At 59.9% G+C, this 230,686-nt stretch carries 202 protein-coding genes, 2 tRNA genes and 3 rRNA genes (2 of these 207 cut by a window edge); 82 read left to right on the top strand and 125 right to left on the bottom strand.

Features of this window, described 5'->3' with window-relative positions:
* The 10 genes from ACI5GA_RS24995 to leuD form a co-directional block, all read left to right on the top strand.
* A protein-coding gene (locus ACI5GA_RS24995) for a MarR family winged helix-turn-helix transcriptional regulator (RefSeq protein WP_404633122.1) crosses the window boundary here: on the top strand, positions 1-381 show its 3' portion. 72 nt of this gene lie to the left of the window's left edge; the window shows 381 of its 453 coding nt (coding positions 73-453); the start codon falls outside the window, past its left edge; it ends in the stop codon at positions 379-381.
* Between the two features lie 5 nt (positions 382-386).
* Positions 387-2,477, top strand: a complete 2,091-nt coding sequence (locus ACI5GA_RS24990) for an FUSC family protein (protein ID WP_404633558.1) — start codon at positions 387-389, stop codon at positions 2,475-2,477.
* Between the two features lie 14 nt (positions 2,478-2,491).
* A complete protein-coding gene (locus tag ACI5GA_RS24985; protein ID WP_404633556.1) occupies positions 2,492-2,701 on the top strand; it encodes a DUF1656 domain-containing protein in 210 nt (69 codons plus the stop codon).
* Position 2,702: 1 nt separating this feature from the next.
* Entirely contained in the window at positions 2,703-3,620 is a 918-nt protein-coding gene (locus ACI5GA_RS24980) for an efflux RND transporter periplasmic adaptor subunit (RefSeq protein WP_404633120.1), read from the top strand.
* A complete protein-coding gene (locus tag ACI5GA_RS24975) occupies positions 3,617-5,059 on the top strand; it encodes an efflux transporter outer membrane subunit (RefSeq protein WP_421424695.1) in 1,443 nt (480 codons plus the stop codon). The genes ACI5GA_RS24980 and ACI5GA_RS24975 overlap by 4 nt, the downstream gene beginning before the upstream one ends.
* A gap of 215 nt (positions 5,060-5,274) precedes the next feature.
* Positions 5,275-6,108 (top strand): aldo/keto reductase, encoded by an 834-nt coding sequence (locus ACI5GA_RS24970; RefSeq protein WP_421424693.1) that lies wholly within the window; start codon positions 5,275-5,277, stop codon positions 6,106-6,108.
* 129 nt (positions 6,109-6,237) lie between these two features.
* On the top strand, positions 6,238-7,254 hold the full coding sequence (locus ACI5GA_RS24965; protein WP_421424692.1) for a transporter: 1,017 nt from the start codon (positions 6,238-6,240) through the stop codon (positions 7,252-7,254).
* Positions 7,255-7,603: 349 nt separating this feature from the next.
* The gene (locus ACI5GA_RS24960; protein WP_404633112.1) at positions 7,604-9,208 is read left to right on the top strand and encodes an inorganic phosphate transporter; all 1,605 of its coding nucleotides are present in this window, start codon (positions 7,604-7,606) and stop codon (positions 9,206-9,208) included.
* A gap of 204 nt (positions 9,209-9,412) precedes the next feature.
* The gene (leuC, locus tag ACI5GA_RS24955) at positions 9,413-10,834 is read left to right on the top strand and encodes a 3-isopropylmalate dehydratase large subunit (RefSeq protein ID WP_421424691.1); all 1,422 of its coding nucleotides are present in this window, start codon (positions 9,413-9,415) and stop codon (positions 10,832-10,834) included.
* 1 nt (position 10,835) lies between these two features.
* The gene (gene leuD, locus ACI5GA_RS24950) at positions 10,836-11,444 is read left to right on the top strand and encodes a 3-isopropylmalate dehydratase small subunit (protein WP_421424690.1); all 609 of its coding nucleotides are present in this window, start codon (positions 10,836-10,838) and stop codon (positions 11,442-11,444) included.
* Between the two features lie 163 nt (positions 11,445-11,607).
* On the opposite strand, the gene ACI5GA_RS24945 is transcribed toward leuD, so the two are convergent.
* Positions 11,608-12,522 carry a LysR substrate-binding domain-containing protein gene (locus ACI5GA_RS24945; RefSeq protein WP_404633106.1) on the bottom strand — a complete coding sequence of 305 codons (915 nt, stop codon included), beginning with the start codon at positions 12,520-12,522 and terminating at the stop codon, positions 11,608-11,610.
* Positions 12,523-12,823: 301 nt separating this feature from the next.
* Between ACI5GA_RS24945 and ssuD the strand changes: the two genes are divergently transcribed.
* Both ssuD and ACI5GA_RS24935 read left to right on the top strand, forming a co-directional pair.
* Complete coding sequence (ssuD, locus tag ACI5GA_RS24940) at positions 12,824-13,960, top strand: FMNH2-dependent alkanesulfonate monooxygenase (protein WP_404633104.1); 1,137 nt, start codon at positions 12,824-12,826, stop codon at positions 13,958-13,960.
* A gap of 130 nt (positions 13,961-14,090) precedes the next feature.
* Complete coding sequence (locus ACI5GA_RS24935) at positions 14,091-15,194, top strand: sigma-54 interaction domain-containing protein (RefSeq protein ID WP_421425535.1); 1,104 nt, start codon at positions 14,091-14,093, stop codon at positions 15,192-15,194.
* 13 nt (positions 15,195-15,207) lie between these two features.
* Here ACI5GA_RS24935 and ACI5GA_RS24930 read toward each other — a convergent pair whose 3' ends face one another.
* The gene (locus ACI5GA_RS24930) at positions 15,208-15,543 is read right to left on the bottom strand and encodes an antibiotic biosynthesis monooxygenase (RefSeq protein ID WP_404633102.1); all 336 of its coding nucleotides are present in this window, start codon (positions 15,541-15,543) and stop codon (positions 15,208-15,210) included.
* 188 nt (positions 15,544-15,731) lie between these two features.
* Here ACI5GA_RS24930 and soxR point away from each other — a divergent pair, with 188 nt between their 5' ends.
* Positions 15,732-16,193 carry a redox-sensitive transcriptional activator SoxR gene (gene soxR / locus ACI5GA_RS24925; RefSeq protein ID WP_404633101.1) on the top strand — a complete coding sequence of 154 codons (462 nt, stop codon included), beginning with the start codon at positions 15,732-15,734 and terminating at the stop codon, positions 16,191-16,193.
* Here the strand turns inward: soxR and ACI5GA_RS24920 are convergent.
* From ACI5GA_RS24920 to rlmM, 4 genes are all read right to left on the bottom strand, one after another.
* Complete coding sequence (locus ACI5GA_RS24920; RefSeq protein ID WP_404633099.1) at positions 16,184-16,672, bottom strand: hypothetical protein; 489 nt, start codon at positions 16,670-16,672, stop codon at positions 16,184-16,186. The genes soxR and ACI5GA_RS24920 overlap by 10 nt on opposite strands.
* A 204-nt stretch (positions 16,673-16,876) precedes the next feature.
* Positions 16,877-18,289 carry an FAD/NAD(P)-binding protein gene (locus ACI5GA_RS24915; protein WP_421424688.1) on the bottom strand — a complete coding sequence of 471 codons (1,413 nt, stop codon included), beginning with the start codon at positions 18,287-18,289 and terminating at the stop codon, positions 16,877-16,879.
* 354 nt (positions 18,290-18,643) lie between these two features.
* Entirely contained in the window at positions 18,644-19,207 is a 564-nt protein-coding gene (locus tag ACI5GA_RS24910) for a helix-turn-helix domain-containing protein (protein WP_421424687.1), read from the bottom strand.
* A gap of 222 nt (positions 19,208-19,429) precedes the next feature.
* On the bottom strand, positions 19,430-20,497 hold the full coding sequence (rlmM, locus tag ACI5GA_RS24905) for a 23S rRNA (cytidine(2498)-2'-O)-methyltransferase RlmM (RefSeq protein WP_421424685.1): 1,068 nt from the start codon (positions 20,495-20,497) through the stop codon (positions 19,430-19,432).
* Between the two features lie 239 nt (positions 20,498-20,736).
* Here rlmM and acnA point away from each other — a divergent pair, with 239 nt between their 5' ends.
* The 5 genes from acnA to ACI5GA_RS24880 all read left to right on the top strand — a co-directional run bounded on the left by acnA (position 20,737) and on the right by ACI5GA_RS24880 (position 28,390).
* Positions 20,737-23,478: an aconitate hydratase AcnA gene (gene acnA, locus ACI5GA_RS24900; RefSeq protein WP_421424684.1), complete on the top strand. Its 2,742-nt coding sequence runs from the start codon at positions 20,737-20,739 to the stop codon at positions 23,476-23,478.
* 437 nt (positions 23,479-23,915) lie between these two features.
* Entirely contained in the window at positions 23,916-24,707 is a 792-nt protein-coding gene (locus ACI5GA_RS24895) for a CPBP family intramembrane glutamic endopeptidase (RefSeq protein ID WP_421424683.1), read from the top strand.
* A 104-nt stretch (positions 24,708-24,811) separates the two neighbouring features.
* Complete coding sequence (locus tag ACI5GA_RS24890) at positions 24,812-26,377, top strand: methyl-accepting chemotaxis protein (RefSeq protein WP_404633087.1); 1,566 nt, start codon at positions 24,812-24,814, stop codon at positions 26,375-26,377.
* Between the two features lie 275 nt (positions 26,378-26,652).
* Positions 26,653-27,321: a hypothetical protein gene (locus tag ACI5GA_RS24885; RefSeq protein ID WP_421424681.1), complete on the top strand. Its 669-nt coding sequence runs from the start codon at positions 26,653-26,655 to the stop codon at positions 27,319-27,321.
* 502 nt (positions 27,322-27,823) lie between these two features.
* Positions 27,824-28,390: a hypothetical protein gene (locus ACI5GA_RS24880; protein WP_421424679.1), complete on the top strand. Its 567-nt coding sequence runs from the start codon at positions 27,824-27,826 to the stop codon at positions 28,388-28,390.
* Between the two features lie 122 nt (positions 28,391-28,512).
* Here the strand turns inward: ACI5GA_RS24880 and ACI5GA_RS24875 are convergent, their stop codons facing one another.
* Positions 28,513-30,675 (bottom strand): autotransporter outer membrane beta-barrel domain-containing protein, encoded by a 2,163-nt coding sequence (locus ACI5GA_RS24875; RefSeq protein WP_421425534.1) that lies wholly within the window; start codon positions 30,673-30,675, stop codon positions 28,513-28,515.
* 489 nt (positions 30,676-31,164) lie between these two features.
* Between ACI5GA_RS24875 and ACI5GA_RS24870 the strand changes: the two genes are divergently transcribed.
* The 3 genes from ACI5GA_RS24870 (at position 31,165) to ACI5GA_RS24860 (ending at position 35,627) form a co-directional block, all read left to right on the top strand.
* Positions 31,165-33,027: a hypothetical protein gene (locus ACI5GA_RS24870; RefSeq protein WP_421424677.1), complete on the top strand. Its 1,863-nt coding sequence runs from the start codon at positions 31,165-31,167 to the stop codon at positions 33,025-33,027.
* A 65-nt stretch (positions 33,028-33,092) separates the two neighbouring features.
* Positions 33,093-34,997, top strand: a complete 1,905-nt coding sequence (locus ACI5GA_RS24865; protein ID WP_421424675.1) for an Ig-like domain-containing protein — start codon at positions 33,093-33,095, stop codon at positions 34,995-34,997.
* Positions 34,998-35,111: 114 nt separating this feature from the next.
* Positions 35,112-35,627, top strand: coding sequence for a hypothetical protein (locus tag ACI5GA_RS24860; RefSeq protein ID WP_421424674.1), 516 nt, complete (start codon positions 35,112-35,114; stop codon positions 35,625-35,627).
* Here the strand turns inward: ACI5GA_RS24860 and ACI5GA_RS24855 are convergent.
* The gene (locus ACI5GA_RS24855; protein ID WP_404633071.1) at positions 35,583-36,272 is read right to left on the bottom strand and encodes an alpha/beta family hydrolase; all 690 of its coding nucleotides are present in this window, start codon (positions 36,270-36,272) and stop codon (positions 35,583-35,585) included. The two genes, ACI5GA_RS24860 and ACI5GA_RS24855, sit on opposite strands and share 45 nt — an antisense overlap.
* 1,036 nt (positions 36,273-37,308) lie before the next feature.
* Here ACI5GA_RS24855 and ccoN point away from each other — a divergent pair.
* The 11 genes from ccoN (at position 37,309) to ACI5GA_RS24800 (ending at position 48,183) form a co-directional block, all read left to right on the top strand.
* On the top strand, positions 37,309-38,751 hold the full coding sequence (gene ccoN / locus ACI5GA_RS24850; protein WP_404633069.1) for a cytochrome-c oxidase, cbb3-type subunit I: 1,443 nt from the start codon (positions 37,309-37,311) through the stop codon (positions 38,749-38,751).
* Complete coding sequence (ccoO, locus tag ACI5GA_RS24845; protein WP_404633067.1) at positions 38,751-39,362, top strand: cytochrome-c oxidase, cbb3-type subunit II; 612 nt, start codon at positions 38,751-38,753, stop codon at positions 39,360-39,362. Before ccoN ends, ccoO begins: the two co-directional genes overlap by 1 nt.
* Before the next feature lie 5 nt (positions 39,363-39,367).
* Positions 39,368-39,559, top strand: a complete 192-nt coding sequence (locus ACI5GA_RS24840) for a cbb3-type cytochrome oxidase subunit 3 (protein ID WP_404633065.1) — start codon at positions 39,368-39,370, stop codon at positions 39,557-39,559.
* Complete coding sequence (ccoP, locus tag ACI5GA_RS24835) at positions 39,556-40,536, top strand: cytochrome-c oxidase, cbb3-type subunit III (protein ID WP_421424673.1); 981 nt, start codon at positions 39,556-39,558, stop codon at positions 40,534-40,536. The genes ACI5GA_RS24840 and ccoP overlap by 4 nt, the downstream gene beginning before the upstream one ends.
* 306 nt (positions 40,537-40,842) lie before the next feature.
* The gene (gene ccoG / locus ACI5GA_RS24830; protein WP_421424672.1) at positions 40,843-42,255 is read left to right on the top strand and encodes a cytochrome c oxidase accessory protein CcoG; all 1,413 of its coding nucleotides are present in this window, start codon (positions 40,843-40,845) and stop codon (positions 42,253-42,255) included.
* Between the two features lie 12 nt (positions 42,256-42,267).
* Positions 42,268-42,807, top strand: coding sequence for a FixH family protein (locus tag ACI5GA_RS24825; RefSeq protein ID WP_421424670.1), 540 nt, complete (start codon positions 42,268-42,270; stop codon positions 42,805-42,807).
* A 4-nt stretch (positions 42,808-42,811) separates the two neighbouring features.
* On the top strand, positions 42,812-45,286 hold the full coding sequence (locus tag ACI5GA_RS24820; RefSeq protein ID WP_421424669.1) for a heavy metal translocating P-type ATPase: 2,475 nt from the start codon (positions 42,812-42,814) through the stop codon (positions 45,284-45,286).
* A complete protein-coding gene (gene ccoS / locus ACI5GA_RS24815; RefSeq protein ID WP_421424668.1) occupies positions 45,265-45,474 on the top strand; it encodes a cbb3-type cytochrome oxidase assembly protein CcoS in 210 nt (69 codons plus the stop codon). The genes ACI5GA_RS24820 and ccoS overlap by 22 nt, the downstream gene beginning before the upstream one ends.
* Before the next feature lie 84 nt (positions 45,475-45,558).
* The gene (locus ACI5GA_RS24810; protein WP_404633053.1) at positions 45,559-46,242 is read left to right on the top strand and encodes a sulfite exporter TauE/SafE family protein; all 684 of its coding nucleotides are present in this window, start codon (positions 45,559-45,561) and stop codon (positions 46,240-46,242) included.
* 118 nt (positions 46,243-46,360) lie between these two features.
* Positions 46,361-47,119 carry a lysophospholipid acyltransferase family protein gene (locus tag ACI5GA_RS24805; protein ID WP_404633051.1) on the top strand — a complete coding sequence of 253 codons (759 nt, stop codon included), beginning with the start codon at positions 46,361-46,363 and terminating at the stop codon, positions 47,117-47,119.
* A gap of 92 nt (positions 47,120-47,211) precedes the next feature.
* The gene (locus ACI5GA_RS24800) at positions 47,212-48,183 is read left to right on the top strand and encodes a magnesium and cobalt transport protein CorA (protein WP_421424667.1); all 972 of its coding nucleotides are present in this window, start codon (positions 47,212-47,214) and stop codon (positions 48,181-48,183) included.
* Positions 48,184-48,362: 179 nt separating this feature from the next.
* On the opposite strand, the gene ACI5GA_RS24795 is transcribed toward ACI5GA_RS24800, so the two are convergent.
* The 3 genes from ACI5GA_RS24795 to ACI5GA_RS24785 all read right to left on the bottom strand — a co-directional run bounded on the left by ACI5GA_RS24795 (position 48,363) and on the right by ACI5GA_RS24785 (position 52,695).
* Positions 48,363-49,085 (bottom strand): amidotransferase, encoded by a 723-nt coding sequence (locus ACI5GA_RS24795; RefSeq protein WP_404633047.1) that lies wholly within the window; start codon positions 49,083-49,085, stop codon positions 48,363-48,365.
* A 162-nt stretch (positions 49,086-49,247) separates the two neighbouring features.
* A complete protein-coding gene (locus ACI5GA_RS24790) occupies positions 49,248-51,389 on the bottom strand; it encodes a 3-hydroxyacyl-CoA dehydrogenase NAD-binding domain-containing protein (protein ID WP_421424665.1) in 2,142 nt (713 codons plus the stop codon).
* A 94-nt stretch (positions 51,390-51,483) separates the two neighbouring features.
* Positions 51,484-52,695, bottom strand: a complete 1,212-nt coding sequence (locus ACI5GA_RS24785) for an acetyl-CoA C-acetyltransferase (protein WP_421424663.1) — start codon at positions 52,693-52,695, stop codon at positions 51,484-51,486.
* 633 nt (positions 52,696-53,328) lie between these two features.
* On the opposite strand from ACI5GA_RS24785, the gene ACI5GA_RS24780 reads away from it, so the two are divergent.
* Positions 53,329-53,700, top strand: a complete 372-nt coding sequence (locus tag ACI5GA_RS24780) for a rhodanese-like domain-containing protein (RefSeq protein WP_404633041.1) — start codon at positions 53,329-53,331, stop codon at positions 53,698-53,700.
* Positions 53,701-53,723: 23 nt separating this feature from the next.
* Positions 53,724-54,521 carry a c-type cytochrome gene (locus tag ACI5GA_RS24775; RefSeq protein WP_421425533.1) on the top strand — a complete coding sequence of 266 codons (798 nt, stop codon included), beginning with the start codon at positions 53,724-53,726 and terminating at the stop codon, positions 54,519-54,521.
* Between the two features lie 155 nt (positions 54,522-54,676).
* On the opposite strand, the gene ACI5GA_RS24770 is transcribed toward ACI5GA_RS24775, so the two are convergent.
* The 5 genes from ACI5GA_RS24770 to ACI5GA_RS24750 all read right to left on the bottom strand — a co-directional run bounded on the left by ACI5GA_RS24770 (position 54,677) and on the right by ACI5GA_RS24750 (position 59,206).
* The gene (locus tag ACI5GA_RS24770; RefSeq protein ID WP_404633039.1) at positions 54,677-55,504 is read right to left on the bottom strand and encodes a transglutaminase family protein; all 828 of its coding nucleotides are present in this window, start codon (positions 55,502-55,504) and stop codon (positions 54,677-54,679) included.
* Positions 55,501-56,460, bottom strand: a complete 960-nt coding sequence (locus ACI5GA_RS24765; protein ID WP_404633037.1) for an alpha-E domain-containing protein — start codon at positions 56,458-56,460, stop codon at positions 55,501-55,503. Before ACI5GA_RS24765 ends, ACI5GA_RS24770 begins: the two co-directional genes overlap by 4 nt.
* Before the next feature lie 12 nt (positions 56,461-56,472).
* Positions 56,473-57,882, bottom strand: a complete 1,410-nt coding sequence (locus ACI5GA_RS24760) for a circularly permuted type 2 ATP-grasp protein (RefSeq protein ID WP_404633035.1) — start codon at positions 57,880-57,882, stop codon at positions 56,473-56,475.
* A gap of 499 nt (positions 57,883-58,381) precedes the next feature.
* Positions 58,382-58,720, bottom strand: a complete 339-nt coding sequence (locus tag ACI5GA_RS24755; RefSeq protein WP_404633033.1) for a ribonuclease E inhibitor RraB — start codon at positions 58,718-58,720, stop codon at positions 58,382-58,384.
* A gap of 249 nt (positions 58,721-58,969) precedes the next feature.
* A complete protein-coding gene (locus ACI5GA_RS24750) occupies positions 58,970-59,206 on the bottom strand; it encodes a hypothetical protein (RefSeq protein WP_404633031.1) in 237 nt (78 codons plus the stop codon).
* A 248-nt stretch (positions 59,207-59,454) separates the two neighbouring features.
* Here ACI5GA_RS24750 and ACI5GA_RS24745 point away from each other — a divergent pair, with 248 nt between their 5' ends.
* Positions 59,455-60,750 carry an OprD family porin gene (locus tag ACI5GA_RS24745; protein ID WP_421424659.1) on the top strand — a complete coding sequence of 432 codons (1,296 nt, stop codon included), beginning with the start codon at positions 59,455-59,457 and terminating at the stop codon, positions 60,748-60,750.
* 217 nt (positions 60,751-60,967) lie between these two features.
* Here the strand turns inward: ACI5GA_RS24745 and ACI5GA_RS24740 are convergent, their stop codons facing one another.
* From ACI5GA_RS24740 to ACI5GA_RS24725, 4 genes are all read right to left on the bottom strand, one after another.
* Positions 60,968-63,040: an LTA synthase family protein gene (locus tag ACI5GA_RS24740; RefSeq protein WP_421424657.1), complete on the bottom strand. Its 2,073-nt coding sequence runs from the start codon at positions 63,038-63,040 to the stop codon at positions 60,968-60,970.
* Positions 63,041-63,360: 320 nt separating this feature from the next.
* Entirely contained in the window at positions 63,361-63,552 is a 192-nt protein-coding gene (locus tag ACI5GA_RS24735; RefSeq protein WP_404633025.1) for a PLD nuclease N-terminal domain-containing protein, read from the bottom strand.
* 210 nt (positions 63,553-63,762) lie between these two features.
* Entirely contained in the window at positions 63,763-64,290 is a 528-nt protein-coding gene (locus ACI5GA_RS24730; protein ID WP_404633023.1) for a hypothetical protein, read from the bottom strand.
* 81 nt (positions 64,291-64,371) lie between these two features.
* On the bottom strand, positions 64,372-64,908 hold the full coding sequence (locus ACI5GA_RS24725) for an ankyrin repeat domain-containing protein (protein ID WP_421424655.1): 537 nt from the start codon (positions 64,906-64,908) through the stop codon (positions 64,372-64,374).
* A 453-nt stretch (positions 64,909-65,361) separates the two neighbouring features.
* Here ACI5GA_RS24725 and ACI5GA_RS24720 point away from each other — a divergent pair, with 453 nt between their 5' ends.
* On the top strand, positions 65,362-65,640 hold the full coding sequence (locus ACI5GA_RS24720; RefSeq protein ID WP_404633019.1) for a DUF3509 domain-containing protein: 279 nt from the start codon (positions 65,362-65,364) through the stop codon (positions 65,638-65,640).
* A gap of 124 nt (positions 65,641-65,764) precedes the next feature.
* On the opposite strand, the gene ACI5GA_RS24715 is transcribed toward ACI5GA_RS24720, so the two are convergent.
* The 4 genes from ACI5GA_RS24715 to aroC form a co-directional block, all read right to left on the bottom strand.
* Positions 65,765-66,481 (bottom strand): helix-turn-helix transcriptional regulator, encoded by a 717-nt coding sequence (locus ACI5GA_RS24715; protein ID WP_404633017.1) that lies wholly within the window; start codon positions 66,479-66,481, stop codon positions 65,765-65,767.
* 353 nt (positions 66,482-66,834) lie between these two features.
* Entirely contained in the window at positions 66,835-67,365 is a 531-nt protein-coding gene (locus ACI5GA_RS24710; protein ID WP_421424654.1) for an acireductone dioxygenase, read from the bottom strand.
* A 103-nt stretch (positions 67,366-67,468) separates the two neighbouring features.
* Positions 67,469-68,614 carry an MFS transporter gene (locus tag ACI5GA_RS24705; RefSeq protein WP_421424652.1) on the bottom strand — a complete coding sequence of 382 codons (1,146 nt, stop codon included), beginning with the start codon at positions 68,612-68,614 and terminating at the stop codon, positions 67,469-67,471.
* Positions 68,615-68,651: 37 nt separating this feature from the next.
* Positions 68,652-69,743, bottom strand: a complete 1,092-nt coding sequence (gene aroC, locus ACI5GA_RS24700; RefSeq protein WP_404633011.1) for a chorismate synthase — start codon at positions 69,741-69,743, stop codon at positions 68,652-68,654.
* Between the two features lie 129 nt (positions 69,744-69,872).
* Between aroC and ACI5GA_RS24695 the strand changes: the two genes are divergently transcribed.
* The gene (locus tag ACI5GA_RS24695; RefSeq protein ID WP_421424651.1) at positions 69,873-70,868 is read left to right on the top strand and encodes an alpha/beta hydrolase; all 996 of its coding nucleotides are present in this window, start codon (positions 69,873-69,875) and stop codon (positions 70,866-70,868) included.
* Between the two features lie 277 nt (positions 70,869-71,145).
* Positions 71,146-71,946 carry a hypothetical protein gene (locus ACI5GA_RS24690; RefSeq protein WP_421424650.1) on the top strand — a complete coding sequence of 267 codons (801 nt, stop codon included), beginning with the start codon at positions 71,146-71,148 and terminating at the stop codon, positions 71,944-71,946.
* 169 nt (positions 71,947-72,115) lie between these two features.
* Here ACI5GA_RS24690 and prmB read toward each other — a convergent pair whose 3' ends face one another.
* Positions 72,116-73,024, bottom strand: coding sequence for a 50S ribosomal protein L3 N(5)-glutamine methyltransferase (prmB, locus tag ACI5GA_RS24685; protein WP_404633005.1), 909 nt, complete (start codon positions 73,022-73,024; stop codon positions 72,116-72,118).
* A gap of 257 nt (positions 73,025-73,281) precedes the next feature.
* On the opposite strand from prmB, the gene ACI5GA_RS24680 reads away from it, so the two are divergent.
* The 3 genes from ACI5GA_RS24680 (at position 73,282) to ACI5GA_RS24670 (ending at position 75,116) form a co-directional block, all read left to right on the top strand.
* Positions 73,282-73,905: a cysteine hydrolase family protein gene (locus ACI5GA_RS24680; RefSeq protein ID WP_404633003.1), complete on the top strand. Its 624-nt coding sequence runs from the start codon at positions 73,282-73,284 to the stop codon at positions 73,903-73,905.
* Positions 73,906-74,140: 235 nt separating this feature from the next.
* On the top strand, positions 74,141-74,461 hold the full coding sequence (locus tag ACI5GA_RS24675; RefSeq protein ID WP_404633001.1) for a hypothetical protein: 321 nt from the start codon (positions 74,141-74,143) through the stop codon (positions 74,459-74,461).
* Positions 74,462-74,555: 94 nt separating this feature from the next.
* Positions 74,556-75,116 carry a Smr/MutS family protein gene (locus tag ACI5GA_RS24670; protein ID WP_404632999.1) on the top strand — a complete coding sequence of 187 codons (561 nt, stop codon included), beginning with the start codon at positions 74,556-74,558 and terminating at the stop codon, positions 75,114-75,116.
* 297 nt (positions 75,117-75,413) lie between these two features.
* Here the strand turns inward: ACI5GA_RS24670 and ACI5GA_RS24665 are convergent, their stop codons facing one another.
* Positions 75,414-75,602 (bottom strand): hypothetical protein, encoded by a 189-nt coding sequence (locus tag ACI5GA_RS24665; protein ID WP_421424648.1) that lies wholly within the window; start codon positions 75,600-75,602, stop codon positions 75,414-75,416.
* Between the two features lie 627 nt (positions 75,603-76,229).
* On the opposite strand from ACI5GA_RS24665, the gene folE reads away from it, so the two are divergent.
* From folE to ACI5GA_RS24645, 4 genes are all read left to right on the top strand, one after another.
* On the top strand, positions 76,230-76,775 hold the full coding sequence (folE, locus tag ACI5GA_RS24660) for a GTP cyclohydrolase I FolE (RefSeq protein WP_166594933.1): 546 nt from the start codon (positions 76,230-76,232) through the stop codon (positions 76,773-76,775).
* Between the two features lie 53 nt (positions 76,776-76,828).
* Positions 76,829-77,200 carry a glutathione S-transferase N-terminal domain-containing protein gene (locus tag ACI5GA_RS24655; protein ID WP_404632995.1) on the top strand — a complete coding sequence of 124 codons (372 nt, stop codon included), beginning with the start codon at positions 76,829-76,831 and terminating at the stop codon, positions 77,198-77,200.
* A 97-nt stretch (positions 77,201-77,297) separates the two neighbouring features.
* Positions 77,298-78,194: an urea transporter gene (locus ACI5GA_RS24650; RefSeq protein WP_404632993.1), complete on the top strand. Its 897-nt coding sequence runs from the start codon at positions 77,298-77,300 to the stop codon at positions 78,192-78,194.
* Positions 78,195-78,344: 150 nt separating this feature from the next.
* Positions 78,345-79,304 (top strand): sulfate ABC transporter substrate-binding protein, encoded by a 960-nt coding sequence (locus ACI5GA_RS24645; RefSeq protein WP_421425532.1) that lies wholly within the window; start codon positions 78,345-78,347, stop codon positions 79,302-79,304.
* Between the two features lie 241 nt (positions 79,305-79,545).
* On the opposite strand, the gene ACI5GA_RS24640 is transcribed toward ACI5GA_RS24645, so the two are convergent.
* The 10 genes from ACI5GA_RS24640 to ccmA form a co-directional block, all read right to left on the bottom strand.
* Positions 79,546-79,974, bottom strand: coding sequence for a hypothetical protein (locus ACI5GA_RS24640; RefSeq protein ID WP_404632991.1), 429 nt, complete (start codon positions 79,972-79,974; stop codon positions 79,546-79,548).
* Positions 79,975-80,024: 50 nt separating this feature from the next.
* Positions 80,025-81,230 carry a c-type cytochrome biogenesis protein CcmI gene (ccmI, locus tag ACI5GA_RS24635; protein ID WP_421424645.1) on the bottom strand — a complete coding sequence of 402 codons (1,206 nt, stop codon included), beginning with the start codon at positions 81,228-81,230 and terminating at the stop codon, positions 80,025-80,027.
* A complete protein-coding gene (locus tag ACI5GA_RS24630; protein WP_404633548.1) occupies positions 81,227-81,667 on the bottom strand; it encodes a cytochrome c-type biogenesis protein in 441 nt (146 codons plus the stop codon). The genes ccmI and ACI5GA_RS24630 overlap by 4 nt, the downstream gene beginning before the upstream one ends.
* A gap of 137 nt (positions 81,668-81,804) precedes the next feature.
* The gene (locus ACI5GA_RS24625; protein WP_421424642.1) at positions 81,805-82,341 is read right to left on the bottom strand and encodes a DsbE family thiol:disulfide interchange protein; all 537 of its coding nucleotides are present in this window, start codon (positions 82,339-82,341) and stop codon (positions 81,805-81,807) included.
* Positions 82,338-84,311, bottom strand: coding sequence for a heme lyase CcmF/NrfE family subunit (locus tag ACI5GA_RS24620; protein ID WP_421424640.1), 1,974 nt, complete (start codon positions 84,309-84,311; stop codon positions 82,338-82,340). The genes ACI5GA_RS24625 and ACI5GA_RS24620 overlap by 4 nt, the downstream gene beginning before the upstream one ends.
* Positions 84,312-84,314: 3 nt before the next feature.
* Positions 84,315-84,782 (bottom strand): cytochrome c maturation protein CcmE, encoded by a 468-nt coding sequence (ccmE, locus tag ACI5GA_RS24615; protein WP_404632983.1) that lies wholly within the window; start codon positions 84,780-84,782, stop codon positions 84,315-84,317.
* Positions 84,779-84,955: a heme exporter protein CcmD gene (ccmD, locus tag ACI5GA_RS24610; protein ID WP_404632981.1), complete on the bottom strand. Its 177-nt coding sequence runs from the start codon at positions 84,953-84,955 to the stop codon at positions 84,779-84,781. Before ccmD ends, ccmE begins: the two co-directional genes overlap by 4 nt.
* Positions 84,952-85,746 carry a heme ABC transporter permease gene (locus ACI5GA_RS24605; protein ID WP_404632979.1) on the bottom strand — a complete coding sequence of 265 codons (795 nt, stop codon included), beginning with the start codon at positions 85,744-85,746 and terminating at the stop codon, positions 84,952-84,954. The genes ccmD and ACI5GA_RS24605 overlap by 4 nt, the downstream gene beginning before the upstream one ends.
* Positions 85,747-85,876: 130 nt before the next feature.
* The gene (ccmB, locus tag ACI5GA_RS24600) at positions 85,877-86,548 is read right to left on the bottom strand and encodes a heme exporter protein CcmB (protein WP_404632977.1); all 672 of its coding nucleotides are present in this window, start codon (positions 86,546-86,548) and stop codon (positions 85,877-85,879) included.
* Positions 86,545-87,180: a cytochrome c biogenesis heme-transporting ATPase CcmA gene (gene ccmA, locus ACI5GA_RS24595; RefSeq protein ID WP_421424639.1), complete on the bottom strand. Its 636-nt coding sequence runs from the start codon at positions 87,178-87,180 to the stop codon at positions 86,545-86,547. Before ccmA ends, ccmB begins: the two co-directional genes overlap by 4 nt.
* Positions 87,181-87,323: 143 nt before the next feature.
* On the opposite strand from ccmA, the gene ACI5GA_RS24590 reads away from it, so the two are divergent.
* Positions 87,324-88,937, top strand: a complete 1,614-nt coding sequence (locus ACI5GA_RS24590) for a flagellar hook-length control protein FliK (RefSeq protein WP_421424637.1) — start codon at positions 87,324-87,326, stop codon at positions 88,935-88,937.
* On the top strand, positions 88,937-89,257 hold the full coding sequence (locus ACI5GA_RS24585; RefSeq protein WP_404632971.1) for an EscU/YscU/HrcU family type III secretion system export apparatus switch protein: 321 nt from the start codon (positions 88,937-88,939) through the stop codon (positions 89,255-89,257). The genes ACI5GA_RS24590 and ACI5GA_RS24585 overlap by 1 nt, the downstream gene beginning before the upstream one ends.
* A gap of 205 nt (positions 89,258-89,462) precedes the next feature.
* Here the strand turns inward: ACI5GA_RS24585 and ACI5GA_RS24580 are convergent, their stop codons facing one another.
* From ACI5GA_RS24580 to ACI5GA_RS24295, 58 genes are all read right to left on the bottom strand, one after another.
* The gene (locus ACI5GA_RS24580; RefSeq protein ID WP_404632969.1) at positions 89,463-89,858 is read right to left on the bottom strand and encodes a DUF2802 domain-containing protein; all 396 of its coding nucleotides are present in this window, start codon (positions 89,856-89,858) and stop codon (positions 89,463-89,465) included.
* Positions 89,859-90,338, bottom strand: coding sequence for a chemotaxis protein CheW (locus tag ACI5GA_RS24575; protein WP_400599594.1), 480 nt, complete (start codon positions 90,336-90,338; stop codon positions 89,859-89,861).
* Positions 90,339-90,408: 70 nt separating this feature from the next.
* Complete coding sequence (locus tag ACI5GA_RS24570; RefSeq protein ID WP_404632967.1) at positions 90,409-91,356, bottom strand: CheW domain-containing protein; 948 nt, start codon at positions 91,354-91,356, stop codon at positions 90,409-90,411.
* A gap of 114 nt (positions 91,357-91,470) precedes the next feature.
* Complete coding sequence (locus ACI5GA_RS24565; RefSeq protein ID WP_404632965.1) at positions 91,471-92,259, bottom strand: ParA family protein; 789 nt, start codon at positions 92,257-92,259, stop codon at positions 91,471-91,473.
* A gap of 44 nt (positions 92,260-92,303) precedes the next feature.
* A complete protein-coding gene (gene motD, locus ACI5GA_RS24560; RefSeq protein ID WP_404632963.1) occupies positions 92,304-93,188 on the bottom strand; it encodes a flagellar motor protein MotD in 885 nt (294 codons plus the stop codon).
* Positions 93,189-93,195: 7 nt separating this feature from the next.
* A complete protein-coding gene (locus ACI5GA_RS24555) occupies positions 93,196-93,936 on the bottom strand; it encodes a flagellar motor protein (RefSeq protein WP_404632961.1) in 741 nt (246 codons plus the stop codon).
* On the bottom strand, positions 93,936-95,081 hold the full coding sequence (locus ACI5GA_RS24550; RefSeq protein WP_421424634.1) for a protein-glutamate methylesterase/protein-glutamine glutaminase: 1,146 nt from the start codon (positions 95,079-95,081) through the stop codon (positions 93,936-93,938). Before ACI5GA_RS24550 ends, ACI5GA_RS24555 begins: the two co-directional genes overlap by 1 nt.
* A 198-nt stretch (positions 95,082-95,279) precedes the next feature.
* Positions 95,280-97,574, bottom strand: coding sequence for a chemotaxis protein CheA (locus tag ACI5GA_RS24545; protein WP_421424633.1), 2,295 nt, complete (start codon positions 97,572-97,574; stop codon positions 95,280-95,282).
* A 131-nt stretch (positions 97,575-97,705) separates the two neighbouring features.
* A complete protein-coding gene (locus tag ACI5GA_RS24540) occupies positions 97,706-98,494 on the bottom strand; it encodes a protein phosphatase CheZ (RefSeq protein ID WP_404632955.1) in 789 nt (262 codons plus the stop codon).
* 19 nt (positions 98,495-98,513) lie between these two features.
* A complete protein-coding gene (locus tag ACI5GA_RS24535; RefSeq protein ID WP_175500148.1) occupies positions 98,514-98,888 on the bottom strand; it encodes a chemotaxis response regulator CheY in 375 nt (124 codons plus the stop codon).
* Positions 98,889-99,155: 267 nt separating this feature from the next.
* A complete protein-coding gene (gene fliA / locus ACI5GA_RS24530; RefSeq protein WP_081568863.1) occupies positions 99,156-99,896 on the bottom strand; it encodes an RNA polymerase sigma factor FliA in 741 nt (246 codons plus the stop codon).
* The gene (gene fleN, locus ACI5GA_RS24525) at positions 99,893-100,726 is read right to left on the bottom strand and encodes a flagellar synthesis regulator FleN (RefSeq protein WP_108240145.1); all 834 of its coding nucleotides are present in this window, start codon (positions 100,724-100,726) and stop codon (positions 99,893-99,895) included. The genes fliA and fleN overlap by 4 nt, the downstream gene beginning before the upstream one ends.
* 119 nt (positions 100,727-100,845) lie before the next feature.
* Positions 100,846-102,204, bottom strand: coding sequence for a flagellar biosynthesis protein FlhF (gene flhF / locus ACI5GA_RS24520; protein ID WP_404632953.1), 1,359 nt, complete (start codon positions 102,202-102,204; stop codon positions 100,846-100,848).
* Positions 102,205-102,215: 11 nt separating this feature from the next.
* Positions 102,216-104,345 carry a flagellar biosynthesis protein FlhA gene (gene flhA, locus ACI5GA_RS24515; RefSeq protein WP_404632951.1) on the bottom strand — a complete coding sequence of 710 codons (2,130 nt, stop codon included), beginning with the start codon at positions 104,343-104,345 and terminating at the stop codon, positions 102,216-102,218.
* A 177-nt stretch (positions 104,346-104,522) separates the two neighbouring features.
* Positions 104,523-105,662: a flagellar biosynthesis protein FlhB gene (gene flhB, locus ACI5GA_RS24510; protein WP_404632949.1), complete on the bottom strand. Its 1,140-nt coding sequence runs from the start codon at positions 105,660-105,662 to the stop codon at positions 104,523-104,525.
* A gap of 1 nt (position 105,663) precedes the next feature.
* Positions 105,664-106,449 (bottom strand): flagellar biosynthetic protein FliR, encoded by a 786-nt coding sequence (gene fliR / locus ACI5GA_RS24505; RefSeq protein WP_421424632.1) that lies wholly within the window; start codon positions 106,447-106,449, stop codon positions 105,664-105,666.
* A 7-nt stretch (positions 106,450-106,456) separates the two neighbouring features.
* Entirely contained in the window at positions 106,457-106,726 is a 270-nt protein-coding gene (gene fliQ, locus ACI5GA_RS24500) for a flagellar biosynthesis protein FliQ (RefSeq protein WP_404632945.1), read from the bottom strand.
* 25 nt (positions 106,727-106,751) lie between these two features.
* Positions 106,752-107,495 (bottom strand): flagellar type III secretion system pore protein FliP, encoded by a 744-nt coding sequence (fliP, locus tag ACI5GA_RS24495; protein ID WP_404632943.1) that lies wholly within the window; start codon positions 107,493-107,495, stop codon positions 106,752-106,754.
* Entirely contained in the window at positions 107,495-107,950 is a 456-nt protein-coding gene (fliO, locus tag ACI5GA_RS24490; RefSeq protein WP_421425531.1) for a flagellar biosynthetic protein FliO, read from the bottom strand. The genes fliP and fliO overlap by 1 nt, the downstream gene beginning before the upstream one ends.
* Before the next feature lie 57 nt (positions 107,951-108,007).
* Complete coding sequence (gene fliN, locus ACI5GA_RS24485; RefSeq protein ID WP_404632941.1) at positions 108,008-108,472, bottom strand: flagellar motor switch protein FliN; 465 nt, start codon at positions 108,470-108,472, stop codon at positions 108,008-108,010.
* A 75-nt stretch (positions 108,473-108,547) separates the two neighbouring features.
* Positions 108,548-109,516, bottom strand: coding sequence for a flagellar motor switch protein FliM (gene fliM, locus ACI5GA_RS24480; RefSeq protein WP_404632939.1), 969 nt, complete (start codon positions 109,514-109,516; stop codon positions 108,548-108,550).
* Positions 109,517-109,525: 9 nt separating this feature from the next.
* Entirely contained in the window at positions 109,526-110,035 is a 510-nt protein-coding gene (gene fliL, locus ACI5GA_RS24475; protein WP_404632937.1) for a flagellar basal body-associated protein FliL, read from the bottom strand.
* A gap of 163 nt (positions 110,036-110,198) precedes the next feature.
* Entirely contained in the window at positions 110,199-111,638 is a 1,440-nt protein-coding gene (locus ACI5GA_RS24470; RefSeq protein ID WP_421424630.1) for a flagellar hook-length control protein FliK, read from the bottom strand.
* A gap of 78 nt (positions 111,639-111,716) precedes the next feature.
* Complete coding sequence (locus tag ACI5GA_RS24465; protein ID WP_404632933.1) at positions 111,717-112,106, bottom strand: Hpt domain-containing protein; 390 nt, start codon at positions 112,104-112,106, stop codon at positions 111,717-111,719.
* A gap of 33 nt (positions 112,107-112,139) precedes the next feature.
* Entirely contained in the window at positions 112,140-113,855 is a 1,716-nt protein-coding gene (locus tag ACI5GA_RS24460; RefSeq protein ID WP_404632931.1) for a SpoIIE family protein phosphatase, read from the bottom strand.
* Positions 113,855-114,157, bottom strand: coding sequence for an STAS domain-containing protein (locus ACI5GA_RS24455; RefSeq protein WP_421424628.1), 303 nt, complete (start codon positions 114,155-114,157; stop codon positions 113,855-113,857). Before ACI5GA_RS24455 ends, ACI5GA_RS24460 begins: the two co-directional genes overlap by 1 nt.
* 353 nt (positions 114,158-114,510) lie before the next feature.
* The gene (fliJ, locus tag ACI5GA_RS24450; protein ID WP_404632927.1) at positions 114,511-114,960 is read right to left on the bottom strand and encodes a flagellar export protein FliJ; all 450 of its coding nucleotides are present in this window, start codon (positions 114,958-114,960) and stop codon (positions 114,511-114,513) included.
* 6 nt (positions 114,961-114,966) lie between these two features.
* Entirely contained in the window at positions 114,967-116,325 is a 1,359-nt protein-coding gene (gene fliI / locus ACI5GA_RS24445; protein WP_421424627.1) for a flagellar protein export ATPase FliI, read from the bottom strand.
* Complete coding sequence (gene fliH / locus ACI5GA_RS24440; RefSeq protein WP_404632923.1) at positions 116,315-117,130, bottom strand: flagellar assembly protein FliH; 816 nt, start codon at positions 117,128-117,130, stop codon at positions 116,315-116,317. Before fliH ends, fliI begins: the two co-directional genes overlap by 11 nt.
* Positions 117,131-117,143: 13 nt before the next feature.
* Positions 117,144-118,160 (bottom strand): flagellar motor switch protein FliG, encoded by a 1,017-nt coding sequence (fliG, locus tag ACI5GA_RS24435; RefSeq protein ID WP_404632921.1) that lies wholly within the window; start codon positions 118,158-118,160, stop codon positions 117,144-117,146.
* A complete protein-coding gene (gene fliF / locus ACI5GA_RS24430) occupies positions 118,153-119,931 on the bottom strand; it encodes a flagellar basal-body MS-ring/collar protein FliF (protein ID WP_404632919.1) in 1,779 nt (592 codons plus the stop codon). Before fliF ends, fliG begins: the two co-directional genes overlap by 8 nt.
* Positions 119,932-119,945: 14 nt before the next feature.
* Positions 119,946-120,275: a flagellar hook-basal body complex protein FliE gene (gene fliE / locus ACI5GA_RS24425; RefSeq protein WP_404632917.1), complete on the bottom strand. Its 330-nt coding sequence runs from the start codon at positions 120,273-120,275 to the stop codon at positions 119,946-119,948.
* A 266-nt stretch (positions 120,276-120,541) separates the two neighbouring features.
* A complete protein-coding gene (locus ACI5GA_RS24420; RefSeq protein ID WP_421424625.1) occupies positions 120,542-121,969 on the bottom strand; it encodes a sigma-54-dependent transcriptional regulator in 1,428 nt (475 codons plus the stop codon).
* Entirely contained in the window at positions 121,966-123,174 is a 1,209-nt protein-coding gene (locus tag ACI5GA_RS24415) for a sensor histidine kinase (RefSeq protein ID WP_421424623.1), read from the bottom strand. The genes ACI5GA_RS24420 and ACI5GA_RS24415 overlap by 4 nt, the downstream gene beginning before the upstream one ends.
* Positions 123,175-123,313: 139 nt before the next feature.
* Positions 123,314-124,789: a transcriptional regulator FleQ gene (gene fleQ / locus ACI5GA_RS24410; RefSeq protein ID WP_421424621.1), complete on the bottom strand. Its 1,476-nt coding sequence runs from the start codon at positions 124,787-124,789 to the stop codon at positions 123,314-123,316.
* Between the two features lie 169 nt (positions 124,790-124,958).
* On the bottom strand, positions 124,959-125,255 hold the full coding sequence (locus ACI5GA_RS24405) for a flagellar protein FliT (RefSeq protein ID WP_404632909.1): 297 nt from the start codon (positions 125,253-125,255) through the stop codon (positions 124,959-124,961).
* 11 nt (positions 125,256-125,266) lie between these two features.
* Positions 125,267-125,662 carry a flagellar export chaperone FliS gene (gene fliS / locus ACI5GA_RS24400; protein WP_404632907.1) on the bottom strand — a complete coding sequence of 132 codons (396 nt, stop codon included), beginning with the start codon at positions 125,660-125,662 and terminating at the stop codon, positions 125,267-125,269.
* A gap of 121 nt (positions 125,663-125,783) precedes the next feature.
* Positions 125,784-127,214, bottom strand: coding sequence for a flagellar filament capping protein FliD (gene fliD, locus ACI5GA_RS24395; protein WP_404632905.1), 1,431 nt, complete (start codon positions 127,212-127,214; stop codon positions 125,784-125,786).
* Between the two features lie 78 nt (positions 127,215-127,292).
* Complete coding sequence (locus ACI5GA_RS24390; protein ID WP_404632903.1) at positions 127,293-127,685, bottom strand: flagellar protein FlaG; 393 nt, start codon at positions 127,683-127,685, stop codon at positions 127,293-127,295.
* 71 nt (positions 127,686-127,756) lie between these two features.
* A complete protein-coding gene (locus ACI5GA_RS24385) occupies positions 127,757-128,608 on the bottom strand; it encodes a flagellin domain-containing protein (RefSeq protein ID WP_404632901.1) in 852 nt (283 codons plus the stop codon).
* A 293-nt stretch (positions 128,609-128,901) separates the two neighbouring features.
* Positions 128,902-130,032 carry a flagellin gene (locus ACI5GA_RS24380; RefSeq protein ID WP_404632897.1) on the bottom strand — a complete coding sequence of 377 codons (1,131 nt, stop codon included), beginning with the start codon at positions 130,030-130,032 and terminating at the stop codon, positions 128,902-128,904.
* Between the two features lie 289 nt (positions 130,033-130,321).
* Positions 130,322-130,579: a hypothetical protein gene (locus ACI5GA_RS24375; protein ID WP_421424617.1), complete on the bottom strand. Its 258-nt coding sequence runs from the start codon at positions 130,577-130,579 to the stop codon at positions 130,322-130,324.
* Complete coding sequence (locus ACI5GA_RS24370; protein ID WP_421424616.1) at positions 130,576-131,871, bottom strand: motility associated factor glycosyltransferase family protein; 1,296 nt, start codon at positions 131,869-131,871, stop codon at positions 130,576-130,578. Before ACI5GA_RS24370 ends, ACI5GA_RS24375 begins: the two co-directional genes overlap by 4 nt.
* A gap of 78 nt (positions 131,872-131,949) precedes the next feature.
* Positions 131,950-132,882: a ketoacyl-ACP synthase III gene (locus ACI5GA_RS24365; protein WP_404632891.1), complete on the bottom strand. Its 933-nt coding sequence runs from the start codon at positions 132,880-132,882 to the stop codon at positions 131,950-131,952.
* A 484-nt stretch (positions 132,883-133,366) separates the two neighbouring features.
* Positions 133,367-134,419, bottom strand: a complete 1,053-nt coding sequence (pseI, locus tag ACI5GA_RS24360) for a pseudaminic acid synthase (RefSeq protein WP_421424615.1) — start codon at positions 134,417-134,419, stop codon at positions 133,367-133,369.
* The gene (gene pseG / locus ACI5GA_RS24355; protein WP_421424614.1) at positions 134,416-135,504 is read right to left on the bottom strand and encodes a UDP-2,4-diacetamido-2,4,6-trideoxy-beta-L-altropyranose hydrolase; all 1,089 of its coding nucleotides are present in this window, start codon (positions 135,502-135,504) and stop codon (positions 134,416-134,418) included. The genes pseI and pseG overlap by 4 nt, the downstream gene beginning before the upstream one ends.
* Positions 135,501-136,202 (bottom strand): pseudaminic acid cytidylyltransferase, encoded by a 702-nt coding sequence (gene pseF, locus ACI5GA_RS24350; protein ID WP_421424613.1) that lies wholly within the window; start codon positions 136,200-136,202, stop codon positions 135,501-135,503. The genes pseG and pseF overlap by 4 nt, the downstream gene beginning before the upstream one ends.
* Positions 136,203-136,232: 30 nt before the next feature.
* Positions 136,233-137,405 (bottom strand): UDP-4-amino-4,6-dideoxy-N-acetyl-beta-L-altrosamine transaminase, encoded by a 1,173-nt coding sequence (gene pseC / locus ACI5GA_RS24345; protein WP_421424612.1) that lies wholly within the window; start codon positions 137,403-137,405, stop codon positions 136,233-136,235.
* Entirely contained in the window at positions 137,402-138,403 is a 1,002-nt protein-coding gene (gene pseB / locus ACI5GA_RS24340) for a UDP-N-acetylglucosamine 4,6-dehydratase (inverting) (RefSeq protein ID WP_421424611.1), read from the bottom strand. The genes pseC and pseB overlap by 4 nt, the downstream gene beginning before the upstream one ends.
* A 25-nt stretch (positions 138,404-138,428) precedes the next feature.
* On the bottom strand, positions 138,429-141,320 hold the full coding sequence (locus ACI5GA_RS24335) for a glycosyltransferase family 2 protein (RefSeq protein ID WP_421424610.1): 2,892 nt from the start codon (positions 141,318-141,320) through the stop codon (positions 138,429-138,431).
* Between the two features lie 341 nt (positions 141,321-141,661).
* Positions 141,662-145,237, bottom strand: a complete 3,576-nt coding sequence (locus ACI5GA_RS24330) for a glycosyltransferase (protein WP_421424609.1) — start codon at positions 145,235-145,237, stop codon at positions 141,662-141,664.
* A 118-nt stretch (positions 145,238-145,355) separates the two neighbouring features.
* On the bottom strand, positions 145,356-146,966 hold the full coding sequence (locus tag ACI5GA_RS24325) for a flagellar hook-associated protein 3 (RefSeq protein WP_404632875.1): 1,611 nt from the start codon (positions 146,964-146,966) through the stop codon (positions 145,356-145,358).
* 13 nt (positions 146,967-146,979) lie between these two features.
* Positions 146,980-149,025, bottom strand: a complete 2,046-nt coding sequence (flgK, locus tag ACI5GA_RS24320; RefSeq protein WP_421424607.1) for a flagellar hook-associated protein FlgK — start codon at positions 149,023-149,025, stop codon at positions 146,980-146,982.
* Between the two features lie 10 nt (positions 149,026-149,035).
* The gene (gene flgJ, locus ACI5GA_RS24315) at positions 149,036-150,298 is read right to left on the bottom strand and encodes a flagellar assembly peptidoglycan hydrolase FlgJ (protein ID WP_421424606.1); all 1,263 of its coding nucleotides are present in this window, start codon (positions 150,296-150,298) and stop codon (positions 149,036-149,038) included.
* Positions 150,299-150,322: 24 nt separating this feature from the next.
* Positions 150,323-151,435 carry a flagellar basal body P-ring protein FlgI gene (locus ACI5GA_RS24310; RefSeq protein ID WP_404632869.1) on the bottom strand — a complete coding sequence of 371 codons (1,113 nt, stop codon included), beginning with the start codon at positions 151,433-151,435 and terminating at the stop codon, positions 150,323-150,325.
* Between the two features lie 13 nt (positions 151,436-151,448).
* On the bottom strand, positions 151,449-152,162 hold the full coding sequence (gene flgH, locus ACI5GA_RS24305) for a flagellar basal body L-ring protein FlgH (protein ID WP_404632867.1): 714 nt from the start codon (positions 152,160-152,162) through the stop codon (positions 151,449-151,451).
* Between the two features lie 97 nt (positions 152,163-152,259).
* The gene (gene flgG / locus ACI5GA_RS24300) at positions 152,260-153,048 is read right to left on the bottom strand and encodes a flagellar basal-body rod protein FlgG (RefSeq protein ID WP_404632865.1); all 789 of its coding nucleotides are present in this window, start codon (positions 153,046-153,048) and stop codon (positions 152,260-152,262) included.
* A 47-nt stretch (positions 153,049-153,095) separates the two neighbouring features.
* On the bottom strand, positions 153,096-153,836 hold the full coding sequence (locus ACI5GA_RS24295; RefSeq protein ID WP_404632863.1) for a flagellar basal body rod protein FlgF: 741 nt from the start codon (positions 153,834-153,836) through the stop codon (positions 153,096-153,098).
* Positions 153,837-154,108: 272 nt separating this feature from the next.
* Here ACI5GA_RS24295 and ACI5GA_RS24290 point away from each other — a divergent pair, with 272 nt between their 5' ends.
* Entirely contained in the window at positions 154,109-154,288 is a 180-nt protein-coding gene (locus ACI5GA_RS24290; protein ID WP_404632861.1) for a hypothetical protein, read from the top strand.
* Between the two features lie 246 nt (positions 154,289-154,534).
* On the opposite strand, the gene ACI5GA_RS24285 is transcribed toward ACI5GA_RS24290, so the two are convergent.
* The 7 genes from ACI5GA_RS24285 to ACI5GA_RS24255 all read right to left on the bottom strand — a co-directional run bounded on the left by ACI5GA_RS24285 (position 154,535) and on the right by ACI5GA_RS24255 (position 161,725).
* Positions 154,535-156,343, bottom strand: coding sequence for a flagellar hook protein FlgE (locus ACI5GA_RS24285; RefSeq protein WP_421424602.1), 1,809 nt, complete (start codon positions 156,341-156,343; stop codon positions 154,535-154,537).
* 362 nt (positions 156,344-156,705) lie between these two features.
* A complete protein-coding gene (gene flgE / locus ACI5GA_RS24280; protein ID WP_404632853.1) occupies positions 156,706-158,022 on the bottom strand; it encodes a flagellar hook protein FlgE in 1,317 nt (438 codons plus the stop codon).
* A 28-nt stretch (positions 158,023-158,050) separates the two neighbouring features.
* Positions 158,051-158,746 carry a flagellar hook assembly protein FlgD gene (gene flgD / locus ACI5GA_RS24275; protein ID WP_404632851.1) on the bottom strand — a complete coding sequence of 232 codons (696 nt, stop codon included), beginning with the start codon at positions 158,744-158,746 and terminating at the stop codon, positions 158,051-158,053.
* Between the two features lie 15 nt (positions 158,747-158,761).
* Positions 158,762-159,205 carry a flagellar basal body rod protein FlgC gene (gene flgC / locus ACI5GA_RS24270; RefSeq protein WP_404632849.1) on the bottom strand — a complete coding sequence of 148 codons (444 nt, stop codon included), beginning with the start codon at positions 159,203-159,205 and terminating at the stop codon, positions 158,762-158,764.
* 3 nt (positions 159,206-159,208) lie between these two features.
* Entirely contained in the window at positions 159,209-159,616 is a 408-nt protein-coding gene (gene flgB / locus ACI5GA_RS24265; RefSeq protein WP_404632847.1) for a flagellar basal body rod protein FlgB, read from the bottom strand.
* 307 nt (positions 159,617-159,923) lie between these two features.
* Entirely contained in the window at positions 159,924-160,751 is an 828-nt protein-coding gene (gene cheR, locus ACI5GA_RS24260; protein ID WP_404632845.1) for a protein-glutamate O-methyltransferase CheR, read from the bottom strand.
* 41 nt (positions 160,752-160,792) lie between these two features.
* Complete coding sequence (locus tag ACI5GA_RS24255) at positions 160,793-161,725, bottom strand: chemotaxis protein CheV (protein ID WP_404632843.1); 933 nt, start codon at positions 161,723-161,725, stop codon at positions 160,793-160,795.
* A 75-nt stretch (positions 161,726-161,800) separates the two neighbouring features.
* On the opposite strand from ACI5GA_RS24255, the gene flgA reads away from it, so the two are divergent.
* From flgA to ACI5GA_RS24235, 4 genes are all read left to right on the top strand, one after another.
* Positions 161,801-162,562 (top strand): flagellar basal body P-ring formation chaperone FlgA, encoded by a 762-nt coding sequence (gene flgA / locus ACI5GA_RS24250; protein ID WP_421424598.1) that lies wholly within the window; start codon positions 161,801-161,803, stop codon positions 162,560-162,562.
* Positions 162,563-162,721: 159 nt separating this feature from the next.
* The gene (gene flgM, locus ACI5GA_RS24245; RefSeq protein ID WP_404632839.1) at positions 162,722-163,039 is read left to right on the top strand and encodes a flagellar biosynthesis anti-sigma factor FlgM; all 318 of its coding nucleotides are present in this window, start codon (positions 162,722-162,724) and stop codon (positions 163,037-163,039) included.
* Positions 163,040-163,088: 49 nt separating this feature from the next.
* Entirely contained in the window at positions 163,089-163,556 is a 468-nt protein-coding gene (locus ACI5GA_RS24240) for a flagella synthesis protein FlgN (protein WP_421424597.1), read from the top strand.
* Between the two features lie 82 nt (positions 163,557-163,638).
* Entirely contained in the window at positions 163,639-164,379 is a 741-nt protein-coding gene (locus tag ACI5GA_RS24235) for a flagellar brake protein (protein WP_404632835.1), read from the top strand.
* A 146-nt stretch (positions 164,380-164,525) separates the two neighbouring features.
* On the opposite strand, the gene ACI5GA_RS24230 is transcribed toward ACI5GA_RS24235, so the two are convergent.
* Entirely contained in the window at positions 164,526-165,971 is a 1,446-nt protein-coding gene (locus tag ACI5GA_RS24230; protein ID WP_404632833.1) for an MFS transporter, read from the bottom strand.
* A gap of 54 nt (positions 165,972-166,025) precedes the next feature.
* Positions 166,026-167,267 carry a glutamine synthetase family protein gene (locus ACI5GA_RS24225; protein WP_421425530.1) on the bottom strand — a complete coding sequence of 414 codons (1,242 nt, stop codon included), beginning with the start codon at positions 167,265-167,267 and terminating at the stop codon, positions 166,026-166,028.
* Between the two features lie 337 nt (positions 167,268-167,604).
* On the opposite strand from ACI5GA_RS24225, the gene vioA reads away from it, so the two are divergent.
* Together vioA and ACI5GA_RS24215 are read left to right on the top strand one after the other, a co-directional pair.
* Complete coding sequence (gene vioA, locus ACI5GA_RS24220) at positions 167,605-168,723, top strand: dTDP-4-amino-4,6-dideoxy-D-glucose aminotransferase VioA (RefSeq protein ID WP_421424595.1); 1,119 nt, start codon at positions 167,605-167,607, stop codon at positions 168,721-168,723.
* 117 nt (positions 168,724-168,840) lie between these two features.
* A complete protein-coding gene (locus ACI5GA_RS24215) occupies positions 168,841-172,356 on the top strand; it encodes a glycosyltransferase (RefSeq protein WP_421424594.1) in 3,516 nt (1,171 codons plus the stop codon).
* 58 nt (positions 172,357-172,414) lie between these two features.
* Here the strand turns inward: ACI5GA_RS24215 and ACI5GA_RS24210 are convergent, their stop codons facing one another.
* The 9 genes from ACI5GA_RS24210 to ACI5GA_RS24170 form a co-directional block, all read right to left on the bottom strand.
* The gene (locus ACI5GA_RS24210; RefSeq protein ID WP_421424591.1) at positions 172,415-173,434 is read right to left on the bottom strand and encodes a ketoacyl-ACP synthase III; all 1,020 of its coding nucleotides are present in this window, start codon (positions 173,432-173,434) and stop codon (positions 172,415-172,417) included.
* A gap of 7 nt (positions 173,435-173,441) precedes the next feature.
* Positions 173,442-174,083, bottom strand: a complete 642-nt coding sequence (locus ACI5GA_RS24205; RefSeq protein WP_404632825.1) for an acetyltransferase — start codon at positions 174,081-174,083, stop codon at positions 173,442-173,444.
* Positions 174,080-174,841, bottom strand: coding sequence for an SDR family NAD(P)-dependent oxidoreductase (locus tag ACI5GA_RS24200; protein ID WP_421424588.1), 762 nt, complete (start codon positions 174,839-174,841; stop codon positions 174,080-174,082). Before ACI5GA_RS24200 ends, ACI5GA_RS24205 begins: the two co-directional genes overlap by 4 nt.
* Positions 174,842-175,933, bottom strand: a complete 1,092-nt coding sequence (locus tag ACI5GA_RS24195; RefSeq protein WP_404632821.1) for a 3-oxoacyl-ACP synthase III family protein — start codon at positions 175,931-175,933, stop codon at positions 174,842-174,844. It lies immediately after the preceding gene.
* Positions 175,930-177,000, bottom strand: a complete 1,071-nt coding sequence (locus ACI5GA_RS24190) for an aromatic ring-hydroxylating oxygenase subunit alpha (protein ID WP_421424585.1) — start codon at positions 176,998-177,000, stop codon at positions 175,930-175,932. Before ACI5GA_RS24190 ends, ACI5GA_RS24195 begins: the two co-directional genes overlap by 4 nt.
* A gap of 31 nt (positions 177,001-177,031) precedes the next feature.
* Positions 177,032-177,238: an acyl carrier protein gene (locus ACI5GA_RS24185; RefSeq protein WP_108240597.1), complete on the bottom strand. Its 207-nt coding sequence runs from the start codon at positions 177,236-177,238 to the stop codon at positions 177,032-177,034.
* A gap of 232 nt (positions 177,239-177,470) precedes the next feature.
* Positions 177,471-178,181: a class I SAM-dependent methyltransferase gene (locus ACI5GA_RS24180; protein WP_421424583.1), complete on the bottom strand. Its 711-nt coding sequence runs from the start codon at positions 178,179-178,181 to the stop codon at positions 177,471-177,473.
* A 39-nt stretch (positions 178,182-178,220) separates the two neighbouring features.
* The gene (locus ACI5GA_RS24175) at positions 178,221-179,045 is read right to left on the bottom strand and encodes a phytanoyl-CoA dioxygenase family protein (protein WP_421424581.1); all 825 of its coding nucleotides are present in this window, start codon (positions 179,043-179,045) and stop codon (positions 178,221-178,223) included.
* Positions 179,042-179,620 (bottom strand): class I SAM-dependent methyltransferase, encoded by a 579-nt coding sequence (locus ACI5GA_RS24170; protein ID WP_421424579.1) that lies wholly within the window; start codon positions 179,618-179,620, stop codon positions 179,042-179,044. Before ACI5GA_RS24170 ends, ACI5GA_RS24175 begins: the two co-directional genes overlap by 4 nt.
* 339 nt (positions 179,621-179,959) lie before the next feature.
* Between ACI5GA_RS24170 and ACI5GA_RS24165 the strand changes: the two genes are divergently transcribed.
* On the top strand, positions 179,960-183,478 hold the full coding sequence (locus ACI5GA_RS24165; RefSeq protein WP_421424577.1) for a glycosyltransferase: 3,519 nt from the start codon (positions 179,960-179,962) through the stop codon (positions 183,476-183,478).
* Between the two features lie 19 nt (positions 183,479-183,497).
* Here ACI5GA_RS24165 and ACI5GA_RS24160 read toward each other — a convergent pair whose 3' ends face one another.
* Positions 183,498-184,535 carry an AraC family transcriptional regulator gene (locus ACI5GA_RS24160; protein WP_421424575.1) on the bottom strand — a complete coding sequence of 346 codons (1,038 nt, stop codon included), beginning with the start codon at positions 184,533-184,535 and terminating at the stop codon, positions 183,498-183,500.
* Between the two features lie 193 nt (positions 184,536-184,728).
* Between ACI5GA_RS24160 and ACI5GA_RS24155 the strand changes: the two genes are divergently transcribed.
* A complete protein-coding gene (locus tag ACI5GA_RS24155; protein WP_421424573.1) occupies positions 184,729-185,913 on the top strand; it encodes an acetyl-CoA C-acyltransferase family protein in 1,185 nt (394 codons plus the stop codon).
* A gap of 12 nt (positions 185,914-185,925) precedes the next feature.
* Positions 185,926-186,777 (top strand): 3-hydroxybutyryl-CoA dehydrogenase, encoded by an 852-nt coding sequence (locus ACI5GA_RS24150; RefSeq protein WP_404632804.1) that lies wholly within the window; start codon positions 185,926-185,928, stop codon positions 186,775-186,777.
* Positions 186,778-186,937: 160 nt separating this feature from the next.
* Here ACI5GA_RS24150 and ACI5GA_RS24145 read toward each other — a convergent pair whose 3' ends face one another.
* The 7 genes from ACI5GA_RS24145 to ACI5GA_RS24115 all read right to left on the bottom strand — a co-directional run bounded on the left by ACI5GA_RS24145 (position 186,938) and on the right by ACI5GA_RS24115 (position 195,929).
* Positions 186,938-189,319 (bottom strand): efflux RND transporter permease subunit, encoded by a 2,382-nt coding sequence (locus tag ACI5GA_RS24145; protein ID WP_421424572.1) that lies wholly within the window; start codon positions 189,317-189,319, stop codon positions 186,938-186,940.
* A 27-nt stretch (positions 189,320-189,346) separates the two neighbouring features.
* Complete coding sequence (locus tag ACI5GA_RS24140; protein ID WP_421424571.1) at positions 189,347-190,447, bottom strand: WD40/YVTN/BNR-like repeat-containing protein; 1,101 nt, start codon at positions 190,445-190,447, stop codon at positions 189,347-189,349.
* Between the two features lie 320 nt (positions 190,448-190,767).
* Positions 190,768-190,883 (bottom strand): 5S ribosomal RNA (gene rrf / locus ACI5GA_RS24135).
* Between the two features lie 138 nt (positions 190,884-191,021).
* Positions 191,022-193,911: ribosomal RNA gene (locus ACI5GA_RS24130) — 23S ribosomal RNA — on the bottom strand.
* 242 nt (positions 193,912-194,153) lie between these two features.
* Positions 194,154-194,229: transfer RNA gene (locus ACI5GA_RS24125), tRNA-Ala, on the bottom strand.
* 7 nt (positions 194,230-194,236) lie between these two features.
* Positions 194,237-194,313 (bottom strand) — tRNA-Ile (locus ACI5GA_RS24120).
* Between the two features lie 79 nt (positions 194,314-194,392).
* A 16S ribosomal RNA gene (locus tag ACI5GA_RS24115) occupies positions 194,393-195,929 on the bottom strand.
* The 16S, 23S and 5S rRNA genes sit together here with 2 tRNA genes alongside, the layout of an rRNA operon.
* 634 nt (positions 195,930-196,563) lie before the next feature.
* Between ACI5GA_RS24115 and rhtA the strand changes: the two genes are divergently transcribed.
* Positions 196,564-197,448 (top strand): threonine/homoserine exporter RhtA, encoded by an 885-nt coding sequence (gene rhtA, locus ACI5GA_RS24110; protein ID WP_421424569.1) that lies wholly within the window; start codon positions 196,564-196,566, stop codon positions 197,446-197,448.
* 177 nt (positions 197,449-197,625) lie between these two features.
* A complete protein-coding gene (locus ACI5GA_RS24105; protein WP_421424568.1) occupies positions 197,626-197,916 on the top strand; it encodes a hypothetical protein in 291 nt (96 codons plus the stop codon).
* Between the two features lie 78 nt (positions 197,917-197,994).
* On the opposite strand, the gene ACI5GA_RS24100 is transcribed toward ACI5GA_RS24105, so the two are convergent.
* Positions 197,995-199,803 (bottom strand): aminopeptidase P family protein, encoded by a 1,809-nt coding sequence (locus ACI5GA_RS24100; RefSeq protein WP_421424566.1) that lies wholly within the window; start codon positions 199,801-199,803, stop codon positions 197,995-197,997.
* Between the two features lie 918 nt (positions 199,804-200,721).
* Here ACI5GA_RS24100 and ACI5GA_RS24095 point away from each other — a divergent pair.
* The 20 genes from ACI5GA_RS24095 (at position 200,722) to ACI5GA_RS24000 (ending at position 223,957) form a co-directional block, all read left to right on the top strand.
* Positions 200,722-201,507, top strand: coding sequence for a hypothetical protein (locus tag ACI5GA_RS24095; protein ID WP_421424564.1), 786 nt, complete (start codon positions 200,722-200,724; stop codon positions 201,505-201,507).
* Positions 201,508-201,573: 66 nt separating this feature from the next.
* Positions 201,574-202,695, top strand: a complete 1,122-nt coding sequence (locus ACI5GA_RS24090) for a DegT/DnrJ/EryC1/StrS family aminotransferase (RefSeq protein WP_421424563.1) — start codon at positions 201,574-201,576, stop codon at positions 202,693-202,695.
* Positions 202,696-202,744: 49 nt separating this feature from the next.
* The gene (locus ACI5GA_RS24085; RefSeq protein WP_404639980.1) at positions 202,745-204,259 is read left to right on the top strand and encodes a lipopolysaccharide biosynthesis protein; all 1,515 of its coding nucleotides are present in this window, start codon (positions 202,745-202,747) and stop codon (positions 204,257-204,259) included.
* Between the two features lie 3 nt (positions 204,260-204,262).
* The gene (locus ACI5GA_RS24080) at positions 204,263-205,192 is read left to right on the top strand and encodes a glycosyltransferase family 2 protein (protein ID WP_421424560.1); all 930 of its coding nucleotides are present in this window, start codon (positions 204,263-204,265) and stop codon (positions 205,190-205,192) included.
* The gene (locus ACI5GA_RS24075; RefSeq protein ID WP_404639976.1) at positions 205,182-205,634 is read left to right on the top strand and encodes a low molecular weight protein-tyrosine-phosphatase; all 453 of its coding nucleotides are present in this window, start codon (positions 205,182-205,184) and stop codon (positions 205,632-205,634) included. Before ACI5GA_RS24080 ends, ACI5GA_RS24075 begins: the two co-directional genes overlap by 11 nt.
* Complete coding sequence (locus ACI5GA_RS24070) at positions 205,635-207,848, top strand: polysaccharide biosynthesis tyrosine autokinase (RefSeq protein ID WP_421424558.1); 2,214 nt, start codon at positions 205,635-205,637, stop codon at positions 207,846-207,848.
* Positions 207,849-207,902: 54 nt separating this feature from the next.
* On the top strand, positions 207,903-208,703 hold the full coding sequence (locus tag ACI5GA_RS24065) for a WbqC family protein (protein WP_421424557.1): 801 nt from the start codon (positions 207,903-207,905) through the stop codon (positions 208,701-208,703).
* 6 nt (positions 208,704-208,709) lie between these two features.
* Positions 208,710-209,237, top strand: coding sequence for a transcription/translation regulatory transformer protein RfaH (gene rfaH / locus ACI5GA_RS24060; protein WP_421425529.1), 528 nt, complete (start codon positions 208,710-208,712; stop codon positions 209,235-209,237).
* 87 nt (positions 209,238-209,324) lie between these two features.
* The gene (locus tag ACI5GA_RS24055) at positions 209,325-210,326 is read left to right on the top strand and encodes a glycosyltransferase (RefSeq protein ID WP_404639970.1); all 1,002 of its coding nucleotides are present in this window, start codon (positions 209,325-209,327) and stop codon (positions 210,324-210,326) included.
* Positions 210,323-211,576: a glycosyltransferase family 4 protein gene (locus tag ACI5GA_RS24050; protein ID WP_404639968.1), complete on the top strand. Its 1,254-nt coding sequence runs from the start codon at positions 210,323-210,325 to the stop codon at positions 211,574-211,576. The genes ACI5GA_RS24055 and ACI5GA_RS24050 overlap by 4 nt, the downstream gene beginning before the upstream one ends.
* Before the next feature lie 91 nt (positions 211,577-211,667).
* Entirely contained in the window at positions 211,668-212,990 is a 1,323-nt protein-coding gene (locus ACI5GA_RS24045; RefSeq protein ID WP_421424556.1) for a hypothetical protein, read from the top strand.
* Positions 212,991-213,155: 165 nt separating this feature from the next.
* Positions 213,156-214,277, top strand: coding sequence for a glycosyltransferase family 4 protein (locus tag ACI5GA_RS24040; RefSeq protein WP_404639964.1), 1,122 nt, complete (start codon positions 213,156-213,158; stop codon positions 214,275-214,277).
* 9 nt (positions 214,278-214,286) lie between these two features.
* Entirely contained in the window at positions 214,287-215,327 is a 1,041-nt protein-coding gene (locus tag ACI5GA_RS24035; protein ID WP_404639962.1) for an acyltransferase family protein, read from the top strand.
* Between the two features lie 99 nt (positions 215,328-215,426).
* Positions 215,427-216,650: a glycosyltransferase family 4 protein gene (locus tag ACI5GA_RS24030; protein WP_421424554.1), complete on the top strand. Its 1,224-nt coding sequence runs from the start codon at positions 215,427-215,429 to the stop codon at positions 216,648-216,650.
* Positions 216,651-216,663: 13 nt separating this feature from the next.
* Positions 216,664-218,076 (top strand): undecaprenyl-phosphate glucose phosphotransferase, encoded by a 1,413-nt coding sequence (locus ACI5GA_RS24025; protein WP_404639958.1) that lies wholly within the window; start codon positions 216,664-216,666, stop codon positions 218,074-218,076.
* Positions 218,077-218,240: 164 nt separating this feature from the next.
* Positions 218,241-219,323, top strand: a complete 1,083-nt coding sequence (locus tag ACI5GA_RS24020; RefSeq protein WP_404639956.1) for a polysaccharide biosynthesis/export family protein — start codon at positions 218,241-218,243, stop codon at positions 219,321-219,323.
* Positions 219,324-220,363: 1,040 nt separating this feature from the next.
* Complete coding sequence (ssuE, locus tag ACI5GA_RS24015; RefSeq protein ID WP_421424552.1) at positions 220,364-220,948, top strand: NADPH-dependent FMN reductase; 585 nt, start codon at positions 220,364-220,366, stop codon at positions 220,946-220,948.
* Between the two features lie 187 nt (positions 220,949-221,135).
* On the top strand, positions 221,136-221,822 hold the full coding sequence (locus tag ACI5GA_RS24010) for an alpha/beta hydrolase (protein ID WP_421425528.1): 687 nt from the start codon (positions 221,136-221,138) through the stop codon (positions 221,820-221,822).
* A 75-nt stretch (positions 221,823-221,897) separates the two neighbouring features.
* Positions 221,898-222,572, top strand: coding sequence for a heavy metal response regulator transcription factor (locus ACI5GA_RS24005; RefSeq protein ID WP_404639952.1), 675 nt, complete (start codon positions 221,898-221,900; stop codon positions 222,570-222,572).
* Positions 222,569-223,957, top strand: coding sequence for a heavy metal sensor histidine kinase (locus ACI5GA_RS24000; protein ID WP_404639950.1), 1,389 nt, complete (start codon positions 222,569-222,571; stop codon positions 223,955-223,957). Before ACI5GA_RS24005 ends, ACI5GA_RS24000 begins: the two co-directional genes overlap by 4 nt.
* A 5-nt stretch (positions 223,958-223,962) precedes the next feature.
* Here the strand turns inward: ACI5GA_RS24000 and ACI5GA_RS23995 are convergent, their stop codons facing one another.
* The 4 genes from ACI5GA_RS23995 to ACI5GA_RS23980 form a co-directional block, all read right to left on the bottom strand.
* Positions 223,963-224,568, bottom strand: coding sequence for a LysE family translocator (locus ACI5GA_RS23995; protein WP_421425527.1), 606 nt, complete (start codon positions 224,566-224,568; stop codon positions 223,963-223,965).
* Positions 224,569-224,722: 154 nt separating this feature from the next.
* Positions 224,723-224,998 carry a hypothetical protein gene (locus ACI5GA_RS23990; RefSeq protein WP_421424548.1) on the bottom strand — a complete coding sequence of 92 codons (276 nt, stop codon included), beginning with the start codon at positions 224,996-224,998 and terminating at the stop codon, positions 224,723-224,725.
* Between the two features lie 265 nt (positions 224,999-225,263).
* Positions 225,264-226,634 (bottom strand): gluconate:H+ symporter, encoded by a 1,371-nt coding sequence (locus tag ACI5GA_RS23985; protein WP_404639946.1) that lies wholly within the window; start codon positions 226,632-226,634, stop codon positions 225,264-225,266.
* Between the two features lie 302 nt (positions 226,635-226,936).
* On the bottom strand, positions 226,937-227,836 hold the full coding sequence (locus tag ACI5GA_RS23980) for a LysR family transcriptional regulator (RefSeq protein WP_404639944.1): 900 nt from the start codon (positions 227,834-227,836) through the stop codon (positions 226,937-226,939).
* 132 nt (positions 227,837-227,968) lie between these two features.
* Between ACI5GA_RS23980 and ACI5GA_RS23975 the strand changes: the two genes are divergently transcribed.
* The 3 genes from ACI5GA_RS23975 to ACI5GA_RS23965 form a co-directional block, all read left to right on the top strand.
* Complete coding sequence (locus ACI5GA_RS23975) at positions 227,969-228,670, top strand: CoA transferase subunit A (protein ID WP_421424547.1); 702 nt, start codon at positions 227,969-227,971, stop codon at positions 228,668-228,670.
* Between the two features lie 51 nt (positions 228,671-228,721).
* On the top strand, positions 228,722-229,378 hold the full coding sequence (locus ACI5GA_RS23970; RefSeq protein WP_421424545.1) for a CoA transferase subunit B: 657 nt from the start codon (positions 228,722-228,724) through the stop codon (positions 229,376-229,378).
* Between the two features lie 273 nt (positions 229,379-229,651).
* On the top strand, positions 229,652-230,686 hold the 5' portion of the coding sequence (locus ACI5GA_RS23965) for a short-chain fatty acid transporter (protein WP_404639938.1). Its footprint extends 384 nt past the window's final position; only the first 1,035 of its 1,419 coding nucleotides appear in the window; it begins with the start codon at positions 229,652-229,654; its stop codon lies beyond the right edge, outside the window.

Below are 230,686 nucleotides of genomic sequence, written 5' to 3'. Positions count from 1 at the left end.
TGTCAGACCACCCTGGTGAACTACGGCGTGTCGGAGGCATGTGCAGGCCCTCTGCTGATGATCGCGCGCCTGGGTGAAGGCGTGCGCCAGGTCACGGTCGCCCAGGCCTGTGGCCTGGAAAGTCCTTCGCTGGTGCGCCTGCTCGACCAGTTGGGCAAAGCCAATCTGGTGCAGCGCACCGAAGACCCGACGGATCGCCGCGCCAAGGCCCTGAGCCTGACCGAAGAAGGCCGCACGCTGGCCAATTCCATCGAAGACGAATTGATTCGCCTGCGCCGCGACGTGTTCGGCGACATCGACCCGGCAGACCTGGAAGCCACTCTTCGCGTCTTCAAGGCCTTCGCCAAAGCCAGCCCCGTAGGGCCGGAGCTGTCATCTTGAAAGACATGTTCAAAGGCTTCTTTCAGGGCGTGCCCCCCTCTCGCGACTGGTTTTACGGTGTCCGCACGTTCGCCGCGTCTATGCTTGCTCTTTACCTGGCGTTGATTTTTGAATTGCCGCGCCCTTACTGGGCGATGGCCACGGTGTACATCGTGTCCAGCCCGTTCCTGGCGCCGACCAGTTCCAAAGCCCTGTACCGCGCCGCCGGTACGTTTCTCGGCGCAGCGGCTTCGGTGCTGGTGGTGCCGATCTTCGTGCAAACGCCGTTTCTGCTCGCGGTGGTCATCGCTTTGTGGACCGGCACCCTGCTCTTTCTGTCTCTGCACCTGCGCACCGCCAACAGCTACGCGCTGATGCTGGCGGGCTACACCATGCCGCTGATCTCTTTCCCGGTGGTCGACAATCCGCAAGCGGTGTTCGACATCGCTGTATCGCGGACCGAAGAAATCCTGCTGGGCATCGTCTGCGCGGCAGTGATCGGCGCCATGTTCTGGCCACGGCGCCTGGCCCCGGTGCTGGTCGACTCCATGGGCAAATGGTTCAAGGACGCCTCGACCTACAGCGACCTGTTCCTGGCCCGCAACGCCACACCGGAAGCGGTAGGCGCCTTGCGCACAGCCATGGTTGGCACCTTCAACACCCTGGAGCTGATGATTGGCCAGTTGCCCCACGAAGGCGCGCATCGCCAGACGGTGCGCAACGCCAAAGAACTGCGCGGGCGGATGATTCACCTGCTGCCCACCATCGACGCTCTCGACGATGCGTTGTGGGCACTGGAGCGCCGCACGCCCGAACTGGTGGCTGACCTGGCGCCGCTGATCATCGAGTGCCGGGACTGGGTAGAGAAGACCGCCGAAAGTGCACCCGTCCAATACTGGCAAGCGCTTCACGACGAACTCGACCGCCTGCAACCGACGCCTGCGCAACTGGACGATCGCCGCCAACTGCTGCTCTCCACCACGTTGTACCGCCTGCGCGAGTGGATCGACCTCTGGCAAGACTGCCGCAGCCTGCAACACGCCATTGAGACCGACGACCATCGCCCGTGGCGCGCGGTGTATCGCCACTGGCGTCTGGGTCGCCTGTCGCCGTACCTCGATAAAGGCATGATGCTGTACTCGGTGGCCACCTCGGTCAGCGCGATCATCGTCGCCTCGGTGCTGTGGATTCTGCTCGGTTGGCAAGACGGTGCCAGTGCCGTGGCGCTGGCTGCAGTGTCGTGTAGCTTCTTCGCCGCGATGGACGACCCGGCGCCGCAGATTTACCGGTTCTTCTACTGGACGTTCTTGTCGGTGATCTTCGCCAGCCTCTACCTGTTCGTGGTGCTGCCGAACCTGCACGACTTTCCGATGCTGGTGCTGGCCTTCGCCGTGCCGTTCATCGTGGTCGGCACACTGACCGTGCAGCCGAAGTTCTACCTGGGCACGCTGCTGACCATCGTCAACACCTCGTCGTTCATCAGCATCCAGAGCGCCTACGACGCCGACTTCCTGAACTTCCTCAACTCCAACCTCGCCGGTCCCGCAGGCTTGGCGTTCGCCTTCGTCTGGACGCTGATCGTGCGGCCATTCGGCACCGAAGTCGCCGCCAAGCGACTGACCCGGTCGAGCTGGCGCGACGTGGTGTCGCTGTGTGAACAAGCGACCTTGGCCGAGCACCGGCAAATGGGCGTGCGCATGCTCGACCGTCTGATGCAGCACCTGCCGCGCCTGGCGATCACCGCGCAGGACACCAACATTGCCCTGCGCGAAGTGCGCGTGGCGCTGAACATGCTCGACTTGCTGGCCTACCTGCCACGGGTGCACGCGGTGCCGCATCAATTGCTGCGGCAGGTGATCGATGAAGTGGGGGCGTATTTCGAGCACTGCCTCAAGGCCCGCGAGCGTCTGCCTGCGCCCAAGGGCCTGTTGATGACCATGGACCGCGCACGCCGCTCGCTGACCTTCGCCTGGATGGGCGATGACGAATCCCGCCTGCACCTGTTGCACGCCTTGAGCGGCTTGCGTCTGGCGCTGTTGCCGGGTGTGGAGATTGTCGACGCGCTGGCCGAGCAAGAAGAACAACCGCCGTATGGCATCGATGGAGCGCCGCTGTGATCGGTATGACTGGAATGATCGGTGATCTGGATATCAGCGGGATTTTCCTGCCCACGTTTCTGGTGCTGATGGGCATCGCTTACGTGATTTTTCTGGTGCTGCACGCCGTGCTGTCCCGTGTGCACTTCTACCGCCTGGTCTGGCACCGGGCTTTGTTCAACGTCGGTCTGTACGCCCTGCTGCTCGGCGTGGTGGATACCCTCAGTCGCTATCTGATGAGCTGAAATGAAAAAACCTCTCCTGACTTTGGGCCGTGTGGTCCTGACACTGCTGGTTGTCATCCTCGCCGCGATCGTCGTCTGGCGCATGGTGATGTATTACATGTACGCCCCCTGGACCCGCGACGGCCACATCCGCGCCGACGTGATCCAGATCGCCCCGGACGTGTCCGGTCTGATCGAGAAAGTTTCTGTCGTCGACAACCAGGCGATCACCAAGGGCCAGGTGCTGTTCACCATCGACCAGGACCGCTTCCGTCTGGCGCTGCGTCAGGCTCAGGCGACCGTGGCCGAGCGCAAGGAAACCTGGGAACAGGCCCAGCGCGAGAACAAGCGCAATAAGGGGCTGGGTAATCTGGTGGCCCGCGAGCAACTGGAAGAAAGCCAGTCCAAGGAAGCCCGTGCCCTGTCGGCGCTGAACGAAGCGCAGGTGGCGGTGGACGCCGCACAACTGAACCTCGACCGCTCGGTGATCCGCAGCCCCGTGGACGGCTACCTCAACGACCGCGCACCCCGTGACCGCGAATTCGTCAGTGCCGGACGCCCGGTGCTGTCGGTGGTGGACAGCGCCTCGTACCACATCGATGGCTATTTCGAAGAAACCAAACTGGACGGCATTCACATCGGCTCGGCCGTGGACATCCGCGTGATCGGCGACAACGCCCGCCTGCGCGGCCACGTGGTCAGCATCGTGGCCGGTATCGAAGACCGCGACCGCACCAGCGGTAACAACCTGCTGCCCAACGTCAACCCGGCGTTCAGTTGGGTGCGTCTGGCCCAGCGCATTCCGGTGCGCATCGCCTTCGACGAAGTGCCTGCGGACTTCCGCATGATCGCCGGACGGACTGCCACGGTGTCGATCATCGACGACGGAGCCGTTAACAAAAGCCCTGACAAAACCACTGACAAAGGAGCCGCTCAATGAAACCCGGTGCGCGCCTGTTGACCGTGGGCCTGGGCATGTTGCTCTCGGCCTGTACGGTGGTGGGTCCCGATTACCATCTGCCCAAGGACGCGGCGGTCAATCGTCCCGATTTGCAGGGTGAGATCGCTGGCACCTCGTCGAACGTGGTGTCGGCGCCAGTCCCCGCCGATTGGTGGCGCCTGTACAACGACCCGAAACTCGATGAACTGGTGCGTCAGGCACTGGCTTCCAGCACCGACCTGCGCGTTGCAGCGGCCAACCTGCAACGGGCGCGCTACCAGACCGATGAAGCGGACGCTGCCGGGGGCTTCACCAACACCGCCAAAGCCGGGGCGCAGCGCTTGCAGGAGGCCGGTCAGGCGTTTCTGATCGAGGACAAAGTGCCGGTGGCCAACGTTGGCGATGTCGGCCTGACCACGTCGTATCAGTTCGACCTGTTCGGTGTGTTGCAGCGCGGCATCGAGGCGGCCGAAGCCAACACCGATGCGGCGCAGGCCGCCGTGGACACCGCGCGGATCACCCTGGTGGCTGACGTCGTGCGTTCCTACACGCAGATTTGCGCGGCCAACGAAGAGCGCAACATCGCCCTGCATTCGCTGGACCTGCAACAGCAGAGCCTGACCCTGACCCAACGCCTGCGCGACGCCGGGCGTGGCGACGAAACCCAGGTCACGCGCTCCCAGACCCAGTACAAATCCCTGCGCGCCGACCTGCCGCGTTATGAGGCCGCGCAAAAGGCCGGGATGTATCGCCTGTCGATGCTGCTGGCCAAACCGCTGGATCAGCTGCCCAAAGGCGTGGCCGAGTGCGCCGAGCTGCCGCACATCGCTCAGGTGATGCCGGTGGGCGATGGCGCAGCCCTGCTCAAACGGCGTCCGGATGTGCGTCAGGCGGAGCGTCGTCTGGCCGTCTCCAGCGCCGCAATTGGTGTGGCCACGGGTGAGTTGTACCCGGACATCAGCATCGGTGCGACGGTTGCCACGGTCGGCATCCTCAAAGACCTTGGCGAACCCTCCACCAACCGCTGGGGCTTCGGCGGGTTGATCAACTGGACCATTCCGTCCAACGGCGCCCGCGCGCGGATTCACATGGCTGAAGCGTCGAACCAGGCCGCCCTCGCCCACTTCGACGGCGTGGTGCTGAACGCCATCCGCGAAGCTCAGACCAGCCTCTCTCAATACACCGCCCTGCTGGAGCGCCGCGATGCACTGGCCGACACCGAAGAATCCGCCAAACAAGCCGCCGATCAGACCCACCGGTTCTACATGGCCGGTCGAGAATCCTTCCTCGCCGACCTGCAAGCCACCCGCACCTACACCGACGTGACCGCGCAACTGGCAGCGGCCAATACGCAAGTGGCCATGGGACAGATTGATTTGTTCCTGGCGCTGGGTGGGGGTTGGGAGAATAAGCAGGCGACTGCGCAGGCCCAAAAATAACGGCCAACACAGATCCAACCTGTGGGAGCGAATTCATTCGCGATGGGGCCGACACAGACGCTGCATTTCCATCGTCTGGAACACCGTCATCGCGAATGAATTCGCTCCCACAGCGGTTCTGCACCCGCCGCCACACTTGCCACGGCTGCTTGAATTGAACCCTTCCCCGCCTAAACTGCCTGATCTCTTTATACCCATCCGGCAGGAGGCACCCCATGCGTACGTTGCAACTGGCTGACAAAACCGTTCCCGTCATCGGTCAGGGCACCTGGCGCATGGGCGAAGACCGTCATCAACGCAAGGACGAAGTCGCCGCCCTGCAACACGGCATCGATCTTGGCCTGACCCTGATCGACACCGCCGAGATGTACGGCGAAGGCGGCGCCGAGGAAGTGGTGGGCGAAGCCATCGTCGGTAAGCGCGATCATGTCACGCTGGTGAGCAAGGTCTACCCCCACAACGCCAGCCGCAAAGGCGTCATCGCCGCCTGTGAGCGCAGCCTGCAACGCCTGAAAACCGAGCACATCGACCTCTATTTGCTGCACTGGCCCGGTTCCTACCCGCTGGACGAAACCGTCGAAGCCTTCGAAGGGCTTCGGGTCGCGGGCAAGATCGGGCGCTGGGGCGTTTCCAACTTCGACGTGTCCGATCTGCTGGAACTCGACACTGTCACGTCCAGCACCAACTGCGCCACCAATCAGGTGCTCTATAACCCTGCCGAGCGCGGCATCGAATACGACCTCATTCCCTGGATGCAAAACGCCCTGATGCCGCTCATGGCGTACTGCCCCATCGGCCAGGCGGGTGACCTGCTGATGAACCCCGCCATCCTGCAAATCGCCGAACAGCATGGCGTGACGCCCGCGCAAATCAGCCTGGCCTGGGTGTTGAGGCAAGAAGGCGTGATTGCGATCCCCAAGGCAGTCGATCCTCACCACCTGCGCCTGAACGCCGAGGCGGTGAACATCGAATTGAGTCTTGAAGATGAATTGCTGATTGATACGTCATGGCCCGCGCCGATTCGCAAACGGCCGTTGGGGATGGTTTGAGGCACAGCGCGCGCCTACCCGTGAAATCGCAATGCGCAGACATAAAACGTCACAAAACTGTCAAAAAGCCTTGCGATGATGCCGCTTTCGATCCTGTGTCCCCAGGGCACATTTCGCCTGCGAGCCTTCATGAACCAAAGCATTGCCCGTTCTCAGGACTCTGACATTTTCGGTCTGTTGTATGGCTTTCGTTTCCGCTCCGGAGAGGCTGCCCAACAGATCGATTCACCTACAGCGCTGGAGGCGCTGCGCCAACCGGCAAACCCGGATGAGTTCATCTGGCTGCACCTGAACCTCGCTCACGCCAGTTGCGAGCGTTGGTTGAAAACCAACCTCGACTTGCCCGACGAGTTTCTCGAAGCCCTGCATGAAGGCTCGCGCTCGACCCGCATCGAACACGTTGACTCTGCCCTGTTGGCAGTGGTGAACGATGTGGTCTTCGACTTCAACCGCGTTTCCAACGACATTGCTACGCTCTGGGTCTGTGTGCGCAGCAACCTGATGATTTCGGCACGGCACAAACCGCTGCGTTCGGTAGACAGGCTGCGGTCGTCGGTCAAACAGGGGGAAACCTTCCGCTCCCCGCTGGAACTACTGGCACACCTGCTACGAGATCAAAGCGACGTGCTGGCGCAATTCATGCGCAAAACCAGCCTCAGCGTTGATCGTATCGAAGACCAACTGCTGGCAGAACGCCTGAGCAACAATCGCACCGAACTGGGCGCGATGCGTCGGGTGCTGGTGCGCCTGCAACGCCTGCTGGCATTGGAGCCGGGCTCGCTGATGCGCCTGCTGCACCGCCCGCCGCAGTGGTTGCAGGAAGAGGATTTGCAGGAGCTGCGTCAATCCACGGAAGAGTCGGCGCTGGTCATCAGCGACCTCACGGCCCTGGGCGAGCGCATCAAACTGCTGCAAGAAGAAATCGCCGCCAACCTCAACGAGCAGAGCAGCCGCACACTGTTCACCCTGACCGTCGTAACCGTCCTGGCCCTGCCGATCAACATCGTGGCGGGGTTCTTCGGGATGAACGTCGGGGGAATTCCGTTGGCCAGCGATCCGCACGGGTTCTGGATTCTGGTGGTGCTGGTGGCGACCTTTACCTTCGTGGCAGGGCGCTGGGCGTTTCGCAAGAGTCGGGATTATTGAAGCTGCGCTAATCCGCTTCTGGCCGTAGGCCGTAGGAGATTCTATGTTGTCTGGTCCACCGCATTCGTCACCAAGGCGGCTCCCACAGAGATAAATCGCTGGCCTGACACACATTACTGTGGGAGCCGGCTTGCTGGCGAATGCAGAATGTCAGACACCCCTGTGTTCAATGCCCCACCGTTTTCGCCCGTAAAGCGGCTCCCACACAGAATGCGAAGCTACAGACGATTTCTTGAACACCACCCATCCTTTAGCGCGACAAATCCACCCGAACCCTGACCTGCGTCGTATCGTTGTCACATTTTGTAATGATCATTGTTCACATCCCATCTCAACAGGATTGTGAATCATGGCGACCCCCTCACTGGCTCAAGGCTCTGCCGGGCTGAGTTCTCAATTCGGGCGCAAGCCTGGCGTGCTGACGATGGTGATTTTCTTCGCCATCCTCGCGCTCGGCCTGCTGTACACGGCCTATAGCCTGAAATCGGACATGGATGATCTGGGCACGGTCGTGACCACGTGGGTGCCGTTCCTCCTGCTCGGCGTGGCGTTGCTGATCGCCTTGGGCTTCGAATTCGTCAACGGCTTCCACGACACCGCCAACGCCGTCGCGACGGTGATTTATACCCATTCGCTGCCGCCGAATTTCGCGGTGGTCTGGTCGGGCGCGTTCAACTTTCTGGGCGTGCTGTTCTCCAGCGGCGCGGTGGCGTTTGGCATCATCGCGCTGCTGCCGGTGGAACTGATTCTGCAAGTCGGCTCGTCCGCCGGTTACGCGATGATCTTCGCGCTGCTGATCGCGGCGATCCTGTGGAACCTCGGCACATGGTGGCTGGGCCTGCCTGCGTCGTCGTCGCACACGCTGATCGGCTCGATCATCGGCGTCGGCGTGGCCAACGCGTTGATGCACGGGCGCGACGGCACCAGCGGCGTGGACTGGTCGCAAGCCACCAAAATCGGCTATTCGCTGCTGCTCTCGCCACTGGTCGGCTTCACCTGTGCGGCGCTGTTGCTGTTGGCCCTGCGCGCGTTCGTCAAGAATCGCGCGCTGTACAAGGCGCCTGAAGGCAATACCCCGCCGCCACTGTGGATTCGCGGCCTGTTGATCCTGACCTGCACCGGCGTGTCCTTCGCCCACGGCTCCAACGACGGCCAGAAAGGCATGGGGTTGATCATGCTGATTCTGGTCGGCACCCTGCCCATGGCCTATGCGCTGAACCGCACCATGCCCGCCGATCAATCGGTGCAATTCGCGGCAGTGGCAGAAGTCACGCAACAGGCGCTGAGCAAAGCTGTGCCGTCCCCTGCACCTGCTGACCCGCGTAAAACGCTGTCCGAGTACATCCGCGACAAACAGCCGACGCCTGATCTTGTGCCTGCGCTGGCGGTGATGGCGGGCAAGATCGGCATTCAGGTCGCCAGTTACGGCTCGCTGGCCAAAGTGCCTGCTGAAGCCACGGCCAACGTGCGTAACGACATGTACCTGACCTCCGAAGCCATTCGCCTGATGGATAAGAACAAGGTAGGCAATTTCGACGCTGACACCCAAGGCAAAGTCTCGAAGTTCAAGCAGCAGATCGACGATGCCACGCGCTTCATTCCGCTGTGGGTGAAGATCTCCGTGGCCATCGCACTGGGGCTGGGCACCATGGTCGGGTGGAAGCGCATTGTGGTGACCGTCGGCGAAAAGATCGGCAAGACCCACATGACCTACGCCCAAGGCGCCTCGGCCGAAGTGGTCGCCATGCTGACCATCGGCGCGGCGGACATGTACGGCCTGCCGGTGTCGACCACCCACGTGCTGTCCTCCGGCGTGGCAGGCAGCATGACCGCCAACGGCTCGGGCCTGCAAATGCGTACCCTGCGCAACCTGGCCATGGCCTGGGTCTTGACCTTGCCTGCGGCGATTCTGCTGTCGGGCGGGTTGTACTGGCTGTTCACCCAGATTTTCTGATTTACAGGGCTTCACGTGCTCTCCTTCACAGGCGCTCAAGCGCCTGTTTTTCAACCGCACGCCGAGACTCCTGTGGGAGCCGATATCGCGTGGACCGCTCGATCAAACACGATCCATGTCCCAAGCCCTCACCGTTCGAGCATTGATGCCCCTCCCTGCCTGCCTAAGATGGGCGCTACACCCCGCCTGAACCGTGAACCGGCCATGACCACAAAAAGAACGCTGTACGACAAACACATCGATTCGCACACCGTGTGCACCCTTGATGACCAGGGCCATGTCCTGCTGTACATCGACCGCCAGGTCATCAACGAATACACCAGCCCTCAGGCGTTCAGTGGCTTGCGCGAAGCCGGGCGTGAGGTCTGGCGGCCGGAAACCGCGTTGGCGGTGGTCGATCACGTCAACCCGACCGCGCCGAAACGTGTGGCGGCGATGGCCGATCCGGGGGGCGCGCTGCAAGTGTCCTACCTGGCCGACAACTGCGAAAAATTCGGCATCGAGTTGTTCGACGTGCTCGACCAGCGCCAGGGTATCGAGCACGTCATCGCACCCGAGCAGGGCTTCATCCTGCCCGGCATGGTGATTGCCGCAGGTGACAGCCACACCACCACCTACGGCGCGCTGGGTGCGTTCGGTTTCGGCATCGGCACCTCGGAAATCGAGCACCTGCTGGCCACCCAGACCCTGATCTACAAACGCCTGAAAACCATGCGCGTCACCGTCGACGGCGGTCTGTCCAGCGGGCTGACCTCCAAAGACGTGATCATGGCGCTGATCGGACGCATCGGTGCATCCGGCGCCACCGGATACGCCATCGAGTTCATCGGCTCGACTATCGCAGCGCTGAGCGTCGAAGCGCGCATGACCATCTGCAACATGGCGGTCGAGGCCGGTGCACGGGGTGCATTCATGGCACCGGACGACAAAGTGTTCGCCTACCTACAGGACAAACCCCGCGCCCCAAAAGGCGAGCTGTGGGACCAGGCCCTCGCCCGCTGGAAAACCCTGCGCAGCGATGACGACGCGGTGTTCGATCAGGAAATCCACCTCGACGCCCGCGACTTGCAGCCCATGGTGACTTGGGGCACCAGCCCGGATCAGGCGGCAGCGATCAACGGCAGCGTGCCTGATCCTGAAACCATCGCTGACCCGATCCTGCGCCAGGACATGCGCCGCGCCCTGACCTACATGGGCCTGGAAGCGGGCATGCCATTGAGTGACATCGTCATCAGCCACGCCTTCATCGGCTCGTGCACCAACGCACGCATCGAAGACCTGCGCGACGCGGCCAGTGTCGTGCGCGGCAAGCACGTCGCCGAACACGTGCGGGCGATGATCGTCCCCGGCTCTACCGCGGTGCGGGATCAGGCCGAAGCGGAGGGGTTGGCGACGATCTTTCGTGACGCCGGATTCGAATGGCGCCAGTCGGGCTGCTCGATGTGCCTGGCGATGAACGACGACGTGCTCGCCCCCGGCGACCGTTGCGCCTCCAGCACCAACCGCAATTTCGAAGGCCGACAGGGCGCGGGCGCACGCACTCACTTGATGAGCCCTGCCATGGTCGCCGCCGCTGCGATCACCGGCCACCTGACCGACGTTCGCAGCCTGCAAGGGAGCCTCTGAGATGCAGCCATTCACCCACGTTCGCGGCAAGGCCGCGCCGATGCTCGCGGCCAACATCGACACCGATGTGATCATGCCTAAACAATTTCTCAAGGGCATCGACCGGGCCGGGCTGGATCGGGGCCTGTTCTTCGACCTGCGCTTTCTGCCTTCAGGCGAGCCAAACCCGGATTTCATTCTCAACCAACCGGGATGGCAGGGGGCGAAGTTCCTCGTCACCGGCCCCAATTTCGGTTGCGGGTCAAGCCGTGAGCACGCCGTCTGGGGCCTCAAGCAGATGGGCATACAGGCGCTGATCGGCAGCAGCTTCGCCGGGATTTTCTACGACAACTGCCAGCGAAACGGTGTGCTGACCATCGTGCTGGACGAGGCGCAGGTTCAGGCACTGGGGCGCCTCATCAGCCAGGCAGACACTGCCGACATCGAAGTGGACCTTCCGGCGCAGGAGATCCGTTTGCAAGATGGACGGAGGATGCCGTTCCAGATCGATGAACTGAGAAAAGACGCGCTGTTACTGGGGCTGGATGCGATTGGCAGTACGTTGCAGAAACGCGAGCGGATTCTGGCGTTTCAGCAGCGGCATCTGGCGGAGAATCCATGGCTGGTCTGAGAACCTGCTGACGAAATGTGACTTCTGTGGGAGCCGGCTTGCTGGCGAATGCGCTGTGTCAGCAACATCAATGTTCAATGACACACTGCATTCGCCACCAAGGCGGCTCCCACAGTGGGCAAATGCGGCGTGTCAGATCTGGCGGGGCAGCTCTGCAAGTGATTTACAACGACAACCCCTGAAAATGCGCCTGCAAAAACTCCACGCACACTCGCAATTTCCCTGAGTTGGCCAGCCGCGTCGGGTACACCGCCCAGACGTTGGCGCTCTCGGTGTATTCAGGCAGCACTGGCACCAGCCGCCCCTGCTCAAGAAACGGTTTGACGTCCCACAACGAACGCTGCAACACCCCTCTGCCGTCCAGCGCCCATTGCAGAACGATCTCGCCACTGTTGGACGACAACGGCCCGCTGACCCTCACCGTTTCCGCCACACCGTCACGCTCCACGTGCCAGATACCAAAGGCGTTGTCGCGCTCCTTGATCACCAGGCAATCGTGCTGCTCCAGATCACTCAACTGCTGCGGCGTGCCACGCCGGGCCAGGTAATCCGGGGCGGCGCACAACACCCGGCGGTTGCTCACCAACTGGCGCCCGATGTGTTGTCCGGGGATGTCATCGCCCACACGAATCTCCAGATCGAAGCCTTCGCTGACGATGTCGACCACTCGGTCGAACAGGTCCAGACGCACCTCCAGATCCGGGTACGCCTCGGCCAGTTTCGAGATTGCCGGGGCCACATGATTGCGGCCAAAACCGAACGAGCTGCACAAGTGCAGCTTGCCCCGTGGCGCCGAATGGGCGTCGGACAGTTCGTCATGGAGCAACTGAAAGTCTTCGAGAATCCGCACCGCCCAGCGCTGCACCCGCTCACCGTCCTCGGTCAGCGCCACCTTGCGGCTGGTGCGGTGCAACAGCCGCGTGGCCAGGGTCGATTCAAGAATCTGGATGCGCTTGCTGACATACGCCGGGGACAGCCCGAGTTCGTCCGCTGCGGCGGCAAAACCGGCCTTGCGGATCACGGTGAGGAATACCCGCAGGTCTTCGGGCAGGGGTGCCACTTCTTTTTTTGAGGTCATGCGGGGTTCTTTTTATCAGGCTCGGTCAATGACCTGTGGGAGCCGCCTGGGTGGCGAAAGCGTTATGTCAGCCAACATTGACGTTTCCGGCATACCGCATTCGCCACCCAGGCGGCTCCCACAGTCCGAATCGCGGACAACAATAACATCCCGCCAACCCGGGCGTTTCAAAACGTAAACATCGATATATCTCCAAACGCTATAAAAATATGGAATTAGGTTCTTTTACGGAATAACTCACACCCTCTATAAATAGCCCCACTTATTCCAAAAGCCACTGCTTCAGCGCGAAGGATTTCTCATGGATGTTTTCTGGTTTCTCCCGACTCACGGCGACGGCCATTTTCTGGGCACCACCAAGGGCGCACGCCCGGTCACGCTCAACTACCTGAAGCAAGTGGCGCAGGCCGCCGATGATCTGGGTTACCACGGCGTGCTGATCCCTACCGGCCGTTCCTGCGAAGATTCCTGGGTCATCGCCTCGGCGCTGGTGCCATTGACCGAGCGCCTGCGTTATCTGGTGGCGATTCGTCCGGGCATCATCTCGCCCACCGTCTCGGCGCGTATGGCTGCGACGCTGGATCGCCTGTCCGGCGGGCGTCTGCTGATCAACGTCGTGACCGGCGGCGACCCTGACGAAAACCGGGGTGATGGCAGTTTCCTGGACCACAGTGAGCGCTATGAAGTCACCGACGAGTTCCTGAAAATCTGGCGCCGCGTGCTGCAAGGCGAAGCGGTGGATTTCGAAGGCAAACACTTGAAGGTGCAAAACGCCAAGGCCCTGTACCCACCGATCCAGAAGCCTTACCCGCCGCTATATTTTGGTGGCTCTTCACAGGCCGCCCACGAACTCGCCGCCGAGCAGGTGGACGTGTACCTGACCTGGGGCGAGCCACCGGCCGCTGTCGCCGAAAAGCTCGCTGACATCCGCGAACGCGCTGCCCGCAATGGCCGCACCGTGAAGTTCGGTATTCGCCTGCACGTCATCGTGCGCGAGACCAGCGAAGAGGCGTGGAAAGCGGCGGACACCCTGATCGAGCACATCAGCGACGAAACCATCGCAGCGGCACAGAAATCCTTCGCCCGCTTCGACTCTGAAGGCCAGCGCCGCATGGCTGCGCTGCATGACGGTCGTCGCGACAACCTGGAAATCGCCCCGAACCTGTGGGCCGGTGTCGGCCTGGTCCGTGGCGGCGCGGGCACGGCACTGGTGGGTAATCCGCAAGAAGTCGCTGCGCGGATCAAGGAGTACGCCGACCTGGGCATCGAGAGTTTCATTTTCTCCGGCTACCCGCATCTGGAAGAGGCCTATCGCTTCGCCGAACTGGTGTTCCCGCTGCTGCCGGAGCCGTATCGCAGCCTGGCCGGTCGCGGCATCACCAATTTGACCGGACCGTTCGGCGAGATGATTGCCAACGATTTGCCGCCGCAGAAATAGAAGCCGTCACAGCCGTGATCGTTCCCACGCTCTGCGTGGGAACGATCACCGTCGTTGCCCGTACGATCGCCGCGACAAGGAGTCCTCAAGCATGACCGCCAGCGTCCCGTTTCAACCACAAGTGATCCCCATGCAGCTACTGACCCTACCGCCCTCGCCCGCACTGGCCACTTCGATCCGCGCCACCGCGCAAGTGTTCGAGGACCCCAAATCCCAGGCCCTGCTGGCCCACGTGCAGCAGGTCGCACCCAGTGATGCCAGCGTGTTGATCATTGGCGAAACCGGCACCGGCAAAGAATTGGTCGCCCGCCACATCCATAACCTGAGCGCCCGTCGTCACCAGCCGTTCGTGGCGGTGAACTGCGGCGCGTTCTCTGAATCCCTGGTCGAGGCCGAACTGTTCGGCCATGAAAAAGGCGCTTTTACCGGCGCCCTGACGGCCAAGGCTGGCTGGTTCGAAGAAGCCAATGGCGGCACGCTGTTCCTCGACGAAATCGGCGACCTGCCGATGGCCATTCAGGTCAAACTGCTGCGCGTGTTGCAGGAGCGTGAAGTCGTGCGCCTGGGCTCGCGCAAAAGCACGCCGATCAACGTGCGCGTGCTGGCCGCGACCAACGTTCATCTGGAGCGCGCCATCAACGCCGGGCATTTCCGCGAGGATTTGTTCTATCGGCTGAACGTGGTGAACCTCGAACTCCACACCCTGCGCGAGCGTCCCGGCGATATCCTGCCGCTGACCCGGCATTTCATCGATATCTACAGCCAGCGTCTGGGCTGCGGGCCAATCCAGATCAGCAGCGAGGCCGAGTACAAGCTTCGGTCCTACAGTTGGCCAGGCAACATTCGCGAGCTGGAAAACGTTATTCATCACACCCTGCTGATTTGCCGCAACGGGTTGATTCAAGCCAGCGACCTGCGCCTGTCGAACCTGCGTCTGGAGCGGCAGGAAGAATCTGCCTCTGTCGTCGATGACTCCACCGATGCGCTGCTGGCCCGTGCGTTCCAGAACCTATTCGAAGAACAGGCCGGTGCGCTGCATGAAAAGGTCGAAGACGCGCTGTTGCGGGCGGCCTATCGTTTCAGTCATTACAACCAGGTGCACACGGCACAATTGTTGGGCCTGAGCCGCAACGTGATCCGCGCGCGCCTGATCAAGATCGGCGAACTGGCCGTGAACAAACGCCGCCCCGGTGAGCAGCTTCAAGGGGACCGGATGGTGCAGGTTTCGGTTTGAAAAAGGGCTGCGCTCACCGCGGCCCGACGATTTCACTCACCCACTCATACGCGTTAAAGGTCATCGCCTTGGTCTGATACGCGCGAATCAGTCCCCAGAAATCCCCCTCCCCCTGCTCGGCATTGGCCACCGCCGCTTCGCATTCGGCTTTCGACTGCCACAACACGTGGCTGAGGACACGCTGGCGGTCTTCGCTGACCTGCACGCTGGCGCGAATGAAACCGGGGTAGGTCCGGGTAAAGTTTTCGAAACGCTCGTTGAGGGCAGCCACCAGACCCGCCTGATGGCGCGGGTCAACCACGAACTCGACGAACTGGCTGAATGGAAGGGTTGAGTCTTGTGACGTCATGAACGCTCTCCACAGATGACGAAAGTCGCTGAACAGCATGCTGCATCCCTGATCGCCAGGAACTACGTTTCTTGCGCCGTATTGAAACAATCCGGGCCTGTTGCGGACCAAGGCTGCGAAGGGTAAAACCTCCACTTAACTAGAGGTCAAGCCTCATTTCTCTTTCGTTGCAGGATTCAGGGCTTTCCATGCGCACTACAGACGCCACGCACCTGGCTCGGGAACTGACCATCGGCCAACTGTCCGCCCGCAGCGGCGTGGCAATCACCGCGCTGCGTTTCTATGAATCCAAGGGACTGATCAGCAGCCAGCGCAACGCAGGCAACCAGCGCCGCTATCCTCGCGATGTGCTGCGCCGGGTCGCCCTGATCAAGACCGCGCAGCGTCTGGGCATCCCGCTGGCGACCATTCAAGACGCGCTGGACACCCTGCCACAAGACCGTGCCCCTACTCTGGACGACTGGAACCGACTGTCCGCACGCTGGAAAACCGACCTGGACGACCGCATCAACCGTCTCACCGCGTTACGTGATCAGCTCAACGGCTGCATCGGCTGTGGCTGCCTGTCCATGGAGGCCTGCCCGCTGCGCAACTGGGGCGACAGCCTGGGCGACGACGGCAGCGGGCCTCGTCTGCTGGATCAGGACTGAAGGTTCTGCGGACTGACCAGCGTCCCCGCCAACGCTCGATCCTCCAGTGATAGTTGCATCTGCTGCATGGCCTGATTCAACTGGTTGGTGGCCTGAATCAGCGCGTTGGTCATGGCTGAAATCTCCAACTGCAACTGACGCATCTTGTTTTCACGAACCCTGGGCGACAGCGAACGGTCGCTCATGAAGGCCTGCATGTCTTTCATACGCTTGGCGATGCGCTCCTGAATCGAGCGAATCATCTTCAATTGATCCTTGATTCGGTCTGGCAGGTCAGTCGCATCGATATCGGCGTCCTTCTTGCCGCTTTTCGCCGCTTTTTGCGCCTCCGGCGACAACAACACTTCGACGCTCTGGCGCAGCTGTTCGGCGGCCGTGGGCAGTGCGTTGCTGTCCTTTGTTGCCTGCGATGCCCTGGTGACACTCAATTGAAGCACGGGTGTGGTATCACCGGGATTGCTGAAGTTCAGGCTCAACATGAAAAAACGCCTCTGAAGTCCGTGAATGACCCGTGCGTCCATGGGGATTCAGGGGGTCGTCAAGGGGCTTTTCGGCGCTTTCGGACAGTCCTTTAGGGTGATGGCGTGAAATTGTGTCGTGATCGACACAATTCCGCAGCATGTCGATTTCCTTTGTAGGAGCGGGGCTTGCCCCTACGCCCTTCGGGCAGAGGCTGTAGGCGTTCACCTCGCAGCCAATCGCGCCGCCAACGCCTTGGCCTGCAACGCTACATCAGTGACGGCCGTGCTTTCCCACCACATCCCGCGCAGCGGTGGCCCCATCGCGAACAGCCGCGACGACACCTGCCCTTGCGCATCCAGCACTGCGCCGCCCGCATCGGCCGCAATACCCAACGCCAGTGGCCCCGGCTGAATCAACCCACGCGCCAGCAACTGCTTGGGCAGCGCTTTGTCCACGCGTCGCCAGTCGTACTGAATACCGGTGGAGTTGATCAAGGCTGCGCCACTGACCTCAGTCGGCTGATCCTCGCCCCGGTAGCGAACGCTGATGCGCACCTGCCCTGCGGCTTTGTCGTACACGTTCTGCAACGACGCGGCATGAATCTTCAAACGCCCCTCTTCAACCAACCGCTCCAGCAGTTTCGCGCTTGGCGGTGGCGAGCGGTGGTGATGGCTTTCCCACCAAGGCCGCACGTGGCGTACGAACTGACGCCGTTGACGGTCCGTCGCCTGACTCCACAAACGCGGAATATGCACCCGAACCGTGTCCAGCGGCGCCTGCCAATCGATCCCCTGAGCGATGGCCTGCTCGCATTGTTCCCGAAGCGCGCGAACCAGTTGCCGAGTGCTGCGCACGCTATGATCAGCGCCGAGAAAATCCGGCCAGGCCGGTGGCTGGCGGCGTACATGAGGCAGCAGGCCATGGCGCGAGAATACGTCGATGGGACCACGATGCCCGGCCCGCTCCAGCGAGACTACGGCGTCAACCATCGTCAGCCCGGAACCGATGATCAGTACACGACCTTGCGGATCCAGCTGACGCATGGCGTCGACGTCCCACGGGTCTACCGCCGCGGCGTTGAGGGCGCTGGCGTCGCGTTGCGGGGTCCGTGCGGCGGCGAACATACCGGTCGCCAATACGCCGAAGTACCCACTCAGCCCCCGGCCGTCGGCCAACGTGATGCGCACACCTGTGTCATCGGCCTGCATATCCGTGGCCTCGCTACGCACGTGCTCAACCGTCGAACCGTATGTCTCCCCCAACGTCCGGGCCTGCGCCAGACGCTGTTGAACGTACAGCCCGAAAATGCCCCGCGGCGGAAACAGTTCGGCAACCGGCACATGCTGCTCATCGGACTCTGGCCAGCCCCCTGCCGTGATGAATTCGCCCAGCCAGCGGGTCAGGTCTTCGGGATCATCCGGCTCGACGCCCATGCGCGCGGCGTTGCCATTAAGGGTGTGCCCCAGTTCGGTGGCGCTGTAGGCCTCGCCACGTCCGAGTTCAGGTCTCGGCTCGACGATCACGATTCGCCGCTGCCCCGGCAGGCGCAGCAACTGCACCGCCAGCAGCGTGCCGCTGAGGCCGCCGCCGACAATCAGGATGTCGGCGTCCGGTCGATTGTTCTCTGAGGTCATTGTTCTTCGCCTTCTCTTCGCCACAGTGGCGCGCACGTCTGATTATGGAGAGCGTGCGGGTGGATTCAAACAGGACGTTGGTCGCCCCGTCTCGGTACGAAGGATGCAGGGCACGGGACATGCCGGATTCAGGCCGGGATTACTGGGTGCAAAGCGGGCAAAGTGTTGATGGGGTGTCGCTGGCGCAACATTTGGAACACCGCATCTACCTGTGGGAGCCGGCTTGCTGGCGAATGCGATCTGCCAGTCAACTCCCCTTGAATTGACCCACCGCTTTCGCCAGCAAGCCGGCTCCCACAAAAATGCGTTCGACCGCCGGTAATAGGGTAGGCCATGGTGTTACAGGATTGCCCTTCAGGACACCACATTCCTGACAAACCGCAACGCCACCTCGCCGTCATTGCGATAGGCATGAGGCTGGTCGCCCGCGAACATGAAAAACTCCCCCGCCACGACACGCCGGGTCTCATCGGGCAAGGCAACACTTAGACAGCCCTCGATCACGTAGACCTGCTCGCTCCAGCCCTCGGGATCCGCTTCCGAGGTGTAGGTTTCTCCGGGTGCCAGGCTGAACTCCCAGAGTTCAACCCCGTGACGAGCCGTGGCCTTGGCCAGCAAGACCGCCTTGCTCCCCGGCTGCGTGCCCGCCCAGGCCACCTCATTGATGCTGCTGGGATCACGATCGTCTGGCGCCTGAATCAGATCGCTGAACACGACGTCCAGTGCCTCAGCCACGCGATCCAGGGTCGCGAGGCTGACGTTCCGCTCCCCGGCTTCGATGGCCACCAGCATGCGCCGACTGACCCCCGATTTCTCGGCGAGCGCCGTCTGGCTCAGGTCCGCTGCATGGCGCAGACGCCGAACATTGAGGCTGACGTGTTGCAGCACCGATGCGCGGGTAGACGGATCCTTGTGCATGGGTTCGCTCCTGAAAGGGGGGTGAATGATTTTGCTGGTGCTATGGCCAGACGCGACGCTCATCAAACACAACGTGAATCAATGATTTACAGGTCACCGCAAAATCCTGTGGGAGCCGCCTTGGTGGCGAAAAGCGTCGATTCAGCGATATCGATGTTGATGTGCGCACCGCTTCGCCACCAAGGCGGCTCCCACAACGATTGCGCTCGAACATCAGTTCTCTCAACCCTTGCGTTTCAAATCCAGCCGCCGCAGGTGGCACGTCACTTCTTCGCGGTCGTGGTACAGCTGCTTGCAGCCAATCGACACTTTCACGCCCCGCGCCTTGAACCCTTCTTCAATACGGCCCAGCAAGCGCCGCACTTCGGCGTAACGCTGTTTCATCGGCAGCTTGAGGTTGACCACCGCTTCGCGGCACAGTCCCTCGCCCAGCCAGGTTTCCAGCAACGCGGCGCTACGCGCAGGCTTTTCAACGATGTCGCACACCATCCAGTCCACGGTCTGGCGCGGCTTGTAGGTAAAACCATCGGCCATCAAATGCTGAACCAGCCCGGTGTCCATCAGGCTTTCGGCCATGGGCCCATTGTCGATGGCGGTCACCAGCATGCCGCGCTTGACCAGTTGATACGTCCAGCCGCCCGGCGCTGCGCCCAGGTCGACGCCGGTCATGTCATCCGACAGTCGCTCTGCCCACTGGTCCCGAGGGATGAAGTGATGCCAAGCCTCCTCCAGTTTCAATGTCGAACGGCTCGGCGCCTCCCGTGGGAATTTCAGACGCGGAATGCCCATCGGCCACATCGCCGAATTGTCCGCATCGGCCAGGCCCAGAAACACCTCACGGCCGCTTCGGAAGGTCAGTAGCAAACGCGGCAGGCTCGGGTTGTCCACCAACTTGCCGGCCTTTTCCAGCGCCTTGCGCAACGGGCCTTCGAACTTGCGGCAGAACGTCGACAGCTCTTTGCCGTCGTTGGTGTCGACCACTTCCAGCCACAGGCTGCCGCAGGTGGCAAAACCGGCCATGTGGTCGAGAATCACGCTGATGCGGTCAGTTTCCGGCAGCGCGACGAACACGCCCCGCGCCCACTGCCGAGGGAAAATCAAATCAGTAAAGCGCACGCCATTCATCAGGCGCTCAGCGCCGTCCGGCTCGGTGCAGACAAACTCCGCGCAGGCCGTGTCCGGCTTGGCACGGGCATAGCCGGACACGCCGAGGATCGCGGCGTGCTCGCTGATTTCCGAGCAGACTTCGCCTTCAAAACCGGGGCGGCAATGCATGAAAAGGGTGTTCACGGGGGTGGTCTCCATGGCGTACCAGGCATTTTGCCGACGCGACCTATACTTGAGGATAAATCTCAACGACACGAAAGCCGCGCATGATAGCGGAATCAGGAACCACTGGCGCAGGCCACAGGTCCAGTACTATTCAATGACCGTTTAAAAGCCGCCATTCAGAGGGCTTAAACCGACCGTCTTACCGTTTTGTATGATACGTCCGTCCCTACCGTGCGGACTCGTCAAGGAGTTAGTTCATGCCCTCCCTCGATAGCCTGAAAAGCCTCAAGACACTCGACGTCAGCCACAAGACCTACCATTACTTCAGCCTGCCCGAAGCGGCCAAGACACTGGGCGATCTGGACAAACTGCCCATGTCCCTGAAAGTGCTGCTGGAAAACCTGCTGCGCTGGGAAGACAACCAGACTGTCACCGCTGAAGACTTTCACTCCCTGGCCGCCTGGCTCAGCGAACGCAAATCCGACCGCGAAATTCAATACCGCCCTGCCCGGGTGCTGATGCAGGACTTCACTGGCGTGCCTGCGGTGGTCGACCTCGCCGCCATGCGCGCTGCCGTGGCCAAGGCCGGTGGCGATCCACAGCGCATCAATCCGCTGTCTCCCGTGGATTTGGTGATCGACCACTCGGTGATGGTGGACAAATTCGGCGATCAGCAGGCCTTCAGCGAAAACGTCGACATCGAAATGGAACGCAACGGCGAGCGCTACGCCTTCCTGCGCTGGGGCCAGAGTGCGTTCGACAATTTCAGCGTGGTGCCGCCGGGCACCGGCATCTGTCACCAGGTCAACCTCGAATACCTGGGCCGCACGGTGTGGACCAAAGAAGAAGACGGCCGTACCTACGCCTTCCCGGACACGCTGGTCGGCACCGACTCCCACACCACCATGATCAATGGTCTTGGTGTATTGGGCTGGGGCGTTGGCGGGATCGAGGCCGAAGCGGCGATGCTCGGCCAGCCCGTGTCGATGCTGATTCCCGAGGTGATCGGCTTCAAGCTCACCGGCAAACTGAAAGAAGGCATCACCGCCACCGACCTGGTGCTGACGGTCACGCAAATGCTGCGCAAGAAAGGCGTGGTGGGTAAATTCGTCGAGTTCTATGGTGATGGGCTGGCCGACCTGCCACTGGCCGACCGCGCCACCATCGCCAACATGGCCCCGGAATACGGCGCGACCTGCGGCTTCTTCCCCGTGGATGATGTGACCCTCGACTACCTGCGCCTGTCAGGGCGCCCGGATGACACCGTGAAACTGGTCGAGGCCTATTCCAAGGCGCAAGGGCTGTGGCGTCTGCCCGGTCAGGAGCCGGTATTCACCGACGCACTGGAGCTGGACATGGGTTCGGTGGTCGCCAGCCTTGCTGGTCCCAAACGCCCCCAGGACCGCGTGGCATTGCCCGATGTCTCGCAGGCATTCAGCGATTTTCTAGGCTTGGCGCTCAAACCGAGCAAACAGGAAGAAGGCCGTCTGGAAAGCGAAGGCGGCGGCGGTGTCGCCGTGGGCAACGCCGATCAGATCGGCGAGGCCGAGTATGAATACGAAGGCAATCGCTATCGCCTGAAAAACGGCGCGGTGGTGATTGCCGCGATCACCTCGTGCACCAACACCTCCAACCCAAGTGTGATGATGGCGGCGGGATTGCTGGCGAAAAAAGCCGTGGAAAAGGGCCTGCAACGCAAACCGTGGGTGAAGAGCTCGCTGGCCCCCGGCTCCAAAGTCGTCACCGACTACTATAAGGCGGCGGGGCTGACCGAATACCTCGACACGCTCGGCTTCGATCTGGTGGGTTACGGCTGCACGACATGCATCGGTAACTCAGGCCCGCTGCGCGACCCCATCGAAAAGGCCATTCAGCAATCGGACCTGACCGTCGCCTCGGTGCTCTCAGGCAACCGCAACTTCGAAGGCCGGGTGCACCCGCTGGTGAAAACCAACTGGCTGGCCTCCCCTCCTCTGGTCGTGGCTTACGCGCTGGCGGGAAGCGTGCGCGTCGATCTGAGCCGCGAGCCGCTGGGTGAAGGCAAGGATGGCCAGCCGGTTTACCTGCGTGACATCTGGCCAACGCAGCAGGAAATCGCCGAGGCCGTATTGAAAGTCAGCACCGGCATGTTCCATAAGGAGTACGCCGAAGTCTTTGCCGGAGACGAGCAATGGCAGGCAATTGAAGTGCCGCAGGCTGCCACCTACGTCTGGCAGGAAGATTCGACCTACATTCAGCACCCGCCGTTCTTCGACGATGTGGCAGGCCCGCTGCCGGTGATCGCCGATGTACAGAAGGCGCGTGTACTGGCGATTCTGGGGGATTCGGTGACCACTGACCACATTTCCCCGGCGGGCAACATCAAAGCAGACAGCCCCGCAGGCCGTTACCTGCGAAGCAAAGGCGTGGAGCCGAAGGATTTCAACTCCTATGGCTCACGGCGCGGCAACCACGAAGTCATGATGCGCGGCACCTTCGCCAATATTCGTATTCGTAACGAAATGCTGGGCAATGAAGAAGGCGGCTACACACTGCACGTCCCAAGTGACGAAAAATTGCCGATCTACGATGCGGCCATGCGCTATCAACAGGAAGGCACGCCGCTGGTGATCATCGCCGGGCAGGAATATGGCACAGGTTCCAGCCGTGACTGGGCGGCAAAAGGCACCAACCTACTGGGCGTCAAAGCCGTCATCGCCGAGAGCTTCGAGCGGATTCACCGCTCCAATCTGGTGGGCATGGGTGTGTTGCCGTTGCAGTTCAAGAATGGCCAGAGCCGCAAGACACTGGCGCTGACGGGCAAGGAAGTGCTGAACATCACCGGCCTGACCGGCGCAACCTTGCAACCGGGCATGAACCTGACCTTGCAGATCACCCGGGAAAACGGCCAGCAGGAAAACGTCGAGGTGTTGTGCCGAATCGATACCCTCAATGAAGTGGAATACTTCAAGGCCGGGGGGATTCTGCATTACGTGCTGCGGCAGTTGATTGCTTCGTGAGGTGACGCCAACGCCCCCCCGTGGGAAATACCGTTCCATCACCTGTGCCACCGCATCGCGAATGAATTCGCCCCAACAAGGGACCTGCCCGGCCCAAATGCCGGGGCCTGCACGGTTTCCTGTAGGAGTGAAGCTTGCTCGCGATCGGCTGCGCAGCAGTCGTAAAACCGGTGTGCACAGTCTGTCTGGCATACCGGTTGGTTGAGTTTACTGTCGCCTCGCGGCAGATCGTCAACAGGCTGGACTCCTACGCACTTCGGGCAGAATCTTGGCTCCAGCGCATCGAGAACTTCGCGCCGCCATGCTTCAGAAATTCCCTACACCAGTCTGCGAAATCCCAACGCCATCTTCGGAACACTTTCATCCCGATCCGACATGCGCATCCGTTTAATCGACGTTAAAATCGCCGACTTCTTCCGACATACAGGGACGACATCATGTCGGCGTTACGCTGGGCCACCTTGGCACTGCTCGCATTCGGTTACTGCATCGCACTGTCATACGGGCAATTGAGCCTTCCGGTGGTGATCACCTTCGGCCTGTTGATCATGGCCGGCATCTGCGTCAGCCACTTCCGACACCGAGCGATACACGTTCTGGGTCATGCACTGTTTATCGCCTTGGGGGTCGGGCTCGCCAGCCACTGGTTGCCGGGTTTTTTCAGTGCCCGAGCCATCAGTGCCGTGCGCTTCACCCCTGAAGCAGCACCGTTTTCAATGTACCTGAACCTCGACAAGCCGCTGATCGGCGTCTGGATCGTGCTGGCGTGTCCCTGGGTATTCACCGCCGTGGCGCTGCGCCGATCACTGCTCACCGCCAGCCTGACCCTTCCCTCGACCACGGCGGTGTGCCTTGCTACAGCGGTCACCCTCGGCCTGGTGGCCTGGGCGCCGAAATGGCCTGAGCAAACCGGAATCTGGGCGCTCAACAATCTGCTACTGGTCGCGCTGACCGAAGAACTGCTGTTTCGCGGCTACCTGCAAGGCGGGCTCACACGCCTGCTCCAGCGCGTGCCCCATCACCAGACGCTCGCCCTGTTCATCGCTTCGTTTCTGTTCGGTCTGGCCCATCTCGGCGGGGGGTGGCAGTGGATGGCGTTGGCAGGCCTGGCGGGTATCGGCTATGGCATCGCCTGGCGCTTCGGTGGACTCCCGGCCGCCGTAGCGACCCACTTCGGACTCAATTTCGTGCATTTCAGCCTGTTCACTTACCCGATGTTCGACCGCTGAGCATTGATCTGCGGCAAAGCGTCCCATGATCCAGTTCACAAAATGCTTAATTTTGCGGCCAGCGCGCCGATACCCCCTCAAAGCCTTCCCGGATTGAACAGCTTATGCGTAATAACCAGCCCATCACCCAACGCGAACGGACCTTCCCGGCGCAGCAACGGTTGATCTCGACCACCGATGCGCGCGGCGTGATCACCTACTGCAACGACGCCTTTGTCGAAATCAGTGGTTTCTCCCACGATGAACTCCTCAAGGCGCCCCATAACACCGTGCGCCACCCGGATGTTCCGTCCGCCGTGTTCGAACACATGTGGAGCACGCTCAAGCAGGGCTTGCCGTGGATGGGCATCGTCAAGAACCGTTGCAAGAACGGCGATCATTACTGGGTCAACGCCTACGTCACGCCGATCTTCGACAAACAGCAGGTCGTCGGTTTCGAATCGGTGCGGATCAAACCCACCGCTGAACAGGTCCGTCGCGCCGAAGCGCTGTATCAGCGCCTGAATAGCGGCAAGTCCGCCGTGCCGAACCGCGACAAATGGCTGCCGGTGCTGCAGGACTGGCTACCGTTCATCCTCGTCAGCCAGTTGAGTTTCCTGATTGGCGTGTGGCTGAACTCCTACTGGGGCTTTGCGCTGGCGGCGGCTTTGTCCGTGCCGCTGGGCTTGCTCGGCCTGAGCTGGCAGCAGCGGGGCATCAAACGCCTGCTGCGCCTGGCCGAACAGACCACGTCCGATCCGCTGATCGCCCAAATGTACACCGACAGCCGTGGCGCCCAGGCGCGTCTGGAAATGTCGATTCTCAGCCAGGAAGCGCGCCTGAAAACCTGCCTCACCCGTCTGCAGGACACCGCCGAACATCTGAATGCACAAGCGCAGCAGTCCGACAGCCTGGCACAAGCCAGCTCCAGCGGTCTGGAACGCCAGCGGGTGGAAACCGAGCAGGTCGCCACCGCCATCAACCAGATGGCCTCGACCACACAGGAAGTCGCCAGCCACGTGCAACGCACTGCCGATGCCACGCAACAGGCCAACGAACTGACCCGCCGTGGCCGTGACATCGCCAGCGAAACCCGTGAAGCCATTCAGCGCCTGTCCGCCTCGGTGGGTGAAACCGGCCTGACCGTCACCCAACTGGCCAAGGACAGCGATGAGATTGGCGGCGTGGTGGACGTGATCAAAGGCATCGCCGACCAGACCAACCTGCTGGCCCTCAACGCCGCCATCGAGGCCGCTCGCGCAGGCGAGATGGGCCGTGGTTTTGCCGTCGTGGCCGACGAAGTGCGCCAACTGGCACAGCGCACCACCGAATCCACCGGGCAGATTCACTCGCTCATCGCCAAACTGCAAAGCACCGCCAACAACGCCGTGCAGACCATGGAAACCGGCCGCCGTCAGGCCGAGGAAGGCGTTGAACAAGTCATGGAAGCCGACAAGGCGTTGGTGGGCATCAGCGATGCTGTGGCCAACATTACCGACATGACCACACAAATCGCCGCCGCCACCGAAGAGCAAAGCTCGGTCGCCGAGGAGGTCAGCCGCAACATCAGCACCATCGCCCAACTGGCCGACCAGACATCCGACGAAGCCCGCCGCTCTGCCAGCCTCAGCGCCGAACTCACCAACACGGCCCACAGCCAGTACTCGCTGGTGGAACGGTTTAATCGCTGACGCACACTATTCACCCAAAAGCCCCGACCGGAAACTGTCGGGGTTTTTTATTACCGAAAAAAGTAGGACGTTTCTGAAGTTTATTATATTCGGTATTTTTTAGCCGTTTTATGCGGAGTGTCGGATTGACAGGAGAGCGCAATCACTATTAGTTGAGTCTCAGACAGCGATAAATAAATAACACCACGCAGGTGTTTTCGTTGATCTAATCAACTGATCACTCGGACACAGATGCTTTCACCCGATGTGAAGGACTGTGTCTCATGGAGAAATGTATGAATGATATGAATATCAAGGTCCCCGTTCCGTTGGCGCGTCCGGTGGTTCCAGTGGCCTATTCAGACGGACTGTTGAGGGTAACTGATCTGCAATCGCCTATTTCAGTGGAGGTGGAAGTCTGGCCTGCCGCAGAGACCGGATACACTGTCCGTCTGGACCTGGACGGTGTTTCCGTTACTGACGAACGCGTTATTACTGATAATGACAAGCCGGGGGACATCCTGACACTGAACCTGATGAGTGAACATTTGCGCGATGAGGGTACGTACCGCCTGGAATACCGAACCTACAGCCCTAATACCCTCGTAGAAGACTTCTCTCCTCCGATTTCACTCAAGGTCGACCGCACCCCACCCGGCGCCAGCCTCCTCGCTCCGATGATCTTCCCGGACGCCACTTTTGGCAATTACCTCCTGGGCGTGCTTCCAGGCTACGCAGGCATGGAGGCTGGCGACACGATCCAGACCCGCTGCAACGGCGTCCCCGGCCCGCGTCATGTCGTCCAGCCGAACGAACTGACCGTGCAGCCCATCGAGATCATCTTTGATCGCGCGGCGCTGCAAGACCTCGGCACCGACAACGTCTCCATGTCCTACACCGTGACCGACCGTGCCGGCAATGAGTCGATGCAATCTGTGTCACTGGTAATGTCATTGGCATTGTGATCGTCCGACACGCCATTCAATTGAATGTCTGAACCACAGTCTCCCATGCACATGCATGGGAGACTGATCCAAACTTTGTAAATATCGAATTATTTGCTGTTGATTTTCAGCGCTTATTTCCTTTTTTCCTACATTAATTTGGTATCGCTCTTTATTGAAATATTTTTTTCATCGCCAACACGGAACAATCCTCAAGGAAAAACGCCCCAAAACACCCGAACGCCATAAATTCTCGAAAACATCAAGTGCAATAGTTCCCTCCTAATCGTCACACATACCTTTGCAAGCGTCATGATTGACAGCCAGGATTTTCAAATCAAACATATACAACTTGAACGGCCATTCCTACAACTTGGTCTGCCACCGCTCAACTCGCTTTAAACATTACCGCCCCCATTATGACCCAGGAGCTTCCATGGAAGACGAAAAGGACATCCCGCCATCCGCTCATCCGCAGAAAAACAAGTCGGAAAGCCCTCCGGAATCAACGGAAAATAAAGTAATGGATAATAGTCATGAACAGGACGATTCAGACCAGAAGGAATGGTCTGTTCCGCATTATGAGGAATTCCACGCCGGTCGCACCACGTGCTCGACGCGCGAGCAGATTCCCGCCGAATACTCGCCCGGTCTGAGCAACATTCTGGACATCGCCGCGCATCTGGACGAAGAGCTCAAGGCCGCGAACCCGACACTGGCTGCGCCCTATCTCGACGGGCATGAATCCGGCGTTCTGACCCAGGAGGAACTCATCGCCGGGGTTTACGTCAACGTGCCCCGCTCTGCCAGGATCTGGACGGGGGATTATTTGAAAATGCGCTGGGGGTCCAATTGTTTCTGCACGGTCCTCACTGTGCCTGAAGAGCGTGACGGGCCGCGCCTGACCCAGTATGTCTGCCTGGACCGTCTGGCCAAGTACGAGACGGGCAAAATCGCGGTGCGCTATGAAGTGGTACGCCGCGCTCGTCTGGTGGGCGTCTCCGAGACCCTGATCATCATGGTGCGCGGCAGTAAAACCCGGCCCAAATGGTCCAACCGCGGGCGAGCCATTCGTCGACGTCGGCTGTAACCGTAAAACGGACACTGTCCGATCGTGATACCGGTTTTCTGATCGGGTGGAATGACAGGCAGTGAAAAGCCCCGGCCAACTTACTTGGCCAGGGCTTTTCAACACAGCGTCAGATCACACGATCAGAACGCCAGACGTACACCCAGGTTCGCTCCCCACGGCTGCTCGACGTGCCCGCCCTTCATGTAGTCGAAGTCGGCATGCACCTGCAGGCGCTCGGACAACGACACTGACAGACCCGCCCCGAGTTCTGCCCGGGAGCCGAACACATCACTGTCAAAACGCTGGCCGTTGACGCTGACACCGTTGCCACGGGAGAACTCATGGGCCGCCGCCACACGCACATAGGGCTGAACCACGCCACCGTCCTTGAGCGCGAACTGCCGCCCCAGGGTCGCGCCGACTTTGCCCAGCACCGACTGCGTCTGGTCGCTCTTCGCCTTCAGGCCGTTGTCCAGCGTGTAGCTGTTGCCATCGACCCACACACTCGACACCTGCGCGAACGGCTCCACGAAGTAGTCATCCGACAGCTTGATGTGCTTGCCGAACTCCACCGACCCGCCAACGGCCTTGTTGCTGTAGTCGCCCTTGGCCTTGGCGCCATCACTCATCGCCACCTTCGACTGATTGTGAAACTGGTTCACTTTCAACACGCCATCCAGGTAATACCCGTCGTCCGACAGCCAGGTGCCATAGGCGCCCAGATAGTAGCTGTCCACCTCACCCGAGGAGCCGCGTCCCATGTCCAGATCAGACGTGCTGTAACCGCCCATCACCCCCACCAGCAGATGCCCGTCACTGACCGGCACCGGCGCATCGGCACCGAACGACAACCCGCGCTGCTTCTGCTGATAACTCACGCCCGCATCCAGCGAGGCGTTAAAGCGGCTGCCATAACTGCGCATCCAGCCACCGCCCTCCTCACGCCCGCGAATCTCCCCCATGCGACTGCGCAAAGTCGTCAGCTCGCTGTTCCAGATCGTCGGCCCGACGTTGAACAAGGCCAACGCGCTCTGGGTCGACGGGCTGATCGTCTTGCCGGAGCCGACAATGAACCAGTCGGTGCCTTGTTGCTCCAGTGCGTAGGAGTAGGCGCCGAGGTCGACGCGGTTGTTGTACCCCGCGAGTTCGAACACTGCGTTGCCGCCTTCGGTGTGGACGACCTGTAACGCCTCGAATTCGGCAGGTACCGCTTCTTGGCCTGTATTGCGTATTCTCAGCGCGTATCTTCCCGAAGCGTCCCCTGCAACATTCAGCAAATCTGCTGTACCATCGGTCAGGTTGATTTGCATATCGAACAGTCCCCGGCCTGAAAGTTGACCTAGCGTCAGGGTGTGACTCCCGTCTTCTGAAAAGCCCACACTGCCTCCATCGATGGCCAGCGACCTTACAGAGTTGTCTCCTGCCAACTGCCAATGACCGCTTGAATCGATGACCACCCCATTACCGTTGACAATGTTGCCATCCAAGCGAGCGTGATTGTGCAATTCGACGTTGAGGGTGCTGCTGTCATCCGCGAAAAGCTCGCCGTTAAGCTGGCTGTTGTTGATCTTGAAGTCCACCTCACTTTTGTTCTGAACTTCCAGAAGCCGACCATTTCCAGACTCAAGAACAGACCCTCCTGTCAAAAAAATTTTGGCTTTGGTGTTTCCCCATTTACCGCCGCTCAATTGATCGACTTTTATAGCTGGCCCCACGCCACCTGACACAAAAGAATTGTCCAGCTTTAACACATTCATCGTGCCAGCTTCTCCCATCACGATGAAAATGCCCTTCTGCTCACCAATGATACGGCTTCGGTCACTGACGATCGCCGTTCCTCCAGTCATGCGCAATCCTCCATTGTCTTGAAGAGACGGCAACATCCCCATTCCCAAAATCGTCGAATTAGTCAGTCTCAATATTCCGGTAGGGCCTACAGACGCCCCGTAGGAAGCACCCGATATCGTCGTATCTGAAACGTTCGCAACCGAAAGAGTATTTAGATTGGTGACATCCGTTACGAGTCGAAGCCCCAATTCATCACGACTGTCAATGACTGAGTTCGAAATATATGAAGTTCCTCGTAGTACCCGCACAAGGCCGTATACCGTACTGGCGTTGATCGTAGCGTCAGAATCTTGCAAATCGACCCCGCTCACTTCCGAACCTCCGACCACCTTCAATGTACCTCGATTTGTTACTCGATAAACGTACGTGTTCTTTTCTCCGTCAACCACGTGTACCCCACCCTCTACAAAAAAATCACTGCGGTTATCGTCCAGTGGGTATTGCTGACTCTGCATACCTTCTGAACACGTCGACAGCGTATCAAGCGAAACGCACTGCCCACCCCAAGCAAGGGGGATAAACATACTTACGGATAACCCTAAAAGAGTATTTTTGTTCATGAGATTCGTCGCAACGTTTCTTCCAGGCATTGAAGTTCCTAAATCATGAAGTGTGAACGTGGGACAAACTGCCAAAAAAAGATAAAAAAACAGAAAAAAAATTTTTTTTAAAAAGTAGGAAATTTCCTAAAAATCTGCCATCCCCGCCTGACTCCGTATCGGGGCCGCCCCTTTTTCCACAGGCACCTCGAGGTAAAAACTGACAGAGCTTGTCGGCGTAACAAAATGTGGCGTCCTACAAATCCGAACTTCGTCCTACACGCAGTACCACTGCCACGGGTTGACACTCAAAAAACACCTCTATTAATTTAATTACGAGTTGGCAGGAAGCCACCTATGGGCTGATCACCCAACACCAATCAAAAATCACATCAAGGACAACGCATGAAAATTTTGAATCAAGCGCCGGAAATTATTAAAAACCGCGCAAAACTAGATCCAATTCAACTGGCCGCACCCGATATAGCGGTCGCGTTCCACGACACTGACAGCTTAGGCCTCATCCCAATTTCAGAACTTTCTGCACCGCTCACCGTAGACTTAAAAGTTTGGGAAGCCGCGGAAGAAGATTACACCTATCAACTCGTATGGGACACTCAACGACATGGAGTGGAAAAGCTTATTACTTCTACAGAAAAGCCTGGCGACCCACTCACGCTTGAAATCCCCGTTGAGCTAATGACGCAAGGGGTTCACGCACTGCAATATCGTACGTATAGCCCTTTTTCTGACTCAGAAAACTTTTCTGATATTTTTCCGGTGATCATCGATACTACCGCACCCGGCAAGCCTGTTCTGGCTGGCATCCTTTTTCCTCCGGAAGTGCAAGACGGGCTTACCGCCGCAGAACTGGATGCGTTGGGCGGCCAGTTGGAGACTACGGTTCCCGGCTATACGGGCATGGCCAAACACGACCTGATCAAGACTTATTGGGGGGACATCGAAGGCCCCTCAGCGGTCGTGACTGAAAGTGATATGGGACTGAATAAAGTCACTCTCGTGTTCTCTAAAGACTTTTTGCAATCCATCACGCCTGGTACTCACCCGGTAAGATTCACGGCTACCGACCGTGCAGGGAACGTATCTGATGAGTCAGTTACCGTCGATGTCCTGTTGTTGCTTGAAGAACTCCCTGCCAATTACCCAGCGCCTGTAGTGGATCCAACACTGGGTGATCTAATTGACTACATTGAGGCAAAACCAGGTGTACAGGTGAATATCCCCCATTATCCCGGTGCTGCTGCATATGACCAGATCACGCTGTCATGGGGAGCAGGATTACAAATGCTTCCGGTACAACTGCTACCAGGAGATGAAAATGAAGAGATCGTGCTCTCTCTGCGAGTGCCTTTTGAAATCATTGCCCTGAATCCAATTGGCACTATTGCAATTACCTACAATGTCACGCGTCTAAACCGCCCGGCAGGATCATCGCTTTCGACTTCTGTGGAGGTCCACGCTACCTTACCTGTTCCAGAACCAATACTACCGCCCATCATTCAGGGCACCAGTTTGGGAAATCCAAACGTGGATGATAACTTCATCGACGAGGATGACTACGAACTGAACGGGCGAGTAATCATCAAATGGAACAGTGCCTTTCAAACCAACGACGATATTCACTTGTATTGGGGAGATCAACAACAGCGTCAATGGTATCAGATCAACCCCAGCGATGTTACAGCGGCGAGAGATCTGACCATCCCGGTCGCCAACGCAATTATCAAAGCGCAGGGAACAGGATCGGAAATCCCTGTCCGTTATTCAATTGCGCGAGTAGGCAACCCTAACCTGGCCAACTCCCTCACCCAGAACATCACCGTAAGATCAAAGGAGGACTTACCTGGCGGCACCGACGGCATTGAAGGGCCTACATTCAAACTCAACCCCGCTGGCTATATTTCCCAAAGCGTGGCGCCTGATGGTACGACCGGAGTAGTTTCACCTTACGTCAATATCGCACAAGGTCAAAAATTGTTCTTCACCTTCAAAGGTTTCGACCGAAATAATATCCCTATCGAGGCGGCCACATTCCTGGACTCCCGTATTTTGGATGATCAAGACGTCGTAAAAGGCTACGGATTCAAAGTGCCCTACAACATTTTGCGCACTATCTGTCGCGGCTTCTGTGAAGCCTACATCCGAGTTGAACCCGCTCCAGGGAGTAACCAAAGCTCCGTGACTTCGAAAACCACCCGTGTGGGTGTCGAAATGCGCCAGTCTAGTGAAGCTGTTTGCTCAATCTAATACTCATAAAATGCAAGTAGACGTAATTGAGTTTACGCCTACCTGCTCTTTGAAAGGGTTTCATCATGCAAGATACTAAATCTGTAGCTGCACCTATCCCACTCGCTCTCCCTACAATCCCAGCCACACTTGATAATGGCCTTCTACCCATTGAATATGTGGATATGCCTGTAAAAGTCGTCTTTCCAGTTTGGCAGGCAGCAGAAGCTGGTTATACATATCAGCTTGTTTTCAACGGTGTACGCATCATGCCTGAGAAGACGATTCTGGAAACAGATACGCCCGGCACTCCACTGCACGTCGATATTCCGGTTGAGTTGCTCAATGAGGGCACCCATGCGGTTGCATACCGTGTTTATAGCCCTCTCGGTGACTCCGAGAACTTTTCCGAACCTACACAACTTTTAATTGACCGAACCGCCCCCGGCACTCCCGAACTCGCCGCCATCGGCTTCCCTGTCGAGGTCCAGAACGGTTTGACCTCGGCTGAGCTGGAATCGATGAACAACATTCTACCCGGCCGAATTGCCAGCTACAGCGGAATGACCGTTGGCGATGTCATTCGGACATATTGGGGCGGGCTGGAAGGACCAATGCTGACGGTGACTGCCAATGACATGGGGTTGAATCGCGTCATGGCTGATTTTACTCGGGAATTTCTGGAGCAGGCAGACGGAGAGCGTTCGGACGTCTACTACACGGTCACTGATCTAGCGGGCAATCTCTCGATGCACTCCGAAGCCGTTTCGGTGGACCTGCAGCTTTCTGTTTTGCAGCCCCTCCCCACCCCCACCCTGAAAGAAGCCCAAAACGGCATCCTCGACCCGGCCAACGCCACGCAAGGCGCCACGGTGGTGATCGATGCCACGGCGCATCTGCGCGAAGGCGAGAAAGTAGTGGTGCGCTGGAATGGACCGAAAGGCGCTGACACGAAGGAACTTGTGGTGAGCGCGAGTCAGGCGGAGCAGTCGGTTTCGCTGGTGTTCGCCAGTGCGCTGGTGTCGGTCAACGATGGACAGACCGTCGAGGTGTCGTACAGCGTCACGCGGCGCAGCGGCGTGGTGCAGGATTCTGACACGGTGACGGTGAAGATTCTGAGTGCGGCGCTGGACCTGCCTGCGCCGACGGTGGATACCGTCGGGCCGGACGGGGTGCTGCGGCCTTCACTGATCACCGGTCCGGAGGCGATCGCCCGTGCGAGCTATCGCGGTATGGTGCCGACGGATGTGGTAAGGGTGCGCTGGGTGGGTAAGACCACATTCAATGGCCCAGCCCAGACGGTCGGTGACAGCACGCACCTGAAGTTCAGCATTCCAAAATCCTACATCGTGGACGCCGAGGGCGGTACGGCGAAGGTGTCGTATCTGGTCAGTCGCAACGGAGCTGAAACGGAGTCTCATCGTCTGGACCTGACAGTCCGCGAGGAGATGAAACTGGACACCTCGCCCGTAGCCCTGGCGGGCAAGGTGTACCTGATTCCGGGCAAGCCTGATGTGCTTCCGACGTTTCCAAACGGTACGACGGTCAAGCGCACCCCGAGCGGGGGCCGCCCGCCCTATACCTACACCAGCAGCAACCCGGCGGTGGCGGTGGTGGATAAGGACGGGTTGACGTCTGTTCGCGGCAACGGCTCGACCACCATCACGGTCACCGATGCGTCGGGCGAGAACAAGGGCTACACCGTGGCAGTCAGCGGGGTCATCCATTGCGTGGGCGTGGGCTCTGGCAACCTGGCACAGGTTTCGGCAGCCGCAGCACAAGCCAACAGCCGCGTACCGACCATTCACGAGTTGATCGAAATCTACAACACCTACGGCAATCGCTGGCCAATGGGCAATGGCAATTACTGGTCATCCACTGTGGCCAAGAACGTGTTTGGCGCCAAGTGGTATTACGTGAAGAACCTCAACACCGGCAAAGACTTCATGTTGCTGCACCACAACGCCAGCCTGGGCGTCGCGATTCGTTGAAACAAGCCTCTCTGTCTGTCAGCACCTGACTGATACACCTGTCGAAGACGCTGCACACCGCTACCGTCTTCGATCGGCGTGGACCCGTCTGAACCTTGATAAAGAAGAAAAACGATGGAAAAGCCAACCTCCCCCTCGCCCTTGACCCTGTGCCACTCTGCCTTGCCGGATCGTTTTCAGGCGCTGGTCAACGGCAAACCCTTCCTGCCCCAGACAGTGGACGCGCTGTCGTGTTTGCAAACGGAGCTTGAAGGGGCGCGTAACCGCAAGATCTGGAAAATTCATGCCGTGGGTAAAGTCGCCTACCGGCGTACGGTGTTCGGTCTGTTTCTCGACCCGTCGCTGGAACCGGGGACTTACGACCTGGTGCGGGATGATCGCCTGACGGTGATCTATCACCTCACGCCCAAGCAGTCCGCGCAGGTCTATCACTCGCAAGACTTCCAGGAAGGTTCGCTGAGCCTGCTTGAATGCAACGGCGCAAAAGGCCGATTGCGGGGTTCGTTCGAGTTCGCGATTCCGGCTGTGGGGTTCGCAGTGTCGTGTGGCGAATTCGACGTCCTGTGTCGCCCTGAAAAACCGGCTTCAACTTGCCAGAAATCGGGTGATACGCTCGGCCGACTCTTGTAGACAGGCAGCGTAGCTCAGGCCCGCCGACTTCAATGGCTTGAGGTCATGGTTGGCGGTGGGCAACCAGTGAATGTCGATTGGCGAGGACAGCGTGTAACCCTCGACCGCCTCGCGATTGCCCAGTGCATCGCGCTCGCCCTGAATGATCAACGTGGGGGTTCGAAGATCGGTCAGGTGGACAACGCGAGGCTTTTCCGGTTTGCCCACGGCGTAGAACGGGTAACCCAGGCAGATCAGCCCATCGACGCTCAACTCGTCGGCGATCAGGCTGGCCATGCGCCCCCCCATGGACTTGCCGCCGATGGCCAGACGGCCCTCGATGATGGGTCGCACCGCTGCGTAGACATCGCGCCAGCATTCGAGCAGTTGTGGCTGAGGGTTTGGAGGGCGTTTGCCTCCGCCCGTACGGCGCTGAGCCATGTACGGGAATTCAAACCGCAGCACACCCACGCCCATTGCGGCGATGCGTTGGGCGATGTCGTTCATGAACTCGCTGTCCATGGGTGCTCCAGCGCCGTGGGCAAGAATCAATGTACTGGGCCAAGCCTGCCCGACAGACGCCGGGGCGTTCCATAACCAGCCGTGGGTGCGTGCCAGTTGTGCAATGGAATCAGCGTCAATGCTCTGGGTTTTGTCGTTGCCCATGGGTGCCTCGTTCTGGACTGAATGGCCGCCATTATGCCGGGGTCGTTTTTTTTGTGGGAACTGACAAAGGGTGTGTCAGTTGGCACGTTGCCGTCTGCAGTATCCCCTTCGCCAGCAAGCCGGCTCCCACAGAATCGGCGCCGGTCCTGAGTTCATGGCCCGAGACAGATCAGTGTGGGAGCCGGCTTGCTGGCGAAAGCGGTGGATCAGTGATGAATGGGTGACTGGTGGGCAGCCGGTCCCGGCAGCGCTTCGACGACCGAACATGAAGACACTCCGTCGAGACAGCCCCGGTTCAGCTTGGGCTATCTACCCTGCCATAACACTTCGGCCATCAAACACCAACGCCATGAGCGCCCCAACCCGCACACAACCGGGCGGTTTCATCGTCGGTCTGCTTTTTTGTCCGGTGCGGGTCGATCAACCGCGACGATCACCTGCCATATCTGCCAGCTCGGGCCAACTATTTGGGCAGTTAAAAAGTGCAATTGTCGACGGCTTTTGTATACAACTTCGATGTGAAAATGCTCTGCAGACGAGCAAGGAATGCGGGCAGAGAAACGTTTCAGTGGCCATCGAAGGTGCGTGAACGCCGCGTCCTGCAACGGGACGCGGCAGCCGCACGCATGACGTGACGAAGTGTCGCAGATCTCTGAATTACGGCTTCCATCCAAGATGAAACGCGTCTAAGCTAAGCCACACAGTGGTCCGGCAATAGCTGGCCACAGGCTCAGTGACAGGATTGTGCACGACCCCGTCAGCCCTCTTGCAGACCGACAGCGCAGCCCTGTCGTCACCCGCAGGGTTGTATCCAATTTCTCGAACTCACGCGCGCTGCCTCACCGACCTGTTCCCCCGTACCTTTCGGCCCACTTGGGCAGACGGCCTCGGCGCGCCTTCGCGCAGGCTTCTGCCGGAATTCGCAGCACTCGACCGTTGACCCCGATCCACGCTCAGGCGCGCCAAAAGGTCTACGCTTTATTCGATGTTGCGGCCGTTACCACTCTAATAAAATTCCGAACCGTGGAACCTGATAATGAGCACAGCAATCAGTCCGACTGCTTATAACTATAAGGTGGTCCGCCAGTTCGCCATCATGACGGTGGTCTGGGGGATTCTCGGCATGGGGCTCGGCGTTTTCATCGCCTCGCAGCTCGTCTGGCCCGACCTGAATTTCGGTCTCCCGTGGACCACCTTCGGACGCCTGCGTCCCCTGCACACCAACCTTGTGATCTTCGCCTTCGGGGGCTGCGCCCTGTTCGGCACCTCCTATTACGTGGTTCAGCGCACCTGCCAGACGCGGCTTATTTCCGATGGCATGGCGGCCTTTCATTTCTGGGGCTGGCAAGCGGTGATCATCGGCGCCATCGTCACCCTGCCGATGGGCTACACCACCACCAAGGAATACGCCGAACTGGAATGGCCGATCGCGATTCTGCTGGCCATCGTCTGGATCACTTACGCGGCGGTGTTCTTCGGCACCATCGTCAAGCGCAAGACCAAGCACATCTACGTCGGCAACTGGTTCTACGGCGCCTTCATCGTGGTCACCGCGATGCTGCACATCGTCAACCACATGTCGCTGCCGGTGAGCCTGTTCAAGTCCTACTCGGCCTACTCGGGCGCCACGGACGCGATGATTCAGTGGTGGTACGGGCACAACGCCGTAGGCTTTTTCCTGACCACGGGCTTTCTTGGAATGATGTATTACTTCGTGCCGAAACAGGCCGAGCGCCCGATTTACTCTTATCGTCTTTCCATCGTGCACTTCTGGGCGCTGATCACCCTTTATATCTGGGCAGGCCCGCACCATTTGCACTACACCGCCCTGCCCGATTGGGCACAATCGCTGGGCATGGTGATGTCGATCATCCTGCTGGCGCCGAGCTGGGGCGGCATGATCAACGGCATGATGACCCTTTCCGGCGCCTGGCATAAATTGCGTACCGACCCGATTCTGCGCTTCCTGGTGGTGTCACTGGCCTTCTACGGCATGTCCACCTTCGAAGGGCCGATGATGGCGATCAAGACCGTCAACTCGCTCTCGCACTACACCGACTGGACCATCGGCCATGTTCACGCAGGCGCGCTGGGCTGGGTGGCGATGATTTCCATCGGCGCGGTGTACCACATGATCCCGCGCCTGTATGGCCGCCCACAGATGCACAGCATCGGCCTGATCAACGCGCACTTCTGGCTGGCGACCATCGGCACCGTGCTGTACATCGCCTCGATGTGGGTCAACGGCATCACCCAGGGCCTGATGTGGCGCGCGATCAACGACGACGGCACGCTCACCTACTCCTTCGTCGAAGCGCTGCAAGCCAGCCATCCAGGCTACATCGTGCGCGCCCTGGGCGGTGCTTTCTTCGCCAGCGGCATGCTGTTCATGGCCTATAACGTGTTCCGCACCGTGCGTGCCGCGAATGCTGAAGAAGCGGAAGAAGCCGCCCAGATCGCTGTCGTGGGAGCGCACTGATGATCAAGCACGAAATGCTCGAAAAGAACATCGGCCTGCTGTCGATCTTCATGGTGATTGCCGTGGCCGTGGGTGGCCTGACGCAAATCGTTCCGCTGTTCTTTCAGGATGTCACCACCCAGCCCATCGAAGGCATGAAGCCGCGTTCAGCGCTGGAAGTCGAAGGTCGTGATGTGTTCATCGCCAACGGCTGCGTGGGCTGCCATTCGCAGATGATCCGGCCGTTCCGCGCTGAAACCGAACGCTACGGCCACTATTCGGTGGCGGGCGAAAGCGTCTGGGATCACCCCTTCCTGTGGGGCTCCAAGCGTACAGGGCCGGACCTGGCTCGCGTTGGCGGCCGCTACTCCGATGACTGGCACCGCGCGCACCTGTACAACCCGCGCAACGTGGTGCCGGAGTCGATCATGCCCGCCTACCCGTTCCTGGTGGAAAACAAGCTCGACGGCAAGCTGACCGGTCGAAAACTGGAAGTCCTGCGCAGCCTTGGCGTGCCGTACACCGACGCCGATATCGCCGGGGCGGCAGACGCCGTCAAGGGCAAGACTGAAATGGACGCGCTCGTGGCCTACTTGCAGGGCCTGGGCACCCTCATCAAAAGCAAACGGTGATCGCCATGGATATCGGAATGATTCGAGGCCTGGGCACCGTCGTAGTGATGGTGGCCTTCATCGGTCTGGCGCTGTGGGTGTTCAGTCCCAAACGCAAAGCCGAATTCGACGACGCGACCCTGCTGCCCTTTGCCGATGACCCCGAGGCCATCAAGCACCTTGAGCAAGCGCACGCTTCCAGGAGCCCTGAAGAATGAGTACGTTTTGGAGCCTGTACGTCACCGTACTGTCGTTGGGCACGATCTTCTGCCTGACCTGGCTGCTGCTGGCGACCCGCAAGGGCCAGCGCGCCGACACCACCGACGAAACCGTCGGCCACTCCTTCGACGGCATCGAGGAGTACGACAACCCGCTGCCCAAGTGGTGGTTCATGCTGTTCATTGGCACCATCATCTTCGCGCTCGGTTATCTGGCGCTGTACCCCGGCCTGGGCAACTGGAGCGGTTTATTGCCAGGTTATCAGTACGCCGACAACGATAAGCAGATCGCCTTCTCCGACGGCAAGACCGGTTGGACCGGCGTGCATGAATGGGAGAAGGAGATGGCCCGTTCCGACGCGCGCTTCGGCCCGATCTTCGCCAAGTTCGCGGCGATGCCCATCGAAGACGTCGCCAAAGACCCGCAAGCCCTGAAAATGGGGGGGCGCCTGTTTGCCTCCAACTGCTCGGTCTGCCACGGCTCCGACGCCAAGGGCGCCTATGGCTTTCCTAACCTGACCGACGAAGACTGGCGCTGGGGTGGCGATCCGCAGACCATCAAAACCACCATCATGGGCGGTCGCCATGCAGTGATGCCTGCTTGGGGTGAAGTGGTCGGCGATCAGGGCGTGCGGGATGTTGCCGCCTACGTGCTGACCCAACTGGACGGCCGCAAACTGCCTGCTGACGCCAAGGCTGACCCGATTGCCGGGCAAAAGATCTTCGCCACCAACTGCGTCGCCTGCCACGGCCCTGAAGGTAAAGGTATGGCGGCTTTGGGCGCACCGAACCTGACCCACCCTGCAGCATTCATCTATGGATCGAGTTTTGCGCAGTTGCAGCAGACCATCCGTTATGGCCGTCAGGGCCAGATGCCTGCGCAGGAAGTGACGCAAGGCAATGACAAGGTGCATTTGCTGGCGGCGTATGTGTATAGCCTTTCGCATGGTGAGAAGGCGGCGGGTGGACAACAATAGGCTGCACACAGCCATTGTGGGAGCCGCATTGGTGGCGAAAGCGGTGCGTCTGTAACGAGTGAGTTGGCGGATCCGACGCCTTCGCCACCAAGGCGGCTCCCACAAGATTGTCCCTTACCGCAACCGGATCGCAAGAATGTAGGGCGCCACCCCGGCACGTCTTGAAGGCCAGAATCAAAAGCCAGGCTGCGCGCTTACCCAAAATCAAAGGGGTATGATGAGCAGCAAACACAAACGACCCCGACCGGCACGCACTGGCCGGGGCAATTTTCCCCTGCCGAGGGGCGCTTTGATGAGCACACGCCGATGAGCAACCAGATTCCGGTCCACAACGTGACGCCGCCCTCGAAAGACGGCGATACCGTTGACCTCTACGCCGCTCGGGAGAAGATCTACACCCGCGCCTTCACCGGCGTATTCCGTAATTTGCGCATTGGCGGCGGAATCGTGTTGTTTCTGCTGTATTTCGGCACCGTCTGGCTGAATTGGGGCGGGCATCAGGCAGTCTGGTGGAACCTCCCCGAGCGCAAGTTCTACATCTTCGGCGCCACGTTCTGGCCTCAGGATTTCATCCTGCTGTCGGGCATTCTGATCGTCGCGGCTTTCGGGTTGTTCTTCATCACGGTGTTCGCCGGGCGCGTGTGGTGCGGCTACACCTGCCCGCAGAGTGTCTGGACCTGGATTTTCATGTGGTGCGAAAAGGTCACCGAGGGCGACCGCAACCAGCGGATCAAACTGGACAAGGCGCCCATGAGCGCCAGCAAGCTGGCCCGGAAGTCCGCCAAACACGGCCTTTGGCTGCTGATAGGTCTGGTGACAGGGCTGACCTTCGTCGGCTACTTCTCGCCCATCCGCGAACTGACCGTTGATTTCTTCACCGGCCAGGCCGATGGCTGGGCCTATTTCTGGATCGGCTTTTTTACGCTCGCCACCTACGGCAATGCCGGCTGGCTGCGGGAACAGGTGTGCATTTACATGTGCCCTTATGCACGTTTTCAGAGCGTGATGTTCGACAAGGACACGCTGATCGTTTCCTATGACCCCCGTCGTGGCGAGAAGCGTGGCACACGGAAAAAGGATCTGGACTACAAGGCACAGGGCCTTGGCGACTGCATCGATTGCACCCTGTGCGTTCAGGTCTGCCCCACCGGCATCGACATCCGCGACGGCCTGCAAATCGAGTGCATCGGCTGCGCGGCGTGCATCGACGCCTGCGACACGATCATGGACAAGATGAACTACCCGCGCGGCCTGATCAGTTACACCACCGAACACAATCTCTCCGGGCAGGTGACGCATAAATTCCGCCCTCGCTTGATCGGCTATGCCGTGGTGTTGCTGGTGATGATCGGTGTGCTGACTACCGCGTTTTTCATGCGCTCACTGGTGGGTTTCGACGTCAGCAAGGACCGGGTGCTGTACCGCGAAAACGCCGAGGGCCGGATCGAAAACGTCTACAGCCTGAAGGTGATGAACAAGGATCAGAAAGACCACACCTATGTGCTCGACGCCACGGGCCTGCCAGACCTGAAACTGCAAGGGCGCAAAGAAATCCGCGTCGCGGCGGGCGAGATTTTTACCCTGCCGGTGGAGCTGTCGGTCGCACCCGAGCAACTGCCATCGAGCACCAATGAAATCCGCTTCATCCTCAAGGACGCCGAGAACAGCGACACCGAAGTGCAAGCCAAAAGCCGTTTCATCGGCCCACAAGTTCGTTGAGAGACGCCAGACATGACCGCAGCCACCCTCACAGCCCCTTGGTACAGACACCGCTGGCCCTGGATCATCATCGGCATTCTCGCCTGTTCGGTGACGTTGACCCTGTCGATGGTGACGATTGCCGTCAACCACCCGGACAACCTGGTCAGCGACAACTATTACGAAGCCGGCAAAGGCATCAACCGCTCGCTGGACCGCGAACTGCTGGCCCAAACCCTGAAGCTGCGCGCCACTGTGACGCTGGATGACGTGACCGGTGAGGCTGATCTGCGCCTGACCGGTGACAGCCAGCCGGAAACACTGGTCATGAACCTGATTTCACCGACACAACCGGAAAAGGACCGCAAAATCGTCCTGGCCCGCGTGCCTGCGCAACCGGGGCGCTATGTTGGGCAATTGAGCGACAACGTCGAGGGGCGCCGTTTCGTCGAGCTGCTGGGCGTGGAAAACAGCCAGACCTGGCGCTTGTTCGAAGAAGAAACGATCAGCCGCGACAAGGATCTGGTGCTGGGCGACGAACCGATTCAGGGTGTTGAAGCTCATAAGAAGTGATGACGTGAACGCACACACCGCTGCACCCATCCCCTGCTTCCACTGCGCCCTGCCCGTCCCGTCCGGCGGGCGTTTCAGCGCTATCGTGCTCGGTGAGCGTCGCATTTTCTGTTGCCCCGGTTGCCAGGCGGTGGCGCAGGCCATTGTCGCCGGAGGTCTGGAACATTATTACCAGCATCGTAGCGAAGCCTCGACCAACCCACAGACCTTGCCCGCACAACTGGCCGACGAGCAGGCGCTGTACGATCGCCCTGATGTTCAGGCGCCGTTCGTGAAGCATGACGCCAGCCTCGCCGACACCACGTTGCTGATCGAGGGCATCACCTGTGCCGCCTGTGGCTGGTTGATCGAACGCCACCTGCGCACCCTGCCCGCTGTCGCTGAAGCGCGCTTGAATGTGTCGACGCATCGCCTGCACCTGCGCTGGGACGATCATGAGTTGCCGCTGAGCCAGGTCCTCAATGAAGTGCGCAGCATCGGCTACGTCGCGCATCCCTATCAGCCGGATCATGCCAACGAGCAACTGGCTCAGGACAACCGCCGCAGCTTGCGCCAATTGGGTGTCGCCGGGCTGCTGTGGTTTCAGGCGATGATGGCAACCATGGCCACCTGGCCGGAATTCAACATTGACCTCAGCCCAGAGATGCACACTATCCTGCGCTGGGTGGCGATGTTTCTGACAACACCCATCGTGTTTTACAGCTGCGCGCCGTTCTTCAAGGGCGCTCTGCGGGATCTGTGCACTCGCCATCTGACGATGGATGTCTCGGTTTCGCTGGCCATCGGTATGGCCTATCTGGCGGGGATCTGGACCGCGATCACCGGTATCGGCGAGCTGTATTTCGACGCGGTGGGCATGTTCGCGCTGTTTTTGCTGGCCGGGCGCTATCTGGAACGCCGCGCCCGTGAGCGAACGGCGGCCGCTACCGCGCAACTGGTCAATCTGCTGCCCCCCTCCTGCCTGCGGATCAATGACGACGGCCAGAGCGAACGCATCCTGCTCAGCGAACTGCGCCTCAATGACCGGGTGCAGGCGCAACCCGGTGCCGTGCTGCCTGCCGATGGTCGTGTGGTGTCAGGTCAATCCAGCGTCGACGAGTCGCTGCTCACCGGCGAATACCTGCCGCAACCTCGCGTCCCGGGCGATGCCGTGACTGCCGGGACCTTGAACGTCGAAAGCCCGCTTACCGTGCAAGTGCTGGCACTGGGCAGCGACACTCGTTTGTCTGCCATCGTCCGTCTGCTCGACCGCGCGCAATCGGAAAAACCGCTTGTGGCGCAGATGGCGGATCGGGCGGCCCAGTGGTTTCTGCTGATTTCACTGCTCAGCGCACTTGGCATTGGCCTGCTGTGGTGGCAACTGGATCCGCAGCGGGCGTTCTGGATCGTGTTGGCCATGCTGGTCGCCACCTGCCCCTGCGCGCTGTCACTGGCTACGCCCACCGCCTTGACGACCGCGACCGGCACACTGCACGGCCTCGGCCTGTTGCTGACCCGAGGGCATGTGCTCGAAGGGCTGAATCAGATCGATACCGTGATCGTCGACAAGACCGGGACCCTGACAGAAGGCCGTTTGACGCTCAAGGCCGTTCACCGCTTGGGCCGTTTGACCAGCGACGATTGCCTGAACCTGGCCGCTGCGCTGGAAAGCCACTCCGAACACCCGATTGCCCGCGCGTTCGGGGTGTCGGCGTTGAACGTCGAGCAGGTCATCAATGAGCCGGGTTTGGGGCTGGAAGGCCTTATCGATGCGCGGCGGGTACGGATTGGCGACCCCGTGTTCGTCGCTTCACTCAGCCATGGTTCACCACCGAAGGCGCCCGACGAACCGGGGCAATGGCTGCTGTTGGGGGATGATCAGGAAGTCCTCGCGTGGCTGGTGCTGGACGACCGTGTACGCAACGACGCAGCGGCGCTGATCAATGCGTGCAAGGCCCTTGGCTGGAAAACTCTGCTGTTGTCGGGGGACAGCTCACCGATGGTCGCCAGCATCGCCGCCCAACTGAAGATCGAGGAAGCCCGAGGCAGCCTGCGTCCGGACGACAAGCTGCAGATTCTCCACCAGCTCAGATCAGAGGGCCGCAAGGTGTTGATGATCGGCGACGGGGTGAACGATGTCCCCGTAATGGCCGCCGCAGACATCGCCGTGGCCATGGGTTCGGCCACCGATCTGGCCAAGACCAGTGCCGATGCGGTGTTACTGTCCAACCGCTTGCAGGCGCTGGTTCAAGCGTTTGCCATTGCCCGACGCACACGCCGTATCATCATCCAGAACCTGCTTTGGGCCGGGCTGTACAATGGCGTCATGTTGCCCTTCGCCGCGCTGGGCTGGATCACGCCCCTGTGGGCGGCGGCGGGCATGTCGCTCAGTTCGCTGGTCGTGGTGCTCAACGCCCTGCGCCTGATGCGTGCTCCGAGCACTGAAATATTGCCTGATCCATCGACCCCGGAGGCCCGATGCCTGCGCTCTACGTCATGATCCCGGTGGCGCTGTTGATCGTCGCGGTGGCGATCTACGTGTTTTTCTGGGCTGTGGACAGCGGCCAGTACGACGACATGGACGGCCCGGCGCACAGCATTCTGTTTGATGATCAGGACCCCGGTCATAAGGCGGGCGTGGATGAGGCGTCAGGAAAAGAAGTTCCAAGTGAGAAGAAGATCGGGTGAATTGTTCAGAAGTTGCGGTGCATCTAACGACGCTTGCCCGCGATGGCGTCACAGCAGACAACATTTATTTCAATGACTGCCCCCATGCCTGACCTCCTCCCCCAACTCCTCTGCGCCCTCATTCTCGGCCTGCTCGGCGGCGGGCACTGCCTGGGCATGTGCGGCGGGTTGATGGGCGCGTTGACCCTGGCCATTCCCAAGGAACAACGCAGCCGACGCTATCGCCTGCTATTGGCCTACAACCTTGGGCGCATTTTCAGCTACGCCTGTGCTGGTTTACTTATCGGTCTGGCAGGCTGGGCGGTCGCCAACAGCCCCGCTGCAATGGCGTTGCGGGTGATCGCCGCTTTACTGCTGATCTGCATGGGCTTGTACCTGGCCGGTTGGTGGAGCGGGCTGACGCGCATCGAAGGTCTGGGTCGCTGGTTGTGGCGTTACATCCAGCCACTGGCCAACCGCATGCTGCCCGTGTCGAGCCTGCCCCGCGCCTTGTTACTCGGCGCATTGTGGGGTTGGTTGCCGTGCGGGCTGGTGTACAGCACCTTGCTGTGGTCGGCCAGTCAGGGGAGCGCTGTTCACAGTGCGTTGCTGATGCTGGCGTTTGGTGTCGGCACCTGGCCGGTCCTGCTCGCGACCGGTCTGGCCGCTGAACGCACGACCGCCCTGCTCCGGCGACGAGGCGTGAGGGTCGCAGGCGGGGTGCTGGTGATGCTGTTCGGCATCTGGACGCTACCTGGGCCGCATCAGCATTGGCTGATGGGGCATTAAATCGTTCTACCGCTTCGAAACATCTCTTAAAACTCGCGATCACCACCGGTCTGTATGGCAATTGCCGATTCAAGTGCACATCCGTACACTGCGCAACCTTTTGTTACCGGTGGTCCCCATGCTGTTCGTCCTGCGTATGTCGCTGATGGCGGTGCACTTCATCCTTGCAGGTGCCCTGGGCTTGGCGCTTGGCATCTGCCGTCCGTTCAACCCCGACAACAGCCGCCTGTGCGCGCGCCTTTATGCGTTGCCTGCGATGTGGATTCTGCGCCTGCGCCTGAAAGCCGAGATGGGTGCGCAGTTCGACCGCTCCCGCCCATGCGTGATCGTCGCCAACCACCAGTCCAACTATGACCTGTTCGTGCTCGGCAACATCGTGCCGCCACGCACAGTCTGCATCGGCAAGAAAAGCCTCAAGTGGGTGCCATTATTCGGCCAATTGTTCTGGCTGGCAGGCAACGTGCTGATCGACCGTGGCAACCCGCTGCGCGCGCGTCTTTCGATCCGCCAGACCACCGAAACCCTGCAACACAAGGACACCTCGATCTGGGTCTTCCCGGAGGGTACGCGCAATCAGGGCAAGGGCCTGCTGCCGTTCAAGCGCGGCGCCTTCCAGATGGCAGTCGATGCGGGCGTGCCGATCGTCCCCGTCTGCGTCAGCACGTATGTGCGTGACATGCAATTAAATCAATGGGATAGCGGCCAGGTGATGATTCGCGCCTTGCCCGCCCTCTCCACTGTCGGCCTGACCAGCGATGACATTCCCGAGTTGATCGCTCGCTGCCACAGCCAGATGCAGACGTGCATCGAGCAGATGGACCGGCAATTGCGTGCACCTGAAAGCGAAGACCAAACCGCCGCTGAACGAATGGCATAAAACCCTCGAACTCGTTGAAATCCGCTGACTCTGATTGGGAACGTAGCGCTAAGCTGCAGAGACGTTCCACCTAAAAGAAGAAGCGAACCATCATGGGCCGAGTTGTCGCTGCTGCCGTTTACAGTGCCGGAAAGAAAGTCACCAACATCACCCTCGACGAAGGGGCTGTTTGGGCTGCCAAGCCCGGGCATTTCGTCTGGATAGGCCTGGAGCAACCCAACGCTCAGGAACTGGCCTCCCTGCAAAAGCAGTTCTGTCTGCACGAACTGGCCATTGAAGATGCGCTGGAGGTCCACAGTCGTCCGAAGCTGGAAACCTTTGGCGATGCGTTGTTCATCGTCACCTACGCGCCAATCCGAGAGAACGGCAAGCTGATCTTCATCGAGACGCACATCTTCGCTGGCAAGGGCTACATCATTACCTCGCGCAACGGCGATTCGAAATCTTACGGGTTAGTGCGCCAACGTTGCGAAGCGCGACCACTGCTGCTGGAGCATGGCGAAGACTTCGTGCTGTACGCGCTGCTGGATTTCGTCACTGAGAACTATCAGCCGGTCACCGAGGCCATTCATTGCGAACTTGAAGAGCTGGAGCACAGCGTACTGAGTACGGAACTCAACGAGGCCGATATTCATCGCATCCACGCGCTGCGCCGCGATCTGCTGCGACTGCGACGCTATGTGGCGCCGATGGTGGAGATAGGCGAAGAGTTGCAGAAGCTGAGCTTCCCCTTCATCGACAAGAACATGCGCCCCTATTTCCGCGATGTAGAGATCCACGTAAAGCGGCAGATGGAAGACTTGGCCAACCTGAGGGACATCGCCAGCCAGACCATCGAAATCGGCCTGCTGCTGGAGTCTTCACGTCAAAGCCTGACCCAACGCAAATTCGCGGCATGGGCGGCGATTCTGGCGTTTCCCACGGCGATTGCCGGGATTTACGGGATGAACTTCCAGAACATGCCGGAACTGAGCTGGCACTACGGTTATTTCATCGTGTTGGGGGTAATTCTGGGCGGGTGCGGGATCTTGTTCGCGAGCTTCAAGCGGTCGGGGTGGCTGTAAAATCGTCAATTCACCGCACAGGGATCTGACACTCTGCAATTCCCTGTGGGAGCCGGCTTGCTGGCGAATACGGCGTATCAGTCAACATTCAAGGGACTGAACGGACGCTTTCGCCACCAACGCGGCTCCCCAGGAGAAATGCATTTGCGCTCAAGAATGCTTTCAATCAGTCAAAGACATCAGGCAGTGGCTGGCTTATTCGCCACAAACCGCATCATCCACTCCGCCACCGTCGTCCCGTGGTGCTCTTCTGCAAGGCTGGCAATACCCTTGCTGTACACCTGCTCACCCAAGGCTTCCTGTCGAATGTCGAGCAACGTGCGCGAGTAGTCGTGGATGAACTCGGGGTGGCCCTGGAAACACAGCACCTGATCATTGATGTGGTACGCCGCGAATTGGCAGAAATCGCTGGAAGCAATGACCGTCGCGCCTTCCGGCAGTGCGGTGACCTGATCCTGGTGACTGATCAACAGCGTCAGCTTGTCCATCGCCGGGGTCATCCACGGCTGGGCCGGGGCCAGGTCGTAGTGATGAATACCGACACCCCAGCCCTGGGTCGCGCGTTCAGTCTTGCCGCCCAGCAGCAGGGCCAGCAACTGATGGCCGAAGCACACGCCCAACAGCTTGTCGCCGCGTTTGTAGCGCTCCAGCAGGTAGGTTTTGAGGGTTTGAATCCACGGGTCAGAACCGAACGAATCCGCCTTGGAACCGGTGACCAGATAGGCATCGAAACGCTCGTCATCCGCCGGGTAGTTGCCTTGCATCACGTTGTAGACGACGAACTCGGCCGGGATCGGCTGGCGGGCGAACAGCGACTCGAACATGCGGCCATAGCCGGTGTATTGATCGACCAGTTCCGGGCGAAGAACGTCGGTTTCCAGAATACAGATGCGTAACGACATAAAAATACCTGAAGCGACAAGGCGAAAATGCACACGCCCAAGCCTGCCTTGAAGCCCGAATCAAGGCAAGCACCGTTTGTGTCATGGGAGTGTCATTGGCTGAACCGGCGCTGTCGGAATCCGCTACCGATAGCCCTGCGTCCTCCTGTGGGAGTGCACGCGTCAGAACACCTTGCCGTTCAGGGCTTTCTCCAGCAACAACGCCGGAGGCGCGAAACGCTCGCCATATTGCTCGGCAAGATGCTGCGCGCGGGCGATGAACGCTTTGAGGCCATATTGATTGATGAATTGTAACGCCCCGCCCGTCCACGCCGGGAAGCCAATGCCGAACATCGAGCCGATGTTGGCGTCGGTGGTCGAGCACAACACGCCCTCTTCCACACAACGCACGGTCTCGATGGCCTGAATGAACAGCAGCCGGTCGCGAATGTCCTGCCCGGCAATCTGCACTTCGGGCCTCTCGAAGCGCGCTTTCAGCTCCGGCCAAAGGCGTTTGCGCGCACCGTCCGGGTAATCGTAGAAGCCGCCGCCCGCTGCCTTGCCCGCCCGTTTGCATTCATTGAGCAACACGTCGATGACCCGCGTGGCCGGATGCTCAGGGACCGTTACGCCCTGAACTTCCAGGTCGTTGCGCGCCTGCTGGCGAATATGGCTCATCAGGCTCAGCGACACTTCATCCGACACCGCCAACGGCCCGACGGGCATGCCAGCCTTGCGTGCTTCAGTCTCGATCATCGCTGCAGAAATGCCTTCGCCGAGCATGGCGATGCCTTCATTGGTGAACGTGGCGAACACCCGCGAGGTGAAGAATCCCCGGGCGTCGTTGACCACAATCGGCGTCTTGTTGATCTGCTGCACAAAGTCGAAGGCACGAGCGAGGGTCATGTCGTTGGTCCGCTCACCTCTGATGATTTCCACCAGCCGCATCTTGTCCACCGGGCTGAAGAAATGCATGCCGATGAAGCGCTCCTGCCGACTGACCGCTGTCGCCAGGCCGGCGATCGGCAAGGTCGAGGTGTTCGAGGCGATCACCGCATAAGGCACCACCACCTGTTCGGCCGCAGCGCTGACCTGCCCTTTCAGTTCGCGGTCTTCGAACACCGCTTCGATGATCAGGTCACACCCTTCCAGATCACTGTCCCGCCCTGTGGTCTTGATCCGGGCCAGAATGGCATCACGCTGCTCGGGTTTCATTCGCCCCTTGTCGACCTGCTTGGCGAGCAGCCTGACCGAGTAATCCTTGCCCTTCTGCGCGGCGGCGAGGTTGATGTCCTTGAGCACCACATCGACCCCGGCCAGCGCGGTGACGTACGCGATACCGCCGCCCATCATCCCGGCACCGAGAATGCCGACCTTGCGCATGTGATAGACCGGCGGCGCCTTGGGCCTCGCCTCTCCGGCGTTGAGTTCATTGAGCTGGAACCAGGTGCCGATCATGTTCTTGGCGATCTGGCCCGTGGTCAATTCGGTGAAATAACGGGCCTCGATTTTCTCGGCGGTGTGGAAATCCACCTGTGCGCCCTCCACGGCGGCAGCGAGGATTTTTTCCGGTGCGGGATAGCAGCCTTGGGTCTTGCTGCGCAGAATCGCCGGGGCAATCGCCAGCATTTGCGCGACTTTCGGGTGTGCAGGCGAGCCGCCGGGCATCTGAAAACCCGGCTGATCCCAGGGCTTGCTCGGTGCGGGATTGGCCAGAATCCACTCACGGGCCTTGTTCAGCAGATCATCAGCGTCAGCGGCAATCTGGTCGATCATCCCTGCCTTGAGCGCCTGCTGCGCACTCAGCGCTCGGCCCTCCATCAACAACGGCAAGGCCTTTTCCAGCCCCAGCATGCGCACCAGCCGCACTGTCCCGCCACCACCAGGCAGCAAACCCAGCGTGACTTCGGGCAAACCCAGGCGCACGTGTTTCTCGTCGAGGGCGATACGCTGATGGCAGGCCAGGCACAGCTCCCAACCACCGCCCAACGCCGCGCCATTGATCGCCGCGACCACGGGTTTGCCGAAGGTTTCCAGTGCACGCAGTTGGGCCTTGAGGCCCATGGTCATCTGGTAAAACCATTCGGCTCGCGAGGGCTCGACCTTGATCAGCTCGTTCAGATCGCCACCGGAAAAGAAGGTCTTCTTGGCCGAACGAATGATCACACCGACGATGCGCTCTTTATCGGCCTGCAAGCGCACCAGCGTCTCATCCATCGCCAGGCGGTAGGTTTCATTCATGGTGTTGGCCCGCTGGCCGGGCATGTCCAGCGTCAGCGTGACGATCTGATCGGAACCGATTTCGTACTGGATGGCGTCAATCATGCGGTCGTTCTTCCTGAAGCTGTTTTATATGAACATCATGCAAAACCGCGTCTGCCCGAAGGGCGTAGGAGCGTGGCTTGCCCTTCGGGCAGACTCAATAGCCCGCGCGCTCAATGATGGTCGCAATGCCCATGCCACCGCCCACACACAACGTCGCAAGGCCATAGCGCAACTGCCGCGCCTCCAGTTCATCGAGCAAAGTGCCGAGGATGATGCAGCCTGTCGCCCCCAGCGGATGCCCCAAGGCAATCGAGCCGCCATTGACGTTGACCTTTTGCGGGTCGACGCCCATGTCCTTGATGAACTTGAGCACCACCGAGGCAAAGGCTTCGTTGACTTCGAACAGGTCGATGTCTCCGATCGTCAATCCCGCCCGGGCCAGGGCCTTGCGCGTGGCCGGCCCTGGGCCGGTGAGCATGATGGTGGGATCGGTGCTCGTCACCGCAGTGGCGACAATACGCGCCCTGGGCTGCAAGCCCAGCTCTCGACCCTTCTGTTCGGAGCCCAGCAACATCAACGCGGCGCCGTCAACGATTCCCGAGCTGTTACCGGGCGTATGAACGTGGTCGATGCACTCGACATGGCTGTACACCCGCAACGCCGTGGCGTCGTAACCCATCTGGCCGATCACCTCGAAGCTGGGCTTGAGCCTGCCCAGCCCCTCCAGCGTGGAATCGGCACGAATGAACTCATCGTGATCGAGCAGCAACAGACCGTTCTGGTCCCGCACCGGCACCAGCGAGCGCTTGAACGCGCCACTGTCTCGAGCGATGGCGGCCTTTTGTTGGGAGTTCAAAGCGAATCGGTCGACATCCTCGCGGCTAAAACCCTCAAGGGTCGCGATCAGATCGGCGCCGATGCCTTGCGGCGTGAAGTGGGTGTGCAGGTTGGTCTGCGGATCGAGTACCCAGGCCCCTCCATCACTGCCCATCGGCACGCGCGACATCGACTCCACGCCGCCGACCACGACCAAATCCTCGAAGCCGGAGCGCACCTTCATGGCCCCCAGATTCACCGCCTCAAGGCCTGATGCGCAAAAGCGATTGATCTGCACCCCCGCCACACTGATTGCCCAATCGGCCACCAACGCGGCGGTTTTGGCGATATCGGCGCCCTGATCGCCAACCGGCGTCACGCAGCCCAGCACGATGTCGTCCACCTGCGTGGTATCCAGACGGTTGCGCGATTGCAGTTCACGCAACAGCCCCGCCAACAGCTCCACCGGTTTGACGCTGTACAGCGCACCATCCGCCTTGCCCCTGCCCCGTGGCGTACGCAGCGCGTCGAAAATGAAAGCGTCGGTCATTCTGCCCCTCACTGGACTGCCATTTCTTTGTCTGCTGACACACTAACGGTCACACAGAGATGTTCAATGATCGAAGTGCTCAGCTCACTTGACTGTGATGAAGGTTAGCTCGTTGTGGGAAGTTTCGGACTCGGACGAACGGTAGTGAGCTATCGGAAAGCGACCTTTTCACCTCAAGGTGTCTAGGACAGGAATATTGCGTGCTAGCCAATGGCCTTATCACCATTTTTCCTAACCAGATCGAATTATTCATACCAAACCGATCTAAGCAGCGTCGCACGCGGGCTCTAAGGTTAAGTCTGTAGCAGTGGCGCCATAAAAATGATGCAAACAGCGCCGCGTCACCGGTTAATTGATTGGGGGCACCTGCTCTCCGGATTTCACCTAGGCCAGCTGCCGCTTCCCTTTTCAGGGATGCAGGTGGGCTTTTGTCGCTCAGGAATAACAAAAAAAGGCATACGCCATGTTCAAGCATTCGAAAGTACGTCAGGCAGGGCTGATTGTTTTTGCCACCACACTGTTGTTGATTTTGCCGAACCTGTCCCGATTGTTCGGTTGATCTTTTTCTCTTTGGCCTTGCCACAGAGCGCATTTGTGCCACCCTTTTTCTCATCGGAAAAGAGGGATGCACACATGCGTCAGTGGCTGGCAGTTTTCGCACTGGGTTTAAGCGTGGCCGCACAGGCGGGGCCGGTTGAACAGGCCCAGGCGGTGGCGGCCATTCGGGATGGCAAACTGGCGATCGATGTGCGCAGTCAGAGCGATTACGAAGCGGGCACCATCCTCAATGCCGTGCGCGTCGATGACCGGCGCCTGGTTCCACAGATGAAGCAAGTCATGACCGACCGCAACCTGGTGCTGGTGGTCTTCAGCGCAACGGAGGCCAGGGCCAGCAAGGCGCAGGACATGCTGATAAAAGCCGGTTACACCAGTATCATCAACGGCGGCGCCTACGACGAACTGCACAACGCGCTGTACGACGTCACCGACGATCCTGCGGAGTAACCCTCATCTTGCGTTCAATTCTGATGCTGGCTGGCGTCCTGCTGGCCCTGCCCGTTCATGCTGCACAACTGACCCTTGATCTGGGCACCGCCAAAGGCACCCGCACGTGGGACACCGAGCAACTGCTCAAACATCCGCAGGCCCGGGATATCGATATTCCCCAGGACGTGTCCTATAAGCGCGCGATGCATTATCGCGCCGTGCCCGTAGCGGCGTTGCTGGAGGGGGTGACGAACGACGCCCACCTTCAGGCCATCGCCACGGACGGGTTCGCAGCAGAAATGCCCGCCGCCCCGCTGCTGCAAAAAACCGGCTCACAGGCCTGGCTGGCGATTGAAGACCCCGCGCATCCGTGGCCGGGGCTGAGCCAGGACAAACCGAGCGCCGGGCCGTTCTATCTGGTATGGACCGATCCTGCGGCCAGCAACATCAGCCCGGAACAATGGCCTTACGCGGTGGGTAAGATTCGCCTGTTGGCGTCGGTGGCCGAACGCTTCCCCGCGCTGCTGCCTGACCCGAAACTGGCGGCTGAAGACCCCGTGAACAAGGGCTTTGCGCTGTTTCAGAAGAATTGCTTCGCCTGCCATCGCCTGAATGGCGCGGGGGATTCACAACTGGGGCCGGACCTGAACATTCCCCATAACCCCACCGAGTATTTCGCCGGGGATTATCTGAAGCTGTACATCCGCAACCCGCAAAACCTGCGTCAATGGCCCCAGGCCAAGATGCCTGCGATCACGCCGGAGGTGTTATCGGATGAGGAACTGGGGCAGGTGGTGAGTTATTTGAAGCAGATGGCGGGGCGTAAGGTCAGCCAATAATTCAATCGTCGACGCCAATCTCCTGTGGGAGCGAATTCATTCGCGATGCGGGCGTACATCCGACACAAATGCGTCGTATGCACTGACCTCTCGCGAATGAATTCGCTCCCACAGGTTATGATGGCAGGGCAGGCATCAACAGCGACATCCGACCTTCAAGACTGACGCTGCACCTGCATTTGCACCACCGGCTTGGCCACCGGCGCAGACGGCGACACCACCACCTTGGCATGCATCTGCTCGCAACCACCACCACGGCGCATGCCGCGCACCGGGCAGGCGTCCAGGTAATCCAGCCCCACCGCCAGCTTCAGATGACGCTCGGGGATGGCCAGTTGGTTGGTCACATCGAAGCTGTACCAGGCGTCATCGATCCAGGCCTCGGCCCACGCATGACTGGCCAGGTGGTCGCTGCTGTCGCTGTACAGATAACCCGACACATAACGCGCCGGAACGCCCAGGCTGCGCGCGCAGGCGAGAAATGCGTGGGTGTGGTCCTGACAAACGCCTGCCCCATTGGCAAACGCCTGCGCCGCGCTGGTGTCGACGGCTGTTGCACCTGGCGTGTAAACGATGTGCTGATTCAGCGCCTGCATCAGATCGATCAGTGCGTTGCGGTCGGTGTGCTTTTTCGTTTCCTTGGCCGCGAATGCACGAATGGCTTCGTCCGCTTCGGTCAGGCGAGTGAAACGCAAAAACGGCAGTGACGACTGGCTCTCATGCTCGGCTTCACGCTTCTCGTCGATTTCAACTTGCCCGCGTGCACCGATGACAATGGCCTCGTGGGGTTCATCCATGGTCAACACGTGCAGGATGTTGCCGAACGGATCGACTTGCGCTCGCACCGGCCGCGGCAATGCCAGTTGCCAACTGAGCACTTGCTGGCGCTCGCTGTCATGTGGCGTCAGACGCAAATACTGGATGCTGGCGCGGACCTGATCGTCGTAGTGATAAGTGGTCTCGTGGCTAATGGACAGTCTCATGCTGCCTCCAGATAAGAAGTGTGGATAACGTTTCCCAGTTGGGCCAGCAGCGGAATGAATTCGTTCAACCATTCATGCAGGCCTTCGTCAAGGATTTCGTCGATGCCGGTGTACCGCAGGCGGGCATCGAGTTCGGCGGCCAAGCGTTGGGCCGGACGCCCGTTGGCGCCCGGTAGAGTGGACAAAATCATGTCCAGCTCTTCAAGGCAGGCGCGCAACGAACGCGGAATATCCGCGCGCAACAACAGCAGCTCTGCCACCTGACGCGCACCTGGCGCGTCGCGGTAGACCTCGGTGTACGCCTCGAACGACGACAGCGCACGCAACAAGGCACTCCACTGGTAGTAGCCCGCCGCCGAACTGTCCGCCGCTGCGTTGGCAGACGGCCCGCGCAGTTCGAGCATTTCATAACGGGCATCGAGCATGCGCAGGGTGTTGTCAGCGCGCTCGATGAACGTGCCCAAACGAATGAAACGGAACGCATCGTTACGCATGATCGTGCCGTACGTGGCGCCACGGAACAGGTGCGAACGCTCTTTGACCCACTCGCAGAAACGGCTCATGCCGTAGCGGCTCAAGCCCTGCTCGGCGATCCCGCGAATTTCCAGGTAGGTCGAGTTGATGTTTTCCCACATGTCCGCAGTAATGCGCCCACGTACCGCGTGGGCACTGGCCCGCGCCGCCGCGAGGCAACTGAAAATGCTGCCCTGATTGGTGGCATCCAGCGCGAAGAAATGCAGCAGACGCTCGGCATGCAGATCACCGAAACGCTCGCGGTAATCGTCCAGGGTGCCGGTGATCAGCAGCGGCATGGCCAGTTCATTGAGGCCATCGCCGCGCCCGTCCTGGGGCATCAATGACAACGAGTAGCTGACGTCGAGCATCCGTGCGAGGTTTTCCGCCCGCTCCAGGTACCGCGACATCCAATATAAATCCGAGGCAGTTCTACTTAGCATTGGCAGGCTTCCTTAATCCTCGACCACCCAGGTGTCCTTGGTTCCGCCACCCTGCGACGAGTTCACCACCAGCGAGCCTTCGCGCAAGGCGACTCGGGTCAGGCCACCGGGTACAACGCGGGTTTCACGGCCAGACAACACGAATGGGCGCAGGTCGATATGTCGCGGGGCGATGCCGTTCTCGACGAAGGTCGGACAGGTCGACAGGGACAAGGTAGGTTGAGCGATGTACGCGTGGGGTTTGGCGATCAGCCGCGCCCGAAACGCTTCGATTTCCGCTGCGGTGGCGGCAGGACCGACCAACATCCCGTAACCGCCGGAACCCTGGGTTTCCTTGACCACCAGATCGCCCAGATTGGCCAGCACGTGGGACAGTTCTTCAGGCTTGCGGCATTGCCAGGTCGGCACGTTTTTCAGGATCGGCTCTTCGTCGAGGTAGAAACGGATCATGTCGGTGACGAACGGGTAGATCGATTTGTCGTCGGCGACGCCCGTGCCAATGGCGTTGGCCAGCACCACGTTGCCCGAACGATAGGCCGACAACAGGCCCGGCACGCCCAACATCGACTCAGGGTTGAACGCCAGAGGATCGAGGAAGGCGTCATCGAGGCGGCGATAAATCACGTCCACCGCTTTCGGGCCATCCGTGGTGCGCATGAACACGCGGTCGTCGCGCACGAACAGGTCGGCGCCTTCCACCAACTCAACGCCCATCTCCCGCGCCAGGAAGGCGTGTTCGAAGAACGCGCTGTTGAAACGCCCCGGTGTCAGCACCACCACACTGGGGTTATCCAGCGGGCTTGAGCTTTTCAGGGTGTCGAGCAACAGGTTCGGGTAGTGGTCGATAGGGGCAATGCGCTGTGCGGCGAACAGCTCCGGGAACAGGCGCATCATCATCTTGCGGTCTTCGAGCATGTAGCTCACGCCGCTGGGGGTGCGCAGGTTGTCTTCGAGAACGTAATAAGTCCCGTCGCCATCGCGCACCAGATCGACCCCTGAGATGTGGGCGTACAGATCGCGGTGCAGGTTCAGGCCCTGCATTGCCAACTGATACTGCTCGTTGGCCAGCACCTGCTCGGCAGGGATGATCCCGGCCTTGATGATGCGTTGATCGTGGTAGAGGTCGGCGAGGAACATGTTCAGCGCTTTGACCCGCTGAATGCAGCCGCGCTCGACCACACGCCACTCACTGGCGGGGATGCTGCGAGGAATCGTATCGAAGGGGATCAGACGCTCGGTCCCCTGCTCGTCACCGTACAACGTGAACGTAATCCCGGCGCGATGAAACAAAAGATCGGCCTCACGCCGACGCTGAGCCAGTAACTCAGGTGGCGCTTCGCCCAGCCAGCGGGCGAATTCCCGATAATGTGGCCGGACAGCGCCGCCCACATCGTACATCTCATCATAAAAGGTGCGGATCATGCCGTACTCCTTGTCACCATGGACCCATGGACCTTCGCAAGGCCCGTGCCAGCGGCATAAACGCTTTTAAATCAATGAGTTGAATAAAACAGCAGACGCCTTCGCACCATTCCTGTGCAAGAAGCGCCCTCACCCATTCCCCTACGCTTCATGGAGAAGCGTCCCGCCACCGAGAATTCTATTACCAGCATAGCCAGAGTTGATTTCCCGACTTGAGTTTGTTTACGGATAATCGCGCCATCAACGCAGACAACCTCGCTCCAGACTGCACGAGCGACGTTTTTGTGTTCCCGGATTGTTCAACGAAATTCCCTTTACGCCGCTCGTACCCGAGCGGCTTTTTTTTGCCCCGATTTGGCTGCCGGAAATGCTGGGAGTTCCCGGTTCTTTCTCGTCTTGGGCATCTGTAGCAGCACGGCTTGCCGACGGTGGCGATCTTCAGGACGCTGCCGTCGGCAAGCCGTGCTGCTAGAGAGCGTTTTGCGGGCACGCCAGTCGATCAATGAAACCGCCTGACCTCCTGTTTCACGCCCCAACCCTCGACCTCTCCATCCAGGCCGAAAATCGCGCTCTGCAAGTCCTGTTCGAAATCACCGATGCCATCATAAGTCGCGTACATCACTTTGCTCACTTGCAGGTGCCACGCACCGTCCTCACGGGCGTTGATCTGAGTATTGAGGGATTCGCCACGAAACTTTTCCGCAGCCTGACGCGCCCGCTCTTCATCCGGGAAGACGGCATAGAACTCGATGGGGTAGATGCGTGCGAAGTCGAAACCGCTTTCTTTCATGCGGCGCAGTACGTGACTGCTGATGTCTTCTTGATAGGTCGTGCTCATGAAACGTCCTCCTATACAACGATAGATAGAGTTTCAACGATCCCGAAACGCCTCATGTGGAAGCGCCAAGCGGCAGATCCTCCGCCACCCGGGACTCAAGCATGTCGCTGACAAGGCCGATGCTGCTGTTACAAAAAGAACATCAGTACACGAGCTGGCTCGGGTAGATGCTCCACCGGCCTTGTTTGCAGATTACGCCCATTATCAACGCGTTGCCAATCGGCAACGCGTGGTTATTTCACAGGTTTTTCAGTGGGCCTCGACGATGGAAATGATCTGCACCGCATTCTGCTCCTTGAGTGTCCTGACGGTCGGATCCTGAGTTCGCCCTTCCAGATCGTTCAGGTCGAGCTCGTGAGTGACCGGGAACAGACGCGGGCGCAATCGCTGAGCCGCCTCTTCTTCACTGGGACGCTGCTCGGATTCAAGATCAAGGCTCTGCTGCACGCCGTCCTTATCGAGAAACGCAATAGTCCAGACTTTCATCGATGTCTCCTCAGTCGGAGCCGGAAACCGGCCTAATGATCTTGACCCTGCCCTGCCAGCGGCGTTCCACCGGTATGAGTCGCACACTGACGTGACTGCCCACATGGGAACAACATCGTAAAAACGTGTCTGGAACGAGGCTTGCGCACCCGAAACCTATACAAAGGTGGGATACCCCCTGCACGTCTGACTGCCGATACTGCGCGCCCTCGACGCCTCTCCCTGCGGCGCTCTCTCTGGAGTCCTACATGCTTACCCGCCCTACCCGGCAGCGCGCGCTGCTCGGCCTTGGAACACTGTCCCTGTGCGCAGGCCTGATGCCCGTCGTCCAAGCCGAAGGCTTTCTGGAAGACAGCAAAGCCAACCTCGAATCACGCACGATGTACTTCAACCGCGATTTTCGCGACGGCAGCAGTTCCAACCCTCAGGGCGCCTCGAAACGCGAAGAGGCGGCGCAGGGCTTCATCCTCAATTTCCAATCGGGTTATACGCAAGGCCCGGTAGGGTTCGGCATCGACGCACTGGTGATGGCCGGTTTCCAACTGGATTCCAGCCCCGACCGCAGCGGCACTGGCCTGCTGCCTTCCAGCGGCAGCGACCCACGCGGCTCGAAGGGCCAGTACGCCAAAGCGGGCGCAGCGGCCAAGGTCCGCGTCTCGAAAACCGTGTTCAAGTACGGCGCGATGATGCCTGACGCGCCTCTGCTGAAGTACAACGACGGACGCCTGCTGCCCACGATGTTCAACGGCGGCATGCTGACCTCTGAAGACCTGTCCGGCTTCAAACTGATGGCGTCGCGGCTCGACCACTACACCGCCCGTGATTCCACCGATTCTCAGGACATCCGCCTGAACAGCAAGAACAAGCGCTATACCAGCGACATCACCGGCAACCACTTCGACATGTACGGCGTCGACTACACGATCGCGCCGGGCCTCGTCGGCCAGTACCACTACGCGGCGCTGGAAAACGTCTATCACCAGCACTACCTCGGTTTACTCGCCACTCAGAAAATCGGACCGGGCACCGGGTCTGCCGATGTGCACTTCATCAAGAGCCACGACGACGGCTCGGCGCGCGCGGGCGAAATCGACAACCAGGCCTTCAGCGCCCTGCTCGCCTACGCACTGTCAGGGCACAAAGTGACCATTGGCTGGCAGACCATGATCGGCGACACCTCAATGCCGTATCTGGACGGCACCAACCCGAACCTCGTGAACTACATCCAGGTCAACGACTTCGCCGCAGCGCAGGAACGGTCGTGGCAGTTGCGGTATGACTACGACTTCAAGGCCATCGGCCTCAGTGGTTTGAGCGTCATGACCCGTTACGTCAACGGCGACAACATCAAGGTGGCGGGCAGCGACAGCGAAGGCAAGGAATGGGAGCGCGACAGCGAGGTCAAGTACGTGGTGCAGAGCGGGACCTTCAAGGACCTGAGCGTTCGCCTGCGCAACGCGACCTTCCGCAGCAACTACGAGAAGTTTGCCCGGGATGTGGACGAGACCCGGTTGATTCTGAGCTACAACTTTTCGGTGCTCTGACACGCTCAAATATTGAGACTGGAACACAATCCCTGTGGGAGCCGGCTTGCTGGCGAATACGTCGGATCAGCAAAATCTTCATTGACTGACACACCGCCTTCGCCAGCAAGCCGGCTCCCACAGCAGACCGAAGTGCTGCAGCCGCCATTCACAGATCGAACGGCAACGACCACCAACAAAAACGCCCCGATATCGGGGCGTTTTTGTTGAGGCGGGTTTATTGCGGCTTGGCGTCCTTCACCCCTGCCGTGTTGTCCAGCAGGCTCTTGGTCGCAGTCTGCAGGAAGCTGTCGAGCTTTTTGCGCAGCTCGGCCACATCCGGAGCGTTTGGCTCCAGCTCGGCGTGAGGCTTGGTGCCCAGTTCGTAGTGGTAGATTTTCGGCTCCATTTCCTTCGGTTCGATCAGGATGCGGTTGCCGGTCACGATGGCCACCGTCTGCTCGCTGCCCGACGGCTTGATCACGCCGAAGCCCAGATCGCCCGCAGGCAGGTTCAGCAAGTCACGGCCCCAGCATTGGTGCACGGTGTCGCCACCCAGGCGGCCCATGATGGTCGGCACGATGTCGATCTGAGTACCGACGATGCTGCTGCGCTTGCCGAACTTGTCTTGCAGGCCAGGCGCGATCATCAACATCGGCACGTTGAAGCGACCCAGGTCCATTTCGGTGATCTGCTCGTTGTTGCCAAAGCCGTGGTCGCCGACGATGACGAACAGGGTGTCCTTGTAATAAGGCTCTTTCTTGGCCTTCTCGAAGAACTGGCCCAGCGCCCAGTCGGAGTAACGCATGGCCGTCAGGTGCTCATCCAGCGTGCCATGCCCGGTCACGCGCTCAACCGGCAGGTTGGCAGGCAGCGCGTAAGGCGTGTGGTTGGAGAGGGTTTGCAGCAGCGCATAGAACGGCTTGCCCTTGGCTTCGCGGTCTTTCAGTTCCTGAGCGCCACGGTCGAACATGTCCTGGTCGGATACGCCCCACGTCGGGTCGGAAAACACCGGATTGACGAAGTCGTTACGGCCGATGAAGTTGGTCATGCCCTGGTTGCTGAAGAACCCGGACTGGTTGTCCCAGGCGAAGTCGCCGTTGTAGACGTACACGTCGTCATACTTGCGCGCGCTCAGCAGTTGCGGCAGGCCGGACAGCTTGTGGCTGCCTTCCGGGGTTTGCATCAGGTATTCGAAACCCGGCAGGTTCGGGAAGCACGCCATGGTGGCGAACATGCCCTGGTGCGTGTGGGTGCCGTTGGAGAAGAAGTGGTCGAACAGCAGGCCTTCTTCAGACAGTTTGTCGAAGTACGGCGTGATGTTGGATTCATCGCCCAACGCGCCCACCGAGTGACCGGCGAAGCTTTCCATCAGGATGACGACGACGTTCTTGATCGGCAGCGTGTTGCTGGCAGGCGGGGTGAACTCGCGACGGATGGCCGCCTTGTCCGAATCGACCAGCTTGTCATTGGCGGTCAGCAGCATGTCGCGCACGGTTTGCTGCGCCTCTGGCTGCGGCAGTGTGGCCTTCCAGATGTTATCGCGGTCTTCGGACATGCGGCTCTTGGCAGCAGCGAGCAGGGTCAGCGTGCCGTTCAGGCCCAGGGTGTTGGCGAAATTGGATTCGGTGGTGTAGGCATCCCCCCAGCGCAGTGGCGGGCCTTGACGCAACGTACCGCGCGCGGCGACTACAGCGATCAACAGGCAGACCACAAATACGCCGACGCGGGTGTACCACGGGGCAACAGCACGGTTGCTGGAGCTGCCGATGTTGAAACCACCCCGTGGACGGGTCGCACGGTCAATGCCTTTGAAGACCAGACTCAACAGCCAGGTCAGCAACGCCCACGCCAACAGGTAGCGCACTACCGGGTAGCCGTACCAAATCATGCTCAGTACGGTTTTCGGGTCTTCCTTCACGTACTGGAACACCAGCCCGTTCAGGCGCTGATGGAACTCGCGGTAGAAGTCCATTTCCATCAGGCCGAAGAACGTGGTCAGGCTCGCGACCAGCGTCAACCAGAAACGGAAGAAGCCGCGTGCCGCCATCAGCCGGGCACTGAACAGCGCCAGCAACAGCGGAATCAGGATGTAGACCACCAGACGCAGGTCGAAACGCAGACCGTTGCCAAATGCCTCGATGAATGTCGAGGCAGGCGTGGCGCCGATGCCTTCACGGTTGTAAACCAGCAGCGCCACGCGCAGCAGGGTGTACAGCACCATCAACGCCAGGCCACTCAATAATGTGTAAGCCAGGTGCGATTTGACGGTAGGTTGCGGCGCGCGCGCCGGGGCGTCCGGTTTGGCCATGAGTCTTGGGATCCGTTGGATTCAGGTTTATGTGTGTTAAAGCCGGTGCAGTCCGTGGCATTGAAATGCAGCACACGACTGCGGGGGGCAAATAGTACGTGATCGCCCGGTGTTTACCACCAATGCGCTGCATTCTTCATGGGCACGCACGGGATAAATTCAGGATTCGTTCAGCCAGCGAACGGCAAGCGGCGGGAATTTTCTCGAAAAAGCAGTGAAAATTCCGTTGTTTGAGTAGAGCTCTAATATTTTCTTACAAAGAACGCCTGACCCACCGAAGCGAATCAGGCGTTGATGTTCCAGCCGTTTCCGGTGCGACGCTAGACCCGCACATCTCCCCGCGGACCGGCAATCGCCCAGATGATCAGGCCAAGCACGGGCAACAGTGCGATCAGCAAGACCCAGAGGATCTTCATGCCGGTTTCTGCACCGCTCTTCAACACATTGAGGATGGCCCAGATGTCGAGGGCCAGAATGATCAATCCAACCAGACCATTGAAGGTGGAACCCATGGTGACGCTCCTTATTGAAAGCTTGCCCAGTTAGGAGTGGTGCCGTTGAATGAGGGTTCCGTGAGGCGGGCGGGATATTTGCGGGAGGTGAATATCGCCCCTGATATTCAATACCGCACAAAACGGTAGCAGCATGGCTTGCCTGCGGTGGCGTCCGTAAAACCGCCGCCGCCGGCAAGCCGGGCTGCTACAGAACGATGTACTCAGCCGTTACACCTCTTGGGCTTTGAGCGCCTCCAGGGCAGGCTCGATCAGAATACCCAGTTCAACGCCCAACTCCATGACCCGCGACTGGTCGTTGCCGTACACCAGCACCGTCTGCAATTCGTCATCCAGCGGTTCGCTCAGGTTCATCAGCACGTACCCGCCCATCTCCTTGTTCATGCTGCTCAACTGGATCTGAATGCGGTTCAGCGCGGTCAGCGGCTCGGTTTTGGCCAACTGTTTGGGCTTGATATTGAAGGCCACCTGAGGGCCAAACGACGCCGTGATCTCGGTGAACAGGTCCATGTAGTTGTCGGCCTGGAACATCACGGTTTCCGGCAGGCTGCCCACCACTACCCACTCCCCCAGCGGAATCGGGAAGGTGTCGTCGTAATTGACATCGGGGTTGGCGGCCAGGAAAGCGTCAGGATCGGCGTAAGCCTGCTCGGCTTCGTCGGCAATCTTTTCGATTTCCTCGTCGCTCATGCAGCCGGAGCTGATCTTGCTGATGAATTCGAGGAGAGAAGCTTTCATGGCATGGGTACTCGGGCGCGAAAAAACAGGCGCGAAGGATAGCGGGAAATCCTTCGCAGCTCTATTCCTGAGGTCGGCGCATCAAACGCTTAAGCGGGCCAATTGCTCAGCCGTTTCGGTGGCGCCCATGGTTTGTGCGGCCATCAACGGGGTCACACCCTTGGCATCCTTTACATTGGGATTGGCGCCTTGGGCGATCAGGTAGTCGACAATCGCCGTCCGGTTGAACATGGCCGCCATCATCAAGGCCGTTCGGCCATCGGCCGAAGCCCCTTCAACGTCTGCTCCGCCTTCGACCAGAATCCGTACCACGTCCAGATCGCCTTTGAAGGCTGCCCCGGCGATCGGGCTTTGACCATTGGCATTGCGAATTTCCGGATCTGCCTTGTGCTTGAGCAGCACTTTCACAGCGTCCTGGTGGCCGTGATAGGCAGCCAGCATCAACAGCGTGTCGCCTTTGTGGTTACGCAGGTTGGGGGTCAAGCCGCTTTCAAGCAAGCGGTCCAGCATATTCGCATCACCGGCACGGGCGCGGTCAAACACCTGTTCGGCAAATTCCAGCGCTTCTTCGTCCGACATGCGTGTGGGGCTATCCGGTTTGTTGGGGGTGTCAGACATTTCATCTCTCCTGAGGCGCACCCGGCAGGGTGCACTTAGCCAATACTGCATTGTGCTGCACACACCCTCTGATCTGCGCAGCGACGATAAAGTTTGCGCACAATCTCACCTTTCTCACCCGCCAAGCCAGCAAAGGATTTCGATGAAGGTGATAGCCACACCGCCTATCGACATCGTGAACAAATCGCTGAAACAACGTGAAATGAACGCCGGGTATCGCTGTCTCAGATATCAGCAACCCCTTCCACTCCCCCTCCATCTCCCCCCACGAACTCTCCCGGCTCCCGCAAAATGCAGGACGCCGATTAGCCTTTCATGCAAATTGCACGAACGCAAAAAAGTATATTCCGCATAAGCAATTGATTTATAACAAATTTATTTTCAACCCATACTGGCACAGTCACTGCACTAGTCCTACCAAGCCTGTTAACACGAGCAATGGAGCCGCTAGACATGACTTTCATCCAAGAGAAATTCGCTTCCGTATTTTCCGATTACCAAGTCACCACTCAGGCTCGTCCGGATGGCGGCGTGCTGTTGACTCTGCGCAACAGTGAGGGCAAGCACATGCGCCGCTCGATTTCATACGCGCAGCTTCATACGCCTGTGCAGATGGAATGGGTGATCAGTGCCATTCGTCGTGATCTGGCGGCTCAGGCCAGCGAACTGCCTGCCATTTCGATGCTGCAAAGTCAGCACCGCTTTGACTTGCCGACTTATCACACGCGATAAGCGCTATTCGTTGCAGCACCTGAAGCATCCCTTTATGAAGACCGCGATAGCTGACCTGCCATCGCGGTTTTTTTGCGCATTCCATCAGCCGACGGGTGTCGCGCTGACCTTATCTGCCTATCCGTTATCGGATGATGCCACGGCACAGCGCTTCACCTACCGCCTGCGCGCGATTGGTGACGCCCAGCTTGGCATAGATGCTTTTGAAATGATGTTTGACCGTTGCCTCCGAAACTTCCTTGATCAGCGCAATTTCCCACGCCGTTTTACCCTCTCGCGCCCATTTGAGAATTTCCATCTCCTTGGCGGTCAATGCTCGAGTCTGGAACTCACGCCCTTTCCCGGCCACATGCAGCATGGGCACCAGGCTGGTCACCAGATAGCGATCGTTGTGCGTCAGCGGACGCTGCAACCCATTGAGCGAACACACCGTCACCACCCCGCGATTCGCCCGGTTTTCGCTGCTGTAACCATAAGACAGTGCAGGTAGCAGCCCGCAGTCCTGAACGGCGGCCAAATAGGCCGACGACGGAGGATAGTCGTGAAACGCATCCTCCCAGTCCAGAAATCCCATCTTGTGGCGATAACAGCGAATCACCGGGTCCTCGATCATCAACCGTCCCTGGGCGTACAACTCCTTCCAGTAATTGTCGACGTTGGACGTGATGCAACTGAGCAATGACCCTTCCCGGTACTGATACAACATGGCCCGCTCGCAGCGACATTCCTGTCTGAGCCAGTCCAGCGCATTCTCGATCGCGGCGTTGCCGTCCTGATCCGTGATGCTGCTCACCATCTGTTCGATCAACGGGCTCAGCGTCCCTGTCTGTACGTTTTTCATCTTCCCCTCCATTTAAAAAACGTCATGTGCCGTCCCTGAGTGCTCTTTAGAGTTGTTGATAAATTTCGGCATCCAAAAAACACGAAGTCCTGCACAAAAACGCAGGAACGAGCGTGCGTTTAGAAGCCGTCAGGGTCCGACAGCGCAAGGGTTACACAGTCCGAGGGGGTTAAACACAACGGCGAAAACAAACAGTCATGCCTGACTTACAAACAGGCCACTTCCCACAAAACAACCAAAACGTGCTTACATTTTTGCCTTTTTTGAAACAAAAACGGCCAATGCAAAAGGCATTGGCCGTTCGGAAATTCTTGCGACTGAAAGCGTCTGCTCGCTGTCGCAACGATGAGCAGTCAGTCGTCGAGTCCAGGAAACTCATCGGCGATGGCATCCCCTGTCGGGACACCCTGGCGCCCTGCTCCATCTCTGAACAGACGAGTGGCGATCAGACGCGGATGGTCACCTAGGTCAAACCATTGGCGCGTTCCGGCCGGAATGGCGATCAGGTCATTTTTCTCGCACAACACGGCGTACACGAAGTCACCAACGCGCAGCGACAACAGCCCCCGCCCGGCGACGAAGAAGCGCAGTTCGTCGGTGTGATGATAATGCTCGCGACGTGGTTCACCACTCGGGACAGGCCCGTCGATACTGATCACCTCGACCGCGTCAAGGCCATGCTCGGTCATCAATTGATCGATCTGCACACGACATGCGTCCAGCACCTCCTCCTCACTGGCGCCCGCCTTGAGCGCTAATGTCGATGGCAGGCGGCTAAAGGCAATTCCCTGCTCGGCGAGCGTCGAGGCGATGTCTTCCTGGTGAGTCAGGACCTTGTTGGGCAACTCAGGAGAAGACACGTGATAGACAGAGAGAATGCTCATTGCGGGGTTCCTCGGTTCAGTCGACGTCGGCCGGAGTGTGCTGGGCCGGACGCGGGGTCAGACAGGCTAATCAATGAAAGACTCGGTGGGCATGACGCACTCATCATCGCTCCTTTTGCATCCGTGCGACGGCCAACAACGCGGCGATCAACGCGGCCAGGCTGGCGATGGCAAAGGTCCAGCCCGCACCCAGCGCGTTCCACGCGTAACCGGAATACAACGCGCCCATGGCACCTCCCGTGCCGGACAAGGCGGCGTACAACGCCTGGCCCTGCCCTTGTTGGCGAGGGCCAAAACTGCGTTGCAGGAAATGAATGGCCGCTGCGTGAAAACTGCCGAAGGTGGCCGCGTGCAGTAATTGGGCGAACATCAGCACCGCCAGATGGTCCGCGAAACGGCCCAGCAGTAACCAACGCAATGCCGCGAGCGAGAAACTGGCGATCAGCACATGGCGCACGCTGAAGCGTTGCAGAATGCGGCTCATGCCCAGAAACATCAGCACTTCGGCAACGACGCCCACGGCCCAGAGCAAGCCGATGATGCCGCGACTGTAGCCCAGATGCTCCAGATGCAGCGTGAGAAAGGTGTAATACGGGCCATGGCTCAACTGCATCAAGGCCACGCAGATATAGAAGGCCAGCACACCGGGGCTGAATAACTGCTTGAGGAACCCTTCGCCTGCCGCACGCTGGCTGCTTGCCACGGGTTGCGCGTTGGGCACCCACCAACTGCTGGCAACGATCCCGCCCATGATCAGCAACAACGCCTGCGGGTAAAGGTCCAGACTGAACCACTCAAACAGACGCCCCAGGCCCACGACCGTCAGAATGAAACCAATCGATCCCCATAGCCGAATCTGGCTGTAGCGCGCAGTCTGCCCTTGCAGATGCGCCAGGGTGATCACTTCGAACTGCGGCAACACGGCGTGCCAGAAAAAGGCATGCAACGCCATGACCATTGCCAGCCAGGCGTAGGACTTGTCGACGAGGATCAGGGAAAAACAGCCCAGCGTGCAGATCGCGCCAAGGCGCACGATGGCCAGCCGCCGCCCGGTGTAGTCCCCCAGCCAGCCCCAAATGTTCGGCGCCACGCAGCGCATCAACATCGGGATAGCCAACAGTTCGCCAATGCGCGCACTGGGGAAGCCCAGATGATCGAAATACAACGCCAGAAACGGCGCGGTCGACCCAAGCAAGGCGAAATAGAAGAGATAGAAACTGGACAGCCGCCAGTAAGGAAGCGCCGCCACGGTCAAAGACCTGTGGCGGCAGCGCCGGGGTCCGGCATTACAGCTGACCCAGAACCGGAGTGCTGACGCGCACGTCGTGGTTTTGTCCGCGATGACGCAGCAGGTGATCGAGCAAGACGATGGCCATCATCGCCTCGGCGATCGGCGTGGCACGAATGCCGACGCAGGGGTCGTGACGGCCTTTGGTGATCATCTCCAGTGCATTGCCGTTAACGTCGATCGAACGGCCCGGAACGGTGATGCTGGACGTCGGTTTCAGCGCCAGGTGCGCAACGATCGGCTGGCCCGATGAAATGCCACCCAGAATGCCGCCCGCGTTATTGGACAGGAAACCTTCCGGGGTCAACTCGTCACGGTGCTCGGTGCCGCGCTGGGCAATGCTGTCGAAACCGGCGCCGATTTCGATGCCTTTCACCGCGTTGATGCTCATCAGGGCGTGAGCCAGTTCAGCGTCCAGACGGTCAAAAATCGGCTCACCCAGCCCCGGCATCACGCCTTCGGCGACGACGGTGATTTTCGCGCCGACCGAATCCTGATCACGGCGCAACTGGTCCATGTAGGCTTCCAGCTCGGGCACTTTGTCGGGGTCCGGACTGAAAAAGGCGTTCTGCTCCACAGACTCCCAGGTCTTGAACGGAATTTCGATAGGACCCAGCTGACTCATGTAACCGCGTACGGTGATGCCCTGAGTCAGCAGGTATTTCTTGGCGATGGCCCCCGCCGCCACGCGCATCGCGGTTTCCCGCGCCGAGCTGCGGCCACCGCCACGGTAGTCGCGCACACCGTATTTGTGGTGATAGGTGTAGTCGGCATGGGCCGGGCGGAACAGGTCCTTGATCTGCGAGTAATCCTTGGACTTCTGGTCAGTGTTGCGAATCAGCAGGCCAATGGAGGTGCCCGTGGTCTTGCCCTCGAACACGCCGGACAGGATCTCCACCTCATCGGCTTCCTGGCGCTGAGTGGTGTGGCGGCTGGTGCCGGGCTTGCGGCGATCCAGATCACGCTGCAGGTCTTCCAGCGACAACTCGACACCTGGCGGGCAGCCGTCAACGATGGCGACCAGCGCCGGACCATGGCTTTCGCCAGCGGTGGTGACCGAGAACAGCTTGCCGAAGGTATTGCCGGACATGCGGGAGGCTCCGAAAAAACGACCAAAAACACGAGGGCGCCAGTATACGCAGGCTGAACGCGCAGTTCACCCTCGAACCTTACGCAATTAGTCGCGTCCAATTGACACTTTCTTGACGATGGCCTTGCGATGCTACCCGGTATGTCCCTGATTCGCGGCTTGCTGCCGCTGCGAGTAATCGCTTTGACCCTCACCCTTTTATCGTCCATTGCCCACGCGGGCACGCCGGTCGTCTTGCAACGTCCCATCTCGCTGGAGACGGGCACGGGCGAGCTGTTTGGCACGTTATTGCTGCCCAAGTCCACCACACCCGTGCCGGTGGTGCTGATCATCGCAGGTTCCGGCCCGACCGATCGTGACGGCAACAACACCGATGGCGGGCGCAACGACAGCATGAAACGCCTGGCGCTGATCCTGGCCCGGCACAACATCGCCAGCGTGCGCTACGACAAGCGCGGGGTGGCCGCCAGCCGTCCTGCCACACCTGATGAACGCGACCTGAGCATCGAGAAATACGTCGACGACGCCGTGGCCTGGGCCGAGAAGCTGAAAACCGATCCACGTCTGGGACAATTGATCCTCATGGGCCACAGCGAAGGCGCACTGGTTGCGACGTTGGCCGCTGAACGTGCCGGGGCCACTGCATTGATCTCCGTCGCAGGCACTGGACGCCCGGTGGATCAGGTGGTGCGCGAGCAACTGCAATACCGGCTGCCGCCGCCCCTGCTGGCGCGCAGCGAGGAATTGATCGAGGAAATCAAGGCCGGCAAGACCGACGACAACGTTCCTGAACCTTTGCAGGTGGTGTTTCGCCCCAGCGTACAGCCGTACCTGATTTCGCTGTTCCGGCAGAACCCTGCGCAAGCGTTCAGCCAATTGAAGATCCCGACCCTGATCATTCAGGGCCGCAACGACATGCAAGTTGGTGTGGGCGATGCCGAGTTGCTGCACAAGGCCAAACCGGACTCGCAACTGGCGATCATCGACGGCATGAATCACGTGCTGCGTATCGTGCCGATGGACATGAAACGTCAACTCGCCTCCTATAAAGACCCACAACTGCCGCTGGCCAGTGAGCTGTCCGATCGGATTCTGAAGTTCATCGGGTCAGTGCCTGCTGCCTGACGGCATCGCCCAATAAATTGCGACCTAAATAGATATTTCAGGCAGGACTCGGTTCTCCTGTGGGAGCGAATTCATTCGCGAGAGGGTGGTGCATCAGACGAGTATCTGGACGATGTACCACCGCATCGTCGGATCGCCGACCGGAATGATTTCTCTCCCACAGGGGACGGTACCCTTCCCGACCTGAAGAGGTTTCCCTTCAGCTTCACCAAAAACGGCCGATATCGGGATGCTGGCATCGTGTTTGCCGGGCCATGTCGACAACAGGATCGCCGTAATGACAGAAGCTACCATGCAGGCCGAAGTGGCCGCCCCGACGGAAGGAAAAGAAGGTGACGTCGCCACTCCGGTGCTCTGGGAGGACGTTCAGGCCGAGCATTTTACGATGCTGCGTCTGGCGCCCCTGCCCACCGACCGCGCCACTGGCGGGCGCCCTCTGCGCTTTGTCGAATTCGGTCGCGCCGAACGCCATAACCGGGAGTTCAGCCTGCTGCGTATGAGTTATCACCTGCCCAGCCAGAAAACCCGAAAGGAACAGAACCATCTGGACATCTGGGTCGACCACGCCAGCCGCGCCGTGCGCGTTGGCCCGGAATCCGGCTTGCAGATCGAACCGTGGAACCGGGGTCTGGGACGTTTCATGCTGGCCCAGGGGATTCACTGGGCGCAAAAACGCTGGTCCGAGTACCGCATCGAAGGCACCGCATTGGCGAACAAGGATGCGCTGAACGAAGACACCCGCCTGCGCCGCGACCACTTCCTCAAAACCCAGGGTTTCGAGGTGGTCTATGCCGATGCGCAACACCTCAAAGGCAGCATCAAGGACGCCAAGGTCGGCAACCTGAACAACACGTGGAACACCGACAAGGTGCAGATCGTCGAAATCCTCGACGCCGCGCAGATGTTGCAGCAGGCGGAGCAGAAGATTCTCGAACAGGAAGTGGCGATCAAAAAGGCCGAAGACAAGGTCAACAAGTACCGCCGCGATGACAGCGGACTGCGCTTTACCATTGCCTGCCTGGTGACCTTTGCGGTGTTTCAGGCGGGGCTGTTGATCTGGATTGCGACGCATCGCTAATGTCCGCTCGCCGCACACCTTGTGGGAGATTCTACTTTGCCCGGTCAAACGCCTTCGTCGGAACCGCACTAGGGCGGCTCCCACAGGGGTCGCGCCGAACCGAATCTCGTTATCGGCGCTGAATATGTGGAGCCGGCTTGCTGGCCCCCACAAAGGTAAGTGATGTGCCTTATACGCGAGAAACAAACATCGCCTGATGCGCCCGGCACTGCTCGGCCGTCAGCATGAATACCCCATGTCCGCCGCGCTGGAATTCCAGCCAGGCGAAATCCACTTCCGGGTACAACGCCTCAACGTGGATCTGGCTGTTGCCCACCTCAACGATCAACAAGCCCTTGTCGGTCAGGTGATCCGCTGCCTGCGCAAGCATCCGGCGAACCAGATTCAAACCATCGTCGCCGCAAGCCAGCGCCAGTTCAGGCTCGTGCTGGTACTCGTCGGGCATGTCGGCGAAATCTTCGGCGTCGACATACGGCGGGTTGGACACGATCAGGTCGAAACGCTGCCCCGGCAGGCCGTCGAAACCATCGCCCTGAACGGTGTACACGCGCTCCTCCAGGCCATGGCGCTCGATGTTCTGATTGGCCACTTCCAGCGCCTCGAACGACAGATCGGCCAGTGCCACCTCTGCCTCGGGAAACACATCAGCGCACGCAATGCCGATGCAGCCGGAGCCGGTACACAGGTCGAGGATGCGCGCAGGCTCGTTGCCCAGCCACGGCTCGAAGCGGTTTTCGATCAACTCGCCAATCGGTGAACGCGGAATCAACACGCGCTCGTCGACGATGAACGACATGCCGCAGAACCACGCCTCGCCCAGCAGATAGGCGGTTGGCACACGCTCGTCAATGCGGCGTTTGATCAGGCGTTGCAGGTTGACCAGTTCGTCGTCTTCCAGATTGCAATCCAGGTAGCTGTCGGAAATTTCCCAAGGCAGATGCAACGCACCCAGCACCAGTTGGCGGGCCTCGTCCCAGGCATTGTCGGTGCCGTGACCGTAAAACAGGTCTTCCCCGTGAAAGCGACTGACGGCCCAACGGATATGATCGCGCAGGGTGCGCAGGCGGGAAGTGATCACAGCAGACTCCTTGAAAAAACGACGGGCGATTCTATCAGCCCTCCTCGCAACAAACGATGCCTGAGTCCGAGGCAAATCGCGCCGGGTGAAACTTTCCACAGCCTTTTGCCCGTTTTGCAGGCAATATGACGGCAAAACCGCGACCTGCTCGACGGCTTGACGCCCGGCGAAAAAAGCGATGCCTGTGAGCATTGAGATTCACAGAATCGCTCTGCCAGTGGACAATGTGGCAAAAGCCCCACTCGAAGGAGCCCCAGATGTCTGTTTCAAACACCGGTCCTAAGACCATGTTTCAACTCAGTGGCCGTGAATACGCAGCCGCCACCTTGAGCAATGCCACGCTGATCATCATCGACGCCCAGAAGGAATACCTCAGCGGCCCACTGGCCCTGACCGGGGTTCAGGACGCAATCGACAACATCGTCAAACTGGTCGACGCGGCCCGCGTGGCCAAGTCGCCGATCATTCACGTGCGTCACCTCGGTACTGTCGGCGGCATGTTCGACCCTCAGGGCGAGCGCGGAAAATTCGTTCCGGAACTGCTCCCTCAAGGCGACGAATACGTCATCGAAAAACGCCTGCCGAATGCACTGAACGGCACCCTCGCCAGCGACGATCGCAAGACCCTGCACAAACTGCTCGAAGACCTGGGCCGTCTGGACCTGGTGGTCTGTGGTTTCATGAGCCATTCCAGCGTCAGCACCACCGTGCGCGCGACCAAGGATTACGGTTTCCGCTGCACCCTGGTCCAAGACGCCTGCGCAACCCGCGACCTGCCCACCCCGACCGGCGTGATCAAGGCCGAACTCGTGCAACAGGCCGAGATGGCAATCATGAACGACAACTTTGCCAAACTCGCGTTGACCAAAGACCTGATCTGACTGGCCTCTTCATCAGGAACTGGCCCCGTGAGCCGCAGCGCCCTGCCCCGCCTCGGATATCATTTTTCGGCAGTTCCTGAAGAAAAAGCGTACAACTACAGTCATCGGGTTATGTGATCCCTCTCACATAACCGCCCATCCGTTAAACGCCCGTGTTTGCCTTCGAGCGCTGGCCCGGCGGGAACCACCCCGACATACGCTGGTCAGAGCGCCGATACCCATAGAGGAAGTCGGAATGAAGATATCCGATGGTTTCGATGCCCGCCGCCTGCGTCCCAAGGGCCAGAGTAACTGGCGGATGCGCATTGGCGCTGCCATCTCGGCGATTTTCGCCACGGCCGGTGTGCTGCTGGCCATGGCAGGCGTTGCCAGCCTGATCGGCCACCCGCCCGCATTGGGCGATTTGAACGCCAGCCCCGCCGGGGCCGTCGTCACGGTCGTTATCGGTTTGTTTCTGTTGTACATCGGTGTCTGGCTGTGGCGCCGCAGCCGTCGGCACCGTCGTCGCGCCGGCGAACTGAGCATGTCCGCACACCTGATGAAAAAGCACGACTGACCCTTCCCCGCGTCTTGCATGGCCGCTTGATCGTTTTTAGTCGCGCCGATTCGGGCGTGACTTGGTTAAACTGGCGCCCTTCGCGGAGACCGACATGCAAGACGACGACTTTTCCCTGTTCAGAAACGAGATCCGTGGCGTCAAGCCGATCAAGACTGAACACGCCGATGTAGGCAAACCCAAAATCGACCGTAAGAACCTGGCCAGGCTGCGTCAGGCAGCGACTGTGCGGTCGGATGCCACAATCACCGTGGATGGCCTTTCCGATCAATTCGTGATCGACGTCGGCCCTGAAGACAATCTGTACTGGGCCCGCGATGGGGTGCAGGAAGGCCAGATGCGCAAGCTCAAGCTGGGTCAGATCAGCTTCGAAGGCAGCCTCGATTTACACGGCATGAGCGTAGAGCTGGCGCGGGAGACCATGTGGGAGTTTCTGGCCGAGGCGACGAAACTGGAAGTCCGCTGCGTGCGCATCACCCACGGGAAGGCGGTGCGTCTGGACGGCAAGCGGCCGATGATCAAAAGCCACGTCAACACCTGGCTGCGTCAGCATCAACAGGTTCTTGGCTTCACCTCGTGCATCGCTAAACATGGCGGCGCAGGGGCGGTATACGTGATGCTCAAGCGGACGATGATGGAGGGGCGAGACGAGTAGCTTGCAGACTTGCCCCCCTTGTGGACCCAACGTGGCCGCTCATACGCCATTTGCGGGAGACTCTGTGGTGGCTGGGCAGCCTTTTCGCCACCAAGGCGGCTCCCACAGAATCGGCGTCGATCACAAATCTGCGGCTCGACACGTACCATTGTGGGAGCCGGCTTTCTGGCGAAAGCGGTAGGTCAGTTACAGATGAGGTGACTGAGGCATCGCATTCGCCAGCAAGCCAGCCTCCACAAGTCCTGAGTCGCTCGCCCTATCAAAGGTAGCGCTCAGGACCGCGTAACGAATCCGGAGTCAACGCGGACCCGGACCACCACCGCCTGGCCCACCGCCACCACCAGGGCCACCCCCTTCATAGTGACCGCCACCACCGCCGTGGCCGCCGCCATGACCACCCCAGCCCGGCCCCCAGAACGGCCAGCAACCGGACATGGCCGACATCACCGCGACCACCATCGCGACCTTTGCAATACGACTCAACATTTCGCTCACTCTCTCGAAAACGGGTTTAACGACAGGCGCTCATCACCTGTACATACCCCTTGCAAATTCTGACAGCACAGGCCGCTGAAACCGCGTCTGCACTTGGTAGCCACCCGGTATCGGAATTGATACGTGCGCGATCGAAAACGAAAGGGCCGCGACGAGGATTCCCTCCAGTCGCGGCCCTTTTCCTTCAGCCGTCGAACCCGGTCCCGGGTCGACTCAGCCGTGCTCAGCGATGGTAGTAACCCGGTCCTGGGCCACCGTCGAAATACCGATGGTCATGCCATCCGCCGCCACGATGTCCCCATCCGGGACCAAAGAAACATCCCGAAACCGACGACGTCAGGGCGATCACCAGTGCGATTTTCGCGATTCGGCTCAACATAATTTCACTCTCTTCATCCGGGCATCTGTCACCCATTTACTCAGACACCGAATGGACACATTTCGACATATGGGTTCGGTAAAGGTTAGGTAAAGGTCACCTGACACAGGCCTGGGCGGCGACGTGCCGCAGGTTTGTCGGTCGTGTGCCTTACCGCTCGCTGCCCAGCTACGCTACTATGTGCGCCTTTGCAGGCCACAACCCCTGCGTTTTTTTGAACCCACACGGAACACAACCCTGTGACACTGGAACAGAATTACACGGCGATCCTTGGTCAACTTGGCGAAGACGTCTCCCGCGAGGGCCTGCTCGATACCCCCAAACGCGCGGCCAAAGCCATGCAGTACCTCTGCCGTGGCTACCAGCAGACGCTGGAAGAAGTCACCAACGGCGCGCTGTTCAGCTCCGACAACAGCGAGATGGTGCTGGTCAAGGACATCGAGCTGTACTCGCTGTGCGAACACCACCTGCTGCCGTTCATCGGCAAGGCCCATGTGGCCTACATCCCGAGCGGCAAGGTCCTGGGCCTGTCGAAAGTCGCGCGCATCGTCGACATGTTCGCCCGTCGTCTGCAGATTCAGGAAAACCTGAGCCGTCAGATCGCTGAAGCCGTGCAGCAAGTCACTGGCGCGCTGGGCGTGGCAGTGGTCATCGAAGCCAAGCACATGTGCATGATGATGCGAGGCGTCGAGAAGCAGAATTCCTCGATGATCACCTCGGTGATGCTGGGCGAATTCCGCGAAAACGCGGCCACCCGTACCGAGTTCCTCAGCCTGATCAAGTGATCCGGGCGTCCTGAAGCGCCGCAACCTTGCGTTGCGGCTGCGAGGTTTGAAACATGTTGATGAAGGCATTGCGGGTCGGCCTTGGCCAGTTGGTCATTCTGGTCGACTTTCTGACCCGTCCCAGCAAGAAAAAGCGCTCTCCGGAAGTCCAGGCTGCCGTCGAAGCGTCAGCCAAAGACCTGACCCTGTATCAGTTCAACGCCTGCCCGTTCTGCGTGAAAACTCGTCGTACCCTGCGTCGCCTGAACGTACCGGTCGCGCTGCGCGATGCCAAGAACAACGCGCTGGATCGCCAGACCCTGCTCAATGAAGGCGGCAAAATCAAAGTGCCGTGCTTGCGCATTGAAGAAGCGGGCAAGACCGTCTGGATGTACGAGTCCAAGGTCATCATCGATTACCTCGAAAAACGCTTTTCCGCCGTTTGACTCCCTCCTTGCAAGCAGCCTTGTCGATGACAGGGCTTGCTTGGCGATTGCCCTTTGGAGATCATGTATACAATAAAAACAAATATTGAATACATGAATAACTACTTCAGACACTGCCCCTACACATTACTGCCCCGACTGGGCGGAAGCGCTGCTCAATGGCTTCAGCCAAGTGTTACTGCAACGCAGCCCGCTGTGCGGGTTGATGTGCTTATTGGCCATTCTCATCAGCGCGCCCTCCTCCCTCGGCGGCGCCCTACTTGGCGCAGTTGCGGGATTGCTGACCGCTCAGCGGCGCGGCTATGCCAAGGCTGATCGTCAATCCGGCCTCTACAGCTACAACGGTGTGCTGCTGGGCCTGCTGATCAGCTATCGCTTCGAATGGTCGCCTCTGCTGCCATTGCTGATCATGGCCTGCGGTGGCCTGAGCGCAATGCTGATGCACACGTGGCAGCAGCGAACACCGCGCGCTTCCTGTCTGAAGGCCTACACCGCGCCATTCGTGCTGTTCAGTTGGATTCTGCTGTTGTTCGCCGAACCGCTGCCAACCACCGGGTTGTTCGGTGCCAGCCTGATTCAGGCGCTGCCGCTGGGCTTGGGTCAGGTGTTCCTGCTGGATCACCCTTTGGCGGGCCTGTTGATTGGCGTCGGCTTGCTGATCTCCAACCGTACCGCTGCGTTGTGGGCGGCTGTAGGGTGTATCAGCGGGATCGCGTTCGCCCTTTGGCAGCAGGAAAGCAATCTGGCGCTACTGGGGCTGGCGAGTTACAACCCGGCGTTGGCAGCCTTGGCATTCAGCCATGTCCGCGATAAACCCTGGCTGCCGGGGATTGCCATCGTATTGGCGATTCTGTTGCAGCCGGGCTTTGCCGGATTGGGCCTGGCCACACTGACCGCTCCCTTCATTCTCGCGTGCTGGTTAATACAAGCGGGCAGCCGGCTGTTGCAGCAATCGGCCAGAGATTCGCGAACCTCTTCGTCGGGAAACTCATAAGCACAGACGTTTTTAATCTATTAACGAGCTGTGGGTTTTCGTTATAGTCGCGGCCATTAGCCATCGCTTTTTTCATAAGAATAATCACACGACACGACAAAGGAATTCGCAGTGAACAAATTCTTCGCCGCTTCACTACTGGCCGCCGGAATGGCTTTCGCCAGCGCTGCTCAAGCCGCACCGGAACTGATGAACGTCTCGTATGACGTGATGCGTGACTTCTACAAGGACTACAACGCCGCGTTCCAGAAGCATTGGCAGGCCGAGCACAAGGAAGACGTGACGCTGAAGATGTCCTTCGGCGGCTCCAGCAAACAGGCACGCTCGGTCATCGACGGTCTGCCCGCTGACGTGATCACCATGAACATGGCCACCGACATCAACGCTCTGGCCGACAATGGCGAACTGGTGCCGAAGAACTGGGTGACCCGCCTGCCGAACAACAGCGCGCCGTTCACCTCGGCGACCGTGTTCATCGTGCGCAAGGGCAACCCGAAAGCCCTGAAAGACTGGCCGGATCTGGTCAAGGATGGCGTTGAAGTGGTCGTGCCCAACCCGAAAACCTCGGGCAATGGCCGCTACACCTACCTCTCCGCCTGGGGTTACACCCTGAAGAACGGTGGCGATGAAGCGGCGGCGAAGAAATTCGTCGGCGAGCTGTTCAGCCATGTGCCGGTGCTCGACACCGGTGGCCGTGGTGCGACCACCACCTTCATGACCAACCATATCGGTGACGTGCTGGTGACCTTCGAAAACGAAGCCGAGATGATTGCCCGCGAGTTTGGCCGTGATCAGTTCGAAGTCGTCTACCCGACCGTTTCCGCTGAAGCCGAGCCGCCAGTGAGCGTGGTCGACAAGGTCGTCGACAAAAAAGGCACCCGCGCGCTGGCCGAGGATTACCTGAAGTACCTGTGGTCACCGCAAGGCCAGGAAATCGCAGCGGCCAACTACCTGCGTCCGCGTGACCCGGCAATTCTGGCCAAATACACCGACCGTTTCCCGAAAGTCGACTTCCTCAATGTCGAGAAAACGTTTGGCGATTGGCGCACAGTGCAGAAAACCCATTTTGTGGACGGCGGGGTGTTTGATCAGATTTATCCGGCGAAATAAGCAGCGCCCGGACATGAAAACGGCGACCTATTCAGGTCGCCGTTTTTGTTTGCCCAAACGTCCCCCATCAGAACAGGCTCCCACAGGGTGGGTGCCATTCACGAATCAATGGATAGACACAGGTCATTGTGGGAGCCGGCTTGCTGGCGAAGGCGGTGTGTCAATCAGCATTGATGTATCAGATGTACCGCATTCGCCAGGTCCTTTCGCGGCGTCTCTGATCGTTTATCAAATGGCTCAATCAATTCCCGAACTGGCGACTCAACCCCGGCGGCACGCCGCTGGAGTCGGTTTCCTGCCACGGACCGGCTGGTGAGGTGGACCAGCTCCAGCCGTTGTTCCAGCGGTAGTAGGTGCGCTGGCGGTAGAAGGTGTTGGGCACGTTATCCAGCACATGCACGCCCAGTTTCGCGTCCCAGTGGCTATTGCCACCCGGGGGTGGGGCGAAGTGGGATGAGGTTTTAGGCCCCGACGGAATCGGCGTCGAAGGCGGTGTCTGCGGCGTGGTGCGGGGTGTTCCCGGTTGCGGGGTCGGCTGCGGCTGAGGGGAGCCGCCGCCGGGGAGCGTCGGAATCGGCTCCGAACTCTGCGGCCCCGGACGCTGAACCGCACAGGCGGCGCTCAAGGCCACTACCACACTCAACAAGGCAAATCGTGCGACGCGATACATAGTTGCTTCTCTACTGTGTCTGGGCCGCACGAACAGGCGTTGCGAATGCGCTACTGATCGGGGCTGTCGATGGTCAGGGCCTGGCGGGCAGTGACGTTGCTGGGCAACGGCTGGCTGCGTCCGATCCACTCTCCGGAAGTGGGCTGGCCTGCGCGGGATACCCGAGCAACGAGTTGGACTTCGGGAAAGTTCGACAGTTTCAGCTGCGGCATCATGGCGTCAGCATCGGTCAGTTCCACTTCGACCGGCAGGTCGGCAACCGTCACCCGCTTGACCGCCAATGGCGCAGGCGGGCCAGACACCGCGCGGGCGAAGACGAACACGGTATCGCCCGGCTGGACCTTGCCTTTCAAGGCATCGGACAGGCTGACGCGTACCTTCAAATGCGCACCGGTCGCCGCGGCAACGGGCGTTTCCTGCAACGTGCCGCCACTCTTCACGAGATTATCGCTGGCTCGGGCGATCCCACCCTCCAGCGCCTTGCGGGACGGATCATTCGGCGGCAACACCGCCAGCAGGCGCGTCCAGTAATCCACGGCCTCCTGGAAGTGCTGACTCTCGAAGGCGTTGATCCCCTTGAGGCCCAGACTGGTGACTTCTTTCGGATCGAGCTTCAAGGCCTCGTCCGCCAGCCCCTGAATCTGTGGGGTCCAAGCCTTGTTCCCGGCGAAGTACAACGACTGCGCCCACTGCCCCAGCAGCTCCGGCTGACGCCCTGCCAGTTCAACCGCACGCTCAAACATCTTCGCCGCATCCGCCGGGCGATCCTGCGCCATGTAGGTTCGAGCGAGGAAATACAGGCTTTCCGCCGAATCCGGCTGAGCTTTTACAGCGCGCTCAAGACGATCGGTCATTTGCGCCAACGACGCCGGAGGCTGAGCGAACTCGCGAGTCAGCTCGACTTTATCGCTCGCACCGAAATGCAGGTACAGCGCCAATCCTGCCGCTGGCACCAACAGCGCGACCAGCAGCGGCAATGGCTTGCCCAGACGGGAGACTCGCTCAGGCGCAGCGCCTTCGGTGTCGGCCAACAACTCACGCGCGGCTTCAGCGCGACCACTGTCCATCTGCGCCGCCGACAGCACGCCTTCGGCTTGCTGCTGTTGCAACTCGGCCAGACGCTCCTGATACAACGCGACGTTCAACGCCGTGCGATCTTCTTCGGATTGTGCGCGTCGACCGCGCACCAGGGGAATCAGCAGAAAACTCAGGGCCACCAGCAACAGCAGGCCGACCGCTAGCCAGAAATCGATCATTCGTGTGTGTTATCCAACAGATGGGCGAGGCGCTGACGCTCCTCGTCGGAAAGCTCATTGGCGCTTTGGGCGCGCTGGCCACGACGGCGCGCGACGATCACGCCAATCAACGCCACCCCGCCCAGCAACAGGCCGGCAGGGCCGAACCAGAGCAGCCAGGTGTGGGCGTTCAACTCAGGCTTGTAGCGCACGAACTCGCCGTAGCGATCGACCATGAAGTCGATGATCTGCTGATTGCTCTGGCCTTCGCCAAGCATGCGGTAGATCTCTTTGCGCAGGTCGGCGGCGATGGGTGCGTTAGAGTCGGCGATGTCCTGATTCTGGCATTTAGGGCAACGCAGTTCGCGGGTCAGCTCGGTGTAACGGGCACGCTCGGCGTCGTTCTTGAAGGTGTAGGCGTCGATGGCGGCGTGGGCGGTCGTGACACAACTAAGCATCAGCACCACAGCAGTCAAACGCCGCACACCTTGTAGGCCTTCACTTGCTCGCGAGACGGCGGCACGGTCGACACATTTGCGTCGGATGTGAAAAAGCATCGCGAGCAAGCGAAGGCCTACAGGGGAACGTGAACAAGTCATGGCTTACCCTCATCCACCAGCCCCTGATACAACCCGGCCAGCTTTTCACGCCACACTGTCTCGTCAATTACGCCCACGTGCTTGTAGCGAATGATGCCCTTGCGGTCGATCAGGAAGGTTTCCGGCGCGCCATAGACGCCCAGGTTCAGCCCCAGACTGCCTGCTTCGTCGTTGATGTTGAGCTGATACGGGTCGTGAAAATCCTTGAGCCACTTCAAGGCGTCGGCGTTGACGTCCTTGTAGTTGACGCCGTAGATCACCACACCCTGCTGCGCCAACTTGGTCAGCACCGGGTGCTCGACACGACAGGCGATGCACCAGGTGCCCCAGACGTTGACCAGCGCCGGTTTGCCCAGCAGGTCAACACGGGTCAGGGGTTTGCCGTCCTGCACCGCAGGCAGGGAAAACTCCGGAAACGGTTTGTCGATCAGTGCCGACGGCAGCTCCGACGGGTTCAGGTACAGCCCTTTGTAGAGAAACGCTGCCAGGCCCAGAAACAGCACCAGCGGAATCAACAACACCCAACGCTTCATACCGCAGCTCCCGCCAGACCCAACGCTTCCCGTACTTTTGCCCTGACCTTGACCCGGTAACGCTTGTCCAGCGCCGCCAGTAAGCCACCCAACGCAGTGATCAAGCCGCCGAACCAGATCCAGCGTACGAACGGTTTGACGTGCACACGCACGGCCCAGGCGCCGTTATCCAGTGGCTCGCCCAGCGCGACGTACAGATCGCGGGTGAGGCCTGCATCGATTCCGGCTTCGGTCATCATCGAGCGCTGCACGGTGTACAGGCGCTTCTCGGGATGTAGCACGGTGATTTCTTTGCCGTCCTCCAGCACCCGAATCGTGCCTTGATCCGAGGTGAAGTTAGGCCCCTGAATGTGCTTCGCGCCCTCGAAGACGAAGGTGTAGCCGCCCAGCTCGACCGAATCTCCCGGCGCCAGACGCATGTCGCGCTCGGCGCTGTTCTGGCTCGACAGCACCACGCCCAGCGCCACCACGGCGATGCCGATGTGAGAAAGTTGCATGCCCCAGTAACTGCGAGTCAGCGACGTCATGCCTTTGACCAGGCCCTTGTGCCGGGTCTTGTCGAACAGGTCACGCACACCGGCCAGCAGCACCCAGGCCGCCAGCAGGAACGTGGCCAGCACCGCCCAATGGAAATCGGTCATGGCGAAACTGGCCACCACGGCCAGTACGGCACTGCCGATCAGCACTGGCGTCAGCATGTTCAGCAGCCATTTGAGCGGCGTGTCTTTCCAGCGCACCAGCACGCCGACCGCCATGACGAACATCAGCAAACCCATCAGCGGCACGAACAGCGCGTTGAAGTACGGCGGACCGACCGACATCTTCGCCCCGCTCAAGGCGTCCAGCACCAGCGGGTAGAGCGTGCCGAGCAGGATCATCGAGGCCGCCACCACCAGCACCAGGTTGTTGCCCAGCAGCAGGGTTTCGCGAGACCACAAGCCAAAACCGACGTGGCTTTTCACCACGGGCGCGCGAATGGCGAACAGCGTCAGCGAGCCGCCGACGACCATCAAGAGGAACACCAGAATGAACACACCACGGGCCGGATCGGAAGCGAACGCGTGCACCGAGGTCAGCACGCCGGAGCGCACGAGGAAGGTGCCCAGCAGGCTCAACGAGAACGCGGCGATGGCCAGCAACACGGTCCAGCTTTTGAACACGCCGCGCTTTTCCGTGACCGCCAGCGAGTGAATCAGCGCCGTACCCACCAGCCAAGGCATGAACGAGGCGTTCTCCACCGGGTCCCAGAACCACCAGCCGCCCCAGCCCAGTTCGTAATAGGCCCACCACGACCCCAGCGTGATGCCGATGCCGAGGAAGGCCCAGGCGACGATGGTCCAGGGCCGCGACCAACGCGCCCATGCTGCATCCAGACGCCCGCCGAGCAACGCGGCGATGGCGAAGGCGAACGCGACCGAGAAGCCGACATACCCCATGTAGAGCATCGGCGGGTGAATGATCAGGCCGGGGTCTTGCAGCAGCGGGTTGAGGTCGCGTCCATCTTGCGGAATCTGCGGCAACAAACGGCTGAACGGGTTGGAGGTGAGGATCAGAAACAGCAGAAAGCCGACGCTGATCATGCCCATCACCGCCAGCACCCGCGCCAGCATCACTTGTGGCAACTGGCGCGAGAACACCGACACGGCGAAGGTCCAGCCGCCCAGAATCAGCGCCCAGAGCAGCAGCGAACCTTCGTGGGCGCCCCACACCGCGCTGAATTTGTAGTACCACGGCAAGGCGCTATTGGAGTTCTCGGCAATGTAGGTCACCGAGAAGTCGTCGACCATGAACGAATACGTCAAGCAGCCGAAAGCGAACAGCAGAAAGGCGAACTGGCCCCACGCCGCCGGTCGGGCCAGACTCATCCACAACCGATCACCGCGCCAGGCGCCGAACAACGGGACGACGGCCTGCACGATGGCGAAGCACAGGGCCAGGATCATGGCCAGGTGGCCGAGCTCAGGAATCATGGCTTACCCCTGTTTGGCCGGAATGGAGGGTGCGCCGGGCGCGGGCTGACCGCTGTCCTTCAACGCTTTTGTCACCTCGGGCGGCATATATTTTTCATCGTGTTTGGCCAGCACTTCATCGGCCATTACCACGCCATCGGCATTCAGTTTGCCCAGTGCGACGATGCCCTGCCCTTCACGGAACAGGTCGGGAAGAATGCCACGGTAGTGAATGGTCACCGACTTGTTGAAATCCGTGACCACGAAGGAGACGTCCAGCGAATCCGCGGATCGTTGCAACGACCCCTTCTCAACCATGCCACCGGCGCGAATTCGCGTGCCATGGGGCGCCTCGCCGCTGGCGATCTGGGTTGGGGTGTAAAACAGGTTGATGTTTTCCTGCAAGGCGCTCAAGGCCAGACTCACAGCGATGCCGATCCCGGCGAGGATCGCCAGAATGATCAGCAGGCGCTTTTTTCGAAGCGGATTCACGTGTTGCTCTCCCGGCGCAGACGGCGCGCCTCTTGTTGCAGGTAACGCCGACGCGCCAGCAGCGGTGACGCGACGTTGATCGCCAGAACGGTCAGGCAGATGCCATAGGCGGTCCAGACGAACAGCCCATGCTTGCCCATGGCCAGAAAATCGCTGAAGGAATCGAAGCTCATGATGGGTCCCCTGAACGACCCAGGGCCTTGAGTACTTCATCCTTGACCCATGCGGCGCGGGACTCGCGCTTGAGCACTTCCAGGCGCATGCGCACCAATAACACCGCGCCGAAGAAGCAGTAGAAACCCAGGGCCGTGAACAGCAGCGGCAGCCACATCTCGGCAGGCATCGCCGGTTTTTCAGTCAGGCTGAAGGTCGCGCCCTGGTGCAAGGTGTTCCACCACTCCACCGAGTATTTGATGATCGGGATGTTGATCACGCCCACGATGGCCAGCACCGCGCAGGCCTTGGCGGCGCTTTCACGATTGCTGATGGCGTTGCCCAGCGCAATCAGACCGAAGTACAAGAACAGCAGAATCAACATGGACGTGAGCCGCGCATCCCAGACCCACCACGAACCCCAGGTCGGCTTGCCCCAGATGGCACCGGTGACCAAAGCCACGGCGGTCATCCAGGCACCGATGGGCGCGGCACACTGCAGCGCGACGTCGGCCATTTTCATTTTCCAGACCAGCCCAACGACGCCACAGCCCGCCAGCATCACGTAGCAGGACTGGGCCAGCATCGCCGACGGCACGTGGATATAGATGATGCGGAAGCTGTTGCCCTGCTGGTAATCCGGTGGCGCGAAGGCCAGGCCCCAGACCACCCCGACGCCAATCAGCAACGCGGCGGCGATACTCAACCACGGCAGCCATTTGCCGCTGATGCCGTAAAACCACTTCGGCGAGCCGAGTTTGTGGAACCAGACCCAACTGATCCCGCTTTTCGTCTTGGCGCTGGTGTTCATCGCGCTGCCTTTTTCATCATGCTGTTCATCACGGTTTCATTCATGTGCGTGCGCTTCTGTTGACCGAAGCGTCATGTGCGGCTGTGCCAAAAGTGCAGGCCAAAAAGCTGTCCGATCGATCAGGAATCGATTATTCGCCAACACTGATTTTCAAGCCAGCGGCAATTGCAAAAGGTGTCAGCGTTATAGCGAGTGCTGTCAAACTGCCAAGCCAAAGCAGATAGCCGGTCGCAGGCATGCCCTGAAGTGCAGCTTGCAAGGCCCCGCTGCCCAGAATCAGCACCGGGATGTACAACGGCAAAATCAGCAAGGCCAGCAGCAAACCACCGCGCTTGAGCCCTACCGTCAGCGCTGCACCCACGGCGCCGAGCAGGCTCAACACGGGTGTGCCCAGCAACAATGACAATAGCAACACCGGCAGGCACGCAGTGGGCAATCCGAGCATCAGCGCCAGCACGGGCGACAGCAGGACCAGCGCCAACCCGGAAAACGCCCAATGGGCCAACACCTTGGCCAATACCAGCAAGGCCAGCGGATGCGACGACAGCACCCACTGCTCCAGCGAGCCGTCTTCGAAGTCGCTGCGAAACAGCCCGTCCAGCGACAACAGCACCGACAACAGCGCCGCCACCCACACCAGCCCCGGGGACAGGGTCTGAAGCAGCTGTGCTTCCGGGCCTACGGCCAGCGGAAACAGGGCGATGACGATAGCGAAGAACACCAGCGGATTGAGTAATTCGGCGGGGCGGCGAAACAGCAAACGGGCTTCGCGGGCGACCAACAAGGTGAACACGCGACTCATACGGCCCACTGCCCCAGATCCAGATCGCGATAACCGGCCGGCGTGCGGCTCAGCGTGTGGTGCGTGGTCAAGACCACCACACCGCCCTGCTCACAATGCTGGACCAAATGCGCCTCCAGTTGCGCGACACCGTGCTTGTCCAGCGCGGTAAAGGGTTCGTCGAGCATCCACAGGCCGGGGCCTGGCAAATAAAGGCGGGCCAGGGCCACACGACGTTTTTGCCCGGCAGACAGCGTATGGCACGGCACGTCCTCGAACCCGCGCAGTCCAACCGCTTCGAGGGCCTGCCAGAGGGCGTGGACTTTAACGCCGTGGTGCAGCGCGCAGAGCCAGGTGAGGTTTTCCACGGGGGTGAGCAATTCTTTGATGCCTGCCGCGTGACCGACCCACAACAGGTTGTGCGCCAACGCGCTTCGGTGTCGTGCCAAAGGCTTGCCATCGAGCAAGACGTCGCCTGCGGTGGGCTGCATCAAGCCGCTGAGCAGGCGCAGCAGGCTGGTTTTGCCACTGCCGTTGGGGCCGCTGATCTGCACCATGTCACCGGCTGTCAGTCGCAGGTCGAGGTGCTCGAACAGCAAGCGCCCGTCGCGCTCGCACGCGAGTTCTGTGGCTTCCAGAACGGGGATCGGCATGTGGACCTTCTTTTCGGATGGCAGGTGTGCACGGTGGTTCAAGTCAGGCGCGCGGTGGCCGTTATACTTTGTTGCAGCTTAGCGAGTGCTGGATTATGCCAGCTTGAGCCATCGAGAGCGCAAATTTACCGAGTCGGGATCTGATGACAGGCGATATACCCAATCTTTCACCCGTTGCCGCCGCCACAGCGTTGCTGCGTGCGGGCGTCCCCCCGGGCGAAGTCCTCAAGCTGATGGAGCCACGTGAAGGCTTGCTGAATGCAGGTCAGGTCGCCAACGCCGAAGTGGTCAGCCTCAAGCAACTGGGCCAGGACTTTCAGTTGTTGCTGAAATTGACGATGGACAACGGGCGCCAGACCACCCTGCCCGTCAGCAGTTCGCTGCCACTCACGCCCGGCACCACGGTGAATGTCGCTCAAGGTTCTGCCGACACGCTGACCATCAGCCTGCAAGACTTGCAAAAAGCCATCGCCAACAGCCTGACCAGCATCGACACCCGCCAGTTGCCCGCAGGTACGCTGTTGCAGGGCAAGGTATTGACCACTCAGGTCATCGCCCAGAATGTCGCGCAACTGGCCAGCCAGCCTTCGGCACCGCCCACCTACCGTTCGATTGTCCTGTTGCTCAACACTGCGCTGGCAGGCAGCAGCCTGACTGTCGACAGCCCGCAGCCACTGCGCGTGGGCACGCTGCTGAGCGCTCAGGTGCAAAACAGTCAGGCCCTGAACTTCGTCGCGTTGCCCAATCGCATGGACGAATTGGCGCTGGCCCAGCAATTGTCGACCCAGCAAAGCCGCCAAGGCTCGCTGCAAAGCCTGTTCACAGCGCTCCAGAATTTGCCTGCGCCCTCTGGCAATACACCTGACACGCTGACGCCATCACTGCGCGCCAGCATCGATCAACTGTTCGCTGACCTGCCAGACCTGCAACAGATGAGCACCGCCAAAGGCGTCGCTCAGGCGTTGAATGCCAGCGGCCTGTTCATGGAGTCGCGCTTGCTGGCCGGGGAAAACCCAACCCTGATGCCGGACCTGAAAGCCAACCTGCTGCGGGTCATTTCCCAGATTCTTCCGGGCGTACCGGGGAACGTGACCTACAACGACGCTGCGGCCGCCAACACCCTGGCGCGGGCGATGCCGGGGTTCATCCGCAATGCGTTGGGCACGTTGGGACTGGTCGCGGCACCGAACATTCCGACCAACTTCCCATTACCTTCCCGCACGCTGGGCAGCCCGCAAAGCCAGGACGATCTGGAGACCCTGCTCAAGTTGGCGGCGGGTGCCATTTCTCGCCTGCAAAGCCATCAATTGGCCGGTCTGGAACAGACCCGGACCAACGCCGATGGCACGCAGGTGACGACCTGGCAACTGGAAATCCCCATGCGCAACGCTCACGACGTGGTGCCATTGCAGGTCAAGTTGCAGCGCGAAGATGCGCCAGAGCGTGAAGAAAGCCCGGAAACTGCGACACAGGAGGTCAAGGAAAAGGAAAAGCTGTGGCGCGTCGAGCTGGCCTTCGATCTGGAGCCGCTGGGGCCGTTGCAGGTTCAGGCGCAACTGGTCGCGGGCAGCCTGTCGAGCCAGATGTGGGCGCAGCGGGAAGCCGCTGCCGAATTGATTTCTGCCGAGCTGGACGGCCTGCGCGCACGGCTGGTGGCCTGCGGCCTGAACGTGAAGGAACTGGCGTGCAATCGCGGGGTGCCGACTCAAGGCTCGCGGACTGTGTTGGAACAACGCTGGATCGACGAGAACGCCTGATGAGCAAGCCCGAACAGAACCCGCGCCAGGCGATTGCCCTGAACTACGATGGCCAACAGGCCCCGACCCTCACCGCCAAGGGCGACGACGCGCTGGCTGAGGCTATCCTGGCCATTGCCCGCGAATACAAGGTGCCGATCTACGAAAACGCCGAACTGGTGACCCTGCTCGCCAGAATGGAGCTGGGGGACAGCATTCCGCAGGAGCTGTACCTGACGATTGCGGAAATCATCGCGTTCGCCTGGCGCTTGAAAGGGAAATACCCCGAGGGGTTCGACCCGGATCCACAGCCGGTGGAGCGAGATATCACGCCGCGCTGAGCGACGCCAACTGTAGCGAATCGCCCGTTTTCCAGGCACAACACTGTCGCGCGGCAAACACACAATCCCTGTGGGAGCGAATTCATTCGCGATTGTGGTCGTTCAGCCGACCCACCTTTGTCGTCTGTCACAACCCATCGCGAATGAATTCGCTCCCACAGTTTCAGACCGTGCTTGCCAGGAAGAACCCTCGCGCTAGCCGATCTCACCCATTGCCATGCAACTTGCTCATCAACTGCGCCTCGGCCTGGGTCAGACCGCAGGACTGGGTCAGCTCATCGACACTGGCGCCCATGCTGACCAGACGCGCAGCCTGGGCGAAGGACAAGGTGGAAGGATCACGCTGTTCCAAGGCGGTGATCTTGTCCGGCAACGGTGCGACGATGGCCTGCAACTCGTGCAGGTCTTCGCCCATTTTCACCGTACCGCCCTGGTAGTTTTCCAGACGCCGGGCCAGTTCACGAATGCGCTGGTCACGCAGCGAGTCGGCTTCGAGCTGCTGCGTGGCCAGGGTGCGCTGACGCTTGGTATGGGCCATGAACATCGCAACGGTCGCGACCCACAGTACCGCCAGAAAAAGGACTGCAACCTCAAGGATCAATCAAATGTTCTCCAGCTCGGACCACTCTTCCTCGGTCATCATCTTGTCCAGCTCGACGAGGATCAGCAGTTCGCCGTTTTTGTTGCACACGCCCTGGATGAACTTGGCGGATTCGTCGTTGCCCACGTTTGGCGCGGTTTCGACTTCCGACTGACGCAGGTATACCACTTCCGCGACGCTGTCGACCAGGATCCCGACCACTTGCTTGTCGGCCTCGATGATCACGATACGCGTGTTGTCGCTGACTTCAACCGGTGGCAGACCAAAGCGCTGGCGGGTATCGATCACGGTCACCACGTTGCCGCGCAGGTTGATGATGCCCAGCACGTAGCTCGGCGCTCCCGGCACTGGCGCGATCTCGGTGTAACGCAGCACTTCCTGAACCTGCATCACGTTGATGCCATACGTTTCGTTGTCCAGGCGGAAGGTGACCCATTGCAGGATCGGATCTTCGGAACCCTGTGCTGACGACTTCTTCATACCCCTAACCCCTTGCGTGTTGTGCTTTGCGAATGACGCCTTCGCGCCACCCTGTGTTTATTGGAGATGTTTATTTGCGCGTCTGCATCTGCTTGACCGCACCGCTGGCGATCAACTCGGCCAGTTCGGACACGTCCAGCAGCGCACACATGTGTTCAATCACGGTTCCAGCCAGCCACGGACGCTGACCACGATGGGTGCGCCATTTGATTTCATCAGGCTCCAGACGCAACGAACGGCTGACCTGATGCACCGCCAGCCCCCATTCATAACCTTGCACCGAGATCACGTATTGCAGGCCCTGACGGAAATCATCGCGATAGCGGTCCGGCATGATCCAGCGTGCGGTGTCCAGTACCTTCAGGTTGCCTGCCTGGCTGGGCAGAATGCCGAGAAACCAGTCTGGCTGGCCGAACAGCGGCGTCAGGTCATGCCCCGCCAGGGGATAGATCGACCCCAGGCACACCAGCGGCACAGCCAGCGTCAGACCCGCCACGTCGAACAGCAGGCACTCGAATGGTTCGGCCGCCCAGTCCGGGCGCTCGTTGGAGGTCGGTGGTGGCGTGGGCGTACGCTGCGACGGCAGGTGCACCTCGACGACCGGCTCCACCCGCGCCACTTCAGGCTCGACGACCACCGGCTCGACCACAGGCGGTGCCACAACGGGTGGCGCGATCACCGGCGGCAGAATGACCGGTTTATCCAGCACGCGAGCGACGACAGGCTCGGCCACGGGCACAGGGGCCGGGACTTCACGCGGCGCAGCGGGTTTGGTTTCTGGCGTGAAGGCAAGCGAAACCGGCGCAGGCCGAGTCACCGGCACGGCCGCCGCGACCGCTTCAGCCACCGCCGAACGCATGCGCGCGTCATGGGCCTGCTCTTCGAGCACGGCCGCTTGAAACTCATCGATGGCAGAGGCGTCTTCCAGCTCTTCGGTGGCGTCCTGAAGCAACGCGTCCAGATAGTTCTGAAGGGCCTTTTGTGGTCGTGATGCGATGTCCAGAGGGCGGTTGTTCATACAGAAGCCCGAAAATAAGTGAAGCGATGACCGCCTGCCTGAAGTATCGGCTGCACAATGGGCCGACTTGAGGACACCGCTACACGGCGCATGAATAAACGATCAGCGGCCATGTCACGCCACCTGCCCGACGAGTTGTTCGGTGAGCATGTGCTTGAGCAGGGCGCGGTAGGCCAACACGCCCCGGCTCTTGCCGTCGAACTGCGACGGCGTGACCCCGGCCCGACTCGCGTCACGCAGGCGGGTGTCGACCGGAATGTAGGCTTTCCAGACATGATCGGGAAAGCTGTCGCGCAGCAGCTTCAACGTCCCCATCGACGCCTGGGTGCGGCGGTCGAACAGCGTGGGCACGATGGTGTACGGCAGCGGCACTTTGCGCGAGCGGTTGATCATGGTCAGGGTGTTGACCATGCGTTCCAGGCCCTTGACCGCGAGAAACTCGGTCTGCACCGGCACCGCCAGTTGCTGACTGGCCGCCAGCGCGTTGACCATCAAGACACCCAGCAGTGGCGGGCTGTCGATGATCGCGTAATCGAAGTCCTGCCACAGTTGCGCCAGGCTCTTGGCGATCACCAGGCCCAGGCCGCTCTGCCCTGGCGTCTGACGCTCAAGGGTGGCCAGCGCGGTGCTCGACGGCAGCAGGGAAATGCGCTCATGGCTGGTGGGCAACAACAACTGGCCCGGCAGTCCTTCCGGCACCGTGCCTTTGTGCAGAAACAGGTCGAAACAGCTGTGTTCCAGCGCGTCAGGGTCATGGCCGAAATAACTGGTCATCGAGCCATGGGGGTCCAGGTCGACGACAACCACGCGCTTGCCCGCCTCGGCCAGCAACCCGGCTAAAGCGATCGAGGTGGTGGTCTTGCCGACCCCGCCTTTCTGATTGGCGACTGCCCAGACTCTCATGTGTTCGTTTTCCCGCCGATCAGGACAAGGCGTGACCGGGACCGTTAAGGGGCAGATGACGAAGATTTGACGCCTTGCGGCGGTTTGGCTGGAGCCGGTGCAGTTTGTGTGCCAGCACGGCGCAATGCGGCATCGGGTTTTGCATTGGCCGTGGTGCCGGAACCGGTCAGGCTGCGGCGCACGTCCAGATTGCGCGAAATCACCAGCACCACTCGGCGGTTACGAGCGCGGCCATCGGCGGTGGCATTGGAGGTCAGCGGCTGGAATTCGCCGTAACCGACCGAGGCCATGCGCGCCGGGTTGATCCCGTCCATAGCCAGCATGCGCACGATGCTCGACGCACGGGCCGACGACAGTTCCCAGTTGCTCGGGTACTGCGCCGAGCTGATCGGCTGGTCGTCAGTAAAACCTTCGACGTGGATCGGGTTGTCGAACGGCTTGATGATCTTGGCCACTTTATCGATCAGGTCGAAAGCCAGGTTGCTCGGCATGGCATCGCCGCTGCCGAACAACAGGCTGGAATTGAGTTCGATCTCGATCCACAGCTCGTTGCCCCGCACGGTCATCTGATTGGAAGCGATCAGGTCGCCGAATGCGGCGTTGACATCATCGGCAATCGATTTGAGCGGGTCCTGAGCGCCCTGCCCCAATGCGGCGTCGGTCTGATCGCTGTCTTTGACCAGCGGATCGGCCGGGCGCACGGTCTGGGGTTTCTGCTCACCGATAGGGATCGGTCGCACGCTGCGTTCGGCTTCGTTGAAGACCCCGACCAGCGCCTCGGACAGCACTTTGTACTTGCCCTCGTTGAGCGAGGAAATGGAATACATCACCACGAAGAACGCGAACAGCAAGGTGATGAAATCCGCGTAGGACACCAGCCAGCGTTCGTGGTTTTCGTGCTCTTCGTGGTGGCGACGTCGACGGGCCATCAGTCCATCACTCCATGAAGCCTTGCAGCTTCAGTTCGATCGAGCGCGGGTTTTCACCTTCGGCGATCGACAGCAGGCCTTCGAGCAGCATTTCGCGATAGCGAGACTGGCGCAGGGCGACCGCCTTGAGCTTGTTGGCCACCGGCAACAGGATCAGGTTGGCCGACGCCACACCATAGATCGTCGCGACGAAGGCCACGGCGATGCCGCTGCCCAACTGATTCGGATCCGCCAGGTTGCCCATGACGTGAATCAGGCCCATGACCGCACCGATGATGCCGATGGTCGGCGCGTAACCGCCCATGCTTTCGAAGACTTTGGCGGCCTGAATGTCGCGGCTTTCCTGGGTGAGAAAATCCACTTCCAGAATGCTGCGAATGGCTTCAGGCTCAACGCCGTCGACCAGCAATTGCAGGCCCTTGCGTGAATAGGCATCGGGTTCGGTGTCGGCGACGGTTTCCAGCCCCAGCAGGCCTTCCTTGCGCGCAGTCAGGCTCCACGACACCACGCGATCAATGCCGCCTGCGAGGTCAACCCTTGGCGGAAACAGAATCCAGATGAAGATCTGAATTGCCCGTTTGAAGGCGCTCATCGGCGTTTGCAACAGGGACGCTGCGATGGTGCCGCCGATCACGATCAACGCCGCAGGCCCGTTGAGCAGCGCCCCAAGATGGCCGCCTTCGAGGAAGTTGCCGCCGATAATGGCAACGAACGCGAGAATGATCCCTATAAGCGTCAAAACATCCATTACAGACACGCCTCGACCAAGTGGCGCCCGATATCGTCCAGGCTATAAACGGCGTCAGCCAGATCGGCCTTCACAATGGCCATGGGCATGCCGTAGATCACGCAACTGGCTTCGTCTTGCGCCCAGATGTGGCTGCCGCCCTGTTTGAGCAGGCGCGCACCTTCACGGCCGTCCGCGCCCATGCCGGTGAGCACCACGGCCAGCACCTTGTCGCCGTAGGCCTTGGCCGCCGAACCGAAGGTGATGTCCACGCAGGGCTTGTAATTCAAACGTTCGTCGCCGGGCAGGATTTTCACCGTGCCGCGACCGTCGACCATCATCTGCTTGCCACCGGGGGCCAATAGCGCCAGACCGGGACGCAGAATGTCGCCGTCTTCGGCTTCCTTGACGCTGATGCGGCACAGCTTGTCCAGACGCTCGGCGAAGGCCTTGGTGAAGGCGGCGGGCATGTGCTGGATCAGCACGATGGGAGCCGGGAAGTTGGCGGGCAACTGGGTCAGGACCCGTTGCAGCGCCACCGGACCGCCTGTCGAGGTGCCGATGGCCACCAGCTTGTAGGCCTTGCGCTTGGGCGCAGGCGACGATGCGGTGTGAGAAGCGTGAGGTGCAGGCGCCGCCGAGGGACGCGCAGGCGCGGGCGCCGGACGAGCCGCCCCCGCCGTGGGTGCCGGACTGCGCAGCGAACTGGAAACCGGTGCGACGGGCGCAGGCGCTGCGGGCGCGCTGCTGTAGCCGCTGAAACGGCGGTTGCTGCGGGAGATGGTGTGGACCTTCTCGCACAGCATCTGTTTGACCTTCTCGGGGTTGCGCGAGATGTCTTCGAAATTCTTGGGCAGGTAATCGACGGCACCGGCATCCAGCGCGTCCAGGGTGACGCGGGCGCCTTCATGGGTCAGCGACGAGAACATCAACACCGGGGTCGGGCAACGCTGCATGATGTGGCGAACGGCGGTAATGCCATCCATCATCGGCATCTCGTAGTCCATGGTGATCACGTCAGGCTTGAGGGCCAACGCCTGCTCGATCGCTTCCTTGCCATTGGTGGCGGTGCCGACCACTTGAATCGTTGTGTCAGAGGAAAGAATTTCCGAGACGCGCCGGCGAAAGAAGCCGGAATCGTCTACCACCAGAACCTTGACTGCCATAAACACTCCAGAGGGTCTGCCCGGTAATCGGCGCAGCCCGTTTCATCAACCTCTGGTCCACCGGGGTTGCAAAGGTGGACAAGGAACCTGTGGAAGCGAATTTATTCGCGATTCGGAGTATCAGGCGCTACATCTCTGTGGATGTACTGGCCAATCGCGAATGAATTCGCTCCCACAGGGTCCATCGCTTTGCTGCAATCAAATACGCCGCGCAGCGTAGCGCTTGAGCATGCTCGGTACGTCGAGAATCAACGCGATGCGGCCATCACCGGTGATGGTGGCGCCCGACATCCCCGGCGTGCCTTGCAGCATCTTGCCCAGCGGCTTGATCACCACTTCTTCCTGGCCCACCAGTTGATCGACCACGAAGCCGATGCGCTGGGTACCGACCGAAAGGATCACCACATGCCCTTCGCGTTGCTCCTCATGGGCGGCGTTACTGACCAGCCAGCGCTTGAGGTAGAACAGCGGCAATGCCTTGTCGCGCACGATGACCACTTCCTGACCATCGACGACGTTGGTGGTCGACAGGTCTAGGTGGAAGATCTCGTTGACGTTGACCAGCGGGAACGCGAAGGCCTGATTGCCCAACATCACCATCAGGGTCGGCATGATCGCCAGGGTCAGCGGCACCTTGATGACGATCTTCGAGCCTTGGCCCTTGGTCGAGTAGATGTTGATCGAGCCGTTGAGCTGGGCAATCTTGGTTTTCACCACGTCCATGCCCACGCCACGGCCCGACACGTCGGAGATCTCGGTCTTGGTCGAGAATCCCGGCGCGAAGATCAGGTTGTAGCAGTCGGTGTCGCTCAGGCGATCTGCCGCATCCTTGTCCATGACCCCGCGCTTGACTGCGATCGCGCGCAGTACCGCCGGGTCCATGCCTTTGCCGTCGTCGGAAATCGACAGCAGGATGTGGTCGCCTTCCTGTTCCGCCGAAAGCACCACACGACCGCCACGGGCCTTGCCCGACGCTTCGCGCTCTTCCGGCGACTCGATGCCGTGGTCCACCGCGTTGCGCACCAAGTGCACCAACGGGTCGGCCAACGCTTCGACCAGGTTCTTGTCCAGGTCGGTTTCTTCACCCACCAGTTCAAGGTTGATTTCTTTCTTGAGCTGACGCGCCAGGTCGCGAACCAGACGCGGGAAGCGGCCGAAGACTTTCTTGATCGGCTGCATGCGGGTCTTCATGACCGCGGTCTGCAAGTCAGCGGTGACCACGTCCAGGTTGGACACGGCCTTGGACATGGCTTCGTCGCCGCTGTTGAGGCCCAGGCGCACCAGACGGTTACGCACCAGCACCAACTCGCCGACCATGTTCATGATTTCGTCCAGCCGCGCGGTGTCGACGCGCACGGTGGTTTCCGCTTCGGTCGGTGCCTTGTCGCCGCCCGCCGCAGGGGCCGGGGCACGGGCCGGTGCCGGAGCGGCAGCCGGTGCAGGGGCTGCTTTGGCAGGCGCAGCAGGTGCCGCAGCCGCCGCGGGCTTGACGGGTTCGGCTTTAGGCGGTTCAGCCTTCGCAGGCTCGGCTTTCTTGACCGGTGCAGCGGTCGCACTGGCCCCCACGTCTCCCGAGAACGCGCCCTTGCCGTGCAACTGATCGAGCAGCGCTTCGAATTCGTGGTCGGTGATTTCATCCGACGGCGTATCTGCCGACGCTGGCGCAGCGGCCTCGGTCGCAGCAGGCGCAGCCGCACCCCCGGTGGCGTCGGCGGAGAACGTCCCCTTGCCATGCAACTGATCGAGCAGTGCTTCGAACTCGTCGTCGGTGATTTCGTCGCTGGCCGGCTCACTCGCCGCAGCGGACGCCGCAGGCGGAACCACAGCGTCGACCGCGAACTGGCCTTTGCCATGCAACTGGTCGAGCAAGGATTCGAATTCGGCGTCGGTGATTTCATCACTGGCCGCTTCATCCGCCGCCGCAGGGGCCGAAACCGGCGCCACAGGCGCAGACACGGCGGCACCGGCCGCTTCGGCCTTGACCGCATTGAGCGAGTCCAGCAGCTGTTCGAATTCCTGATCGGTGATGTCGTCGGAGGCTGGCTCCGCCACTGCTTCGACGACCGGTGCAGGCGCGGGTGCTGCGGCGACTTCGTCCGCCGACGCAGGCTCGGCCAGACGCGACAGCGCGGCAAGCAATTCAGGCGTGGCAGGCGTAATGTCCGAGCGCTCACGCACCTGACCGAACATGCTGTTGACGGTGTCCAGGGCTTCGAGCACCACGTCCATGAGTTCCGCATCGACCCGACGCTCACCTTTGCGCAGGATGTCGAACACGTTCTCGGCGATGTGACAGCATTCAACCAACTCGTTGAGCTGGAGGAAGCCGGCGCCCCCTTTTACAGTGTGAAAACCGCGAAAAATTGCATTGAGCAGATCCGCATCATCCGGCCGGCTTTCCAGCTCGACCAACTGCTCGGACAACTGCTCCAGAATCTCGCCGGCCTCTACCAGAAAATCCTGAAGGATTTCTTCATCGGCGCCGAAGCTCATTGGGGGTGCTCCTAAAATTAACCGTCAACCGATCCAGGGGCCGCACCTTGGGTCTGCGCGGGTGGCCTTCGTCGAAGCCTTCACGCGCCACACCTGCGGCCACTTTCACATAGAACCTGAGCGCTGGAACTTCAGAACCCGAGGCTGGATAGCAGATCGTCTACATCATCCTGACCGGATACGACGTCTTCACGTTTATCGGCATGAATCTGCGGACCTTCACCCTTGGAATGAAGTTTTTCCTGTTCTTTTTGCTGCCGGAACGCTTCCTGATCGTGCTGGATACCGGCAAAACGATCGACCTGGCTGGCCATCAACACCAGCTTGAGCAAATTGCTCTCCACCTCGGTGACCATCTTGGTCACACGCTTGATCACCTGTCCGGTGAGGTCCTGATAATCCTGAGCCAGCAGGATGTCGTTCAGGTGGCTGGCGACCTCGTGGGTCTCCTTCTCGCTACGGCTCAGAAAGCCCTCGACGCGGCGGGCCAGATCACGAAACTCTTCGGCGCCAATCTCGCGACGCATGAAGCGTCCCCAGTCTGCGCTCAAGGCCTTGGCATCGGCGCTCAGGCCATTCATCAAGGGCGTGCTCTGTTCCACCAGGTCCATGGTTTTGTTGGCCGCACCTTCCGTGAGCCTGACAACATACGACAAGCGCTCGGTGGCATCCGTGATCTGGGACACCTCTTCGGCTTGCGGCATGTGCGGGTCAATCTGGAAATTGACGATGGCACTGTGCAACTCGCGCGTCAGCTTGCCGACTTCCTGATACAAGCCGCGATCACGGGTCTGGTTCAGCTCGTGGATGAGTTGCACGGCTTCGCCGAACTGGCCTTTTTCAAGGCTGGTCACCAGCTCCTGTGCATGTTTCTTCAGGGTCGACTCGAAGTCACCCATTGATGAATCTTTAGGATCCATAGCGCCCTCGCAGCGAACATCAGCTATTGACGCGCTCGAATATCTTCTCGATCTTTTCTTTGAGTACCTGAGCGGTGAACGGCTTCACGACATAGCCATTCACACCGGCCTGTGCGGCCTCGATGATCTGCTCGCGCTTGGCTTCTGCCGTGACCATCAACACTGGAAGGTGACGCAGGCGCTCGTCGGCTCGCACCTGACGCAGCAGGTCGATGCCGGACATGCCAGGCATGTTCCAGTCGGTCACCAGGAAATCGAAAGCACCGCTCTGCAACATTGGCAACGCGGTAGTGCCGTCATCTGCTTCGGCCGTGTTGGTGAACCCAAGGTCACGCAACAGGTTTTTTATGATCCGCCGCATCGTTGAGAAGTCATCAACGATGAGGATTTTCATGTTCTTGTCCAATTCGACCTCCAAGCAGTCTTTAACGCGCCCAGCTCCCGGACGCGCGTTCAATCAATACCGGTGCAGCAACTTGACCGGTGACACGAAAACGAGAGGGCTTTGGAATCGAAAGGTACGAGCGCAGCGGAAAAGCGTCCTGAAGACCTGATCCGACCGGCTCCTGCCTTGTCTCTTTTGCTTCCCACATCACATCACATCTTGCACAGCCGGTCTTACAAGCAACCCGCAGCCTCTATCACGAGGCTGCGCAATCTATCAGCGCGCGCGCCATTCTCCCAGCCGTCCACGCAGACGCGCGGCGCACTGGCTGTGCAACTGGCTGACACGGGATTCGCTGACCCCCAGGACCTCACCGATTTCCTTGAGGTTCAGCTCTTCGTCGTAGTACAGCGCCAGCACCAGGCGTTCACGCTCGGGCAGGTTGGCAATGGCATCGGCCAGTGCGCTCTGGAAGCGCTCGTCTTCCAGGTCCCGCGACGGTTCCAGCGACTGGCTCGCGCCATCCTCGTGCAACCCTTCATGCTCGCCGTCCTGCAAGAGGTCGTCGAAACTGAACAGGCGGCTGCCCAAGGTATCGTTCAAAATCCCGTAATAATCATCGAGACTCAATTGAAGTTCGGCAGCAACCTCGTGATCTTTAGCGTCGCGGCCGGTTTTTGCTTCAATCGCACGAATGGCGTCGCTGACCATGCGCGTGTTGCGGTGAACCGAACGTGGCGCCCAGTCCCCCTTGCGCACTTCATCGAGCATCGCGCCACGGATACGAATACCCGCGTAGGTCTCGAAACTCGCACCCTTGGTGGAGTCGTACTTGGTCGACACTTCGAGCAACCCAATCATGCCCGCCTGAATCAAGTCCTCGACCTGAACACTGGCCGGCAGACGCGCCAGCAGATGGTAGGCGATGCGTTTGACCAGCGGGGCATAACGCTCAATCAGCTCGTACTGGGAATCCTTGGATGATTTGCTGTACATGCGATAGCCACTTGCAGTCATGACACAGGCCCTGCACTGGTCTGATGAACCAGGCGCTCAACGAAAAATTCAAGGTGGCCACGCGGGTTCGCCGGCAGTGGCCAGGTGTCGACCTTTTGCGCGATGGCCTTGAACGCCAGCGCACATTTGGAACGTGGAAACGCTTCGTAGACCGCACGCTGCTTCTGCACGGCCTTGCGCACGCACTCGTCGTACGGCACAGCACCCACGTATTGCAGGGCCACGTCGAGGAAACGGTCGGTGACCTTGGTCAGTTTGGCGAACAGGTTGCGCCCTTCCTGCGGGCTTTGGGCCATGTTGGCCAGCACACGGAAGCGGTTCATGCCGTAATCGCGGTTGAGCAGTTTGATCAGCGCGTAGGCGTCAGTGATCGAGGTCGGTTCATCGCACACCACCAGCAGCACTTCCTGTGCCGCGCGCACGAAACTCACCACCGACTCACCAATCCCGGCAGCGGTGTCGATCACCAGCACGTCTAGGTTGTCGCCGATTTCGCTGAAGGCCTGAATCAGACCGGCGTGTTGTGCCGGGCTCAGTTGAACCATGGTCTGGGTGCCGGAGGCCGCCGGTACGATGCGCACACCGCCCGGGCCTTGCAACAGGACATCGCGCAGCTCGCAACGGCCTTCGATAACGTCAGCCAGGGTGCGTTTGGGGGTCAGCCCCAACAAGACGTCGACGTTGGCCAGACCCAGATCGGCGTCCAGCAACATAACGCGGCGTCCCAGCTCGGCCAGGGCCAGCGAGAGGTTCACTGACACATTGGTCTTGCCTACGCCACCTTTGCCACCGGTCACCGCGATAACCTGAACGGGATGCATGCTGCCCATAGTTAATTCTTTACCTTGTCTTGCTTAGACCCAAGCCACATTTCGGGCTGCACGTTCACTGAGTGAACAATGCCTGGCAGACCAACGATGCAGGTATTTTCCATTGTCATTTTCCTTACCTAGCCCGCGCGCTTGCCGGTGCTGTGATAAAGATCCGCAAACATATCCGCCATTGCTTCCTCGCTCGGCTCCTCCTGCATCTGCACACTGACGGCACGGCTTACCAACTGGTGCCGACGGGGCAGATGCAGATCATCCGGTATCCGTGGGCCATCGGTCAGATAGGCCACGGGCAATTCGTGTGTCACCGCCAGGCTCAGCACTTCGCCAAGGCTTGCGGTTTCGTCGAGTTTGGTCAGGATGCACCCGGCCAGACCGCAACGCTTGTAACTGTGATAGGCCGCGGTCAGCACTTGCTTCTGGCTGGTGGTGGCCAGTACCAGGTAGTTGCGCGCCTTGATGCCGCGACCGGCCAGGCTCTCCAGTTGCAGGCGCAATGCCGGGTCGCTGGCTTGCAGGCCAGCGGTGTCGATCAGCACCACGCGCTTGCGCAACAGAGGCTCCAGCGCCTGCGCCAGAGACTGGCCCGGGTCGACGTGGGTCACCGGCACATTGAGAATCCGGCCCAGCGTCTTGAGCTGCTCCTGAGCCCCGATGCGGAAGCTGTCCATGCTCACCAGCGCGATATTTTGCGCGCCGTATTTCAACACATAACGGGCTGCGAGTTTGGCCAATGTAGTGGTCTTGCCCATACCGGCCGGACCGACCATGGCAATCACCCCACCCTCTTCCAGCGGCTCGACGTCCGGTGTGACGATCATGCGCGCCAGATGAGCCAGCAACATGCGCCAGGCATGAGGCTGATCATCGACATCCGGGACCATATTCAGCAGGTCACGGGACAGAGGGCCAGACAGGCCCACACGCTGCAAACGACGCCACAGGTTGGCCTGCTGCGGACGGCTGCCTTGCAACTGGTTCCAGGCCAGCGAACCGAGCTGGACTTCCAGCAGTTCGCGCAGGCCATTCAACTCCGAACGCATCGACTCGTAAGCGCGTTGGCTAATCCCCGGTTCGGCGGCGGATTGACGCTCAGCGCGCTCGGCACGGTCGGCGGCAATAGCGGCGTGGATCGAGGGGCGGAACGGTTCATCCAGCGTCGGTTCGATCTGCTTGCTGTCGTCCATCGCAAGACCGGCAAACAACTGCCGGTTGGCGACCGTGTCCAGCTCGCTACGGCTGGTCAGCTCGGCCTGTGCGGTGACGATGCGCGACTGAGTCTTGCGCAGCTCGTCTTCCAGCTCGATATTCGGCACACGCGGCGCCAGCGCCGACAGTTTGTAATCCAGCGCGGCTGTCAGTTCCACACCACCGGCGATCCGCCGGTTGCCGATGATGGCGGCTTCAGCGCCCAGCTCATCACGAACCAGTTTCATGGCTTGTCGCATATCGGCGGCGAAAAAACGCTTAACTTGCATGACTCACTACCTCAGCCGTTCGGCCCGACAGTCGCTACGATGGTGACTTGCTTATTGTCAGGAATTTCCTGATAAGCCAAAACATGCATGTTCGGAACCGCCAGGCGCCCAAAGCGGGACAACATGGCGCGAACCGGACCTGCAACCAACAAAATGACCGGCTGACCCTGCATCTCCTGACGCTGCGCCGCTTCGATCAACGAGCGCTGAAGCTTCTCAGCCATACTCGGTTCGAGCAGAACGCCTTCTTCCTGACCCTGACCTGCCTTCTGCAGACTATTGAGCAATATCTGTTCCAACCTTGGCTCAAGGGTGATAACAGGCAGCTCCGGCTCAATGCCCACAATGCTTTGCACGATGGCGCGGGACAGGCCGACCCGTACGGCGGCCACCAATGCGGCGGTATCTTGACTCCGGGCGGCATTGTTGGCGATGGCTTCGGCAATGCTGCGAATATCGCGCACCGGCACCTGCTCGGCCAACAGCGCCTGCAACACCTTGAGCAGCGCCGATAACGACAGCACGCCCGGCACCAGCTCTTCAGCCAGTTTCGGCGAACTCTTGGCCAGCAGCGTCATCAGTTGCTGCACTTCCTCATGACCGATCAGCTCATGAGAGTGCTTGTACAGAATCTGGTTCAAGTGGGTCGCGACGACAGTGCTGGCATCGACCACGGTGTAACCGAGGGACTGGGCTTGGGCGCGCTGGCTGATTTCGATCCAGACTGCTTCCAGCCCGAACGCCGGGTCTTTGGCAGTGATGCCGTTGAGGCTGCCGAACACCTGACCGGGGTTGATCGCCAGCTCGCGGTCGGGGTAGATCTCGGCTTCGGCCAAGGTCACGCCCATCAGCGTCAAACGATACGCGCTCGGGGCCAGGTCCAGGTTGTCGCGAATGTGTACGGTTGGCATCAGGAAGCCCAACTCTTGCGACAACTTCTTGCGCACGCCCTTGATCCGCGCCAGCAGTTGCCCACCCTGATTGCGGTCTACCAGCGGGATCAAGCGATAACCCACTTCCAGGCCGATCATGTCGATCGGGGTCACATCGTCCCAGCCCAGCTCTTTCGACTCCTGGGCACGGGTTGGCGATGGCAACAGGTCCTGTTGACGCTTGACCTCTTGAATCGCGGCCAGCTTGGCCTGGTTCTGTTTTTTCCACAGCAGGTAAGCCCCCCCTGCTGCCAACAGGCCCAGACTGATGAACGAGAAGTGCGGCATGCCCGGCACCAGGCCCATGATCACCATGATCGCCGCCGACACCGCCAGCGCCTTGTGCGAGGTGAACATCTGGCGGCTGACCAGCTTGCCCATTTCTTCGGAACCCGATGCACGGGTCACCATGATCGCGGCGGCAGTGGACAGCAGCAGCGAAGGCAGTTGCGCCACCAAACCGTCACCGATGGTCAGCAGGGCGTAAACCTTGCCTGCGTCGGAGAAGGTCATGTTGTGTTGCAGGATACCCACCAGCATGCCGCCGATGAGGTTGATGAACAGAATCAGCAGACCGGCGATGGCGTCGCCGCGCACGAACTTACTGGCACCGTCCATGGAGCCGTAGAACTCGGCTTCCTGGGCGACTTCAAGACGGCGACGCTTGGCTTCGGCCTGATCGATGAGACCGGCGTTGAGGTCGGCGTCGATGGCCATCTGTTTACCGGGCATGGCGTCGAGGGTGAAGCGCGCGCTCACCTCGGAAATACGACCGGCACCTTTGGTCACGACCACGAAGTTGATGATCATCAGGATCGCGAACACCACGATACCGACGACGTAGTTACCGCCGATCACCACTTCACCGAAGGCCTGAATCACCTTACCGGCAGCGGCGTGGCCGTCCTGACCGTGGAGCATGACGACGCGGGTCGATGCGACGTTCAGCGCCAGGCGCAGCAAGGTCGCGATCAGCAGAATGGTCGGAAAGACCGAGAAATCCAAAGGCCGTAGGGCGTACACGCAGACCAGCAACACGACGATGGACAGCGCGATGTTGAAGGTGAAAAACACGTCCAGCAGAAACGGCGGCATCGGCAACATCATCATTGCCAGCATGACCAGCAACAACAGCGGCACGCCCAACTGACCACGACCCAGACCGACCAGCCCGGAGCGTGCGTTAGTGATTAATTGAGAACGATCCACCGATTCTGTACCTGCGCGTTAAATCAAACTTTTGACGCCAGAGGCGTTGTAACGCAGGTATTGCAAAAACCTGTCCAACTCTTGGATTGGATTGAATATATCAGAGTGCCATTATTGGGGAATGTGGTGTGGTCGACATAATTTGACGTTAGATTCTTTCTCTGATGCCAGGCCCTACTAATTATCCCGCCGCAAATCCGGCGGAATCGGTAGATTGTCTTTCAACGGATCAGGCCGTTTGCCCTTCCCGGCCCGGAACTGACGAATCTGATAGACATACGCCAAGACCTGCGCCACCGCCAGATACAACCCGGCAGGAATCTCGTTTTCCAGCTCAGTGCTGTAATAGATCGAACGCGCCAGCGCCGGGGACTCCAGCAACTGGATTTCGTGCTCGGCGGCAATCTCGCGAATCTTCAGCGCAATGAAGTCCGTCCCCTTGGCCAGCAACACCGGCGCACCGCCCTTGTCCGGGTCGTACTTGAGCGCCACGGCGTAGTGGGTCGGGTTGGTGATGACCACGTCTGCCTGGGGCACCGCCGCCATCATCCGCCGCTGCGACATCTCACGCTGCAACTGGCGAATCCGCTGTTTGACCTCGGGTCGCCCTTCGTTGTCCTTGTGCTCGTCGCGCACTTCCTGCTTAGTCATCAGCAGCTTTTTGTGCGCATCCCACAACTGCACCGGCACGTCCACGGCCGCGATGATCAACAGTCCGCAGGCCATCCACAGCGTGCTCCAGCCCACCAGTTGCAGGCTGTGGGCCATGGCCATTTCCATCGGTTCATGGGCAATGGCCAACAGGTCGTTCTTGTCCTTGGCCAGCACCATGATCGCCACGATCAAGATGATGAAAAATTTGGCGAGGGACTTGAGCAGCTCGATCAGCGATTTGGGCGACACCATGCGCTTGAGCCCGGCCAGCGGGTTCAAGCGACTGAATTTGGGCGCCATCGACCCTGCCGCGAACAACCAGCCACCCAGCGAAATCGGCCCGATCAGTGCTGCGATGGTCAGCGCGACCAACAACGGCGTGACGGACATCAAGGCGACTTTGCCTGACGCCATCAGCATCAGGCTCATGCTGCGCTCTTCCATCAGCGCGTCGCGGGAAATGACGAAATTGTCCCGCATCAACTGCATCATCATTTCGGCCATGGACCCGCCGAACGCCAGCAAACCGGCGGCGCCGACGATCATGACGATGACGGTATTGAGTTCTTTGGAGCGGGCGATCTCGCCCTTTTCTCTGGCCTCACGTTTTCGTTTGTCCGTGGGGTCTTCTGTCTTGTCCTGACCGCTCTCGCTTTCAGCCATGTCAGCGCGCCTTGACCATGTCTTTGAGCAACTGCAAGGCGTCCACCGCCAGCGGTTGGTACTGATTGAGAATGTCGCCGAGGGAGATCCACAAAATCCCCATGCCCAGCACCAGTGTCAGCGGAAAACCGATCGAGAAGATGTTCAGTTGCGGCGCCGCACGGGTCATTACGCCCATCGCGATGTTGACTACCAACAAGGCTGTGATCGCGGGCAGCACCAGAATCAGCGCAGCGCCCAACACCCAGCCCAGACGCAGCACCAGCTCCCAGAAATTGGCCGTCATCAGCCCCTGCCCCACGGGCAAGGTGGTGAAGCTTTCGATCAGCACTTCAAACACCACCAGGTGGCCATTCATGGCAAGAAACAGCAGCGTGACCAGCATGGTGAAGAACTGGCCGATCACCGCCACCGAGACGCCGTTGACCGGGTCGACCATGGACGCGAAGCCCATGCCCATCTGGATCGCAACGATTTGCCCGGCGATCACGAACGCCTGAAAGAACAGTTGCAACGACAGGCCCAGCGCAGCGCCAATAACGATCTGCTGGGCAATCAGCAGCAGCGCGCTGAGGTCCAGCGCATGCACTTCCGGCATCGGCGGCAGACTCGGCGCGACGACCACGGTGATCGCCAGCGCCAGATAGAGACGCACCCGGCTCGACACCAGCGTGGTGCCGAACACCGGCATGGTCATCAGCACGGCGGCGATACGAAACAGCGGCAGCATGAACGCCGCCACCCAGGTGCTGATCTGCGTGTCGGTCAGCGCCAGAACAGGTTCCATTGCCGACTCAGCCGATGACTTGGGGAATGCTGGTGTACAGCGTGATGATGTAATCCATGAACGTGCGCACCAGCCACGGGCCAACGGCGATCAGGGTCACCAGCATCACCAGCAGGCGAGGCAGGAAGCTCAAAGTCTGTTCGTTGATCTGGGTGGCGGCCTGAAACATCGACACCAGCAGGCCGACGATCAGGCTCGGCACCACCAGAATCGCCACCATGGTGGTGGTCAGCCACAGGGCTTCACGAAACAGGTCTACAGCAACTTCCGGGGTCATGCCGCGCACTCCTCGTCAAACAGATTCATACGCCACCAAAGCTGCCAGCCAGCGTACCGATGATCAGCGCCCAACCGTCCACCAGCACGAACAACATGATCTTGAACGGCAGCGAAATGATCAGCGGCGACAGCATCATCATACCCATGGCCATCAGCACGCTGGCGACCACCAGGTCGATGATCAGAAACGGGATGAAAATCATGAAACCGATCTGAAACGCGGTCTTCAATTCCGAGGTCACGAACGCGGGCACGATGATGGTCAGCGGCGCGGCATCCGGGGTCGGAATGTCGGTGCGCTTGGACAGGCGCATGAACAGGTCCAGATCGCTGGAGCGGGTTTGCGCCAGCATGAAGTCCTTGATCGGCACTTCAGCCTTGGCCACCGCGTCCTGCGCGGTCATCTTCTCGGCCAGATAAGGCTGCAGCGCGTCGGTGTTCACACGGTCGAACACAGGGGCCATGATGAACAGCGTCAGAAACAGCGCCATGCCGGTGAGGATCTGGTTCGACGGCGTCTGTTGCAGCCCCAGCGCTTGGCGCAGGATCGAGAACACGATGATGATCCGCGTGAAGCTGGTCATCAGCATGACGAACGCCGGAATGAAGCTCAGCGCCGTCATGATCAGCAGGATTTGCAGGCTGACCGAATACTCTTGCTGGCCGTTGGCACCCGTGCCCAGCGTGATCGCCGGAATCGACAACGGGTCGGCGGCGAGCGCCAGCGGCGCTGCCAGCAGCAACAGCAGCGTCAAAACAATGCGCATCAGTTCTTATCCTTCTGACCCTGTTTGCCCAGCACTTCCATCAGGCGCTTGGCGAACTCTGGCGTGGCGTGCTGAGTGGCAGGCACCTCGACGGGCTCGTTCATCACATGCAATGCGGTGATGCTGCCAGGCGACACCCCCAACAAGACCTGCTCGTTACCGACCTGAACCAGCACCAGTCGATCGCGCGGCCCCAAAGCGCGGGAGCCGACCAGTTCGATGACCTGATTGCCCGCAGGGCCGGTGCTCTGAACCCGACGCAGGAGCCACGCCAGACCAAAGATCAGCGCCACCACCAAGCCCAGGCCCAGCACCAGTTGCATCAACTGGCTGCCAATGCCGCTGCTCAACGCGCTGACCGGTGGCACGACCGCAGGCGCCGTGTTCGACGCCGCAGTGCCGGAAGCCGACGCGGCGGGTGCCACGGCATCGGCCGCCAACACCGCCCAGGACATCAACACGACAGGCGCTGCCAGCAGGCCCTTGAGCCGCTTCACGAGAAAAGCGCTCACTTAACGCAGCTTCTTGATACGTTCGCTCGGGCTGATCACGTCGGTCAAACGGATGCCGAACTTCTCGTTCACCACCACCACTTCACCGTGAGCGATCAGCGTGCCGTTGACCAGCACGTCCAGTGGCTCACCCGCCAGACGGTCCAGCTCGATCACCGAGCCCTGGTTCAGTTGCAGCAGGTTGCGGATGTTGATGTCGGTGCTGCCCACTTCCATGGAAATGGACACCGGAATGTCGAGAATCACATCCAGATTGGGGCCGTCCAGCGACACCGGGCCGGTCTGCTTCGGCACACTACCGAACTCTTCCATCGCCATGCGGTTGCCCGAGGACTGACCGGCATCGGCCGCCAGCAGCGCGTCGATGTCCGCCTGACCACCCTCACCCGCTTCACCCAGGGCCGCAGCCCACTCGTCGGCCAGTGCCTGGTCGTCTGTGGAGTTCATTTCGTTTTCATCAGCCATGGTTGTCCTCGGCGAGCAATATTCGTTGACACAGCAATTCGTTTACACAGCGCATTCTGAAACTGACAGCACCCGTCAGCGGCGTTCGACCGGCTCGACCACTTGCAGGGCCAGGTTGCCCTTGTGCGAACCGAGCTTGACTTTGAACGACGGCACGCCGTTGGCGCGCATGATCAAGTGATCGTTCAGCTCCACCGGAATCACGTCACCCGGCTGCATGTGCAGGATGTCCCGCAATTTGAGCTGACGACGGGCCACGGTGGCGCTGAGCGGCACCTGCACGTCCATCACGTCCTGCTTGAGCGCATTGACCCAGCGTTCGTCCTGATCGTCCAGATCGGACTGGAAACCGGCGTCGAGCATTTCACGCACCGGCTCGATCATCGAATACGGCATGGTCACGTGCAGGTCGCCGCCACCGCCGTCGAGTTCGATGTGGAACGTCGAAACGACAATGGCCTCACTGGGGCCGACGATGTTGGCCATGGCCGGGTTCACTTCCGAGTTGATGTACTCGAAATTGACTTCCATGATCGCCTGCCAGGCTTCCTTCAGGTCGATGAACGCCTGATCCAGCACGATCCGCACCACGCGCAGTTCGGTCGGGGTGAATTCCCGGCCTTCGATTTTGGCGTGACGGCCATCGCCGCCGAAGAAGTTGTCCACCAGCTTGAACACCAGTTTGGCGTCCAGGATGAACAGCGCAGTGCCGCGCAACGGCTTGATCTTGACCAGGTTCAGGCTGGTAGGCACGTACAGCGAATGCACGTACTCGCCAAACTTCATCACCTGCACGCCGCCCACCGCCACGTCCGCCGAACGGCGCAGCAGGTTGAACATGCTGATGCGGGTGTAACGGGCGAAACGCTCGTTGATCATCTCCAGTGTCGGCATGCGTCCACGGACGATGCGGTCCTGACTGGTCAGGTCATAACTTTTGACGCTGCCCGGTTCGATAACGCTTTCGGTCTGTACCAGACCATCGTCCACGCCATGCAGCAGCGCGTCGATTTCATCCTGGGACAGCAGGTCTTGCACGGCCATGTCGTGGTCCTACTGCAGTACGTAGTTAGTGAAAAGAACCTGTTCGATGACGCTTTTGTTCAACTCTTTCTGGCCAACTTCCTGCACCACCGCAGCGGCCTTCTGGCGCAGCATTTCCATGCCGACCGGCGTTGCGATGGTGTCGAATGGCTGACCGGAGAACATCATCACCAGGTTGTTGCGAATGACCGGCATGTGCACTTTCAGCGCTTCCAGATCAGCGTGATCGCGGGCCAGCAGGGTAATGCTGACCTGCATGTAGCGCTGACGGCCGTTGACGTTGTAATTGACCACGAACGGCGGAGTCAGTGGCTCGAAGATCGCCTCTTTCTTGACGTTCGCAGCTTCCGCAGCCGCCACAGCCGGATCCGGCTTGCTTTCGGCCTTGTGCATGATGAACCAGGTCGCACCGACCGACAGACCGATGGCCAGCAACAGACCAACCACCACCAGGATGATGATCTTCAGTTTGCCTTTCTTCGCCGGGTCTTTAACTGCTGCGTCGTCGCTCTTCGCCATGCCAATAATCCGTCACTATCCAAAGGGTTCGGTGTTGCGTGACAGAGGGAGAGCAAGGTGTGTGCCAGAGTTGAAAACAGAAGGTGGGAGAGAGACTGTGGGAGCGAATTCATTCGCTCCCACAGGTGTTGCGGCGTGGCAGATCGATCCGCCACGCGATGAATCAAGCGTAGTAATCGACCGCGCTGGAACCCACGACGGTCAGCGGTGCGCTGGCCACGGCACTGGCAGCATCGATCGGGGCGCCGTCGGCGATCAGGTCGCTGCCGCTGGCATTGCCCGAACCGCTGGCGCCGTTACCGCGCTGGGCGTTGCCGCCGGACTGCTGTTGCGCCTGTTGCTGCATGTTGCGCGACTGATCGGACACGTTCACGTCCACCTGCCCCATGCCCTGCTGGGCAAAGGAGTCGCGCAGACGGGTCATCTGGCTTTCCAGCGCATCACGCACACCCACGTGGGCGCTCATGAAGGTGACCTGCGTCTGCTGGTCTGCCGCCATATTGACGCGAATGTCCAGACGGCCGAGTTCAGCCGGTTCCAGTTGAATATCCGCCTGTTTCAAGTTTTGACTGGACAGGTACATCACGCGGTTGACCACGCCTTCGGTCCAGCCACTCTGATTCATCGCCAACGGCTGATTGAGCAATGGCGATGGCGTCGCAGAACCCGGCTTGACCTGGGCCGCCTGAGACAATGCCGCCAGACGATCAGCGAAGTTGTCGACGCGCGTATCGCTGCTCGCCCCTTTGACGTCTTTCAGGCCGTCGGCCAGCAGACTGCCGAACGCCTTGTCACCGCCACTCTCGGTGGCGTTCTTGTCGACAGACTGATCGCCCAAGGCCGCCAGATTACCGGCCAGCATCTGCGCCGGATCGGCATTCGGATCCTGCTTGCCGGTGGTCTTGCTGGCGTCGGTCAGGTGTGCGGAGTTCTGCGCGGTCTGCTGGGTCTTGTTCTCCAGCGCGACCTGAACCGCCGTCAACCCTTCCAGTGGATCGGCCGACGGATCGAAAGTGTCATCGGAAGCATCGGTGGCAGTCGCCGCGGTCGGCGCTTGAACGGTCGGCGGTGGAATCACTTGCGCGGTACTGGCCAGCAGCGCCGCCGGATCCACCACAGGCTGCGGATCGACCACTGGCTGCACAGGTTCAGTGACCGGCGGCATGACCGCCAACGTCGGGTCCAACACCGAGTCCGTGACAGTGGCGTCGACAACCGTCGAATCGGTGGAAGCGTTCGACGCGTCTGAGGTGTCGTCGTCGGAATCGTCGTCGCTGTCGTTGTCGGCGCGGTTGTCGGTTTTGCTGTTCACCGTCTTGGCAGGCAAGCCATTGCCGTTACCGGCAACGGTCTTGTCGGAAGCGGCAGATGAGTGGCTGGCGCTGTCCTTGCGGTCTGCTGCCGGACTCTTGGCGCTGGACGGTTTGGCCGGGCTGTCATCGACACTGGACGGCTTGGGGCCGGCCTGTTTGGCAAACACGCTCGAAAAGCTGGAAGTGTTGTCCTTGACGGGGTCTGGCGCCTTTGCCGACGTGGCGGCGCTGGCTTTCTGGGCTTTGGCAGCGGTCAGAGCCGTCAATAAAGGGTTGTTGGCGAGGGCCATGTTGATCTCCGCAAGAGCACGATTGCACAGATGTCTAGCAAATGGCGGGCCAGCTTCTGAAAATCTGGCGATCGGCGCTCATCGACCGATGAGGCTGGTCTGCAATTCGACATCGAAAAAATCGCGCACCACCCGGTGCTCAACCTCGATGGCTTTGATCAATTGCTTGACTTGGGCATCAGTAGCAGTGACAGGCCCATGGGAAAGGTCTTCAAGCTGACGGCACAACTGCGCCAGATCGACGGCACCCATGTTGCTGCAACTGCCTTTGAAGCTGTGGGCCATCATGCCGACCTGCTCCATCTGGCTGGCCGATGCTGTCGAGAAGCCTGGTGCCAGGATCAGTTGGTTCAGATCCCTGACGCGCTTTTCGGAATCCTTGATGAACACCTCCAGCAGCGCCGGGTACTCACCCTCCATGACATCACGCAATGTGCCGAGAACGGCCAGATCCACATGATTTTCCAAGACTTGTTCGCTCCTTGATCAAGAATCGCGGGATTATGCCAGACCCTCCCAGACGAACTCCACAGAGGCCGTCCGACCATCCGTCGACCACTGACAGCGGTCGCTAAGCTCCCTGACCAGACTCAACCCACGCCCGGACAGCTGATTGACCGCAGGCGGCAGGGCCAGCACCTGCTCGACATTGAATCCGTTGCCACTGTCGTGCACCTGAACGATCAGCCGACCGCCACCCTGCGCCACCGGGATTATCTGGAAGTTAAACCGGATGAAACCGTCTTCCAGGTTATCCAGCCGCTCGCCGCGCTGCTGGTAGTACAGAGCAAAACCCGCCGCGTCCTGCTTGAGCGCCGAATCCAGCCCCAGCACACCATGCTCCAGCGCATTGCTGTACAGCTCAGCCATCACGGTGTACAGCTCGCCGCTTTGCTGACGCAGGCCGTGCACTTCCTGCAACAACTGCAACAGGTAGGGCAAAGGGTTGAAACGTTTGAGGGTCGATGCCCGGAATTCAAAACTCGCCGACCAGTCCAGCGGGCTGGAATCGCCACTGTCACTGTAAATGACCGATGGCGGGCCAAGAGATTCCGGCTCCGTGAAGCCCACTTCGACCATGCTCACGTCATCGCGCACTTGCCCGCGAAAGCGCGCCAGCGCCCACTGCACCTCTTCCATCAGCAGGTCGGGGTTGCGATTGGAGACGAACACGTTCTGTAAACGCCGCGCGCCGAACATCTCGCCGCTCTCGTCGGTGCTGTCCACCACCCCATCGGAGAGCAGGAACACCCGATCACCGGCTGCGAAGGGATAGACCTGCGTGTTGTCGTCAAAACTGCTGGCGCTCAGCACGCCCAACGGCAAGTGAGAGGACACCAGCGGCGTGTGCGGGCGACCATCGGCATGCAGCAGATAACCGTCGGGCAAACCGCCGTTCCAGACCTCGACCTGCTGCTGCTTGAAGTTCACGCAGATCAGCGCGGCGCAGCAGAACATGTCCACCGGCAGAATGCGTTTGAGCTTGGCGTTCATCTCGCGCAGGGTTTCTGGCAGCCCATAGCCCTTGGCGGTCATGCCGTAGAAGACTTCCGCCAATGGCATGGCGCCCACCGCCGCCGGAAGGCCATGGCCGGTGAAGTCGCCCAGCAGCAGGTGCATGTTGCCGGACGGCGCCCAGGCCGCCAGCAGCAGGTCGCCGTTGAACAGCGCATAAGGGGATTGCAAGTAGCGAATATTGGGAGCGCTCAAGCAACCGGAGTGGGCGATCTGATCGAACACTGCCTTGGCCACGCGCTGTTCGTTGAGCAGGTATTTGTGGTGCCGGGCAATCAGGTCGCGTTGCTGCAGAACGGTTTCCTGCAACAGCCGCAGGCGGTTCATGGCGTTGATCTTGGCCGCCAGCACCACCTGGTTGTAAGGCTTGGCCACGAAATCATCGCCCCCGGCGTCCAGACAACGGGCCAGCGCCTCGCCTTCGGTCAGCGATGTCAGGAAAATGATCGGGACCAGCGACTCCCCCGCCAACTCCTTGATTTGCCGTGCGGCCTCAAATCCGTCCATCACCGGCATCAGGGCGTCGAGCAGGATCAATTGCGGGCGGCTGCGCTCGAACACCGCAACGGCCTCGGCACCGTCGCAGGCATTCAGCACTTCATGGCCCTGGCGACTGATGATCGCCGACAGCAACATGCGGTCACTGGCATTGTCGTCGGCGATGAGGATCTTCAATCGCTCAGGCGGCGCAGATTCCACCATCAGCCGATATGGAAGAGTTTGGCGAAGTTGGAAATGGCAAGAATCTTGACCACGTCAGCGCTGCAGTTTTCCAACCGCACGTCGGCGCGGTCACCGCCGGCATGATCACGCAGCAACAGGAGCATGCCCAACGCCGAACTGTCGAGGTAATTGGTGTCTTTCAGGTCGACCACATAACGGGCGGCGCGGGTTTCTTTCTCGTAGGCCCCGCGAAAATCCTGATGCGTGGAAAAGTCGAAACGTCCCTTGATCTTGATGGTCAGTTGCTGCCCGTCGGGAGCACGCTCGGAGGTTACTGACATAGGCAAATCCCTTATATGAAACAGCGTCAGACGGGTGAAGTTTTAGCACTGCTTGTGCGGCGCGGCAAATGGAGATTGCGGTGAGCGGTCGGTGTCAGGCACAACGCAGAGCCTTTTGGGAGCCGGTTGGGCGGCCAAAGCGGTTGATCAGTGATAAATGAACTGACTGACAGGCCCATTCGCCAGCAAGCCGGCTCCCACAGATTCAGCGTCGAGCTGAAGATTTGGATTCGACGCGACTTTTGTGGGAGCCGACCTGGTGGCGAAAGCGGTATGTCGATGACTAGGTTCTCAACTGACCCAACGCGTTCACCGGCCCAGTGAGCTCTCACTGAAGATCACGACATCACCCACTAGAACGCCTCATGCCGCGGCAAGCGCTGGGACAGTTCATCCAGCAGCTTCTGCTCGCGCTTGTCTTCCAGCGCCCGGGCTTCGTCGATGTAGCGCTGCACCAGTTTGCGCAAGCCTTCCACCCGCGCGTAGGCCTTCTGCCATTCGCCGCGCGCCTTGTTGAGGTTGTTCTGGTGCCAGTTGAGGCTCTGCCGTTGCTGACTGACGGCAGTTTCGAGCTGATTGAGGAAGCGCTGATAGTTCATGAGCCACTGGCCGGACACCCCATGAGCGCCCTTGTTGATCCACTGCTGTTGATAGTCGGAACGAAATTTTTCCAGCTCGGCGAGCTTGCCTTCCGCCAGCCGGACCTGCCCCTGAAAATGCCCCAGACGCTGGACGGCGGCCTTTTCGGCCTTCTCGGCCATTTCCACCACCGGCGCCAGGCGGCCCGCGCGAGTCTGCGCCATGGCCTATCAGCCTCCGCCCTGGGGATTGAAGATCTTCGCCAACTGCTCCTCACTGCTCTGCATGCTTTCGTTGTCGTGCAACCCTTGACGCAGGTACTGAACGAGCTGCGGTTGCAGGTTGATGGCCAGGTCCGTCTCGCGATCACCACCGGCGACGTACGCGCCGACGCTGATCAAATCGCGACTCTGCTGGTAACGCGACCACAACTGCTTGAAGTACTGCGCCTGCACCATGTGCTGCGGATCGACCACCGACGGCATGACCCGGCTGATGGACGCTTCGATGTCGATGGCCGGGTAATGCCCTTCCTCAGCCAAACGTCGGGACAGCACGATGTGCCCGTCGAGCACGCCCCGCGCCGAGTCAGCAATCGGGTCTTGTTGGTCGTCGCCTTCGGACAGCACGGTGTAGAACGCAGTGATCGAACCCCCGCCCTTTTCCGCATTACCGGCACGCTCGACCAGCTTCGGCAACTTGGCGAACACCGAAGGCGGATAACCTTTGGTCGCGGGCGGCTCGCCGATGGCCAGCGCGATTTCCCGCTGAGCCTGGGCGAAACGTGTCAGCGAGTCCATCAGCAACAGGACGTTCTTGCCCTTGTCGCGGAAATATTCAGCGATGCGCGTGCAGTACATCGCTGCGCGCAGCCGCATCAGCGGCGCATCATCCGCCGGGGACGCGACCACCACCGAACGCTTGAGGCCTTCTTCGCCGAGAATGTGCTCGATGAATTCCTTCACCTCACGGCCCCGCTCGCCGATCAGCCCGACCACGATGATGTCGGCCTCGGTGAAGCGGGTCATCATGCCCAGTAGCACGGACTTACCCACACCAGTCCCTGCGAACAGGCCCAGGCGCTGACCGCGACCAACCGTCAACAACCCGTTGATGCAGCGAATGCCCACGTCCAGTGGCTGGCTGATCGGATCGCGCTTGAGGGGGTTGATGGTCGGGCCATCCAGCGGCACCCAGTCTTCGGCCTTCATGCCGCCCTTGCCGTCCAGCGGGCGACCGGCGCCATCCAGCACACGACCGAGCATGGTCATGCCCATCGGCAGGCGACCGGTGTCCGGCAGCGGCACCACCCGGGCGCCCGGCGCGATACCGGCGACGCTGCCCACGGGCATCAGAAAGACCTTGCCCCCGGCGAAGCCCATGACTTCGGCCTCGACTTCCACTGGGTGATGGTTGTCATCGTTGATCACCACACAGCGGCTGCCCATCGCCGCGCGCAAGCCTTCCGCTTCGAGGGTCAGGCCAACCATGCGCAGCAGACGCCCTTCTACCACCGGCTGAACCGGCAGACGAATGGCTTCAGCATAGGTGCTCAGGCGCTTGCCAAAGCTGGTGCGTTCAAGACGCATCGGAGGCGTCCGGGGTCTTGTTCAGCGCATCTTCAGCGCTCTTGATAGCCGCCTCCAGATCGACGCTGACGTCCGGCATGGCCGGGTGCAGCGCCTGCTCATGAAGCTGATCGAACATCTTGGCGATGGCGACGCTCAAGCGGGTTTCGACCGTTGCGTCGATACGGCTGTGTTCGGTCTCCACCCGACAACCGCCCGGTTGCAGCGTGTCGTCTTCAAGGATGCGCCAGTTTTCTTCATGGCGCTCACGCAGGGCTTTGACCTGAGCGAAATCCTGAGAGTTGACCAGAATCCGCACGTTGTTGGCGCCCATGGGCAGCAGACGTAATGCGTCTTGCAAGACCTTGCCGATCTGGCTGGAGTCGGTCTTCAGCTCACGCTGTATCACTTCCCGCGCCAGATGCTCGACCAACTGAACCACCGACTTTTCAATCTGCGCGTCCTGATCGGCAATCGGCTCGAACAGATGACTCATCAGGGTTTCCAGGCTTTGCAGCTTGGCGGCCAGCGCCACCTCGGCTTCCTGACGCACCTTCAACTGGGTGCTGTGAAAGCCCTCTTTCTCGCCGATGGCAAAGCCTTCGTTGTAGGCGTCCTGACGGATGCTCTCCAGCTCTTCCAGCGTCAGCGGCTGGACTTCCTCCAGCGGGACTTCTTCGCTTTCGGCAGGTTCCGGCTCTTCAATCTCGGGTTCAGGCTCAGGCTCCACATGAGGGTCGAAGCTGGGCAATGCCCAGACATCGATCCCTCGCAGATCCTTGGCCCGAATGAGCTCGCTGGGTGCTTCTTTATCGGAGCTGAACATCGACTACCTACTCTTAAATCATTTCCTCGCCACCCTTGCCGCCGAGAACGATCTCCCCGGCCTCCGCCATACGACGGGCAATGGTGAGGATCTCTTTCTGTGCAGCTTCCACGTCGCTGACGCGAACCGGGCCTTTGGCTTCCAGGTCGTCGCGCAGCAATTCGGCGGCCCGCTTGGACATGTTCTTGAAGATCTTTTCCTTGATCGCCTCGTCGGAGCCCTTGAGCGCCAGCACCAGCACGTCGGAAGAGACTTCGCGCAGCAACGCCTGAATGCCACGGTCGTCGACGTCTGCCAGGTTGTTGAAGACGAACATGAGGTCTTCGATCTGGGTCGACAGGTCTTCGTCCACCTCGCGGATGGAATCCATGAGCTGGCCTTCGACCGAACTGTCGAGGAAGTTCATGATGTCCGCCGCACGTTTGATACCGCCCAAGGTGGTACGCGAGGTGTTGGCGTTGCCCGAGAACTGCTTCTCAAGGATCTGGTTCAATTCTTTCAGGGCCGCAGGCTGCACGGTGTTCAACGACGAGACGCGCAGGATGATATCCAGACGCACCTTGTGGTCGAAATGGCCGAGCACTTCACCGGCCTGGTCAGCATCCAGATAAGCGACGACGATGGCCTGGATCTGCGGGTGCTCATAGCGAATGACGTCCGCAACAGCACGCGGTTCCATCCACTTCAGGCTGTCCAGACCACTGGTGTTGCCACCCAGCAGAATGCGGTCGATCAGGCCGTTGGCCTTGTCCTCGCCCAGCGCCTGGGTCAGCATCTTGCGGATGTAACCATCCGATCCGATGCCGACGCCGGTCTGATCGCCGACCAGATCGACGAATTCGCCCATCACCTGTTCGACCTGCTCGCGGTGCACATTGCGCATCTGCGCCATGGCCACACCGACACGCTGGACCTCTTTGGGACCCATGTGACGCAGAACCTGCGCGGCGTCCGTCTCACCCAGGGTGAGCAGCAGGATCGCGGCCTTGTCAACGCGGGTCAGTTTGACCGCTGCACGAGTCTCACTCATCTGTGTTGATCCACTCTTTTACGACCTGAGCCACACGAGCCGGGTCTTCAGCCACCAGGCTCTTGATTGCGTTGAGCTGCGCGTCATAACCCTCACTCGGGCTCGGCAGCAGGATGCTTTGCGGACCGCCCAGACTCACGCGGTCATTGGACAGCTCACCGTCCAGACCCACCATGCCGCCCAACTCGACGTCGCCGTCAGCATGCTTGCCTTTCGGGTTGGTGATGTTGTTCAGCACCGGACGCAGCACGCCGAACACCAGCACCAGGATGAAGATCACGCCCATCGCCTGTTTGACGATGTCCCAGAACCATGGTTGCGAGTAGAACGGAATGTCGGGAATCACTTCGCCACGGTCGGTGGAGAACGGCACGTTGATCACGCTCACGCTGTCGCCACGGGCGGCGTCGAAACCGACGGCGTCCTGCACCAGACGGGTGAAGCGCGCCAGTTGCTCGGCGGTCCACGGCACCGTCGTGGTTTCCCCGTTGGCCGGGTTGACCTTGACCTGATCGTCCACCACGACCGCCACCGACAAGCGATTGATCTTGCCCTGCTGCTGTTTGGTGTGGCTGATGGAACGGTCCAGTTCGAAGTTCTTGGTCGACTGGTTACGCTTGTCCGACGGGTACGGCGCGAGCATCGGCTGGCCGGTGGCCGGGTCCATGATCTGCTGACCGTTGGCGTCCAGCAGAGGCTGGCCGGGCGCGATCGGACCGGCAGCACCCGCTGCACCACCGCCCGTGGTTTGCGGCGCCGTGGCCGGACCTGGAGGCTGGTTGCTCAGTGCGCCCGGCACACCTTGCGGACCGCTGCTGCTGGAGCGCTGTTCGCTGGTGGTCTGCTCGCTGCGCAGTGCAGGCTGATCAGGGTTGAAGCTTTCTGCGGTGGATTCGACGGCGCTGAAGTCGACATCCGCCGACACTTCGGCCTTGTAGCGGTCGTTGCCCAGCACCGGTTGCAGGATGTTCTGCACACGCTGGGTCAGCATGCTTTCCATGCGACGGGTGTAGTCGAATTGCTTGCCCGCCATGGTCAGCTCGGAATTCTCCGCCTGATCGGACAGCAGGTTGCCCTTCTGGTCGACCACAGTGACCTGAGATTTGGTCAGCTCAGGAACGCTGGTCGCCACCAGATTGACGATGGCCATGACCTGACCCGGCTCAAGGCTACGACCGGCATACAGCTCAACCAGCACCGAGGCGCTGGGCTTGCGGTCATCGCGAACGAACACCGAGCTTTTCGGTATCGCCAGGTGCACGCGAGCAGCCTTGATGTTGTTCAACGCGGAAATGGTGCGCGCCAGTTCGCCTTCCAGACCACGGCGATAGCGGGTGGCCTCCATGAACTGACTGGTGCCCAGGCCCTGGTCCTTGTCCAGAATCTCGAAGCCGACGTTGCCGTCGTTCTGCGCGATCCCGGCACCGGCCAGTTTGATGCGGGCACGGGAGAGGTCTTCGGACTTGACCAGCAAGGCGCCGGAGTTCGGCTCGACGGTGTACGGAATGTCGGCCTGGGCCAACGTGTCCATGACCTGCTTGGTGTCCATGCCGGACAGGCTGCCATACAGCGGCTTGTAGTCCGGTTGTTGCGACCAAAGCACGACGGCAAAACCAATCGCCACGCTGGCGGCCAGACCGACCATGAGGCCGACCTGACGCAACATGGTCATCTCGGAGAGATTTTGCAGGAACGCCAGACCGAACATCGGCGGCTTGCTTCCTGTCGCACCCGCTTTGGCAGGTACGTTATCGGCGACGGCTTCAGCCATGACTTAAATCGTCCTCAAACCGGCATTTGCATGATGTCTTGGTACGCCTGAACCAGCTTGTTGCGTACCTGGGTCAGCGCCTGAAACGAAACGCTGGCTTTCTGCGAGGCAATCATCACGTCAGTGAGGTCCACGCCGCTCTTGCCCACTTCGAAGGCCGTTGCCAACTGATTGGACGCCTGCTGGGTGTCATTCACTTTATTGACGGCCATGCCGAGCATGTCGGAAAAGCTCGTCGCACCGGTCTGCTCAGGGGCATTGACGGCCTTGGGCATGGCCATCGCATCCATTTGCATGGAGCGCATGTCCAACATCAAGCGATTAAATTCAACACCTTGGCTCATGACTTCTCTCTCAAAAGGGCCGCAAATTTTTGACACCGATTCAGCGGTTACCCATGCAGTAGCAACAACGGTGCCAGACCAATGGCGGCACAGTGCCACCTTTTCATGAAAGTATTGGGAGGATTACAGAATGGATAGCTACACCCAAGAATTACGGAAACCTGTGGGAGCCGACTGGCTGGCGATAGCGCAGTGTCCGTCACTGATTCACGACTGATCCGACGCATTCGCCAGCAAGCCGGCTCCCACAGCGATCGGTGTTTCTTTCAAGAAGCAAACAGATACCCCTCGACATCCATCCCCGCATCCCGCATCTGCGCCAGCTTGTAGCGCAACGTACGCGGGCTGATACCCAGGCGTTCAGCGGCTTCCTTGCGGCGGCCGCGCTCGGCACGCAGGGTGTCGATGATCAACTGGAACTCTCGACGCCGCAGGTCCTCACCCAATGCCCCCGCCGATTCACCACCGGCCGCATCCGGCGACGGATCAATGACGCCCGGGGTTGTCGGCAGCATCGACGAAACCTGAAGGACCGGCGCCGGTGCAGGCACCGAGGCAAACGAAACAGGCCCGGCCAGACAGAAGTCTTCGGCCTGAATCACCCCGCCCTGTTGCAGAATCAGCGCCCGTTGAACCGCGTTATCCAGTTCACGCACATTGCCCGGCCAGCTGTAGCCCACCAGACACTTCTGTGCATCGGCAGACAGGCGCACCGGCGCATGCTTCATTTTATTGACGTGCTTGGCCAGCAGCCGCTCGGCCAACGGCAGAATATCGCCGGGACGCTGACGCAACGGATGCCAGGCCAGCGGGAACACCGACAGCCGATAGTACAAGTCTTCACGGAAGCGCCCCGCCGCCACTTCCCCCGCCAGATCACGGTTAGTGGTGGCCAGCACGCGAATATCCAGCTCGATGGGCTTGCGTGCCCCGACCCGCTCCACTTCTCGCTCTTGAAGCACGCGCAGCAACTTGGCCTGCAAGCCCATGGGCATCTCGGAAATCTCGTCCAGCAGGATGGTGCCGCCGTCAGCCTGTTCGAACTTGCCCGCCTGGGCTGCGATGGCGCCGGTGAACGAGCCTTTCTCGTGGCCGAACAACGTGGCTTCGAGCATGTTGTCCGGAATCGCTGCACAGTTGATCGCAATGAACGGCTTGCCCGCCCGTGGCGACTGCTGATGAATGAACCGCGCGAGCACTTCTTTACCCGTGCCCGACTCGCCGGAAATCAACACCGTCGATTCACTTTTCGCCACCCGGGCCGCCAGATTCAACAACTGCGCACTGGCAGGCTCGACCGCGACCGGCCCCTCCCCCTCGGCAGGCCCCAGGCGCCCCAATGCATGCTGGGCGACCAGCGCCAGCAACGCCTTGGGTTCGAATGGCTTGACCAGATAATCGGCGGCGCCTTGACGCATCGCTTCGACGGCCCGGTCCACCGAGCCGTGTGCGGTCATTAATAGAACCGGCAATTGCGGGTAACGGCTGCGCAATTGGGCCAGCAACTGATGCCCGTCCATGCCGGGCATATTGACGTCGCTGATCACCAGACTGAACGCGCTGTCGCCCGCCGCCACCAGCGCATCCTCAGCGCAGCCCACGGCCCGGTAATCATGCCCGGCCAATTCCAGGGTTTCGCCCAACGCTTCACGCAGGGAAGGGTCATCCTCGACCAGTAATACCTTGATCGTCATGAAAGGTTACCCGCGGTGCCGACGCCGGGAATCAGCGGTAAGGATACGATGGCGCAGGTGCCGCGGCCCGGACGCGAACGGAATTGCACCTGCCCCTGGTGAGCCCTGGCGACGGCCGTCACCACCGCCAGCCCCAGACCGGTGCCGGTGGTTTTGGTGGTAAAGAACGGCTCCCCCATCCGGGCCAGCGCAGCGGCGTCGATGCCACTGCCGTTGTCACTGATGCACAACCGCAGGGTGTCACCCCGGTTGTACGCATGAATTTTGACGCGAGCGGACGCCGAACTGGCCTGCACCGCGTTCTCGATCAGGTTGAGCAGCGCGCCGACCAGGGTATCGCGGTTGCACAGCAACTCGCCCTCGTTACTGTCGCATTGCCAACGCACGCCGACATCACGCACGTGGGTGTGGGCGGCGGATTCCAGCGCCTCGACCAACTCGCCCGGCGTGACCCGATCTGTCAGCGGCAACTCGCCTCTGGCGAATACCAGCATGTCACGGACCTGATGCTCCAGCTCGTGAAGGCGCTCTTTCAGGCGCCCGGCGAAACGCTGCTGGGTCTCGACGTTCAGCGCCTGCTCAGTCAAATGGCTGGCATAAATCATTGCCGCCGACAGTGGCGTGCGGATTTGATGCGCCAGCGAGGCGACCATGCGCCCCAAGGACGACAAGCGTTCGTGGCGCGCCAACTGGCTTTGCAAATGACGGGTTTCAGTCAGGTCGTTGAGCAGGACCAGTTGGCCCGGCTCGGCGTCCAGCGAGCGCGTCGAGATAGAAAGGCGACGCCCGTCCTTCAGGGAGATTTCGTGACCGTCATCTTCCCGTGGTGCGAAGCAACGCGCGATCACGTGACGCCAGAGCATGCCGATCAACGGTTCGCCCAGCAAATCGATGGCCGCGGGGTTCGCCTCGCGGACGATGCCTGTGCCATCGATCACGATCACACCGCCCGGCAGCAGGTCGAGCAGGTTTTGCAAACGGTTGGCCAGCCGTTCTTTCTCGGCCAGTTCCTGCATCCGCTGGGCGCTGACGACTGCCAATTCGCCCTTGAGCTCGGTGACCCGGGCTTCCAGCAGGCTGTAGGAATCGGTCAGTTGTGCCGACATCTGATTGAACAAGGCGAACGCCTGCTCCAACCCTTGTCGACTCTCTACTTCCGGGGACGGCTGCACTTGCGAACCCGCGGGTACAGGTTCGGAAGACATCTGAGCGGCCTGGGGCATAGTTGATCTCTCGCGTGGCGAACCGTCAGTAAACGGTATGTTGCGAGAGACTTAGCAATCCCCGTGCCGAAAAAAAACCGCTGAAAAATCAGCGGTTTCTTTTTTACGCGTCAAACGAGTGTCAGTCGTCGAGCTGATCGTCGCCCTCGCGGCGGCTCATCCCGTACTTGCGCATCTTCTCCACCAGCGTGGTACGACGGATGCGCAAACGTTCAGCCGCTCGCGCCACGATGCCGTTCGCATCGTCCAGTGCCTGCTGAATCAGGCCCTGCTCCAGACCACCCAGATAGTCCTTCAAATCCAGACCTTCCGGAGGTAGCATCGCGCCATTGGCGAAATTTGGCGTATGGCCGTTGATCGCCACACGCTCTTCCAGATCGCTGCGCAGACTGTCCACCAACTGCTCGTCTTCGTCATCGACGTAGCGGAATTTCTTCGGCAGTTCGGCGACACCGATCACACCATAGGGGTGCATGATCGCCATGCGCTCCACCAGGTTTGCCAGTTCGCGAACGTTGCCTGGCCAGCCGTGACGACACAGCGACATGATGGCGGCGGAATTGAAACGAATCGAGCCACGCTTCTCATGCTCCATGCGCGAAATCAGCTCGTTCATCAGCAGCGGGATGTCTTCCACCCGCTCACGCAACGGCGCCATTTCAATCGGGAACACGTTGAGGCGGTAGTACAGGTCTTCACGGAAGCCGCCGGTCTCGATCATGTCTTCGAGGTTCTTGTGGGTCGCCGCGATGATGCGTACGTCAACGCTCTGGGTCTTGTTGCTACCCACGCGCTCGAAGGTGCGCTCCTGTAACACGCGCAGCAGCTTGACCTGCATCGGCAGTGGCATGTCGCCGATTTCATCGAGGAACAGCGTGCCGCCGTTGGCCAGTTCGAAGCGCCCTGCCCGGCTGGTGATTGCCCCGGTGAAGGCACCTTTCTCGTGACCGAACAGTTCGCTTTCCAGGAGCTCGGCCGGAATGGCGCCACAGTTCACAGGCACGAACGGCGCATCGCGGCGTTTGGAATGGTAATGCAGGTTGCGCGCGACCACTTCCTTACCGGTGCCCGACTCACCCAGGATCAGCACGCTGGCGTCGGTATCGGCCACTTGCTGCATCATCTGGCGCACGTGCTGAATGGCACGGCTGGTGCCGACGAGGCTGCGGAACAGATTGGGTTCGCGTTGACGACCGCGCTCGCGGGCCTGGTCGTACATCTCGCGATAGACCTGGGCGCGGTGCAGGGAATCCAGCAGCTTGCTGTAGCTGGGCGGCATCTCGACGGTGGACAGCACGCGTCGGCGCAAGTCTTCGGCCAGCTCGGCAGAAGAATTTTCGCCCATCAGCAGGACGGGAAGGAACTCATCCCAGGCGGCGATGGTCTTAAGCAGCCCTTGAAGACTGCCCGGGGCATTGACGGTGCCAACCAGCACGCAAAGGACTTCTCGAGTGGATGCCAGAGACCCCACGACCTGCTGCCAGTCGGAGCTGGAGCAAGACAGGTTCTCATCGCCGAGAAAATTCAGAATCACCGCCATGTCACGGCGGCGTTGGCTATCGTCATCGATCAGCAGAATCTTGATTTCACGCCACATGCAATAGCAACTTCCCTAGTCAACTCGATGCCCATTCGGGGGCAAGCTTGGCTTTGTATGGTCCGCAGAGACGCTACAACAACCAGAAATTAGTGAACATCACTAGTTAAGTCAAAAAACCGTACACAGTCAATTTTATGGCGCACAAATTTTTTCGATCAACCAAGCGTCAACCGAACAGATGGTAAACCTTTGCGGCGTTTTGCGCTCGCTGGATTTGCGTCATTTCTTCGACTATTGCCTGACGCTCCCCCACCGCGATGTCAATCATCTGTCTGTACACGCCTAACAGCTCTTCCAGATTGCTGCGCAACTGCGGCTCATCGTCATTGGCCTCACGAATGACTTCGTCGACACAGGCGCGACAGGCCAGGTCCAGCTTGCTGATGGCCGCCCAGTCACGCTCGGCGAGCGCGTCGACCAGAGCTTCGCGGGTTTCTTCGATTCGCTTGAGTGCAGCACTCATGGTGATCTCCTTTACAGCGCAGGTTGCTGATCGCCGATCGCGTCCCAACCTTCCTTCACTGTAGTCAACAGACCGCTGACTTCGTCGAGAATTCTTGGGTCGGTCTTGATGTTGGCCTCGGCCAGGCGCTTCATCATGTACACATACAGGTTGTCGACATGGGCCAGAGCTTCAGCCTGTTTTTCCATGTCCAGACCTTCGCGCAGGCCTCCGACAATTTCGATCGCCTTGCCAATCAGCACGCCTTTGGCGGCGATGTCTTTGCGCCCGATGGCACCTTTGGCCTGAGCGATGCGGTCAAGCCCCGCCTCCATCAGCATCTGCACGAGGCGATGCGGCGTGGCGACGGCGGTCTGCGCGTGTGAATTGACCTTCTGATACTGCCGAAGGGCTGCCATCCGGTTCATGTACTTACCTCACACATCTTTAAGTGTCTATGTTCAGGCTATCGGCACGGGTTTGAGAAACTTTAAGGCCAGATGCCAAAAACCCGGCACTTTGGCCGGGTCCTGGTTGTTCACTGTTTCATCAACCGCTTTGCTGAGCGTTCAGCGAGTCGAAGAACGACGTGATGCTGGTGGCAGAGGCTTTCAACTGCCCGACCAACAAGTCCATCGCGTTGTATTTCGCGGTCAGGGTCGCGGTCAGGTTGGTGACGCGCAGATCCAGCGCTGTTTGCTCGTCAGTCAGATCGTTCTGCTGAGCATTCAGGCTCGCGGTGCGGGTGTCGAAAATCCCGCCCGTTTGGGTGTACGGCGTAATCGCGGCGGTCATGCGCGCCAGCAGGCCGTTCTTGCCATCGCCCGTGCCGGAGAACAGTTGCTGCACATCACCCGCCAGGCCCTGGGTGTTGATGGCCTTGTCGAACTTGGTGCTATCCAGAGACAGCGTACCGTCGGTTTGCGAAGTGGTGATGCCCAGCTGCGAGAGCACCGACAGGTTGCCGTCAGCGCCGGTGGTGACCAGCTCGTTACGCAGCGCCGACAGAATCGAACGCGGCATGGCGTCGCCGGTCAGGGCGGCCGGGGTCACGGTCGCACCGGTGGTGGCGTCGGCAGTGTCGCTGATAGTGGCTTTGGTCACCGAGCTGACCGCATTCACGACGGTGTTGTACGCGTCGATGAAGGTCTGCAGCGAGGCTTTCAGGCCGTCGGTGTTGGTGGCCACTGTAACGGTGGAACTGCCTTCAGCGAGGAGCGTCATGGACACGCCGCCCAGGCTCTTGTCGATGGTGTTGCTGGCACTGGTGACCGTCAGACCGTTAATGGTCAGACTGGCGCTGGCCGCCTTGGCGGTGACATAGCCCGCGCTGTTGACGTCCGTTGGATCAAGCTTGGCGTCAGCCGCGATATTGAACTGCGCCACATCGCTGGTCGCCGTGATATCGGAACCCGCACCGGTTTTGGTGGAGTTGAACACCAGACGCGAACCCTTGTCATCGGTGATGATGCTGGCACTGATGCCGGAGGTGCTGGTGGTGGCATTGATCTGCTTGGCAACCGACGTCAGGGTCGCGCCATCAGGAATGGTGATGCTGGTGTTAATGCCATTTTGAGTGAGTGTCAAATTCCCACTCGGAATGGCACTGGTGGCGCCGTCGGTGAATGCACCGGTTGCAACACTGGAGCTGGTTGCCAGATTCTTGACATTGATGCTGTAAGTACCCGGCACCGCAGAGTTGTCCGAGGTCACCGTCAACTTGGTGGCATCAGAGGCTTTGGCGGCATAGCCGGAAAACGACGGAGAATTGGTCTTGCCCAGATTGGTCAAGGCCGTCTGGAACGTCGACATCGCGCTTTTCAACGTACCAATCCCGGACAGCTTGGTGGTGACCAGCTTGGTCTGGGTGGTGATTTGCGTCTGTTTGGCCAGCTTGTCGGAGTTCACCAGCGCGGTGACGATGTCACTGATCGCCAGGCCCGAACCCAAGCCGGTGGTGGTGGTAATTGGACTAGCCATCTATTTCTCCTTTCGGTGTTGAGTCGGTCTTTTGACTGCACGACAGCTCAAAAGAACCGCCTTCACGTTTCATGCCAGTTAAACTTTTGCATCGAACAACAGGCTGTTTGCATTTTTCAGACTGTCGGCGATCTTCAGAGCTTCGGCGGACGGCAACTGCCGCACGACTTCGCCCGTTTCAGTGGCAATCACTTTCACGACCACCTGACCGGATCCCTCGTCGATCGAGAATTCCAGATTGCGGCGGACCGATTGAAAGAACTTTTCCATTTCCTGGACGGCTGCTTGCAACTGCTGAGTCTTCTTTTCGTCGTCAGAGTCTTTACTCGTCGCCGTGTCCGCGTCTGCCGAAACGGCTGAAGCTTGAACGACTTGAGGCGCCACGGCTTGCTTGTCTGTGACAGCAGCAGGCACGGATGGCAAAGACTGCACCGTGGGGTAAGCCATGTTCAATCGGGTGCTTAGGTCCATGTCTTTAACCTCTCAAAGTAAAAAGCGGGAGAGCACGCAAGCACACTCCCCCGCCAAAACCCTAGCCGATATTACTGAAGCAGCTTCAGAACAGCGGATGGCAGCTGGTTAGCCTGGGCCAGAACAGAGGTGGAAGCTTGTTGCAGAGTCTGTTGTTTGGTCAGGTTAGCGGTTTCAGCTGCGAAGTCGGTGTCTTGAATACGACCCAGTGCAGCGGTGGCGTTTTCGTTGACGTTCTGCAGGTTGGAGATGGTGCTGGTCAGACGGTTTTGCGAAGCACCCAGGCTTGCACGCGTGGCGTTGATGGTCGCCAGAGCGGTGTCGATTGCCGAGATGGCGGCGTCGACGTTGGTGTGTGCAGTGGCGTTGCTGGTGCCGCTGATCGAAGTGGTGCCGCTCGCTACGCCCAGTGCCGAAGCAGTGAAAGTACCGGTCAGGACCAGGTCGATGTGGTTCGAAGTACCAGTGTTCGAGCCAACTTGCAGAGTCACGGTGCTCGCGGTGCCGTCCAGCAGGTTCTTGCCGTTCAGGTTAGTCGAGTTGGCGATACGGGTCAGTTCGTCCGACATCTGAGAGTATTCAGCGTCCAGAGCGGTACGGTCAGCAGTGCCGTTGGTGTCGTTTCGGGACTGTACGGCCAGTTCACGCATACGCTGCAGGATGTTGGTCGATTCTTGCAGAGCGCCTTCAGCGGTCTGAGCGATCGAGATACCGTCGTTGGCGTTCTTGATGGCTACAGTCTGACCACGGATTTGCGAAGTTTCGCGAGTGGCGATCTGCAGGCCGGCTGCGTCGTCTTTAGCGCTGTTGATTTTCAGACCGGAAGACAGACGGGTCATCGAAGTCGACAGTGCATCGGAAGCCTTGCTCAGGTTCTTCTGAACAGCCAAGGAAGCTACGTTGGTGTTTACGCCTAAAGCCATGATGAATTCCTCGTTGGTTGGGTACTGCGGCTTTCCGGCCCTGGCAAGCGCCGGGTGTGGCCTAGAGAACCTTCGTAATGTTTATCGTCGTATCTGCAAGGAGCTTGAGGGCTTTTTCAAAATTTTTTGCCACCAGAGCGCCACCCCTGCTTTTGACGGGGGTTACACAGCGTTTCGGCGCAACTCGCTCAAGCTTTAATCACAACGCTAAGCCATTCATTACCCACGAGTTTTTTGACCGAACGCGCCACAGGACGCGTCCGGCGATTCATCGCTTATAGCAGCGAATATTTTTATTGCAGCAGCTTCAGGACCGCCGCCGGAAGCTGGTTGGCCTGGGCCAGCACAGCCGTCGACGCCTGTTGCAACGTTTGCTGCTTAGTCATTTCTGCCGTTTCCGCCGCGAAATCCACATCCTGAATTTGCCCCTTGGACGCTTCAGCGTTCTTGACCATGTTTTGCAGGTTTTCCATCGCGCTGGACATCCGGTTCTGATTCGCCCCAAGGTCCGCACGGGCTGCGTTGATTTTGCTGAGCGCCAAATCGATCGCCTTGACGGTGTATTCAATGTTTTCGATACGGGCTGCTTTATTGAGAGCGATATCACTCGCTTTAGCGTCCCCCACCACCTTCTCCGCATCAGCCAATTTCTTTTTAGCTGCGTTCAACGTATCGATGTCTGTCTGGGCGGGAGTAGCAATGGCCGCGAACGTCTTTTCAGCGGTCGCCAGATCGGTTGTCGCAGTCTTCACATCATCCATCATGGCCTGCGTCACGCTGTTAGAGATATTCCGGAAACCCGTACCATCGATCGTCAACGGCGTATATTCCCCCTTCACGACGGCCCTAGACCCTGAGGTTGTTGCATCAGCTGCGACAGCGGGTATGTCCTCACTCGCCGCAAGAATGGATTTGGCAGAGAAATCCTGATCAAGGGTCAGACTGATTTTTTCGGTCGAGCCGACGTTTGCACCAATCTGAAAGCTGAGCTCTCCCGCGCTTCCATCCAACAAACGAAGCTCCGCGCCAAAGGTCGTTCCTGCGGCAGAACGCGTAATTTCGGCATTCAATTTTAGAAACTCGGCATTCAAGGCATCGCGTTCTTTTGGACCTTTATCGCCGTTCGCTGCTTGAATAGCGAGATCACGCATGCGCTGCAAGTTATTCATGTTCTGATCTAAAGCACCTTCGGCCGTTTGAATGATCGATATCGCCGCGCCGGCATTGCGCAACGCAACCGTCATGCCGCGAACTTGCGTCGCCAGGCGCGTTGCCAACTGCATGCCTGCGGCATCATCCTTCGCGCTGTTGATCCGCAACCCTGAAGATAGACGAGTCATAGCTGTGCTTAGCGAATCAGAGGACCGATTTAAATTACGTTGCACAGACAGCGAAGCAATATTGGTATTTACAGTCAAAGCCATTTTTAATTCCCTCGTTGATAGAAACGGTTGGCTTTCAAAAAACGGGGAAGTCCATTTCTCCCGGAAAAGCCTAACGGTCCCGCTATCGACGATTCACCCAATGCCTTTAATCGCTAAACCTCAACATCACCGGTGCCATCACGACAAATGAAGGGCAATTAATACGCTAACGTATTCAGAAATATCAGCTTTAAAAAAACATAAAAAAACGGCCTCTTCGGGCCGTTTCTTCGATATCAACTTATTTATATGTAAGAACTTTCCGCGATTTTTCTCGCAGGAGAAATAATCACTGAACACACAACGCTACAAACTCCCCCTCCAGCCAGTCCGCCAATCCAATCCAGTCCTGCCGTTCCTGGCACTGCAAGATTGCAGTCAATACTTGCGCCCATTCGGCGTGTTGATCCGCGGGACGGGCGGTGAACGTTGGCAGCGCTGCGTCGATCAACTCGACCATTTTCAATGCCCCTTCGATGTCGCGTCCCAGCCGAAACAACCGAGCGCAGCGACGAGCATCGTGGGAGATGTGTTCAAGGTCTGTCATGGTGCCGTCCAGTCCGGGTCGAAGTGGGTGCCGGTGATAAGGGCACCGTCGCGGCTGGTGTTGAAGAACCGCACGTCTGGGTGTTGGGTGATGTAGCGTTCCAACTCGATCAGGTAGCTGCGAAAGTTGAGCTGTGTCTTGACCTTGTTCCCTCGCCCGTCGAGCACCCAGTGTTTGGCGATATTCAATTCCGGGCCAAGCGCACCGTCCTGCCAGCCCGTGTGGGTCTTGCCACCGGGGAAGGCGAAGTCGGCGCCGAACAGGGTGATGCTCGCCGCGCCCATCTGCACGGCCAGGTCGACGGCCGGGTGAATGACGCTGCCGCCCACGAACAGACTCGCCCTGGGAGTCTGCTGGCGAATCTCTGCGTACATCGGGCTGGATGAGTAACCAACGAATCGCGGTCCTTGCCAGGCGTTCAGCATGGCAGCGTCCTGTCCGGGCAAATACACCAGCGTGATGCCTTCGGAATCCGGGGCAGGCAGGTGTCGGCTGCTGATGCGATGGTCGATGCTGACCACGATGTCCGGCCGGATGCCCTGATTGCGCAACGGCACGTAAGCGGTGTCGACGCAGATCAGCAACGGCCGTTGAGCGCTCTGCGAGACGTTCGACAAACGGGGCAAATGTTGTTGCAGGCTGGGGCCGGTGGCGATCACAAACACATCACGGCCCGCGTGCGTGCCGAAAAGCGCGGCCACATCGCTGTCCGATTCCAGCAGCGCCCTGCCCTGTTTCAGACGCTCGATGTTTTCCGGGTTGTCGGTGGAGAATTCGCGGTTATTGAAATTGACGTGCACCTCGCTGACCAGACGATCGCGAATCCGCGCACTGCTGTCGTCGGCGAGCACCATTTCGGCAGGCAACGCGAAGAACGGCAACTGGATTTCCGTTCGCTCGTCGGCATACGCCAGCACCACCCGAGGGTCGCTCAGCCAGTCATCCTGTTCGAGCAGTTGCAGCACCAACGCGAACAACGCGCCATTGAGAATGTGCACATGCAGGGCTTGGAGGCTGGAAGATCCCAGCATGACGCGCTGTACATCCCCCAACCCAGTCCCGTACACATGGGCTTCGGCACACTGGGCAGGGAAACTGGCCGCCTGCAATTGCGCCTCGGCGATCCGGTCATGGCGGCTGGTGAGCTGAATTCCCGCCACTGACAGCGTCCATGCCTGACCGTCCACCTGCTCGGCGGGCACGGCCCAGGCATCCTCAGCGTGCAGCCGAAGAGCAATGTGGGGCCAGCGCTGCTCGATGACGGCGAGGTTGCGCTGGAAAATCTCGCTCATGAGCGCGTCCTTATCAAACGAGAGGAATAAAAAAACGGCGACCTGATGATCAGTGTCGCCGTTTTGACTGACTCAGGGTCAAGGACGATAAAGGATCGCCGAACCCCACGACAAGCCTACGCCGAAGCCGCTGATGGCCACGCGTTTCCAGGTCGAGTCGAGCATGTGCTTTTCCAGCAACAACGGCACGCTGGAAGAGACGGTGTTACCGGTTTCGAGCATGTCCTTGACGAACTTCTCGGCCTGAGCACCTTCTTCGAAGCGGCGCGCGACGGCATCGACGATAGCCGCACTGCCCTGGTGAATGCAGAACGCATCGATATCGGAGGATTGCAGGCTGGACTCTTCCAGCAATTCATTCAAGTGCGCAGGCACTTTCACCAGCGCGAAGTTGAACACCTGGCGGCCATTCATATAGAAGTTGCCGTTGATGGTCTTGAGGAATTCAGCACCACTGCCATCGCTGCCGAATTTGGACTTGCCCAGATGCCACTGCGCGTCTTCACCCATCCAGGTGGCGGTGGCGGCGTCGCCGAACAGCATGGTGGTGTTGCGGTCGTCGGGGCTGACGATTTTCGAATACGGGTCCGAGGTCACCAGCAGGCCGTTCTTCAACCCCGTAGCTTCCATGAAACCTTTGATCGCATAAAGGCCGTAGACGTAGCCCGAGCAGCCCAGCGAAATGTCGAACGTGGCGACGTTGGTCGACAGGCCGAGCTTGTGCTGAACGATGGCGGAGGTGTGCGGCAGCCCTTCTTCGTCGCCGTTCTGGGTGACGACGATCAGCACGTCGATGGCGTCGCGAGACAGTTCCGGGTTGTTGGCGAACAGCTTGTTGGCGGCTTCGACACACAGGTCAGAGGTTTCCTGAGCATCGTCTTTGCGTGGCAGAAAAGCGGAGCCGATCTTGCCGAGGATGAAGTCTTCATCCTTCCCGAATTTTGCACCCTGCGCGTAATTGTCGACGCCGGCTGTCGGCACGTAACTCGCTATGCTTTTAATGCCAATCATTCTGGCTTCCCAATCAAAAACGCTGAACATCGCCCGTCGCCCTGAGGCGGGGCATTGAAAATCCGGGGGGCTTGAAGCCTAAAAAACCGAGTCATCAGGCGTTGAATCAGCCAGAACACCGCTGAATTCGGCCAGATGTCGTCATTGCAGCAAGCACGATACAGTGGAGATGCCCGGAGTGACTCGCAGGTCACCAAAAGTTTTACAAGCTTTTAGCTGACCGGGCAGTGCGGCGCAAGGGTCGATTGGCTTTACGACAGGCAATTGACATGAAGATGTCACCAAAATGCGGTTGTGGGTGGCAGGGCACCGCGCCCTTGCGGCAGGGCGCCCAGCCCCAGCTTTTGATTTTGCTCTTGATCTCCATACGCAACAGTCCAGACACCGCCGAACCCGAGTTGGGTGCAGGCTGAACGCAAGTCGCGTTCGGCGGTGTCTGGACTATTGCGTTCGAAGAGCAAGAGCAGGAGCAACTGCGGCTGCGTTAGCCAATGACATCCCAGTCAAGCGCCGTTCCGCGCTTGAGCGGCTGGCGGGCGTTTCGCCCCAAGATCGCATCGATGTGCTTGGGGGCCAGGCCAAGACCGGGGCGAATGGCGCGCACATTCTGTACAGTGAAGGCCTCGCCCTCGGCGATGTCCTTCACGACGTACAGCGACCGACGGTACTGCAGCGACTTCTGCTCCGCCTGCGTCGCCCCATATTGAACATGCCCCAAGCCCTGCCAGGCTCGCTCGGTTTCAGTCACCAGACTGGCCATCTCGGCAGGCTCCAGCGAGAAACTGGCGTCGACGCCACCCTCAGCACGATCCAGGGTGAAGTGTTTTTCGATCACCGTGGCCCCCATTGCCACCGCCGCCACCGACACACCTACGCCCATGGTGTGATCGGACAGCCCCACCTGACAGCCAAACAGCCCCGCCAGATGCGGAATCGTGCGGATGTGGCTGTTTTCAGGAGACGCCGGATACGTGCTGGTGCACTTGAGCAGAACCAGATCCTTGCAACCCGCCTCACGGGCAGCGCGCACCGTTTCGTCCAGTTCGGCGATGCTGGCCATGCCGGTGGAGATGATCATCGGCTTACCGGTAGCGGCCACTTTGCGGATCAGCGGAATGTCGGTGTTCTCAAAGCTGGCGATCTTGTAGGCCGGCACATCAAGGCTTTCGAGAAAATCGACAGCAGTCTCGTCAAACGGTGTGGAAAACGCCAGCAGGCCCAGCGCCTTGGCTCGGGCAAAGATTGGTGCGTGCCACTCCCAGGGGGTATGGGCCTGTTCGTAAAGCGCATACAACGAAGTGCCGGCCCATAGGCTGTTGGGGTCCTTGATGAAGAACTCGCCCTCGTCGATGTCCAGCGTCATGGTGTCGGCGGTGTAGGTTTGCAGCTTGAGCGCATGGGCGCCCGCCCTGGCTGCGGCTTCCACGATGCGCAACGCCTGATCCAGCGACTGGTTATGGTTGCCGCTCATTTCCGCGATGATGAAGGGCGGCGCATCGGGGCCGATCGCTCTGGAGCCGATCTTGAAGGTGTTCATGGTTGCTCACTCGCTGCAAAAAATTCATGCCCGATCAGGGTGTTCGCCAGTCGTTCGGCGCCACAACCATCCACCAAAACGCGCGAGCGCTCGGCCATGCTCAGTCGTTGCGCCGGGTCAGCGATCAGGTCACGAATCGCGTGGGTCAATTGTTCTGTGGTCACGCACTCGTGAGACCCCAGATAGCGGTGCATACCCGCTTGCCCCAGCAACCGGGCGTTGAGTGCCTGGTTGTGCGCCACGGAGATACACAGGGTTGGCAGGCCCAGTGCAGCCCGTTCCCATGTCGTGCCGCCCCCGGCTCCGATGAACAGGTCGGCACGCTGCATCAGGCCGAAAAAGTCATCGGTCAGCGCCTGCAAATGCCAGTTCGGACGTTCGGCGCACAAAGCTTGCAGCGCTTCCCAATCGGGGTTGTGCAAACCCGCGACGATGTCCACCGAAAGGTCATCGAAGCCCTTCAGTGCCAGTAACGTCGCATGCACCTGATGCGCTGCATCGAACCCGCCGAAATTTACCAGCACCCGCTCGACCCGCGGCTTGATCGCGATCGCCGCGCATTGGAATTCCTCGCGAAGAAGTGCAAATCGCGGTCCCAGGAATGTCTGGCACGACGCCCCGACCCATTGGGCATAAGGGTTGTCCAGCACCTGCGCGGAATAGTTCTGGTCAAGCAACACGTCCACGGCATGGGGCCGATTGGCGAGGTCGTCGATGGCCATCAAGCGGTGAGTCAGTTGACGCGCTGCGGTCTCCCAGCGAGCGTCCAGGCCATAGTGGTCAACGATCAGCCAGTCGAACGTTGGCTCGTCGGCCAACTGTTCGCCCAGCGCATAGATATCCTCCTGCCAGGGCAGCGCGGCTTCGATGTCGGCGCCGCTGTGCTCTTGAACGTAGTGGCCCGGCAAGGCGTGGGTGACGAAGCCAGCATCGCGCAGGCGTTGCAAGGCGTGGCCGGGCAACTGGCGGCAGGCGAATTGCACGTCCACCTGTTGCTTGCGCAAGGTATGCGCCAGCGTCAGGCACCGCGCGATGTGCCCGCTGCCGATGGCGATCGATGCATCGGCGCGAATCAGGGCCCTCACCCTTCCAGCTCCCCGTTGGCCTTGAGCGCCGCATACAGGTACTCGGCACGCCGCCAGTCTTCTTCGGTGTCGATGTCCTGAACCAGATGGCGAGGCAGGATGACCGGCAGGCTCAGTGAAGAAAAGACGACGTCCCCGCGCAGCCATGCCTCGCTGCGCCCCCAGTAGAACTGGCCCGCGTCCTGATAGGCCGCTGCCAGATCCTGGGAGCGCACGTGGCGGTATTGGGGGTGCATGGCATCGAGACTGCCATCCTCGGTCATGATCAACGCCCGCTGAACGGGGAAGCCGAAACCGCACACCGAGAATGCATAGGATTTGTCAGGGGCAGCCTGCAAGGCCTCCAGCCCTTGACGCAAAAAACGTGGTTGCAGCAACGGCGCGGTCGCGTAGAGGCAGCAGGTGTAGTCGTAGGCCTGATCAAGCGCGCCGATGGCGTGTTGAATGACCGCCGCCGTTCCCGTGAAATGGTCGGCCAGCGCTGAGGGCCGCATGAACGGCACCTCAGCGCCGTGTGCACGGGCGACCTCAGCGATGTCCTCATCGTCGGTGCTGACCACCACCCGGTCGAACAAGCCGCTGCTCAATGCGGTGCGGATCGAGCCGACGATCATCGGCTGGCCATTGAACAGCTTCAGGTTCTTGCGCGGGATGCGTTGGCTGCCCCCGCGAGCCGGGATGATTGCCACGGCAGTCATGAGGAGAATCCTTGAATCAGTGCTGGCATGTCAGTCATCCCTGGCATCGACCAGCAGGCGCCGCAACTGTCCGATCACCTCGTCCTGCTGTTCGTCGGTCATGGCAGGGTACAACGGCAGGCTGATCGCTTCGCCGTAATACGCCTCAGCCTGGGGAAAGTCACCCGGCCCAAAGCCCTGATCCCGATAGTACGGCTGCAAATGCACGGGAATGTAGTGCACGTTGACGCCGATTCCGGCAGCACGCAAACGTTCGAACACCTCACGATGACTGATCGACAGACGCTGCACCTGCACCCGCACCACGTACAGGTGCCAGGCCGATTCGGCTTGGGTCTGCGCGGTGGGCAAGCTCAGTGGCAGATCGGCGAGCAAGGTCTGGTAACGGGCGGCCAGTTCGCGACGTCGCGCCAGAAAGCCGTCGAGCCGGTTCAACTGCGACAGCCCCAATGCGGCCTGAATATCGGTGATGCGGTAATTGAACCCCAACTCCACCTGCTGGTAGTACCAAGGACCATGACTCGGTTCGTCCATATGCGCCGGGTCACGGGTCATGCCGTGGCTGCGCAGACGACGCAGACGTTCGGCCAGCTCCGGCCGGTTGGTCAGCACCAGTCCGCCCTCGCCTGTAGTGATGATTTTCACCGGGTGAAAACTGAACACCGTCATGTCCGCGTATTCACCACAGCCCACGGGGCGACCGGCATAACGGGCACCCACGGCGTGGGAGGCGTCTTCGATGACCACGAAGCCGTAGCGTTGCGCGAGTTGACGAATCGCTCGCATGTCACAACTTTGTCCGGAAAACGCAACGGCGATGACGACTTTCGGCAGCCGCCCTTCGCGCTCGGCGGTGTCCAGCTTCGCCGCGAGGGCATGGGCGTCGAGGTTCCAGGTCAGCGGATCGATGTCGACGAAGTCCACCCGAGCGCCGCAGTAACGCCCGCAGTTGGCCGATGCGAGAAAGGTGTTGGGGCTGGTCCACAGCCAGTCACCCTCCCCCAACCCGGCTGCGAGACAGGCAATGTGCAGCGCCGCCGTGGCGTTGCACACCGCCACACCGAATCCGGCTTCACAGCGCGCGGCCATCGTGGCTTCAAAGCGCTCGATGCTCGGGCCTTGGGTCAACCAGTCGGACCTGAGCACCTCGACCACCGCATCGATGTCGGCCTGATCGATGCTCTGACGACCATAAGGAATCATGGCTGGATATCGGCGTGCAATTGGCTGATCTGCGGCACCGACATGAAGTCCGGATTGGTGTCGGAGCGGTATTCGAAATCATCGGCGACAGGGCTGCCTTTTTCGCCGGTGGCGTCGATGGCGAAATCGATGTCGACGTTGTTGAAGCGAATCGACGGCACGATGGTGTAGTGATCCTTGAACTCAAGGGTCATGCGCGCATCGTCTTGCGGGACCATCAGCTCGTGGAGCTTTTCACCCGGACGAATGCCGACGATCTTGTGCGGCAGCTCGGCCGCCATGGCCTGCGCCAGATCGACGATGCGCACCGACGGAATCTTCGGCACGAAGACTTCGCCGCCGTGCATGCGCTCGAAGCTTTGCAAGACGAAATCCACGCCGTGGTCCAGGGTGATCCAGAACCGCGTCATGCGCGCATCGGTGATCGGCAGCTCTCTGGCGCCACCCGCGATCAGCTTGTTGAAGAACGGCACGATGGAGCCTCGGGACCCCGCCACGTTGCCGTAGCGCACCACGGCAAAACGGGTCTGTTCTTCGCCACCGATGTTGTTGGCCGCGACAAACAGTTTGTCCGACAGCAGCTTGGTCGCGCCGTACAGGTTGATCGGGCTGGCCGCCTTGTCAGTGGACAGGGCGATGACCTTCTTCACGCCGTTGGCGATGGCCGCCGCAATGATGTTCTCGGCGCCATTGACGTTGGTGCGGATGAACTCGGTCGGGTTGTACTCGGCCGCGGGAACATGCTTGAGCGCAGCGGCATGCACCACGTAGTCGATGCCGCGCATGCCTTGTTGCAGACGCTCGGCGTCGCGCACGTCGCCCAGGAAGTAACGCATGCAGGGCGCGTTGAATTCCTGCTGCATTTCATATTGTTTGAGTTCATCGCGGGAGAACACCACCACGCGCCGGGGCTGATAGCGTTCCAGCAGCGTGCGGATGAACTGGCGACCGAACGAGCCGGTCGCGCCTGAGATGAACACCGATTTGCCATTGAACATATGAAAGTCCTTTACCCTTGCCGCCTCAGGCGAGCAGTTCGGCCCAGCTCGAACCGGATGGCTCGCCCAGCGAGAACCCTTTGCCGGTGAGGTCCAGGTTCTTGTTGTAAGCCAGATCATGGGCGAATGCTTCCGCCCATTTGCCTTGCAGGGCCGCCAACGCAGCCGGAGCGACGGGCAAAGTGCCTGGATGGACGACCTGCACCTGCGGCGTCCAGACGATCAAGTACCCGGCCTGGCCCAGTTTCAGGCACAGGTCGACATCAGCGAAGGCGTCAGCGAACTGCGCTTCGTCCAGCCCGCCCACGGCGTCGAACAGTTCGGCGCGCACCATCAGGCACGCGTCGGAGACCGCCGAGTAGCTTTGGTCGAGCAACAAGCGATGCAAGTAACCCGCCGCGTCTTTCGGCTCGCCGACAAACGCCGGGCCGACACCGCCGTTGAGGCCTAGAATCAGGCCGGCCTGGCTGACCTTGCCCTGGCGGTCGAGCAGCTTGGCACCCACCACGCCCACTTCGGGGCGCATGGCCTGATTGAGCAGCGCGTCGATCCAGTTCGGACCGACGATCTCACTGTGGGCCGACAGCAGAATCAGGTACTCGCCCTTGGCCTGCTGACGGGCTGCGTTGATCAGCGCCGCCTTGCTCAGACGTCGTTCGGTGCGGATGACCCGCACACGCCCTTTTTCCTGACGGGCCAGCCATTCGACCATTTCAGGCGACTGGCTGTGGTTGTCGGCAATCAGCACTTCGTAACTGACGTAACGGGTGCGCAGGGTCACGCTGGCCAGACAGCGTTGCAGGTCGGCGAGGTTGTCGTCGCTGGCCAGCAACACAGACACCATTGGCCGCTGGCTGTGGCGGTAGTCGATGCGCCAGGTACCCGGCGTGGTGGCAATGACCTGCGCCTTGTAGCCGCGGTTGCTCAGATGACGGGTCAGCGCCAGACGCTGTTGCGGGTTTTCCTCGACCGGCAGCGCGTCGCAGATCAGCAACGGCTCGTCCAGGTGCGCCAGCCAGCCCATGCCGCCCTGCTCGATCACGCGCAGCAACAGTTCGAATTCCAGTGCCTGAGTGAAGTCCGCCGAATAGCCGCCCGCTTCCACGAGCACGTCGCGGCGCAACAACCAGTGACGGGACATCAGGCTCGGATTGCCCTGCAACAAGTCAAGGTTGAAGCCCGGACGCATGACGTGAGTCAGCGCGCCGCCTGGAAGGCGCTGGACCTCATCGGCAAACACGGCGCGGCACTGCGGCGCCGCCTGCAATTCCAGCGAGGCACGCAACAGGCCGCCCGGCGTGAACTCGTCGCCCACGTCGGCCAGGAGCATCCAGTCGCTGGTGGACTGCTGCACCACCTGATTGATCTTCTCGACCCAGTTGCTTTTGCTCACCCGCACGAAGTGCAGCGTGTTTTGCGCACTGGTCGCCGCAGGCGGTTCACCCGTGGTGAACACCACCACCTTGAAGGATTTGCAATGGCCTTCGACCAGACTGTCCAGGGTGACTTGCAACTTGTGCATGTCATCCTCCAGGTCCAGCAGCAGGATACCGAACTGCGGCGCCGGGCCTTGAGCGGCAATGCGTTGGACGATCGCCTGTGCATCGGCAACAGAAGGTTTGCGCGCATCGAGCCAATGCAACAGGCGCCCGGACGGCATGTCGGCGAAACCGATGCGATGGTCCTGACGATGAATCGACGTCAGGCGCTGCAGCCATTTGGCCATTTGCGCGGCCTCTTCGCGGTTGTCCTGATCGGCCACGAGTTTTGCCAACGGCTCGACGATGTGCGGGTTGAAAATATTCAGCGCCATCGCTTCCCACAGTCGATTGGCGATGGTCTCGGCGTTGTCGTTGTCGTGGGTGCGCAGCAACAGCTCCTGACGCACCCACACGCCTTCAAGCTGTTCGATCTGTTGCTGACCCGCAGGCATGGCATGGATCAAAAACTCGATCTGGCTCAGTACGTCAAAGAAAGGCTGGTTGTAGAACGGCATTTCGACAAACTGACGAGGACCGAACTTGCGCTCTGCCGGGGTGAAGACGTCGAGCCAATGCGACGACAGGATAGAGGTCTGGGTCAGCGAACGCTGCTCGTCCAGACAGGTGCGCAAGGTGTCGTAGGCAGACTGAACCACGGCGGCACGCTCGGCGGTGGCCAGCACAGACAGACCAGTGTCCAGCGAACTCAGGAAGCTGGCGAACTGCTGACGCTCCACCACGGATTCGGGATCAGTGCTGCCCAGCTTCTTGAGCATGTTGGTCTGTTGGCCGCAGAAACGATGCTCGCTCTCGCGCACGACGTAAGGGATCGGCAGGATCCGCGCCTTGGCGCTGGCCAACAGGTAGAACGCGTGGCCGAACTCCTGCATTTCCCCCGAACAGCCTTCCGGCAGCGCTGCAAACCATTGTTCAAGCAGCGCCGTGCGGGTGACCGCGTAGAACGGCGGCAGGTACTGATCCATGAAACTCGACACGCGCTCGGCGGCGAGATCACTGGCGTAGTCTTCGAGCACTTTCTTGTCGCGACGCAGGTACTCGACGCTGTCGCCGTGTGCCTTGTACATCAGGCAGTAGCCATGGCACAGGCCGTAGGCAGGGTTCGCCGCAAGAAAGTCCACCGACTGAACCAACGCGTCGTGAACCAGGAAATCCGCATCATCGACAAAAGCCATGAACGGCGTCGCGACCTGGGCAACGCCGTGAGCGATGGTTTGCTGTGGTTTATCTGCGAATTGGGGCAGATGTTGATAGCCCACTTGCGGGAACAACGCAGCGATGTCGCCATTGGACTCCAGCGAAGCATCGAGCACCAGCACCCGGGCAGCCAGCGAGCTGTAGTACTGCAGGGTCCGGCGCAAGAACGCAGGCCGGTCCTGCGTGATGACAACGAGGGTGAGCTGCTGGTTAAACGACATGGTGTTTCCCGAAAGTTGGTGGCTATGCATTACGTTCCTGCCATCCTGCCAAGCGTCAAAAAAGAAATGTTCCGAGAGGGAACGCAAGCCCGGGGCATGCGACATCAAGCCGCTCATCGAGCGCCTGAAATCTGTCGCTTGCCGCACGCACGCCCTCTGCCACGGGGACCGAAGTCCAGTGGACAGGTTCGCCAGCCCACAGGAGCAGGCACTTGAGGCGTGCGTTTTATGGCGTCATGGCGGTGACGTAGCAGGAACTACGCCAACTCTGAGCGATGAACATGCGAGGGAAGAGGCAAAGGCCTGATGCGGCCTTTGCCGGGGGTGCCACGAAAGACGGATCAGTCGGCAAGCCAGCCGTTGACCCAATGCTGCAAGTTGTCGCCACGCAGGATGTAATCGCGCATGACGATCTCCCGCAGTTCATCGCCCATGCGATAGCTGGCGGCAGGGTCGGCCAAATGCATGCGAATGGCGTCCAGCCACTCGGCGGTGCTGTTGCTGACGACCCGCGTGCACGGCAAGTAGCCTTCGTAGGCACGGGTGTCGCTGCAGATGACCGGGTAACCACAGGCGCCGTACTCCAGCAGCCGCAGGTTGCTCTTGCAGTCGTTGAAGATGTGGTGTTCCAGGGGCGCCAGTGCCAGATCCAGATTCAGGCTCGCCAGCTTGGCCGGATAAGCCGCCAAGCCCACCGCCGGGTGAAATTCGTGAACGTAGGGCCGCAACGCTTCCGGGCACATGCCGAAGAAGACCCACTCCACCTGATCGGCCAGCTCGCGGACCACCTCGGCGATGATCTCAAGGTCACCGGCGTGACTGGTGCCCCCACCCCAACCGACACGCGGCTTGCGGGAGGTTTGTCGCTGGCTGCGCACGCCACTCCACAACGACGAAGCCAGCATGTTCGGCACCACGCGAATGTCGTGGTGCATGCCGGACAGCGCGTCAGCCAACGCCGCCGTGGACACCACGACCCGATCGCACAGGCTGGTGCCGAGGCGCACCATCTCCCCCATGTTGGTCGGCATGTTGCGCATGTGGCCGTTTTTCTTCGGCACGCTGATCACGTAATCGTCCAGCTCGTAAATGCGTCGGGCGTTGGAATACGTCTTGAGGGTGACGACCTGATCGATGGAGGTCTGGCTGTAGCGGCACTGCACCACGATCACGTCGGGGGACTGACGCTCCAGATCGATGATCGACGGCAAGTCATAGCTCAGACGCCCCTCGATCCGGCCATCGGCCTCCAGCTCAAGGAACGGCTGAGACACGCGGTAGTGCCCGACCGCTGTACTGTTGACCGGGATCGCCAGCACGTTCGGCAGACGCCGCGACGAGTACGGGTTCCAACCCTTTTTCAAGCCCGGCTCCAGACTGTAGAACGAACCGGTCAAACGCAAGTTCGTGTTATAGGCCGGGTCACGGGCCACGGTGGGCAACCAGCGCATATAGAATTCGTGCTGATCGTCGATCAACGACTGTTTTTCCCGCACCTGCTCGGCCAGCGGCGAAGCCCCTAGCGCGAGCAATGCACGCGGCGTCCAGACCACCAGATAACCGGATTGACGCACCCGCAGGCACAGGTCGACTTCACTCAGGCTGCCGCTGAAGCCGCTGCTGTCCAGCCCGGTCAACTGATCGAACAGCGCCCGACGAATCAACAGACACTCAGGACCGACGGCACTCAGGTTCTGTGTAGCCTGCAAACGCAACAGGTGGCCCGGTGCGCCCAGTGGCTCGCCGAAGAACGCAGGGCCTGCCGGGCCGTGATAACCCAGAATCAGCCCGGCCTGTAGTACATAGCCTTCCGGACTGAACAGTTTGGCGCCGACCACGCCCACCTCGGCACGGCGGCCATGGTTCAGCAGTTCGTCCAGCCAGGCGGCATCGGCGATCACGGCGTACACGCTGAGCAGCAACAGATACTGTCCACGGGCGTGGGTTGCGGCGAAATTGCGCACATCGGCGCCACTGCCCTGCCCGGCGTATTGCACGACGCGCAGCTTGTCGCCACCGACCTGCTGCATGTCCGCCAGCCAGTTGCGCGCCTCTACCCCCACGCTGCCGTGGTCAACGATCAGCACCTCATACTGACCGTAGGCCGTCTTGCTCAGCAGCGTTTCAATACAACGCTGCAAGGCCGCCAACTGATCCTTGTGGGCAATGACGATGGACACCAGCGGCTGTTCGTCGCTCAGATATTGCACCTGATTGATCAGCGGCTCTTCGGTGTCGTGCAGTTGATACGCGATGCCCATGCGCTCAAGGTGCGCACTGACCACTGGCGCGCTCTGCCTGGCGACATCCGCGAGCTTGAGCCACTGATGGAAAGAGAAACGGGACTCGACGAGGATTTCCGCCGCATGCTGCACCACCGGACCGTGGGCCTCGACCAACCGCCAGATCGCGTCGTGGGGCGCCAGCTCGCCGAAACCGGCGTCGAAGCCGCCGACCTGCAACAGCGCCTCACGCTGGAACGCCAGCACACGCCCGACATAGGGGTAGCTGCGCAGCAGATCGAGGTTGAAATCGGGCTTGAAAATGGGCTCAGCCGATTCGCCCTTGTGCAGCGCGCCTTCGTCGCTGTACAGACAAAGCACTTCGGGCGATGTGGCCATGCGCTCGGCCAGCACCAGCAGCGCACAATCGGTCAGACGGTCCCCGGCCCGCAGCAGGTAAACCCAGTCAACGCGCTGCAACTGCGGCAACAGTTCGTTGAGCTGCGCCACCCAGTCGGCCTGCAATGGCAAGGTGAACACCCGTTCGTTCAAAACCGGGGCGTCACAGGCGCTGGACAGCACCAACGTCAACTCGGCCGGGTACAACTGGGCATCGAGGCTGTCCTGGGTCAGCGCCACGTTCGCCGCGCTGCCAAACTCGTCGAGCACCACGGCTACCAGCTTCGGCTGCGACGGCCAGGTGGCCACGTTTTCGGCCACCCGCTGGCGCTCGGCGCCAAACAGGGTGCGGAAGCTCAACCACTGCTGATACAGCTCGGAAAAACTTTCGCTGTCGCTGCCCACTCGCCAGGGTAATGCGGCCTGCCGGTCGCCCAGCATGCGGCTCAGCGGCAGCTCTTGCCAGGTACGATTGCCCGCCTGCGCTTCAGACAGCGGCACGTAGCGCACCCAACCGTATTCGGGGGCGTTCTCGGCGGTCCGCGCCTTGAGCATTTGCTTGAGCCAGTGACGTTCATCGTCGATCAGGTCCTGCACGGCCTGCTGACGGCTGAACCGCTCCGGGTGCAGGCGTTCGGCGCTCAGCACATCGTTGAGCATGACCATGTTGCCGCGCTTGAGCAGGCAGACGTACAGCACGAAGTCCACCAGCGCCGTGAAGCCTTTGCCGACTTCAGGCAAAGCCGGCAGGATGGCCTGCACGTCGCGGCGGCGCATCAATGAACTGGTCAGGCCACCGAGGAAATTGGTCGGCGAAATGTCGAACACCGACAACAGGTCCGGGCCGTAGAACAGCGAACTGGCTTCGGCGAGCGGGCAGTTCTCGATCCGCGCAGGCAACTGGATGTCGTCCGGGTCGCAAAAGTAACGCTGAGCGAGGACCAGACTGACGTCGTCATGCTCGATCAGCACATTCGCCTGCCGGGCGATGGCGGCGGGAAACAGCCGGTCGTCATCGCACAGAAACTTGATGAACTCGCCCTGCGCTTCGCTCAGGCACGTCAGCAGGTTGCCGACGAATCCCAGACGCGAAGGATTGCGCACATAGCGCAGGGCCACGTGAGTGCTGTCGGCAAACTGCTCGACGATCTGCCGGATTTCATCGTTCGGGCTGTCATCGCACACCAGCACTTCCAGCGGCTGATACGTCTGGGCCAGCGCGTCCTGCAAGGCTCGTCGGAAGAAACGCGGGTTGTAGGCGGGAATGACGAGGCTGACGAGAGGAGCTGAATTCACGGGCGGGCTCACGAGCGGCGCGGCGTCTTGGAGAAAGGGCCGACTGGACCGCTGACAATAACGGTTGAGGCTCGAAGACGGCAGCGAATGTGGCTGCTGCCGCCTTACAACGCAGGGCTTACAGCTTGTTGAACAGGTTCAGGCTGGACAGCATGGTGAACACCTGTTGCGACGCTTGCAGCATGGTTTTCTGCAAGGTCAGACGGGCGATCGCGTCCACAGGGTCGGACGAGGTGATGGTGCCCGCCTCGGTGGTGCCGTTGTCCAGTTGCGTCTGGTTGGTGGTGCCTTGGTCGGTTGCGGTTCGCGCCCGTGCGCCACCATCGGCCACAGCATTGGAAATCTGATCGGCAGCGCTGGTCAGGTTACCAATGGTAGAGGTCAGCGTGGCCTGCAGTTTCTGCATAGCAATCGGATCACCGTCCACTTTTCCGTTCAGAGCGTTGATCACGTTGCTCAGGGTGTTGAGGATGTTCTGGCTCTGCTGGGTGTTGGACTGAACCGTGAACTGATCACCCGACGCTGGCGCAGGTGGCGAACCGCTGACGGTGAATGTAACGCCCGCTGCCACCGCCTGGTTGGCCACCGGCGTACCGGTCAAGGTCCCGGAGGAAACCGGCTGGCTGGTGGCCGCGTTGTAAGGTGCAGCGTACAGGTCGTAAGTAGTCGCGCTGGTGAAACGCAGGATCGCGCCGCCATTGGGGAACGTCTTGTCGAACGTGGCCTGATCGGTCACCGTCGAGCTGGTGATAACGGTGCTCGACGGGTTGGCAGGCAGGCGCGCGGTGGTGACGCTGCTTGGCGACACGCCCAGCGTGAACGTGTGCGGCGAGGCAGTCATCGCAGCATCGGCGTCTGCGGAGCTTGCGTACTGCTCAGTCGTCAGGTTGATGTTCAGGTTCAGCTCAAGGCCCCGGAACGAAACGGTCTGGTTCGCGCTGCTGGTGGTGCTGAACTTGCCCGACGCAGTGGCGTCCGCGGTGACATCGGTGCCGTCCTTGTCGAGGATCTTATACTGCGAACCGTTAGTGAACGAGATCGTGTACGGCTGACCGGCGGTGAACTGACTATTGTAGGTAGTGCTGTTGCTGACACTGCCACCCGACAGCGAAATCATGCCGTCGTCAGTGGTCGGCGACACCAGCGTAGTCGTAGTACGAGTGGTATTGACCGCCTGTTCGAACGCATCCCAGCCGGTGGTGTTGGTGGCCATGGTCGAGCCGCCGGAAATCGCCACGAGATTACGCGTCTGGTCACCCTGATAGCTGTAGCTGCCATCTGCGTTAACCGTATACGGCGCAGTGCTGGTCTTGGACCCCGAAAAGATATAGCTGCCGTTGGCATCCTGAGTGTTCATCAGACCCAGAATCTGAGTTTGCAGCTCTTTGAGCTCGGCGGCATTGGCCTGACGGTCTTTGTCGGTGAACGAGGCGCTGGCGGCACCCAGGGTCAGTTCCTGCGCGCGCTGGATCGCCTGGGTAATGGCACTGAGTGCGGTTTCCGAGTTCACGACACTGGTATTGATGCTGTCGATGTTGGATTTGTACTGATTCAGCAAGGTGCCCTGTTGCTGCAATTGCAGGACACGAGCAGCGCCAACCGGATCATCGCCGGCCGTATTGAGCTTGACCTGGCTGGACACTTCTTCGCCAGTCTTGGTGACGTTGGCGTATGTACGCGAGTAGTTCGCCGCGCTGGTTTCGTAAAACTGAGCAGTGGAAATACGCATGGTTTACGACTCCTTAAAGACTGTTGATCAGCGTGCTGAAGATGGCTTGAGCCGCTTTGATGATCTGCGACGAGGCGGTGTAGTACTGCTGGTACTTGACCAGGTTGGCCGCCTCTTCATCCAGCGACACGCCCGACACGCTGTCACGCGCACTCTTGGCCTGAGTCAGCACGGCGGTAGTGGCGGTGGCGTCGTTCTTGGCCTGGCTGGCTTTGGAACCGACCGTGGTAATCATGTTGCTGTTGGCGCCGCTCAGGCTCGAACCCGTGCCGTTACCGGCAGCGGTGTCGACCGTCTGCTTGGTCTGCAGCGTCAGCACCGATTCGGCGTTACGGTTATCGGCAGAGCCTGCACCGGTCACCGCGATGCTGAAGGTGTCACCGTTTCCGGGCGTGCCGGAAATGGACATGCTGATGCTGTACGACTGGGTCGCACCCGCGGAGTCGGTGTAGCCCACTTGCAGCGACAGGTCATTGTTAGTGCCCTGCACGATGAACCCGGTGACCGGATTGCCCGAGGCGTCTTTCACCGCGCCACCCGAGGCATCCAGCAGCGAGTACTGCTGCGAGCCGTCCGCCTGCTTGTCGCCCATGACGATCCGCATCGGGCTGGTCGCGGTCAGCGCGTTGCGCAGATCGGTGGTGGCCGTGGCGTTGTAGATATCGACTTGCGTCGCCAGGGTCGGTTGGCTGAAAGTGCCAGTGGTTGCGTTGGACGCCCCTGCTGTACCGGTAAGCGGCCCTGCGGTGGCGATGTCTTTGGCATCGGTCATGACCGTCTTGATGCCACTGGCAGCGTTGCCCGTCGGACTCACTTTGAAGCTGTCACCGGCCTGTACCGAACCGCTGAGAGTCATCGAAAAACCATCGATAACGGGCGGGGGCGTGGTGCCGGTGTCGTAGGAGCCCATGTCCTTGCCGTCCGGCAGGCGTTTGACGCTGTAGCCGGTGGCGCTGGTGAAGGTCACCTGATAGTCGTTGGTGGTCAGCGCACCCGTGTTGGAAATGGTCACATTGAGGTTGCCGGACCCCGCGCTGTTGCCTTTGCTGGCGATGCTACGCTGAGCGACCAGGCTGGCGTCGTTGATGCTGGTAAACAGGTTGGAGCCGAAGTCGCCATTGGCATCGACGCCCTGATTCAACTGCTGGTTGATCTGATCAGCGGCCACCAGCGCCAGTCGACCGAGCTCATTTTGCGCCGGTTGCAGCACATCGCTGCGGTAGCGCAGCAGCCCGCCCAGCGTGCCGCCGGTCACAACGCCGGACACGTCCACGTCGCTGTTCTGGTAATTGAGTTTGAGCGCGTACACGTTCGGGTCGCTGTCGCTCGGGCCGGCGCTCAGGGTGTTGGCCTTGCTGCCGGTGACCAGCGGCTGGCCAGTACCGATGTACACGTCATAGTTGCCGTTGGTTTCAACGACCTTGGCGCCCACCAGTTCGTTGAGCTGGCGGACCGCTTCGTTACGTGAATCGAGCAGCGAGTTGGGCTCGCCGCCGGCCGACTGCGCAGCGGTAATCTGTTTGTTCAGATCGGCGATCGAAGAGGCCAGCGCGTTGACCTGTCCAGCCACCGACGTCAGTTGGCTGTTGATTCCGGCGTTCTGATCCTTCATCTGCTGCGAGATGGTATTGAACTGGGCGGACAACGCCTTGGCAGACGTCAAAAAATTGGTCCGCGCAGACGAGTCAGTCGGGGTTTTCGACAGCGACTGCAAGTTGGTAAAGAAGTTGCTCAGCACGGTGCTGATGCCGGTCGAGCTATCCGACAGGATCGAATCCAGCTTGCTGGCCTGCCCCAGATACGCCTGGGCATCGGAATCCAGCGAGGTACTGGTCTGCAATTGGGTGTCGAGGAAGCTGTTGTAGATCCGACGCACGTCGGACAGCGTGGTACCGGTGCCGATGAAGCCGACGCCAATATTCTGCTGCACACCGGCAGTGGTCATCACTTGCTGGCGCGAGTAGCCCAGCGTATCAACGTTCGCAGTGTTGTTGCCGATGGTGGTCATCGCTGCACTGCTGGCGTTCAGCCCTGAAAGCCCAATTGAAATCAGTGACATGGTTCAAACCTTATAAAGTCGTGGAAGAGACCGGCGCGGCTGCGTAGTTCTGGTAACTCTTCATCTGTTTCGCGATTTGAGAAATCTTGCTTGCGTAGCCCGGGTCCGTGGCGTAACCGGCCTTCTGCAGCTCTTTCACAAACTGTTCCGGGTTATCGGCCGACTTGAGCGTGGCTTGATAGCGATTGTTGTTTTGCAGGAAGCTCACCAGGTCGTGGAAGCTGTCTGCGTAGGAATCGTAAGAACGGAAGTCCGCCGTTTCCTTGACCATCTTGCCGTCGCGGAACTCACTGGTGATCGCGCGCGCCTCAGGCCCCTGCCAGCCGCCCTGAGCCTTGATGCCGAACAGGTTGTGGCTGCTGCTGCCATCGGATTGACGCATGATGGATTTGCCCCACCCGGTTTCCAGCGCCGCCTGCGCGACAAGCACCGTTGGGTCAACGCCTATGCGTGCCGCGGCGTCCTTGGCCAGCGGCAACATGGTGTTGACGAAATCGTCGGCACTGGCAAACGCCGCCTTGGCGGGCGCGAGTGGCGTCTGCACGCGATTGCGCACATAAGCGTCGGCCTGAGCGGTGTATTCCGGGCCGATGGTCCAGTCGCCGTTGGTGCCCGCGCGCTTGGCCGCGGCGACGGCACTGGACACGGCAATGCGGTTTTTCAAGGTCGTGGCACCGTTGGCCGCGGCGTCCTGCGTGGCAGAAGTGTTCGGCACGATGCCCGCCATAATGCGATCGGTCAGCTTGCTAGGCAGCGCCAGACGACGGGCGTTGAGCGCCGCAACGTCGTTGTGCGGGGTGCCGTCAGTTGCCGGCGCAGGCGCCACCGAACGGGTTGCCCACAACGGACGCTGGGCGATGCGCGTGGCCAGGCCGGTTTGCGAAACGCCGCTCGCGTCGGTGGCAGGCGTGGCATTGCCTTGTGGCGCCGGTGCGATTTCCGTGGTCTTGGTCTTCGACAGTTGGCGCATCAGCACGTCTTGCAGGCCGATACCCCCACCCTCGCGGGACAGGCTCACCGACAATTGCTGGTCGTACATGTCCTGGTACTGGCGCGTGGCGTCGCTGTTGAGCGGGTTGTCCTTGGCCAGCACTTCGTTGGCCGAACGCATCGCCTTGAGCATCTGGCTGACAAACAGCGACTCGAACTCCTGCGCCACCTTCTTGAGGTTCGCATCGCTTTCGCGGTCGCCGTTCTTCAGGGACGCCAGACGATTGAGGTCGGTATACGCCCCCGAATCGACTGTGCTGGTCCCGCCACTTGGAATGCTCATTCCTGCTCCTCTAACTCAAAAGCCTTAAATCACGATCAGGTCGGCTTGCAGTGCGCCTGCCTGTTTCAACGCTTCAAGAATCGCCATCAAGTCGCCAGGCGCAGCGCCCACCTGGTTGACGGCCCGTACGATCTCATCAAGCGTCGTGCCAGGACCGAACTTGAACATCGGGTGCAGTTCCTGTTGGGCATTGATCTTCGAACGCGGCACCACGGCGGTCTGACCGTTGGAGAACGCGCCCGGCTGGCTGACCACCGGGTCTTCGGTGATGGTCACGGTCAGGCTGCCGTGGGTCACGGCCGCCGGGGACACTTTGACGTTCTGGCCGATGACGATGGTGCCCGTGCGCGAGTTGATGATGACTTTCGCCGAGGTCTGACCCGGATCGATTTCCAGGTTCTCCAGCACCGACAGGTAGTCGACGCGCTGGTTAGGGTCCAGCGGCGCTGTCACGCGCACGGAGCCGCCATCCACGGCCTGAGCGACACCCGGGCCGAGCATGTCGTTGATCTTGTCGACGATGCGCTTGGCAGTGGTGAAGTCATTGCGGTTCAGGTTCAGGGTCAGCGAGTTGCCCTGATTGAAACCACTCGGCACCGCGCGCTCGACCGAAGCACCGCCAGGAATACGGCCCGAGGACGGAACGTTGACGGTGATCTTCGAACCGTCCCGACCTTCGGCGTCGAAACCGCCGACCACCAGGTTCCCCTGAGCGACCGCATAGACGTTGCCATCGATACCTTTCAGTGGCGTCATCAACAGCGAACCGCCGCGCAGGCTTTTCGAGTTACCGATGGACGACACGGTGATATCAATCTGCTGACCGGGCTTGGCGAACGGCGGCAAGTCGGCGTACACCGCAACCGCCGCGACGTTTTTCAGTTGCACAGTGCCCGAGCCCGCCGGCACCTTGATGCCGAATTGCGAGAGCATGTTGTTGAAGGTTTGTAGGGTGAACGGGGTCTGGGTGGTCTGGTCACCCGTGCCGTTCAGGCCCACCACCAGACCGTAACCGATCAACTGGTTGGTCCGTACGCCAGAAATGCTGGCGATGTCCTTCAGACGTTCGGCCTGTACCGCACCGACCGCCGTGAGGGAGAGCAACGCTGCCGCTATCAGTTGCTTGAACGTGATCATGGCTATCCCGCTATCAGAATGGGAACAACGGGCTGAGGAAGAATCGGTCGAACCAGCCTGGCTGACTGGAATCGGCGAATGCGCCTGTACCGGAATACGTGATGCGCGCATCGGCCACGCGAGTGGACGACACAGTGTTGTCAGTGGCGATGTCATCGGCACGGATCAGGCCCGCGATGCGCACCAGCTCATCGCCGGTATTGAGGGTCATCCACTTCTCGCCGCGCACCGACAAAATACCGTTGGGCAATACATCGGCCACCGTCACAGTGATCGAACCGGTCAGACTGTTGCTCTGCGCAGCCTTGCCATCGCCTTTGGTGGCACGGTCGCCGGTGTAGCCTGCGTTCAGGCTCAGATCGCCGCTGCCCACCGGGTTGTTGGTGCTGACGCCCGCGCCGAACAACGAGGTCAGACCGATGCTGTTGCTGCTGGTCTTGCTCAGGCTGGAGTTGGCCGCCTTGCTGGCCGCCATCCGCTCGGACAGGGTGATGGTGATGATGTCACCGACCCGGTACGCCTTACGGTCGCCATACAGGTTCTGCTCGAAACCGGCCTGATAGATCGAACCGTTGTTCGCCGCTGCAGGCAGCGGCGTTCGTGGCAACACCGGCGCGTAATAAGGGTCATTGGGTTTGGCCGAGGGCGCAACGCAACCGGTCAGCAGCGCGAGACCGCAAAGCGGTGCTGCCAACAGGGAAAGCCGCAATACAGAAAGCCGTTTCATGACACTTAAAACCTCGCGGTGTAGCAGGCGTTTTTCAGGCGCCCTATCGAATTGATCCGTTGTTTCTTGACACGCCATCAGGTGGTTCAGTCTTCCATTACAGGTTCTGTGTGACGTACTGCAGCATCGAGTCAGCGGTGGAGATCACTTTGGAGTTCATCTCGTAGGCGCGCTGAGTGGTGATCATGTTCACCAACTCTTCCACGGTGCTGACGTTGGAGTTTTCCAGGGTGTTCTGCTTGACCACGCCCAGACCGTTCAAGCCTGGCGTACCCACCTGCGGCGCGCCGCTGGACGCGGTTTCCAGGTACAGGTTGCCGCCCTGGGACTGCAAACCGGCCGGGTTGATGAAGTCAGCGGTCTGGATGTTGCCGATGACCTGTGGCGTGGCGGTTGCCGCAGACGTGGTGACCGATACGGTGCCGTCTTCGCCGACTGTGAAGGTCTGCGAGTCCTGAGGCACGACGATGGCCGGCTCCAGCGCGTAGCCGTTGGCGGTCACGATCTGGCCGTTCTGGTCCAGGTGGAAGGTACCGTCGCGGGTGTAGGCGATGGTGCCGTCCGGTTGACGGATCTGGAAAAAGCCACGGCCGTTGACTGCCATGTCCAGCGGCTGGTTGGTGGTTTGCAGGCTACCGGCGGTGAAGTTCTTTTGAGTGCCGACGATGCGCACACCGGTACCCAGTTGCAGACCCGAAGGCAGCTCGCTGTCCGATGTGGACTGAGCACCTGGCTGACGCTTGATCTGATAGAGCAGATCCTGGAACTCGGCGCGGTCACTTTTGAAACCGGTGGTCGACACGTTGGCCAGGTTGTTCGAAATGGTCGTCAGGTTCATGTCCTGAGCGGCCAGACCGGTTTTTGCTACGTAGAGTGCCGGAAGCATTCGTAAATCTCCTCAAACGCCGAATTGTCGACGCAAGCTGTCAGTCATTAGCCCATCTGCAAGACGCGAGCCATCGACTCGTCATCCTGCTCGGCGGTCTTCATCATCTTGATGTGCAGTTCGAATTGGCGGGACAGCGCCAGCACCGAGGTCATCTCATCGACAGCGTTGACGTTGCTCGACTGCAGAAACCCGGATTCGACCTGTACGTCGGCATCGGCCTGCGCCGGCTTGCCGTCTTTGGTGTGCATCAGACCGTCGGGGCCTTTTTCCATGTTCGAAAGGTCGGGCTTGACCAGCTTGATGCGGTCGATCTGCGCCATGACCTGAGGGCTCTCACCCAGCGAACGGACGCTGATCGTGCCGTCGGCACCGATCTCGATCTGTTGCTGGGGCGGCACGGCAATCGGCCCGCTGTTGCCCATGACCGGCAAACCATTGCCATCACGCAACACGCCTAGGGCGTCAATGTTCATGCTGGAGGTGCGGGTATAGGCTTCGCCGCCGTCGGGCGTCTGAACGGCCATCCAGCCATTGCCCTTGACGGCAACGTCCAGTTCACGACCGGTGTCGATCATCGAACCCTGGCTGAAGTCGGTGCCCGGGCGCTCGCTCATGGCGTAGGCGCGCGACGGGTTGACCTCGCCAAATACCGGCATCGAGCGGGCCTGTTCAAGGTCGCGCTGAAACCCGTTGGTCGAAACGTTCGCCAGGTTGTTGGCATGAACCTTTTGCGCAACCGCGTTTTCCGACGCCCCGCTCATGGCCACGTAAAGCAACTTGTCCACAGTCTTCCTCCTCTGACAGACGCTTGCCGCCTGTAGCTGTACTGAGCAGGTCTTAGCAATGATCGCGCCAGTTTTTCAGGTGCGATACAAAGTGCTGATTCCCCAATGGTTTCGGGCGCTTCGGGTGGGTTGTCGGGGACGAGCGGTCAGGCTGCGACAGCAGACCGCCGCTTTCGGAGGAAAGGCTGCGTATCGCCGCCAAAAAATTTTCGTACGAGGAGCGATAATTGCAGCGAATTGGCCATTGCTCTTTTTATCAACGGGAAACCGTCATGCGTCTGCGTACCGCCCTGCTCCTTGCCCTCGCCGCCTCTACAACCGTCGCACTCGCCGCCCCGGCGCCTTATTACCTGTGGCAAGGCAAACACAAGACCATCTGCGCCCAGACCAGCCCTGGCAAGGGCTGGACCAAGGTGAGCGGCGGGTTTGTGAAGTCCGATTGTTCGATTTGAGAGGCGTTACTTTTTTAACAACACTGTGGGAAATGCTATGGAGGCTGGCCAGCCTTTTTGGCACCAAGGCCGCTCCCACAAGTATCGTGCCGAATCCAAATCTTGTGGTAGACGATGAACCTGTGGGAGCCGGCTTGCTGGCGAATGCTTTTGCTCTTGCTTCTGCTCTTCATACGCCGATAGTCCAGACACCGCCGGACTATCGGCGTATGAAGAGCAGAAGCAAAAGCGGAGCAACGGCAACGATTACGTTGCCCTGATCAACGTCTGCATCAACTCCGCTTCCGTCGACAACGTTTTCGAGTTGGCTTGATACGCCGTCTGCGCCTGTATCAATTCCACCAATTCAGATTGCAGGTCCACATTCGAGCCTTCCAACGAGTGGTTGACGATACTGCCCAACGTACCAATACCCGGCTCTTCGTAGTTGGCAACGCCAGAATCGGCGGTTTCGATCCAGCGCGTATTGCTCATCGGCTGTAGTCCCTGCTCATTGGCGAAGCTGGCAAGCATGACCTGGCCAATGACACGTTGCTGACTATTGCTGTACCCCACACTCATGATTCCGTTCTTGTCGATGGACAGCTTGTTGGCGCTACCCGCCGCATACCCGTCGACAAACACTCCAGAGGAGCCCGTTGCCGCCCGGAACTGGCTCAGCTTGTTCATGTCCAGCACGATACCGCCGCCATCACCAGTGGCGCCGTTACTGCCCCAGCGCCCGCCGACCTTGTTGCCCTCAAGGGGCTTGGCAGGCACCCAGCCACTCAGCGTCAATTTGCCATTGCTCGCCACCAAGCCAGGCCCACCCGTGAGTGTTTGCATCGTGCCGTCGGCATTGAACAACACACTGGCAGTCAACGGATCAGTGCTCTCAGGGTCCTGCGGATTGCGACCGTCGATCAGCACGTGCATTTTCCAGCTGTTGCTGCCGTCCTTGACGAAGTACTGCGTCAATTCATGGCGAACGCCCAGTCCGTCAAAAACGGCGCTGGTGAAGGGCTTGTTATAGGTGGAAACGTCGGCCCGATCAAAAGCCGGTACCGGGCGGGGCATGACAGGGTCGCCGGGGTTGAGCAACGCACCACTGGCATCGTTCAGCGGCAAGGCGATGGCGCCGGTGCTGGCAGCCGGACTCGGCGCCCAATTGCCATTGACCTTGATTGCAGGCTGCCAGCCATGCAGTGCCAGATCACCACTCTTTTCCAGCTTGACGGCTGCCTGATTGCCGGTCAGATGCAGATTGCCATTGAGCAGCTTGCGTATGCCAACCTCCAGAGGCGTAGTGGTCGACGGATCGAGCGGGTTCACGCCATCAATCAGGAGGTAGGACGTCCAGTTGTTGTCGTCGAGCTTGACGAAATACTGCGTGAGTTGGTGATCCTGCGGTGGTACTGCGGCCTTGGCCTGAATCACAACGACCTCATTGCCTTTCGAGTCCTTGCCCCTGACCTCCTTCACCTCCGGCACCCCCGCGTCCTGAATGATCTGGGTCGTCATGCGCGTCCAGGTACGCGGGTCGTTCACGTTGAAACCCGGAACAGCCGCCAGTGACGCTTCGGCGGAATCCAGGTTGATGGTCTGCTCCACCTTGCTGGTGGCCTTGGGCGCCATGTTGGCATTGTCGATCTGAAGATCGGTACGCACACCCCGAATCACCTGACCGTCAGCGGTCACCGCATACCCCTGCAAACGGCTGCCTTGGGAGTCCACGATGTAGTTTTCGGCGTCCTTGAGAAATGCGCCAGAGCGGCCATAGCTGATCGCGCCGTTGTCACTCATGACGAAAAAACCCTTGCCCTGAATCCGCATGTCCAGCGCCCGGCCCGTATCGGACATCACGCCGCCTGCCTTGAAGTTCTGCGAAACATTGGCCAGGCGCACCCCGTCACCGACGGCATTGCCGCTGCCCAGCATCGATGAGGAATAGACGGCAGAGAACTCTGCCCGAGAGGATTTGAAGCCTGTGGTACCGACGTTGGCGATGTTGTTGCCCGCCACTTCCATTCGTTTGTGAGCCGCATTCAGCCCGGCCACCGCAATATTGAATGACATGAACACTCCCTGAGTCGTCAGCGACGACGCTGCGTCAATGCATGGATTTATTCGCGGGCAAAAGAATGGGGTCGGGCCAGAAGGCTCGACGACATTCGTTTGTCAGCGAATTTGATGATCGCAAAGACGGGAGTAGGAAATTTCCGGGTCTGGAGTGGGATGGCTCTGGAAGTTTTTTTGCCCAAGCGCTCGCGCCCCCCTGTGGGAGCCGGCTTGCTGGCGAAAACGGTGGGTCAGTTAACTCATCAGGTACAGACACTACGCATTCGCCAGCAAGCCGGCTCCCACAAGGGCGTGGCGTATTCCAAAAAAAAGCCCCTCAAACGAGGGGCTCTAAGCACAGCAGAATCAACCGACCGTCATCAGGTCATCTGAATGGTGGTCTGCAGAATGGTGCTCTCCGTCGAAATCGTCTTCGCGTTTGCCTGATAGTTGCTTTGTGCCTTGATCAGTTCGACCAGTTCACCGGTCAGATCAACGTTGGACTCTTCCAGCGCCGATCCGGTAATGCTGCCCAGCGTACCCGACTCTGGCGCGCCAGTGACCGGAATACCCGAAGCGTAGGTCTCGCGCCACATGGTGCCGCCTGCCGGGGCCAGGCCCTGGACGTTGGCGAAGGTGGTGAGTGCCACTTGACCGATCACCTTGGACTGGCCGTTGGTGTAAGTGGCGAACAGGTTACCGCTGGAGTCCACGTTCATCGCACTGATCTGGCCGGTGTAGTTACCGTCCTGACTCTTGGAGATCGCGCCACCGGCAGCGTTGGTCTGGGTGGTGGCCAACATATCCAGCTTCATGCTAGCGGCTGCGCCCGCGCCGTTCGCGACCCACGTAGTGGTCGAACCAACGGTTTTGCTTTGCGCCGGCACCCAGCCGTCAATGCTGAAGGTGCCATCGGCATTCACGCTCACGCCACCACTGGTCACAGTCGGGGTGTTCATGTCGCCCGCGGCGTCGAAGGTCAGCTCGGTCGTGGCTGGCGTCGTCGAATTCGCCGGGTCGGTGATGCTGCGACCGTCGATCAGGGTGTACATGGTCCAGCTGTTGGTGTCGGTTTTGCGGAAATACTGGGACAGGGTGTGCTCGTTACCCTGGGCGTCGTAGATCGGGGTGCTGTACGTCGAGGTGTATGTGGACGTATCAGCCGGATCGAACGCAGCGCCGGTCGAGACTTCCTTGGACGAATCCAGGTTGGACGCGATGGTAATGGTGGTCGTCGCCTTAGGCGCCATGTTCGAGGTGTCGACCTTCAGGTTGGTCAGTACGCCGGTCATCACGTTGCCGTTGGCATCGACGCCATAACCCTGCAGGTTGTTGCCGTTATTGTCGATGATGTTGCCGGCGCTGTCGGTGTGGAAGTTGCCCGCACGGGTGTACAGCTTCTCGCCGTTGTTGCTCAGCAGGAAGAAACCGTTGCCGTTGATGGCCAGGTCCAGATCACGGCCAGTGCCGGTGGTCAGCGAACCCTGGGTGAATTGCTGGGTGACCGCTGCGGTGTAGACGCCGCTGCCGACGTTGGTGCCGCCCGAGGTACCGCGAATGGATTGCGCGTACTGGTCAGCGAATTCCGCACGGGACGCCTTGAAGCCGACAGTCGCGACGTTGGCAATGTTGTTGCCGGCGACGTCGAGACTTTTGTTCGCTGCGTAGAGCCCACTCAGACCGATATTGAAAGACATACTTCACTCCTGCGCCGTCGAGTCGGCTCTAGATCCCGATTTGTTGAACTTTGGACAAGGCAATGTTGGTGCCGTCGGCCAGATTGAGAGTCATTGCGCTACCGGCCGAGCCCATGGTGACACTGGTCACTGTCGCAGGCAGGTAGGTGGTCAGGCCGGTGGAAGTGCCATCGAGACTGCCCGTTGCCTTGAAGCTGTAGTTACCTGCAGCCAGGGTATTACCTGCATCGTCCTTGCCGTCCCAGGTGAAGCTGGTGGTGCCGGTTTTCTGCTCGCCCAGATCGATGGTACGAACGATGCTGCCCGTGCTGTCGTAAACCTTGACAGTGGTGATGGTGCTGGTTGAAGGCACCACGACCTGACCGGTCATGTCCTTGGACGTGTCCACGTGCGTCGAACCCGAGTCGACAATCACCGAGCGCCCCACCAGCGACGAGGCTTGCAGCGCCTGCGACGACTGATACATGCCACCGATCGCATCGACCGAGGTGCTGAGGTTCTGCATGGTTTCCAGGCTGCTGAACTGCGCCAGTTGAGCCACGAACTCGCTATTGTCCTGTGGATCGAGCGGGTTCTGGTTCTGCATCTGGGTGACCAGCAGCTGCAGGAACGCATCTTTGCCCAGACTGCTGGCGCCCGTGGTGGTGTCGCCTGTCTTGCCAGACGTCGCGGTCTGGAGCGACTTGATGTAGTCGCTGGTGCTGGTGTCGTTAGTAACGGTCATGGCGTGCGCCCCTTATCACTGACCCAGGGTCAGAACCTTCTGCATCATTGTTTTGGCGGTGTTCATGATGTCCGCGTTGGTCTGGAACGAACGGCTGGCCGAGATCATGTCGGCCATCTCGTTGACGACGTTGACGTTCGGGTAATACACGTAACCGTTCTTGTCAGCTGCCGGGTGATTGGGCTCGTAACGCGCTTCCAGATTGGAAGGGTCTTCGACGATGCCTGCCACTTGCACGCCCGTGCCGGCCTGGCCCTGGTCTTCGAACAGCGAAGCGCTGCCACCGGACTCCTGGCCCTGAAAGACCGTGGCGAAGACCGGGTGCCGTGCGCGGTAGGTCTTGTCCAGACTGGAAGACACGGTTTCGGCGTTGGCGATGTTACTGGCGACGGTGTTCAGGCGAGTGTTCTGGGCACTCATGCCACTACCGGCAATATTGAAAACACTGGACAGGGACATGAATTACTCTCCGCGCAGGGCCGATACCAGCCCTTTGAACTTACTGTTGAGCAAGGTGAAGCTGGCCTGGAAGCCCATGGCGTTCTCGGCGTAGTTGGCGTTTTCGATTTGAGAATCGACGGTGTTCTGGTCCAGCGATGGCTGGGACGGCGTGCGATACAGCAGGCTCGCTTCACCGCTGTCCACGCCTTGGGCTTCGATGTGGTGGGCATTGGTGGTGTTCAGCGCGAACGTACCGTTTTTGGCCTTGTCGCTTTCGGCGGCCAACACTTTGGAGAAATCCAGGTCGCGCGCCTTGTAATTTGGCGTGTCGGCGTTGGAGATGTTGTTGGCCAGCACTTCAGCACGTTGAGCGCGGAAGTTCAGCGCTTTCTCGTGAATGCCCAGTGCGTTTTCGAAGCTGATGCTCATGTCGGGAAACCTTTATCGGTTGACCAGATGTTCTTGACTGCAGGTCTTTGAGCAAGGGGCGTGCCAATTCTGTGAGAGGCCGTATTTGCTGGGGTTGCGGGTGGGTGGCAAGGGTGAATGCCAGAAAAGCGGCAAGCGATTTCCGCTGATGGAAGGGAAAGCGGCAATGGGCGTGCCGATTTTTTGCCGGTTTTTGGGATAGGGGCGCGACGCCAAAGGTTGACTTGGGATCCATGTAGCAATCCCAAATCAACGCACACAAAAAACCCGGCAATCACGCCGGGTCTCTGACACGCCACAAGCCAGCTTACTTGGCCTGGTAAATAATCCCGGGACTGCACTGCACCATCTGATAATGATCAGGCAACCCGTTCAGCGCCTCGGACGCCCCAAGGAAAAGATACCCGCCGGGCTTCAACGTCGCGTGAATGCGCAGCAGGATGTCCTTCTTCACCTCAGCGGAGAAGTAGATCAACACATTGCGGCAAAACACGATGTCGAACTTACCCAGCGCCGCGTAGCTGTCCAGCAGGTTGAACGAACGAAACTCCACGCGACTCTTGATCGGCGCCTTGACCGTCCAGCGCCCCGGGGTTTTCTGGTCGAAATAGCGTTGCAGCCGATCAGGCGACAAGCCCCGGCCTATCGCCAGGCTGTCGTACTCCCCGGTCTTGCAGTTGGTCAGCATGCTGCCCGACAGGTCCGTCGCCACAATCTGCGCCCCGGCCTTCAACTGCCCCGGATTGCTACGCTCGAACTCGTCGATCGACATCGACAACGAGTACGGCTCCTGCCCCGACGAACAGGCCGCTGACCAGATACGCGGACGCAGCCCCGGACTGGCCTTGAGCTGCTCCGGCAACACCTTGCTTTTGAGCACCTCGAACGGGTAAGTATCGCGAAACCACAAAGTTTCGTTGGTGGTCATCGCATCCACCACCTGCTCGCGCAAACCGCTGCGCGGCTGAGTCTGGATGCGCTGGATCAACTCACCCAGCGACTTGATACCCTGCTGCTCCATCAGCTTGTTCAGGCGGCTGGAGACCAGGTATTGCTTGTTTTCACCCAGCAAAATGCCACAGGCTTTTTCCAGGAAGCCCCGGAACTGCTCAAAATCCAAATTACCTGTAGACATGCCGCCTCTCAAATCATGTGAACAGCCGAGGACGTGCGCCCTCAGCTGATATCCGCCGCCCTGATACGATCTACCACTCTAGCTGCAAGATCGTCCGGCCGAAACTTGGCCAGGAAATCATCGGCACCGACCTTCTTCACCATTGCCTGGTTGAACACGCCCGACAGCGACGTATGCAGGATAATGTGCAGCTTCTGCATGCGCGGGTCGTTGCGGATCTCGGCAGTCAAGGTGTAGCCGTCCATCTCCGGCATTTCAATGTCGGAAATCATCATCAGGAACTCTTCTTCAGGCTTCTTGCCCTCGTCCACCAGTTTGCGCAGGTATTCGAGTGCCTGACGACCGTCATTCAACGCCGTCACTTCCACGCCCACGGTCTGTAGGCAACGGGTGACCTGTTTGCGCGCCACCGACGAGTCATCGACCGTCAGCACCCGCAGGGATAGCGCCTTATGTTGCACCTCTTCACTTACCACGCCTGCGGAAATGTTTTCCGACACTGGCGCCACCTCGGCGAGGATTTTCTCCACGTCGATGATTTCCACCAACTGGTCGTCGAGCCGCGTCACTGCCGTGAGGTAGTGATCGCGACCGGTGCCCTTGGGTGGCGGATGAATCTCTTCCCAGTTCATGTTCACGATGCGCTCGACCGAATGCACCAGAAAGCCCTGAATCTTGGTGTTGTATTCGGTAATGATCACAAACGCGTTATCGATATTGCTCAGCGCCTTCGCACCGGTCGCCATCGCCAGATCGAGGATCGGGATGGTCCCGCCACGAATATTCGCCACTCCGCGCACAATCGGACTGGACTTGGGCATGAGGGTAAGTTTCGGGCACTGAAGCACCTCTTTTACCTTGAACACGTTGATCCCGTACAACTGCTTGCCGTCCAGACGGAACAGCAACAGTTCAAGGCGGTTCTGCCCTACCAGTTGCGTGCGCTGGTTCACTGAATCCAAAACACCAGCCATGCACCACCCTCCCCAAAACGACCAATTGCGCACTGCCCGATCGGCATGCGGCACGGGCCTTGCTATCTACCCGTCATGAGCATATTAACGACAGTATCCCGACACCTGACAAGCGCCAGCCGCCATTTGCTCGGCGGACTCGCGGTCATGTGCCTGTTAGCCAGCGCAACTCTCTGCCGTGCAGACAATGTGACGCTGCCTGAACAACTTATCGGCGTCACCCAAGGCTTTCTTGAATTCACCGTTGAAGACTATCTGGCCACCAGTCAGACCCAGGGACGCTACGAAATCGAGGTCAAACAACTCGACCCTCGCCTGCGCATGCCGCACTGCGACAAGGATTTGACGGCCACGCTGGAAAGCCCGGCACAGCCCATTGGCCGTGTGACCGTCAAACTGCGCTGCGAAGGCAGCTCTCCGTGGACGGTGTTCGTACCCGCCCAGGTACATTTATTTCGCAATGTGGTGACCGTGGTACGCCCGATGAAACGCGACGCAATTGTCACAGAGGGCGACGTGGCCTTACGCGAGCGCGATGTGAGCCTGTTGGGACAGGGTTTTCTCGACTCACTTGATCAGGCCGTCGGGCAGAAACTTGTCCGACCAACGGTCATCGATCAGATCCTGACCCCGGTGCACCTGGAACAACCGCAAATGGTCCGCAAGGGTGATCAGGTAGTCATCAGCGCCCGCAGCGGTTCGATGAGTGTGCGCATGCCCGGCGAGGCGTTGTCCGATGGCGGTTTCAACGAGCAAATACGGGTCAAGAACCTGAATTCCAAACGTGTGATCAAGGCCAACATCGTCGCCCCCGGGCAGGTCGAGGTGCCTATGTAAGGGTATTGTCCTCTGGCGCTGCGCTTGCGCTTTTCCTACACTCGGAACCGTTACGCCCCATGCGAAGTCAATTCGAGACTGTTTTCGCACTGGCCCTAAAGTTATTCCGGGTTTGGCCGAAACCAAGGCAAGCGTCCAAGAACCCAGAGGTTTTCAATCATGGTCATCGACTTCAGTCGTTTGAATAGTTCCACTACCGTGGGTGGTACATCACGTACCCCAAACACCAAGGAAGCAGGCAAGACCGACGCCCCGGCGACGGCCAGCACTACCTCCTCCGTGAGCGGTAGCGGTGAGACAGTCAGTTTGAGCAGCGAAGCTCAACAGTTGCAGAAGATCACTGATTCGTTGCGTGATCAGCCCGTCGTCAACAGCAGCCGCGTGGCCGAGTTGAAGCAGGCGATCGCCGATGGCAGTTACAAGGTCGACAGCAACCGTGTCGCGAACAAACTGCTTAATTTCGAAGCCCAGCGCTAGCCCCCGGTCCGCGCAGGGGCTTCTGGACGCTTGAATCCCAGGGCATGCGATGCAAGACACTACGTTGCTTCAACTGATCACGGACGATATTGCGCCGACCCAGCACCTGCTGGAGATCCTGAAGGCTGAATCACTGGCCCTTCACGGTCGCAATATGGTCGAAATGGAACACATCCTGGCGCAGAAACAGGCGTTGGTGATCGTGCTCGAACAGCACGGACGCAGACGCAGTCAACTGCTGTCGAGTCTTGGCCTGCCCGCCAGCCGCGCGGGACTCGAAGAAGTGGCCAAACACTCGTCAGTCGGCGACGCGTTGTTGAAAGCGGGCGACGAACTGAGTGCGCTGATAGCCGAGTGCCAGGCTGCGAACGAGCAGAATGGCAGTCTGATTCAACTTCAACAGTTGACCACGGCCCAACAGCTCAGAATTCTCAATGGTGGTGACACGCCGACGCTGTACGACAGCCGGGGTTCAACATCGGGCAGAGCCAGACCACGTCCGCTTAGCCAGGCGTAAGTTCTTGTATCAAGGCGTGCAACATGATGGCAAAATGCCTCGCGCCGCACGCTGTCGTTTTTTGCCTGGAGATGGATAAACCGTGAATGCATTAAGTGCGGAAGATGCTCCGCAGCCACCGAAGGTCATCACCACACCTTTGGAAATTGCCTCCACCCTGCGATTGCTGATGGACAGCCACGATCCGCTGATCATCACCTTTCACGAACGTAGCCAGCGTTTCCAGAGCTATGTCATCGAAGTCGACCGCGACAGCGATGTGCTGGCGCTGGATGAAATGATTCCTCGCGATGGCGAGCGTTTCATGGCCGCCGGTGAGCCGTTCCGCGTTGAAGGCTTCCATGATGGCGTGCGCGTTGCCTGGGAAGTCAAAGCCCAGATGACCATTGTCGACGAACCGCACAGCTACCGTGGGCCGTTGCCGGGAGAAGTGGTTTACCACCAGCGCCGCAATGCGTTCCGTGCCGCCCTCAAGCTGGCCTCGCTGGTCGACATCAAGCTCGATGGCGATAAGGTCAAGACCCCACTCAAAGGCAAGCTGCTGGACATTTCCGCGACCGGCTGCAAGCTGCGTTTCGAGGGCGATGAATCCCAGCGCCTGCAATTGGGCCAGGTGTATGAACGTTTCACGGCAGACCTGCCGATCGGCAGCATGACCACGTCTGTGGAGCTTCGCCATCTGCACTTCGAAGAGAAATTCAACACCACGTTCGCCGGTGTGCGCTTTCACAACATAAGTGGTCTGGTGCAGCGTCAGGTCGAGCGTTTTGTGTACCACTTGCAGCGCGAAGCCCGTCGATTCGACAAAGACGACGATTTCTGATCACTGATTATTGATTCCAGTTGCTTGACCACTGTGCGAGTGAGCTTGCTCAAGATGGCGTCCTGACAGCATCCTTCCGAGAAGCTGATCTAGCGCATTCGTGAGCAAGCTCACTCCCACAGTTCGTTTGCACCCTCTGATTCTGATTACAACGGCCTGTCCACGCCCACGTCTCGCGCTCCATCAACAGGCGCGACAGCGTTCACTTCATCGACCACCGCAACCGGGCGTACAACACCCTCCCCTGACGGCACGACGCGTTCAGGCTCTGGTTCAGGAGGCTCGTTGCTCGTATCACTCTCGGCAGGTGCCACGTAACCCGGTTCGTTCGGGTTCTGCATCTGATCCTGAACCACTTGCTCATCGACCCGTGGATCGAGCGCCACCACCAGCGGCGAGGCGGCCATGCTGTCCGGCATCGCAACGTGATGCAATGGCGCATCCTGCACCTGATGCAGATTGGTGACCGCTTTCGGACGAACCCGCAGCACCAGAATCAATGCCGTAAAACAGACGAATGCATACAGCATATTGCTGCCGAACTGCTTCATCAGCACGCCCGCCACCAACGGCCCGATACTGGCGCCGACGCCGTAGGTCATCAACAACATGGCGGTCAAAGAGACTCGACGCTCCCCCTCAACGTGGTCGTTGGAAAATGCAACGGCCAGCGGATACAGGGCGAACTGCAGCAGCGACGCCAGAAAGCCCATGACGAACACCACTTCAATGGGCATGGAAGGGAAAATCGCCAGTGGCAAGCCAGCCAGCAACAGAAGACCGGCAGCGCCACGAATCAGCCAGGCGCGGTCGTAGCGGTCGGACAGTTTGCCGAGCGGACCTTGCACCAACAGACCGGCGCCGATACAGGTCGCCATGAACAGACCGACGTGTTCGGTCGACAGTCCTTGCTGCGCGGCATACAGCGGCGCCAGACCATAGAACGAACCGATGATCAGACCGGCACTCAACACCGTGGTCAGCGATTGCGGCACGCGGCGCATGAAGAACAGCGGCTCCAGGGGCGCCGGACGCATCGGCGCCGGGTGAATGCTGCGGGTCATGGCCACCGGCACCAGGCACAGAGTGAAACACATGGCGACCAGCATCAGCAGCTCAGGCCCCAACTGGGGATGCACCACCAGAATCAGCTGACCGAGCACCAGCCCCAAGTACGACGCGATCATGTAGCCACTGAACACCGTGCCGCGCTGCTTGGGCGAGGCCTGTTCGTTGAGCCAGCTCTCGATGACCATGTACTGGCACATCATGCCCAGACCCACGATCATCCGCAGGAAAATCCACGCGGGCAGGTAATTGATCAACCCATGCCCTAATACCGCAGCACCAACGATCCCGGCACAGGTCGCATAGGCGCGAATGTGCCCTACCCGCCCGATCAGCCGGTGGCCGACCTTGCCGCCCAGGGCCAGCCCCACGTAGTTGGCCGCCATCAGCGCACCGACCCACAGGCCGTCGACCTGATCGGCGGCCAGACGCAAGGCAAGGTAGGTGCTCAGAAGGCCCGAACCGATCAACATCATCAGTGAGGCGAAGTACAGCGCTCGAAAGGATTTCCAGATTTGGCGCATCGGCTTTCCAAAAACGCACACCCTCGTCCACGGAAGGTGTGCGCATGACGTTTTTTAAGCTTGGGCAGCCAACACACGTCGCTCCCAAGGGGTAATTTCGTTGAAGAAACTGGTCAACTCCAAGGTCTTCGACGCGATGTAGCCTTCGATGAATTCGGTGCCGAACAGTTCCTTGGCCAGCGGGCTGCGTTTCAGACGCTCCAGTGCCGCATGCAAGGTACATGGCAGCGAAAGATTGTCCGGAACATCAAACTCCCCCTGTATCGGCGCCGACGGCTCCAACTGTTGCACGATGCCGTACAGCCCCGCTGCAAGACTAGCTGCTATGGCCAGGTAGGGGTTGGCATCTGCGCCAGGCAAACGGTTTTCCACACGACGGGCCACAGGTGCGCTGGCGGGAATGCGCAGCCCAGCGGCGCGGTTGTCGTGAGACCAGCAGGCATTGTTCGGCGACGCGAAAGGATGACACAAACGCTGGTAGGAATTGACGTTGGGCGCGAACAAGGCCGTGAAATCCGCCATCGCCGCCTGTTGACCGCCGATGAAATGGTGGAACGCAGCGGTCGGTTCGCCTTGGGCGTCGCTGAAAATGTTCTGTCCAGTCACGCTGTCGACCACACTCTGATGAATGTGCATCGAACTGCCCGGCGTGTGTGCCAGCGGTTTGGCCATGCACACCACGGTCAGGCCGTGCTTGAGTGCCACTTCCTTGAGCATGTGTTTGAACAGGAATGTCTGGTCGGCCAGCAGCAGCGGATCGCCGTGCAGCAGGTTGATCTCGAACTGGCTGACGCCCATTTCGTGCATGAACGTGTCACGAGGCAGGCCCAGCGCCGCCATGCATTTATAGACTTCGCTGAAGAACGGGCGCAGGCCGTTGTTGGAACTGACGCTGAACGCCGACTGGCCGTCTTCCCGCCGACCATCCAGACCGACCGGCGGCTTGAACGGCAGATTCGGGTCGCTGTTGGGGGCGAAGACGAAGAATTCGAGTTCAGTGGCCACCACGGGCGACCAGCCATGGCGAGCGTAACGAGCGATCACCGACTTGAGTTGACCACGGGTCGACAGCCCGGAGGATTCGCCGTCCAGCTCATCGGCATCACAGATCGCCAATGCACGAGGATCTTCGCTCCAGGGCAGGCGGTGAATCTGCTGCGCATCGGCGACCAGCGCCAGATCGCCGTCATCGCTGCCGTAGAATTTCGCCGCCGGGTAGCCACCCATGATGCATTGCAGCAACACGCCCCGCGCGAGTTGCAGACGACGGCCTTCAAGAAAGCCTTCCGCCGTCATCACCTTGCCGCGCGGCACGCCGTTCAGGTCCGGGGTGACGCATTCGATTTCATCAATGCCCATCAATCGCTGCGCGAGTGAATTGTGGCCATCGGTCAACATGACTCAGATCCTTCTTATTAGGCAGGCCGCCTGAGCGGCGAGGTGTACAAAATAGACATCAGGCGTTCGGAATATCAAGCGCATCTTTCGTCCCGTACGAGGTTGGCCGGGTTCTTGCTATTTCGCCCCTAACAGCGCTTGAAGCGCCATTTCCATGACAGCGAGTATTACGGCTCCTGCCCGCTTGCAAGCATTGTGTATTCGCCGTCGTGCGTACATGGAGCACAGGATTCCCATGACCAAGAAAATCCCCGTCACACAGCCTCTGCTGCCACCGCTGGAAGAGTTCGTTCCGTATCTGGAACAGATCTGGGAAAGCCGCCACCTGACCAACGCCGGGCCGTTTCACGAGAAGCTGGAAAAGGATTTGGCGGATTACCTGGGCGTCGAACACCTGTGCCTGTTCTCCAACGGCACCATGGCATTGCTGACCGCGTTGCAAGCCCTGCGCGTGACGGGGGAAGTGATCACCACGCCCTACTCGTTCGTCGCCACCGCCCACTCGCTGCTGTGGAACGGCTTGAAACCGATCTTCGTCGACATCGCGCCGGGGTCGTTCAACCTGGACCCTGACCGCATCGAAGAGGCCATCACGCCCGCGACCACCGCCATCATGCCGGTGCATTGCTACGGCACGCCGTGTGACGTCGACCGCATTCAGAAAATCGCCGACCGTTACGGCCTGAAAGTGATTTACGACGCTGCACACGCGTTTGGCGTACGCCATCAGGGCCAGAGCCTCCTGCGCAACGGTGACTTGTCGATTCTCAGTTTCCACGCCACCAAGGTGTTCAACACCTTCGAGGGCGGGGCCATCATCTGCCCCGACGCCAAGACCAAGCAGCGCATCGACTACCTGAAAAACTTCGGTTTCGCAGACGAAGTGACCGTGGTCGCGCCCGGTATCAACGGCAAGATGAGCGAAGTCAACGCGGCCTTCGGCCTGCTGCAACTCAACTACATCGACGGCGCCCTGGCGCGCAGAAAGCGCATCGACACCATGTACCGCGAGGCCATCGCCGACATGCCGGGCCTACAACTGTTGTTTTCGCCGAGCGACGACCACAACTTTGCCTATTTCCCAGTGGTGGTGGGCGATGACTTTCCGCTGTCTCGTGACGCGCTGTTCGAACGCTTCCGTGCAAGGGACATTCTGGTCCGACGCTATTTCTATCCGCTGATTTCGACCTTCCCGATGTACCGCCATCTGGAGTCAGCCAGGCCCGAGCGCCTGAAGGTCGCAAGCGACATTTCCAGCCGGATTCTCTGCCTGCCGATTTTCGATGCGCTGAGCGTCGAGGCATTCGACAGCATCATCGAGGTGCTGCAAACGGCGCTGTCCGAACGCGCCTGAGACCGCCCCTTTCGCAGCGCCGTTGCAGAGCGTGCCCTGCCTCAAACCCTTTTTCCTGTCACTCGCCTGCTCTCGTCGCAGGCAGCAGCGGCCGTCCAATCAGATGTAAGGATTCCGATGAACGCGTCACGCCTGGTCAGCATCGTCATTCCGGCCTATAAGCCCACGTACTTCGAAGTCGCACTGCGCAGCGCCTTTGCGCAGGATTACGATCAGTTGGAAATCGTGATCTGCGACGATTGCCGTGACGACGGGATCGTCAATCTGGTGGAAACGCTCACGCCGCAAAGCCCCTTCCCGATTCGTTACTACCGCAACGAGCAGTCGCTGGGCGAGGCGCTGAACGTCGCGCGCGGCATTCGCGAGGCCCATGGCGAATACGTCAAGTTCCTCTACGACGACGACTTTCTGGAACCCGATTGCGTCAGCACGCTGGTGGCCTTGCTGCATGGGCATCCGGACATCACCCTGGCCGCTGCCACGCGCCGCCTGTTCGATGAAAACGGCGACTTTCTGCCGGACAACCTGGTGACGTTTTTCCCGTTCAAGGACGATGTGGTGATCCATGGTCCGGAGTTGGTCGCCCTGCTGTCGGAAATCCCGCTGACGTTCATGGGCGAGCCGAGTTCGGTGATGTGCCGACGGGACGATGCACTGGCCTACGGTCAGGACCTGATGTCGCTCAAGGGCCAGACCATTCATTGGCTGGGCGACATCAGCCTGTATGTGAAGCTGCTTCGGCAAGGCAACCTGGCGCTGCTCAAGCGTCCGCTGTCACGCTTTCGCATGACCGACACCCAGAGCAGCAGTATCGCCCGGGCGGCGCCGCAAGTGGCCAAGGAAGGCCACAACAATTACTACCGCATCACCAAGGAGCTGGAATGGCTGCGTGAGCGGGGTATCAACGGCGACGTGAAAATCGCCCCCCTTCAAGACCGGGAAAACTTCGCCAACTTCAACCTGCGGGCGTACTTTCTACAGAAATCCGCCGCCGAACTGCGTCACGACCATGTTCAGGACTGGGCAGAAAAACGCAGGCCCACCGGCCCGCAGAAGCCGCACATCGTTCACTACTTCCAGCAGCACCATGGCACGCCGGGCCTGGCAATCGTCGTGTCGGATCTGCACGGCAGAGCCTTGCCGCTGCAACGCACGCTGACGAGTGTCGAAGCCGCCACCCGCGGCTGGATGCCGCCGAAAGTATTCGTGCTGTACGACCCGGCCAACGGCCAGCCGGACGCGACGGACAACGCCAATTATCTGCCGGTGACCGGCCACAACCGAGCGCAGCAACTGAACCGGCTGCTGGAAGAAAGCGGCTTCGACTGGTTCATGCTGATCGAGGCCGGCTCCACACTGAACGTCGCCGGGCTGCTCAAAGCCGCTGTCCACATTACCGAGCACCCAACGACCCGGGCACTGTTCGCCGATGACATCGCGCAAACGCCCGAGCCGGCCTCGGAGGTGATGCTGCGGCCGGATTTCAATCTGGATTATCTGGTGAGCTTCCCCGAAGCCACGGCCCGGCACTGGCTCTTCAACCGCTATTCGGCCATCGATGCCGGTCGGTTCGACGGGCGTTATCCCCAGGCGCTGGAGCTGGACCTGATCCTGCGCCTGATCGAACACGAAGGCCTTGGCGGGCTGGAGCACATCGCCGAGCCGCTGGTCAGTTACCGCCCCGAGCCACGGGAGAGCAACCCGGACGAAGTGCGCACGTTACAGCGCCACCTGCACGCCCGTGGCTACGCCAACGGCCAGGTCGTCGAGTCACGGCCGCGGCATTACCAACTTCAGTACGGCCATGCCGGGCAACCGAAGGTGACGATCATCGTCACCAGCCGCGATCAGATTCTGATGCTGCAACGCTGCGTGGAAAGCCTTCTGGAAAAGACCACCTACCCGCACTACGAGATCATCATTGCGGACAATGACAGCCAGGACCCGCTTGCGGTGGACTGGCTCAACGGTGTCGAAGCCATGCAACTGGAGCAGGTGCGTGTCCTGCGCTGCCCCGGCGACCTGAGCCTCTCGGCCACGTACAACCTCGCCGCCCGACACGCCAGCGGCGACTACCTGTTGCTGCTTAGTCCTCGTACTGCCGTGCTGCACGGCAACTGGCTGGACAACCTACTCAACCATGCTCAACGTCCGGAAGTCGGTGTGGTCGGCGCCAAGCTGCTGGCCCCGGACAACACGATCCAGCACGCGGGCATCATCCTGGGGCTGGAAGCTCCGGCGACCCACCTGTTCAGTGGGCAGAACGGGGCCAGTGAAGGCTACATGCAGCGCCTGGTGGTCGATCAGAACTACAGCGCGGTCAGCCAGGCGTGTCTGATGATCGGCAGCGCTCTTTATGATGCGCTGGGCGGCATGGACGAAGGTGACTTCAGCGATTGCCTGGGCGATGTCGACCTCTGCCTGCGGGTCAAAGACACCGGGCGACTGATCGTCTGGACGCCCTATACCGTGTTGCTGCACGAAGCGCCGGAAAACCTCTGCGTCACACCTCACGCCTCGCTGGCCTTCTATGGCAAATGGCTGAACGCGGTGGCTCACGACCCGGCGTACAACGACAATTTCTCTTCCCGGGGTCAGGGCCTGCAACTGGAAACCAACGTCGAACTGACCTGGCGCCCTTTGTCATGGCGGCCTGCGCCTGTGGTGCTCGCCCACCCTGCCCAACTGTCGACATCGGCGACCCGTCTGACCGCCCCGCTCAAGCAACTCGCCGAAGGCCTGCACATCGAGCCGGTGATCACGCCCGAACTGCTGACAGTCGCCGAGTTCGCGCGGCTGAAGCCCGACACGCTGATTCTGCAAAGTCCGCTGACCGATGCGGCGCTGCACACCCTCAATACCACCCGCGCGCTGAGCAAGGCGTTGCGTGTCTACGACCTCGGCCAATACCCGGTCTCGGCCTCGCAACGGGCTGGTGCGCCCTCGGACGAACAGGTCCAGTACGCCTTGAAGACCGGGCTGCCACTGATGGACAAGGTCCTCGTTTCCAGCGAGGGACTGGCCGACGTGCTGAGCGTGTATCACCCGCGTATTCAGATCATCGAAGAGCGCCTCGAAAGCCGCTGGCGAGACATTCAGGGCTACAGCTACGCCCTGCCCGATGGCAAACCCCGCATCGGCTGGGTGGGTAACACGGCGCAACTCGGCGAACTGGCTCTGATCGAGGACGTGATCAAGGCGCTGGCTAGTCAGGTGGAATGGATCATCATGGGGCCGTGCCCCGAATCGCTTCGCCCCTATATTCATGAATGGCGCAGCGCCGTCGACGGCGAATTGTATGCGGGCGTGCTTGCCTCGCTGGATTTGGACGTGGCGCTGATCCCGGCGGGCAACAGCCTGTACAGCGCGCACAAAAGCACGCGTCTGGCCCTGGAACTGGGTGCTTGCGGCTACCCGGTCATCGCCAGCGATGTCCCTGGCTTGCGCAACAGCCTGCCGTTGACGCGGGTGAACAATTCGACCGCTGCGTGGACCGAAGCGATTGCGATGCACATCGACGATCCCGACCAGGCGAAGCGTCTGGGTCTGGCCCTGAAAGCGAAGGTAGTGAGCGACTGGATGCTCGACGACGCGCATCTACAGCGCTGGCAGGCCGCGTTGCTCGATCATTGAGCCCACATGCAAAGGGCTCCCTTGAGGAGCCCTTGGTACGTGCCATTCAGACCGACCGCTACCAGCGAATGACGCAACCGCCCCACGAATAGCCCACGCCGAATCCCACCGCCGTGATGGCATGCCCTCGCTGAATCTGGCCCTTGTTCAAGGCTTCCTTCAACGCCACCGGAATGCTGCTCGACACCGTGTTGCCACAATGACGGAACTCGGTGATGAATTTCTCCGCAGGCAGTTTCAGACGACGACGCAAGGCATCGAGCATGAACTGGTTCGCCTGATGGAAAGCGAACAGGTCGGAATGCTCGACCGTGAAGTGCTCATCGAACAGTGAGGCGAACAGCTTCGGCACTTGGGTCATCGAAAATTCGAAGATGGCCGAGCCATTCATGTACAGGTTGGCGTCCGAACGGACGTTGCCGCTGTCATCCCCGTATTCGTCGGGCACCTGCCCAGCTACCAACGGTCGGCGAGCGCCGCCCATCGGCACGATCAGGTTGGACGCCCCGGCGCCGTCGCTGCCATAGCGAAAGCGCTCCAGAGAGGGTTGCGCCTGGTCCGAGGCCTGGATCAGCGTCGCCGCCGCGCCGTCGCCGAACAGGGTGCGAACGCTCTTGTCCTTGGGGTTGATGTAACGGCTGTAGGTGTCTGCCGTGATCAACAGCACGTTCCTGCACTGTCCCGACTCAATGAACCCCTTGGCCAGCCCCAGTCCGTAGATGAAGCCCGAGCAGCCCTGATTGAAATCGAAGGCCGCGCAGTGCTGCGGCAACCCCAAGCGGTGTTGCAGGATGCACGCAGTGGCCGGGAGCATGTAATCCGGGCTTTGAGTGCAATAGATCAAGCAGTCGATGTCGTCCCGCGAGGTCGTGCTGTGGGCGAACAGCTTTTCACAGGCCCGAAACGCCAGATCCGACGCTGTCTCGTCGTCAGCGACGATGCGCCGTTCGTTGATACCGGTCTTCTGGAAAATCTTGTCGACGTCCCACTCGGGAAATTCCCGGGCGAGCATTTCGTTGTCCAGCACGCGGTCGGGGAGTTCGTACTCAATTTCACTGATTCGAGCGTAACGGGCCATGGCATGCCTATCCTGAAATCCGTTTGGCCGGCACGCCGAACACCACGTCGCCGGGTTTCACTGCGCGCAGGACCACACTGCCCGCCCCCACCACCGCGCCCCTGCCCACCCGCACCTTGGGCAGAACCGAGGAGCGCGAGCCCATGAACACTTCCTCTTCCAGCACGGCGCCACCGGTCAGGTCGCAATGGCCGCTCAATGTCGAGAAATCGCCGATGTGGGTGTCGTGGCCGATGGTGCACAGCGAGTTGACCGTCACGAAATCGCCAATCGTCAGGTCCACGGACAACACGGAAAACGGGCACACCAACACGCCGCGCCCGATCTTGACGTTCTCGCCAACAATCGCCGTGGGGTGAATCAGGGTGAAGAACTGCGCACCCTTGGCCAACAGTTTCTCCACGACAAACTTCTTGTCCGACGGTTTGCCGATGGCCACCAGCAACCGCTCGTCTTCAGCAGGCTCGTAGGCGTCAATGGTCGAGAGGATGTCTGCGTAATGATTGAAGCGATTCAGCGACAGGCTGCCGTCATCGAGAAAACCGCCAATCATGTAGCCTGGGTTGTGCTCGACCCAATCCTTGAGCCAGGAATGCACCTCCCGGCCAAGACCGCCCGCGCCAACGATGATCAGTTTGGTGACGTTCATTCGGCCAGATACCCCCCATCGACAGCCAGCGACGTGCCCGTGACCCAGCGCGCCGCCGGGGACAACAGGTAATTGACGGCGTAGGCCACGTCCCGAGGATCGCCCAGCCCCAGCGGGTGCTTGCGCTCGATGGCAGCCATGGAGTCCTCGCCCACCAGGCCTTCGAGCTTCTCGGCCATCTCCGTGCGCACCACGCCCGGCGCGACCGCGTTGACCCGAATGCCTTCCCGCGCCAGCTCCAGCGCGGCAGCCCGCACCATCGATTCCACCGCGCCCTTGCTGGCGCAGTAACCCACCAGCGCAGGTTGAGCGACCTGGGCCATGACCGACGACAGCATCACGATGCTCGACGGCGTCCGGCACACGCCTTTCTGCCGGAAAGCCTTGATCAAGGAAAAACCGGACGTGACGTTGGTGGCGAAAATCTTTTCCCAGTGATCCAGCCCCATGGCCCGAATTGGCAACGGCAGTTGAACCCCCGCTGCGTGCACCAGCCCGTCCAGCGGTGTCGACGCCTTGACCAGCGCTTTCATCCACGCCGACACGTCATCGCCGCCGAGAAAGTCGAAGGCGTGACACGTGTGCCCCTCGCCCTGCAACTGGCTCAGGGTTTCTTCAAGCCGCTGCATGTCGCGACCGACGGCAACGATGCGCGCGCCCTGCTGGCTGAGCCAGATCGCGACCTGACGCCCGATGCCGGAAGACGCGCCGGTCACCAGAATGGACTGCCCATCCAGCGAAAAAGGATTGGTCTGCACTTACGCCTCGATACGGTCTTGCGGAACCCGCGTCAGCGGGCTGATCCGGGTGTTGTTGAAATCCACGATGCAACCGGCCCACGAATAGCCGACGCCAAAACCGGCCAACAGGTAATGGCCTTGCAAGGTGGCGGCCTGGCCCTGTGCATCCAGGCTCAGCGCCAGCGGAATCGACGCGCTGCTGGTGTTGCCGACTTGCTGCAAGTTCAAGACGACCTTGTCCGACGGCACCTTGGCCTTCTTCGCCAGGTGTTCGAGCATGAACTTGTTGGCCTGGTGAAAGACGTACTTTTCAATCGTCCGCGACTGCTCGGCGGCCTGCGCCTCCAGCGCGCGCACCAGCGCAGGAACCCGCGCCAGGGTGAAAGCGAAAATCTCGGCGCCGTCCATGTACAGGTCGTACGGCCCACGCACGCCCTCCTCGGAGGTCGATCTGTCCTGACCGCTGCGGTCACGGAAACCACCGCCAGGCACGAGGAGGTTTTTCTCGCCACGGCCATCGGTGCCCAGCACGAACGGGGTTACAGGTGCGGACGGGTCATGCTCGATCAGCGTCGCCGAACCGGCGTCGCCAAACAGCGCCGCAACCGAACGGTCTTCGGGGGCCACCAGTTTGCTGATGGTGTCTCCTACCAACAGCAGCACCCGCTTGCTGGCGCCACCGGCAATCATTGCCGAGGCCATCCACAGCCCGTAGACGTAACCGGAACAGCCCATGTTCACGTCCAGCGCTGCGGTCGTGACCGGCAGTCCAAGGCGTCGTTGCAACGTACACGCCGTGGCGGGCAACACGTAATCCGGGGTCTGCGAGACAAACAGCAAGGTGTCGATGGACGCCTTATCCACGTCCAGATCGTTCAGCAGACGCTGCGCAGCCTCGACACACAGGTCGGAGGTGCACTGGTCCTTGACCACATGGCGCCGTTCGATGCCAGTGCTGGCCATGATCTTGGCGACGCTGTCTTCGCCGAAACGGGCCGTCAGCTCAGCCACTTCGCAGACGTTGTCAGGCAGCGCACAGGCAATGCCCCGGACCTTGGCTGCAGAAATACGGCGCACCGCGTCATCGGTACTGCCTGCGACGCTACTCATACGGGATCCTCGCCAGAGGTTGCGGCGAGACCGGCCTGGTGTGCCCACTCCGCGCATGACGCCCGAAAATGCAGAAGCTTGGCTTCCGTCGAGCTGAAAAAGCGGGGGGGATCCCAGGACCAGGTGTCGCCAGGAATTCGCTTGCAGATGTCATGATCTTCATCGAAGACCGAGCGGTTGTTTTCAGCGGTCGAGGCCATGAAGGTTGCGACGATCTCGTCATAACGCTCGGACGCGGCGCGCAACGGGAACAACTGACTGGTGAACCAGGTGCGGTCCTCGTGCGGTGACGGGAAAAAGTTCTGCATCGACCACGAATAGCCGTAGGTCGACGACAACATGGAAAACGGATAAAGGAAGATGCTCATGTAACCGGGAAACGCCTCTCGCGGCGTGAAAAACCGGGAAAGCCCTTCCAGTCGGCGCGCGACCTTTTCGTTCTCCACGGGGGCATACCAGATCGAGTTTTCGCCGTAGAACACGTTCTCGCCTCGGCCCAGCTTCAAGGTGGCCAGCGTATCGCGGTGCACCAGCGGAATGTGATACGGCTCCAACGCGTTCTCCAGAGAGATCGACCAGTCGGATTCGAACGGGTAACGGTTGAAATCGGCGACGCCGTTCAGCGCCGGGCTTGCCTGCTCGATCAACCGATAAATTTCCGGCCCCAGTTGATCCGCCAGCGACGAGCGCGGCTCGATGGCGAAAAACACCAGTTCGCCACACAACGCCAGCTTGAAGAAATTCAGATTGGCCTTGCCGATGTCACAGCCGGTAAAGCTTTTGGCGTCGGGAATGCGTAATTGACCGGAGGAATAGTTCCAGCCGTGGTAAGGGCATAGAATCCGTTGGCGCCCCCGATCTTCGGTGAAAAAACGCGTGCCACGGTGCGGGCAACGGTTGTCGAAGGCAATCAGATTACCGGCGTCGTTGAACACCACGACCTCGAAATCCAGCACGTTGAAACGCACGAAATCCTTGTCGTCGGCGACTTGCGACTTCAGACAGAGCGGGTGCCAGTAGGCCTTCACCAACGCTGGCGCGATCTGTCGGGATTTCGTGCTAGTCATGAGCGTGTCCAGAATATGGGGCAGTACAGCGTTACTCGGCGACCAACGTGATGACGTCGCGCACCGTCACACACTTGTTCAGGCGTGCAGCCGACAGCGTCTTGTTCAGGTGCTCGTCGGCCATGGCCATGAAGGTCACCAGGGCAATCGAATCCCAATCCAGTGGCTGATCGACCGTCAGCGACCCAGCGTCCGCTTCCATCGCCTCTTCAATCAAACCTACGACTTTCTCTTCCATCACTCGCCACTCCACAGAACATGATCGGACGCTTTCGCCGATGCGTATGCCTGTCGAAGCAAGATCCGAACCAACGCCCCCAAACAGACCTAAGGGCCTTGTTCTACGGGGCTTTGAGTCTACGAAGGGAAAATGAGCGGCAACGCGAGAGACAAAAAGTCGGCGCCTGCAAGACGCGACAAGGCCTATGAAAAAAGGCGCCGTTGAAGGCGCCTTTCGAGGAAGGACTCCATCAGCCTGCCGGCCGCTCCTCGCCCACCTTCACGCCACGCATGTGGAACACCAGCATCGTGCCCTGAATGTGGTAAAGCTCCAGGTCATCGGCCAGGTTTTCCAGGTAGCGGGTCAGCTCCGGAAACTGCGGGTTACCGTAATCGTGCCAGACGATGCAGTTACGCTCGCCGCCCAACATTTGCAGGGAGTTTTCGGTGTCTTTCTTGACGTATTCGTACTCGTGATTGGCGTCGACGAAGATGAAATCGAACTTGCCCTTGTACGGGGTCGGATCGAACGTCATCGAGTCCTGAAGAATCTGTTTGACCATGCCCTTCTTGGGCGAACGGTTGTACTTGCGTGTCGACAGCAGCGCCTTTTCGGCCAGCAACTTGTCATCGCCCTGAAAGACCACGCCCTCGGTATCCGGCAGGTCCAGCGTGTAAATGCGCGGGTTCTGGTCGCCGTTGTCCGGCAAGTCTTCCAGCACCAGTCGGGTGGTGCGACCGTCGAACGTGCCGAACTCGAAAATGAAGTTCGGATTGATGGCCCGAACCAGTTTGAGCAGCATCACCGATTCGAATGCGGTCAGGCTGCCTGCCCCGTCTGCGGGCGGCATGAAGAACTTCACTTCTTCCTCACGGCCGTCTTCGATACTCAGTACGCGATAAGGCCGAATGTGCATCAACTTGGACGGCGCAAACGTGTTCGTTGCAAGACAGGTAGTCATGTTCTTTCCTCGATAAATTCAGGCGGCTTCATTGCGCTCTCAGCGCGAGGCGGAAAGTTCGGCCTTCAACTGCGCCAATTCTTTCTCGTATTTGACGATTTTAAGGATGCGCGAACTGACGAAGTGGCGAGTGATGGTTTTCGGCGAATAAAACACATCGGTCTGCCATTCGCCGCACAGCAACTCCTGGCCGGTGGGGTCATCGGCAGGCTGAATGATCATGTCTGCCATGATGCGATCGACCCCGGAAACATTCGGCCCCGATTCGTGCCACAGGCGGCTGTCCATGATGACGAAATCACCGGGCGCCAATTCAGGTGTCACGGTCGGCCATTGGACGTCGAAACTGGCCGGGTCGATTTCCCCGGCGTCGCCCAGAACGCCCAGGCGGTGCGAACCGACGTGGAACGTCAGCCCGCCGTTGTCCTTGTTCACCAGACTCACCGGCACGAACACGCTGCATTTGTTCGAATGGCCCGCGTGGTAACAACTGTCCTGATGCAGAAAGACCTTGTTTGAACTCAGGGCGTCCTTGATCACAAAGCGATGGTTGTACAACGCAATGTGCTCACCCATGAACGCCTTCAGGGTGTTGGCGAACACCGGCTCGCGGTACATGTGCGCGAGCCGTTCGGGAAGTTGTTCGTTGAGCGACACCGGGTTGGCGCGGTTGACGTCCCGGCCCTTCTCCATGATCGCGGCGTGAAACGCCTTCCACTCGCTCACCCAGGCCTGCGCCACTGCCGGGGCGATGGCGTTGCGCACCACGAACACGCCGGTCTGGCGGAAGACGTCGGCGTCGAACGTTTCAGACGACAGCCTTGGCAACAGCGCCTCAAGGGCTACCACGCTGGCAGGCTTCATATGAAACGGAACGTCAGTTCGCTGTCCTGGCTCTGCTTGGTCTTATTGCAGCGAGCCAGCACGTTGTAGCGAATCGGGAACAGTTCACGACCGGGGGATTCCAGAATATCGATCTCGACGATGTCGAAGTCCCGCAGCAGAGCATTCCAACCGTGTTCGGTGATGCGCCAGCAATCTGGCGAAGGACCGTGAATGCGCCAGTTCAACGGCGCGGAAATCAGTAAATGGCCGCCGTCTTTGAGCACCCGACGGATTTCCTTCACGGCATCGAACGGGTTCAACGTGTGCTCGATGACTTCCATGCACACCACGACATCGTAGGCGCTGTCGGCAATGAATTCGTTGACTCGGGTGATGTCGCCCACCAGGTCCGGGCCGTAGGTATCGACGATGTCGAACGTCTCCACCGCAAAGTTGTGGAAGCTCTCCCTGACCAGAGAACGGTCCTGCGGGCCGACTTCCAGCAAACGTCCGGACTCGCCTCGCAACTGCTCTGCGGTTTTCTTGACGAACTGTTGCAGGTGATCGCGGGCCAGTTGAAACGTGTCGTTATCGAATTGCGATGGTGTCGCCATGATGAATCCTGAAGTCTGCCCGAGGCAGTGATTGAGATGTAATCGGCGCGAAGCGATACGCCCTGTCTTTCGCGTATCGGCCACGGGTCGACGATCATTAATTTACTCAAACACGCTTTTCGCACGGCCTCAAGGGGTATCGCGCTCGACGGTCATCGCCACCTGGTGCCTGCGCGACGGTTTCGCCTCGGCCCTGCCGTGGCCTGCGGCTTGGCCGGGTTATTGCTTCACAGGCCCATCAGAGACTGCGCGTCATTTTCATGGCAGGCCGGAATTTTCTGTCTGCCGCGCTGTGCGAACGAACGTTCGGGTCACCCTTTTCACACACCGGAAACCAAGATGGATTCTCAACGCCTGGTCAGTGTCGTCATCGCTGTCTGCCGAACCGAGTTTTTCGAAACCGCCCTGCGCAGCGTGATCGAGCAGACCCACGACGCGATTGAAATCGTGATTTGCGATGACACCCAGGACGGCTTGGCCGAGACCGTGAGCGATCTGTACCGGGCGTCGAGCCCCTGGCCGATTCGCTACCTGCGCAACGAACATGCGCAGGGCATCGAAGCCTGTTTCCAGCAGGGGGTTGAAGCGTCCAGCGGCGAGTACATCAAGTTTCTGTCCGGTGACGCTCTGCTTGGGCCTGACTGCATCAAGCAAATGGTCATGGCCCTGGCGGTCAGTCCGCAGGCTCGGCTGGTGGCGGCCCATCGCCAATGGCTCGACGCCGATGGCGCCTTGCTGCCCGAAAACCTGGCCACGCGTTTTCGCGTCGATCAGCCACTGGTGCTGCGCGGCCCTGATGTGGTGGCCGTGCTGGGCGAGTTCACCTGTAATTTCATTGGCGAGCCGAGCAGCGTGCTGTGCCGCCGTCAGGACTTCATCGCCCTGGGCGAAGCCCCGTTCACCTTGATGGGTGAATCACTGGAATTGCTCGGCGCGCTGGCGCTGTATGCGCGCCTGTTGAGTGGCGGCGATCTGATTCTGTTGCCCTCAACGCTGAGCGCCAGCCGCATCGCCCCGCTGCACCTCACCGAACAGGGCATCGAGATTGCGGGGGCGGACACTGACGACGTTCACCGTTTCCATCGTCTGGTGCGTGAAGCCGGTTGGGCGAGCACCTCCCTGGCCAACGGCCGCGTCGGCGCACGGGCGCTGGCTGACTCGGAAAGTTTTAGCGATTTCGACGTGCTGGCACACCTGTCTGCCCCTGCGCCGCAACGCCTGAATCCTCAGCAAGTGCAGGCCTGGTTGAGCCACCGCACGCCAGACGAAGGGCAGCAGCGCGAGATTGATCGCCACTTCAGTGAGTCGGGAACGCCCTCGCTGTTGGTGGTGATCAAAGACTTCGATTCGACCCCGGCTGATGTTCAACTCACCCTCGACAGCCTGCCCAAAGACGGCCCGCTGGCGGCGACGAGTCAAGTGGTCATGGCGTCCGAACTCACGGCACCTGCCACACAAAACATGGCCTCGGTGCTGAACCAGATCGTCCAATCCCGTGCGTTCGATTGGCTGCTGACGGTCGACGCCGGTACGCAATTCACGTCTTTTGGACTGACCGCCTGCGCCCTGCAACTGATGCAGGCGCCTGACCTCGCACTCGCCTTCGCCGATCAAATGTACCGCCACCCTCAAGGCGGCCTGATGTCGGCCCTGCGCCCGGATTTCAATCTCGATTACCTGCTCAGTTTTCCGCTGCAAGCCGCTGCCCACTGGCTGTTCGCTCGCACGACCCTTGAGCGTCTGGGCGGCTTTGATCCGCAGTTCGGCGACGCGGCAGAATTCGACCTTATCCTGCGGCAGATCGAACACAGCGGCACCGAGGGCATTGCCCATGTCTGTGAGCCGTTGCTGGTCTGTGACTTGCCCGCGACGACGCCCAACCTGCACGAAATCGGCACCCTTGAACGCCACCTCAAGGTCCGTGGCTATACGCAGGCGCAGGTCGTTCATACCCTGCCCCGGCGCTACCACGTGCTGTATGGCCATGCCGAGCAACCGCTGGTCTCGATCATCGTGCCGACCAAGGACCAACTGCCGTTTCTGCAACGCTGCGTGGAAACCCTGCTGCACAAGACCCGCTATCCGAACTACGAGCTGTTGATCGTCGACAACAACAGCGAAACCCCCGAAGCCCTGGCGTGGCTGGCGCAGATCGAAGCCATGGGTTCGGCGCAGGTCCGGGTGCTGCGCTACCCCCACCCGTTCAACTACTCGCGCATCAACAACGTCGCAGCGGCGCAGTCGCGAGGCGAATACCTGGTGCTGCTGAACAATGACACCGCCATCGTCCACGAACGCTGGCTGGATGAACTGCTCAACCATGCCTTGCGCCCGGAAGTCGGCGTGGTCGGCGCCAAGCTGCTGTACCCCACGGGCCGCATGCAGCACGCGGGCGTGCGTCTGGGGATGGACGGTCCGGCCGGTCATCAGCACATCGGCGAGCCCCAACACATCCAGGGCTACACCCAGCGGGTGCAGGTCGATCAGGACCTGAGCGCGGTGACGGCAGCGTGCCTGATGGTCCGTCGCTCGATCTACGACGAGGTCGGCGGCCTGGACGAGACGGCGTTCGTCGTGTCCTACAACGACGTGGACCTGTGCCTGAAAGTCGGCGAGCGTGGCTATCTGAATGTCTGGACGCCGCATGCGGTGCTAATTCACGAAGGCAGCGTCAGCCAGACCCATGTCGACACGGCCGCCTACCAGATCAAACGCAAGCGGTTCGTGGGCGAGCAACTGGCGATGTACCGCAAATGGTTGCCGCTGATCGGGCGCGACCCGGCCTTCAACCCCAACCTGTCGTTCGACCTGCAATCGGTGGAGCTGGAGTTGAACATGCAACTGGTCTGGCGGCCGATGGCCTGGCGCCGCGCGCCCGTGGTGCTGTCCTATCCGGACGGGCTGTGGGCCGCGCCGCAGGAGCGGGTCATCGGCCCCCTGCAAGCGCTCGAACAGCAGGGATCCATTGAAGGCAAACTCAGCAGCGCACCGTTGTCGATCCCGCAAGAGGCCCGCCTCAACCCTGACGTCATGGTGCTTCAGGCGCGACTCGATGAGGCCTTTCTTCAGACCGTCGCCCGCGCTCGCGTGCTGCCGAACGCCTTTATCGTCCTCGATCTGAATGACGTGCATCTGGGCGCTGAACAGCCTGGCGACGACGCGTTCGCCTTCAGCCCGGAGCGCCTTCAGATCCTTCAACAGTTACTTCAGCATGTGGACCGGGTCGTGGCTGCCACGCAAATGCTGGCTGACATCGCGCGGGAGTTTCATACCGACGTACGGCTGATTCCGTCGCGCTTGAGCACTGCAAGCTGGGGGCAACTGTCGTCCGCCCGTGGACGCGGCCAAAAACCTCGCGTCGGGCTGGTCAGCGACAACTGGCAAGTTCATGACTTGCAGATGATCGTCCCGGTGATCGAGGCACTGGCCGATGAGGTGGAATGGATCGTGATGGGCGACCATCAAGGCCTGTTGCGCCCTTACAGCCATGAACACCACGAATTGCCAGGGGCTGATCAGTATCCGAAGGCGATGGCAGCGCTGGACCTTGACGTCGCGCTGCTGCCAGCGATCGATAACCTGTTCAGCACCTGCCGCAGCGACCTGGCGGCCCTGCGTCTGGGGGTTTGCGGCGTGCCGGTGGTGTGCAGCGATGTGCGCGCGTTCTCGGGCGATCTGCCGGTGACTCGGGTGCCCAATACCCTGTCAGGCTGGCTGGAAGCCGTCCGCGCTCACACTCAGAACCCGTCGATTGCCGCGCAGTTGGGCGATCAGCTACGCCAACATGTGCTGAGCAACGGCATGCTCGACGACACGATCATCAAGGCGTGGCAAGACGCCTGGCAGCCGCAGCGCTGACCGCCTCGACAGCGCCCGGTCATGACTGGGCGTTGTCGAGCTCCTGGATCACGAATGCCCGTTGGCGGCGATACCCGCCCGGACTTTCCCCCGTCCATTTCTTGAACGCCCGGTGAAATGCGCTGGGTTCCTGAAACCCCACCAACGCGGCGATATCGACCACGCTCATGTCAGTCTCACGCAGTTTTTGCTGGGCAATGCCTCGGCGCACCTCGTCCTTGATGCCTTGAAACGCGCAACCTTCACGCTCTAATCGGCGCCGAAAGGTGGTGGGACTGAGCTTCAGTTCCGCGGCCATTTCCAGCAGCGTCGGCCAGTGCCCGTAATGGCTGTTGCGCAGGCGTTGATACACCTGTGAAGCCAGCCCCCGCTGATTGCGAAAGCGGATCACCAGCCACTGCGGCGCTGTACGCAAGAACGACTTGAGCGAGGGCAGCGACTGCACCACCGGCAGGCGCAAGTAATGACTGGAAAATTCGACTTCGGTACGCGCTTCACCAAACCCCAGGTTAAAGCCCCACAGCAATGAGTCGTCGCTCAACCGTTCACGGGTGTGCCGAAAATGCGCGCGATCGATGGTGATGCGCCGCCCGCCCAGCCAGCACAACAGGCTGATCATCAACAGAAGAAAGGTCTCTTCTCCGAAGCGGCGCTTGGTCGGCTCGACAGCGTGATTGTCCACCGAGATGATCGCACGCTGACCGCGCACGATCAGGCTGCCACGGAAATCCTTGAGAAACAGGCCGAAATTGCTCAGGCACTGGCGCAGGGCTTTTTCCAGATTCGGCTCCTGAATCAGCCCCCGGCAAATCAGCGCGAAACTGCCCAATGGCATGCCGTGGCTGTCGAGGTCGAAAAACTCGTCGCCCAGCTCCTTGATCTGAATCAACCACAACGCCGCGAATGCACTGGCGGGCACCCGCGCCGCCGGATCTTCCAGCAACGCCATGTCGATCCCCGCCCCTTCCAGCACCGATTGCAGGCGCAGCGGCTGGTCACGCAGAGAATGCGTCACCAGATGAACGAAGTAGATCGAGACCGAATCCTTATCCCGCATGAGCCGCCATTCCTGTTGTCGTTATAAGCCACCACGCAGATGGTAAAGAACGCCAGCCGATCTGGACAGTTTTGGCATAGGCCCTCCCCGAATGCCGATCTAGACTTGCCCGCACACTGCACCTGACCGAAATGCCGTCGGTCGGGCCTGTTTACCCCATTCAGCCCCCATACAGCAGGTTTCAGGAGTCGACATGAGCACTACCGAAGTTTTCGTCGTCAGCGCATTGCGCACCGCCATAGGCGGGTTCGGCGGCTCCCTCAAGGATGTTTCGCCCATCGAACTGGGCACTCAGGTCAGCCGTGCAGCGCTGGCAAAATCCGGGCTGGCCGCCGAGCACATCGGTCACGTGGTGATGGGCCATGTCATCCCGACCGAAGTGCGCGACGCCTATCTGTCTAGGGTCATCGCGCTGGAGGCGGGGCTGACCAAGGAAACCCCGGCCATGAACGTCAACCGCCTGTGCGGCTCGGGCCTTCAGGCTATCGTGTCGGCGGCGCAATCACTGTTGCTGGGCGATGCCAAGGCCGTGCTGGCCGGTGGCGCCGAATCCATGAGCCGCGGCGCCTACATCATGCCGCAGGCCCGCTGGGGCGCGCGGATGGGCAACGTGCAGGCCTATGACTACATGCTGGGTGCGCTGCACGATCCCTTCGCCAACATTCACATGGGCATCACGGCCGAAAACATCGCTGAAAATTTCGGCATCACCCGCGCCGATCAGGACGCTCTGGCGCTATCCAGCCAGCAGCGGGCCGCGCGTGCCATTGCCGAGGGTCGTTTCGATGGCCAAATCGTGCCGATTGAAATCGCCACCCGCAAAGGCACCGTGACCTTCGCGCAGGATGAACACGTGCGAGGTGACGTCACCGCCGAACAGCTGGAAAAGATGAAAACCGCGTTCAAGAAGGACGGCACGGTCACGGCGGGCAGCGCCTCTGGGCTGAACGACGGTGCGGCAGCGCTGATCATGGCCAATGGCGACCTGGTGCGCGAACACGGCCTCAAGCCCATGGCGCGACTAGTGGCCTACGCTCACGCGGGGGTTGAACCGTCGATGATGGGCCTGGGCCCGATTCCGGCGAGCCGCAAGGTGCTGGAGCGCGCCGGGCTGACCGTCGCCGATCTGGACGTGATCGAGTCCAACGAAGCGTTCGCCGCACAAGCCTGCGCCGTGGCCCGTGAACTAGGCTTCGATCCGGAAAAGGTCAACCCGAATGGCTCGGGAATTTCCCTCGGCCATCCCGTCGGCGCGACCGGCGCGATCATCGCCACCAAGGCCATCCACGAACTGCACCGCATCGGCGGACGCTATGCGCTGGTCACCATGTGCATCGGCGGCGGCCAAGGCATCGCGGTAATCTTCGAACGTGTGTAAGGGGCGACTTTCATGACCATGCAACACATTGCCGTGATCGGCGCAGGCACCATGGGCAACGGCATCGCGCAAGTCTGCGCGATTGCCGGGTTCGACGTGACCCTGCTGGACATCAGCGACGCCGCACTGGAGCGGGGCCTGGCGACGATGCGCAAAAACCTGGAGCGTCAGGTCAACAAGCAGACGCTGACTGTCGAATTGGCCGAAGAAGCGCTGTCGCGCATTCGCTGCACCACCGACTACGCGCAACTCAGTGACCCGCAAGTCGTGATCGAAGCGGCCACTGAAAACCTCGGCCTTAAACTGAAATTGCTCAAGCAGATTGCGGACAACGTCGGTAGGGATTGCGTGATCGCCTCCAACACCTCATCGCTGTCAATCACCCAACTGGCCGCAAGCGTCAGCGACCCGGAACGCTTCATTGGCCTGCACTTCTTCAACCCGGTGCCGATGATGGGCCTGATCGAAGTCATTCGCGGCCTGCAAACCGCCGATGAAACCCACGTGGTGGCGATCAAACTGGCCGAGCGCCTGAACAAGACCGCCATCACCGCAGGCAACCGACCGGGGTTCGTGGTCAACCGCATTCTGGTGCCGATGATCAACGAAGCGATTCTGGTGTTTCAGGAGGGGCTGGCCACGGCACAGGACATCGACGACGGCATGCGCCTGGGGTGCAACCAGCCGATCGGCCCGTTGGCACTGGCTGATTTGATTGGCCTGGACACATTGCTGGCCATTGTCGAAGCCTTCCATGAAGGTTTCAACGACAGCAAATACCGCCCTGCACCACTGCTCAAGGAAATGGTTGCGGCCGGGTATCTAGGGCGCAAGAGCGGGCGTGGGTTCTTTATCTATAACTGACCCTGTGGGAGCCGGCTTGCTGGCGAATGCGGAGTATCAGGCAATACATTCGTCGCTGACCCACCGTATTCGCCGGCAAGCCGGCCCCCACAAATGTCACTGCGCCACAAAAAAACCGCAATGCCTACGGGGGTGCGGTTTTTTCGTTTCAAATGCCGAATCAATGAGAAAACAACGAATTCCCCACCTTGCCCGCCATCTTCTCCGGCTTGATCAGGAACCGCGCCAGTGCAGGCAACAGCCACAGCGCGCCGAACATGTTCCACAACAGCATGAAAGTGAGCATCAAGCCCATGTCGGCTTGAAACTTGATGGCCGAGAAAATCCAGGTACAGACGCCAATCGCCAGACACAACCCCGTGAACAACACCGCCTTGCCGGTTGATTTCAGGGTTTCGTAATACGCCTCTTGCAACGGCAAGCCCGCGCGCAGGAAGCTTTCCAGACGGCTGTAGATGTAAATGCCGTAATCCACGCCAATCCCCACACCCAATGCCACCACTGGCAAGGTCGCAACTTTCACGCCGATGCCCATGAATGCCATCAACGCGTTGCCCAGCACCGACGTCAACACCAGCGGCAGCACGATACACAAGGTCGCCGCCCACGAACGGAAGGTGATCATGCACATCACGGCCACGCAGATGTACACCAGAATCAGGATGGTCAGTTCGGCCTGCTTGATCACCTCGTTCGTGGCCGCCTCAATCCCGGCGTTGCCTGCAGCCAGCAAGAACTCCAGCCCCTCTTTGTTATTGGCCTTGGCGAAGTCCTGCACCGCATGAACAGCGCGGTCGAGGGTTTCAGCCTTGTGGTCGTTGAGGAAAATCAACAGCGGCGCCAACGAACAGGTGTTGTTGTACAGCCCGTCCGCACGGGAAATCGAGCTGTTGAGCACATCCTTGTTGCGCGACAGCGACTCCCATTTCAGGTTGCCCTCGTTCATCCCTTTGATGACTTGTTTGGAGACCGTGACCAGCGAGATCGCCGATTGCACGCCCGGCGTGTTCTCCATCTTCCACGACAACTCGTTGATCGCTGACAGCGTCTGATAGGCCGAACAGCCCTCAGGCGGTGTCTTGACCATCACTACCAGCACATCGGAACTGGTGGAGTAATTGTTGATGATGAAATTGTTGTCCTGGTTGTAACGCGAATCCGGGCGCAGCTCCGGAGCGCCTTGATCAAGGTCACCAATCTTCAAGTTGTGTCCGTACCAAAGACCGCCAACCAGCGCGAGCAGCGACAGGATTACCGACACCTTGGCGACATTGGGCGCAGCGAAATTCGACAACAGACGCCAGAACGGGTGTTCACGGACGGCATCCTCCTTACTCCGCACAACAGCCTTTTTGCTGATACCCATGTAAGAAATCGCAACCGGCAGCAAAATCAGGTTGGTGAACACGATGACGGCCACACCAATGGATGCACCGATGGCCAACTCACGAATCACGCCAATGTCGATGATCAGCAAGGTGATGAACCCTACGGCGTCCGCCAGAATCGCGATCATGCCCGGCAGGAACAGCTGTCGGAACGTGCGACGTGCTGCAGTCAGCGCGTTGTCGGCATCGCTGGATTGCAGCGCAATACCGTTGATCTTCTGCACGCCGTGGGAAATACCGATGGCGAAGATCAGAAATGGCACGAGCATCGAGTAAGGATCAAGGCCAAACCCCACCACATGCATCAGCCCCAACTGCCAGATGACGGCAATCAGCGTCGTGCTCAATACCGCCACGGTGCTGCGCGCGCAGCGAGTGAACCACATCAGCAAGACGAGTGTGATCAGGAAAGCCACACCAAAGAACATCACCACCATGATCAGGCCGTCGATCAGATCACCGACCTTTTTGGCGAAACCGACAATGTGAATGTCGACATTGGGGTTCTGGGCTTCGTATTTGTCGCGGATCTTCTCTTCCAGTTGGTGGGAGAACTGGCGGTAATCCAGTGGCAACAGTTTGCTCTGGTCGTTAGGGTCCGGGTAGGACTCCTGAAGTGGCACGTCGACAATACTGGACTTGAAGTTGTTGGCCACCAGACGGCCGACCTGCCCGGATTTGAGGACGTTATTGCGCAGCTTGTCGAGACTGTCCTGAGAGCCGTCGTAACTTTGCGGAATCACTTCGCCACCGGCAAAGCCCTCCTCCGTCACTTCTGTCCAGCGTACGCTCGGGCTCCAAAGCGACTTGAGTCCGGAGCGGTCCACGCCGGAAATGTAAAACACCTCATCGTTGATCTGCCGCAGGGTCTCCATGTACTCCTTGGAGAAGATGTCGCCCTGTTTGGCTTCCACAGAAATCCGTACGGTGTTACCCAGGTTTGCGAGGTCGTTACGGTGATCCATCATGTTCTGGATGAACGGATGCCCGAGGGGAATCATCTTTTCGAAGCTGGTGGAAGGCCGCACCAGCGTCGCCTGCCAAAACAGGAAAATACTGACCAGCAGGCAAATCACGATCACCGTCGGGCGATTATTGAAGATCAATCGCTCAAGCAGCGTCGGTTTGTCGTGGTGGTGTTGAAGATTGGTCATGGAAAAGTGTCCTCGCCGAGCCAGTTCTTATTGTTGAGCGACATCGGCGCCCGTTGGCGAGGCAAGGTGCACGCCGCCTTGTCCGACCAGAATGAGATTTCCCTTGTCGTCCTCGGTCACCCCTGCCAGAGAAAGGCGATCAGGGCGATTGGAGACCGTAAAGGTTTCCCCGTCATCGGTGCTGCGCATCACAGTGCCGCCGTTGCCCACCAGCACGATGGAGTGGTCTGGCATGAGCGACGCATTGGCAATACTGAACTCCAGCGGCCCGCGCTCGCCCTGTAGCGAAACCAGCTCCCAACTGCTGCCGAAGTCGGTGGAGCGAAACAGGTTGCCGCGCAGGCCGTAAGCCAGCAGCGTATTGGCTTGTGCAGTCCCGACCGCACCAAACAACGAGCCTTGATACGGGCCTTCTATTTTTTCCCACGTCTGCCCGTCATCGGTAGAGCGAAACATGCTGCCCATTTCCCCCACAATGAACAGACCCGCGTCTTTCACGTAGGTAATACCGTTGAGGTGATACTGGTCCTCGTTATCCAGACGGTCGCCGATATCCTCCCAATGCTGACCGCCATCCCGGGTTTCCAGCAGCGCGCCATAGGCGCCCACCGCGATACCACTGGAAAGGTCTTTGAACCAGACATCCAGCAGCGGCGCCTCACGCTTGAGGTCTTCGAACTGCTTTCCCCAAGTGACGCCACCGTCGCTGCTGGCGAGGATCTGAGCATCGTGGCCGACGGCCCAGCCGTGCTTGTCATCGACGAAATAAACCGCCGTCAGCAGTTGACGAGTAGGGACTTTGGCTTGCAGCCAAGTTTTACCCTGATCATCGGAGTAAAGGATGTGACCACGGTCACCGACCACGACCATGCGATTGCCTGCGTGAGTGACGTCCAGCAACAGGCTGCGGGAAGCTTTAGCGGATTCAAGTGCAAAGGTGGCGGCATCGCCCGTGCTGCCGGACGTGTCGGCTGACGTACTTTCGGCTGCCGACACAGCACCGCAAAACGCCATGGAGATAAACAACGAGGCTGCAATATTCAGAGGCTTGCTCGCCCGGATTGTCCGAAAACCGTCATCGCCCTGAACGGCTGCGAACCCAGTGTGCCGATTGACTGGCTCACGCATGGAGCTTCCCCTTCCTTTATTTTTATTAGGTTCCTCGAGGGCTGTCCGACGCAGCAAGCGCTCTAGCCTGCGCGCGTGGCCTCACCGAAGCGACCTCATCCTAGCCAGCTTTGGAAACGTATGACAATCAACATGACGTTATCTTTTGCTAAGCAACGAAGCGGTGATTGCCGCGTTATCACTGGGACTGATTGGCAACTGTAGCTGCTGGGATGGGGTGTCGGGCGACATACAAGCAAAGAGCCATCACGAGGAGGATTTTCAAGTCCCGGAAAAGACAAAACCCCGTCTGCTTTCGCAAACGGGGTTCTGCAATTGAATCTTGACGATGACCTACTCTCACATGGGGAAACCCCACACTACCATCGGCGATGTATCGTTTCACTTCTGAGTTCGGGATGGGATCAGGTGGTTCCAACACTCTATGGTCGTCAAGAAATTCGGTGTGCCGACTCGTCTTTCGACGCTTCAGCAAATCAGGTATGTGATATCCGTTCGTGACGCAAACTCTCGGTTCGTGTCGTCTCCACAGTCACCGCAATCCGGCCCTTGGCTCAAATTGCTTGGGTGTTATATGGTCAAGCCTCACGGGCAATTAGTATGGGTTAGCTCAACGCCTCACAGCGCTTACACACCCCACCTATCAACGTCGTAGTCTTCGACGGCCCTTCAGGGAACTCAAGGTTCCAGTGAGATCTCATCTTGAGGCAAGTTTCCCGCTTAGATGCTTTCAGCGGTTATCTTTTCCGAACATAGCTACCCGGCAATGCCACTGGCGTGACAACCGGAACACCAGAGGTTCGTCCACTCCGGTCCTCTCGTACTAGGAGCAGCCCCTCTCAAATCTCAAACGTCCACGGCAGATAGGGACCGAACTGTCTCACGACGTTCTAAACCCAGCTCGCGTACCACTTTAAATGGCGAACAGCCATACCCTTGGGACCGGCTTCAGCCCCAGGATGTGATGAGCCGACATCGAGGTGCCAAACACCGCCGTCGATATGAACTCTTGGGCGGTATCAGCCTGTTATCCCCGGAGTACCTTTTATCCGTTGAGCGATGGCCCTTCCATACAGAACCACCGGATCACTAAGACCTACTTTCGTACCTGCTCGACGTGTCTGTCTCGCAGTCAAGCGCGCTTTTGCCTTTATACTCTGCGACCGATTTCCGACCGGTCTGAGCGCACCTTCGTACTCCTCCGTTACTCTTTAGGAGGAGACCGCCCCAGTCAAACTACCCACCATACACTGTCCTCGATCCGGATGACGGACCTGAGTTAGAACCTCAAAGTTGCCAGGGTGGTATTTCAAGGATGGCTCCACGCAAACTGGCGTTCACGCTTCAAAGCCTCCCACCTATCCTACACAAGCAAATTCAAAGTCCAGTGCAAAGCTATAGTAAAGGTTCACGGGGTCTTTCCGTCTAGCCGCGGATACACTGCATCTTCACAGCGATTTCAATTTCACTGAGTCTCGGGTGGAGACAGCGCCGCCATCGTTACGCCATTCGTGCAGGTCGGAACTTACCCGACAAGGAATTTCGCTACCTTAGGACCGTTATAGTTACGGCCGCCGTTTACCGGGGCTTCGATCAAGAGCTTCGCTTTCGCTAACCCCATCAATTAACCTTCCGGCACCGGGCAGGCGTCACACCCTATACGTCCACTTTCGTGTTTGCAGAGTGCTGTGTTTTTAATAAACAGTCGCAGCGGCCTGGTATCTTCGACCGGCATGGGCTTACGGAGCAAGTCCTTCACCCTCACCGGCGCACCTTCTCCCGAAGTTACGGTGCCATTTTGCCTAGTTCCTTCACCCGAGTTCTCTCAAGCGCCTTGGTATTCTCTACCTAACCACCTGTGTCGGTTTGGGGTACGGTTCCCGATTATCTGAAGCTTAGAAGCTTTTCTTGGAAGCATGGCATCAACCACTTCGTGTTCGAAAGAACACTCGTCATCAGCTCTCGGCCTTGAAACCCCGGATTTACCTAAGATTTCAGCCTACCACCTTAAACCTGGACAACCAACGCCAGGCTGGCCTAGCCTTCTCCGTCCCTCCATCGCAATAACCGGAAGTACAGGAATATTAACCTGTTTTCCATCGACTACGCTTTTCAGCCTCGCCTTAGGGACCGACTAACCCTGCGTCGATTAACGTTGCGCAGGAAACCTTGGTCTTTCGGCGTGGGTGTTTTTCACACCCATTGTCGTTACTCATGTCAGCATTCGCACTTCTGATACCTCCAGCAAGCTTCTCAACTCACCTTCACAGGCTTACAGAACGCTCCTCTACCGCATCACCTAAGTGATACCCGTAGCTTCGGTGCATGGTTTGAGCCCCGTTACATCTTCCGCGCAGGCCGACTCGACTAGTGAGCTATTACGCTTTCTTTAAAGGGTGGCTGCTTCTAAGCCAACCTCCTAGCTGTCTAAGCCTTCCCACATCGTTTCCCACTTAACCATGACTTTGGGACCTTAGCTGACGGTCTGGGTTGTTTCCCTTTTCACGACGGACGTTAGCACCCGCCGTGTGTCTCCCATGCTCGGCACTTGTAGGTATTCGGAGTTTGCATCGGTTTGGTAAGTCGGGATGACCCCTAGCCGAAACAGTGCTCTACCCCCTACAGTGATACATGAGGCGCTACCTAAATAGCTTTCGAGGAGAACCAGCTATCTCCGAGCTTGATTAGCCTTTCACTCCGATCCACAGGTCATCCGCTAACTTTTCAACGGTAGTCGGTTCGGTCCTCCAGTCAGTGTTACCTAACCTTCAACCTGCCCATGGATAGATCGCCCGGTTTCGGGTCTATTCCCAGCGACTAGACGCCCTATTAAGACTCGCTTTCGCTACGCCTCCCCTATTCGGTTAAGCTCGCCACTGAAAATAAGTCGCTGACCCATTATACAAAAGGTACGCAGTCACCTAACAAAGTAGGCTCCCACTGCTTGTACACATACGGTTTCAGGATCTATTTCACTCCGCTCTCCGCGGTTCTTTTCGCCTTTCCCTCACGGTACTGGTTCACTATCGGTCAGTCAGTAGTATTTAGCCTTGGAGGATGGTCCCCCCATGTTCAGACAAGGTTTCTCGTGCCCCGTCCTACTCGATTTCATTGACAAGAGGTTTTCGCGTACAGGGCTATCACCCACTATGGCCGCACTTTCCAGAGCGTTCCGCTAACCTCAAATCAACTTAAGGGCTGGTCCCCGTTCGCTCGCCACTACTAAGGGAATCTCGGTTGATTTCTTTTCCTCAGGGTACTTAGATGTTTCAGTTCCCCTGGTTCGCCTCTTGCACCTATGTATTCAGTGCAAGATAACGGTCTTGTGACCGCTGGGTTCCCCCATTCAGACATCTCCGGATCACAGTCTGTTTGCCGACTCCCCGAAGCTTTTCGCAGGCTACCACGTCTTTCATCGCCTCTGACTGCCAAGGCATCCACCGTATGCGCTTCTTCACTTGACCATATAACCCCAAGCAATCTGGTTATACTGTGAAGACGACATTCGCCGAAAGTTTGCTATTCACAAACTTTACCTTAGCCTGAAGTTCCACCAGTGAAAGTGGCCTTCAGTCTATCTTTCTATCACATACCCGAATTTTTAAAGAACGATCTGATCAAAGACCAGAAATCAACATTCATCATCAGCCTGATGGAATGCTCATTTCTAAGCTTTAAGCAACACAAGCAGCGGCAAACCAGTAAATGGTGGAGCCAAGCGGGATCGAACCGCTGACCTCCTGCGTGCAAGGCAGGCGCTCTCCCAGCTGAGCTATGGCCCCAGGGAACTGGTAGGTCTGGGCAGATTTGAACTGCCGACCTCACCCTTATCAGGGGTGCGCTCTAACCAACTGAGCTACAGACCTATTAAAGGCTCTGCTTATCGTCTTCTTCAATGAATCAAGCAATTCGTGTGGGAACTTGCGAAGCAGCCGAGTCTTCGATTAAGGAGGTGATCCAGCCGCAGGTTCCCCTACGGCTACCTTGTTACGACTTCACCCCAGTCATGAATCACACCGTGGTAACCGTCCTCCCGAAGGTTAGACTAGCTACTTCTGGTGCAACCCACTCCCATGGTGTGACGGGCGGTGTGTACAAGGCCCGGGAACGTATTCACCGCGACATTCTGATTCGCGATTACTAGCGATTCCGACTTCACGCAGTCGAGTTGCAGACTGCGATCCGGACTACGATCGGTTTTATGGGATTAGCTCCACCTCGCGGCTTGGCAACCCTTTGTACCGACCATTGTAGCACGTGTGTAGCCCAGGCCGTAAGGGCCATGATGACTTGACGTCATCCCCACCTTCCTCCGGTTTGTCACCGGCAGTCTCCTTAGAGTGCCCACCATAACGTGCTGGTAACTAAGGACAAGGGTTGCGCTCGTTACGGGACTTAACCCAACATCTCACGACACGAGCTGACGACAGCCATGCAGCACCTGTCTCAGTGTTCCCGAAGGCACCAAACCATCTCTGGTAAGTTCACTGGATGTCAAGGCCTGGTAAGGTTCTTCGCGTTGCTTCGAATTAAACCACATGCTCCACCGCTTGTGCGGGCCCCCGTCAATTCATTTGAGTTTTAACCTTGCGGCCGTACTCCCCAGGCGGTCAACTTAATGCGTTAGCTGCGCCACTAAAATCTCAAGGATTCCAACGGCTAGTTGACATCGTTTACGGCGTGGACTACCAGGGTATCTAATCCTGTTTGCTCCCCACGCTTTCGCACCTCAGTGTCAGTATGAGCCCAGGTGGTCGCCTTCGCCACTGGTGTTCCTTCCTATATCTACGCATTTCACCGCTACACAGGAAATTCCACCACCCTCTGCCCTACTCTAGCTTGCCAGTTTTGGATGCAGTTCCCAGGTTGAGCCCGGGGCTTTCACATCCAACTTAACAAACCACCTACGCGCGCTTTACGCCCAGTAATTCCGATTAACGCTTGCACCCTCTGTATTACCGCGGCTGCTGGCACAGAGTTAGCCGGTGCTTATTCTGTCGGTAACGTCAAAACAGCAAGGTATTAACTTACTGCCCTTCCTCCCAACTTAAAGTGCTTTACAATCCGAAGACCTTCTTCACACACGCGGCATGGCTGGATCAGGCTTTCGCCCATTGTCCAATATTCCCCACTGCTGCCTCCCGTAGGAGTCTGGACCGTGTCTCAGTTCCAGTGTGACTGATCATCCTCTCAGACCAGTTACGGATCGTCGCCTTGGTGAGCCATTACCTCACCAACTAGCTAATCCGACCTAGGCTCATCTGATAGCGTGAGGTCCGAAGAGCCCCCACTTTCTCCCGTAGGACGTATGCGGTATTAGCGTCCCTTTCGAGACGTTGTCCCCCACTACCAGGCAGATCCCTAGGCATTACTCACCCGTCCGCCGCTGAATCAGAGAGCAAGCTCCCTTCATCCGCTCGACTTGCATGTGTTAGGCCTGCCGCCAGCGTTCAATCTGAGCCATGATCAAACTCTTCAGTTCAATACTGCAATCGGGTTTTGAGAAAACCCTATAAACTTGGCTCAGCAATCGTTGGTTAAACCATGATTTCTCGTGGAGTAATTTGCGATGCTGATAATCTGTTGACTTCAGTCTTACAGCGCAAGCACCCACACGAATTGCTTGATTCAGTTGTTAAAGAGCGGCTGGTCAAGAATCTTTCGTCTCAACCGAGGCGCGCATTCTACAGCAGCGTCTCATCTTGTCAAGCGGTTATTTTCAGAAGTTTTCAAAATTTCTTTTTCAACTTCAACCACTTGCGCTTCGTTCGATTTGGCATCTCACGTTAGCGGGAGGCGAATTCTACAGCGTTACTCGCTGCTGTCAACACCCTTTTTTTCACCGCTTTCGATTCGAGCCAAGCCGGAAAACCGAAGCACTTCCAACCCTATCTAGAAACCGTTAACTCGTTGATCTACAAGGAGTTTTCGGTTCCGACTGCGCCGGAAGTGGGGCGAATTATAGAGACATCTGAAGGGGCGTCAACCATTAATTTCGTTTTTTGCCAAAATCCCCATAAATCGGAAAATTGCGCACTATATTGCTCATTGATCGATTCTTCCGCATTATTGCGCCCTTTCTTGCTCTGCCTACTACTCTTCGGACCCCTTTAATAATGAACGCTAAGCAAAACGGCCTGAGTTCGGTCGTTCTTCCCGTTGCCATGCTGCTGATCGCCATGGCTTCGGTCCAGACCGGCGCCTCGCTGGCCAAATCACTGTTCCCCGTCGTCGGTGCCCAAGGCGCCACTGCCCTGCGCCTGGTTTTCGCCAGCGTGCTGATGTTGCTCATCCTGCGCCCATGGCGGACAACCTTCACCTCAGCCTCCCTGCGCGCGGTGCTTATATATGGCATCGCGTTGGGCGGGATGAATTTCCTCTTCTATATATCTATCCGGACAACGCCTTTGGGAATTGCGGTGGCCCTGGAGTTCACAGGCCCATTGGCGGTTGCCTTGTTCCACTCGCGCAAGGTGACCGATTTCATCTGGATCGCGCTGGCGGTCACCGGCCTTGCCCTGCTGATCCCAACCGGGCACGCAGAAAGTCTGGACCTGACCGGCGCGCTCTACGCGTTGGGGGCAGGCGTGTGCTGGGCTGCTTATATTCTGTTCGGTCAGAAGGCCGGCGCGGATCACGGCGTTCAAACGGCAGCATTGGGCGTTCTGATCGCTGCAATCTTTATTGCACCACTCGGCGTGGCCCATGCAGGCAGTGCGATATTCGACACAGAACTGATTCCCGTCGCTTTGGGTGTAGCGATCCTGTCCACTGCGTTGCCTTATAGCCTTGAGATGATTGCCCTGACCCGCATGCCGGTACGCACCTTCGGCACACTGATGAGCATGGAGCCTGCCGTTGGCGCGTTATCCGGCCTGGCATTTCTGCACGAAAACCTGACACTGACCCAGTGGTTTGCCATCGGAGCCATCGTCATTGCATCCGCGGGGGCGACGTTGACCACACGCCCGGAACCCGCCGCACTCGTGCCCAGTGACTGATTTTTTTACGCTCGTTACACGATGTCGCTGGTATTTGTAACGCCGTTGCGCCATGTTTACGTCCTGCCCTCATCCAGTATGGAGCTTCACTCGGACGGAAACAGTTGATGGCCAACGCAAACGAGCGAACTCAAGCGGAAGACTGAGCGGTCCGATCCCGGTCAGGTAAGGAAATGAATGAAGTACATTTTAATAATCCTGGCGGCCTTGACTGTCGCCGGGTGCGCGGCCACTTCAAAGCCAGTCAAGAGCAAGCGGGGACTGCACATAAATTGCTCCGGCCTTTCGTCCTCCTGGGACAAGTGCTACCAGATGGCAGCCGACTCTTGCGAGTCGAAGCAGTACCGAGTCATCGCCAAATCGGGAGACGCAGCCGAAGAACCGGGTGACTTTCCGCTGGGTCTCAATCCCGCAGGTTACACCAGCCGCAGCATGATCATAGTCTGCAAGAAACCAACCCAACCTTGATGCAGCTGACGCACCCTGTCGGCAGTCCCGCTAGAATCCATGCAGATGCCACACCGCTGAGACGGTGCGGCATTGCCCTCAGACAGCCGCCGTCCGCGTCTCCAGCCAAGTCAAGGCCGCGCCGTCAACCAACGGGCTCAAGCGATGCCTGACCTGAGCGTGATAAGCGTTAAGCCATTCCTTTTCTTCCTCAGTCAGCAAACCGATGTCCAGGCAACGGGTATCGATCGGGCACAACGTCAGGGTCTCGAACTTGAGAAACTCGCCAAATTCGGTTTTGCCCGCTTCCTGATTGATGACCAGGTTTTCGATGCGCACACCCCATTGCCCCGGACGGTAGGTGCCCGGCTCGATCGACGTGATCATCCCCGGTTGCATGGCCGTTTGCGGCGTCGTGGCAGCCTGATACGCAATGACTTGCGGACCTTCGTGCACATTAAGGAAGTACCCCACGCCATGCCCGGTGCCGTGACCGTAGTTGACGCCCTCGGCCCAGATCGGTGCGCGAGCGATGGCGTCGAGCAATGGCGACAGGATGCCTCGCGGAAATTGCGCACGGGACAACGCAATCACGCCCTTTAGCACACGGGTGCAGTCCCTCTTCTGCTCCGCGCTCGGCGTGCCGATTGGCACCATGCGCGTGATATCTGTGGTGCCCCCCAAGTACTGACCGCCAGAGTCAATCAACAGCAGGCCATCACCCTCAATCTGCGCATAGGCCTCTTCAGTGGCACGGTAGTGCGGCATTGCGCCGTTGCCATTGAAACCAGCAATGGTGGCGAAACTCTGGGAGATGTAACCCGGCCGCCTGGCACGGGCAGCGCCGAGTTTTTCGTCGATGGTCAGTTCACTGACAGGCTCGTTGCCCAACGCCGAATCCAGCCAGGCGAAGAATTCGCACAAGGCCGCGCCGTCCTGCTCCATCGCCTGACGAATGTGCTGCGCATCAGCCTCGCTCTTCTGCGATTTGAACAGGGTCGTGGGATTGAGCCCTTCAACCAGGCTCACTTCGCTGTCCAGGTAATCGAGCAGACCGCAGGTCACGCGCGCAGGATCCACCAGCAGACGCGCTTCTTTAGGCACCTCACGCAACGCGGCACCAATGTGAGTGTAATCGCGCAAGATGATGCCCTCGCCTTCCAGCGTCTTGCGCAGTGCCGGGTTCACTTTTTCCGGCGCGACGAACAGGCTCACGCTGTCCGGGCCGATCAAGGCGAAGGAAATGAACACCGGGTTATAGGAAACGTCTTCACCGCGCAGGTTGAACAACCACGCGATGTCATCCAGGGTGGCGAGAAAATGCCAATCGGCTCCACGCTCGGCGAGCACGCTGCGCAGCCGTGCCAGCTTTTCTTCACGGCTCTGAGTGGCCTGCGGTGCCACATGCTCATAGATGGCTTGCGTCGGCAGCGCCGGACGGTCGTCCCAAAGCTCGGTCAATGGGTCAAGATCGGTGCGCAGCCGGGCGCCGCGTTCATAGAGGTTGCTCGCCAGGGTCCGTGACGATGCCACCGCCAGCACCGCGCCATCGACGGCGACCACCGAATCAGCGCTGGCCTGATCGGCCAGCCACTCTAGCGGACCTTGCTGACCCGGCTGCAGCTTGACCAGCTCAATACCGCTACCCGCCAGTTCTTTAGCGGCCTGTTCCCAATAGCGACTGTCAGCCCAGAGACCAGCGAAATCCTGAGTGACGATCAAGGTGCCGACCGATCCGTGAAACCCTGACAACCATTGACGCCCTTGCCAGTACCCCGGCAAGTATTCGGAAAGGTGAGGATCGGCCGATGGCACCAGCCAGGCATCGATACCTTCACGACTCATCAGGGCGCGTGCCTGCACCAAGCGTTGCGCCACCACTCCAGTGGTTTTCGACTGCGTATTCATTGACTCTCCTGCTGACCGGATCGGTTTGCACCGTACCCGTCAGATAATGGAGGACGACTCGAACGGGAGCAACCGCATGCCCGTGTCGAAGGATGACAGTCCACCTCCAAAGAACCGCTTGAAGGCACACAGTTAGAAATAGCCTGACATTACACAGGGGTAAATACTTCAAGACATGGCCGTCTCACGCGTCACGGCGTTCGCTGTTAATCGAATGGAAATAAATACCCTAAAACGAGTAATTACCCCTGTTCATTCAGCACGTCATTAGTTCCAGAATTATTAACTAACAGGACCCGCATCCCGTTCAATTAATGAACGCCATAAAATTGCCTTCCATGGAGGGTGACTGACTTTTGGCGGTATAAAATTGTCTACCCACGCGCTTTTGCGGGCTCAACGCCATTACGAATCGCCGCTGGAAAAGCGTCAGCGCACCGTGATGGAGCATTGATGTTTTTTTGACTTCGTTAAAAATCAATAACTTATATAGCCAAATCCCCCGTTTATCAAAAATTTAACAGAATGTTGGCGAAATAAATTGACAGACTCTGCGCAGCCGTCGATATATATGCCTGTCTCATGTTTTCCTGTTTTAGCAGGGCGGCCACAGAGCCGTGCGCGGAGAACATTCAGACTTCATCACTCTGTATCTGCCAACGAAGTTTGCAATCCCCACGGTGCGTTTCTCGCGCCGACGGGAAAGTGTTGGCCAAAAGAAAGTGTTGCGAAATGACTGAAAGTGTCCGGTCGGGCGGTAGCTTTGCCCATCGACTCGCTCAGGCCGACCTTCACGACATACGACGGATATCAGAGACAGCGAACACCACGGCAGGATCTGCAGATTCGGGCGGTAGCGTGCCTGAACCCCCTTTGCCAACGCTGTGCTCTGCTTCATGACTACAGGGGCGCGAGGCAATGCCTTTATCTTTCGACACGGATGAGCAGCTGGCCATGCGTCTGGCTGACGAAATCGATGCCAACGGCTTTGCAAAACTCAGTGGTGCCGTCAATGACACCGACCTGCAGCAACTGCGGACCTGGACGGACGAACAGGCGCAGAAGCATCACGGTGAATACTTCGCGTACCACGGCGAAGGCATGCTGGGCGAGAGCCTGTTGGCCAGTTATTGGGCTGACCCACGCTTCAAGTCGCTGCTGGCGGGCCTTTATCGGCACGCCGCGCAACGCGACCCACTCAGCGACCGGATTTTCCCGGTACTGCGCTGCGTACAGGGCGACATCGGCAAACGCGAGTCCAACGCCTTTCACTACGACGCAAGCCTGGTAACGGCACTTATTCCTGTGTTCATCCCCACCGAAGGTGAAGAACGCGGCGATCTGATGCTGTTTCCCAACATTCGTCGGGTGCGCTCATGGGTGCTGTTCAATGTGATCGAAAAGGCGCTGTTACAGAACAAGCTGGCGCGCAGCTGGATCATCAAGGGCATGCAGCGCAATTGGCTCAAGCCCTACATCCTGCGCCTGGAGCCCGGCAACGTTTATTTCTTTTGGGGCTATCGCACGCTGCACGCCAACAAGACATGCAGCCCTGGCCTGAAACGCGCCACCGCGCTGTTCCATTTTGGTGATCCACACACAGGAAGCCTGGCGACTCGCCTGATCCTCAGAATCAACCAGGGCCGGGCGCGGCGTATGAGCAACAAGGTCGGCACTCAGCCGCCCGCGTCCCATCCGCGTTGAGCCCTTGCTTCGACAGCCAGCCTGCTACACACGCCTTCACGCTTTGCATCAGAAATGGAGACTTCGATGATCAACGTAACCAAGACTTACCTGGGCGATATCGACAAGTTCAAGACGTACGTCGAAGGCATCTACGCGCGTGGATGGCTGACCAACCACGGGCCACTGGTGTGCGAGCTGGAGCAGCGCCTGAAGGATTATCTGGGCGTCAAGCACGTGATTCTGACCAACAACGGCACTCTCGCCCTGCAAGTCGCCTATCGCGCTCTGGGGTTGAGCGGCAGCGCCGTGACCACGCCATTCAGTTTCGTGGCCACCAGCAGCTCGCTGCAATGGGAAGGCATTCGTCCAATCTTCGCCGACATCGATGCGCAGACCTGGAACATTTCCCCGGAACACATCGAGAGCCGCATCGTCTCGGACACTACCGCCATCGTCGGCACTCACGTGTTTGGCAACCCGTGTGCGGTGGAACGCATCGAAGAGATTGCCCGTCGGCGCAATCTGAAAGTGGTGTACGACGGCGCCCATGCCTTTGCCGTGCGCCATGCCGGTCAGTCAGTGCTCAACTGGGGCGACATCAGCACCTTGAGCTTCCACGCCACCAAGCTGTTTCACACCATTGAAGGCGGCGCGATCATCACCAACGACGACGAACTGGCGCGCCGTATCCATTTGCTGTGCAACTTCGGCATCGTTGACGTCGACAAGATCGACGGCATTGGCATCAATGCCAAGCTCAACGAATTTTCCGCGGCGATGGGGCTGTGCATTCTCGACGACATCGAGAACATTCTTCAGGAGCGCGCTGAAATTGCCCACTGCTACACCACTCGCCTGGGCGATTACGTCGATCTGCAAAAGCCGGAAAACAACAGCGAGTTGAACCACAGCTACTACCCGGTCGCCCTGAGCGACGAGCAGCAACTGTTGCGTCTGCGCAGTGCCCTGAACACCAACGGCATCAACCCGCGCCGCTACTTCTACCCGTCGCTGGACACCCTGGAATACCTGCAACCGCAAGCGGCGCAAACCGCTTCGCGCTCACTGAGCGAACGGGTGCTGTGCCTGCCGATTTATCCGGGCCTGCAACGGGAAGATCAGGAACGGGTGATCAACACCGTGATCGCCGAGTGCAGTCTGGGCCATGCCTCGTACCAGGTGCCCGATCTGGCGCATGTGATCTGACACCGGCTGAACGCAACACGCCCACGTTTCTGGCGAGAAAGGACACCCCATGCAAACCAAGCGCTCAGTCATACGCAACACTGCGTTGAGCTATGCCGGACAGGCTTACACCTTGCTGGTGGGCATCCTGATCATGCCGTTCTACCTCGGTCACATGGGTGCCGAGGCCTACGGCCTGATCGGTTTTTTTTCGGTCTTGCAGGCCTGGCTGCAACTGTTGGATGCGGGCCTGTCGCCGAGCCTGGTGCGCGCGGTGGCGCATCAGCAGGCCGCTCAGACTCAGGATTTTTTGTCAGGTCGTCTGCTGCGCTCGTTCGAGATCATCTTTCTGCCATTGACCGGGGCCTGCTGCGCGGCGATGTACCTGGGCAGCGAATGGATCGCGGTGCACTGGCTCAACGCCAAGGAGTTGTCGACACGGACGCTGGTCGAGTGCATCGGCCTGATGGGCATCGTGATCGCTCTGCGCCTGTATTCGACGCTGTACAAAAGCGGCATTCAGGGCCTTGAGCAGCACGCCTGGCTGAACCTGGCCAACGTCATCATTGCCACCCTGCGCTACTTCGGCGGATTGTTTCTGGTGAGTACGATTTCCAGCGATCCGGTGCTGTTCTTTCAGTTTCAAGCGCTGGTGGGCCTGATCGAAACCCTGATCTTCGCCGCTCGCGCGTACCAGCAGATGCCGACGCCCTCATGGCTGACCGGCTTCGACTGGCACCTGGTGAAGCCGATCATTCCGTTCGCGGCGAGCATGTCGGGCACCGCAGTGTTGTGGATCGTGCTGACCCAGATCGACAAGGTGCTGCTCTCCGAGCTACTGCCGCTCAATGAGTACGGCTACTTCTCGCTGGTGGCGCTGATCACCACCGGGATCATGATGCTGAGCAACCCGCTGGCGCAGACGCTGCTGCCGCGCCTGACGGTGTTGATGGCCGAGGGCCGACGGGATGACATGCACGCGCTGTTTCTGGCTGCCAACCGTTTTGTCTGCACGTTTCTGTTCCCGCTGGCCGCGCTGATCGCCTTGCATGCCCACGACATGGTGTATGCCTGGTCCGGCGATCGACCGGCGGCCGAATGGAGCCGACTGATCCTGCCGTGGTACTCGCTGGGCAGCGCGATCATGGCTGTCAGCGCGTTTCAGTTTTACCTGCAGTACGCCTACGGCCAGATGCGTTTGCATGTCTGGTACAGCGTGATTTCGGCGCTGATCACGGTGCCGACGATGGTCCTGGCGATTCATTTCTACGGCGCGCTTGGGGCCGCCATTGCCTGGTTCGTCCTGCGTTCGGTGTCGTTCGCCATCTGGCCGATGGTGGTGCACCAACGACTGGCACCGGGGATTCACGGTTTGTGGCTGCGCGACATCATCCGCATCAGCGTGATGACCGCCGTGGGCCTGGCGATCAGCGAACCGGTGTTGCGCCTGATCGCTGACGACAATCGCTTCAACACGTTCATGGGTCTGGCCGTCAGCGGCCTGATCACGCTGATGGTGGTAGCAGCAAGCTACAAGCCACTGGTGACGAAGATTTCCGTCTTGTTCAGCAAATTGAGTACTTAAGCCATGGATGCTATTAGCAAAAAGATGCCGTTGTCGGCGTCCGCCGCACCCCTGGTCAGCATCGTCTGCCCAGCCTACAACCAGGAAGCCTATATCGCCCAGACGCTGGACGGCTTTCTGATGCAGGAAACGTCGTATGACGTGGAAATCCTGGTCAACGACGATGCCTCCACCGATGGCACCGCCCGCATCATCGCGGAATACGTCGAGCGCTATCCGACGCTGATCCGCCCCTTCTACCACGAGACGAACCAGTATTCGCAAGGCAAACCCTCGGTGCCGCGCCTGTTTGGCGAAGCCCGTGGGCGCTATATCGCGTTCTGTGAAGGCGATGATTACTGGACCGATCCGCGCAAGCTGCAAATCCAGGTGGAATTCCTCGAAAACCACCCCGATTACGTGCTGACCTACCACGACGCGATCCCCTTCGACGTCAACGGCCAGTACGGCATCCAGTTGCAGGGCAAGCTGCGCGGCGACGCCACGGCGCTTGAGCTGCAAAAGGCACGCCCCATCTCGACGCTGACCACGGTGTTTCGCAACGTCTTCGACTCGCTGCCCAAAGAGCTGATCGGCGCGCCGCTCAACGATCTGGTCTGGTGGTCGCTGCTCGGCGCCTATGGCAAGGGCAAGTTCATGGGCGAGATCAAACCGGCGGCCTATCGCATGCACCCCGGTGGCGTGTTCTCCATGCGCTCCAACAAGCGAAAACTGCACATGGCACTGCAAACGTCGGGCGCACTGGCCAATTACTACAACCGCTTGGGCAACGACGAACTCTATGAGTATTTCCTGATGGAACTGGTCGGTTACTCCATGTCCGCGATCACGCCCCAGCGCAAGGCTCAGACCCTGTTGCAAGTGGGCAGAAACTTCAGCACCAACATCGGCAAAAGACTGATGACGACCTTCAGCAAAGGTCATGTTCAGTAACGTGTTAGTGGTCTGCGTCGGCAATATCTGTCGCAGCCCCATGGCCGAAGCCATGTTCCGACAACGCGTACGCAATGATCGCGTGGCCATCTCGTCGGCAGGCACCCACGCCATGCTCAGCTCAACCATGGATCCACTGGCCCGGGCCGTGTTGCACGTCAACGGCGTTGAAGCCCATCGCCATCGCAGCCGTCAGATAGACCGCCAGATGCTGTACGACGCGGACCTGATCCTGCTGATGGAGCATCGCCAGACCCAAAGCGTACTGAAGCTGGCCCCCGAAGTGCGCGGCAAGACGTTTCTGATTGGCAAGTGGCAGCAGGACATGGAAATCGCCGACCCGTACCGGCGCCCGAAATTAGCCTTTGAACAGACCTACGAGCAGCTCTCGCGTTGCGTCGACGACTGGCTTCCTTATCTTCAGTCAGGAGATCCAAGATAAATGACCGCTATGAACCGTACTTCCCTGGACGACGTCCAGGACTCCCGGATCGATCTGGCGACTATCTTGCGCACACTATTCGATCACAAGGGAATGATTGCAGCGATCGTCGGGGTCTGCATTCTGCTGGGGCTCACCTACGCCGTGCTCGCCACGCCGATTTTCCAGGCCAACGCGATGATTCAGATCGAGCCGAAGAAAATCGGCATCGAAGGCCGCACCGAGGTCAGCAGCAAACCGCTGTCGGTCTCCCAGGCGACCACCGAAATCGAGCTGATCAAATCCCGCGCCGTACTGGGCAAAGTGGTCGATGACCTGAAGCTCTACATCATCCAGAAGCCCAAGTACGTGCCTGGCATTGGCGGCTATATGGCCCGTCATTTCAAGCCGGATCATGACGGAGAACTGGCCGCGCCGATGTTCGGTCTGGACAGCTTCGCCTGGGGCGGCGAGAAGATCGACATCTTCCAGTTGGAAGTGCCTGACGCGCTGCTGGGCGAGAAGATGACCATGGTCATCGACAAACCTGACAACTTCACCCTGTATGACGAAGACCACAACAAGCTGCTCAGCGGCCCGGTCGGTCAGACGGTGGAAGGCAGCGGCGTGAAAATTCAGGTGGCGGCCCTCAATGGCCGTCCTGGCACCGAGTTCCGGGTGATTCGCCAACGCACCCTGACGGCTGCTCTGGATTATCAGGATCGCCTGAAAATCATCGAAGCGGGCAAGGATTCCGGGATTGTCTACCTGTCGATCCAAGACCCCGATCCGGTACTGGCCAAGCGCATTCTCAACGAAGTCAGCCGCCTGTACGTGCGTCAGAACGTGGAGCGCAGCTCGGCTGAAGCGGCTCAGCGTCTGGAATTCCTGCGTTCGCAACTGCCTGCCGTGCGCAAGCAACTGGAGCAATCGGAAATTGCCCTGAACAATTTCCAGACCAGCGCCAAATCGGTGGACCTGAGCGTGGAAACCAAGTCGGTGCTCGATCAGGTGGTCAAGCTCGAAGGCACGCTGTCGGACCTGAAGATGAAGCGGGTCGACGTGGAGCGTCTGTACACGCCTGAACACCCGACCTATCGCGGCCTGATGACGCAGATCGGCCAGGTCGAAGCGCAAAAAGCGGCGCTGTTGAAGAAAATCGAAACCCTGCCTGCGACCCAGCAAGAACTGCTGCGCCTGAACCGCGACATGCAGGTCACCTCGCAGACCTACACCCTGCTGCTGGACAAGAGCCAGGAGCAGGACATTCTGCGCGCAGGCAGCATCGGCAACGTGCGCATCATCGACAATGCCGACGCCAATGTCGAAGAGCCGGTCAAGCCAATGCGCAAACTCATCGTACTGGTGGCTGCCCTCGTCGGCCTGCTGGTGGCGGTGGCGACGGTGTTCGTGCGCCAGGCGTTCTACCGTGGCATCGACAACCCGGACGTGATCGAAAACCTGGGCATGCCGGTGTACGCCTCGTTGCCGTTTTCCCGTCAGCAGGAGCGCATGGACAAACTCGGCAACCGCTCGGGCAACAAGGAACCGCGTCTGCTCAGCGTCAGCGCGCCGACGGAACTGGCCATTGAATCGCTGCGCAGCCTGCGCACCAGCCTGCATTTCGCGATGCTGGAGGCGCGCAACAACGTGCTGATGATTTCCAGCCCGACGCCGGGTGTGGGCAAATCGTTCGTCTCCAGCAACCTGGCGGTGATCATCGCCCAGACCGGCAAACGGGTGCTGTTGATCGACGCCGACATGCGCAAAGGCTATCTGCACAAGCTGTTCAACCTGACGCCCAAACACGGTCTGTCCGACACCCTGGCCGCGCGGCTGAAGAGCAAGGAAGTGATCAACCACACCGAAGTGCGCAACCTGGACTTCATTTCCTGTGGTTTCGCCGCGCCCAACCCGTCGGAGCTGTTGATGCATGACAACTTCAACAAGCTGATCACCGACCTGTCGCCGCTGTACGACCTGGTGATCGTCGATACCCCGCCGATCCTGGCCGTCACCGACGCCACGCTGGTGGGTCGTCAGTCGGGCACCTGCCTGCTGGTCACCCGGTTCGGCCTGAGCAGTGCCAAGGAAATCGAGGCGTGCAAACGCCGTCTGATGCACAACGGCATCCTGATCAAAGGCGCGATTTTCAACGGGGTGCTGCGCAAGGCGTCGACGGCCGACTATGACTGCGCCGCCTACGGATACGACTACACCACTGTCCGGAAATAACCGAAAGCCCTGCGCGAGCGCGGGGCGTGATTCACAGCAGTAAAGGAGACGTACATGGCCAGGACCATCGCAGTGATGCAACCCTACCTCTTTCCTTACTTGGGGTATTTTCAACTGATCGCCGCTGCAGACGTCTTCGTCCTGGGAGACGACCTGCAGTACGTGCGGTCCGGCTGGGTCAATCGCAACCGAATCCTGCACAACGATGAGGCGCGGTTGATCAGCTTCCCGCTGAAGAAAGACCGCTTTCAGTTACAGATCAATCAGCGGCAACTGTGTGATCGCTTCGCCGAAGAGGCCGAACGGCTGATCGCGTTGATCGCCGAGAGCTACGAAGAGGCACCCTATTTCGCCCAGGTCATGCCGCTGATTGAACGGTTGATCCGTTTTCCACAGCAGAACATTGCGCTGTGTGCCGAACATGCAATTCGCGAGTTGTGCGCCTATCTGCACATCGTGACGCCGATCATGCGCAGTTCTGACCTGATTCTTGGCAATCCCGCCGACAAGCAGGAGCGCATTATCCGAATCGCGCACACTTTCGATGCGACCACGTTCATCACGCCGGAAGGCGGCTCGGTGGTGTACGACCGGGACCATTTCGCACGTAACGGCCTGCTGGTGCGATTCTTCCGGATGAATCCGGTGGAATACCGGCAGTTCAGACAACCTTTCGTCGCCAATCTGTCGATCATCGACGTATTGATGTTCAACTGCGTGGAGCAGGTTCAACACATGTTGACCCATTTCCAGCTGGACAAGAACCCGCCCGCTGCCGAGCCCGGATTGCTGGCCCGAATGACGCACCACCCTGAGCTTGTATCAACTCTGTCGAACCGGATTGCAGTGGAGTGATCAATGATGTCTCAAGCCGTCAACACCTCAAGTAACCCAGCACGCTGGTATCTGATTCAAACCAAACCCCGCCAGGAAGCCCGCGCGCAGGAGCACCTGCAACGCCAAAGCTTCGAATGCTACCGTCCGGTCAAGCATGGCGAGAAAAAACGCGGCGCTCGCGGCCCTTCCGAAGAGGAGCTGTTTCCCGGCTACCTGTTCATCCGCATGGATCAAACGAACGATAACTGGTACCCGATCCGCTCCACTCGTGGCGTGGCCCGCATCGTGACTTTCGGCGGGATGCCGATTCCGGTTCAGGACGAGTTGATCGAACAGATTCGTGAACGCCTGCTGGCGCCGCCGCCCAAGGTGGTCTTCCAGCAAGGCGAGGCGGTGCGCATCACGGCCGACGGATTCAACGACATCGAAGCGATTTTCCTCGCGGCCGATGGCGATGAGCGCGCGGTGATCCTGCTCAACCTGCTGCACCGCGAACAGAAAGTGACCCTGCCGGTCAGCAGCCTGTCGCGGATGGAAGCGCGGGTGAGCTGAAACCGCGCACTCCTGCATTCAATACCTCGAATTCTATAGGGGCTGACGCTTTCAGCCTCTTGAACCCTTTTCGCCCGGAAACTCACCATGATCCCGAAAACGACGCTGGTGACGCTCACTTATGGTGACCGTTTCAACTATCTGCACACGCTCGTCAGCCGTTCACTGGAAAGCCCACTGATCGATCGGGTGATCATCGTCAGCAATGCCTCCACGGCGCCGCTGGAAACCCTGCGTCGCACCTGGCCCAGCGAGGTCAGCGTGATTTACCTGCACGAGAACACCGGTTCTGCCCGGGGGTATTCGGTGGGGATTCAGGCCGCGCTGGACGCGGGGGCCGAGCACATCTGGCTGATGGACGACGACAACGCACCGACCATCAATGCCATCGCTACGCTGCACCGGGTGCTGGAGGAGCGCAAGCTGATCGACGGCGAAGACAAGGCCGCCGTGCTGGGTTTCCGCCCGACGCACCAGGCCGACATCGCTGCCGGGGTGCCAAAGCGTTTCGCGATTCAACGCCGTTCCAGCTTCTTCGGTTTTCACATCGCCCAGTTGCCGTACAAGATCTGGCGTCGCCTGCCCTGGGGCGCACCGCAGGCCGCGCCCGGCACTTTGCCAATGGTGCAACTGCCGTTCGCGACCTATGGCGGCCTGCTCGCTCATCGCAACCTGTACCGCAAGATCGGCCTGCCGCTGGACGCGCTGATGCTGTACGCCGATGACAGCGAATACACCTGGCGCATCACCGCAGGGGGTGGGCGGATTTTCCTGGTGCCCGAGGCAGTGCTCGATGACCTGGAGAACTCTTGGAACATCAAGGCGCGCACCAACAACATCTACGAGAGCTTCCTGCTCGGCGGCTCGGACCTGCGGGCCTATTACGGTGCGCGCAACCAGGCGTGGTTCGACAAGAACGTCTGGGCCAACTCATCCATGCTGTACAGCCTCAACCGCTGGGTGTTCTTCCGACTGTTGCGCCTGATCGCCCGCAAACGCGGCGCCGAGGCGCGTTTGAACCTGATCGAAAAAGCCATCCGTGACGGTGAGTCCGGCGTACTGGGTCTGAATCAGTCGTATCCATTATGAATATCCTGTTCATCAGCAGCCTGTATTCACCTCACATCGGCGGCGGCGCGGAGATCATTCTTCAGCGCACCGTCGAAGGCCTGCAACAACGAGGCTGCCAGGTCAGCGTGCTGGTGACCGGTCCCGACGCGGGGCTGGCGAGCGAAAAGGTCAACGGCGTAACGGTCTATCGCGCCGGTCTGCACAATTTTTACTGGCATTTCGGGGCGCAGCGGCCGGGACGTCTGGCCCGGTTGGGCTGGCACCTGCGCGATCGCTACAACGGCGCGATGCGCAGCTATGTGAAGCAGGTGATTCAAGAACAACAGCCGCAACTGGTGGTGTGCCACAACCTGGCGGGCTGGTCGGTGTCGGTGTGGGATGAGATCACTGCCGCGCAACTGCCCATCGTTCAAGTGCTGCACGACATGTACTTGATGTGCCCGAGTGCCAACATGTTCAAACGCGGCCAGTGCTGCCAGCAACCCTGCGGCACGTGCCAACAGTTTCGCAAAGGTCACGATGCCCGCTCGGCGCAGGTGTCGGCGGTGGTCGGGGTCAGCCAGTTCATCCTCGACAAGTTGCAAAAGCGCGGCTATTTCAACGCGGCCAAAGGCTATGTGGTGCACAACGCCAGCCCCTACGCGGCGGTGTACAACTCGCCGAGCACACAACGGCAGTTTGACCCGGCGCTGAAGAAGGCCCCGCTGCGTTTCGGATATATGGGCACCCTCTCGGAGCAGAAAGGCGTACGCTGGCTCATCGAACAGTTTCAGCGCCTGCCGTTCGACGCCACCTTGCAGATTGCCGGGCGCGGACAGGCCAGCGATGAGGCCGCCTTCAGAGCCTTGGTCACGTCGCCGAATATCAGTTTCGTCGGATATCAGCAGCCTGAAACGTTCTACAGCCAGATCGATGTGGCCGTGGTGCCGTCGCTCTGGAACGAGCCGTTCGGCATGGTCGCCGTCGAGGCGTGCGCGCACTCGGTGCCGGTCATTGCCAGCCGCATGGGCGGGCTGCCGGAGATCATCCAGGACCCGCTCAACGGCTTGTTGTGCAACCCGGACGATCCTGACTCGCTGGGCCATGCGTTGCTCCGCCTGCATCAACAGCCGGAATTGCTGGCCCGCTTGAGCCGCCAGGCACGGGTCAGTGTGGCGGCATTGTTGAATCTGGACCTGATGCTGGACAGCTACGAAAGCATCTTCGCCCAGACGTTGCTCGACAACATCGTGCACCGCGACCCGACGGTCCTGCCGCATCCGGTCTGACGAGCCGCGTGCGCACGCGACATTCCTTGCCGACGGCCCGAGACCTGACTGAGCAAGCGCTCCGGACCGTGCCTCTTCACTGAGACAAGCCATGCCGATCACGCGCCTGACGAGGTTACGACGACCATTGAAAATCCTGCTGCTGAGCTGGGTGATCAGTGGCTCGGCCCTGGCTGACGACGGGTTCATCATTGGCGTCGACACACACTTGATGAACAAGAGCACCACCTCGGCCAAGGCGCTGCAACTGCTCGAAGCGGCAGGCGTGGACTCGGTGCGGGATGACGCCTACTGGTCCAGCGCCGAGCCCCGACGAGGCTTGATGAGGATTGAACCGGCCTGGCAGGCCTACTTGAGCAAAGCCCAGGAACACCATTTACGCCCCCTGTTGGTGCTGGGCTACGGCAACCCGTTTTACGACAACTACGCCAAACCGCGTAAAACGCTGATTCGCGATGCGTACGCCAACTACGTCAGCTTCGTGACTCGGCAGCTCACCGACAGCGTGGATTTTTACGAAATCTGGAACGAGTGGGACAAGGAAAACCCCGTTGATCCGGCCTTCGCTCAGGACTACAGCCTGTTGATCGAAGAAGCCTCCAGGCGTATTCGCACCAACCAGCGGCCCATGATGATTCTGGCCGGGGCGGTGACCAGTCAGGGGATGGACCTGGGCTTCGCGGACCGGCTGGTGGAATCGGGGATTCTCAATCATGTCGACGGGTTGTCGCTGCACCCTTATGTGCATTGCCGCTCGGATGAACGCAACACCCCGGAGAACTGGATTGCCTGGCTGCGACGAATCAACGAAGACCTCAAGGACAAGACGAAGAACAAGACGGACGTGCCGCTGTACCTGACAGAAATGGGCTGGCCCAGCAACGACGGGCGCTGCGGGGGTGACGAGAAGACCCAGGCCGCGTTTCTGGCCCGCAGTTTTTTTCTGGTCCAGACCATGCCCAACGTCAAGGGCATGTGGTGGAACGGCTTGCTCAACGACGGCCCGGACGCCACCGACCCTGAACAGAATTTCGGGCTGCTCAATCAGGACCTGAGCATCAAACAGGCGTACCTGACCCTGAAGGCGATCAGCCCGACGCTGCACCAGTTTCGCTATGACGCGGAGAAAAGTCGTGAAATCGACTCGCAATACCTGCTGCGCTTTGCCAAAGGCTCGGACCAGATCATGGTCGCCTGGACCGCCGGTCTGCCCCGCTCGATAAAGGTTGACGCGAGCAGCGTGATACGCGGCAACGTGCAGTACATCGACACCCGCGAGCCGCAGAACGGGCTGGTCGACAGTGGCATACCGTGGAACTGCAACGAAGGCCGCTGTTCAGCGCAAGTGCCGATCGACGAGTTTCCGAAAATCATCACGCTGGGCACCCGCCCAGCGTTGTTTGCCTTGCCTTGATATCCGGAATTTCAACGCGCCTGTAGGAGTGAGCTAGCTCGCGATGGCGGTGTGTCAGATGCCGAATGATTGACAGATCCGCCGCCCTCGCGAGCAAGCTCACTCCTACACGGGAGCGCGCCAAGCCGGTGATATTCATCTTTCCACCCTCACAGGTCGACCACAATGATTGTGATCAATGCACGTTTTCTGACCCAGGAGTTACGCGGCGTTCAGCGCTTCGCAGAGCAGACCTGTCTGGCGCTCGCGCAGTTGCGCGACGACGTGGTTTTCGTCGCGCCCCACGGGATCAAGATGCATGACAGCGCCAACGCGTTGAACGTGCAATGCATCGGACGCCACGGCGGCCATCTGTGGGAACAACTGGACCTGCCGTTGTACCTGCGCCGTCAGGGCACCCCGCTGCTGGTGTCGCTGTGCAGCACCGCGCCGTTGTTCTACAGCAACCAAATCGCCACCCACCACGACGTCACCTATGTGCGCCATCCGGAAAGCTACACTCGGCTGTTTCGCCTGCTGTACCGGACAATGACCCCCATCATGCTGTCGCGAATCAAGGCGCTGCTGACGGTCAGCAACTTTTCCAAGGGCGAGATCTCGCAGTTCTACAACTACCCGGAAAAGAAGATTTTCGTCGTGCCCAATGCGGTCAGCGGCGCGTTCCAGCCGGGGCCGCCCCTGCGTGATCAACCGGAATACCTGCTGGCGGTGTCCTCCCCCAGCGCGCACAAGAACTTCAGCCGCATGATTCAGGCGTTCCTGATGCTGCGCGACCACGACGACGTGCAGCTGCGCATCGTCGGCGGCGCCAGCGACGTGTTCGCCGATGACAACCTGCAACGCCTGGCCAGCCGCGACTCACGCATCCGTTTTCTCGGACGCCTGAACGATGACGAGTTGATCGAGCAGTATCAGGGCGCAACCGCATTCGTGTTTCCGTCGCTCTATGAAGGGTTCGGCATTCCCCCTCTGGAAGCGCAAGCCTGTGGCTGCCCGGTACTGGCCGCCAACGCCGCGTCGATCCCAGAGGTGCTGCAAGCCAGCGCACTGTATTTCGACCCGCTGGACATCAGCCACATGGCGTCGGCGATGGAGCGCATTCTCATCGACCTGCCGCTGCGCCAGTCCTTGCGACGGCGCGGCTTGAACAACGTGACCCGGTTTTCCTGGGATGAGTCGGCGCGGCGGGTGTCTCAACGCATCGACACGTTGCTCAACCGCCCCAAGGACCGCCGCGCCGCTTCCAGCGCTGACGCCCTGCGTCGTGAATCCTCCAGCAAGCTCTGAGGCACGCCCATGAAACGTTTGGCCTATCTCGACGCGCTGCGCGGCATCGCTGCGTTGCTGGTGGTGTTCACCCACCTGTATTTACCGGTCGTCGGGCATGTCTGGGTGTTCGACTACTTGATCGACCCTGGCAAGCTGGGGGTGCTGTGGTTTTTCATGATCAGCGGCGTGGTGATCCCCTACAGCCTCAAGCCCGGCCCCGACGGCGCGCAGCGGTTTCTGGTGTCGCGCTTCATGCGCTTGTATCCGGCGTACTGGCTGTCGCTGTTTCTGTTTATCGCGGTGCTCAAGCTGACCGGCGCTCCCCTGCCCTCGTTGGCTCAGGTTGGCGCGAACCTGACGATGGTCCAGGCCGCACTGGGCTTCGACGATGTGATCGGTCTGTACTGGACGCTGTTCATCGAGCTGGTGTTTTACGCCCTGTGCCTGGCGCTGTTCATGGGCGGCAAGCTGTACGACCAGACCTTTCGCACGCGCTGTTCACTGGTGTTTCTGCTGATGGCGCTGGCGATGGGTGTCGTTCGCGCATTGAGCGAACGCAAGTTGCCGGTGGCCCTGCCGCTGGCGTTGTCGCTGATGTTCTTCGGTTCGATCTGGCGCCAGTGGCTGCTGGCCGAACACAGCCAGGAACTGACCCGCAACCTGAAAACCTTGCTGATTGCCTTTGCTGTGTTGCTGCCACCGACCCTGTTCATGGCGTACAACAAGGACATGGGCAATGGTGAAACCTGGGGCCGTTACTGCTTCACCTACGCCGTGGCCATCAGCAGCTTTCTGCTGCTGACCCGCAGTGTGCGCCTGGACCATCCCGCACTGGTCTGGCTGGGCGCGGTGAGTTACTCGCTGTACCTGCTGCACCCCTCGATGGGCATGCTCGCCGAGTGGTTGCTGAACAACACGGGCGCATCTGATCTGGTGGTCGCGGTGTTCGCCACACTCCTGACACTCGGTGCCGCGCACCTGTGTTTCCACTGCATCGAATCGCCGTTCATTCAACTCGGCAAACGCTTGAACAATCGCAAAGCACGGACGCAGCCAGTAAACGCTTAACGCTTGTAGTCGGCCTGCGCAAAAACAACCGCTCCCGCCCCGAGACTAGCTGCGCTAGGCGTACGGGGGTCACGTGAGCCGTTACAGCAGAGAACTCCAATGAAGATTGCAATTGTCCACGACTGGCTGGTGACGTACGCCGGTGCCGAAAGGGTTTTGGCCTCGCTCATTAAAATCTGGCCCGAGGCGGACCTGTTTTCCGTCATCGATTTCCTCGGCGACCAAGACCGCGCGCAACTGGGCGGCAAGGTGGCGACCACCACCTTCATCCAGCGACTGCCCCACGCGAAAACCAAATACCAGCGCTACCTGCCGCTGATGCCGATGGCCATCGAACAACTGGACTTGTCCGGTTATGACCTGATCATCAGCAGCAGCCATGCGGTGGCCAAGGGGGTGCTGTGCGGCCCCGATCAGTTGCACATCAGCTATGTGCATTCGCCGATCCGTTACGCCTGGGACCTACAACACCAGTACCTCAAGGAAGCCAACCTGAGTGCCGGGCTGAAAGGCAAAGTGGCGCGGATGATCCTGCATTACATGCGCATGTGGGATCAGCGCACCTCTGCCGGAGTCGACGAGTTCATCGCCAACTCGCATTTCATCGGTGCGCGGATCACCAAATCGTACCGCCGCGAATCGACGGTGATTTACCCACCGGTCGACACCCGTGGCTTCGCTCTGCAAGAACAGAAGCAGGACTACTACTTCACGGCCTCACGCATGGTGCCGTACAAGCGCCTGCCGATGATCATCGAAGCCTTCGCGGCGATGCCGGACAAGCGTCTGGTGGTGGTCGGCGACGGCCCGGAAATGGAAAAAGCCAAAGCCGCTGCGGCCCACGCACCGAACGTCACGCTGCTCGGCTATCAACCCTTCGCGGTGTTGCAGGAACACATGCGCAACGCCAAGGGCTTCGTGTTCGCCGCCGAGGAAGATTTTGGTATCAGCCCGGTGGAGGCACAGGCCTGTGGCACGCCTGTGATCGCTTTCGGCAAGGGCGGTGTGCTGGAAACCGTTTGTGGTCTGGACCACCCGCAACCCACCGGGGTGTTCTACCCGGAGCAGAACGCGGCCTCGTTAATCGCCGCCATCGAGACTTTCGAAGCGGAACGCTCGCGCATCACCGCGCAGGCCTGTCGGGCCAACGCCGAGCGTTTCAGCGAAGCGCGCTTCGAACAGGAAATGCGCCAGTTCGTCGAGCACCGCCTGCTCGCCGTACGCCAGACGCGTCAGCCCCCACCCACACGGCCGACTTCGGCGCCTTCCGGCCTGGTCGCCAATGAACTGTCCGCCCGCGTTGTTCCGATTAAATCTGTCTGAGCGAGCACAAAACATGCGCACACCTCTTCGCGGCATCTTGCATGCTCATCAATCGTCGTTGTCGGTTGCTCATCGCCTGCTGGACCTGGCGGTGGTCGTCATCGGCGGCTACGGCGTGAACGTCCTCGCCGGCACCGGCATGAGCACGGAAATCTGGATGCAAATCCTGCTGGCCGCCGTGGCCTTCCACTGGCTGGCCGAGTACCACCAGTTGTACGGCTCATGGCGCGGTGAACGGATCCTGCGCGAGTTGCTGAAAGTCGCCAACTACTGGGGGCTGGCCTTCGTCCTGTTGCTGTTTGTCGATTACCTGCTGTTGCAGCCCGCCGATCTGGCCGACAACAGCCAGATGGCCTGGTTTGCCAGCGTGCTGGTCGCCCTGTGCGGCTATCGCCTGGCGATTCGCAGCTTGCTGCACACCCTGCGCAGCCGGGGCTTCAACACCCGCCGCGTAGCCATCGTCGGCACTGGCCATTGTGGCGAGCGTCTGGCGATGTCCATCGAAAGCGCGCCGTGGATGGGCTTGAACCTGTTGGGCTTTTACGACGAAAAACCCGAACAGATGGACCTGGCCCGCATTGGCCGACGCATCCCGGTGCTGGGTGATCTGGACGCGCTGATTCAGGACGCCCGCGACGGCAAGATCGACAAGGTCTACATCACCCTGACCCTCGGCGCCCAGGCCAGGCTTCAAGAACTGATCAAGGGCCTGAGCGACACCACTGCGTCGGTCTATGTGATCCCGGACGTGTTCATGTTCGAGCTGCTGCACGCTCGCAGCGAAAGCATCAACGGTCTGCCGAGCATCAGCATTTTCGACTCGCCCATGGACGGCGCCTGGAGCCTGGTCAAACGCCTTGAGGACATCGTCCTGTCGAGCCTGATCCTGAGCATGATCGCCCTGCCGCTGATGCTCATTGCGCTGGCGATCAAGCTCACCTCCCCCGGCCCCGTGCTGTTTCGTCAGCGTCGTTACGGGCTGGATGGCCGACCGATCATGGTCTGGAAATTCCGCAGCATGAGCGTGCAGGAGAACGGCGACGTGGTGAAACAGGCCACCCGCAACGATAGCCGCATCACCCCGTTGGGCGCGTTCCTGCGACGCACCTCGCTGGATGAACTGCCGCAGTTCTTCAACGTGCTGCGCGGCGAGATGTCCATCGTCGGTCCGCGCCCCCACGCGGTGGCGCACAACGAGCAATACCGCAAGCAGGTGTCGGGCTACATGCTGCGGCATAAGGTCAAGCCGGGCATCACCGGCTGGGCACAGATCAACGGCTGGCGTGGCGAAACCGACACGCTGGACAAGATGCAGAAACGCGTGGAATTCGACCTGCAGTACATCGAGCACTGGTCGGTCTGGCTGGACATGAAAATCATCCTGCTGACGCTCTTCAAAGGCTTCGTCAACAAGAACGCCTTCTAAAAAAGACAACTGCCAACAATAACGACTTGGCCGCGCAGCTACGCACGGCAGGAGGTGCACGGGTGTATGAGCGAAAGAGATCCGATGTTCGGTGTGAGTAAGGGATGCAACGAAATCACTGCGGTGCCAGTACGCACCTTTTAGGATTAAGAAGGAACACTCATATGAAAGTAACGTTCGCGGTAGTGCTGCTTTCCAGTCTGGTTCTGCAAGGCTGCGCATTCGCCCCCGGTCAGTACATGTCACTCAGCGATGTCACCGATAAAGACCCGGATGGTCCGGCGGTCACGTTGGTCAACATCACGCCCACCACCCTGGCCCAGCAACAGAAAGTGGCCGCGGCTGCCGCCAAACCGCTGCCACCGGAGCTGTTGAACTACAAGACCCCTGAGTACGTGGTCGGGCCGGGTGACGCCCTGCTGGTCACAGTGTTCGAACACCCTGAACTGACGGCCCCCGGTTCTCAGGAGCAACTGGACGCCAACAGCCGTGAGGTGTTGAACGACGGCACGGTGTTCTTCCCGTACGTCGGCCGCATCCAGGCGGCGGGCAAGACCGTTTCGCAAATTCGCGAGCAGCTGCGCATGGGCCTGTTGCCGCAGTACACCGAGGTCAAGGTCGACGTCAAAGTGCTGCGTTACAACAGTCAGCGCGTGCTCCTGTCCGGCGCATTCAAGACCCCCGGCCCACAGCCGATCACCAACATTCCGCTGAGTCTGGTTCAGGCCATCAGCCAGGCCGGTCTTGACCTGACCGACGCCAACCTCGCGGGCCTGACCCTGCGTCGCGACGGCAAGGATTATGTGATCGACGTCGACTCGCTCAACCGCAAGGATTCACAACTGAGCAAGATTTTCCTCAAGGACGGCGACTACCTGCACCTGAACAGCAACTCGAAGAACAAGATCTACGTGTTGGGTGAGGTTCAGCGCCCTCAGGTGATTTCGTTCAGCACCACCAGCGTGACGCTGCTTGAAGCCCTCGGCACGTCCGGCGGCCTGAGCCCTGATGCGGCGGACGGTGAGGCGGTGTACGTGATTCGGGCGCAGGACGCGACCCACTCGGCGACCGTGTATCACCTTAACGCCAAGAAGCCGACCAGTTACGCGCTGGCCAAGGGCTTCGAACTGGCGGCTCAGGACGTGGTGTTCGTTGGCCCTGCCAACATTACCCGTTGGAGCCGTTATGTGAGCCAACTGTTGGGTTCGAACAACATCATCCAGACGGGTGCGATGTTCCGGAACTGATCAGCGGCAAGCTTCAAGCGGCAAGTTGGACGCAACGGCAAAATCCTCGCAGTCAGTGGCTGCGGGGATTTTTTTTGTCCTGAGATTCTGGCTCTTCACAGACTCAATATTCTCGTCCTCGTCCGCTCTTGCTCTTCATACACAAACAGCCCAGACGCCGCCGGACGCGACTTGGGTGCTGGCTGAACGCAGGTGTCGTGGAGTGGGTTGAGCCGCAGGGATGCGGCGAGAGCGAGGTGGCCATGGATGGCCACCCCTCGCGTGCCCACGGAGCGGCGCCGGAGAGAAGGAACCTGGCGCAGCCGGGCCAAACCAGGAGCAATGGTTTTTGGTGACTTTTTCCCGAAAGAAAAAGTTACCCGCTGTAAGAGCGGAAAGGTGAATCAGCGTCACCTTCGCGAACGGATTAACCCCCGATATCTGGACCACGCTTTTAAAGACTGGCGCCTTTGGAATCGGGTGCAGATCCGTTATTGGGGATATAGAGATTCAGGGTTTCGCCCCTTACGGGCGACCCCATTTTGTCTTGGCAAAATGGGGGAAAACCGCTTGCTCCTGGTTTGGCCCGGCTGCGCCGGGTCCCTTCACTCCGGCGCCGCTGCGTGGGCACGCCGATGACGGCCATCCATGGCCGATCGGCTCTCGCCGCATCCATGCGGCTCAACCCACTACACGACACCTCCGTTCAGCCAGCACCCAAGTCGCGTTCGGCGGTGTCTGGGCTATTGTGTATGAAGAGCAAGGGCAAAAGCGAGAGCGAGAGCGAGAGCGAGAGCTGACGCGACGAGAAGTCGGCGTTCAGATGTGCATTTACCACGAAATTTATGGGGAACCGGAGGTGTTGATACAGCAGCAGCAGATCAACACTTACAGCATCGCGAGCCAGTATGGAGTATCAATAGTCAAGGCTTCGAATACGCTGAAACCCACGGTTTTGTTGGCCACTCTCTGGCCTCAACCGCTCTGGCACACATGCTGCTTTGAAACACCAAAGGGTCCAAACGCCCATCATTTTCGCGCTGACCCCAAGGAATCAGAACATGCTGGTGGTTTCAATTTCAGGCAGTCCTGCAACCCGATCCCGTTCGGGCGTGGTGCTCAAACATGCGGCGCAGTGGCTGGCCGATCATGGTGTCGGTGTAAAAACCGTGCGCATTCAGGATTTCAACGCTGAAGACTTGTTGTACGCCCGTTTCGACAGCCCGGAAGTCGTCGCCTTCATCGAGGCGGTGGCCAAGGCCGATGGTTTGCTGATCGGCACACCGGTCTATAAAGCCTCGTTTTCCGGTGCCTTGAAAACCTTGCTGGACTTGCTCCCCGAGCGCTCGCTGCACGGCAAAGTGGTGCTGCCACTGGCCACCGGCGGCAGCATCGCTCACATGCTCGCGGTCGACTATGCGCTGAAGCCCGTGCTGTCCGCGCTCAAGTGCCAGGAAGTGCTGCATGGCGTGTTCGCCATCGACAGCCAGATCAGCTACGTCGACGACAGTCCGTTAGGCGGTGAGCTGGATGAGTTGCTGACTCAGCGCCTGCACGACGGGCTGGATCATTTCTTCCTCGGCCTGCAACACCGGACCAACGCGCGGCACAAGGAAGCCGGGAGGCACTTGAAGCTGGCGCTGTGAATCGCCTGTCAGTTTTTTGTAATCCTTGCGTCACCCTCCTGAGGGAGCGGGCTTTCTAGAGTGGCGACTCACAGAACTGATCGGAGTGGTCACCATGAACATGCGTCTTCCCCTTGCCCTCGCTTTCTCAGCCCTGTCGTTGTTCGCGGTCGCTCAAGCCCAGGCCGCGCCGGCTTCTGCGGGTGACATCAAGAACGTCGTGCTGGTCCACGGCCTGTACGCCGACGGCTCCAGTTGGGCCAAGGTGATCCCACTGCTGCAAGCCAAGGGCCTGCACGTGACTGCCGTGCAAAACCCGACCACCTCGCTGGACGCTGACGTCGATGCGGTCAAGCGCACACTGGCCATGCAGGACGGCCCGACGATTCTGGTCGGCCACTCCTACGCGGGCATGGTGATCACCCAGGCCGGTGACGATCCCAAGGTCAAAGGCCTGGTGTACATCGCCGCCCGCGCACCGGATGTTGGCGAGGACTATCCAGCCCTGACCAAAAAATTCCCTGCGGCCCCGGCGGGCGCAGGCCTGCAATGGTCCAGTGATGGCTACGGTTTGCTCTCCGAACAGGCTTTCGTGCATGACTTCGCAGGGGATCTGCCCGAAAAAGAAGCGCGCACTTACTTTGCCGTTCAGCAGCCGGTCGCCAAGGCGGTGACCACCGCCAAGACCACCGTGGCCGCCTGGCGCGACAAGCCGACCTGGTACGCGGTGTCGACCGAAGACCGCACCATCAACCCGGATCTTGAGCGCTTCATGGCCCAACGCATGAAGGCCCATACCATCGAACTCGCCGCCAGCCATGTGTCGCTGATTTCCCAGCCCGAGAAAGTCGCTGACCTGATCGTGCAGGCCACCCACGCGACGGACGCTCATTAATCGTTACACTGAGTCCATCGGCCGGGGCGCCCGCTCCGGCCTTCACTCGCTTGTCGAGGTTCGTGCATCGCGCCTATGAACATCCTGATCATCGAGGACGAACTCAAGACCGCCTCCTACCTCTGCGCGGGGCTGACCGAAGCGGGGTATGTCGTCGATCACGCCAGCAATGGCATCGACGGCCTGCATATGGCCCGCGAGAATCATTACGACCTCATCCTGCTGGACGTCATGCTGCCCGAGATGGACGGCTGGACGGTGATGGAAAAACTGGGCAGCCGTCAGCAGACACCCGTGCTGTTTCTCAGTGCCCGCGGCACGCTGGAAGACCGCTTGCGTGGGCTGGGTCTGGGCGCCGATGAATACCTGGTCAAGCCGTTTTCCTTCGCCGAACTGCTGGCGCGAATCCGCATCATCCTGCGTCGAGGCCACGTAGAACGCCCTGTGGACGCCATCGAGGTCGGCGATTTGCAGGTCGATGTGGCCAAGCGTCGAGTGACCCGTGGCGGGCAACGTCTGAGCCTGACCAACAAGGAGTTCAGCCTGCTGATGTGCTTTATTCAACGGCGCGATGAAGTTCTGCCGCGCAGTCTGCTGGCGTCGCTGGTCTGGGACATGAATTTCGACAGCGACACCAATGTGGTCGATGTCGCTGTCCGGCGCCTGCGCCAGAAGCTCGACGACCCCTTCCCCACCCGGCTGATTCACACTGTGCATGGCGTGGGCTATCGCTTCGAGTACGAGGCATGAATCGGCTGTCGCTGACGCTGCGCCTGGCCCTGTTGCTGGCGTTTTTTGCTTTTGGCGCCATGGCCATTCTCGGCTCGGCGCTGTACTTCGGGCTGCGCGCGCAACTTTCCCTGAGCGACGACGCCGCGCTGGTCACTCGGGTCGATCAAATCCGCAATCTGCTGCAAGACAGCGACGCCCAGGAAATGGTGCGCGACAAACCGCGCCTGTTCGGCAACATGCTGGGCAACTCCGAATCCCTGCTGATCGTGCAGACCCAAGGTGGCGCCGAGCTGATTGCGGTCAACCCCGGCAATCGCGATGTGCCGCAGGTCGACGCCGTTGATGCCGACACACCGCTGTCGCTGAAGCAGGTTCAGCATGGCCAGGCCGCTGACGGCACGCCATTCATCTACATGGCGGCCGAGGTGCGAACGACAGGCAATCAGCCGCCGCTGAAAGTCACCTCCGGGCGTCTGCTCAACGAGCGGGCGCGGATTCTGGCGGGTTATCGCAACGACATCCTCACGCTGTCCAGCGTCACGGCGGTGCTGATCGCGCTGCTGGCGTATGTTCTGGCGCGACGCAGTATGCGGCCGCTGCGTCGACTGGCCGAACAGACTGCGACCATTGGCATCGGCACGCTGTCCAGCCGTATCGATCGAGAGAACGCACCGCAGGAACTCGATGCCGTCATCGCTCAGTTCAACGCCATGCTGGCCCGGCTCGAACGAGGGTTCATCGATCTCAGACAGGTCAGCGCCGACATGGCCCACGACCTGCGCACGCCCATCGGCAACCTGCTGGGCCAGATCGAGGTCGGGTTGGGAAAAGCCCGGGAAATGGACTACTACCAGCGTTTGCTGGGTTCCAATTACGAGGAACTACAGCGGCTTTCAAAGATGATCGACAGCATGCTGTTTCTCGCCCGGACCGAACACGCCGAAGAAGCCATCGAGCGAAGCGACATCAACGTCGCGCAAGAGCTGGCGCGCATCGGCAGTTATTTCGAGGACCTGACCGAAGAGCGCGGCGTGCGCCTGACCTGGAGCGGCGACGGCACCTTGTGGGCGGACGTCACCCTGTTTCGTCGTGCATTGGCGAATCTGGTGTCCAACGCCGTGCGGCATGCCCAAACGGGCAGCGAAATCCGTGTCGAGGTACAGCGAAAGGCGCACTTCAGCATCGTACAGGTCAGCAATCTGGGGGAGACCATTGCCCCGGCAGTGATCGAACGATTATTCGACCGCTTCTATCGTGCGGACCATTCGCGGCAACAGTCTTCTGAACGCAGCGGGCTGGGGCTGTCCATCGTCGCCTCGATCATGAAACTGCATGGGGGGCAATGTCGGGTCGCCAGCGAGGGGGGCGTGACCGTCTTCAGCCTGTGGTTCCCCCATGCCTGAGTCGATCAGTGCTCCAACAGCGGATACAGCGACAACACCAGCAGCAACGCCATGATCCCGTTGAACACCCGCAGCCAGAACGGGTCGCGCAGCACATTACGCAACAGACTGCCGAAGCCCGCCCACATGCCCACGGCGGGCAGGTTGACGATCCCGAAGACCATCGCGATCACCACGACGTTAGTGAAGTAGCCATTCATGGGGGTGTAGGTGCTGATGGCACCAACGGCCATCACCCAGGCTTTCGGGTTGACCCACTGAAACGCCGCCGCGCTCAGGCAGCTCATGGGCTTGCCCCTGCGCTCAGCACTCTCGCTGGCGGGACCCGAGGTGGCGATCTTGTACGCGAGATAGAGCAAATACGCCGCCCCCGCATAGCGCAACGCGGTGTACAACACCGGATACGCCTTGAACGCAGCGCCCAGACCAAAGCCGACAGCGAGCACCATCAGCGCAAAGCCGAAGCTCACGCCGAGCATGTGCGGAATGGTGCGGTTGAAACCGAAGTTCACGCCCGAGGACAACAACATGGTGTTGTTGGGGCCTGGGGTAATCGATGACACGAAGGCAAACAGAACAAAGGCGAGCAGCAAATCGGCAGTCAGCATGATGCGGGTCCACGGTGTGTTTTCTGATTTCTGGCGCTCACGCTATCGAAAGCGCGGCGTGAAACACACGGACAGTGAGGCTGACTTTTACCCGTACAGTTTCAACAAACTTGCATAACAGATGAAACTGTTCGTTCAAACCCTTGAGCCAGAGCGCTTAGCCCTGACGCGCTTTCGACGGGGTACTGATGTCGGCGTTCACTTCGCCGCGGGTGTCGAATTCGTGGGCTTGTTGCAGTTGCGGCTCGGCCATCAGTTGCGCTTTGCGAGCCTGATATTCGTCGTAGGACAGGCCGCGACGGTTCAGGTCTTCAAGGGCCAACTGGTGGGTTTCTTCAGCGGTGTAAGGGCGCAATTCAGGGTGATTGCCAGCGGCACAGCCGGAAAGAACAGCGACTGAAAGCGACATGGCGAGGGCGAGAAGACGATTCATGGGAGCCTCCATTCGGCTCGTTTCTGGAATGAAGCCAAGGCTACGCGCCGGGGCTTTTCAGCAGAAATCAGTCGTCTTGATAGTCGCTATCGGGTTTTCAGAACCGATGCCTGAGCACACCGGTAAAAGAGGAGACGCTGCAGAATCTGTGGGAGTGAGCTTGCTCACGAAGAGGACAGTCCAGCCACAACATCTCTTGTGCCTGTAACGCAGCATTCGTGAGCAAGCTCGCTCCCACAGTAATCTCTGTGTCACTCGAAAGCGGTTAAACCAACCAATGCCACAACAACGAGGTGCCGATCAGGCCGACCACCGAGACGATGGTTTGCAACACCGACCACACCCAGATCGTCTGCTTGAGTTGCAGGCCGAAATATTCGCGCACCATCCAGAAGCCCGCGTCGTTGACGTGGCAGAAGAACACCGAACCGGCACCAATCACTAACGCCACCAGCGATGCCTCGATCGGTGCCAGCCCCGCCATCATCGGCGCAAGAATGCCCGCGGTCGTGGTGGTGGCGACGGTAGCCGATCCGGTGGCCTGGCGAAGCGCCACGGCAATCAACCACGCCAGCAGCAGATACGGCATGTGCGCGCCTTCGGCGGCTTTACTGATGGTCTGGCTGACACCGGCATCCAGCAAGGTCTGTTTCAGGCCGCCACCGGCACCGATGGTCAGCAGGAGCACCGCAATCGGCGCCAGGCTTTTACGCAAGGTTGCCCCCACGTGCTCGCGGGAAATGCCGTTGGCCCAACCCAGGCATACCGTCGCGGCCAGCACGGCAATGCCCAGTGCCACCAGCGGCTCACCGAGGAACTTCAAGGTCAGCGCGATGCCGCTTTCCGGCTCCATGGCGACTTTGGCCAGGGTGCTGCCCAGCATCAGGATCACTGGCAACAAGATGATCAACAGCGAAATGCCGAAGCCCGGCTGGCGCGCGACTTTCGACTTGGCCGAAAACAGCTCGCCCAATTCAGCAGGCTCTTCAACGTGCAAGCGCTTGGAGAGCCAGTTGCCATACAGGGGACCTGCCAGAATCACCGCAGGCACCGCGATGCAGAAACCCAGCAACATGGTCAGCCCCAGGTCGGCGTGCAACGCGCTGACGGCGATCAGTGGACCGGGGTGCGGTGGCATCAGGGCGTGCAAGGTGGTCATGCCTGCCAATGCCGGAATGGCGATTTTCAGCAGCGGCAGATTGGACTGACGTGCCATCACGAAGATGATCGGCACCATCATCACCAGGCCCACTTCGAAGAACAGCGGCAAGCCGATGACCATCGCCACCAACGCCATGACCCACGGCAAGGTCTTGCCTTTGCCCAGCCCGAGCAGCGTCGAGGCAATGCGGTCCGCCGCGCCCGATTCAGCCATCAACGCGCCGAGCATCGCACCCAACGCGATGATGATCCCGGCCTCGCCAAGAATCCCGCCAGCGCCCTTGCTGAACGCTTTTGCAACCGCCTCCGCTGGCAGCCCCGCACCTATCCCTGCGATGAAAGTGCCCACCAGAATCGACAGAAACGGTGGAAGTTTGGTGGCGCTGATCAGCACGATAATCGTGGCAATGGCGACCAGACAGCAGATGATCAGGCGGGTGTCGTGAAACACCCACGCAGCAGACGACAGATCCACGCGGAACCCCTTATCGTTCGATTCTTATTGAAGGTATGTCTGCAACAATTTGTTTCAGACGGCCGAACGATACCGGATGCGGCAAGACGTCGCAGTGATTTTTTCGCAGGAAGTGGCCGAAACGGCGTGCCATTCATTCATTCATCTAAATGAATTTCAAAAAAAGTCCGTTTCTCACAAATGACTGGATGAGCGCCGAAGCCTGTGGGAGCGGATTCATCCGCGATGCGACGGTACGTCCGACACATTTCTGGCGGATGTACTAACGCATCGCGAATGAATTCGCTCCCACAGAGGGGATCTCAGTCAGCCTCCAAAGCGGGTTGTGCACACTCAATCAACACATCCCGCAACGCCTGCGCCGCTGCCGACAATTTGTGATCGGCCAAGGTCATCAACCCGATCCGCCGCTCGATACGCGGGCCTTCCAGCGCCACGCAACGAGCGCCCAATTCTTCCATTTGCTGAATGCACAGGGACGGCACGGCACTGACGCCCAGGCCGTTGGCGACCATTCTTCCCACCGTTGACAACTGATGACTTTCGAAGGCCACAGACAACTTGCCGTGTTGAGTTTGCAAGTCCTGCTCCAGCAACAGACGCACTGCCGAAGGCCGTTGCAAGGTAATGAAATCGTGGTGCAGCAGTTCGTCCCAGCTCACCACGCCGCGCCCGGCCAAGGGTGAATTCGAGGGCACCACCGCGACAAAGCGGTCCAGGTAAAACGGAGTGAAGGTCATGCTGTTCCTCGATTCAGGCTCAAACCCGATGCCCAGCTCGACGCGCCGATGATCGACCATCTCCAGCACCTGCTCGTTGATCACGTCGTGAACCGCCACGTTCACGCGGGGATAGCGCTCGCGAAACACCTTGAGCGCCACCGGCAACAGGCTTCCGGCAAACGACGGCATCGCTGCGATCGACACCTTGCCCATTTGCAAGGTAAAGCGCTGGCGCAGGACTTCTTCAGCGTTGTCCCAGTCCGCCAGCAGCTGTCGCGCCAGGGGCAGCAACGCTTCGCCTTCCGGGGTCAGGCTGACGGTGCGCGTTGTGCGCGTCAGCAGTTGCCCCCCCAGATCGTCCTCCAACGCTTTGATGGTCAGGCTCAACGCCGGTTGCGACAGGTGCAGCCGTTCCCCCGCTTGAGCGAAGCTTAGGCATTGGGCCACTGCTAGAAACGCGCGAAGCTGCTTGACGTTCATTGATTTATTTAACTTATCAATTCATGAAAAAAACAAAATTAACAAATCACTGACGCGGGAGGAAGATGAGAACAACGCCCTCCGGCAAGGCGATTGTCGGACACAACTACAACGAAGCGGGGACCAAGCACTATGGCCGGACTCGACAAACGCGTCGCAACCTACGAAGAAGCCCTCGCCGGGCTGACTGACAACATGACAGTACTGGCCGGTGGTTTCGGCCTGTGCGGTATCCCGGAAAACCTCATCGCGCAGATCAAGCGCATGGGTGTGAAAGGCCTGACGGTTGTGTCCAACAACTGCGGCGTCGATGGCTTCGGTCTGGGCATCCTGCTGGAAGACCGGCAGATCCGCAAAATGATCGCTTCCTACGTCGGCGAGAACAAACTGTTCGAAGAGCAGTTGCTCAACGGCCAACTGGAAGTCGAACTCACTCCCCAAGGCACCCTCGCCGAGAAAATGCGCGCAGGCGGTGCCGGTATCCCCGCCTTCTACACCGCCACTGGCTACGGCACTCCGGTTGCCGAAGGCAAGGAAACCCGCCAGTTCAACGGCCGCAACGTGATTCTGGAAGAAGCCATTACCGGCGACTTCGCGATCATCAAGGGCTGGAAAGCCGACCACTTCGGTAACGTGGTCTATCGCCACACCGCGCAGAACTTCAACCCGGTTGCCGCCACGGCGGGCAAGATCACCGTGGTCGAAGTCGAGGAAATCGTCGAGCCAGGCGTACTGCTGCCGACCGAAATCCACACGCCGGGCATTTATGTGGACCGCGTGATTCAGGGCACTTTCGAGAAGCGCATCGAGCAGCGCACCGTCAGAAAAGCCTGATCTGTCCCCATCAGAGCATGGGCCACCGAACACAATAAAAGGACCCGAACCATGGCACTCTCCCGCGAACAAATGGCACAGCGCGTGGCGCGCGAACTGCAAGACGGCTTTTACGTGAACTTGGGCATCGGCATTCCGACCCTGGTCGCCAACTACGTTCCTGAAGGCATCGACGTGATGCTGCAATCGGAAAACGGCCTGCTTGGCATGGGCGCCTTTCCGACCGAAGAGACCATCGACGCCGACATGATCAACGCCGGTAAGCAGACCGTGACAGCCCGCGTGGGCGCTTCGATCTTCTCCTCCGCCGAATCCTTCGCCATGATCCGTGGCGGCCATGTGGACCTGACCGTACTGGGCGCCTTCGAAGTCGACGTCGACGGCAACATCGCCTCGTGGATGATCCCCGGCAAGCTGGTCAAAGGCATGGGCGGCGCGATGGACCTGGTGGCCGGCGCCGACAACATCATCGTAACCATGACCCACGCCTCCAAGGACGGCGAGTCCAAACTGCTGTCGCGTTGCAGCCTGCCGCTGACCGGCGCCGGTTGCATCAAGAAAGTTTTGACCGACCTGGCTTACCTGGAAATCGAAAACGGCGCCTTCATCCTGCGCGAAACCGCACCGGGCGTGAGCATCGAAGAGATCGTCGCCAAAACAGCCGGTAAATTGATCGTGCCGGATGATGTGGTTGAGATGACGTTCTGATTGCGACACCTGTGGGAGCCGGCTTGCTGGCGAATACGGCGTGTCAGACAACACAACTGTGAATGACCCACCGCATTCGCCAGCAAGCCGGCTCCCACGGCCTTCGGCCAGAAGCCAAGTGTCACATCTGATGTCACATCGCTACACCACTCTGCCCTTTCAGCAATGAAGGGGCTTTGCCGTATCTAGCGCTGCACCTTTTCTTGCGTCACTGCCAACACTAAAAACAGCTATGCCAATAGCATCCAAAAATAACTCCAAGAGGTAACACACGTGGCCGCCGATCTCGAAGAAAGCCGCTCCGCCCGATTTGCTCTGCGCTGCGCCAAGTGGGCCGAGCGCTGGTTCCCTGACTCCTGGGTGTTCGCCGCCCTCGCCGTGGTGATCGTCACCCTCGCCACGCTGGCCATCGGCGCAAAACCCGCCGACACCGCCAAGGCCTTTGGTGACGGCTTCTGGAGCCTGATTCCCTTCACCATGCAAATGGCCTTCGTGGTCATCGGCGGCTACGTCGTCGCCAGCTCGCCACCCGCCGTCAAACTGATCGACCGTCTGGCCCGGATTCCAAAAAACGGTCGCTCCGCCGTGGCCTGGGTCGCGCTGATTTCCATGGTCGCCTCGCTGCTCAACTGGGGCCTGTCGCTGGTATTCGGCGGCTTGCTGGTGCGTGCACTGGCCCGTCGTACCGATCTGAAAATGGACTACCGCGCTGCCGGTGCAGCCGCCTATCTGGGTCTGGGCGCTGTCTGGGCACTGGGCTTGTCGTCGTCGGCTGCGCAACTGCAAGCCAACCCGGCCAGCCTGCCGCCGTCGATTCTGGCGATTACCGGGATGATCCCGTTCACCCAGACCATCTTCCTCTGGCAATCGGGCATCATGCTGCTGGCGCTGGTGGTGATTTCGATCATCGTCGCCTACGCCACCGCCCCTGGCCCGGCCAACGCCCGTGACGCCAAGGAATGCGGCGTCGACCCGGCATTCAGCCTGCCACCGCTGCCTGCCCGCACCCGCCCGGGCGAATGGCTGGAATACAGCCCACTGCTGATCATTCTGATGGTAGTGCTAGCGTCCGGCTGGCTGTACAACGAGTTCACCACCAAGCCTGCGATCACCGCGATTTCGGGCCTGAACACCTACAACTTCCTGTTCATCATGGTCGGCGCCCTGCTGCACTGGCGTCCACGCAGCTTCCTCGATGCCGTGGCTCGCGCCGTGCCGACCACCACGGGCGTGCTGATTCAGTTCCCGCTGTACGGTTCGATTGCCGCGCTGCTGACCACCGTCAAAGGCGGCGATGCACAGACTGTC

This window comes from Pseudomonas sp. Pseu.R1, assembly GCF_045764065.1.
GTDB lineage: Bacteria > Pseudomonadota > Gammaproteobacteria > Pseudomonadales > Pseudomonadaceae > Aquipseudomonas.
Note: the sequence above shows the minus strand (reverse complement) of the source record. Positions and strands in the feature narration are given on the sequence as shown.

What these genes read in the sequence shown, in the direction of transcription:
- ACI5GA_RS24145 (WP_421424572.1), bottom strand. Translation starts at nt 189,319, where the DNA reads ATGACCAATCTTCAACACCACCACGACAAACCGACGCTGCTTGAGCGA.
- fliH (WP_404632923.1), bottom strand. Translation starts at nt 117,130, where the DNA reads ATGTTCAGCTCCGATAAAGAAGCACCCAGCGAGCTCATTCGGGCCAAG.
- ACI5GA_RS24730 (WP_404633023.1), bottom strand. Translation starts at nt 64,290, where the DNA reads ATGAAAGCTTCTCTCCTCGAATTCATCAGCAAGATCAGCTCCGGCTGC.
- ccoG (WP_421424672.1), top strand. Translation starts at nt 40,843, where the DNA reads ATGAGCAACCAGATTCCGGTCCACAACGTGACGCCGCCCTCGAAAGAC.
- ACI5GA_RS24335 (WP_421424610.1), bottom strand. Translation starts at nt 141,320, where the DNA reads ATGTCGTTTAACCAGCAGCTCACCCTCGTTGTCATCACGCAGGACCGG.
- pseF (WP_421424613.1), bottom strand. Translation starts at nt 136,202, where the DNA reads ATGACTGCCGTGGCAATCATCCCGGCTCGCGGGGGCAGCCAACGCATC.
- ACI5GA_RS24670 (WP_404632999.1), top strand. Translation starts at nt 74,556, where the DNA reads ATGCAAGACGACGACTTTTCCCTGTTCAGAAACGAGATCCGTGGCGTC.
- fliG (WP_404632921.1), bottom strand. Translation starts at nt 118,160, where the DNA reads ATGAGTGAGACTCGTGCAGCGGTCAAACTGACCCGCGTTGACAAGGCC.
- fliS (WP_404632907.1), bottom strand. Translation starts at nt 125,662, where the DNA reads ATGAACCGGATGGCAGCCCTTCGGCAGTATCAGAAGGTCAATTCACAC.
- ACI5GA_RS24710 (WP_421424654.1), bottom strand. Translation starts at nt 67,365, where the DNA reads ATGAGCATTCTCTCTGTCTATCACGTGTCTTCTCCTGAGTTGCCCAAC.
- ACI5GA_RS24775 (WP_421425533.1), top strand. Translation starts at nt 53,724, where the DNA reads ATGCTGGCTGGCGTCCTGCTGGCCCTGCCCGTTCATGCTGCACAACTG.
- ACI5GA_RS24990 (WP_404633558.1), top strand. Translation starts at nt 387, where the DNA reads ATGTTCAAAGGCTTCTTTCAGGGCGTGCCCCCCTCTCGCGACTGGTTT.
- ACI5GA_RS24090 (WP_421424563.1), top strand. Translation starts at nt 201,574, where the DNA reads ATGATCAACGTAACCAAGACTTACCTGGGCGATATCGACAAGTTCAAG.
- ACI5GA_RS24285 (WP_421424602.1), bottom strand. Translation starts at nt 156,343, where the DNA reads ATGTCATTCAATATTGCGGTGGCCGGGCTGAATGCGGCTCACAAACGA.
- rhtA (WP_421424569.1), top strand. Translation starts at nt 196,564, where the DNA reads ATGAACGCTAAGCAAAACGGCCTGAGTTCGGTCGTTCTTCCCGTTGCC.
- ACI5GA_RS24100 (WP_421424566.1), bottom strand. Translation starts at nt 199,803, where the DNA reads ATGAATACGCAGTCGAAAACCACTGGAGTGGTGGCGCAACGCTTGGTG.
- ACI5GA_RS24755 (WP_404633033.1), bottom strand. Translation starts at nt 58,720, where the DNA reads ATGAGCACGACCTATCAAGAAGACATCAGCAGTCACGTACTGCGCCGC.
- ACI5GA_RS24025 (WP_404639958.1), top strand. Translation starts at nt 216,664, where the DNA reads ATGCGCACACCTCTTCGCGGCATCTTGCATGCTCATCAATCGTCGTTG.
- ACI5GA_RS24840 (WP_404633065.1), top strand. Translation starts at nt 39,368, where the DNA reads ATGGATATCGGAATGATTCGAGGCCTGGGCACCGTCGTAGTGATGGTG.
- ACI5GA_RS24565 (WP_404632965.1), bottom strand. Translation starts at nt 92,259, where the DNA reads ATGAGAGTCTGGGCAGTCGCCAATCAGAAAGGCGGGGTCGGCAAGACC.
- ACI5GA_RS23980 (WP_404639944.1), bottom strand. Translation starts at nt 227,836, where the DNA reads ATGAACGTCAAGCAGCTTCGCGCGTTTCTAGCAGTGGCCCAATGCCTA.
- ACI5GA_RS23970 (WP_421424545.1), top strand. Translation starts at nt 228,722, where the DNA reads ATGGCACTCTCCCGCGAACAAATGGCACAGCGCGTGGCGCGCGAACTG.
- ACI5GA_RS24155 (WP_421424573.1), top strand. Translation starts at nt 184,729, where the DNA reads ATGAGCACTACCGAAGTTTTCGTCGTCAGCGCATTGCGCACCGCCATA.
- aroC (WP_404633011.1), bottom strand. Translation starts at nt 69,743, where the DNA reads ATGTCCGGCAATACCTTCGGCAAGCTGTTCTCGGTCACCACCGCTGGC.
- ACI5GA_RS24645 (WP_421425532.1), top strand. Translation starts at nt 78,345, where the DNA reads ATGGCTTTCGCCAGCGCTGCTCAAGCCGCACCGGAACTGATGAACGTC.
- fliJ (WP_404632927.1), bottom strand. Translation starts at nt 114,960, where the DNA reads ATGGCGCAGACTCGCGCGGGCCGCCTGGCGCCGGTGGTGGAAATGGCC.
- ACI5GA_RS24825 (WP_421424670.1), top strand. Translation starts at nt 42,268, where the DNA reads ATGACCGCAGCCACCCTCACAGCCCCTTGGTACAGACACCGCTGGCCC.
- flgC (WP_404632849.1), bottom strand. Translation starts at nt 159,205, where the DNA reads ATGTCCCTGTCCAGTGTTTTCAATATTGCCGGTAGTGGCATGAGTGCC.
- ACI5GA_RS24040 (WP_404639964.1), top strand. Translation starts at nt 213,156, where the DNA reads ATGATTGTGATCAATGCACGTTTTCTGACCCAGGAGTTACGCGGCGTT.
- ACI5GA_RS24375 (WP_421424617.1), bottom strand. Translation starts at nt 130,579, where the DNA reads ATGACAGACCTTGAACACATCTCCCACGATGCTCGTCGCTGCGCTCGG.
- ACI5GA_RS24590 (WP_421424637.1), top strand. Translation starts at nt 87,324, where the DNA reads ATGACAGGCGATATACCCAATCTTTCACCCGTTGCCGCCGCCACAGCG.
- ACI5GA_RS24555 (WP_404632961.1), bottom strand. Translation starts at nt 93,936, where the DNA reads ATGGATGTTTTGACGCTTATAGGGATCATTCTCGCGTTCGTTGCCATT.
- pseI (WP_421424615.1), bottom strand. Translation starts at nt 134,419, where the DNA reads ATGAACACCTTCAAGATCGGCTCCAGAGCGATCGGCCCCGATGCGCCG.
- ACI5GA_RS24715 (WP_404633017.1), bottom strand. Translation starts at nt 66,481, where the DNA reads ATGAAAAACGTACAGACAGGGACGCTGAGCCCGTTGATCGAACAGATG.
- ssuD (WP_404633104.1), top strand. Translation starts at nt 12,824, where the DNA reads ATGGATGTTTTCTGGTTTCTCCCGACTCACGGCGACGGCCATTTTCTG.
- ACI5GA_RS24855 (WP_404633071.1), bottom strand. Translation starts at nt 36,272, where the DNA reads ATGGGCAACGACAAAACCCAGAGCATTGACGCTGATTCCATTGCACAA.
- ACI5GA_RS24390 (WP_404632903.1), bottom strand. Translation starts at nt 127,685, where the DNA reads ATGGACCTAAGCACCCGATTGAACATGGCTTACCCCACGGTGCAGTCT.
- ACI5GA_RS24575 (WP_400599594.1), bottom strand. Translation starts at nt 90,338, where the DNA reads ATGAAGAAGTCGTCAGCACAGGGTTCCGAAGATCCGATCCTGCAATGG.
- ACI5GA_RS24005 (WP_404639952.1), top strand. Translation starts at nt 221,898, where the DNA reads ATGAACATCCTGATCATCGAGGACGAACTCAAGACCGCCTCCTACCTC.
- ACI5GA_RS24240 (WP_421424597.1), top strand. Translation starts at nt 163,089, where the DNA reads ATGCAAGACACTACGTTGCTTCAACTGATCACGGACGATATTGCGCCG.
- ACI5GA_RS24630 (WP_404633548.1), bottom strand. Translation starts at nt 81,667, where the DNA reads ATGCTTAGTTGTGTCACGACCGCCCACGCCGCCATCGACGCCTACACC.
- acnA (WP_421424684.1), top strand. Translation starts at nt 20,737, where the DNA reads ATGCCCTCCCTCGATAGCCTGAAAAGCCTCAAGACACTCGACGTCAGC.
- fleN (WP_108240145.1), bottom strand. Translation starts at nt 100,726, where the DNA reads ATGGGCAGCATGCATCCCGTTCAGGTTATCGCGGTGACCGGTGGCAAA.
- ACI5GA_RS24695 (WP_421424651.1), top strand. Translation starts at nt 69,873, where the DNA reads ATGCTACCCGGTATGTCCCTGATTCGCGGCTTGCTGCCGCTGCGAGTA.
- ACI5GA_RS24875 (WP_421425534.1), bottom strand. Translation starts at nt 30,675, where the DNA reads ATGCAGAGTCAGCAATACCCACTGGACGATAACCGCAGTGATTTTTTT.
- ACI5GA_RS24970 (WP_421424693.1), top strand. Translation starts at nt 5,275, where the DNA reads ATGCGTACGTTGCAACTGGCTGACAAAACCGTTCCCGTCATCGGTCAG.
- fliD (WP_404632905.1), bottom strand. Translation starts at nt 127,214, where the DNA reads ATGGCTAGTCCAATTACCACCACCACCGGCTTGGGTTCGGGCCTGGCG.
- ACI5GA_RS24890 (WP_404633087.1), top strand. Translation starts at nt 24,812, where the DNA reads ATGCGTAATAACCAGCCCATCACCCAACGCGAACGGACCTTCCCGGCG.
- ACI5GA_RS24540 (WP_404632955.1), bottom strand. Translation starts at nt 98,494, where the DNA reads ATGGATCCTAAAGATTCATCAATGGGTGACTTCGAGTCGACCCTGAAG.
- ACI5GA_RS24535 (WP_175500148.1), bottom strand. Translation starts at nt 98,888, where the DNA reads ATGAAAATCCTCATCGTTGATGACTTCTCAACGATGCGGCGGATCATA.
- fliQ (WP_404632945.1), bottom strand. Translation starts at nt 106,726, where the DNA reads ATGACCCCGGAAGTTGCTGTAGACCTGTTTCGTGAAGCCCTGTGGCTG.
- fliM (WP_404632939.1), bottom strand. Translation starts at nt 109,516, where the DNA reads ATGGCCGTGCAAGACCTGCTGTCCCAGGATGAAATCGACGCGCTGCTG.
- ACI5GA_RS24035 (WP_404639962.1), top strand. Translation starts at nt 214,287, where the DNA reads ATGAAACGTTTGGCCTATCTCGACGCGCTGCGCGGCATCGCTGCGTTG.
- ACI5GA_RS24625 (WP_421424642.1), bottom strand. Translation starts at nt 82,341, where the DNA reads ATGAAGCGTTGGGTGTTGTTGATTCCGCTGGTGCTGTTTCTGGGCCTG.
- ACI5GA_RS24370 (WP_421424616.1), bottom strand. Translation starts at nt 131,871, where the DNA reads ATGAGCGAGATTTTCCAGCGCAACCTCGCCGTCATCGAGCAGCGCTGG.
- ACI5GA_RS24225 (WP_421425530.1), bottom strand. Translation starts at nt 167,267, where the DNA reads ATGACGGCGGAAGGCTTTCTTGAAGGCCGTCGTCTGCAACTCGCGCGG.
- ACI5GA_RS24070 (WP_421424558.1), top strand. Translation starts at nt 205,635, where the DNA reads ATGACCGCTATGAACCGTACTTCCCTGGACGACGTCCAGGACTCCCGG.
- ACI5GA_RS24790 (WP_421424665.1), bottom strand. Translation starts at nt 51,389, where the DNA reads ATGATTGACGCCATCCAGTACGAAATCGGTTCCGATCAGATCGTCACG.
- flhF (WP_404632953.1), bottom strand. Translation starts at nt 102,204, where the DNA reads ATGCAAGTTAAGCGTTTTTTCGCCGCCGATATGCGACAAGCCATGAAA.
- ACI5GA_RS24795 (WP_404633047.1), bottom strand. Translation starts at nt 49,085, where the DNA reads ATGTCGTTACGCATCTGTATTCTGGAAACCGACGTTCTTCGCCCGGAA.
- ACI5GA_RS24545 (WP_421424633.1), bottom strand. Translation starts at nt 97,574, where the DNA reads ATGAGCTTCGGCGCCGATGAAGAAATCCTTCAGGATTTTCTGGTAGAG.
- ACI5GA_RS24000 (WP_404639950.1), top strand. Translation starts at nt 222,569, where the DNA reads ATGAATCGGCTGTCGCTGACGCTGCGCCTGGCCCTGTTGCTGGCGTTT.
- ACI5GA_RS24460 (WP_404632931.1), bottom strand. Translation starts at nt 113,855, where the DNA reads ATGGTGGAATCTGCGCCGCCTGAGCGATTGAAGATCCTCATCGCCGAC.
- ccmA (WP_421424639.1), bottom strand. Translation starts at nt 87,180, where the DNA reads ATGCCGATCCCCGTTCTGGAAGCCACAGAACTCGCGTGCGAGCGCGAC.
- ccoO (WP_404633067.1), top strand. Translation starts at nt 38,751, where the DNA reads ATGATCAAGCACGAAATGCTCGAAAAGAACATCGGCCTGCTGTCGATC.
- ccoS (WP_421424668.1), top strand. Translation starts at nt 45,265, where the DNA reads ATGCCTGCGCTCTACGTCATGATCCCGGTGGCGCTGTTGATCGTCGCG.
- fliA (WP_081568863.1), bottom strand. Translation starts at nt 99,896, where the DNA reads ATGACTGCAAGTGGCTATCGCATGTACAGCAAATCATCCAAGGATTCC.
- ACI5GA_RS24550 (WP_421424634.1), bottom strand. Translation starts at nt 95,081, where the DNA reads ATGGCAGTCAAGGTTCTGGTGGTAGACGATTCCGGCTTCTTTCGCCGG.
- fliN (WP_404632941.1), bottom strand. Translation starts at nt 108,472, where the DNA reads ATGGCTGATGAAAACGAAATGAACTCCACAGACGACCAGGCACTGGCC.
- ACI5GA_RS24180 (WP_421424583.1), bottom strand. Translation starts at nt 178,181, where the DNA reads ATGACTACCTGTCTTGCAACGAACACGTTTGCGCCGTCCAAGTTGATG.
- soxR (WP_404633101.1), top strand. Translation starts at nt 15,732, where the DNA reads ATGCGCACTACAGACGCCACGCACCTGGCTCGGGAACTGACCATCGGC.
- ACI5GA_RS24065 (WP_421424557.1), top strand. Translation starts at nt 207,903, where the DNA reads ATGGCCAGGACCATCGCAGTGATGCAACCCTACCTCTTTCCTTACTTG.
- ACI5GA_RS24800 (WP_421424667.1), top strand. Translation starts at nt 47,212, where the DNA reads ATGGGCCGAGTTGTCGCTGCTGCCGTTTACAGTGCCGGAAAGAAAGTC.
- ACI5GA_RS24880 (WP_421424679.1), top strand. Translation starts at nt 27,824, where the DNA reads ATGGATAATAGTCATGAACAGGACGATTCAGACCAGAAGGAATGGTCT.
- ccmB (WP_404632977.1), bottom strand. Translation starts at nt 86,548, where the DNA reads ATGAGTCGCGTGTTCACCTTGTTGGTCGCCCGCGAAGCCCGTTTGCTG.
- ACI5GA_RS24885 (WP_421424681.1), top strand. Translation starts at nt 26,653, where the DNA reads ATGAATGATATGAATATCAAGGTCCCCGTTCCGTTGGCGCGTCCGGTG.
- leuD (WP_421424690.1), top strand. Translation starts at nt 10,836, where the DNA reads ATGCAGCCATTCACCCACGTTCGCGGCAAGGCCGCGCCGATGCTCGCG.
- ACI5GA_RS24680 (WP_404633003.1), top strand. Translation starts at nt 73,282, where the DNA reads ATGTCTGTTTCAAACACCGGTCCTAAGACCATGTTTCAACTCAGTGGC.
- ACI5GA_RS24865 (WP_421424675.1), top strand. Translation starts at nt 33,093, where the DNA reads ATGCAAGATACTAAATCTGTAGCTGCACCTATCCCACTCGCTCTCCCT.
- ACI5GA_RS24720 (WP_404633019.1), top strand. Translation starts at nt 65,362, where the DNA reads ATGACTTTCATCCAAGAGAAATTCGCTTCCGTATTTTCCGATTACCAA.
- ACI5GA_RS24210 (WP_421424591.1), bottom strand. Translation starts at nt 173,434, where the DNA reads ATGGCCCGTTACGCTCGAATCAGTGAAATTGAGTACGAACTCCCCGAC.
- fliE (WP_404632917.1), bottom strand. Translation starts at nt 120,275, where the DNA reads ATGAGCCAAGGTGTTGAATTTAATCGCTTGATGTTGGACATGCGCTCC.
- leuC (WP_421424691.1), top strand. Translation starts at nt 9,413, where the DNA reads ATGACCACAAAAAGAACGCTGTACGACAAACACATCGATTCGCACACC.
- ccmI (WP_421424645.1), bottom strand. Translation starts at nt 81,230, where the DNA reads ATGATCGATTTCTGGCTAGCGGTCGGCCTGCTGTTGCTGGTGGCCCTG.
- fliI (WP_421424627.1), bottom strand. Translation starts at nt 116,325, where the DNA reads ATGCGTCTTGAACGCACCAGCTTTGGCAAGCGCCTGAGCACCTATGCT.
- ACI5GA_RS24140 (WP_421424571.1), bottom strand. Translation starts at nt 190,447, where the DNA reads ATGCGTGAGCCAGTCAATCGGCACACTGGGTTCGCAGCCGTTCAGGGC.
- flgG (WP_404632865.1), bottom strand. Translation starts at nt 153,048, where the DNA reads ATGCTTCCGGCACTCTACGTAGCAAAAACCGGTCTGGCCGCTCAGGAC.
- ACI5GA_RS24655 (WP_404632995.1), top strand. Translation starts at nt 76,829, where the DNA reads ATGTTGATGAAGGCATTGCGGGTCGGCCTTGGCCAGTTGGTCATTCTG.
- ACI5GA_RS24455 (WP_421424628.1), bottom strand. Translation starts at nt 114,157, where the DNA reads ATGTCAGTAACCTCCGAGCGTGCTCCCGACGGGCAGCAACTGACCATC.
- ACI5GA_RS24325 (WP_404632875.1), bottom strand. Translation starts at nt 146,966, where the DNA reads ATGCGTATTTCCACTGCTCAGTTTTACGAAACCAGCGCGGCGAACTAC.
- ACI5GA_RS24975 (WP_421424695.1), top strand. Translation starts at nt 3,617, where the DNA reads ATGAAACCCGGTGCGCGCCTGTTGACCGTGGGCCTGGGCATGTTGCTC.
- ACI5GA_RS24055 (WP_404639970.1), top strand. Translation starts at nt 209,325, where the DNA reads ATGATCCCGAAAACGACGCTGGTGACGCTCACTTATGGTGACCGTTTC.
- ACI5GA_RS24165 (WP_421424577.1), top strand. Translation starts at nt 179,960, where the DNA reads ATGGATTCTCAACGCCTGGTCAGTGTCGTCATCGCTGTCTGCCGAACC.
- ACI5GA_RS24810 (WP_404633053.1), top strand. Translation starts at nt 45,559, where the DNA reads ATGCCTGACCTCCTCCCCCAACTCCTCTGCGCCCTCATTCTCGGCCTG.
- ACI5GA_RS24405 (WP_404632909.1), bottom strand. Translation starts at nt 125,255, where the DNA reads ATGAGTGCTGCACTCAAGCGAATCGAAGAAACCCGCGAAGCTCTGGTC.
- ACI5GA_RS24725 (WP_421424655.1), bottom strand. Translation starts at nt 64,908, where the DNA reads ATGTCTGACACCCCCAACAAACCGGATAGCCCCACACGCATGTCGGAC.
- ACI5GA_RS24050 (WP_404639968.1), top strand. Translation starts at nt 210,323, where the DNA reads ATGAATATCCTGTTCATCAGCAGCCTGTATTCACCTCACATCGGCGGC.
- ACI5GA_RS24290 (WP_404632861.1), top strand. Translation starts at nt 154,109, where the DNA reads ATGCGTCTGCGTACCGCCCTGCTCCTTGCCCTCGCCGCCTCTACAACC.
- ACI5GA_RS24175 (WP_421424581.1), bottom strand. Translation starts at nt 179,045, where the DNA reads ATGAAGCCTGCCAGCGTGGTAGCCCTTGAGGCGCTGTTGCCAAGGCTG.
- fliR (WP_421424632.1), bottom strand. Translation starts at nt 106,449, where the DNA reads ATGGAACCTGTTCTGGCGCTGACCGACACGCAGATCAGCACCTGGGTG.
- ACI5GA_RS24785 (WP_421424663.1), bottom strand. Translation starts at nt 52,695, where the DNA reads ATGACCGACGCTTTCATTTTCGACGCGCTGCGTACGCCACGGGGCAGG.
- ACI5GA_RS24760 (WP_404633035.1), bottom strand. Translation starts at nt 57,882, where the DNA reads ATGATCCGCACCTTTTATGATGAGATGTACGATGTGGGCGGCGCTGTC.
- ACI5GA_RS24075 (WP_404639976.1), top strand. Translation starts at nt 205,182, where the DNA reads ATGTTCAGTAACGTGTTAGTGGTCTGCGTCGGCAATATCTGTCGCAGC.
- ACI5GA_RS24105 (WP_421424568.1), top strand. Translation starts at nt 197,626, where the DNA reads ATGAAGTACATTTTAATAATCCTGGCGGCCTTGACTGTCGCCGGGTGC.
- ACI5GA_RS24640 (WP_404632991.1), bottom strand. Translation starts at nt 79,974, where the DNA reads ATGTATCGCGTCGCACGATTTGCCTTGTTGAGTGTGGTAGTGGCCTTG.
- ACI5GA_RS24385 (WP_404632901.1), bottom strand. Translation starts at nt 128,608, where the DNA reads ATGGCTTTAGGCGTAAACACCAACGTAGCTTCCTTGGCTGTTCAGAAG.
- ACI5GA_RS24780 (WP_404633041.1), top strand. Translation starts at nt 53,329, where the DNA reads ATGCGTCAGTGGCTGGCAGTTTTCGCACTGGGTTTAAGCGTGGCCGCA.
- ACI5GA_RS24735 (WP_404633025.1), bottom strand. Translation starts at nt 63,552, where the DNA reads ATGGGTTCCACCTTCAATGGTCTGGTTGGATTGATCATTCTGGCCCTC.
- ACI5GA_RS24985 (WP_404633556.1), top strand. Translation starts at nt 2,492, where the DNA reads ATGATCGGTGATCTGGATATCAGCGGGATTTTCCTGCCCACGTTTCTG.
- flgD (WP_404632851.1), bottom strand. Translation starts at nt 158,746, where the DNA reads ATGACCGTTACTAACGACACCAGCACCAGCGACTACATCAAGTCGCTC.
- ACI5GA_RS24860 (WP_421424674.1), top strand. Translation starts at nt 35,112, where the DNA reads ATGGAAAAGCCAACCTCCCCCTCGCCCTTGACCCTGTGCCACTCTGCC.
- ACI5GA_RS23975 (WP_421424547.1), top strand. Translation starts at nt 227,969, where the DNA reads ATGGCCGGACTCGACAAACGCGTCGCAACCTACGAAGAAGCCCTCGCC.
- ACI5GA_RS24030 (WP_421424554.1), top strand. Translation starts at nt 215,427, where the DNA reads ATGAAGATTGCAATTGTCCACGACTGGCTGGTGACGTACGCCGGTGCC.
- motD (WP_404632963.1), bottom strand. Translation starts at nt 93,188, where the DNA reads ATGGCCCGTCGACGTCGCCACCACGAAGAGCACGAAAACCACGAACGC.
- ACI5GA_RS24420 (WP_421424625.1), bottom strand. Translation starts at nt 121,969, where the DNA reads ATGACGATCAAGGTATTACTGGTCGAGGATGACCCTTCCCTGCGTGAA.
- ACI5GA_RS24080 (WP_421424560.1), top strand. Translation starts at nt 204,263, where the DNA reads ATGGATGCTATTAGCAAAAAGATGCCGTTGTCGGCGTCCGCCGCACCC.
- ACI5GA_RS24365 (WP_404632891.1), bottom strand. Translation starts at nt 132,882, where the DNA reads ATGATTGGCATTAAAAGCATAGCGAGTTACGTGCCGACAGCCGGCGTC.
- ACI5GA_RS23990 (WP_421424548.1), bottom strand. Translation starts at nt 224,998, where the DNA reads ATGAATCGTCTTCTCGCCCTCGCCATGTCGCTTTCAGTCGCTGTTCTT.
- ACI5GA_RS24215 (WP_421424594.1), top strand. Translation starts at nt 168,841, where the DNA reads ATGAACGCGTCACGCCTGGTCAGCATCGTCATTCCGGCCTATAAGCCC.
- ACI5GA_RS24750 (WP_404633031.1), bottom strand. Translation starts at nt 59,206, where the DNA reads ATGAAAGTCTGGACTATTGCGTTTCTCGATAAGGACGGCGTGCAGCAG.
- ACI5GA_RS24195 (WP_404632821.1), bottom strand. Translation starts at nt 175,933, where the DNA reads ATGAGTAGCGTCGCAGGCAGTACCGATGACGCGGTGCGCCGTATTTCT.
- ACI5GA_RS24415 (WP_421424623.1), bottom strand. Translation starts at nt 123,174, where the DNA reads ATGTCTTCCGAACCTGTACCCGCGGGTTCGCAAGTGCAGCCGTCCCCG.
- ACI5GA_RS24310 (WP_404632869.1), bottom strand. Translation starts at nt 151,435, where the DNA reads ATGATCACGTTCAAGCAACTGATAGCGGCAGCGTTGCTCTCCCTCACG.
- ACI5GA_RS24160 (WP_421424575.1), bottom strand. Translation starts at nt 184,535, where the DNA reads ATGCGGGATAAGGATTCGGTCTCGATCTACTTCGTTCATCTGGTGACG.
- ACI5GA_RS24190 (WP_421424585.1), bottom strand. Translation starts at nt 177,000, where the DNA reads ATGACTAGCACGAAATCCCGACAGATCGCGCCAGCGTTGGTGAAGGCC.
- ACI5GA_RS24980 (WP_404633120.1), top strand. Translation starts at nt 2,703, where the DNA reads ATGAAAAAACCTCTCCTGACTTTGGGCCGTGTGGTCCTGACACTGCTG.
- fliO (WP_421425531.1), bottom strand. Translation starts at nt 107,950, where the DNA reads ATGTCCTGGGCGGTGTTGGCGGCCGATGCCGTGGCACCCGCCGCGTCG.
- ACI5GA_RS24380 (WP_404632897.1), bottom strand. Translation starts at nt 130,032, where the DNA reads ATGGCTTTGACTGTAAATACCAATATTGCTTCGCTGTCTGTGCAACGT.
- ACI5GA_RS24930 (WP_404633102.1), bottom strand. Translation starts at nt 15,543, where the DNA reads ATGACGTCACAAGACTCAACCCTTCCATTCAGCCAGTTCGTCGAGTTC.
- ACI5GA_RS24770 (WP_404633039.1), bottom strand. Translation starts at nt 55,504, where the DNA reads ATGAGACTGTCCATTAGCCACGAGACCACTTATCACTACGACGATCAG.
- ACI5GA_RS24740 (WP_421424657.1), bottom strand. Translation starts at nt 63,040, where the DNA reads ATGGCCAAACCGGACGCCCCGGCGCGCGCGCCGCAACCTACCGTCAAA.
- ssuE (WP_421424552.1), top strand. Translation starts at nt 220,364, where the DNA reads ATGCTGGTGGTTTCAATTTCAGGCAGTCCTGCAACCCGATCCCGTTCG.
- ACI5GA_RS24910 (WP_421424687.1), bottom strand. Translation starts at nt 19,207, where the DNA reads ATGCACAAGGATCCGTCTACCCGCGCATCGGTGCTGCAACACGTCAGC.
- ACI5GA_RS24665 (WP_421424648.1), bottom strand. Translation starts at nt 75,602, where the DNA reads ATGTTGAGTCGTATTGCAAAGGTCGCGATGGTGGTCGCGGTGATGTCG.
- ACI5GA_RS24045 (WP_421424556.1), top strand. Translation starts at nt 211,668, where the DNA reads ATGCCGATCACGCGCCTGACGAGGTTACGACGACCATTGAAAATCCTG.
- ACI5GA_RS24690 (WP_421424650.1), top strand. Translation starts at nt 71,146, where the DNA reads ATGACAGAAGCTACCATGCAGGCCGAAGTGGCCGCCCCGACGGAAGGA.
- ACI5GA_RS24170 (WP_421424579.1), bottom strand. Translation starts at nt 179,620, where the DNA reads ATGGCGACACCATCGCAATTCGATAACGACACGTTTCAACTGGCCCGC.
- ACI5GA_RS24230 (WP_404632833.1), bottom strand. Translation starts at nt 165,971, where the DNA reads ATGCGCCAAATCTGGAAATCCTTTCGAGCGCTGTACTTCGCCTCACTG.
- pseB (WP_421424611.1), bottom strand. Translation starts at nt 138,403, where the DNA reads ATGTTCAATGGCAAATCGGTGTTCATCTCAGGCGCGACCGGCTCGTTC.
- ACI5GA_RS24095 (WP_421424564.1), top strand. Translation starts at nt 200,722, where the DNA reads ATGCCTTTATCTTTCGACACGGATGAGCAGCTGGCCATGCGTCTGGCT.
- ACI5GA_RS24765 (WP_404633037.1), bottom strand. Translation starts at nt 56,460, where the DNA reads ATGCTAAGTAGAACTGCCTCGGATTTATATTGGATGTCGCGGTACCTG.
- ACI5GA_RS24960 (WP_404633112.1), top strand. Translation starts at nt 7,604, where the DNA reads ATGGCGACCCCCTCACTGGCTCAAGGCTCTGCCGGGCTGAGTTCTCAA.
- ccmD (WP_404632981.1), bottom strand. Translation starts at nt 84,955, where the DNA reads ATGAGCTTCGATTCCTTCAGCGATTTTCTGGCCATGGGCAAGCATGGG.
- ACI5GA_RS24585 (WP_404632971.1), top strand. Translation starts at nt 88,937, where the DNA reads ATGAGCAAGCCCGAACAGAACCCGCGCCAGGCGATTGCCCTGAACTAC.
- ACI5GA_RS24920 (WP_404633099.1), bottom strand. Translation starts at nt 16,672, where the DNA reads ATGTTGAGCCTGAACTTCAGCAATCCCGGTGATACCACACCCGTGCTT.
- flgH (WP_404632867.1), bottom strand. Translation starts at nt 152,162, where the DNA reads ATGAAACGGCTTTCTGTATTGCGGCTTTCCCTGTTGGCAGCACCGCTT.
- flgM (WP_404632839.1), top strand. Translation starts at nt 162,722, where the DNA reads ATGGTCATCGACTTCAGTCGTTTGAATAGTTCCACTACCGTGGGTGGT.
- flgA (WP_421424598.1), top strand. Translation starts at nt 161,801, where the DNA reads ATGAGCATATTAACGACAGTATCCCGACACCTGACAAGCGCCAGCCGC.
- vioA (WP_421424595.1), top strand. Translation starts at nt 167,605, where the DNA reads ATGACCAAGAAAATCCCCGTCACACAGCCTCTGCTGCCACCGCTGGAA.
- ACI5GA_RS24470 (WP_421424630.1), bottom strand. Translation starts at nt 111,638, where the DNA reads ATGGCCCTCGCCAACAACCCTTTATTGACGGCTCTGACCGCTGCCAAA.
- ACI5GA_RS24020 (WP_404639956.1), top strand. Translation starts at nt 218,241, where the DNA reads ATGAAAGTAACGTTCGCGGTAGTGCTGCTTTCCAGTCTGGTTCTGCAA.
- ACI5GA_RS24895 (WP_421424683.1), top strand. Translation starts at nt 23,916, where the DNA reads ATGTCGGCGTTACGCTGGGCCACCTTGGCACTGCTCGCATTCGGTTAC.
- ACI5GA_RS24915 (WP_421424688.1), bottom strand. Translation starts at nt 18,289, where the DNA reads ATGACCTCAGAGAACAATCGACCGGACGCCGACATCCTGATTGTCGGC.
- fliL (WP_404632937.1), bottom strand. Translation starts at nt 110,035, where the DNA reads ATGGCGAAGAGCGACGACGCAGCAGTTAAAGACCCGGCGAAGAAAGGC.
- ACI5GA_RS24205 (WP_404632825.1), bottom strand. Translation starts at nt 174,083, where the DNA reads ATGAACGTCACCAAACTGATCATCGTTGGCGCGGGCGGTCTTGGCCGG.
- ACI5GA_RS24185 (WP_108240597.1), bottom strand. Translation starts at nt 177,238, where the DNA reads ATGGAAGAGAAAGTCGTAGGTTTGATTGAAGAGGCGATGGAAGCGGAC.
- ACI5GA_RS24085 (WP_404639980.1), top strand. Translation starts at nt 202,745, where the DNA reads ATGCAAACCAAGCGCTCAGTCATACGCAACACTGCGTTGAGCTATGCC.
- fleQ (WP_421424621.1), bottom strand. Translation starts at nt 124,789, where the DNA reads ATGTGGCGTGAAATCAAGATTCTGCTGATCGATGACGATAGCCAACGC.
- ACI5GA_RS24745 (WP_421424659.1), top strand. Translation starts at nt 59,455, where the DNA reads ATGCTTACCCGCCCTACCCGGCAGCGCGCGCTGCTCGGCCTTGGAACA.
- ccoN (WP_404633069.1), top strand. Translation starts at nt 37,309, where the DNA reads ATGAGCACAGCAATCAGTCCGACTGCTTATAACTATAAGGTGGTCCGC.
- flhB (WP_404632949.1), bottom strand. Translation starts at nt 105,662, where the DNA reads ATGGCTGAAAGCGAGAGCGGTCAGGACAAGACAGAAGACCCCACGGAC.
- pseC (WP_421424612.1), bottom strand. Translation starts at nt 137,405, where the DNA reads ATGATTCCTTATGGTCGTCAGAGCATCGATCAGGCCGACATCGATGCG.
- ccoP (WP_421424673.1), top strand. Translation starts at nt 39,556, where the DNA reads ATGAGTACGTTTTGGAGCCTGTACGTCACCGTACTGTCGTTGGGCACG.
- flgB (WP_404632847.1), bottom strand. Translation starts at nt 159,616, where the DNA reads ATGAGCATCAGCTTCGAAAACGCACTGGGCATTCACGAGAAAGCGCTG.
- flgE (WP_404632853.1), bottom strand. Translation starts at nt 158,022, where the DNA reads ATGTCTTTCAATATCGGTCTGAGTGGGCTCTACGCAGCGAACAAAAGT.
- cheR (WP_404632845.1), bottom strand. Translation starts at nt 160,751, where the DNA reads ATGTCTACAGGTAATTTGGATTTTGAGCAGTTCCGGGGCTTCCTGGAA.
- ACI5GA_RS24870 (WP_421424677.1), top strand. Translation starts at nt 31,165, where the DNA reads ATGAAAATTTTGAATCAAGCGCCGGAAATTATTAAAAACCGCGCAAAA.
- fliP (WP_404632943.1), bottom strand. Translation starts at nt 107,495, where the DNA reads ATGCGCATTGTTTTGACGCTGCTGTTGCTGCTGGCAGCGCCGCTGGCG.
- flgJ (WP_421424606.1), bottom strand. Translation starts at nt 150,298, where the DNA reads ATGAGCATTCCAAGTGGCGGGACCAGCACAGTCGATTCGGGGGCGTAT.
- ACI5GA_RS24805 (WP_404633051.1), top strand. Translation starts at nt 46,361, where the DNA reads ATGCTGTTCGTCCTGCGTATGTCGCTGATGGCGGTGCACTTCATCCTT.
- ACI5GA_RS24965 (WP_421424692.1), top strand. Translation starts at nt 6,238, where the DNA reads ATGAACCAAAGCATTGCCCGTTCTCAGGACTCTGACATTTTCGGTCTG.
- ACI5GA_RS24255 (WP_404632843.1), bottom strand. Translation starts at nt 161,725, where the DNA reads ATGGCTGGTGTTTTGGATTCAGTGAACCAGCGCACGCAACTGGTAGGG.
- flgK (WP_421424607.1), bottom strand. Translation starts at nt 149,025, where the DNA reads ATGTCACTGATTTCAATTGGGCTTTCAGGGCTGAACGCCAGCAGTGCA.
- ACI5GA_RS24150 (WP_404632804.1), top strand. Translation starts at nt 185,926, where the DNA reads ATGACCATGCAACACATTGCCGTGATCGGCGCAGGCACCATGGGCAAC.
- rfaH (WP_421425529.1), top strand. Translation starts at nt 208,710, where the DNA reads ATGTCTCAAGCCGTCAACACCTCAAGTAACCCAGCACGCTGGTATCTG.
- ACI5GA_RS24620 (WP_421424640.1), bottom strand. Translation starts at nt 84,311, where the DNA reads ATGATTCCTGAGCTCGGCCACCTGGCCATGATCCTGGCCCTGTGCTTC.
- ACI5GA_RS24605 (WP_404632979.1), bottom strand. Translation starts at nt 85,746, where the DNA reads ATGAACACCAGCGCCAAGACGAAAAGCGGGATCAGTTGGGTCTGGTTC.
- fliF (WP_404632919.1), bottom strand. Translation starts at nt 119,931, where the DNA reads ATGGCTGAAGCCGTCGCCGATAACGTACCTGCCAAAGCGGGTGCGACA.
- ACI5GA_RS24570 (WP_404632967.1), bottom strand. Translation starts at nt 91,356, where the DNA reads ATGAACAACCGCCCTCTGGACATCGCATCACGACCACAAAAGGCCCTT.
- ACI5GA_RS24675 (WP_404633001.1), top strand. Translation starts at nt 74,141, where the DNA reads ATGAAGATATCCGATGGTTTCGATGCCCGCCGCCTGCGTCCCAAGGGC.
- ACI5GA_RS24935 (WP_421425535.1), top strand. Translation starts at nt 14,091, where the DNA reads ATGCAGCTACTGACCCTACCGCCCTCGCCCGCACTGGCCACTTCGATC.
- ACI5GA_RS24945 (WP_404633106.1), bottom strand. Translation starts at nt 12,522, where the DNA reads ATGACCTCAAAAAAAGAAGTGGCACCCCTGCCCGAAGACCTGCGGGTA.